206 protein-coding genes and 2 tRNA genes (2 of these 208 running past the window's edge) are annotated in these 230686 nt (G+C 36.1%); 93 read left to right on the top strand and 115 right to left on the bottom strand.

The genetic code is table 11. From position 1 onward, the window contains the following. The 9 genes from CSC80_RS07385 to CSC80_RS07345 all read left to right on the top strand — a co-directional run. A protein-coding gene (locus CSC80_RS07385) for a carbonic anhydrase family protein (RefSeq protein WP_058104760.1) crosses the window boundary here: on the top strand, nucleotides 1–353 show its 3' portion. The gene continues 277 nt to the left of window position 1, outside the view; 353 of the gene's 630 nt are visible here — the last part of the coding sequence; its start codon lies off the left edge, out of view; the stop codon is at nucleotides 351–353. Nucleotides 354–556: 203 nt separating this feature from the next. Beyond that, on the top strand, nucleotides 557–1576 hold the full coding sequence (pheS, locus tag CSC80_RS07380) for a phenylalanine--tRNA ligase subunit alpha (protein ID WP_058104759.1): 1020 nt from the start codon (nucleotides 557–559) through the stop codon (nucleotides 1574–1576). A gap of 9 nt (nucleotides 1577–1585) precedes the next feature. Then, nucleotides 1586–1981: a hypothetical protein gene (locus CSC80_RS07375; protein WP_099190774.1), complete on the top strand. Its 396-nt coding sequence runs from the start codon at nucleotides 1586–1588 to the stop codon at nucleotides 1979–1981. Nucleotides 1982–2029: 48 nt separating this feature from the next. Beyond that, nucleotides 2030–2491, top strand: coding sequence for a hypothetical protein (locus CSC80_RS07370; RefSeq protein ID WP_074670544.1), 462 nt, complete (start codon nucleotides 2030–2032; stop codon nucleotides 2489–2491). A gap of 174 nt (nucleotides 2492–2665) precedes the next feature. Then, nucleotides 2666–3151: a transcriptional regulator gene (locus CSC80_RS07365; protein ID WP_236973339.1), complete on the top strand. Its 486-nt coding sequence runs from the start codon at nucleotides 2666–2668 to the stop codon at nucleotides 3149–3151. Between the two features lie 94 nt (nucleotides 3152–3245). Beyond that, nucleotides 3246–4331 (top strand): efflux RND transporter periplasmic adaptor subunit, encoded by a 1086-nt coding sequence (locus CSC80_RS07360; RefSeq protein ID WP_099190772.1) that lies wholly within the window; start codon nucleotides 3246–3248, stop codon nucleotides 4329–4331. A 35-nt stretch (nucleotides 4332–4366) separates the two neighbouring features. After that, a complete protein-coding gene (locus CSC80_RS07355; protein ID WP_099190770.1) occupies nucleotides 4367–7504 on the top strand; it encodes an efflux RND transporter permease subunit in 3138 nt (1045 codons plus the stop codon). A gap of 15 nt (nucleotides 7505–7519) precedes the next feature. After that, a complete protein-coding gene (locus CSC80_RS07350) occupies nucleotides 7520–8923 on the top strand; it encodes a TolC family protein (RefSeq protein ID WP_099190768.1) in 1404 nt (467 codons plus the stop codon). A gap of 17 nt (nucleotides 8924–8940) precedes the next feature. Further along, the gene (locus CSC80_RS07345; protein WP_058104752.1) at nucleotides 8941–9513 is read left to right on the top strand and encodes a TetR/AcrR family transcriptional regulator; all 573 of its coding nucleotides are present in this window, start codon (nucleotides 8941–8943) and stop codon (nucleotides 9511–9513) included. A gap of 8 nt (nucleotides 9514–9521) precedes the next feature. Here the strand turns inward: CSC80_RS07345 and CSC80_RS07340 are convergent, their stop codons facing one another. Both CSC80_RS07340 and CSC80_RS07335 read right to left on the bottom strand, forming a co-directional pair. Next, nucleotides 9522–10019, bottom strand: coding sequence for a hypothetical protein (locus CSC80_RS07340; RefSeq protein ID WP_074670552.1), 498 nt, complete (start codon nucleotides 10017–10019; stop codon nucleotides 9522–9524). Further along, nucleotides 10013–10480, bottom strand: a complete 468-nt coding sequence (locus CSC80_RS07335; RefSeq protein WP_099190766.1) for a CYTH domain-containing protein — start codon at nucleotides 10478–10480, stop codon at nucleotides 10013–10015. Before CSC80_RS07335 ends, CSC80_RS07340 begins: the two co-directional genes overlap by 7 nt. A gap of 52 nt (nucleotides 10481–10532) precedes the next feature. Here CSC80_RS07335 and dinB point away from each other — a divergent pair, with 52 nt between their 5' ends. The 6 genes from dinB to CSC80_RS07305 all read left to right on the top strand — a co-directional run bounded on the left by dinB (nucleotide 10533) and on the right by CSC80_RS07305 (nucleotide 18891). Further along, nucleotides 10533–11636 (top strand): DNA polymerase IV, encoded by a 1104-nt coding sequence (gene dinB / locus CSC80_RS07330; protein WP_074670556.1) that lies wholly within the window; start codon nucleotides 10533–10535, stop codon nucleotides 11634–11636. Nucleotides 11637–11744: 108 nt separating this feature from the next. Continuing rightward, nucleotides 11745–12164 carry a hypothetical protein gene (locus CSC80_RS07325; RefSeq protein WP_099190764.1) on the top strand — a complete coding sequence of 140 codons (420 nt, stop codon included), beginning with the start codon at nucleotides 11745–11747 and terminating at the stop codon, nucleotides 12162–12164. A 153-nt stretch (nucleotides 12165–12317) separates the two neighbouring features. After that, nucleotides 12318–13403, top strand: coding sequence for an efflux RND transporter periplasmic adaptor subunit (locus CSC80_RS07320; protein WP_099190762.1), 1086 nt, complete (start codon nucleotides 12318–12320; stop codon nucleotides 13401–13403). A gap of 16 nt (nucleotides 13404–13419) precedes the next feature. Further along, nucleotides 13420–16662 (top strand): efflux RND transporter permease subunit, encoded by a 3243-nt coding sequence (locus CSC80_RS07315; protein WP_099190760.1) that lies wholly within the window; start codon nucleotides 13420–13422, stop codon nucleotides 16660–16662. Further along, entirely contained in the window at nucleotides 16655–18103 is a 1449-nt protein-coding gene (locus CSC80_RS07310) for a TolC family protein (protein WP_099190758.1), read from the top strand. Before CSC80_RS07315 ends, CSC80_RS07310 begins: the two co-directional genes overlap by 8 nt. A gap of 263 nt (nucleotides 18104–18366) precedes the next feature. Continuing rightward, nucleotides 18367–18891, top strand: a complete 525-nt coding sequence (locus tag CSC80_RS07305; protein WP_099190756.1) for a PAS domain-containing protein — start codon at nucleotides 18367–18369, stop codon at nucleotides 18889–18891. Nucleotides 18892–18960: 69 nt separating this feature from the next. Here the strand turns inward: CSC80_RS07305 and pyk are convergent, their stop codons facing one another. The 5 genes from pyk to CSC80_RS07280 form a co-directional block, all read right to left on the bottom strand. Further along, entirely contained in the window at nucleotides 18961–20403 is a 1443-nt protein-coding gene (gene pyk / locus CSC80_RS07300) for a pyruvate kinase (protein WP_058104743.1), read from the bottom strand. A 2-nt stretch (nucleotides 20404–20405) separates the two neighbouring features. Next, complete coding sequence (locus tag CSC80_RS07295; protein WP_074670566.1) at nucleotides 20406–20870, bottom strand: IPExxxVDY family protein; 465 nt, start codon at nucleotides 20868–20870, stop codon at nucleotides 20406–20408. Between the two features lie 115 nt (nucleotides 20871–20985). After that, nucleotides 20986–21720 (bottom strand): ribonuclease III, encoded by a 735-nt coding sequence (rnc, locus tag CSC80_RS07290; RefSeq protein ID WP_074670568.1) that lies wholly within the window; start codon nucleotides 21718–21720, stop codon nucleotides 20986–20988. 8 nt (nucleotides 21721–21728) lie between these two features. Then, on the bottom strand, nucleotides 21729–22979 hold the full coding sequence (fabF, locus tag CSC80_RS07285) for a beta-ketoacyl-ACP synthase II (protein WP_099190754.1): 1251 nt from the start codon (nucleotides 22977–22979) through the stop codon (nucleotides 21729–21731). Nucleotides 22980–23086: 107 nt separating this feature from the next. After that, nucleotides 23087–23320 carry an acyl carrier protein gene (locus CSC80_RS07280; RefSeq protein WP_008269813.1) on the bottom strand — a complete coding sequence of 78 codons (234 nt, stop codon included), beginning with the start codon at nucleotides 23318–23320 and terminating at the stop codon, nucleotides 23087–23089. A gap of 289 nt (nucleotides 23321–23609) precedes the next feature. On the opposite strand from CSC80_RS07280, the gene CSC80_RS07275 reads away from it, so the two are divergent. From CSC80_RS07275 to CSC80_RS07260, 4 genes are all read left to right on the top strand, one after another. Beyond that, nucleotides 23610–24185 carry a phosphoribosylglycinamide formyltransferase gene (locus CSC80_RS07275; RefSeq protein WP_099190752.1) on the top strand — a complete coding sequence of 192 codons (576 nt, stop codon included), beginning with the start codon at nucleotides 23610–23612 and terminating at the stop codon, nucleotides 24183–24185. Further along, nucleotides 24185–24820 (top strand): ribonuclease H family protein, encoded by a 636-nt coding sequence (locus tag CSC80_RS07270; protein ID WP_074670572.1) that lies wholly within the window; start codon nucleotides 24185–24187, stop codon nucleotides 24818–24820. The genes CSC80_RS07275 and CSC80_RS07270 overlap by 1 nt, the downstream gene beginning before the upstream one ends. A 114-nt stretch (nucleotides 24821–24934) precedes the next feature. Then, complete coding sequence (locus CSC80_RS07265; RefSeq protein WP_058104737.1) at nucleotides 24935–25861, top strand: PfkB family carbohydrate kinase; 927 nt, start codon at nucleotides 24935–24937, stop codon at nucleotides 25859–25861. A gap of 46 nt (nucleotides 25862–25907) precedes the next feature. Continuing rightward, nucleotides 25908–27806: an amidophosphoribosyltransferase gene (locus CSC80_RS07260; protein WP_074670574.1), complete on the top strand. Its 1899-nt coding sequence runs from the start codon at nucleotides 25908–25910 to the stop codon at nucleotides 27804–27806. 862 nt (nucleotides 27807–28668) lie between these two features. Here the strand turns inward: CSC80_RS07260 and CSC80_RS07255 are convergent. After that, nucleotides 28669–29277: a superoxide dismutase gene (locus CSC80_RS07255; RefSeq protein WP_058104735.1), complete on the bottom strand. Its 609-nt coding sequence runs from the start codon at nucleotides 29275–29277 to the stop codon at nucleotides 28669–28671. A gap of 119 nt (nucleotides 29278–29396) precedes the next feature. Between CSC80_RS07255 and CSC80_RS07250 the strand changes: the two genes are divergently transcribed. From CSC80_RS07250 to CSC80_RS07235, 4 genes are all read left to right on the top strand, one after another. Continuing rightward, nucleotides 29397–32492 (top strand): UvrD-helicase domain-containing protein, encoded by a 3096-nt coding sequence (locus CSC80_RS07250; protein ID WP_099190750.1) that lies wholly within the window; start codon nucleotides 29397–29399, stop codon nucleotides 32490–32492. Between the two features lie 7 nt (nucleotides 32493–32499). After that, nucleotides 32500–33693 (top strand): glycine C-acetyltransferase, encoded by a 1194-nt coding sequence (kbl, locus tag CSC80_RS07245; RefSeq protein WP_099190748.1) that lies wholly within the window; start codon nucleotides 32500–32502, stop codon nucleotides 33691–33693. Nucleotides 33694–33806: 113 nt separating this feature from the next. Next, the gene (locus CSC80_RS07240) at nucleotides 33807–35150 is read left to right on the top strand and encodes an OmpA family protein (protein WP_058104732.1); all 1344 of its coding nucleotides are present in this window, start codon (nucleotides 33807–33809) and stop codon (nucleotides 35148–35150) included. Nucleotides 35151–35223: 73 nt separating this feature from the next. Next, nucleotides 35224–37965 (top strand): PD-(D/E)XK nuclease family protein, encoded by a 2742-nt coding sequence (locus CSC80_RS07235; protein ID WP_099190746.1) that lies wholly within the window; start codon nucleotides 35224–35226, stop codon nucleotides 37963–37965. Nucleotides 37966–37967: 2 nt separating this feature from the next. Here the strand turns inward: CSC80_RS07235 and CSC80_RS07230 are convergent, their stop codons facing one another. Continuing rightward, the gene (locus tag CSC80_RS07230) at nucleotides 37968–38678 is read right to left on the bottom strand and encodes an SDR family oxidoreductase (RefSeq protein ID WP_071340665.1); all 711 of its coding nucleotides are present in this window, start codon (nucleotides 38676–38678) and stop codon (nucleotides 37968–37970) included. 115 nt (nucleotides 38679–38793) lie between these two features. On the opposite strand from CSC80_RS07230, the gene CSC80_RS07225 reads away from it, so the two are divergent. Beyond that, a complete protein-coding gene (locus tag CSC80_RS07225) occupies nucleotides 38794–40134 on the top strand; it encodes a sugar porter family MFS transporter (RefSeq protein WP_099190744.1) in 1341 nt (446 codons plus the stop codon). A 96-nt stretch (nucleotides 40135–40230) separates the two neighbouring features. On the opposite strand, the gene CSC80_RS07220 is transcribed toward CSC80_RS07225, so the two are convergent. From CSC80_RS07220 to CSC80_RS07160, 13 genes are all read right to left on the bottom strand, one after another. Then, complete coding sequence (locus CSC80_RS07220) at nucleotides 40231–41142, bottom strand: helix-turn-helix domain-containing protein (protein WP_099190742.1); 912 nt, start codon at nucleotides 41140–41142, stop codon at nucleotides 40231–40233. Between the two features lies 1 nt (nucleotide 41143). Continuing rightward, nucleotides 41144–41656 (bottom strand): hypothetical protein, encoded by a 513-nt coding sequence (locus CSC80_RS07215; protein ID WP_091608227.1) that lies wholly within the window; start codon nucleotides 41654–41656, stop codon nucleotides 41144–41146. A gap of 58 nt (nucleotides 41657–41714) precedes the next feature. Further along, a complete protein-coding gene (locus CSC80_RS07210) occupies nucleotides 41715–42320 on the bottom strand; it encodes a hypothetical protein (protein ID WP_099190740.1) in 606 nt (201 codons plus the stop codon). Between the two features lie 29 nt (nucleotides 42321–42349). Next, nucleotides 42350–43300, bottom strand: coding sequence for an SDR family oxidoreductase (locus CSC80_RS07205; RefSeq protein WP_099190738.1), 951 nt, complete (start codon nucleotides 43298–43300; stop codon nucleotides 42350–42352). Between the two features lie 123 nt (nucleotides 43301–43423). Further along, nucleotides 43424–43621, bottom strand: coding sequence for a hypothetical protein (locus CSC80_RS07200; RefSeq protein ID WP_099190736.1), 198 nt, complete (start codon nucleotides 43619–43621; stop codon nucleotides 43424–43426). Nucleotides 43622–43832: 211 nt separating this feature from the next. Continuing rightward, a complete protein-coding gene (locus CSC80_RS07195) occupies nucleotides 43833–44642 on the bottom strand; it encodes a leucine-rich repeat domain-containing protein (RefSeq protein ID WP_099190734.1) in 810 nt (269 codons plus the stop codon). Nucleotides 44643–44736: 94 nt separating this feature from the next. Then, nucleotides 44737–45336 (bottom strand): HEPN domain-containing protein, encoded by a 600-nt coding sequence (locus CSC80_RS07190; RefSeq protein WP_099190732.1) that lies wholly within the window; start codon nucleotides 45334–45336, stop codon nucleotides 44737–44739. Then, nucleotides 45329–46534: a DUF262 domain-containing protein gene (locus CSC80_RS07185; protein ID WP_099190730.1), complete on the bottom strand. Its 1206-nt coding sequence runs from the start codon at nucleotides 46532–46534 to the stop codon at nucleotides 45329–45331. Before CSC80_RS07185 ends, CSC80_RS07190 begins: the two co-directional genes overlap by 8 nt. Nucleotides 46535–46918: 384 nt before the next feature. Beyond that, complete coding sequence (locus CSC80_RS07180; protein ID WP_099190728.1) at nucleotides 46919–47290, bottom strand: hypothetical protein; 372 nt, start codon at nucleotides 47288–47290, stop codon at nucleotides 46919–46921. 339 nt (nucleotides 47291–47629) lie between these two features. Next, the gene (locus CSC80_RS07175; protein ID WP_099190726.1) at nucleotides 47630–48364 is read right to left on the bottom strand and encodes an NAD(P)H-dependent oxidoreductase; all 735 of its coding nucleotides are present in this window, start codon (nucleotides 48362–48364) and stop codon (nucleotides 47630–47632) included. A 345-nt stretch (nucleotides 48365–48709) separates the two neighbouring features. Continuing rightward, entirely contained in the window at nucleotides 48710–49807 is a 1098-nt protein-coding gene (locus tag CSC80_RS07170; protein ID WP_099190724.1) for an imelysin family protein, read from the bottom strand. 4 nt (nucleotides 49808–49811) lie between these two features. Beyond that, nucleotides 49812–51206, bottom strand: a complete 1395-nt coding sequence (locus CSC80_RS07165; RefSeq protein ID WP_099191456.1) for a di-heme oxidoredictase family protein — start codon at nucleotides 51204–51206, stop codon at nucleotides 49812–49814. A 107-nt stretch (nucleotides 51207–51313) separates the two neighbouring features. Further along, complete coding sequence (locus CSC80_RS07160; RefSeq protein WP_099190722.1) at nucleotides 51314–52477, bottom strand: imelysin family protein; 1164 nt, start codon at nucleotides 52475–52477, stop codon at nucleotides 51314–51316. 221 nt (nucleotides 52478–52698) lie between these two features. On the opposite strand from CSC80_RS07160, the gene CSC80_RS07155 reads away from it, so the two are divergent. After that, entirely contained in the window at nucleotides 52699–53739 is a 1041-nt protein-coding gene (locus CSC80_RS07155) for a succinylglutamate desuccinylase/aspartoacylase family protein (RefSeq protein ID WP_099190720.1), read from the top strand. Nucleotides 53740–53743: 4 nt separating this feature from the next. On the opposite strand, the gene CSC80_RS07150 is transcribed toward CSC80_RS07155, so the two are convergent. Next, nucleotides 53744–55627: a tetratricopeptide repeat protein gene (locus CSC80_RS07150; protein ID WP_180268586.1), complete on the bottom strand. Its 1884-nt coding sequence runs from the start codon at nucleotides 55625–55627 to the stop codon at nucleotides 53744–53746. A gap of 311 nt (nucleotides 55628–55938) precedes the next feature. On the opposite strand from CSC80_RS07150, the gene CSC80_RS07140 reads away from it, so the two are divergent. Beyond that, nucleotides 55939–57546: a thiol-activated cytolysin family protein gene (locus CSC80_RS07140; protein ID WP_180268585.1), complete on the top strand. Its 1608-nt coding sequence runs from the start codon at nucleotides 55939–55941 to the stop codon at nucleotides 57544–57546. An 84-nt stretch (nucleotides 57547–57630) separates the two neighbouring features. Here the strand turns inward: CSC80_RS07140 and CSC80_RS07135 are convergent, their stop codons facing one another. The 3 genes from CSC80_RS07135 to CSC80_RS07125 form a co-directional block, all read right to left on the bottom strand. Beyond that, on the bottom strand, nucleotides 57631–57891 hold the full coding sequence (locus CSC80_RS07135; RefSeq protein WP_099190714.1) for a GIY-YIG nuclease family protein: 261 nt from the start codon (nucleotides 57889–57891) through the stop codon (nucleotides 57631–57633). A gap of 172 nt (nucleotides 57892–58063) precedes the next feature. Next, nucleotides 58064–58137, bottom strand: a tRNA-Ala gene (locus CSC80_RS07130). Between the two features lie 103 nt (nucleotides 58138–58240). Then, entirely contained in the window at nucleotides 58241–59038 is a 798-nt protein-coding gene (locus tag CSC80_RS07125) for a universal stress protein (RefSeq protein WP_058104703.1), read from the bottom strand. 53 nt (nucleotides 59039–59091) lie between these two features. Here CSC80_RS07125 and CSC80_RS07120 point away from each other — a divergent pair, with 53 nt between their 5' ends. The 7 genes from CSC80_RS07120 to CSC80_RS07090 all read left to right on the top strand — a co-directional run bounded on the left by CSC80_RS07120 (nucleotide 59092) and on the right by CSC80_RS07090 (nucleotide 64844). After that, a complete protein-coding gene (locus CSC80_RS07120; protein WP_058105128.1) occupies nucleotides 59092–59592 on the top strand; it encodes a GNAT family N-acetyltransferase in 501 nt (166 codons plus the stop codon). 12 nt (nucleotides 59593–59604) lie between these two features. Further along, complete coding sequence (locus CSC80_RS07115; RefSeq protein WP_099190712.1) at nucleotides 59605–60939, top strand: MATE family efflux transporter; 1335 nt, start codon at nucleotides 59605–59607, stop codon at nucleotides 60937–60939. 69 nt (nucleotides 60940–61008) lie between these two features. Then, nucleotides 61009–61776: an enoyl-CoA hydratase/isomerase family protein gene (locus tag CSC80_RS07110; RefSeq protein ID WP_058104701.1), complete on the top strand. Its 768-nt coding sequence runs from the start codon at nucleotides 61009–61011 to the stop codon at nucleotides 61774–61776. A 216-nt stretch (nucleotides 61777–61992) separates the two neighbouring features. Beyond that, complete coding sequence (locus CSC80_RS07105; protein WP_099190710.1) at nucleotides 61993–62418, top strand: hypothetical protein; 426 nt, start codon at nucleotides 61993–61995, stop codon at nucleotides 62416–62418. 57 nt (nucleotides 62419–62475) lie between these two features. Continuing rightward, nucleotides 62476–62925 (top strand): 6-carboxytetrahydropterin synthase, encoded by a 450-nt coding sequence (locus tag CSC80_RS07100; RefSeq protein ID WP_058104699.1) that lies wholly within the window; start codon nucleotides 62476–62478, stop codon nucleotides 62923–62925. Between the two features lie 83 nt (nucleotides 62926–63008). Next, nucleotides 63009–63995 carry an endonuclease/exonuclease/phosphatase family protein gene (locus CSC80_RS07095; RefSeq protein ID WP_099190708.1) on the top strand — a complete coding sequence of 329 codons (987 nt, stop codon included), beginning with the start codon at nucleotides 63009–63011 and terminating at the stop codon, nucleotides 63993–63995. Nucleotides 63996–64079: 84 nt separating this feature from the next. Beyond that, on the top strand, nucleotides 64080–64844 hold the full coding sequence (locus CSC80_RS07090; RefSeq protein WP_058104697.1) for a UDP-2,3-diacylglucosamine diphosphatase: 765 nt from the start codon (nucleotides 64080–64082) through the stop codon (nucleotides 64842–64844). Nucleotides 64845–65328: 484 nt separating this feature from the next. On the opposite strand, the gene CSC80_RS07085 is transcribed toward CSC80_RS07090, so the two are convergent. The 6 genes from CSC80_RS07085 to CSC80_RS07060 form a co-directional block, all read right to left on the bottom strand. Continuing rightward, a complete protein-coding gene (locus tag CSC80_RS07085) occupies nucleotides 65329–66591 on the bottom strand; it encodes an MFS transporter (protein WP_071340680.1) in 1263 nt (420 codons plus the stop codon). Between the two features lie 102 nt (nucleotides 66592–66693). Then, nucleotides 66694–67056 (bottom strand): hypothetical protein, encoded by a 363-nt coding sequence (locus tag CSC80_RS07080; protein WP_058104695.1) that lies wholly within the window; start codon nucleotides 67054–67056, stop codon nucleotides 66694–66696. A 60-nt stretch (nucleotides 67057–67116) separates the two neighbouring features. Further along, nucleotides 67117–67503 carry a VOC family protein gene (locus tag CSC80_RS07075; RefSeq protein WP_099190706.1) on the bottom strand — a complete coding sequence of 129 codons (387 nt, stop codon included), beginning with the start codon at nucleotides 67501–67503 and terminating at the stop codon, nucleotides 67117–67119. Further along, on the bottom strand, nucleotides 67500–69188 hold the full coding sequence (gene recJ, locus CSC80_RS07070) for a single-stranded-DNA-specific exonuclease RecJ (protein WP_099190704.1): 1689 nt from the start codon (nucleotides 69186–69188) through the stop codon (nucleotides 67500–67502). The genes CSC80_RS07075 and recJ overlap by 4 nt, the downstream gene beginning before the upstream one ends. Nucleotides 69189–69294: 106 nt before the next feature. Continuing rightward, entirely contained in the window at nucleotides 69295–69657 is a 363-nt protein-coding gene (locus CSC80_RS07065) for a four helix bundle protein (protein ID WP_099190702.1), read from the bottom strand. A gap of 38 nt (nucleotides 69658–69695) precedes the next feature. Then, nucleotides 69696–70124, bottom strand: coding sequence for an OsmC family protein (locus tag CSC80_RS07060; protein WP_071340684.1), 429 nt, complete (start codon nucleotides 70122–70124; stop codon nucleotides 69696–69698). 121 nt (nucleotides 70125–70245) lie between these two features. On the opposite strand from CSC80_RS07060, the gene CSC80_RS07055 reads away from it, so the two are divergent. Next, complete coding sequence (locus CSC80_RS07055; RefSeq protein ID WP_058104690.1) at nucleotides 70246–70848, top strand: carboxymuconolactone decarboxylase family protein; 603 nt, start codon at nucleotides 70246–70248, stop codon at nucleotides 70846–70848. A 213-nt stretch (nucleotides 70849–71061) separates the two neighbouring features. On the opposite strand, the gene CSC80_RS07050 is transcribed toward CSC80_RS07055, so the two are convergent. The 6 genes from CSC80_RS07050 to CSC80_RS07025 form a co-directional block, all read right to left on the bottom strand. After that, nucleotides 71062–71640, bottom strand: coding sequence for a uracil-DNA glycosylase family protein (locus CSC80_RS07050; RefSeq protein ID WP_099190700.1), 579 nt, complete (start codon nucleotides 71638–71640; stop codon nucleotides 71062–71064). Between the two features lie 29 nt (nucleotides 71641–71669). Then, nucleotides 71670–72014, bottom strand: a complete 345-nt coding sequence (locus tag CSC80_RS07045; RefSeq protein WP_099190698.1) for a HopJ type III effector protein — start codon at nucleotides 72012–72014, stop codon at nucleotides 71670–71672. Nucleotides 72015–72047: 33 nt separating this feature from the next. Next, nucleotides 72048–73019: a hypothetical protein gene (locus tag CSC80_RS07040; protein WP_099190696.1), complete on the bottom strand. Its 972-nt coding sequence runs from the start codon at nucleotides 73017–73019 to the stop codon at nucleotides 72048–72050. A 3-nt stretch (nucleotides 73020–73022) separates the two neighbouring features. Then, entirely contained in the window at nucleotides 73023–74060 is a 1038-nt protein-coding gene (locus CSC80_RS07035; RefSeq protein ID WP_099190694.1) for a cytochrome c peroxidase, read from the bottom strand. A gap of 51 nt (nucleotides 74061–74111) precedes the next feature. Further along, nucleotides 74112–74915, bottom strand: a complete 804-nt coding sequence (locus tag CSC80_RS07030) for an MbnP family protein (RefSeq protein WP_099190692.1) — start codon at nucleotides 74913–74915, stop codon at nucleotides 74112–74114. A gap of 207 nt (nucleotides 74916–75122) precedes the next feature. After that, nucleotides 75123–75494: a hypothetical protein gene (locus CSC80_RS07025; protein ID WP_099190690.1), complete on the bottom strand. Its 372-nt coding sequence runs from the start codon at nucleotides 75492–75494 to the stop codon at nucleotides 75123–75125. A gap of 172 nt (nucleotides 75495–75666) precedes the next feature. Between CSC80_RS07025 and CSC80_RS07020 the strand changes: the two genes are divergently transcribed. After that, the gene (locus CSC80_RS07020; protein WP_143751727.1) at nucleotides 75667–77208 is read left to right on the top strand and encodes a hypothetical protein; all 1542 of its coding nucleotides are present in this window, start codon (nucleotides 75667–75669) and stop codon (nucleotides 77206–77208) included. Nucleotides 77209–77224: 16 nt separating this feature from the next. On the opposite strand, the gene rsmI is transcribed toward CSC80_RS07020, so the two are convergent. Together rsmI and CSC80_RS07010 are read right to left on the bottom strand one after the other, a co-directional pair. Continuing rightward, nucleotides 77225–77896 (bottom strand): 16S rRNA (cytidine(1402)-2'-O)-methyltransferase, encoded by a 672-nt coding sequence (gene rsmI / locus CSC80_RS07015; protein ID WP_099190686.1) that lies wholly within the window; start codon nucleotides 77894–77896, stop codon nucleotides 77225–77227. Between the two features lie 156 nt (nucleotides 77897–78052). Next, nucleotides 78053–78745, bottom strand: a complete 693-nt coding sequence (locus tag CSC80_RS07010) for a hypothetical protein (RefSeq protein WP_058104679.1) — start codon at nucleotides 78743–78745, stop codon at nucleotides 78053–78055. Nucleotides 78746–78849: 104 nt separating this feature from the next. Here CSC80_RS07010 and CSC80_RS07005 point away from each other — a divergent pair, with 104 nt between their 5' ends. From CSC80_RS07005 to arfB, 7 genes are all read left to right on the top strand, one after another. Beyond that, nucleotides 78850–79494 (top strand): thymidine kinase, encoded by a 645-nt coding sequence (locus tag CSC80_RS07005; protein ID WP_058104678.1) that lies wholly within the window; start codon nucleotides 78850–78852, stop codon nucleotides 79492–79494. Beyond that, nucleotides 79487–80593, top strand: a complete 1107-nt coding sequence (gene alr / locus CSC80_RS07000) for an alanine racemase (protein WP_099190684.1) — start codon at nucleotides 79487–79489, stop codon at nucleotides 80591–80593. The genes CSC80_RS07005 and alr overlap by 8 nt, the downstream gene beginning before the upstream one ends. An 84-nt stretch (nucleotides 80594–80677) precedes the next feature. After that, nucleotides 80678–81085, top strand: a complete 408-nt coding sequence (gene mscL, locus CSC80_RS06995) for a large conductance mechanosensitive channel protein MscL (protein ID WP_058104676.1) — start codon at nucleotides 80678–80680, stop codon at nucleotides 81083–81085. A gap of 237 nt (nucleotides 81086–81322) precedes the next feature. After that, nucleotides 81323–82312, top strand: coding sequence for an aspartate-semialdehyde dehydrogenase (locus CSC80_RS06990; protein WP_099190682.1), 990 nt, complete (start codon nucleotides 81323–81325; stop codon nucleotides 82310–82312). Nucleotides 82313–82397: 85 nt separating this feature from the next. Continuing rightward, nucleotides 82398–84554: a prolyl oligopeptidase family serine peptidase gene (locus tag CSC80_RS06985; RefSeq protein WP_099190680.1), complete on the top strand. Its 2157-nt coding sequence runs from the start codon at nucleotides 82398–82400 to the stop codon at nucleotides 84552–84554. Nucleotides 84555–84639: 85 nt separating this feature from the next. Beyond that, nucleotides 84640–85632 (top strand): ABC transporter ATP-binding protein, encoded by a 993-nt coding sequence (locus CSC80_RS06980; protein ID WP_099190678.1) that lies wholly within the window; start codon nucleotides 84640–84642, stop codon nucleotides 85630–85632. A gap of 94 nt (nucleotides 85633–85726) precedes the next feature. Next, nucleotides 85727–86128, top strand: coding sequence for an alternative ribosome rescue aminoacyl-tRNA hydrolase ArfB (arfB, locus tag CSC80_RS06975; RefSeq protein ID WP_074670663.1), 402 nt, complete (start codon nucleotides 85727–85729; stop codon nucleotides 86126–86128). An 11-nt stretch (nucleotides 86129–86139) separates the two neighbouring features. Here the strand turns inward: arfB and CSC80_RS06970 are convergent, their stop codons facing one another. The 10 genes from CSC80_RS06970 to pdxA form a co-directional block, all read right to left on the bottom strand. Continuing rightward, on the bottom strand, nucleotides 86140–87468 hold the full coding sequence (locus CSC80_RS06970; RefSeq protein WP_099190676.1) for a GntP family permease: 1329 nt from the start codon (nucleotides 87466–87468) through the stop codon (nucleotides 86140–86142). Between the two features lie 104 nt (nucleotides 87469–87572). Then, nucleotides 87573–88043 (bottom strand): 3-oxoacyl-ACP synthase, encoded by a 471-nt coding sequence (locus CSC80_RS06965; protein WP_317039916.1) that lies wholly within the window; start codon nucleotides 88041–88043, stop codon nucleotides 87573–87575. Further along, nucleotides 88030–88641, bottom strand: coding sequence for a hypothetical protein (locus CSC80_RS06960; RefSeq protein WP_099190674.1), 612 nt, complete (start codon nucleotides 88639–88641; stop codon nucleotides 88030–88032). Before CSC80_RS06960 ends, CSC80_RS06965 begins: the two co-directional genes overlap by 14 nt. A 168-nt stretch (nucleotides 88642–88809) precedes the next feature. Beyond that, entirely contained in the window at nucleotides 88810–89928 is a 1119-nt protein-coding gene (locus CSC80_RS06955) for an FAD-dependent oxidoreductase (protein WP_099191454.1), read from the bottom strand. 85 nt (nucleotides 89929–90013) lie between these two features. Next, on the bottom strand, nucleotides 90014–91366 hold the full coding sequence (gene accC / locus CSC80_RS06950; RefSeq protein WP_058104668.1) for an acetyl-CoA carboxylase biotin carboxylase subunit: 1353 nt from the start codon (nucleotides 91364–91366) through the stop codon (nucleotides 90014–90016). A gap of 84 nt (nucleotides 91367–91450) precedes the next feature. Continuing rightward, nucleotides 91451–91948, bottom strand: coding sequence for an acetyl-CoA carboxylase biotin carboxyl carrier protein (accB, locus tag CSC80_RS06945; protein ID WP_058104667.1), 498 nt, complete (start codon nucleotides 91946–91948; stop codon nucleotides 91451–91453). Between the two features lie 30 nt (nucleotides 91949–91978). Continuing rightward, a complete protein-coding gene (locus CSC80_RS06940; protein ID WP_058104666.1) occupies nucleotides 91979–92974 on the bottom strand; it encodes a beta-ketoacyl-ACP synthase III in 996 nt (331 codons plus the stop codon). Nucleotides 92975–93207: 233 nt separating this feature from the next. Further along, a complete protein-coding gene (gene rpmF, locus CSC80_RS06935) occupies nucleotides 93208–93405 on the bottom strand; it encodes a 50S ribosomal protein L32 (protein ID WP_058104665.1) in 198 nt (65 codons plus the stop codon). Nucleotides 93406–93412: 7 nt separating this feature from the next. Beyond that, nucleotides 93413–93943 carry a DUF177 domain-containing protein gene (locus CSC80_RS06930; protein WP_058104664.1) on the bottom strand — a complete coding sequence of 177 codons (531 nt, stop codon included), beginning with the start codon at nucleotides 93941–93943 and terminating at the stop codon, nucleotides 93413–93415. A gap of 122 nt (nucleotides 93944–94065) precedes the next feature. Further along, on the bottom strand, nucleotides 94066–95118 hold the full coding sequence (pdxA, locus tag CSC80_RS06925; RefSeq protein WP_099190672.1) for a 4-hydroxythreonine-4-phosphate dehydrogenase PdxA: 1053 nt from the start codon (nucleotides 95116–95118) through the stop codon (nucleotides 94066–94068). A 60-nt stretch (nucleotides 95119–95178) separates the two neighbouring features. Here pdxA and CSC80_RS06920 point away from each other — a divergent pair, with 60 nt between their 5' ends. Further along, on the top strand, nucleotides 95179–95763 hold the full coding sequence (locus CSC80_RS06920; protein ID WP_099190670.1) for a riboflavin synthase: 585 nt from the start codon (nucleotides 95179–95181) through the stop codon (nucleotides 95761–95763). A gap of 8 nt (nucleotides 95764–95771) precedes the next feature. Here the strand turns inward: CSC80_RS06920 and CSC80_RS06915 are convergent, their stop codons facing one another. Together CSC80_RS06915 and CSC80_RS06910 are read right to left on the bottom strand one after the other, a co-directional pair. Continuing rightward, nucleotides 95772–96860, bottom strand: coding sequence for a heparan-alpha-glucosaminide N-acetyltransferase domain-containing protein (locus CSC80_RS06915; protein ID WP_099190669.1), 1089 nt, complete (start codon nucleotides 96858–96860; stop codon nucleotides 95772–95774). A 7-nt stretch (nucleotides 96861–96867) separates the two neighbouring features. Then, complete coding sequence (locus tag CSC80_RS06910) at nucleotides 96868–98679, bottom strand: sodium:solute symporter family protein (RefSeq protein WP_058104660.1); 1812 nt, start codon at nucleotides 98677–98679, stop codon at nucleotides 96868–96870. A gap of 75 nt (nucleotides 98680–98754) precedes the next feature. On the opposite strand from CSC80_RS06910, the gene CSC80_RS06905 reads away from it, so the two are divergent. Together CSC80_RS06905 and CSC80_RS06900 are read left to right on the top strand one after the other, a co-directional pair. Next, nucleotides 98755–99510: a sulfite exporter TauE/SafE family protein gene (locus CSC80_RS06905; protein WP_099190667.1), complete on the top strand. Its 756-nt coding sequence runs from the start codon at nucleotides 98755–98757 to the stop codon at nucleotides 99508–99510. 116 nt (nucleotides 99511–99626) lie between these two features. Further along, on the top strand, nucleotides 99627–101150 hold the full coding sequence (locus tag CSC80_RS06900; protein ID WP_099190665.1) for a GH3 auxin-responsive promoter family protein: 1524 nt from the start codon (nucleotides 99627–99629) through the stop codon (nucleotides 101148–101150). Between the two features lie 11 nt (nucleotides 101151–101161). Here CSC80_RS06900 and CSC80_RS06895 read toward each other — a convergent pair whose 3' ends face one another. Then, a complete protein-coding gene (locus CSC80_RS06895; RefSeq protein ID WP_091609126.1) occupies nucleotides 101162–101728 on the bottom strand; it encodes a hypothetical protein in 567 nt (188 codons plus the stop codon). Nucleotides 101729–101787: 59 nt separating this feature from the next. Beyond that, entirely contained in the window at nucleotides 101788–103215 is a 1428-nt protein-coding gene (gene cls, locus CSC80_RS06890; protein ID WP_236973338.1) for a cardiolipin synthase, read from the bottom strand. Between the two features lie 130 nt (nucleotides 103216–103345). Between cls and CSC80_RS06885 the strand changes: the two genes are divergently transcribed. Next, the gene (locus CSC80_RS06885) at nucleotides 103346–103756 is read left to right on the top strand and encodes a hypothetical protein (protein WP_071340709.1); all 411 of its coding nucleotides are present in this window, start codon (nucleotides 103346–103348) and stop codon (nucleotides 103754–103756) included. A gap of 80 nt (nucleotides 103757–103836) precedes the next feature. Continuing rightward, entirely contained in the window at nucleotides 103837–105393 is a 1557-nt protein-coding gene (locus CSC80_RS06880; protein ID WP_099190663.1) for a hypothetical protein, read from the top strand. A 70-nt stretch (nucleotides 105394–105463) separates the two neighbouring features. Here CSC80_RS06880 and CSC80_RS06875 read toward each other — a convergent pair whose 3' ends face one another. Next, nucleotides 105464–105646, bottom strand: coding sequence for a hypothetical protein (locus CSC80_RS06875; RefSeq protein WP_071342534.1), 183 nt, complete (start codon nucleotides 105644–105646; stop codon nucleotides 105464–105466). A gap of 263 nt (nucleotides 105647–105909) precedes the next feature. Here CSC80_RS06875 and CSC80_RS06870 point away from each other — a divergent pair, with 263 nt between their 5' ends. Then, a complete protein-coding gene (locus CSC80_RS06870) occupies nucleotides 105910–106959 on the top strand; it encodes an AraC family transcriptional regulator (RefSeq protein WP_099190661.1) in 1050 nt (349 codons plus the stop codon). Nucleotides 106960–107191: 232 nt separating this feature from the next. Further along, a complete protein-coding gene (locus CSC80_RS06865) occupies nucleotides 107192–108166 on the top strand; it encodes an AraC family transcriptional regulator (RefSeq protein WP_236973337.1) in 975 nt (324 codons plus the stop codon). Here CSC80_RS06865 and CSC80_RS06860 read toward each other — a convergent pair. The 3 genes from CSC80_RS06860 to CSC80_RS06850 form a co-directional block, all read right to left on the bottom strand. After that, on the bottom strand, nucleotides 108163–108825 hold the full coding sequence (locus CSC80_RS06860) for an SOS response-associated peptidase family protein (protein ID WP_180268584.1): 663 nt from the start codon (nucleotides 108823–108825) through the stop codon (nucleotides 108163–108165). The two genes, CSC80_RS06865 and CSC80_RS06860, sit on opposite strands and share 4 nt — an antisense overlap. Before the next feature lie 202 nt (nucleotides 108826–109027). Then, entirely contained in the window at nucleotides 109028–109477 is a 450-nt protein-coding gene (locus tag CSC80_RS06855) for a PA2169 family four-helix-bundle protein (RefSeq protein WP_099190657.1), read from the bottom strand. A 50-nt stretch (nucleotides 109478–109527) separates the two neighbouring features. After that, on the bottom strand, nucleotides 109528–109770 hold the full coding sequence (locus tag CSC80_RS06850) for a hypothetical protein (protein WP_143751726.1): 243 nt from the start codon (nucleotides 109768–109770) through the stop codon (nucleotides 109528–109530). A 267-nt stretch (nucleotides 109771–110037) separates the two neighbouring features. On the opposite strand from CSC80_RS06850, the gene CSC80_RS06845 reads away from it, so the two are divergent. Beyond that, a complete protein-coding gene (locus tag CSC80_RS06845; protein WP_099190653.1) occupies nucleotides 110038–110250 on the top strand; it encodes a DUF2945 domain-containing protein in 213 nt (70 codons plus the stop codon). 11 nt (nucleotides 110251–110261) lie between these two features. Here the strand turns inward: CSC80_RS06845 and CSC80_RS06840 are convergent, their stop codons facing one another. Then, complete coding sequence (locus CSC80_RS06840) at nucleotides 110262–111338, bottom strand: DNA topoisomerase IB (protein ID WP_099190651.1); 1077 nt, start codon at nucleotides 111336–111338, stop codon at nucleotides 110262–110264. Nucleotides 111339–111563: 225 nt separating this feature from the next. Between CSC80_RS06840 and CSC80_RS06835 the strand changes: the two genes are divergently transcribed. Beyond that, the gene (locus CSC80_RS06835) at nucleotides 111564–112169 is read left to right on the top strand and encodes a DUF2652 domain-containing protein (protein WP_099190649.1); all 606 of its coding nucleotides are present in this window, start codon (nucleotides 111564–111566) and stop codon (nucleotides 112167–112169) included. A gap of 109 nt (nucleotides 112170–112278) precedes the next feature. Beyond that, a complete protein-coding gene (locus tag CSC80_RS06830; RefSeq protein ID WP_058104648.1) occupies nucleotides 112279–112746 on the top strand; it encodes a DNA starvation/stationary phase protection protein in 468 nt (155 codons plus the stop codon). 77 nt (nucleotides 112747–112823) lie between these two features. On the opposite strand, the gene CSC80_RS06825 is transcribed toward CSC80_RS06830, so the two are convergent. From CSC80_RS06825 to CSC80_RS06815, 3 genes are read right to left on the bottom strand one after another with little or no spacing between them, the layout of a single operon-like run. Continuing rightward, nucleotides 112824–113018 carry a hypothetical protein gene (locus tag CSC80_RS06825; protein ID WP_036150676.1) on the bottom strand — a complete coding sequence of 65 codons (195 nt, stop codon included), beginning with the start codon at nucleotides 113016–113018 and terminating at the stop codon, nucleotides 112824–112826. A gap of 8 nt (nucleotides 113019–113026) precedes the next feature. After that, nucleotides 113027–113374, bottom strand: coding sequence for a hypothetical protein (locus CSC80_RS06820; RefSeq protein WP_058104647.1), 348 nt, complete (start codon nucleotides 113372–113374; stop codon nucleotides 113027–113029). Further along, nucleotides 113375–113707, bottom strand: coding sequence for a YtxH domain-containing protein (locus CSC80_RS06815; protein ID WP_058104646.1), 333 nt, complete (start codon nucleotides 113705–113707; stop codon nucleotides 113375–113377). A 199-nt stretch (nucleotides 113708–113906) separates the two neighbouring features. Here CSC80_RS06815 and CSC80_RS06810 point away from each other — a divergent pair, with 199 nt between their 5' ends. Genes CSC80_RS06810 through CSC80_RS06800 form a run of 4 tightly spaced genes read left to right on the top strand, consistent with a single transcriptional unit; the run spans nucleotide 113907 to nucleotide 120487 of the window. Next, nucleotides 113907–115268: an NAD-dependent succinate-semialdehyde dehydrogenase gene (locus CSC80_RS06810; protein ID WP_099190647.1), complete on the top strand. Its 1362-nt coding sequence runs from the start codon at nucleotides 113907–113909 to the stop codon at nucleotides 115266–115268. Between the two features lie 4 nt (nucleotides 115269–115272). Continuing rightward, nucleotides 115273–115443: a hypothetical protein gene (locus CSC80_RS19445; RefSeq protein ID WP_156894544.1), complete on the top strand. Its 171-nt coding sequence runs from the start codon at nucleotides 115273–115275 to the stop codon at nucleotides 115441–115443. A gap of 37 nt (nucleotides 115444–115480) precedes the next feature. After that, nucleotides 115481–119221, top strand: a complete 3741-nt coding sequence (locus CSC80_RS06805; RefSeq protein ID WP_099190645.1) for a hypothetical protein — start codon at nucleotides 115481–115483, stop codon at nucleotides 119219–119221. Nucleotides 119222–119275: 54 nt separating this feature from the next. After that, nucleotides 119276–120487: a Pycsar system effector family protein gene (locus CSC80_RS06800; protein ID WP_099190643.1), complete on the top strand. Its 1212-nt coding sequence runs from the start codon at nucleotides 119276–119278 to the stop codon at nucleotides 120485–120487. Between the two features lie 49 nt (nucleotides 120488–120536). On the opposite strand, the gene CSC80_RS19750 is transcribed toward CSC80_RS06800, so the two are convergent. The 12 genes from CSC80_RS19750 to cobA form a co-directional block, all read right to left on the bottom strand. Next, nucleotides 120537–120662, bottom strand: coding sequence for a hypothetical protein (locus tag CSC80_RS19750; RefSeq protein WP_257786213.1), 126 nt, complete (start codon nucleotides 120660–120662; stop codon nucleotides 120537–120539). A gap of 141 nt (nucleotides 120663–120803) precedes the next feature. Beyond that, complete coding sequence (locus tag CSC80_RS06795; protein WP_099190641.1) at nucleotides 120804–122240, bottom strand: rubredoxin; 1437 nt, start codon at nucleotides 122238–122240, stop codon at nucleotides 120804–120806. Nucleotides 122241–122252: 12 nt separating this feature from the next. Further along, nucleotides 122253–125783: a nitrate reductase gene (locus tag CSC80_RS06790; protein WP_099190639.1), complete on the bottom strand. Its 3531-nt coding sequence runs from the start codon at nucleotides 125781–125783 to the stop codon at nucleotides 122253–122255. A 267-nt stretch (nucleotides 125784–126050) separates the two neighbouring features. Beyond that, nucleotides 126051–126725: a response regulator transcription factor gene (locus CSC80_RS06785; RefSeq protein WP_099190637.1), complete on the bottom strand. Its 675-nt coding sequence runs from the start codon at nucleotides 126723–126725 to the stop codon at nucleotides 126051–126053. A gap of 111 nt (nucleotides 126726–126836) precedes the next feature. After that, nucleotides 126837–128117 carry an alginate export family protein gene (locus tag CSC80_RS06780; RefSeq protein WP_099190635.1) on the bottom strand — a complete coding sequence of 427 codons (1281 nt, stop codon included), beginning with the start codon at nucleotides 128115–128117 and terminating at the stop codon, nucleotides 126837–126839. A 35-nt stretch (nucleotides 128118–128152) separates the two neighbouring features. Further along, a complete protein-coding gene (locus CSC80_RS06775) occupies nucleotides 128153–128977 on the bottom strand; it encodes an ABC transporter ATP-binding protein (RefSeq protein ID WP_058104638.1) in 825 nt (274 codons plus the stop codon). Nucleotides 128978–128988: 11 nt separating this feature from the next. After that, nucleotides 128989–129828, bottom strand: coding sequence for an ABC transporter ATP-binding protein (locus CSC80_RS06770; protein WP_058104637.1), 840 nt, complete (start codon nucleotides 129826–129828; stop codon nucleotides 128989–128991). Between the two features lie 17 nt (nucleotides 129829–129845). Beyond that, entirely contained in the window at nucleotides 129846–130946 is a 1101-nt protein-coding gene (locus CSC80_RS06765) for an ABC transporter permease (RefSeq protein ID WP_058104636.1), read from the bottom strand. Between the two features lie 33 nt (nucleotides 130947–130979). Further along, nucleotides 130980–132368, bottom strand: a complete 1389-nt coding sequence (locus CSC80_RS06760; RefSeq protein ID WP_099191448.1) for a CmpA/NrtA family ABC transporter substrate-binding protein — start codon at nucleotides 132366–132368, stop codon at nucleotides 130980–130982. Nucleotides 132369–132618: 250 nt separating this feature from the next. Beyond that, complete coding sequence (locus CSC80_RS06755; protein ID WP_091608086.1) at nucleotides 132619–133377, bottom strand: Crp/Fnr family transcriptional regulator; 759 nt, start codon at nucleotides 133375–133377, stop codon at nucleotides 132619–132621. Between the two features lie 12 nt (nucleotides 133378–133389). Further along, nucleotides 133390–134817: an MFS transporter gene (locus tag CSC80_RS06750; RefSeq protein ID WP_099190633.1), complete on the bottom strand. Its 1428-nt coding sequence runs from the start codon at nucleotides 134815–134817 to the stop codon at nucleotides 133390–133392. Between the two features lie 246 nt (nucleotides 134818–135063). After that, entirely contained in the window at nucleotides 135064–135837 is a 774-nt protein-coding gene (cobA, locus tag CSC80_RS06745; protein WP_343224340.1) for a uroporphyrinogen-III C-methyltransferase, read from the bottom strand. Between the two features lie 123 nt (nucleotides 135838–135960). Here cobA and nirB point away from each other — a divergent pair, with 123 nt between their 5' ends. The 5 genes from nirB (at nucleotide 135961) to CSC80_RS06720 (ending at nucleotide 142005) form a co-directional block, all read left to right on the top strand. Further along, nucleotides 135961–138477: a nitrite reductase large subunit NirB gene (nirB, locus tag CSC80_RS06740; protein ID WP_099191447.1), complete on the top strand. Its 2517-nt coding sequence runs from the start codon at nucleotides 135961–135963 to the stop codon at nucleotides 138475–138477. Between the two features lie 91 nt (nucleotides 138478–138568). Beyond that, entirely contained in the window at nucleotides 138569–138949 is a 381-nt protein-coding gene (nirD, locus tag CSC80_RS06735) for a nitrite reductase small subunit NirD (protein WP_058104632.1), read from the top strand. Between the two features lie 21 nt (nucleotides 138950–138970). Further along, nucleotides 138971–139561, top strand: a complete 591-nt coding sequence (locus tag CSC80_RS06730; protein WP_099190629.1) for a DUF4202 domain-containing protein — start codon at nucleotides 138971–138973, stop codon at nucleotides 139559–139561. A 22-nt stretch (nucleotides 139562–139583) separates the two neighbouring features. Next, complete coding sequence (locus tag CSC80_RS06725; RefSeq protein WP_099190627.1) at nucleotides 139584–141434, top strand: ATP-binding protein; 1851 nt, start codon at nucleotides 139584–139586, stop codon at nucleotides 141432–141434. Next, complete coding sequence (locus CSC80_RS06720; RefSeq protein ID WP_099190625.1) at nucleotides 141421–142005, top strand: bifunctional precorrin-2 dehydrogenase/sirohydrochlorin ferrochelatase; 585 nt, start codon at nucleotides 141421–141423, stop codon at nucleotides 142003–142005. The genes CSC80_RS06725 and CSC80_RS06720 overlap by 14 nt, the downstream gene beginning before the upstream one ends. A 2-nt stretch (nucleotides 142006–142007) precedes the next feature. Here CSC80_RS06720 and CSC80_RS06715 read toward each other — a convergent pair whose 3' ends face one another. Next, nucleotides 142008–142562 (bottom strand): hypothetical protein, encoded by a 555-nt coding sequence (locus CSC80_RS06715; RefSeq protein WP_058104628.1) that lies wholly within the window; start codon nucleotides 142560–142562, stop codon nucleotides 142008–142010. A gap of 191 nt (nucleotides 142563–142753) precedes the next feature. Between CSC80_RS06715 and CSC80_RS06710 the strand changes: the two genes are divergently transcribed. After that, nucleotides 142754–143806: an aminoglycoside phosphotransferase family protein gene (locus tag CSC80_RS06710; protein WP_099190623.1), complete on the top strand. Its 1053-nt coding sequence runs from the start codon at nucleotides 142754–142756 to the stop codon at nucleotides 143804–143806. Here the strand turns inward: CSC80_RS06710 and CSC80_RS06705 are convergent. From CSC80_RS06705 to CSC80_RS06690, 4 genes are all read right to left on the bottom strand, one after another. Next, the gene (locus tag CSC80_RS06705) at nucleotides 143787–144512 is read right to left on the bottom strand and encodes a TVP38/TMEM64 family protein (RefSeq protein ID WP_099190621.1); all 726 of its coding nucleotides are present in this window, start codon (nucleotides 144510–144512) and stop codon (nucleotides 143787–143789) included. The two genes, CSC80_RS06710 and CSC80_RS06705, sit on opposite strands and share 20 nt — an antisense overlap. A 4-nt stretch (nucleotides 144513–144516) precedes the next feature. Continuing rightward, entirely contained in the window at nucleotides 144517–145401 is an 885-nt protein-coding gene (locus CSC80_RS06700; protein ID WP_099190619.1) for an SdiA-regulated domain-containing protein, read from the bottom strand. 94 nt (nucleotides 145402–145495) lie between these two features. Continuing rightward, nucleotides 145496–146770 (bottom strand): HAMP domain-containing sensor histidine kinase, encoded by a 1275-nt coding sequence (locus CSC80_RS06695; protein ID WP_099190617.1) that lies wholly within the window; start codon nucleotides 146768–146770, stop codon nucleotides 145496–145498. A 12-nt stretch (nucleotides 146771–146782) separates the two neighbouring features. After that, nucleotides 146783–147460, bottom strand: a complete 678-nt coding sequence (locus CSC80_RS06690) for a response regulator transcription factor (RefSeq protein WP_099190615.1) — start codon at nucleotides 147458–147460, stop codon at nucleotides 146783–146785. Between the two features lie 160 nt (nucleotides 147461–147620). On the opposite strand from CSC80_RS06690, the gene CSC80_RS06685 reads away from it, so the two are divergent. Further along, a complete protein-coding gene (locus tag CSC80_RS06685) occupies nucleotides 147621–148067 on the top strand; it encodes a PepSY-like domain-containing protein (RefSeq protein ID WP_099190613.1) in 447 nt (148 codons plus the stop codon). Between the two features lie 68 nt (nucleotides 148068–148135). On the opposite strand, the gene CSC80_RS06680 is transcribed toward CSC80_RS06685, so the two are convergent. From CSC80_RS06680 to CSC80_RS19440, 5 genes are all read right to left on the bottom strand, one after another. After that, nucleotides 148136–148702: a TlpA disulfide reductase family protein gene (locus tag CSC80_RS06680; RefSeq protein WP_099190611.1), complete on the bottom strand. Its 567-nt coding sequence runs from the start codon at nucleotides 148700–148702 to the stop codon at nucleotides 148136–148138. A gap of 108 nt (nucleotides 148703–148810) precedes the next feature. Next, on the bottom strand, nucleotides 148811–148999 hold the full coding sequence (locus tag CSC80_RS06675; RefSeq protein ID WP_071340741.1) for a hypothetical protein: 189 nt from the start codon (nucleotides 148997–148999) through the stop codon (nucleotides 148811–148813). Nucleotides 149000–149105: 106 nt separating this feature from the next. Beyond that, nucleotides 149106–149348, bottom strand: a complete 243-nt coding sequence (locus CSC80_RS06670) for a hypothetical protein (RefSeq protein ID WP_099190609.1) — start codon at nucleotides 149346–149348, stop codon at nucleotides 149106–149108. A 40-nt stretch (nucleotides 149349–149388) separates the two neighbouring features. After that, on the bottom strand, nucleotides 149389–149658 hold the full coding sequence (locus CSC80_RS06665; RefSeq protein WP_058104618.1) for a hypothetical protein: 270 nt from the start codon (nucleotides 149656–149658) through the stop codon (nucleotides 149389–149391). Between the two features lie 8 nt (nucleotides 149659–149666). Further along, the gene (locus tag CSC80_RS19440) at nucleotides 149667–149843 is read right to left on the bottom strand and encodes a hypothetical protein (RefSeq protein ID WP_156894545.1); all 177 of its coding nucleotides are present in this window, start codon (nucleotides 149841–149843) and stop codon (nucleotides 149667–149669) included. Between the two features lie 301 nt (nucleotides 149844–150144). Here CSC80_RS19440 and CSC80_RS06660 point away from each other — a divergent pair, with 301 nt between their 5' ends. The 5 genes from CSC80_RS06660 to CSC80_RS06640 all read left to right on the top strand — a co-directional run bounded on the left by CSC80_RS06660 (nucleotide 150145) and on the right by CSC80_RS06640 (nucleotide 157708). Continuing rightward, nucleotides 150145–150480 carry a hypothetical protein gene (locus CSC80_RS06660; RefSeq protein WP_099191445.1) on the top strand — a complete coding sequence of 112 codons (336 nt, stop codon included), beginning with the start codon at nucleotides 150145–150147 and terminating at the stop codon, nucleotides 150478–150480. A 277-nt stretch (nucleotides 150481–150757) separates the two neighbouring features. Next, the gene (locus CSC80_RS06655; RefSeq protein ID WP_099190607.1) at nucleotides 150758–153760 is read left to right on the top strand and encodes a type I restriction endonuclease subunit R; all 3003 of its coding nucleotides are present in this window, start codon (nucleotides 150758–150760) and stop codon (nucleotides 153758–153760) included. Next, complete coding sequence (locus CSC80_RS06650; RefSeq protein ID WP_099190605.1) at nucleotides 153753–155018, top strand: restriction endonuclease subunit S; 1266 nt, start codon at nucleotides 153753–153755, stop codon at nucleotides 155016–155018. Before CSC80_RS06655 ends, CSC80_RS06650 begins: the two co-directional genes overlap by 8 nt. A gap of 3 nt (nucleotides 155019–155021) precedes the next feature. Next, nucleotides 155022–156095, top strand: coding sequence for an AAA family ATPase (locus CSC80_RS06645; protein ID WP_099190603.1), 1074 nt, complete (start codon nucleotides 155022–155024; stop codon nucleotides 156093–156095). Next, complete coding sequence (locus tag CSC80_RS06640; protein WP_099190602.1) at nucleotides 156095–157708, top strand: type I restriction-modification system subunit M; 1614 nt, start codon at nucleotides 156095–156097, stop codon at nucleotides 157706–157708. The genes CSC80_RS06645 and CSC80_RS06640 overlap by 1 nt, the downstream gene beginning before the upstream one ends. A 13-nt stretch (nucleotides 157709–157721) precedes the next feature. On the opposite strand, the gene CSC80_RS06635 is transcribed toward CSC80_RS06640, so the two are convergent. Beyond that, nucleotides 157722–159236, bottom strand: a complete 1515-nt coding sequence (locus tag CSC80_RS06635; protein ID WP_099190600.1) for a hypothetical protein — start codon at nucleotides 159234–159236, stop codon at nucleotides 157722–157724. A gap of 11 nt (nucleotides 159237–159247) precedes the next feature. Continuing rightward, complete coding sequence (locus CSC80_RS06630) at nucleotides 159248–160264, bottom strand: pYEATS domain-containing protein (RefSeq protein ID WP_143751725.1); 1017 nt, start codon at nucleotides 160262–160264, stop codon at nucleotides 159248–159250. Nucleotides 160265–160493: 229 nt separating this feature from the next. Between CSC80_RS06630 and CSC80_RS06625 the strand changes: the two genes are divergently transcribed. Then, nucleotides 160494–160784, top strand: a complete 291-nt coding sequence (locus CSC80_RS06625) for a DUF2188 domain-containing protein (RefSeq protein WP_099190596.1) — start codon at nucleotides 160494–160496, stop codon at nucleotides 160782–160784. Nucleotides 160785–161063: 279 nt separating this feature from the next. Here CSC80_RS06625 and CSC80_RS06620 read toward each other — a convergent pair whose 3' ends face one another. The 8 genes from CSC80_RS06620 to mce form a co-directional block, all read right to left on the bottom strand. Then, nucleotides 161064–161678: a response regulator transcription factor gene (locus CSC80_RS06620; protein WP_099190594.1), complete on the bottom strand. Its 615-nt coding sequence runs from the start codon at nucleotides 161676–161678 to the stop codon at nucleotides 161064–161066. Beyond that, nucleotides 161675–163507 (bottom strand): sensor histidine kinase, encoded by a 1833-nt coding sequence (locus CSC80_RS06615; protein WP_099190592.1) that lies wholly within the window; start codon nucleotides 163505–163507, stop codon nucleotides 161675–161677. Before CSC80_RS06615 ends, CSC80_RS06620 begins: the two co-directional genes overlap by 4 nt. A 21-nt stretch (nucleotides 163508–163528) precedes the next feature. Then, nucleotides 163529–164050: a hypothetical protein gene (locus CSC80_RS06610; protein WP_099190590.1), complete on the bottom strand. Its 522-nt coding sequence runs from the start codon at nucleotides 164048–164050 to the stop codon at nucleotides 163529–163531. A gap of 315 nt (nucleotides 164051–164365) precedes the next feature. Then, complete coding sequence (locus CSC80_RS06605; RefSeq protein ID WP_099190588.1) at nucleotides 164366–165127, bottom strand: hypothetical protein; 762 nt, start codon at nucleotides 165125–165127, stop codon at nucleotides 164366–164368. A 255-nt stretch (nucleotides 165128–165382) separates the two neighbouring features. Beyond that, complete coding sequence (locus CSC80_RS06600; protein ID WP_099190586.1) at nucleotides 165383–167998, bottom strand: M14 metallopeptidase family protein; 2616 nt, start codon at nucleotides 167996–167998, stop codon at nucleotides 165383–165385. 514 nt (nucleotides 167999–168512) lie between these two features. Beyond that, nucleotides 168513–168812, bottom strand: a complete 300-nt coding sequence (locus CSC80_RS06590; protein ID WP_099190584.1) for a GIY-YIG nuclease family protein — start codon at nucleotides 168810–168812, stop codon at nucleotides 168513–168515. A 55-nt stretch (nucleotides 168813–168867) separates the two neighbouring features. Continuing rightward, a tRNA-Ile gene (locus tag CSC80_RS06585) sits at nucleotides 168868–168941 on the bottom strand. A 228-nt stretch (nucleotides 168942–169169) separates the two neighbouring features. Further along, nucleotides 169170–169574: a methylmalonyl-CoA epimerase gene (mce, locus tag CSC80_RS06580; protein WP_074670762.1), complete on the bottom strand. Its 405-nt coding sequence runs from the start codon at nucleotides 169572–169574 to the stop codon at nucleotides 169170–169172. A gap of 65 nt (nucleotides 169575–169639) precedes the next feature. On the opposite strand from mce, the gene rbfA reads away from it, so the two are divergent. After that, a complete protein-coding gene (gene rbfA / locus CSC80_RS06575) occupies nucleotides 169640–170032 on the top strand; it encodes a 30S ribosome-binding factor RbfA (protein WP_058104613.1) in 393 nt (130 codons plus the stop codon). Between the two features lie 4 nt (nucleotides 170033–170036). Then, nucleotides 170037–171242 (top strand): FtsX-like permease family protein, encoded by a 1206-nt coding sequence (locus CSC80_RS06570; protein WP_099190582.1) that lies wholly within the window; start codon nucleotides 170037–170039, stop codon nucleotides 171240–171242. Here the strand turns inward: CSC80_RS06570 and dusB are convergent. Further along, on the bottom strand, nucleotides 171239–172237 hold the full coding sequence (dusB, locus tag CSC80_RS06565) for a tRNA dihydrouridine synthase DusB (RefSeq protein WP_099190580.1): 999 nt from the start codon (nucleotides 172235–172237) through the stop codon (nucleotides 171239–171241). The two genes, CSC80_RS06570 and dusB, sit on opposite strands and share 4 nt — an antisense overlap. A 206-nt stretch (nucleotides 172238–172443) precedes the next feature. On the opposite strand from dusB, the gene CSC80_RS06560 reads away from it, so the two are divergent. Genes CSC80_RS06560 through CSC80_RS06550 form a run of 3 tightly spaced genes read left to right on the top strand, consistent with a single transcriptional unit; the run spans nucleotide 172444 to nucleotide 174786 of the window. After that, on the top strand, nucleotides 172444–173226 hold the full coding sequence (locus CSC80_RS06560) for a prolipoprotein diacylglyceryl transferase family protein (RefSeq protein WP_099190578.1): 783 nt from the start codon (nucleotides 172444–172446) through the stop codon (nucleotides 173224–173226). Further along, nucleotides 173198–174592: a radical SAM protein gene (locus CSC80_RS06555; protein WP_099190576.1), complete on the top strand. Its 1395-nt coding sequence runs from the start codon at nucleotides 173198–173200 to the stop codon at nucleotides 174590–174592. Before CSC80_RS06560 ends, CSC80_RS06555 begins: the two co-directional genes overlap by 29 nt. Next, nucleotides 174589–174786: a hypothetical protein gene (locus tag CSC80_RS06550; RefSeq protein WP_071340769.1), complete on the top strand. Its 198-nt coding sequence runs from the start codon at nucleotides 174589–174591 to the stop codon at nucleotides 174784–174786. The genes CSC80_RS06555 and CSC80_RS06550 overlap by 4 nt, the downstream gene beginning before the upstream one ends. A gap of 6 nt (nucleotides 174787–174792) precedes the next feature. Here the strand turns inward: CSC80_RS06550 and CSC80_RS06545 are convergent, their stop codons facing one another. Together CSC80_RS06545 and CSC80_RS06540 are read right to left on the bottom strand one after the other, a co-directional pair. After that, a complete protein-coding gene (locus CSC80_RS06545) occupies nucleotides 174793–177192 on the bottom strand; it encodes an outer membrane beta-barrel family protein (protein ID WP_099190573.1) in 2400 nt (799 codons plus the stop codon). Between the two features lie 111 nt (nucleotides 177193–177303). Beyond that, entirely contained in the window at nucleotides 177304–179706 is a 2403-nt protein-coding gene (locus tag CSC80_RS06540) for an outer membrane beta-barrel family protein (protein ID WP_099191443.1), read from the bottom strand. 203 nt (nucleotides 179707–179909) lie between these two features. Here CSC80_RS06540 and lepA point away from each other — a divergent pair, with 203 nt between their 5' ends. Beyond that, the gene (lepA, locus tag CSC80_RS06535; RefSeq protein ID WP_058104607.1) at nucleotides 179910–181706 is read left to right on the top strand and encodes a translation elongation factor 4; all 1797 of its coding nucleotides are present in this window, start codon (nucleotides 179910–179912) and stop codon (nucleotides 181704–181706) included. 123 nt (nucleotides 181707–181829) lie between these two features. Here lepA and CSC80_RS06530 read toward each other — a convergent pair whose 3' ends face one another. Further along, on the bottom strand, nucleotides 181830–183695 hold the full coding sequence (locus tag CSC80_RS06530; RefSeq protein WP_058104606.1) for a sodium:proton antiporter: 1866 nt from the start codon (nucleotides 183693–183695) through the stop codon (nucleotides 181830–181832). Between the two features lie 690 nt (nucleotides 183696–184385). On the opposite strand from CSC80_RS06530, the gene CSC80_RS06525 reads away from it, so the two are divergent. The 7 genes from CSC80_RS06525 to CSC80_RS06495 all read left to right on the top strand — a co-directional run bounded on the left by CSC80_RS06525 (nucleotide 184386) and on the right by CSC80_RS06495 (nucleotide 195560). Next, nucleotides 184386–188528 carry a PAS domain S-box protein gene (locus tag CSC80_RS06525; RefSeq protein WP_180268583.1) on the top strand — a complete coding sequence of 1381 codons (4143 nt, stop codon included), beginning with the start codon at nucleotides 184386–184388 and terminating at the stop codon, nucleotides 188526–188528. After that, the gene (locus tag CSC80_RS06520; protein ID WP_099190569.1) at nucleotides 188509–188928 is read left to right on the top strand and encodes a response regulator; all 420 of its coding nucleotides are present in this window, start codon (nucleotides 188509–188511) and stop codon (nucleotides 188926–188928) included. The genes CSC80_RS06525 and CSC80_RS06520 overlap by 20 nt, the downstream gene beginning before the upstream one ends. Nucleotides 188929–189063: 135 nt before the next feature. Next, nucleotides 189064–189924 carry an MBL fold metallo-hydrolase gene (locus tag CSC80_RS06515; RefSeq protein ID WP_058104603.1) on the top strand — a complete coding sequence of 287 codons (861 nt, stop codon included), beginning with the start codon at nucleotides 189064–189066 and terminating at the stop codon, nucleotides 189922–189924. Between the two features lie 52 nt (nucleotides 189925–189976). Further along, entirely contained in the window at nucleotides 189977–191626 is a 1650-nt protein-coding gene (locus tag CSC80_RS06510; protein ID WP_099190567.1) for a S8 family peptidase, read from the top strand. Nucleotides 191627–191641: 15 nt separating this feature from the next. Next, nucleotides 191642–193495 carry a M1 family metallopeptidase gene (locus CSC80_RS06505; protein ID WP_099190565.1) on the top strand — a complete coding sequence of 618 codons (1854 nt, stop codon included), beginning with the start codon at nucleotides 191642–191644 and terminating at the stop codon, nucleotides 193493–193495. Between the two features lie 27 nt (nucleotides 193496–193522). After that, nucleotides 193523–193951 carry a ribonuclease P protein component gene (gene rnpA, locus CSC80_RS06500; RefSeq protein WP_236973336.1) on the top strand — a complete coding sequence of 143 codons (429 nt, stop codon included), beginning with the start codon at nucleotides 193523–193525 and terminating at the stop codon, nucleotides 193949–193951. Further along, nucleotides 193932–195560, top strand: coding sequence for a S41 family peptidase (locus CSC80_RS06495; RefSeq protein WP_071340776.1), 1629 nt, complete (start codon nucleotides 193932–193934; stop codon nucleotides 195558–195560). The genes rnpA and CSC80_RS06495 overlap by 20 nt, the downstream gene beginning before the upstream one ends. Nucleotides 195561–195562: 2 nt before the next feature. Here CSC80_RS06495 and CSC80_RS06490 read toward each other — a convergent pair whose 3' ends face one another. Further along, nucleotides 195563–196438: a DUF1080 domain-containing protein gene (locus tag CSC80_RS06490; RefSeq protein ID WP_099190563.1), complete on the bottom strand. Its 876-nt coding sequence runs from the start codon at nucleotides 196436–196438 to the stop codon at nucleotides 195563–195565. Between the two features lie 180 nt (nucleotides 196439–196618). Between CSC80_RS06490 and CSC80_RS06485 the strand changes: the two genes are divergently transcribed. Continuing rightward, nucleotides 196619–198124, top strand: coding sequence for a peptidase S10 (locus CSC80_RS06485; RefSeq protein ID WP_099191441.1), 1506 nt, complete (start codon nucleotides 196619–196621; stop codon nucleotides 198122–198124). 105 nt (nucleotides 198125–198229) lie between these two features. Here the strand turns inward: CSC80_RS06485 and CSC80_RS06480 are convergent, their stop codons facing one another. Then, nucleotides 198230–198871, bottom strand: a complete 642-nt coding sequence (locus CSC80_RS06480) for a hypothetical protein (protein WP_143751724.1) — start codon at nucleotides 198869–198871, stop codon at nucleotides 198230–198232. 109 nt (nucleotides 198872–198980) lie between these two features. Further along, nucleotides 198981–200174: an SH3 domain-containing C40 family peptidase gene (locus tag CSC80_RS06475; protein WP_099190559.1), complete on the bottom strand. Its 1194-nt coding sequence runs from the start codon at nucleotides 200172–200174 to the stop codon at nucleotides 198981–198983. A gap of 55 nt (nucleotides 200175–200229) precedes the next feature. On the opposite strand from CSC80_RS06475, the gene dcm reads away from it, so the two are divergent. Further along, nucleotides 200230–201459, top strand: a complete 1230-nt coding sequence (gene dcm / locus CSC80_RS06470; protein WP_099190557.1) for a DNA (cytosine-5-)-methyltransferase — start codon at nucleotides 200230–200232, stop codon at nucleotides 201457–201459. A gap of 160 nt (nucleotides 201460–201619) precedes the next feature. Further along, the gene (locus tag CSC80_RS06465) at nucleotides 201620–201994 is read left to right on the top strand and encodes a hypothetical protein (RefSeq protein WP_058104594.1); all 375 of its coding nucleotides are present in this window, start codon (nucleotides 201620–201622) and stop codon (nucleotides 201992–201994) included. A gap of 47 nt (nucleotides 201995–202041) precedes the next feature. Here CSC80_RS06465 and CSC80_RS06460 read toward each other — a convergent pair whose 3' ends face one another. Continuing rightward, nucleotides 202042–202485 (bottom strand): GNAT family N-acetyltransferase, encoded by a 444-nt coding sequence (locus tag CSC80_RS06460; protein WP_099190555.1) that lies wholly within the window; start codon nucleotides 202483–202485, stop codon nucleotides 202042–202044. Nucleotides 202486–202594: 109 nt separating this feature from the next. After that, the gene (gene rpiB, locus CSC80_RS06455; protein WP_058105117.1) at nucleotides 202595–203026 is read right to left on the bottom strand and encodes a ribose 5-phosphate isomerase B; all 432 of its coding nucleotides are present in this window, start codon (nucleotides 203024–203026) and stop codon (nucleotides 202595–202597) included. A 647-nt stretch (nucleotides 203027–203673) separates the two neighbouring features. Between rpiB and rnr the strand changes: the two genes are divergently transcribed. The 3 genes from rnr to CSC80_RS06440 all read left to right on the top strand — a co-directional run bounded on the left by rnr (nucleotide 203674) and on the right by CSC80_RS06440 (nucleotide 207321). Further along, on the top strand, nucleotides 203674–205866 hold the full coding sequence (rnr, locus tag CSC80_RS06450) for a ribonuclease R (protein ID WP_099190553.1): 2193 nt from the start codon (nucleotides 203674–203676) through the stop codon (nucleotides 205864–205866). A gap of 90 nt (nucleotides 205867–205956) precedes the next feature. Further along, entirely contained in the window at nucleotides 205957–206634 is a 678-nt protein-coding gene (locus CSC80_RS06445) for a head GIN domain-containing protein (RefSeq protein ID WP_099190551.1), read from the top strand. Between the two features lie 6 nt (nucleotides 206635–206640). Then, nucleotides 206641–207321: a LysE family transporter gene (locus CSC80_RS06440; RefSeq protein ID WP_099190549.1), complete on the top strand. Its 681-nt coding sequence runs from the start codon at nucleotides 206641–206643 to the stop codon at nucleotides 207319–207321. Nucleotides 207322–207365: 44 nt separating this feature from the next. On the opposite strand, the gene CSC80_RS06435 is transcribed toward CSC80_RS06440, so the two are convergent. The 5 genes from CSC80_RS06435 to CSC80_RS06415 all read right to left on the bottom strand — a co-directional run bounded on the left by CSC80_RS06435 (nucleotide 207366) and on the right by CSC80_RS06415 (nucleotide 214578). After that, nucleotides 207366–207872: an OmpH family outer membrane protein gene (locus tag CSC80_RS06435; RefSeq protein ID WP_058104589.1), complete on the bottom strand. Its 507-nt coding sequence runs from the start codon at nucleotides 207870–207872 to the stop codon at nucleotides 207366–207368. A gap of 238 nt (nucleotides 207873–208110) precedes the next feature. Beyond that, complete coding sequence (locus CSC80_RS06430) at nucleotides 208111–208947, bottom strand: class I SAM-dependent methyltransferase (protein WP_099190547.1); 837 nt, start codon at nucleotides 208945–208947, stop codon at nucleotides 208111–208113. Nucleotides 208948–209007: 60 nt separating this feature from the next. Continuing rightward, on the bottom strand, nucleotides 209008–210876 hold the full coding sequence (mnmG, locus tag CSC80_RS06425; protein WP_099190545.1) for a tRNA uridine-5-carboxymethylaminomethyl(34) synthesis enzyme MnmG: 1869 nt from the start codon (nucleotides 210874–210876) through the stop codon (nucleotides 209008–209010). Between the two features lie 5 nt (nucleotides 210877–210881). Next, nucleotides 210882–211301 carry an rRNA maturation RNase YbeY gene (gene ybeY / locus CSC80_RS06420; protein WP_099190543.1) on the bottom strand — a complete coding sequence of 140 codons (420 nt, stop codon included), beginning with the start codon at nucleotides 211299–211301 and terminating at the stop codon, nucleotides 210882–210884. Continuing rightward, the gene (locus CSC80_RS06415; RefSeq protein WP_236973335.1) at nucleotides 211294–214578 is read right to left on the bottom strand and encodes a DUF4175 family protein; all 3285 of its coding nucleotides are present in this window, start codon (nucleotides 214576–214578) and stop codon (nucleotides 211294–211296) included. The genes ybeY and CSC80_RS06415 overlap by 8 nt, the downstream gene beginning before the upstream one ends. Before the next feature lie 362 nt (nucleotides 214579–214940). Here CSC80_RS06415 and gltX point away from each other — a divergent pair, with 362 nt between their 5' ends. Continuing rightward, nucleotides 214941–216449 carry a glutamate--tRNA ligase gene (gene gltX / locus CSC80_RS06410; RefSeq protein ID WP_099190539.1) on the top strand — a complete coding sequence of 503 codons (1509 nt, stop codon included), beginning with the start codon at nucleotides 214941–214943 and terminating at the stop codon, nucleotides 216447–216449. A gap of 3 nt (nucleotides 216450–216452) precedes the next feature. Here the strand turns inward: gltX and CSC80_RS06405 are convergent, their stop codons facing one another. The 3 genes from CSC80_RS06405 to CSC80_RS06395 all read right to left on the bottom strand — a co-directional run bounded on the left by CSC80_RS06405 (nucleotide 216453) and on the right by CSC80_RS06395 (nucleotide 218568). After that, nucleotides 216453–216848 (bottom strand): ACT domain-containing protein, encoded by a 396-nt coding sequence (locus CSC80_RS06405; protein WP_099190537.1) that lies wholly within the window; start codon nucleotides 216846–216848, stop codon nucleotides 216453–216455. 127 nt (nucleotides 216849–216975) lie between these two features. Then, entirely contained in the window at nucleotides 216976–217947 is a 972-nt protein-coding gene (gene rlmF, locus CSC80_RS06400) for a 23S rRNA (adenine(1618)-N(6))-methyltransferase RlmF (protein WP_099190535.1), read from the bottom strand. Between the two features lie 42 nt (nucleotides 217948–217989). Then, nucleotides 217990–218568, bottom strand: coding sequence for a PepSY domain-containing protein (locus CSC80_RS06395; RefSeq protein WP_099190533.1), 579 nt, complete (start codon nucleotides 218566–218568; stop codon nucleotides 217990–217992). A 462-nt stretch (nucleotides 218569–219030) separates the two neighbouring features. Between CSC80_RS06395 and katG the strand changes: the two genes are divergently transcribed. Next, on the top strand, nucleotides 219031–221277 hold the full coding sequence (gene katG, locus CSC80_RS06390) for a catalase/peroxidase HPI (protein ID WP_099190531.1): 2247 nt from the start codon (nucleotides 219031–219033) through the stop codon (nucleotides 221275–221277). Nucleotides 221278–221343: 66 nt separating this feature from the next. Here the strand turns inward: katG and CSC80_RS06385 are convergent, their stop codons facing one another. Next, complete coding sequence (locus CSC80_RS06385; RefSeq protein ID WP_099190529.1) at nucleotides 221344–221703, bottom strand: VOC family protein; 360 nt, start codon at nucleotides 221701–221703, stop codon at nucleotides 221344–221346. Nucleotides 221704–221880: 177 nt separating this feature from the next. Between CSC80_RS06385 and CSC80_RS06380 the strand changes: the two genes are divergently transcribed. After that, complete coding sequence (locus CSC80_RS06380; protein ID WP_058104579.1) at nucleotides 221881–222810, top strand: SPFH domain-containing protein; 930 nt, start codon at nucleotides 221881–221883, stop codon at nucleotides 222808–222810. A 248-nt stretch (nucleotides 222811–223058) separates the two neighbouring features. On the opposite strand, the gene CSC80_RS06375 is transcribed toward CSC80_RS06380, so the two are convergent. Further along, complete coding sequence (locus tag CSC80_RS06375; RefSeq protein ID WP_058104578.1) at nucleotides 223059–224744, bottom strand: glutamine--tRNA ligase/YqeY domain fusion protein; 1686 nt, start codon at nucleotides 224742–224744, stop codon at nucleotides 223059–223061. Nucleotides 224745–224970: 226 nt separating this feature from the next. On the opposite strand from CSC80_RS06375, the gene CSC80_RS06370 reads away from it, so the two are divergent. Then, nucleotides 224971–227217, top strand: coding sequence for a gliding motility-associated C-terminal domain-containing protein (locus CSC80_RS06370; protein ID WP_236973334.1), 2247 nt, complete (start codon nucleotides 224971–224973; stop codon nucleotides 227215–227217). 7 nt (nucleotides 227218–227224) lie between these two features. Then, complete coding sequence (locus tag CSC80_RS06365) at nucleotides 227225–229402, top strand: type IX secretion system membrane protein PorP/SprF (RefSeq protein WP_099190527.1); 2178 nt, start codon at nucleotides 227225–227227, stop codon at nucleotides 229400–229402. A gap of 282 nt (nucleotides 229403–229684) precedes the next feature. Here the strand turns inward: CSC80_RS06365 and CSC80_RS06360 are convergent, their stop codons facing one another. Both CSC80_RS06360 and CSC80_RS06355 read right to left on the bottom strand, forming a co-directional pair. Next, nucleotides 229685–229867, bottom strand: coding sequence for a hypothetical protein (locus CSC80_RS06360; RefSeq protein WP_058104576.1), 183 nt, complete (start codon nucleotides 229865–229867; stop codon nucleotides 229685–229687). Beyond that, nucleotides 229857–230686: the 3' portion of a class I SAM-dependent methyltransferase gene (locus CSC80_RS06355; protein ID WP_099190525.1), read on the bottom strand. 4 nt of this gene lie beyond the right edge of the window; the window shows 830 of its 834 coding nt (coding positions 5–834); its start codon lies off the right edge, out of view; it ends in the stop codon at nucleotides 229857–229859. Before CSC80_RS06355 ends, CSC80_RS06360 begins: the two co-directional genes overlap by 11 nt.

The raw sequence follows: 230686 nt of genomic DNA, 5'->3' as shown, positions 1-230686 counted from the left end.
GCATGGAATTCGGTTGCAAATTAGCCGGAACCAAATTAATTGTTGTTCTAGGACATACTAGTTGTGGTGCCATCAAGGGAGCTTGTGATCACGCAAGGCTAGGAAACCTAACGGCATTGATCAATAAAATTGAACCAGCTGTAGAAGCCGTAACTGAACCAGCAGATGAAAGCATTAGAAATTCAAAAAATTTAGAATTTGTAGATAAAGTAGCAGCTAAAAACGTGGAGTTAACTATAGAGAATATAAGAAAACAAAGCCCGGTACTTGCAGAAATGGAAGAAAACGGAGAAATTAAGATTGTAGGTGCTATGTATGATATTGCTTCTGGAGCTGTAGAATTTTATGCATAACCGCAAATACATTTTAACAAAGTATTTAAAAAAACCGATGTACATACATCGGTTTTTTTATTAATGAATGATCTATCTACATTTTTAATATAAAGGTATTTGTATCATTTTAATTCTATAAACTCTACTTAACCTATATAAACCGCCAAAAACATATTAAACCTCTTGTAAAAGTTTTAAATTTGCGGCTTTAATCAACATTTATGATTGATAATATAAAGAAAGAAATTGCCACAGTAGCTTCGTTCACAGCAGATAATATTGACGCTGTTGAGACATTTAGAATTAAATACCTTGGTAAAAAGGGTATTCTTAATGACTTTTTTGCTGAATTTAAAAATGTACCCAATGAACAAAAAAAGGAATTTGGGCAAACCATTAACGAACTTAAGCAAGCTGCAACTGCAAAAGTTGAGGAATTAAAAGAGGCTTTAGAGAATTCAAAAACAGATGAGCAGTTATATGGTGATTTGACTAGACCAGGCAATCCTATTGAACTAGGATCGCGCCATCCAATATCTATTGTAAAGAATAGAATCATTGATATTTTCTCAAGAATAGGTTTTAATGTTTCAGAAGGTCCTGAAATTGAAGATGATTGGCATAATTTCACCGCATTGAACTTACCGGAATATCATCCGGCAAGAGATATGCAAGATACATTCTTTGTACAAACTGATCCAGATATACTATTGCGTACCCATACCTCATCGGTTCAAGTACGTTATATGGAAAATAATAAGCCGCCTATACGAACTATTTCTCCTGGAAGAGTATATAGAAACGAAGCCATTTCAGCTAGATCACATTGCTTCTTTCATCAAGTTGAAGGCTTATATATAGATAAAGATGTCTCTTTTGCGGATCTAAAACAGACACTTCAATATTTTACCTCTGAACTTTTTGGGAAATCTAAAATTAGACTAAGACCTTCATATTTTCCATTTACTGAACCTAGTGCAGAAGTAGATGTTTATTGGGGATTAGAATCCGAGGCAGACTATAGAATAACCAAAGGTACAGGTTGGTTAGAAATTGGTGGCTGTGGTATGGTTGATCCAAATGTATTGACCAACTGTAAAATTGACCCCAATGAATATTCTGGCTTCGCCTTTGGCGTAGGTATAGATCGTATTGCTATGCTTTTACATCAAATTACCGACATTCGTTTATTAAGTGAAAATGATGTTAGATTTTTAGAACAATTTAAAAGCGCCCTGTAAAACCATTACGTGAAAAAAGATATTGAAATACCGGTTGCCAAAGATGTGCATGTTGCCATGATCCGTGAATGGAACAAAGAATTTTTGGATAAAGATTGGAATGCCTATATCATTAACGATCGCACCACTCTTATTGAGATGACCATGGTCGTTTCAAAAGGATATGATAAAGATCGTAAATCTTCAACTATGAGACATGGCATTGGTGATATGCAACCAAAGTCTTTTAGAAAAATCGAAGTTGTTCAAGAAGATGTTCTAGGTTTGAACAATGAATTTTTTGTCACATTTTATGCCGATAATAAATTATACGAAAAACGTTTTGTGTTTGAAAAGAATACCGTGACAGAAAATAACTTGGTTAATATTCAATTAATCCATAAAGAGGGCATTTTGGCTAAGTAAGATTTTAAAAGCAACCTATGCGTCATGCGGCTATCTAGTAAATAAAACATGAAACTTAAAATTGTAATCTTATTATTCATCATTATTTTAAACAATGCCTGTGATGTTTCTCAGGAAGGAACAGATTGTGCTTTAGTTGATTGTGCAGTTGGACAATTATTTTCTGTTGAGTTGATCGATAATGACGGTAATAATTTGATAACGAACAACACCTACGCGATTTCAGAAATATCAATAACCACTAATGAATCTAAAATAGATTTAATACCCTTTAACTCTAACGATTTTCTAAATTTTATAGTTGAAAATAAAAGTGGAGAAAGCATTTATACCATACGATTTTCAGAATCTGAAATTGATACGTTAAATCTCAATTTGGTTGAATTGAACCAAACTTCCGTTTGCTGCGGTCCCTACTATGCAGTTCAAAGTGCTACTTATAATGGTGCCGATCATGAGATCCTGCCTAACGAGAATGATGATTTTTTTAAAATTACTGTAGTCAAGTAACTAAATTATTCCATTTCTAAACTCCTATAATTAGTAGTGATATATGGCTAAATAGTTGTAACGAGATTCAACAGCATCTTCGATTCTTCTAAATTTCAATACTTTAACACTTTTTAAGTTCTTTTGGTTTGTTTGTTACCGAACTAATCATACCTTTGTGGTTTCAAATTAAGAATGATGAACAAAGAACAAAGCAAACAAGTGTTAATTGAGGAGTTAGGAGTATACTTTGAGACAGAGTATGACCTACCCCCACTTGCTGCCAGAATATTTGCAAATCTTGTGGTAACCGATGAAGATGGATTAACGTTTGATGATTGCCTTGAAAAAAGAGGTGCTAGTAAAAGTTCTATTTCCACATCTTTAAACCTTTTACAACAAATTGGTTTTATCAACTATTTCACTAAATCTGGTGATCGTAAACGTTATTTTAAAGTTTCAGAAAAGGATGCATTCTTTAGTAACAAATTAAAACAATCATTAAAAAAATTAGAAACGGAATGCAAAATGATTGATAAAGTCGCTGAATATAATAAAGAGCACAACATTACAAAATATGAGGAAAACAAAGAGAAAAAAGAAATCTATCTTAACTGTTTAGAAGAAACTAGAAAGATTTTTAAACAAACTATTAATAATCTTAAAAAATTAGATGACTAATTTTTTTATTTAATTAGTTCGTTTATTACCGAACTTACAGAATTAACAAAACCTTAACACGCAAAAACAATCATACAAACAACAACTATCTATCATGAAAAAATTATCGATTATAGGAATATTAAGTTCTGCTCTACTATTGAGCTCTTGCTTTGGCTCATCTGAGCAACCGGCACAAGGTGCTACGGCACCACCGCCACCTAGTTTAAAAGTAGCGTCTCTCAGCCCCGAAACTATAACCGTTTACAACGAATTTTCAACCACCTTAGAAGGAAAGCAAAATGTTGAAATATGGCCAAAAGTATCGGGATTTGTACAAGAAGTTTATGTTGAAGAAGGGCAGAAAATAAAGAAAGGACAATTACTTTTTAAATTAGAAACTCAAACCTTAAATCAAGATGCAAATGCTGCTAAGGCTTCTGTTAACGTAGCACAAGTAGAAGTAAATAAATTGAAGCCTCTTGTTGAAAAGAACATTATCAGTGAAGTTCAATTAGAAACGGCAAAAGCCCAATTGGCTCAAGCAAAAGCCAACTATGAAAGTGTAGCTTCTAATATTGGCTATTCTAGAATAACTAGTCCTGTTGACGGTTATATTGGTGAAATTCCATTTAAAGTGGGCGCATTGGTCAGCTCTAATATGACCCAGCCTTTGACTACAGTTTCTGATATTAGTGAGGTACGTGCATACTTTTCCTTAAATGAAAAAGAGCTTTTGAAGCTTAAGGAGTCTATGCCTAAAAATGAGAAGAACCAAATGGACCTTAGCCAAGCTCCTAAAGTATCTTTAATTATGATCAACGGTGAAGAATATCCCGAAGAAGGAAAAATTGCAATGATCAATAACATTATAAATAGTTCAACGGGCAGTGTTACCGCTAGAGCGGATTTTGACAATAAAAACAACATGCTAAGCAGTGGTAGTACCGGTAAAATTAAATTACCCACAGTTTATGAAAATGCATTTGAAATACCACAATCTGCAACCATAGATTTACAGGGTAAAAAACTAGTTTACATTCTTAAGGATGATAACACAGTAACCACACAACCGTTGAACATTATTGCAAATACGCAGCATGGTTTTATCATTAAAAACGGATTGGAACCAGGAACACAAATTGTTCTTGAAGGTGTTACAAAAATTAAAGACGGTATGACCATTTCTCCGGTTAAATAAACATCCGCTATTTCATAATACATAAATAAAGAACAATGTTTCAAAAATTTATTGATCGGCCCGTACTATCTACGGTTATATCGATTATTATAGTAATTCTAGGTGTCTTAGGTTTAAGTACCTTACCTATTGAGGAATATCCAGAAATTGCACCACCAACAGTACAGGTAACTAGTACTTACACGGGTGCCAACGCAGAGACCGTACTAAAAAGTGTAGTAGTACCATTAGAAGAACAGATAAACGGTGTGGAAGACATGCTGTATATGACATCTAATGCCAGTAACGATGGTAGTGCCACCATAAACGTCTACTTTAAATTAGGAACCGATCCAGATATTGCGGCGGTTAACGTTCAAAATAGAGTAGCTAGGGCAAATAGTGTATTACCACAAGCTGTAATACAAACAGGTGTAATTACACAAAAATCTCAAACAAGTGCACTACTGTTCTTTTCATTATTCTCAGAAAATGATAATTATGATGCTACGTTCGTAGAAAACTATGCTCGTATTAACCTAGTACCTAAGCTTCAACGTATAGAAGGTGTGGGTAACGTAACGGTTTTTGGTGCCAAAGATTATTCTATGCGTATTTGGCTAGACCCAGCTAAGATGGCCGCCTATAAGCTTATGCCTTCTGATATTCAAGCAGCCTTAAACGAACAAAACCTTGAAGCAGCAACTGGTAAAATCGGTGAAAATGCAGATGGTGTTTATGAATATGTTCTTAAATATAAAGGTAGACTTTCTGAAGAAGCAGAATATGAGGACATCATTATTAGAGCTCAAGAAAACGGACAGTTTTTACGCTTAAAAGATGTTGCAGAGGTAGAATTAGGAGCATTTAATTACGGTACCAAGAATGAAGGTATGGGTAACCCTGGAACAGCAGTTGGGGTTTTTCAAACTTCTGGGTCAAATGCAAACGAAATTATTGACCAAATACAGTCTATATTACAAGAGAGTCAACCAGATTTTCCTGACGGATTAGATTATGTAATTCCATATAACACAAAAGACTTCTTAAGTGCCTCAATAGAGCACGTAGTACAAACCTTAATTGAAGCTTTTTTACTTGTATTCTTGGTTGTATTCCTGTTCTTACAGGATTTCAGATCCACCTTAATTCCTGCAATTGCGGTACCTGTGGCCATTATAGGAACATTCTTCTTCCTATCCCTATTTGGTTATTCTATTAACATGTTGACCTTGTTCGCTATGATTTTGGCTATTGGTATTGTTGTAGATGATGCCATTGTAGTTGTAGAGGCGGTTCATGCTAAAATGGAGGAAGGTGCCACCAATGCAAAAACGGCAACGAAATCTGCGATGTCCGAAATATCCGGTGCCATTATTTCCATTACTTTGGTAATGTCAGCAGTATTTATTCCGGTATCATTCATTAGTGGTTCTTCTGGGGTATTCTACCAACAATTTGGTATTACATTGGCCATCGCCATTTTAATTTCAGCCGTTAACGCTTTGACTTTGAGTCCGGCATTAGCAGCACTGTTCTTAAAACCACACAATCCATCAGAAGAACATAAAAAAGGATTGAAGCAACGTTTCTTTACAGCCTTTAACACTGGTTTTGACACTATAACCGACAAATATGTAGGATCCGTAAAAGTATTTGCCAAAAATAAATGGCTTACCATTGGTAGTTTAGTAGTATTCACGGTATTAACCATTTTCATGTTTAAGACCACACCTACCGGGTTTATACCAAATGAGGATAAAGGAATCATTTTTGCCGATGTTACTATGCCTCCTGGTACTACATTGGAAGAAACACAAAGAACCGTTAAGCAATTAGATTCTATTTATGAATCAATGGATATTGTCAAAGCAAGAATGAACATTACCGGTTTTAGTATTTTAAACAGTGTTAACGGGGGTTCTTACGGCTTCTCTGTAATTCGTTTACAAGATTGGGAAGAAAGAACAGAACCTTCACAAACCGTAGAGGCTACCATTGGCCAGCTTTTTGCTAAAACGGCAGGGTTAAAAAATGCCCGTATCTTTTTCTTTACACCTCCAGCGGTTAGAGGTTTTGGTAACTCGGCCGGTTTTGAGCTGAATCTACAGAATAAAGATGCAGAAGATTGGCAGTCTATTGGTCAAACGACCAATGAGTTTTTGGCAGCTTTAAATGCACGTCCGGAAGTTCAATATGCCATTACCTCTTTTAACCCTAATTTCCCACAATATGAGCTACAAGTAGATATTGAAAAAACAAAGTCTGCAGGTTTAGCAGTAACGGATGTATTCAATGCTATGCAAGGATATTATGGAGGACTGTATACTACCGACTTTAATAAGTTTGGTAAGCAATATCGTGTCATGATACAGGCGAAACCCGAAGATAGGGCGAATGAGGAGTCACTGAACCACATCTTTGTGACCAATGCCAACGGAGAATCTGTTGCGGTGTCTCAATTTGTATCGCTACAAAAAATATATGGTCCTGAAATTGTTAGTAGATTCAACTTACTGAATTCTGTAAAGATTAACGGTGCCATGAACCCAGGTTATAGTACCGGTGATGCCATTACTGCTATAGAAGAAGTGTCTGCTCAGGTATTGCCCAATAATTACACCTATGAATACTCCGGACTTACCAAAGAAGAGAATAGCGCTGGTAGTCAAACCATCATCATATTTATATTGAGTTTGGTATTCGTGTATTTCTTGTTAAGTGCACAGTATGAATCTTATATACTGCCATTCTCCATTTTATTATCGCTTCCGGTAGGTATTGCAGGTGCCATTGGGTTTGTTAGCCTGTTTGGACTAGAAAACAATATTTATTTTCAAATTGCATTGATCATGTTGATCGGTCTGCTATCTAAAAATGCCATTCTAATAGTTGAGTTTGCGCTTCAGCGTAGAAAGCACGGCATGTCAATAATGGAATCTGCCATTGATGGTGCAAAAGCAAGGCTTAGACCAATTTTAATGACATCCTTTGCTTTTATCCTTGGTCTTTTACCATTGGCACTATCCAGTGGAATAGGCGCAGTAGGTAACAGGTCTATTGGTATGAGTGCCGTTGGCGGTATGTTGATCGGTACCATTTTCGGTGTATTCGTAATACCTGCGCTATATGTCATTTTCCAATCTATTCAAGAAAGATTTACCGGTGCTCCAAAAGAAGCCATAGAAAAATAAAGAACTATAGAAATCATGAATAAAATAATAGCAAATAAACTTATACTGGTAGCCATACTGCCACTGTTATTACAGTCTTGCTTTACGGCAAAAACGTATGAACGCCCTAGTGTAGAAACAGAGAATCTGTACAGAACAGATAATCTGCCACAAGACAGTATTTCTTTTGCCTCAGTGTCCTACAAGGATCTTTTTACAGATACTTACCTAAGAACTTATATTGAAAGAGGTTTACAGAACAATTTAGATATAAGAATTGCACTGCAGAACATTGCGGCCGCAGAGGCTTACGTAAAACAAGGCAAGGCTGGTTATTTACCTACCTTGAACGGTGCCGCAAGTGCTACAAGAACCGCTAGAACTAGTGAGAACGGACAATTCGGTAGCTTTTTTACGCAACCTTTTAACCAATTTGAAACCTCTGGAACATTGTCTTGGGAGGCAGATATTTGGGGAAAGATCAGAAGTACAAAAAGGGCCAGTGATGCAAGTTACTTACAGACTGTTGCCGCTCATAGAGTGGTAAAGACAAGTCTGGTATCACAAATAGCAACTACCTACTATCAATTATTGGCTTTGGACAAACAAATTTCAGTTACCGAAGAAACTATTGAAACCCGCTCTAAAAGTTTAGAGACCATTACAGCTTTAAAAGAAGCCGGGCAAGAAAACCAGGTAGGCGTAGACCAAACAGCAGCGCAATTGTATAGTGCACAAAGTCAATTATTGGATCTTAAAAATGCTCTTTACAAAACAGAAAACACTTTAAGTATTCTTTTAAGTGAGGCACCACAAGATTATGACCGTGGAACTTTAGATGATCAAAAATTATCTGCCAACATGCAACTTGGTGTACCTGCACTTTTATTACGTAACAGACCAGACATTATGCAGGCGGAATACGGATTGGTAAATAGTTTTGAATTGACCAATGTTGCCAGAAGTAACTTTTATCCATCCATTACCCTATCCGCACAAGGTGGATTTCAAAGTTTAGAATTGGATAATTGGATAGATTCCAGCTCTATTTTCGCAAATTTAGTAGGCGGTCTAACCCAACCTATTTTCAATGGCAGAAAAGTAAGAACTGCCTATGAAGTAGCAAAAGCACAACAAGAGCAATCACTATTAAGCTTTAAACAATCGCTTTTGGTTGCTGGAAAAGAAGTGTCCGAAGCCTTATATGACTACAATATATCTGTTGAAAAAGAGGCTTTTGTAAGCAAGCAAGTTGTTGCTTTGAAAAGAGCTGAAGATAATTCTGAAGAGTTATTGAACAGTGGCTACCTTACGTATTTGGACCTATTAACGGCAAGAGAAAACTCTTTAAACGCAGAACTAAGTTTAGTGGAAAACAAACTTGATCAATTATCTGCTACGGTAGAATTGTATCGTTCCCTTGGCGGCGGATGGCAATAAATCTTTGCTCATAAAAAATGCAGAAAAAAACTGAATATATAGAACAGGCTTTACTGCTTTTCTCTAAATATGGATGCAAAAGGGTCGGAATGGATGATGTGGCTGAGACCCTTGGCATCTCTAAAAAAACATTATATGAAGTTTTTGAAAATAAGAATAATCTAGTTCAGGAAAGTGTTTCTCTTTTGCTTAATCGTACCCATGATAAAATAAGCAGGTTTATTCAAATTTCTGACCAAGAGCCAAATCCGTTTAATAATATCATTCATATTTATAATGTAGGACTTAAGGAACTTAGAAACCTGAGTCCTACATTTTTTTATAGTTTAAAAAAATATTATCCCCAGTCCTATATTCTTTACGAAAATTTTACCCAAGCCGTTGTTTGGACCTATGTATTAGATTTGCTTGAAGTGGCAAAAAACAAAGGCCTTTTAAAAGATAATATCAATCTTAAGCTCATATGCGAGTTATTTCTCATTCGAATAAATGAGGTTATATTGCCAAATAGAGACTTTTTTGATAGCTACAGTACAGAGGAACTACTGGAACACTTAATTATGGTACCCTTACATGGTATCAAAAAATAAAATGTGAATTACCGAAGTCCAAAACCTTTGGCCGCCCACCACGGGTGAATTTCTATTTTTAATCTACCCGCTTTTACCATTGGATCTGCGTTGGCCAAACTATCGGCAATTTCCATACTTGGTGTATTGTAAATGGTTATTCCCCTTATATCGCCATCATCACCAAATGGTCCAGAAATATCCGCATATCCCAATTCATACATTTTACCCAAGTGTGCCATATGTAGCATTTGCAAACTATCCGCTACAGCTTTTGGCTGATCACGGTTTGGACCACTTTTTAAAAAAGCAATATAATACTCCTGCATAAGTACCGTGTCTTTGGTTTTCTCATCTACATAATCAAAAATCTGAAAACCCTTCTCAGTTAGTTCTGTTTTCAACTGTGCCGCCGATTTCTTTTCTTCATTGGGCACGTTAGGGCTTAATTCTACTTTCTTTTGATTACATGCCAAAATGAGCATCAATACCAGTATGCCAAAAAAAAGATTCTTACTTCCTACCATAGATTAAAAGGTGTTTTAATTAATTGGGAGTTATAATATTTTACCTCACCGGTGACCTCTACCCCCAACCAAGCTGGTTTTTCAAATAATTCATTCTCATCGTTCAATTCAATTTCAGCTACTGTCAACCCTTCATTTTCATCACGGAATTCATCTACCTCATAAACATGGTTCCCTACCGGCACTTCATATCTATATTTATCTAGAATTCCTTTTTCACACAACTTCAACAGACTTTCGGCATCTACTATAGAAATTTCCTTTTCCCATTCAAACCTAGATGTACCTGAAGCATTGGATTTCCCCTTTACGGTAATAAAGCCTAAATCTCCCTTTATTCTAATTCTAACCGTTCTGTTGGGGTCTGTATTTAAAAAGCCTTGTACTATTCTAGTTTTAGACCTTGCTTCAGATTTATAATCCTCTGATCCTACCAAAAATTTACGCTCTATTTCTAACATATGAATGGGTAAAACTACTATTCATAAACTAAGATAAGTCTTAAATTTGCTTATGCCCAATGAAATGCCTCTTCGAAAAATTATTCATGTTGATATGGATGCCTTTTATGCGTCCGTAGAAGAGTTGGACAACCCAGATTTAAAGGGCAAGCCCTTGGCCGTTGGTGGTAGTGAGAAAAGAGGCGTGGTATCGGCAGCTAATTATGAAGCCCGTAAATTTGGTGTGCGTAGTGCTATGAGCGGATTTCAAGCTAGAAAAAACTGTCCTCACCTTACTTTTGTAAAACCCCGGTTTGATCGTTATAAGGAAATCTCAAAACAAATACGGGCCATTTTCTTTGAATACACAGATTTGGTAGAACCATTGTCACTTGATGAAGCATACCTTGATGTAACCATAAATAAAAAAGGAAACCCTTCTGCCACTATGCTTGCCACAGAAATCCGACAACGTATTCTAGAAAAGACAGGCTTAAATGCATCCGCAGGAATTTCGATCAATAAATTTATAGCCAAAGTAGCAAGTGATATCAATAAACCTAACGGACAAAAAACGGTTAATCCAGAAGAGGTAATTCCGTTTTTAGAAAATTTAGATATACGCAAGTTTTATGGCGTTGGTAAGGTTACTGCAGAAAAAATGTATAAGCTGGGCATTTTTACGGGCAAGGACTTAAAATCAAAATCCATTGAATTTCTTGCCGAAAATTTTGGTAAAAGCGGTCCATACTATTATCATGTAGTACGTGGCATTCATAATAGTGAAGTTAAACCGCACCGCATACCAAAATCTGTTGGAGCGGAACGTACCTTCAACGAAAACCTTAGTAGCGAGGTTTTTATGCTGGAAAGGTTAGAGCATATTGCTCAAGAATTAGAAAGAAGACTAACGAAATCTAAGGTAGCAGGAAAAACTATTACGCTAAAAATAAAATATAGCGATTTCACTTTAAACACCAGAAGTAAAACTATGCCCTATTTTATTGCGGACAAAGACCTCATTTTAGAAACGGCTAAAGATCTTCTCTATCAAGAGGAGTTACAAAACTCTGTTCGACTATTAGGCATCTCCTTATCCAATTTAAATACAGAAGATAAGAAAACTAAAAAAGTTGACGATAAATCGATTTTAGTGCAATTAAAGTTTGATTTTTAATTATTCACCCCATTTTTTCGCCTTTTGACCAATAATTGAAAATGTTAACAAAAATTAACGGCTTTTAGTTGTACAGCAACTATAGCTAGAATAATTTTGGCTCCTTAAATGAAAAAGAGTTTTTTAAAATTTCTTCTTTCGATCTGTATACTACTAACTGGTATATACAGCCCTCTATACGGTAACTACAATATAGAGCATACCTCTTTTCATAACATTCAGCAATTTCAACATGCTATAGGCAATACCCAAGAAACGGTTTCTTTACACAAAACTGTTCTTAAAAACTCATTTGGCAACCTAGATAAGGTAATGGCAATTGAGGCCATTGAAATTGAAGAAGAAGAAAGTAAACAATCTCACTTTCAAAAAGATGTAGCGCAGCAACAAGCTTCTGCTTCATTTTATTTATTAGCTGTTTTATTCTTATTCAGCTATTTTACAAATAGCAGCACACTACAAAAGCTATTTACTTTTCTACCCATAGCAAATAGGCGCTTTGTCCTATATCAGGTATTTCGTATTTAAAATTTCTTCAGGTCAAGTCTCTATTTGACCCAAAACACGTCTACATTTTTTTAGCAGCAGCCAATTTTAAGATGTAATCATCTTCTGCTTTAAGAATTGTGCGTGTCTCCACATATTCACATTTTATTTTCCAATCAATTAAATATTATACTTATGACCAAGAGCGTACTCCTGATCGCTACCGCATGCACTTTGTTCATTGTGGCAAGCTGTAATTCTAAAAAAGAAAAAAAAGAAGAGCACACCAAATTCTTAATTACCAGTCCAATTAAAAAAGACACTTCAATTACCAAAGATTATGTATGTCAAATACATTCATTTAAACACATTGAACTTAGGGCCCTTGAAAAAGGATATTTGAACGAAATTCATGTAGACGAAGGACAGATAGTGAAAAAAGGGCAAAAAATGTTCAATATAATGCCCAACATTTATGAAGCAGATTTACAAAAAGCAAAGGCAGAGGCTAAAGTTGCTGAAATAGAACTACAAAACACCCAGCTTTTAGCTGATGGAAATGTGGTTTCTGAAAACGAATTATCCATGGCAAAAGCCAATTTTGATAAGGCCAACGCAGAAGTTTCTCTCGCACAGACCCATTTAGGCTTTACCAATATTCGAGCTCCCTTTGATGGTATCATGGACCATTTACATGTTAGGGAAGGTAGCCTTTTAGACGAGGGAGAACTACTTACCACCTTATCCGATAATTCTAAAATGTGGGTCTATTTCAATGTACCAGAGGCGGAGTATCTAGACTATATCATGAGTACGGACAAAGACTCTAAAAAAGAGGTTCAACTATTAATGGCCAACAATAAAAGGTTCAACCAAATGGGAATTGTTGAAACTATTGAAGGAGAATTCAATAATGAAACCGGTAACATTGCCTTTAGGGCTACTTTCCCTAACCCAGATCAGATTTTAAGACACGGTGAAACCGGTAGCGTACTCATGACCATTCCTTTCAATGACGCTTTGATTATACCACAAAAAGCAACTTTTGAGATATTGGACAAACGCTACGTTTTTGTTCTTGATAATGATAATGTTGTTCACCAAACCGAAATTTCGGTTGCCGCTGAACTACCTCACCTTTTTGTAGTCAACAAAGGTCTTCAACTAAAAGACAGAATTTTGGTAGACGGTATCAGAATGGTTAAAAACAATGAAAAGATTGAAACCCTATTTGCCGAACCTACCGAGGTAATGTCAAAATTGGCCGTTTACGCCGAATAATTAAAAAACAAAGAACATGTTCAGTAAGTTTATAAAAAGACCGGTATTGGCTATCGTCATATCGGTAATCATAGTATTCGTAGGGTTGCTCTCCATAAAGCAATTACCTATTTCACAGTTTCCGGATATTGCGCCCACCACGGTCAATATCTTTATAGCCTACCCGGGCTCTAGTGCAGACGTACTGGTAAAATCAACGCTTATTCCATTAGAAACCGCAATTAATGGTGTACAAGATATGCGCTATATTGCTTCTGATGCTACAAGTGCCGGTGAAGGTACCATCCGTATCATCTTTGAGCCTGGCACAGACCCTGATCAAGCAGTTGTGAGGGTCAAAACAAGAGTGGATCAAGTAATGCCGTTATTACCAGAACTGGTACAACGTGAAGGTGTTATCATTACTCCTGTACAGCCAAGTATGCTTATGTACGTAAACCTGTATAGTGACAATGCAGATGATCACGAGCTGTTTCTATACAACTATGCATACACCAAAATGATTCCTGAAATTCAAAGAATAGATGGTATTGCAAGTGCACAGATCTTAGGTAGCCGTAAGTTTGCCATGCGCGTATGGTTAAAGCCTGATCGTATGCGTGCCTATAATATTTCTGCCGAAGAAATTCTTGAGGCTATGGAAGAGCAAAGTATTTTGGCACGTCCCGGTAGAATTGGGCAAAGTTCCGGCAAAACCTCACAGTCCTTGGAATATGTTCTCATGTACCAAGATAGGTATGATGAACCTCAACAATACAAGGACATTATTCTTAAGGCAAATGCCGAAGGCGAAATCTTAACGCTTGGTGATGTAGCAGACGTGGAGCTTGGTAGCGAATTTTTTGATATCTACTCTAATCTAGATGGAAAACCATCAGCATCTATAGTATTGAAACAAACTTTTGGTAGTAATGCCAGTGATGTTATAGATGAAGTAAAATCCAAGTTGAACGAGCTTAAAAAAGACCTTCCCACGGGTCTGGATTACAAAATTAGTTATGACGTTTCCAACTTTTTAAATGCATCCATAGAACAAGTAATACACACACTACGAGATGCCTTTATTCTGGTTGCCATAGTTGTATTTCTCTTTTTGGGCGATTGGCGCTCTACCTTAATTCCCATTATTGCCGTACCCGTTTCCTTGATCGGGGCATTTTTTATTATGCAGTTATTTGGACTCTCCATTAACCTAATTACCCTTTTTGCATTGGTACTGGCCATTGGTATTGTGGTTGATGATGCTATAGTAGTGGTTGAAGCCGTACATGCCAAAATGGAAGAAACCCATGTGGGACCTTATGAAGCCGTAAAATTAGTAGTCAACGAAATAGGGGGTGCCATAATAGCCATTACTTTGGTAATGGTTTCGGTGTTCATTCCTATTGCTTTTATGACGGGACCTGTTGGGGTTTTCTACCGTCAGTTTTCTATAACCATGGCCGGCTCAATAATTCTATCGGCTATTGTAGCCCTAACCTTAACACCTGTGCTCTGTGCCATGATTCTTAAAAACAACCATGGTAAACAACGTAAAAAAACAATTGTAGATAAATTCATTGATTGGTTTAATAGAGGTTTTGAAAAACTTACGGGTAGGTATGGTAACATCCTTAATAAAATTGTTGCAAGAAGAGTATTGACCTTTGGTATTCTAGGTGCTTTTTGTGTCGCCATATTTTTCACCAACAACAGTTTACCTGCTGGTTTTATACCAAACGAGGATCAAGGTATGATCTATGCCATTATACAAACACCACCAGGTTCTACCTTAGAACGTACCAATGATGTAGCCCATAAATTACAGCAAATCTGTGAAGAGACCGAAGGTGTGGAGTCCGCCTCTTCATTGGCTGGTTATGAAATCATGACCGAAGGGCGTGGATCAAATGCCGGTACGGTGTTGATCAACCTTAAGCCCTGGAGCCAACGTCATCATTCCGTTCATGAAATCATGGAAGAGCTTGAAGAAGAAACCAAAGATCTAGGTGCAGTAATTGAATACTTTGAACCACCTGCGGTACCCGGTTTTGGATCCTCTGGCGGATTCTCCATGCGTCTTTTAGATAAAACGGATGGAACCGATTATCACGAATTTGAAAAAATCAACAATAATTTTATGGAAGCGTTGTCTAAACGAGATGAGCTTACCGGACTGTTTACTTTTTACTCTGCCAATTACCCTCAATATGAATTAAAAATCAACAATAAGATTGCCATGCAAAAAGGGGTTTCCATTGATAAAGCCATGGAAAACCTGAATATTTTAATTGGTAGTACCTATGAACAAGGTTTTATTCGCTTTGGTAGATTTTTCAAGGTGTACACCCAAGCTGCTCCCGAATACAGGGCGTTACCATCTGACCTAGAAAAACTGTTCGTAAAGAACGAAGAGGGAGAAATGGTTCCATATTCCGCCTTTATGTCCATGGAAAAGAGACTGGGACCAAATGAGATCACCAGATATAATTTATACAATTCCGCTTCTATAAGAGGGCTTCCTGCTAGTGGTTATACCAGTGGTGATGCTATACAAGCAATTAACGAAGTTGCAGAGCAAACTTTACCTAGAGGCTTTGATGTGGCTTGGGAAGGTCTGTCCTATGATGAGGCGCAAAGAGGAAATGAATCGCTCTACATTTTTATGGTGGTATTGATCTTCGTATACTTTGTTTTGGCGGCCCAGTATGAAAGTTTCCTACTTCCGTTCGCCATCATTCTATCACTACCGGTAGGTGTTCTTGGGTCTTTCTTTATGCTAAAGGCAATGGGACTCGCAAATGATGTTTATGCACAAATCGGACTCATTATGCTTGTTGGCCTACTGGGTAAAAATGCCGTGCTTATCGTTGAATTCGCAGTTCAAAAAAGAAGACAGGGGAGCACTATTCTAGAAGCCGCCATTGAAGGTGCAAAGGTGCGTTTTAGACCTATTCTAATGACTTCCTTTGCTTTTATAGCTGGACTAATTCCTTTGGTTATTGCACATGGCGCAGGGGCAATAGGCAATAGAACCATTGGTGGGTCGGCAATGGGCGGTATGCTTATGGGTACATTAATAGGTGTACTTATTATCCCTGGCCTATATTACATTTTCGCAAAAATGGCAGATGGCCGTGGACTTATTAAAGGAGAGTCGGACGAACCCGTATCGGAAGAGTTTATGAGACTAAGCGAAGGTGAAAGTAAAACACGCCAAAAGCTTCGCGAATTAAAGCAAATGATTAAAAAACTAACCAAAAAAGAAGATAATGATTAAGATAAACAATACCATGAAGCATGGTAAGATCCTATTGCTATTTTTAATACTAATGGGTCTCTTCTATTCTTGTGTGCCCACAAAGCAATTAAAATCGGCAAATACGGACTTACCTTCAAGTTTTAATGGTTTGCCAGTAGATACCTTAAATAGCGCACAATTAAAATGGAGCCATTTCTTTGAAGATGAGCATCTTATTGCATTGATAGATACCGCCTTGGCAAATAACCAAGAGCTGCGCATTATGATGCAACAAATTGATATTGCCCAGAACGAAGTGAAGACAAGAAAAGGAGAATATTTGCCTTTTATAAATTATGGTGCCGGAGTTGAAATAGAAAAAGTTGGCGAATATACCCGTAACGGTGCTGTTGAAAAAAACTTGGAAATCAGGGAAGGCGAAGAATTTCCTGAGCCTTTAACAGATTACTCCGCCGGTCTATTTGCTACCTGGGAATTGGATGTTTGGAAAAAACTACGCAATTCCAAAAAGGCCGCCACCTTAGAATACCTATCTACTATTGAAGGCAAAAACTTTATGGTTACCAGGTTAATTGCGGAAATAGCCCAATCATATTACGAATTGATCGCATTGGATAATCAATTGGCAATCATTGAGCAAAATTTAGAATTACAAGGTAATGCCTTAACTATGGTCCGGCTACAAAAGCAAGCAGCTAGAGCTACCGAATTAGCGGTAAAAAGATTTGAGGCAGAAGTAGCTAAAAACAAAAGCCACAAATTTGAAGTTCTCCAAGAAATTGTTGAAATGGAAAATAAGCTGAATTTTTTGATAGGTAGACAACCACAGCATATTGCCCGTAATTCCGATGATTTTATAGCAACAGCAATAAATACTATTGATGCCGGTATACCATCACAGTTGCTTTTAAATAGACCGGATATTAGGCAAGCGGAATTTGAACTGGAAGCGGCAAAATTGAATATAAAGGTTGCTAGGGCAAATTTTTATCCTTCAATAGGATTGAAGGCTGGCGTTGGACTACAGGCATTCAAACCAAAATACCTGACAAATACCCCAGAATCTTTGATTTATAGCGCCGTTGGAGATATTGTAGGTCCTTTGATCAATAGAAATGCCATTAAAGCAGATTACAATACTGCAAATTCCAAACAAATACAGGCAGTCTACGAATATGAAAAAGCTGTTTTAGGCGGTTATATTGAAGTTGTAAATATGCTTTCTAAAATTGAAAATCTTAAGCAGAGTTATATGCTGAAAGAGAACCAAGTAGAAGCTTTGACCGCTTCGATCGATTTGTCTACTCGGCTGTTTCAATCTGCAAGGATAGAATATATTGAAGTATTGTTGACACAACGTGAAGCATTGGAATCTAAAATGGAATTGATCCAAACCAAAAAAGATCAGTTACTTGCAAAAATAAATGTATACCAAGCTCTTGGTGGCGGGTGGAACTAGCAATACTCTTGTTGAAAACTTAGCATATAAATCCCCAAAAGTGATAACACACTATTGGGGATTTCTATAAAACCATCAATTTTCAACAAATTTTGGTCATTGGTTGTTCAACCTTTTAAAGATCTATTGCCCAATTATCAAGGATTACTTAAACATTTATAGTAAACAATTATTAAAGTTATTCCCGTAGCAAGTATTTTTCATAGCTTTAACTTCCAAAAACCATGAAAAAATATAGATATTTTTAATCTAAACTTTACAAGATGATGGAATTAAGAGATTATGATAATGCACATATCAAGTTTAGAAATAGCTTAAAATTCACCATGTTACCTATTCTTTCTTGGGATTTTTATGCCTCTAATTATGAGGAGATCAAAAACCTTGATGAAGATTATAACTCATTGTTATCTTTAGTTTCTACTAATTCTTGGAATATTGATACAAGCATTTTAGATAGAAAATTAAGAACAGAGAAAAACATTATTGTTGTAACAGATACTCACCTAAACATTGTTTTTGCCTCAAAGAACATGTGGAACATGAGCCAATATAGACCTGATGAAATAGTAGGTAAGAACCCTAAAATGTTTCAAGGCGACTTAACTTCTAATTCTACATTAAAAATAGTTTCAAAAGCAGTAAAAGAAAAAAATCCTTTTGAAGTTACTGTTGTCAATTATAGAAAAGACGGTACTACCTACAATTGTAAAATACAAGGAGAACCCGTTTTTGACCATAATGGCAAGGTGGTTAATTTTATAGCCTTTGAAAAAGAAGTTGCTTAACACTTAAACAAAAAGCATAAAAAAAGGACCGCTAGTTAGCGGTCCTTTTATTTTATGAAAATGGATTCATTAGATATCCTTGGATTCAATTTCAGTAACCCTTAAGGTATTTACCATTCCCTTTTCTTTAATAGGCATGGCCGCAAGACTAATTACCATATCTCCAACCTGTAAATGCCCTTTATTAAAAGCAATGTGGTTAACATCTTCTATGGTATCATCCGTTGATACGAATTTATCATAATAGAATGCTTTAACACCCCACAATAGATTTAGTTGCGTTAAAATTCTCTTATTGGATGTAAATACTAAAATGTAAGCACTAGGTCTCCATGCGGAAATCTGAAAAGCGGTATATCCACTATTGGTCAATGTAGAAATTGCTTTAGCCTTGATATCATTGGCCATTAAGGCTGCATGATAGCATATAGATTTTGTGATAAATCTTTTAGTACGAATGTGTGGTGGATTTTGTGGTACCTGAATTAAATCTGAACCTTCAACGCTCTCTAAAATACTAGACATCTTTTCAATTACCTGTACCGGGTAATTACCCACCGATGTTTCTCCAGATAACATTACCGCATCTGCACCATCCATTACCGAGTTGGCAACGTCATTTACCTCTGCTCTTGTTGGTGTTAGACTTGTAATCATAGTTTCCATCATTTGAGTGGCTATAATTACAGGTATTCTGGCCTTTTTAGCACGCAACACCAATTGCTTTTGAATTAATGGAACCTCTTGTGCAGGAACTTCAACACCTAAATCTCCACGAGCAACCATTAAACCGTCACAGTATGCTACGATCTTATCTATATTCTCAACAGCTTCCGGCTTTTCTATTTTTGCAATAATCGGAATTTTATGATCAGAATGTTTGTTGATGATATTCTGTAGATCAATAAGGTCTTGGCTGAATCTTACAAAAGAAAGTGCAATCCAATCTACTTCCAATGAAATTGCAAATTCCGCATCCTTAATATCTTTTTTGGTAAGTGCAGGTAAAGAAATATTGGTATTGGGCAAGTTTACCCCTTTCTTGGATTTTAAAGGTCCGCCTTGAATTACTTTGGCCAAAACTTCGTCTTCACCATTGGTCTTTACAACCTCGAACATTAATTTACCGTCATCCAATAAAATACGCTCCCCAGCTTTAACATCTCTAGGAAACTCCTTGTAATTCATGTAAACACGTTCTGCGCTACCTTCAAAAGGCTCACCTGTTACAAATGTAATCTCATCACCAGGGCTCACTACAACGTCACCTGCCATTACGCCTACACGTAATTTTGGACCTTGTAAATCCGCTAAAATAGAAGTGTTGGTTTCCATTTCGGCATTTAACTCACGTATCATATTTACACGCTCCTTAACATCTTCATAATCAGCATGTGAAAAGTTTATCCTGAATACATCTACTCCAGCATCAATCATGCTCCTGAGCACCTCTTTCTTGCTAGTTGCAGGACCCAGGGTCGCTACAATTTTCGTCTTTTTTACAGTTGGCATATTTAAAAAATTAGATTGTTCTTTGATTTTAGTTTCTCTGTACTTATTTCATACGCTGCCATAATTCTTGGCAACGATTGTATGTTCTTAATAATAGAATTTATATCTAAATCCTTATCCGTTTCAATCTTTAGAAGATAATCAACATCTTTATACTCAGGAAGTAACCTTGGCGTCTTAAATGTTGTTTCGTTCTTAAATAAGTCGTCATGTACAATGCTTTCTTTTTCACTGCTATGGTTGGCGATCAACACCCAGTACATATCATTATACTCGTCTTCCCATTCAAAGATTGGAAACGATTTATTTTCAGCAAGATTAAAATTCTTTTTTGCCCTTACAAATTTTGCCTTCATACTTTGGTTTAAACCGTAGGCCAAAGCAAAATCTTCTAAGGTAGTGTGTAAAGCTATAAGGCTAAAGGATTCATCGTAAAAATCATCATTTATTTTAATAGTTGCAGCCATAACTCAACAAAAGGGTAAATATAGAACTTCTAAGCTATAATGCCTAGTTTCATAAATTGATAAAAACACTCTAAAAGTTATTAAAATGTTAGCATTTTACCTTTTGGTAAAATGATCAGCTATCCATTTTATCCTGCAGTGCAAAAAATGCCCTTTTAGCTGCTCTTTCTTCCGCTTTTTTCTTTGAGGTGGCTCTTGCTTTTGCAACTACATCTCCCCCAATGGAGAGTTTAACGGCAAAATGTTTTAAAGGATCATTTCCGGTATCTTCATAAACATCAAAATCAAAAGACTTCTTTTGTTTCTGACACCATTCGATCACCAAACTCTTATAACTAATGACCCGGCCTTCTAACTGTTCTATATCTACGTAAGGTTCTACCACCCTTTTTTGAATGAACTTTTCACAGTATTTATAACCGCGATCTAAATAAATGGCACCTACCAATGCTTCAAAAACATTGCCGTGTATGTTCTGTCCAAAATGGGATTTAGGTATTCTACTCTGTACAAAATCTATTAATTTCAAGTCTTTACCCAACTCATTTAAATGCTCTCTACTTACTATTTTAGATCGCATTTTAGTAAGGTAGCCTTCATCCCCTGCAGGTACCTCGCTGTATAAATGTTTAGATATTATGGTTCCTAGCATTGAATCTCCCAAAAACTCTAGGCGCTCATAATTCATTGCATTACCCTTATCATCCTTTTTGTTCATTGACCTATGAAGAAAGGCCTTTTTATAAATAGATAAGGTTTTAGGTTTGAAACCTAAAATTTTGGTAATTCCCCAAAAAAAATCCCCATCCTCTTTAGGATGGGAATTAAATAAGTTCGTGGGAAAAGGCATATAAAAAATTAATCAATTTTCTTAAAAACTACACATGCATTGTGCCCACCAAAACCAAATGTATTGCTCATTGCAACTTTAACATCTCGTTTTTGTGCCTTGTTCAACGTTAAGTTTAAACTAGGATCTATATTCTCATCTACCGTAGTATGGTTTATGGTAGGTGGTACCATACCATGCTCCATGGCCAATATTGAAGCAATTGCTTCAATAGCGCCCGCAGCACCTAACAAATGACCGGTCATTGACTTGGTAGAGTTAATGTTTATGTCTTTAGCATGCTCCCCAAATACTTGAGTAATCGCTTTCAACTCTGCCACATCTCCCAAAGGGGTAGATGTACCGTGAGTGTTTATAGCGTCTACATCTTCTATGGACAAGCCTGCATCCCTTAGACAATTTTCCATTACCCTAACCACCCCTATACCATCTGGATGCGGTGCGGTCATATGGTAAGCATCACTTGACATACCTCCACCGGCAACTTCTGCATAGATTTTTGCTCCTCTGGCAACGGCATGCTCATACTCTTCAAGAACCAACGCTCCTGCACCTTCACCTAGAACAAAACCATCCCTGGTTGCATCAAAAGGTCTTGAAGCTGTTTCAGGACTATCGTTTCTTGTTGATAATGCGTGCATAGCACCAAAACCGCCCATACCTGCAATAGTTACTGCCGCTTCACTACCACCTGTTACAATGACGTCACAATGACCCAATCGTATATAGTTCAAGGCATCGATCATTGCATTTGCCGATGATGCACAAGCGGAAACGGTGGTGTAATTAGGTCCCATAAAACCATGCTTAATGGATATGTTCCCCGGGGCAATATCAGCTATCATTTTTGGAATAAAGAACGGATTGAATCTTGGTGTACCATCTCCGTTGGCAAAATTCATTACCTCGTTCTGAAAAGTTTCCAAACCTCCAATACCCGCTCCCCAAATAACGCCTACGCGAAATTTGTCGATTTTCTCTAAATCTAATTTAGAATCACGAATAGCTTCATCTGAAGATACAAGTGCGTACTGCGCAAATCTATCCAGCTTACGGCCTTCTTTTCTATCAAAGTGATCTTCTGTCTTGTAATTCTTAAGCTCACAAGCGAATTTTACTTTGAATTTTTCTGTATCGTAATAAGTAATGGGCGCTGATCCACTTTTACCGTTTACCAAAGCATCCCAATACTCTTCAATATTATTACCTATTGGGGTAAGTGCCCCCAAACCTGTAACTACAACTCGCTTTAACTGCATTTAACTTTGTATTTGTTTAAATCTAAACCAAGCGTAAATTAAAAAAAATTATCCATGCGGAGCATTTACCACATGGATAATTTGAATTCTATTTAAGAAAACATGTTTTACTTAGCTTCTTCTATATAGCTGATGGCTTGACCAACAGTTGCGATATTCTCAGCTTGATCGTCTGGAATTTGAATATCAAATTCTTTTTCGAACTCCATTATCAACTCTACCGTGTCTAATGAATCTGCGCCTAAATCGTTAGTAAAGCTAGCCTCGGTTACCACTTCGTTCTCATCAACTCCTAATTTATCAACGATGATAGCTTTAACTCTTGATGCAATGTCTGACATAATAATATTTGTTTTAAAAATTTAAATTGAAGGCAAAAATAAAAAACTTTGGTTTAATTACACTAATTGTCGTTAAAATGTATGGTAATTTAATAAAATTAAAGACATGTGCTGTAATTTTACCGTATTAATATTTTGTTTCGGTAACGTTGATAAAAGGTATTGAAAAGTAGCGAGGTATTAGAACTATTCTATTTAATCGTTTTTTTCTAAATTCTGACAAGCTTTAAATTTGCTTTATTTGCCAAACTTAATTTCATTGTTCGTTATCTTATAAAGACCCTTTCTATTGAAAACCAAGAAAATTATACTTTTTGCCTCAGGTTCCGGATCCAATGTTGAAAACATTGCCAATTATTTTAAGCTTCGCAAAGATGTTACTATATGCTGCGTACTTACTAACAAAAGCGATGCCAAAGTCATTGAGCGTTGTAACAGACTTGGAATCAACGCCTTGTTTTTTAATAGGCAAGCATTTTCAAAGAGTAATTTTATTCTAGATATGCTACGATCATTAGAACCCGACCTAATAGTGTTGGCCGGCTTTTTATGGAAAATACCCGAAGCCATTACCAATGCCTTCCCCAATAAAATTATAAACATACATCCTGCCCTACTACCAAAATACGGCGGTAAAGGTATGTACGGTATGCATGTTCATAATGCCGTAAAAGAGGCTAAAGAGACGGAAACCGGTATTACCATCCATTACGTAAATGCACATTATGATGAGGGCGCTATTATACAACAGGTAAAAACTATAGTGAACCCAAAAGATTCGCCCGAGGATATCGCATCAAAAGTACATCTGTTGGAATATGAATTTTTTCCAAAGGTCATAGACGAATTATTATCTAAGCAGTAATGGGCAAAAAGAAAAAGTTCTATGTTGTTTGGAAAGGTAAAAAGCCGGGTATTTATGAAACATGGAAAGAATGTAAAAAATCTATTGACGGCCATGCCGGTGCCGAATACAAATCATTTGAATCTTTTGAGGTAGCCAAAAAGGCATATAATGGCACTTACGCAGATTTCAAGGGAAAGAAAAAAACTGCACCTACTTTATCCAAAGCAGAATTAGAAAGAATTGGGCTACCAAATTATCATTCCATTTCTGTTGATGCTGCTTCTAGCGGCAATCCCGGTATTATGGAATACCAAGGGGTTGATACCAAAACTGGTAAAAAATTATTTAAACAAGGTCCTTTTCCTAATGGAACCAATAATATTGGTGAATTTTTAGCCATTGTCCATGGTTTAGCTTTTCTAAAAAAACATAATAGCGACCGTATCATTTATACAGATTCTAGAACGGCCATGAGCTGGGTGCGTAAAAAAAAGTGCAACACCAAACTTACTCCTAACGCAAAGAACAAAACACTTTTTGAATTTATTGATAGAGCGGTAGATTGGCTGAACAAGAATGAATACAAAACCATTATCGTCAAATGGGAAACGAAAGCTTGGGGAGAAATTCCTGCAGATTTCGGTAGGAAATAAATGGCAATTTATATCAACAATTCGCCTTTGATAACTATTACAATTTGTATTCGATAAACCGTTTTAATTAGCTTTTCAAAATCGTATATTTGCAGCTTAAATTTTTTCACATTTATGGGCAAGCTTTTAATAGTAGGTACTGTCGCTTTTGATGCAATAGAAACTCCTTTTGGTAAAACGGATAAAATATTGGGCGGCGCAGCTACCTATATTGGCTTAGCGGCATCTCAATTTGATGTTGATTCAGCTATCATTTCTATTGTAGGTGATGACATGCCTAAAGAATATTTAGACCTTTTAACCGATCGCGGTATTGACATTTCTGCCTTGGAAATTGTTGAAGGCGGTAAAACCTTTTACTGGAAAGGAAAATACCACAACGACCTAAATACCAGAGACACCTTAGTAACGGAGTTAAATACTTTAGAGGACTTTAATCCTGTTGTACCGGAAAGTTATAATGATGCAGATGTGGTTATGCTTGGTAATCTTCACCCAATTGTTCAAATGGGTGTAATCAACCAGATGAAAAAGCGACCAAAGTTAATAGTATTGGATACCATGAATTTTTGGATGGACAATGCTTTAGATGATTTAATGAACGTTATTAAACATATAGATGTAATAACTATTAATGATGAAGAGGCCAGACAATTAACCGGTGAATATTCACTTGTTAAGGCAGCGCAAAAGATTTTTACCATGGGACCTAAGTATGTAGTGATCAAAAAAGGAGAGCATGGCGCACTTTTGTTCAATGAAGACCAGATCTTTTTTGCACCGGCGCTACCTTTAGAAGAGGTATTTGATCCTACTGGTGCCGGAGATACCTTTGCCGGTGGTTTTTCAGGCTATTTGGCAGCAAGCGGAGATAGCTCATTTGAGAATATGAAGAAGGCAATTATACACGGTTCTAATCTGGCATCCTTTAGTGTAGAGAAATTTGGAGCGGAAAGAATGTTACAGTTAGACCGAAAAGAAATTAGAGAAAGACTGCATCAGTTTAAGAAATTGACCCAGTTTGACATAGAATTACAATAATCCCCTAGCCCCAAAATATTTTGGGGTTTTTTTAATACCAAAAACAATGAGTGACGCAATTAAGCATGAGTGTGGTATTTCTGTAATACGGTTATTAAAACCTTTAGAGTATTACAAGGAAAAGTATGGAACAGCATTTTATGGTGTAAATAAAATGTACTTAATGATGGAAAAACAACATAACCGTGGTCAAGACGGTGCAGGTTTTGCCAGCATTAAATTAGATGTTAAGGCAGGTGAACGCTACATGAGCCGTGTTCGTTCTTGCCAACAACAGCCTATACAGGACATTTTTGCACAAATAAATGATCGTATCAATACCGAGATGAAAGAGCATCCGGAGTATGAGCATAATGTTGCCTTGCAAAAAAAGAATATACCTTATATAGGTGAACTCCTTTTAGGTCATGTGCGTTACGGTACCTTTGGCAAAAACAGCATTGAGAGTGTTCATCCTTTCTTAAGACAGAACAACTGGATGCACCGTAACTTAATTGTTGCCGGTAATTTTAATATGACCAATGTTCATGAGCTTTTTGACAACCTGGTTCAACTTGGCCAGCATCCTAAAGAGATGGCAGATACCGTTACGGTAATGGAAAAAATAGGTCATTTTCTTGATGATGCCGTTGCTAAACTATATAAGCAGATAAAAAAAGAAGGATACACCAAACAACAAGCTTCGCCTATTATTGCAGAACGTTTAAAGGTGTACAAGATATTAAAAAGAGCCGCCAAGAATTTTGATGGTGGTTATGCCATGGCAGGTTTGTTAGGCCATGGTGATGCTTTTGTCCTACGGGATCCTAGTGGCATTAGACCGGCTTATTACTACAGGGATGATGAAGTTGTTGTAGTTGCCTCAGAAAGACCTGCTATACAAACGGTATTCAACGTACCTTATGACGAGGTAAAAGAACTTGACCCTGGTGCCGCCATTATCATTAAAAAGAACGGTACTAGCGCCATTCACCAAATTCAGGAACCTAAAGAACGTAAAGCATGTTCTTTTGAACGTATTTATTTTTCTAGAGGTAGTGATAAGGAGATTTATCAAGAACGTAAAGCTTTAGGTAAATTGGTATTTCCACAGATATTGGAATCTATAAATGAAGATATCAAAAACACTGTATTCTCTTATATACCGAATACTGCAGAAACTTCTTTTTACGGTATGGTAAAAGAGGCTCAAAACTATTTGAACCAGAAAAAAGAAGAACAAATACTTGCATTAGGTCCTGCAATAACCGGCGAGCAACTTCATGAAATACTAGAGGTACGTCCAAGAATTGAAAAAGTAGCTATTAAAGATGCCAAGCTAAGAACCTTTATTACGCAAGATAGCAGTAGAGATGACCTAGTGGCACATGTATATGACATTTCTTATGGTTCTGTAAAAAAAGGAGACAACCTTGTTATTATAGATGATAGTATTGTAAGGGGTACTACCTTAAAAAAGAGTATTCTTAGAATTTTGGACAGGTTATCTCCAAAGAAAATAATAGTTGTATCATCTGCACCACAGATCCGCTACCCAGATTGTTATGGTATAGATATGGCAAAGCTTGAAGATTTTATTGCCTTTAAAGCAGCCTTGGCGTTGCACGAGGATAACAACTCCATGCATATTGTAGAGGAAATCTACAAAAAATGCTTAACACAAGTAGAGAGCCGTGATCAAGATGTCATTAACTATGTAAAGGATTTCTATGCACCATTCACAGCAAAAGAAATTTCTAAAAAGATCGGAGAGCTGTTGAGTCCAGATGATATCAATGCAGAAGTTTCCATAATATACCAAACCATATCTAGTTTACATGAGGCTTGCCCTAAGAATTTAGGTGATTGGTATTTTACCGGCAACTACCCAACGCCTGGTGGAAATAGAGTTGTAAATAGAGCGTTCATCAACTTCTATGAAGGAAACAACGAACGCGCTTATTAAATAATAATTCGATGAAATGCACACTTTTTATGTATTTCATCGACGAATATAGCATTTTAACGACTGAATAGTCGTTTTGACTTAACCCTGTTTACTTTTAAAGCTACCATAGCATAAGTAGGTTAAGTTCATGGTAAGATTTGGGGCAAAAAAGGTGGAGACTTCTCCGCCTTTTTTATTTTATACAGATTACAGATTGTTATTTTGTAATCCAATTCTTCACAATGCCCCCTTTAACGTTTTAACGGTACGTTTAACTAGTTCTATTTTCAATTGTAGTTAAGCATATTACATTTACAGAACCATAGCATAAGTAGGTTAAGTTCATGGTAAGATTTGGGGAAAAAGGCGGAGCAATGCTCCGTCTTTTTATTTTTGAACCTATTTCATCAAAGCTCTCGTTACCTAAGTATCATTTTCATCTAAAATAGTAGTACAACCTAGGTTTACGACGTACATCGATTAGCTTGCCCAACCACAGTAACATCATTTATATTTACAGAACCATAGCATAAGTAGGTTAAGTTCATGGTAAGATTTGGGGAAAAGACGGGGCTATGCTCCGTCTTTTTATTTTAATGCAACCTAGTTTACTTTCAGGCTGTTATCTATCATAATTCACTAAGAGAAATATAACACGACATAAATAAAAGTGAATTTTTTTCTTAAAATTCCTTTTTTTATTTACTCAATACCAGTAATTTAGTATCGCCATAGCATAAGTAGGTTAAGTTTATGGTAAGATTTGGGACGAAAAGGGTGGAGACTTCTCCGCCCTTTTCTATTGTAAAAACAAAAAACCACCTATGAAATTTTCATAAGTGGTTTCCTACAAGTTAGTTAGGATTTACTTTACCTTTCCTTATTTGTTACTAGCATAAAGTTTAGATACTTCATCCCAGTTGATAATATTAAAAAACGCTTCAATATAATCTGGTCTCTTATTTTGATAATTTAGGTAATATGCATGCTCCCATACATCTAATCCTAAGATAGGTTGCCCACCACATTCTACTCCTGGCATTAACGGATTGTCTTGATTTGGTGTAGAACAAACTTCTACTTTACCACCTTCATGAACACATAACCATGCCCAACCAGAACCAAATCTAGTACCTGCAGCAGCAGTAAACTTGCTTTTAAACTCTTCAAAAGAACCAAAAGCACTATCAATAGCAGATGCTAATTCTCCACTAGGCTTACCACCACCGTTTGGTGATAATATAGTCCAGAATAATGAGTGGTTATAAAAACCACCTCCGTTGTTTCTAACTGCACCATTACTCATATCCAAACCTGTTAAGATATCTTCAATAGATTTTCCTTCAAGATCTGTACCTTCAATAGCGGCATTTAACTTAGTTGTATATCCGTTATGATGTTTTGTATGATGTATTTCCATCGTCCTTGCATCAATATGAGGCTCAAGAGCATCATAAGCGTAAGGCAATTTTGGTAATTCAAAAGCCATAATTTATGTGTTTTTAGATTTATATTAATTGTATTTCAAAGTTACGGATTTTAACATTTATATTCACGTAATAATTTGTTAAGAACTGTACAGTAATCCTTAATTTGCAGTAAAAATCAGTGTCTAATAATCCGTTTACCATATATAATGCTTCTGCCGGATCAGGCAAAACGTATGCGCTTGCCAAGGTGTACTTGAAGATTATACTGGCTTCTCCTCAAAATTTCAGAAAAATATTAGCGATCACTTTTACCAATAAGGCGGTAAATGAAATGAAACATCGTATTCTTAACAGTCTTTTTGAGTTTTCAAAAACGACTTCTATGGACCATGCAGCACCATTGTTCAAAGATATACTGAATGAGACCGATTATACTTTTGAGGAATTGCCCGCTTTGAGCAAACTGCGTTTAAAGCAAATTTTGCACAACTATGCTTTCTTTGATATTTCTACCATAGATAAGTTTACCCATAGGCTTATTAGAACATTCGCCAAGGATTTAAAGATCCCTCAAAATTTTGAAGTGGTTTTAGATGTGGATCTGCTTTTACAAGAAGCCGTAGAGCGCGTCATAGGCAAAGCTGGTGAAGACCCTGAATTTACCAAGGTTCTTTTAGATTTTGCACTAGAAAAAATAGAGGACGATAGAAGTTGGGACATTGGTTTTGATCTTTTAAAAATCGGAAAATTAATTTTCGACGAAAACAATGCTGCACATTTAAAGAGCTTAAATGCTATTGAGCTAGGTGATTTTTTAAAACTTCAAAATCACCTTAAAAAACAAACTAAGGATATAGAAAAAAAAGTTGAGGAACTTGCAACCGCTTGTCTTGAACTCATTACCAATGCCGGATTGGATTTTAAAGATTTTCCAAGGGAAACCCTACCCAATCATTTTAAAAAAATAATTGCCGGCAACTATTCACCAACTCAACTTTACAACAATAAACTAGAAGACAATTTAATTGAAGGTAAAATTCTAAAAGCCACGGTAAAAAATGCCCCTATTGATTTAGCTCCTCAACTTTTAGTTTATTATCAAACTATAAAGCAACTTATTTACAAAAGAGGGCTGTTTGCCAACATTAACAGAAACATTGTTCCTTTTGCGCTCTTGAACGCTATTCAAAAAGAACTAAAAATCATTCAAGAAGAAAAGGATCAGTTATCCATATCTGAATTCAACACATTAATTGCAAAGGAAGTAAAGGATCAACCTGCCCCTTTTATTTATGAACGCTTGGGAGAAAAATACCGCCATTATTTTATTGATGAATTTCAAGATACCTCGCAAATGCAATGGGAAAACCTTATACCTCTCATAGGGAATGCCATGGAAGGCCAAGATGAGTTAGGCAATATGGGTTCTCTATTTCTTGTGGGTGATCCCAAGCAAGCCATCTACAGATGGCGTGGCGGTAAGGCTGAACAATTTTTAGAATTGGCGACCCATAAAACACACCCTTTTACCGTACCATCTGATTTGGTTACGTTACCAAAGAATTATAGAAGTTACGCGGAAGTCATTAACTTCAACAACAACTTCTTTCAAAGTGTGAGTCCTTTTTTGGAAAATGAGGTTTATCAAGAATTTTTTAAAATAGGCAACCAACAGGAAATCAACCATAAAGAAGGTGGCTATGTTCATATATCTCTTTTGGAAGAGGATGACGATGAGCTTTATGCCGAAACCACTTTAGCGACCATTCAAAAATGTATAGCACAAGGTTATTCCTATAGTGACATTTGCATTATTATCAGAAAAAAGAAACACGGTCTATTGCTTGCAGATCAGTTGATGCAGCATAATATACCGGTAGTTTCCTCAGACTCTTTATTGTTGAGCGAGAGCAAAAAGGTTATTTTTCTTGTACAGCTAATTAGGCACTTGGTACAACCCTCGGAATTGGAAATTCAATATGAATTACTTCATTTCCTTTCTGAAAACAAAGCTGACAAACACGCTTATATTTATGAGAACTTAGATAATCTAAACAACCATTTCCTAAACGTTTACGGCTTTGATTCTTCTAGATTACGACAAACATCTGTTTATGATGGATTGTCATATGCCATCAAAACCTTTGACCTTATACCTACTTCAGATGCTCACTTGACTGCTTTTATGGATCTTGTTTTTGATGTAGAGCAGAAATTTGGCTCAGATATGCAGTCTTTTTTAGATTACTGGGACAAAAAAGGACATTCAGCAAGCATTAGCACACCAGAAAATATTGAATCTGTACAGATAATGACCATTCACAAATCTAAAGGTCTGGAGTTTCCAGTGGTCATTTTCCCCTATGCAAATTCAAACATATTTGAAGAAATAGACCCTAAATTATGGCTACCGGTTGATAAAGATGAGTTTCTTGGCTTTTCTGAAATACTGATCAATAAGAAACAGGAAGTACAAGAATACGGAGAAACCGAAGCCTTGTTGTATTCCCTTGATCACCAAAAATTACAGCTAGATGCTTTCAACCTTTTATATGTTGTTTTAACCAGAGCCGTAAAGGCACTTTTCATAATTAGCGAAAACAAACTTGATAAGAAAGGGGAACACAATACCAATTACTACTCTGGGCTATTCATTCATTTCCTAAAAAGTATTGGTGCGTACCAACAAGATAAATTAGATTACCATTTTGGTGAGTTCCCACTTAATCAAGCCAAAAAAGAAATGGATAACGATCCTCTGACCATACCTTATATATATACCAATAAAGACAGGGCAGATTTTAAAATACTGGCACTGGCAGGAACCCTTTGGTATGAAGGTTTAGATATTGCCATTAATCAAGGTAATGTTATACATTTTATACTGGGTGCCATCCATACCGCAAAAGACCTAGAAAGAGCCATGCAACTGGCATTACAAAAAGGTCTGATCAAGGAACAAGAAGTCAATGAGATAAAGGAAGTTGTAAAAAAGGTCATCTATCATAAAGATTTATCGCAATTTTACACTCAAGATTTTGAGGTGCTGAACGAAAGAGATCTTTTAATGGCAGACGGTTCTACCCAAAGACCAGATAGGGTCGTGCTTAACGATAACCATGCAACCATTATAGATTATAAAACCGGTGAACGCAATAACCACTATCACCAACAGGTGAACGCCTATGCCCAAAGTTTTTCAAATATGGGCTACACCATTGATCACAAAATCATTGTGTATATTAATACTGAAATAGAACTAGATTATATATAGAAGGAATATGTACGGAAAAATCAAAGAACATTTACAGCAAGAAATTGAAACGATTAAAAAGGACGGACTTTTTAAAGAGGAAAGAATTATTGTTTCTCCACAAGATGCCGTCATTAAAATTAATACCGGGCAAGAGGTCATTAATTTTTGCGCCAATAACTATTTAGGGTTATCATCACATCCTGAGGTTATACAAGCGGCAAAAGACGCTATGGAAACCCATGGCTTTGGTATGTCATCTGTAAGGTTCATTTGCGGTACACAAGATATCCATAAAGAATTGGAGCAAAAAATAGCTCATTTCTATGGTACCGAAGACACTATTTTATATGCTGCTGCATTTGATGCCAACGGTGGCGTATTTGAACCTTTGCTTACCGCAGAAGATGCCATCATATCAGATTCATTGAACCATGCCTCAATCATAGATGGTGTTCGTTTATGTAAAGCAAAACGTTATAGATATGCCAATAGTGATATGGCAGATCTAGAAGCACAACTTATTAAGGCAAACGAAGACGGGGCACGTTTTAAGATCATTGTTACGGACGGTGTATTCTCCATGGATGGCATTGTTGCCCCGCTGGACCAAATATGTGATCTAGCCGATAAGTACGATGCCCTGGTGATGATAGACGAATGCCATGCAGCCGGTTTTATAGGCGAAAAAGGAAGAGGCACCTTAGAAGAAAAAGGGGTAATGGGTAGAATTGATATTATAACCGGCACGCTGGGCAAAGCCTTAGGTGGTGCCATGGGCGGTTATACTACAGGAAAAAAGGAAATCATTACTTTATTGAGACAACGCTCTAGACCTTACCTATTTTCAAACTCCTTGGCACCCGCCATTGTAGGTGCCTCTATAAAGGTATTTGATATGTTGGAGAACGACACTTCTTTAAGAGATAAGTTGCAAGAAAATACTGCATACTTCAAAAAAGGCATGATAGCGGCTGGTTTCGACATTGTTGATGGCGATTCTGCCATTGTACCGGTAATGTTATATGATGCCAAACTATCTCAAGAAATGGCAAATAAGCTTTTGGAAAAAGGCATTTATGTTATCGGGTTTTTCTACCCTGTTGTTCCAAAAGACAAAGCTCGTATTAGGGTACAACTTTCAGCCGCGCATTCAAAAGAGCATTTAGACGCTGCCATTACCGCATTCACAGAGGTAGGCAAGGAATTAAAAATCGTTTAAATGCACCATTTAATCTATTAAATGCATTAAAAAAAATAGGAAATTGATTTTGTTAATAATATTTAACAAGTTACATTTGCAGCTAATAAACACTTAAACTTAAAAATTTGAACATGAAACATCTTAGCAAATTATTGGTTGTTGTACTACTTGTTGTAGGTATCAACAACATACAAGCGCAAGACGAGAATAACCCTTGGCAAGTGCAATTTGGGGTTAATGCCATTGACGTATATCCAACTTCGGATGTAAGTTCTTTCGGTAATGAATTCTTCAATGCAAACGATCACTGGAATATCTTACCTTCTATTTCTTATGTAGGAGTATCTAAATCTATAGGAGATGGTTTCTCTGTTGGAGCTAGAGGTTCTCTTAACAAAATTAGCAAATTAGGTGACGTTAGTGTTGACGATCTATCTCACTACGCTATAGATGGTACAATTAAATATGATATCATAAAAAGACAAACTGTTCTTGACCCATTCATCGAAATAGGTGGTGGTTATACTTGGATCGATGAAATCGGTGCTGGTACTGCAAACGGTGGTGTTGGTCTTAACATCTGGTTCTCTGAGAACTTAGGTCTTACTTTACAATCTTCTTATAAGCATGCTTTCGAAGATTACTTAGCTCCTCATTTCCAACATTTAGCTGGTATCTCAGTTAAGTTTGGTGGTACTGACACTGACGGTGACGGTATCTACGATAAAGATGATGCTTGTCCAGAAGTTGCTGGTCTTGAAGCATTCAACGGTTGTCCAGATTCTGACGGTGACGGTATAGAAGACAGCAAAGATGCTTGTCCTAACGAAGCTGGTTCTAAAGAAATGAACGGATGTCCTGATGCTGACGGTGACGGTGTTGCTGACAAAGATGACGCTTGTCCTAACGAAGCTGGTGTTGCTGCTTTAGCTGGTTGTCCAGATGCTGACGGTGACGGTGTTGCTGATAAAGATGATGCTTGTCCTTCTGAAGCAGGTCCTGCTGAGAACAAAGGTTGCCCATGGCCTGATACTGACGGTGACGGTGTATTAGACAAAGACGATCAATGTCCTGAAGTTGCTGGTACTGTAGCTAACGCTGGTTGTCCTGAAGTAACTGAAGAAGTTCAAAAGCAATTGAACGATTACGCTAGAACTATCTTATTTGATACTGGTAAATCTTCTATCAAAGCTGAGTCTACTTCAGTAATGGTTGACATTATCACTATCCTTAAAGAATACCCTAACGCTAAATTTACAGTTGAAGGTCACACTGATAGCGTAGGTAGCGAAAAATTAAACCAAAGTCTTTCTGAGTCAAGAGCTCTTTCTGTAAAAGAATTCTTAGTTGACAAAGGAATAGAAGAGTTCAGATTATCTGCAGTTGGTTACGGTGAGTCTAAGCCTATCGCAACAAACAACACTAGAGCTGGTAGAACTCAAAACAGAAGGGTAGAAATCAACTTAGTAAAATAAGTAAAAAACATACCTAAGTGTTTTAATAAAATAAAAGCTCCGCAATATTGCGGAGCTTTTTTATTTTTACATCATGCAGAGCTTTATACAAGATGTAGTACAGGATGTTTTAAAACACAATTCCAACATTGCCAATACCATTTTTATCTTACCCAGTAAACGGGCTGGTGTCTTTCTTAAGAAAGCACTATCCAAATCATTGACCAAAACCATACTTGCTCCTGAAATCTACAGTATTGAAGACTTCATTGAAAAAGTATCCAACCTGGTAACCGCCAATACTACTACCCAGTTATTTGAACTATATAATGCTTACTTGAGCGTTGGTGACTATGAAAAAGAATCTTTTGATTCTTTCTTGAAATGGGGACAAATTCTATTACAAGATTTTAATGAAGTGGATCGCTACTTAGTAGATGCCACTGGTCTGTATCAAAATGTTGCGGCTATACAAGAGGTAAATCATTGGTCTTTGAACAGCGACAAATCTGAAATGATCGAAAATTACCTTCATTTTTGGCGCCACCTTGAAGAAATATATACCAAATTCAATAATAACCTAATACAAAAAGGTTTAGGACATCAAGGTCTTATATACAAAACATCGGTATCCCAACTTTCTGGTTATCTTGAATCCAACAGCAAGAAACATATTTTTCTTGGCTTTAATGCCTTGAACACTGCTGAAAGTATTCTTATACAAACCATTCTTGAAAAAACAGATGCAGCCATCTATTGGGATATTGACCCTTATTTTCTAAAAGACAATATTCATGATGCCGGATACTTTATACGCCAGTATCAAAAAACATGGAAGGTTCTAAAAGATAAACCCCTTGCCGGTCTAACCAATTACTACAATACTGAAAAGCACATAGAAATTATTGGTGTACCCAAAAATGTATCCCAGGTGAATTATGTAGGTGATATTTTAAATCACATTCAAAGTAATGCACCAGAAACATTGCAAAACTCCGCCATTGTTCTTGGTAATGAAGAATTATTAAACCCCCTATTAAATTCTATACCGGATCATATACCGGCAACGAATATTACCATGGGTCAAAAGCTAGAATCTACTACCCTAGCAAGTTTTTTTATAAACCTCATAGAATTTCATGAACAAAAAACAGATCGTGGCTGGTTCTATAAACACCTATTGAATCTTTTGACGCATTCATATACGGTCATATTATTCGATGCCAACGAGGTTTCTACCCACCAATTAATTTCAAAAATAAAGCTGAATAATTGGACCTATATCAACCATGGACAAATAAATGCGCTTTTACCTGAGCATGCCACTGTTTCTTTATTGTTTGAAGAAATCAACAACGATCCCAATAAACTAATAGAAAACTTTCTAGCCTTAATCACTTCTATGAGAAGCATAGAAGCGGTAAAACAGAATTCATTATTGTTAGAGCAGTTATATAAATTCTACACCTTGTTCAATCAGCTCAAGGATCTTTGTCACAATTTTACCTACATAAACAATCTAAAAAGTTTAAAACACCTTTTTAAACAGTTGTTAAGCTCAGAAACTTTAGATTTTCAAGGAAATCCTATAGAAGGCATACAGATTATGGGTATGTTGGAAAGTAGGTTGTTGGATTTTGAGACCATTATCATTACGTCTGTAAACGAAGGTGTGCTACCATCGGGAAAATCCAATAATTCCTTTATTCCGTTCGACTTAAAGACGAAAAACGGATTACCCACTTACAAAGAAAAAGATGCGGTGTACACCTATCACTTTTATCGATTATTACAGCGTGCCAAAAACGTATACATCTTATATAATACAGAGCCAGATGCTTTAGAAGGTGGAGAACGTAGTAGGTTGATCACCCAATTACTAACGGATGATAACAGAAGCGATATCAAAGAAGTCATAGCCACACCTACCATACAACCTATTGCCAAAGAAATTGAGCAGATAGCAAAGACAACTACGCTTACACAACTTATTCGTGAAAAAGCCGCTAAAGGATTTTCGCCAAGTTCTTTGAGCAACTACATTAGAAACCCAATTGATTTCTATAAGCAGAATCTATTGAATATCAATGAGGTCATGCAGGTTGAAGAAACCCTTGCCCCCAATACTTTTGGTACTATTGTCCATGATAGCTTAGAAGAGTTGTATACACCTTTAATTGGCACAACCCTTACCAAAGAGTCTCTAAACGATATCCGTAAAAATGTAACCACCTCGGTGGCCCGTAACTTTGAAAAAACGTACAAGGAAGGGAACATCAGTTCTGGTAAAAACTATATTTCTTTTCATGTCATCCTTAAGTACATTCAAACATTTATAGATGCAGAAATAGCCGCTATTAAAGACCATAGCATTAAAATAATTGCACTGGAACAGTCACTATCAGTACCCCTGGAAATTGCCGGTTTGGACTTCCCCATTACCTTAAAAGGAAAATTAGACCGTGTTGATGAATTTGATGGCGTTACCCGTATCATAGATTACAAAACAGGTAAGGTAGAAAGACGCAATGTTGAATTAATGGATTGGGACGTACTTACCGAAGATTATCAGTTTAGCAAGGCTTTTCAATTGCTTTGTTACGGATTAATGTTTTTTAAAATGCATCCTGCAGATAACTTAACCATTCAAGCAGGTATTATCTCTTTAAAGAATTTTGCAGATGGAACGTTGCTGTTCGCGCAAAAAGAAACTGCCCGAGGTCCCAAAAATCACCTTATTACCAATGAGGTCATTTCTGATTTCGAGCAGCTACTTGGTCAGTTAATTACAGAAATCTGTAATGCCGACATTCCTTTTACTGAAAAAGAAGTCTAAACTTATTTCTTGTCCGGTCTTGTTGGCCTTACCTCTATTTTACTAGGTAAGGTTCTTTCGTTCATCTGCAATAGATCCAACACCAATTCACCAATGTCCTCTGGTTGTATTTTCCATGCATCTTTATCACCTGGCTCATTATGGTTAAAATGTGTTGCCACAGAACCCGGCATTATGGTAGATACTTTTATACCGTACTGTCTAAGATCTAGCATTGCCGCTTGTGTAAAGCCAACCACACCAAATTTTGAAGCATTATACCCAGCACCTTGAGCAAAGAAATTGGTACCTGCCAAACTTGCTAGGGTAATATAATAACCTTCTGTTTTCTTCAGGGATGCTACAGATGCCTTTAGAGTATGAAAAACACCACTAAGGTTTACATCTATCATTTGGTGCCATTGTTCTTCGGTCATTTCATCTATGGGTGCAAAATTACCAACACCGGCATTTGCCAGAACAACATCTACTTGTCCCCATTTATCCGTTATTTTAGCTACGGCATTTTCTTCGTCTGAAAGTTTAGCGACATTAGATACAATTCCTAAAACATCATCGTTATTAAAATCTTTTAACGCCTGATCTACGCTTTCTTGAGACCTACCGCTAATGGCCACTTTCATGCCTTGATCCAATAATGTTTGCGCTACGGCAAAACCTATTCCCTTAGTGCCTCCTGTTATATAAGCTACTTTATTTTTTAAATCTTTCATGGTTCAATTTTAAAATTAATACAAGTTACCAATTCTTTGATTTTTATGTTGACCCAAAAGATTATGATTTTACGATTTTCATTCATTATATTTAACATCAACTTAACACTCAACAATGAACAGAATTATCGTATGGTCAATTACTGTGGCCCTCGCAGGATTTTTATTTGGTTTTGATACCGTTGTCATCAGCGGCGCAAATGAACCTATTAAACAAATTTGGAACACATCGCCTTTATTTCACGGCACCTTTATCATGAGTATGGCGCTCTGGGGTACCGTAGTAGGCTCTCTTTTTGGTGGCATTCCCACCAAAAACCTAGGGCGTAAGAAAACGCTGTTATGGGTAGGTATTCTATTCCTGGTCTCCGCACTTGGCTCTGCCTTGGCGCAAGATCCATATTCATTTTCCATATTTCGTTTTATTGGTGGTGTAGGTGTCGGTATTTCTTCGGTTGCCGCTCCTATTTACATTTCTGAAATTACATCTAAGGAGAATCGTGGAAAGCTTGGCGGACTGTACCAATTTTGGTTGGTATTCGGTATTTTGATCGCCTTTGTATCTAACTGGTTATTAAAAGGTTTTGATGGTGCAAATGATTGGCGTTGGATGCTTGGTGTAGAAGCCATACCCGCTTTCATTTATACCGCAATGGTATTTACCGTACCTGAAAGCCCACGTTGGTTGGCCTTACACAAAAAGGATGATGCAGGTGCATTAAAAATATTAGAGATCATACACTCTAAAGAAAAGGCCGCGCTACAATTGGCAGAAATTAAGACAGATTTACAGCAAAGCACCAAAAGTGAAAGCCTTTTTCAAAAGAAATACTCAAAAGTACTTTGGCTAGCTTTCTTTATAGCGTTCTTTAATCAATTATCAGGTATCAACTTTGTACTATATTATGCCCCTGAAATTTTAGAGCAAGCCGGGTTGGGCGGTAAAGAGTCTCTTTTCAACTCGATCGCCATTGGTATCGTAAATCTTGTATTCACCTTTATTGGAATTCGCTTATTGGATAAACTAGGAAGACGACAACTGATTATTATTGGTTCTATAGGCTACATTATTAGTTTGGTTATGGTGGGTCTCTGTTTTCAAATGGATCTGGGATCTACCCTTACACTTACTTTCATCTGTACTTTTGTTGCCTCTCATGCCATTGGGCAAGGTGCGGTAATATGGGTCTTTATATCAGAAATATTCCCGAATAGTGTTCGTGCTTACGGGCAGTCTTGGGGTGTTAGTGTGCATTGGGTATTTGCCGCGATCATTACATTGATCACTCCCTTTTTCCTAGATGCTACCCAAGGTGTTCTTAAAGACCATGTTTGGTATATTTACTACTTCTTCTGTGCAATGATGGTATTGCAACTTATTTGGGCAATGACCAAAATGCCGGAAACCAAAGGAGTTTCTTTAGAGGAATTGAGCAAGGAATTGGTGAAAGAATAAAACATCATCCTGTTAAACATACATTATTTACAAAGCCCTCATTACAGATGTAACGAGGGCTTTGTAGTCTTTTCCCTTTAATAGTAAAGGAAGTATCTAATTCACACTAAACTTTTCACGATAAGCCGTTGGGCTAATACCTTCTTTCTTTTTGAACAACCTTGAGAAATAATGCGGATATTCAAAACCCAACTCATACGCTACCTCAGCAATACTTTTACTGGGATGCAACAACATATTCTTTGCTTCATCTATTAACAACAACTGCAAATGTTCCGTGGTGGTCTTACCGGTCTCCTTTTTTAAGGTGTCGCTTAGATAACGTTGCGAAATTGCCATTTTATCGGCAATCTGTTCTATGCTAGGTATACCACTTTCCTGTAGCTGACCAGATTCTACGTACTCCAACAACTGCGTATTAAACTGTTCTAACAAACTTGTAGAAAGTTCTTTTCTGTTTAAAAATTGACGCTCATAAAATCGATTGGCGTATTTCAGCAGGGTACTCAATTGAGATATAATAATGTCCTTACTGAACTCGTCTTGATTGTTTTGATATTCAATTTCAATATTCTCGACAATGGATTCTATCTGCTTTTCTTCTTTTGGTGAAAGGTGCAATGCCTCATTGACCGAGTACGAAAAGAAACCATATTTTTTGATCTGATGCGCCAACTCTGTCCCTTTTAAAAAGTCCTCGTGAAAGCTGATCGAAAACCCTTTTTGTTCAAATACCGCTGCCTCGTTCCATTGCAATACTTGCCTTGGCGAAATAAAAAATAGCGCTCCGTTATTGAAATCGTATTTTGTACGGCCATAGTTTAGATCGCCCTGTACAAACTTCTTAAAACTAATGGTATAACAATCATTGGTAATGGGTGGCGAACTTTCTTTGGGGCAAGGTAAAAAACCATCTCCCGATGCCGAAAATACACTCAACATGGGGTGTTCCGGACCAGGTAGTTCCAAATACGCTATATAGGACGATAATGTTTTAAAATGCTGCATACTACTTGTTCATTTCTTTAGCTGCCAATTGTAATTGTTTATTATACCCATCTATTCTTGCATGGGCGGTACCATCTACCAATAAAATAACCGTCAACATGGCTATGGTGGTAATCATACTTGCTCTCCAAACCGGTGTGCTTACAAACAACAGTACTATGGCACAAGCTATGATTATGATGGGTATCGCCTTAAAGACAATAGTATCATATTCTTTTAAGGTAGCTTCGGCACGTTCCAATTCTGATGCTACAAACGCCGGTGCATCTGTTTGGTAGGCTTTTTCAAATTGGGGAATTCTTGATTTATTGGTAAAAAACAACCCAACACCAATGATTAAAAGTAAACTGCCCGCTACCAATGTAGGAATTATATACGCTCTGGCGATATCTGTTTTACCCAATTGCCAAAACCCCAAGCTTGCCACTAAAAAAGCCAGACCAAACAGCATGAAGAACGGAGTTGAAAATAGTTCTGCCTTTGCCCAATCTGTTGCCGCTTTTAATATATCCATGTCTCTATGATTTAATTGCTCTATTCTACTAAATTAAAATTTAATCTATTGTTTTTGTCTATTTCCTAGACCCTAAATTATTTACAATTTTTGCCGGACCTTCTGGAAACCATGTTTTTGCCAAGAAATTAGGAACCGAACCCACCGGAACATAATCTGCATTATAGGTGATTTTAGTGCTTGTATTGTCTACCTTTTCAAATTCATAAACAACTTTATAGTCCGTCATTCTTTTTACATCATCTTTCTTGTAATCATTTGCAGCAGCTATGGCCGTAAAAACAAGTTTATCCTCTTGCTTTGTCCTATTGATTTTTATCACAATATCACTATCTGCCATGGGCCATGGAGCATCAAAATAATAGTAGGCCAACCATGCATTTTCCGACACTTCTTCTATCTCTTGGGTTACCGGGGTTCTCTCCAAGAAATTTTTATGGTTGGCCGTATTTGAAAAATAGGCATCTAGCGCTTCTAAACTTATGTTGGCAGTGGTCTGGGCAACGTAATAAAAATGCGTTCCTTCGTCTTCCTTGACCAATTCATATTTCACTACCGTTTTACCGTCTTTTGCCGTTTCGGTCTTCCAATTTCTTTCTTGTGAAAAAACGTGTAGTGATGCTAATAGCATTACTACGATACCAATGGTTTTTATCCTCTTCATTTTATTCCTATTTCATTATTAGTTAACTACTACACCTCCCATTCATAACCAACGGCTTCTTCTGAAACTTCCCACAGTTTTTCCATGACGGGTTTGTCCTTGGCATGTGGCTCAAGCTTGCACTCACCAACGGGTCCTGTCCAATAATTTTTACCTGTTGGGCCGTAAAAACCTGATTGGTCCAAATCTGGCTCGGTGGCACACATTAATTCTGGGTATGCCCCTTTCTCTGCAGATTGTACCATGGGCGTTAATTTCATGATCTGCCAAATAAATCTTGTCAACAAGCTACCGCTGGTCTTGATCAATGATGTTGAAGAGGCACCCGGGTGGCATGCGTATGACTTCACACCTGTTTTGCCCGCCTCCTTTAGTCTATCTTGCAATTCATAAACGGTCATGATCTGCGCCAATTTACTTTGACTGTACACGCCGTTTGGGCTGTAGTTCTTGTCCCAGTTCATATCATTGAACTGTATGGTCTTTATGCCCAAATTGTAGCCCATACTGCCCACGGTCACTATACGCCCTTTTGATTCTTCTATACGTGGGTACAGCAAAGCCTGCAATAAGAAATTACCGTAATGGTTTACCCCTAACTGACTTTCAAAACCATCTTCCGTAAATGTTTGTTTGGGTACTTGGGCAATGGCGGCATTGCACATTAGGGCATCTATTTGTGGTACGGTTTTCAGAATTTCATCTGCAGCTTTCCTAACCGATGCCAATGATGCCAAGTCCATTTCTATATTGCTTACCGGTATGGCATTGCCAAGTTCCTGTTTTAAGGTTGACAACGTATCGGCAACCTTTTTGGGGTTACGGTTTAGCATGACCACCTTAGCTCCTTTTTTCAATAGTATTCTTGCCGCCTCAAAACCAGTACCACTGGTTGTACCGGTAATTATGAATGTTTTGCCTTTAAGGCTTTTGATTCTATCTGGGGTCCACCCTTTTTTACCAAATTGTGTTGTACTCATATCGCCTATTTTTTAAATGTCTAAAAGAATAGGACAAAGGTATATGCGAAGATGCCGTTAGGACTTACACACATTTTCGAATGTTGTGTACTTTTTGGTGGGATAGTGGGATAGTGAAGAATATTAAATACCCTCTAATTTATATAGCTCATCTCCTGTTTTCAATTCAGGAATGACCACCCTATTAGATTTTGGACCTTCTCTCTCTATTTCTTCCCTAGTCCTAAAATGTGGATTAGTTTTAAGATCCTCCATATATTGGGCGCTTTTCTTATTATACTCAAAAAGCTTAGCTAAATATGCTACTATTATTTTTCTCAATGAATGTTTTTATTATAAAGGTTAGTATTTAACAATAAGGACAGTAGACGATAACCTTTCTGTTTTACACTGAGCCAAAGCGTTGTATTTTGTTTTTAAATTATTCATTCTTATAAGCCAAATCAACGATTTGGCGGTGTTTGTAAATAGCACTGAACTTTTGTAAACCACCAAGAGCCCTATTTGCTATATACCGTGTTGAGCACAGTTTTTATTTCTCTATCCACCACTCAACTCCATCTTTAAACTCATTTTTACCAAAATCATAAGCAACAAAGAATCCTGATTGTAATGATGGATGTTCATTTTGCAGAAACTCTCTTTCTAGATTCTTCATTCTCCAATGTGCATCAAGTCTTTTTAGTTTTTTAAGTTCTAAAATTGGTCTGTAGTCTTTGTCTCTTATTGATGCACAGGACATGTCAAGTTCAATTAGTTCATTTAATGCTGTAAAAGGTTCCAGACTACTTAAAATTAAATTTTTCGGTGCGAAAGTGTCTCCTCCAAGTTCTAACGACTTTAACGATTTTATTTGTCCAATTAGTTCATAATTAGCGACCTTAAAAGACGCAAGAATTGAAAGACTTTCCAGAGATTTTAACCCCATTAAAGGAGCAATATCTTCTAGTCGAGAAAAATTACTCAGATACAAAGCTTTTAGTTTTGTTAGCTTACTAATTGAGCTGATATCTGTAATAGTAGAAGCCCAAATATTTAGAACTTCTAAGTTTTTCATTTTGCATATGATGTCAAAGTAGTCTTGGTCAACCCTGTGCCGAAGATCAAGTCTTTTAATATGACCTAAATTGGGGAGTTTTTCTTTCCATTCTTCATCAATTTCTTTTTTTCGTTTTGAAGAAGTACCTGAAGAAAAGTCCATAGCTAATGTCGAGATAAAGATGTTGTTAGTCTCCAAGACTTTATCGTTGTAGTCCTGAAAAGCTTGTTCTTCATCTAATCCAGCTATCATTGGATAATATGTGTCAGCTATTTGGTCTTTTCCAACAATTGGTGTCTTCATTTAGTATTTTTTCTAATTGTGCTCAACGTTCCAGATAAAAAGCGTTGTTGTCCCGCAGGGCAGCTATGATTTTTTAGCCATTGTTGGGCATAGTTTATTTTAGTTTTCTAATTAATCCATCAATCCTAGCAAGCTCAGGAAGAATTTGAGATTTTATCCGAGACTTTTCTGTGTTTCTGTCAATTTGATTTTGTACTTGGGTAGTATTGTGAGCAATATTACCACGAGTCGCCCCAAATGACTCCATGATTCCGAGCCAAGCTTGGTCAAGCTCTGAGTATTCAATACCTAGCGGAAGGAGAAGATCAGTAATATTTTTTTCCTTAACTCCATGATTTCTATCGACAACTGAACTCATATAATGTGCAACCGTCCGATTAACACGGTGTTGCATATTTATAGCATGTTGGTCCGAATTAAAATCAATTTCATTACCGGTAAAAGCCAAAACACTTTTTAAGCAGTTACTTCTTTTACGATTAGTATTCCAATCGGTAAGTGCTTTATTTATTCGCTCTTTAGATTTATCTTCCAAATAAGCCTCAATTTCGGCATGAGATAGAAGCACATAGCTCCTTATTAAATCTTGTTCCTTTTTGGTATAGTTCCCATTAACTTTCTCTGCTGGCAATATGTTTTCCTCAAGAAATTTAAGGCGAGACTCCAATTGTCTAAGTCTTCTTGATTTAACCATTCTGTGAGTTTTTTAAGACTAATCTATTTTCTACAATCTGAGGGATTTGAATTTTTTCGTTTAAAATGTTTGCCAATTCTTCACCCCATGTAGTATACCTTTTACCAGTATTCGGGATGCTTTTAGTTGTATGTTCAAATGAACTTATGAAATCTGGGTCGTTTTCACACTTTGATTTAAATGCCTCAACAATTTGCTCTTTTTTGTCCTGAAGCTTGTTTAGGATATTCGGTATACTAAAATAGTAAACCATAATATCGAAAATAGCCCTGTTGAAATTCCCTTGAAATCTACCGTCACTCCATTTGCTAAAAGCTTCTCTTGAACCAAAAGTCTGATTGGTAAATGAAATTGCTTTTTCAAGATTTTGAGATTCTCGTAGTATTCGATTTTCTTCTAAATCCCAGTTTTCATTTAACACTTTTACTGTATTATCAAAGGCTCTTTTTAAGTTCCCGTCATATTGTTCAATAAATAATTTGTAGGTGAAATATCGAATTACCATTTCTACATCTCTCATTCGATAATCCGGTTGACGGAGGTTCAACATTTCCTTAATGGCTTCACTTTCTATGGAGAAACTGTCTGCATAATCAATAAATGGACCTGGGTGTAATGCTTGCCTTAATTCTTGGGGACTTAACTTTATACTACCCGTATTTAGCCTTAAAAAAACAGTAAACAGAAATTCTTCATTAGGCCAATTTTTAATTACTGTTGTTCTAATAGTTTGATTATATAATGAATTCAAAACTTGATTAAACTCTGGATTTTGTTGAATGTCGTTGAATGATTTTTTATTTAGAGAGGGTAATACTTCAAGACCTGAAAGCTTGAATTGTTTGAATTCATCATTTTCATCTTGAGCAAAAAATTGTCGTATAGTTAAAAGTCTTTGTTTACCATCAATCACGATATATTTTCCCTTTTCATCTTTTTTCTCTGCCAAAATTATTTGTGGAATAGGTAAACCTAAAATTAAAGATTCAATGAATTTACTTTTAGCAGTTCTCGACCATGCGTCTCTTCTTTGAAACTTAGGAAATAGGTCAATATTCTTTCTTAAGAGTTGATTCGTAATGGTTTCAGTTGTCCAATCTGTTCCCCAAATAACGGCTTCATCAAAAGAGTTGATTTTTTGAAGTAAATCATCCTCATTTTCATTGCCGAAATCCTCATATATGTTGTAGTCTTTCATTTTCTTTAAAAATTATGCCCAACAATAGTATAAAGCAACAAGATACTTTACACCTAAATATTATTATATATAGTAACACTCCAAAACAGCAGGGGGAAGTAATGTTTTAGAACCGACTAGAAAGGTAGTATTTTTCTTCAATGTAGCATTACGGGTTACCGTAAAAGAGAAGTTCGAGGTACAAAATAGTTAGGAGTTAGGAGTTAGGAGTTAGGAGTTAGGAGTTAGGAGAAAAAATGGTATTAAGTAATGAGTACAAAGTATTAAGTACAATGCATACGTAAAGGCTATTCAAAACTACATTCTGAATTATTCGGTAACCATAAAATGCGGTCTTCGGTCTATCCTCCAAATCCGTTTTAAAATCGTCTGCTGAACTTTTTTTTACAATTTTACTCCAGTCCAACTTCCGCTATCGTCATCACCATTTATTGTCCAAAGTCCAGAAGCAATATCGTCTATAAAAGTTCCACTAAACTCTCCAACGATTTCTGTAGTTTTTATATCTGCATTTAAAACTCCATTTTCGGTTATAGTTCCTATAATTTGGTAGGAATATGATGACTGAATAGGAGTAAACGTTCCAATAACAGTTTTATTCATGTCAATTCTTATTGACCAATTACCACTATCTACATTACTTGTATATTGACCACTCCAATATCCTTCATTTATAAAAACATTGTCTTCTTCATTTGAGCATGAGTTTAAAACAACAAGACTAAAAAGTAAATACACGAAAAATTTTGCTTTCATAAAAATTTTTAAAAAAAACTGAGCCAAACGTTATGTTTAAGCTATTGATTACAAAGTAAACAGTAAGCAGCAAGGTAGTATTTTTCTTTCATCTATGTTTAAAAGTACTGTAAAAGAGAGGTACGGGGTATAAAATAGTTAGGAGTTAGGAGTTAGGAGTTAGGAGTTAGGAGTTAGGAGAAAAAATAGTATTAAGTACTGAGTACAAAGTATTAAGTATTAAGTATTAAGTATTAAGTATTAAGTATTAAGTATTAAGTAAATTATTTTTAAAAGTAATATCTAAGTACTTCGTACTTGATACTTGATACTACAAACTTATTCCTGTAAACTAAAGCCTTATCTATATTCTGGGTTTTCAAATTCCCAACGTTTGCCATTGTCCCATTCGGTTCGAGAATTTCCGTAATTGGGGTAGCCGTTATTGTCTTTCATCATTCTGGCTAAATGTAACAGATTATAGGTCATAAAGGTGGTATTTCTGTTGGTGAAATCGCTATCAAAACCTACAGGTTCTTTAAGGTCTTCGCCTTTCCATTTGGTATCGCCATAGCTTGGTCCGGGTCCTACTTTACCGATCCATCCACTATCTGCTTGCGGCGGTATAGAGTAGCCCACATGTTGCATGGAATATAAAATACCCATGGCGCAATGTTTAATACCATCTTCATTTCCGGTTATAATGCAGCCGCCTACTTTACCATATAATATATACTGACCCTTTTCGTTGGTCTCACCACTCATGGCATACAAACGTTCAATGAGCTTTTGGGCTTCGGATGATTTTTCGCCCAGCCAAATTGGGGTACCAATAATTGTGATATCGGCATCTAAAATACGCTCGGCTATTTCTGGCCATTCATCAACATCCCAACCATGTTCTGTCATATCGGGGTACACACCACTTGCAATCTGATGGTCTATAAAACGAACCTCATCTATTTTAACCTGCTCTTTGGTCATGATCACTTTTGAAACTTCCATCAACTTTTGAGTATGACTTTCCTGTAGCGATTTCTTTAGCGTACAGTTAATGTATATCACTTTTAAATCACTAAAATCTATCTTTTTCATACCCTATATTTTATGGAATTTTATGGTGCTAGGACCATGGGCAATTTCGGGATATTAGGATTAATTTATGTGTCCGTTCACATATAAAATTATCCTATTTCATTATAATTTTCTGAATATCAATATGTTTTGAGTAGTTTCCTACCTTAACGGGCAGATGTCTCAATTATTTACAGCATAGGGAGTTCCGCATAAAAATTTGACGTTTTAATACCCATTGCAAAGTACGAGGTACTGAAAATAAACGAGGTTAAAAGCACTTAGTGATAATACCTTGCTTTTAACCTCAATTATAATAGCTCTACTTGACTATGTATGGAGTTTTATCTTCTTTACGGATGCTTTTTAATCTCCGTCCGTATCATTAAACGTTACTACAATACTGGCCGCACTGGAAAAATCTGTTTTAAGCAGGCCAATAATGGTTTGCAGGTCTGTTCTAAGGGTTTCAAGCGCGGTAACATCGGACACCAAAATATCTTCAATAGCGCCATCCATAGCCTCCAAATCGTTCATAGCTACCACGAATGCATCTTGCAATGCCGTATCAATTTCAGGCCTGTCCAAAACCTCTATCAAATAATCGTCTAACCCAAAACCAGATTCACCTTCATACTCGCCCAAATAGCTATTATACAATGTATTTAGGTTTACGATCAAGGCTTCTTTACTAGTTCTACTCCTATACGCTTCAAAATAGGTTACAGCATCTGATTCCGCATTTAATGCTTCTTCTATCTTGGTGCCTTTCATACCTTCTAAAGAAGCTATTATTGCATTGACCACTTGGTTTTGACTACCATTGACACCAGTCTCTAAGTTGCTTTTAAAACTAGGCTCCACCCCTTCCCAAAAGGTTTGTAAAAAAACGGCTTGTTCCGCTAAATTCTCTATCAATGCCAACAGGTACTGCATACGTCTTTCAGCATGTTCAGCTGTGGTCAACTCGGTAAGTATATTTGCATTGGTATCATGAAACAACAAATACTCAATGGCGCTATAGCCCTTTGTATTTGCGCCTACGCTAGAGACAAAGGCACTATTCAATGTTTCTTCACCTGCAATATTCTCCTCCAAAGCCTCAAAATTTGTAGGCCATTGATTAATTCTGGTATGTATAAACGAGCTCTGTATAGCGCCTAAATTAAATACTTCATTGCTTTTCCAGTTTAAAAATGCCGTTTTCCACGCCTCTTGCAAAGCAACCAGCTCGCTTTCCGTAGCATTAGCCTCAAAAGCTAAACTTTGGGTTACCAAGTTATTTAAAACGGCCACATGTGCTGCCTGGTTTACTTTGATCTGATAGTCATATAATGCCGTGATCTGTTGGCTACGACCTTCTTCAACGGTCAGTAACGTAGGTTCTTCATTGGTTACGCTATCGTCATTACCACATGAAAATGCGAACAAAATCACCGCCATGCCTAAAATTTTCTTTTTCATAATCTTAAAGTGTATTCAAAAACTGAATAATTTTATCTCTCTCTTCTGCTGAAAGTTCCTTGAATTTTTCTTTTGAAGCCAAAGCCTCACCTCCGTGCCACAAAATGGCTTCTTCTATATTTCTTGCCCTACCATCATGTAATAGATTGGTATGGCCGTTTACTGTTTCTATTAATCCTATGCCCCATAATGGCGGTGTTCTCCATTCATTTCCGTTGGCCTCAAAATCTGGCAGTCCGTCCGCTAGCCCATCTCCCATATCATGCAACAACATATCTGTATAAGGGCGAATGGTCTGGTTGGCCAAGGCATCTATTTCATAAGCTCCTGTCTCCAACTTTGGAATGTGGCATTTGGCACAGTCTATACTTACGAACAGCTCTTTACCCTCTAACACATTTTGATCATCTACATCTCTTCTTTCCGGTACGGATAAAGATGCGGCATAAAAAGTGACATTTTCTAAGTTATCATCGGGAATTTCGGGTGTTCCGCCGTTGGGGTAATCATCACAATCTATAGGATCCGGACAGTTTTCATTAGGAAAAAGAGATGACGTTATACCCAAGTCGCCAGAAAATGCAGCGGCTACCTGTTGTTTTATATTGGGTTGATTGGCTTTCCAACCAAAACGACCTACGACACGGGTACCCGTTTCAATATCGTAGACCCTATTGATCTTGCCCGAAATACCATCACCATCGGCATCATTAGGATCGGCATAGCTCAATAAAGTTGCTTCCGGTATAGCATCTAAAAGCCCCAAACCGATCATTTGATTGGCCACTCTTGGCGATATCCTCGTTGCTGCACTTAAACCCCCATAGCTTAGACCGGCAAACGAATATTCCGGCATCTGTAAAGCTACTTCTGTACCATCAGCATACGTTTCGATCAATGGTGTATAGGTGACAATAATAGTACCTTCTTTATCTACGCTTAAAATAGAATTGTCTTGAAATTGTGTACCGTAAATGGGATCACCTATATTTTCTCCATTTTCATTGGTTTGCAAAATACCCAAACGAAGTAAAAGTCCGCTAGAAAACTCCCCGTCATACGCTGGCGGTCTGCCCCTACCATCCTTAAAATGGCAACCAGAGCAATTTCTTGCATTAAAGAAAGGACCTAGACCATCTCTTGCAGTGGTAGATGCCGGTGCAGTTACCCAACTTTGGTTAAAGAGTGAATTGCCCACCCCAAAAGTTACACGTTCATCAAATGTTAGATCCGGGGAAGCAAAACCAAAGGCTTCTGCAGAAAAATTACTTGATGAGGTGGTACCTCCCGAAAGTTCTTCACCTTCCTCTGCCATTAAAGGAATCATTACCTCATCTGTACTACATGAGCTTACCACTACACCCAGTAAGCATAAAAACGCTATTGAAATTCTGTTCATTTTATATAACGACAAAACTGGATTTAAAAAATCCAGTTTTAATTTACCATTCACCTATATAGGATTGCAAAACACAATCCTTTAAATAACAACTCTATAGACTTCTTTTAGTTGATACCCAAAGCAACTTTAGCTTCTAAAAGCTTGTCACCAAAAGCAACCAACGCCTGTACCGCTGTTTGTACCTTTGCACCTTCTACACTAGACTCACCATCAACGATCGCCAAATCAAATGGATCCAATGTTGCATCAACATCGGTAACCGCGGTTGCCAATAAAGCATCTAGTTCAGTTGCAAGATCCGCATCGGCCTCTTCGATCAAATCTTGTAAAGAGTTACCATCTACACTACCGTAAGCTCCAGTGTATACGTTTACAATACCTGCCAAATTCAATCTAATGTCCCTATGGGTGTTATCACTAAAACATGAGTGCTCATCTTCTTGATCTTGGTTCTGTAGGGCCACTGCCATACGCTCAATAGCCAATTCACTTCTAGAAAGCTCAGCAATACTACTGATGATGTTATCCAATGCTTCATCTTCGTCCAAAGCCAAAAAGGTTGATCTGTAGTCACCGCTCCACTCATCAATTATGATCTGCAAGTGATCCGTCAACAAATCTGCAACGATGGCTAAATATTCTCTTCTACGATCTTGGTTGGCAGCCGTACCACCATCTACAAAGTCTGTATATGCTCTTTGACCTGCCAAATTCTCAGAAGGTGCCGTTAAATCTTGACCCCAAAGTAAAAATTCAATGGCATGGTAACCAATAGCAACGTTTTCTTCGCCACCATTACCATTTTCACCAGTTAAAATCTCTTTTGTCAATGTTGGAAAATCTGCAAGGTTGTTTATAATACCGGCATCAACATCTCCTTCAACATAATCGATATATGCCTCGTCTAAAGGCCAAGAGTTTAAATACCCTTCAATTTCTTCGGTATCACCCGTATCTATAGGTCCGTTTGCAAATCTAAACGCCTCTGAAGGTCCATAGCTTTCCCTTGAAGTTAACCATGCTTCTTTGGCTGCCTCAAAATTTTCTTCTGTTGGTGTTGCCACAAAAGTTTGTATAGCTACGTTCATAGCTTCTGCATCTACCAAAGCTGCTTGATAATTGGCCAATACCAAATCTGCGTAGTTTTCTATTACAGATGATGCCTCAATAGCATCGTCTACCACAACATCTGTTGTTGAATCATCATCTGATGAACAACCTAATACTATTAGACCGATAAAACCTACCGCCAGAATAACTCTTTTCATTATATTTTATTTAGATTTATTTTAAATAGACGGCAAATCTAAATCATCACCTAGACAAGAGCAAATTATTTTTAATTATTCTAAATTAACATAACAAATTTAACATTTGGTATCAACATGACCTTATTTTAGAAAGAGAAATAACGTTGAATAGGTAATTAAATAATGTCTTTTTAATACTTTGGTCTAGCCAAACGCATCACATAAAAAATAAACGTTTTATGCAAAAGCTATTCTTTACCCTTTTCTTGTCTTTTTCCCTGTGCTCAGCAATAGCCCAAAACACTTTTAAAGATGTATTCTCCAACGCTAATAGACCATTAAAGGAAAACATACGCATAGCATTTCAAGACGCTAGAAACAACAAAACCTTCTTGCCCATATCTATACTAAAGGGAAAAAATGAAGGACCGGTTTTTACCATTGTTGCCGGCGTTCATGGGTTTGAATATCCACCCATTGTTGGCGTACAAGAGCTCTTGAGAGAAGTTGATGTTGACAAATTGAACGGTACTTTAATTATTATACCCATTGCCAATACCAGCTCTTTTTTCTCGAGAACGTCTATAGTAAATCCGCATGATCAAGTGAATTTAAACGGTACGTTTCCTGGAAAATCTACCGGTAGCGTTACGCAAAAAATAGCTGATTTTATAACAACGGACATTATACCCGCAAGTGATGTTTTTATAGATATACATGGCGGCGGTGTCAATGAAGATTTGATTCCGTTTGCACTTTTCTACGACAACCCCAATTATCCGGAACAAACTAAAAAGGCAAGGGAACTTACAGAGATCAGCGGGTTCGAGTATATAGTTTCATATCCATTCACATTAAAGGACAATGAACCTGCAAAATATGTTTTTAAGCAAGCCTCACAAGATGGCAAAATAGCATTGAGCTTTGAAAGTGGCAAATTGGGCAATGTTCAGAAAGATGCCGTACGTTTCATAAAAAATGGAATCTATAATATGCTTGACCATTTGAACATGTACGATAACGGTTCCGAGCCAAGTGCCAATCTTGTGCAACTCAACAATCAAACCTATTTAAGCGCTACCGAAACTGGACTTTTTTACAGTGATCTGAAAGCGGGAGATATGGTTAAAGAAGGTGACATCGTAGGCTACACCACAAATGAATTTGGCGAAAAATTTAAAGAGTACAAAGCACCTACATCAGGTATTATTTTGTACAAAATTTCAACCCCACCAGTTAATATTGATGATACTTTAATGTGTATTAGTAAGCGTTTGTAAATAATCAAAGTGAATTCAAAAATTGGTTTAGATCGGTTTCTTTATCTAGCCCAAGTTTCTTTTTTAGGCGGTATTTAGATTTTAAAATACTATCTGGTAGTACGTTCAAGGTGGCTGCAATTTCTTTTGTGGTCAGGTTCATTCTGAGAAAAGCTGCTAATCGAATTTCTTTTTCTGAAACGTCAGAAGATAAAGTCTTTAGTTTCTGGTCAAAGTCGTTATGAACTTCAGAAAAATAAGTTTTGAATACCTCCCAATCTTTGTCAGAAGCATTCTCTTTCTTTAATAGCATGACAATACGCCTAAATTCTGTTTTAAATTTATCTGGCGAATTTTTTATATTCTCCAAATTCTCTTTTAGCTCTTGAATAAACGTGTTCTTTTGAACTAGATGCAAGGTCTGGCTCGTGAGTTCTTTTTGCTTATACTCAATTTCCTTCTTATAAATTTCCTCTTGTTTTTCCCTTTCGGCCTTATTCTTCTTCATGCGTTGCCGAAACCCAAAGAAAAGTAATCCTGATAGAGCCAGTCCAGATATGGCTCCACCGGCATAAAGGCCTTTGGTCAATTTATCCACTTTGGCTTTTTCGTTCAGTGTGTTTATTTCTTCTTCTTGCAGGGCAATTTCTGCTTCTTTTTTTTCTGTCTCGTAGGATATTTGAAGCCGCTCAATTTGTTTCGACTTTTCCGAGGTGAAAAGGCTGTCACTAAGTATTTGAAATTGCCTCTGATCATCCAGCGCTTCTTTAAATAACCCTCCTATTTCGTAAGCTTTTGAGCGATATCGTAAAGCCATCTTTAACTGATCCATGGATCTAATCGAATCAGCAAGGTGTATTGTTCGGTTCAAGTAGGTAATAGATTTATTAAAATCACCTTTCATCGCATATGCATTCCCTATTTCCCCCATTGCACTGATAATGTTGAAGTATGAGTTGCTGGTTTTATTCATTTCGACACACTTCAGTAAATTTTTAATTGCCAAATCATAGTTACCTTGTTTTGCAAGGACCATACCTATATTGGCAAGGGCATTGGCAGTATTATCATCAAACCCAAATTTCTCGCTAATCGCTTTACTTCGTTGATAATATTCTAGAGCTTTTTCATGTTCTTCCATTTCTACATAAGAATTGCCAATATCCACCATTGTATAAGCTTTATAGAGATTGTCGGCAGTATCCTCATACACCCCTAAGGCCAGATTAAAGTTTTCGATAGACTTGGTGTAATTTCCTTGATAATAATTAACCTTTCCTAATTGTCGATATAGGTCCGCTTTTCGGAAAGGTTCTCTATCGATTGTATCCAGAACCTTTAATGCCTTAATCGTACCTATTATTGCTTTTTCGTAATCCCCTTTATTTATATAGGTATTTGCTATATCCCCTATGGATATACCATACTGTAGATAACTCTTGCTTTGTAAGTACATATTTGAAACTGAATCCTTAAGCTTTATGGAATAATCATAATTACCTATGGCATCCTCAATTTGTGCTAGGTTGGAAAGGGAATTGGTCAGAAGTAATTTATCTGTTAGTTTTTCAGCGAAATCTATGGCTTTTCTATAATAGATTCGAGCTGAATCATTGACATTGGTCATATAAAAATAGTTGCCCATGCAATAGTTTCCAATGGCAATTCCCTTTGAATAACCTGTATTGTTTGACAGCTCCAAAATCATATGAGCATTTTTTTTTGCGACTGACTGATTATTGTATAATTGCATATTAAATAATTCTTTAAGTGTTGCAACTTTTTCTTTGTGCCCCAATTCCTTTTCATAAACCTGACTAAGACTGTCTATTCTCTCTTGACCTTGGAGTTGGGCTAGAATTGAAATTGGCGTTGCAAGAATTATTAAAAAAATGATTTTCATTTTCATAATTACAATGGTTTGGTTTTCACTAAGATAAATCATAATTCTCTTCATAAAACATGTGCATCTTTGCTAGAAAAATCCTTTGTCCATAAAAAGGTTATACTTTCTTGGAGATCATAGCTATAAATAAAATATGTAAACCGTTGAATATAAAGGGTTTTTGAATTTTTTATGATTTTAGGTTTTTTATGCTGTCCATGGTGTAGTTCATCGAAATCCAAGTTGCTTGTCCATACTTTGTCCATGGACAAAATTAGGGATGGGATCATTTCTACTCTAAGTTTGGAATGTTGAATCCTGAAAAACAAGAAGTTATGAAAACAAATCATTTAAATTTTAAAACCATAAGCGTACTATTGTTAAGTACAATATTATTGACCTTTGTAGGATGTAATAAAGATGAAGTACTTCCTGATGACCCAAGCTCACCACAGTTTTCCAATAATGATGCCGATGACTTTAATTCTGCAGTGGCCAATCTAAGTGGTTTCAACCAACCTGAGGAGTCGAGTATCGTTGAGACCGCCTCGACCAATCCCGAACGTGAGGGAACAACGGAATTTGAATGCTTTACCCAAACATTCAAGGGAGCACCCGGTTTTAGTGAATTGTTCACGTTGGATCCAACTACCGATGTCATATATCCAGGATCTATGTTAAAAGGGGAAACCATACCTACTGGGGAATATGCGAGGATCAACAAGGATCGTGCGCCAATTACCATGTCAATTTCGCTAAACAATGTCAAAGGAAAGACTAGTGTAACTGTTAATAACCCAAATTTGCTGAGTGAGGTTAGAGCTGGTGTTAATGAATTGCTCAACCTTGAAGTTAAAGGTGCTACTCCTGCACAGTTAGAATTTGATAAGTCTCAAGTCTATTCTGAACAGCAATTATCTATAGCCCTTGGAGCAAATTATCGCGATAAAACCAAAGACATTTCGGGTAGTTTTGATTTCAATACCACAACGGTTAAGAAAAAGTACGTGCTAAAATTTATTCAAAAATATTTTACTATTGATTTGGACTCCCCAGGTCAAGTTCCAAGCGATCTTTTTACTGATCTTCCTAGTATTGAAAGTTTGGGATCCACAAGTCCTGTCTATGTTTCAGCTGTTACATACGGTCGTATGGTATTGTATACCGTGGAGTCTGATTATAGTATAACGGAAGTAGAAACAGCCTTTAATGCGGCAATAGAAGCGGGTGAAAAAGGAGGAGATTTTAACCTTGATGTTGATTCAAAGAATGTTCTTGAAGAGTCTAACATTAAGGCATTGATAATTGGAGGCAATGGTGCTAGTGCGGCCCAAACTATTGGCGGAAATCTTGAAAAAATTTATGATTATATTGCAGCTGGCGGCAACTATTCACCAGAAGAATCTCCCGGTTCCCCTTTATCCTATAAATTAAGTTATGTAAAAGAAGGTTTTCCTGCAGCAAATGTAGTTCTTGCAACGGAATATCAATCACGAAATTGTGATGTTGCCTATCCAGAATATCTAGCAACCATTGTTAACATTACGGGTACACAATTTACCGATACAGAGGTAAATGGTAAACTAAGGGTGAAAATGTGGGTTGGAGGGGAACGCCTTGACATTAATGAGAACGGCATAGATGATGGTAAAACTTGGAGCGTGGACACCGATAATTTTGTTGATGTACAAAACAATAAAACACATACAATTAATGAATCATACACCTTTAAGCCCTACAGACCAAATATGGCAACGGATTATGTTGAATGTTCAGGAGAATTATATGATTATAATGGTATTTTTGGTAATGAAAGTTTGGGTAATGCCGGAGGAATAAACCCTGTTGTTCTGGATAGTTTAAAACTCAACGTTCCTGATACTACATATTTAAATTTTAAAAAGGGAATTACAGCACAGTTTATTATTATAAGAAAAAAATAAAACAAAAAAGCTTCCAATATGGAAGCTTTAAGTGGAGAATACCGGATTCGAACCGGTGACCTTCCCGAAGGCTTTCGGGACGCTCTATTCTTGTATTCCTGTTGAGATTAAATACTCAATATACTTTCTACTTTTCTTCCTTTTAATTAGAAGCTCAAACGAGACTGTTTCTAATCGAGTTTTAAAATCACGCTGCCATTTCAATACCCAATCATTTGCTTTTTTGGTATAAGTACTTCCGTTGCCATTATTATGGCGTAATAACCTTGTATCAATATTCTCTGTACTCCCCACATAATAACGATTTAAAGTCTTGCTATAAATGATATAAGTTGTGAAGTTCATATTTAAAAATAATTAAATAAACAAAGGCTTCCAAAATGGAAGCTTTATCGTGGAGAATACCGGACCGGAACCGGTGACCTTCCCGAAAGCTCTCGGGACGCTATTCCTTTGATTACACTATTTACTCAAAACCAGAAAAAAAGCCCTCACTTTCGTGAAGGCTTTAAAGTTGTGGAGAATACCGGATTCGAACCGGTGACCTCTTGCCTGCCAGGCAAGCGCTCTAGCCAACTGAGCTAATCCCCCTTCAATATTGATTGCTTAAAATTGCTTGATATTCACATGGTGAAAACCCCAATTTTCAAGAGGATCAAAGGAAATACATTTTAACAACGTATCAAAGTACAATTTAATCTTTCTTTACACTGAGCACCAACACGGGTACAGGGGCAAAGAACTCTGATTTTGAAATGGTACTTTTTTCCCATAATTTCTTAAAAAAACCTCTTTTTCTTCTAAAAACACATAATAAATCGGGGTGTTTTGCCTGAAAATGTTCCAAAACCCCATGATATGTGGTTGGGTTATCCGTAAAGGTTAATTGTGAACTAATGTCCATTAACGCCGTATTGATCTTTAAATCATCATCTGAATACCCAGGCGTTTTCACCATTAAAAGATTCACTTTTGCATTATGTTTGTTCTTTATTTCAATTAACGGATCAAGTATTCTCTTTCTTTTTAAAATACCTGATTTAAAGGCTACCAATATATTCTCAAATGATTTATAGGCAGTTCCTTTAGGGACGATCAGTGTAGGTATATTGGTTCTTTTGATAATGGCCCCAGAGGTATGCCCCAGGTAATATTCTTCTTGTATATCATTACTTCTAGGTGCTAAAATGATAAGATCAATACCTATACCCTTATCAATTTCCCTTAACCCATCTTTAAGCTCGCCATTAAAACTTGCAATTTTGATAGATACATCTTTGGTATCTACCGTAGCTATAACCTCCTTTAATCGTTCTTTAGAATTCTCAGTAACTTTTTGGGTAACGTTCGTAAGGGTTCCCGTTTTTCCACTGACGTTGAAAACTTCCATTACATAAATATCCGCACCAAAGTCTTCTGCAAAATTAACGGCATATTGTAAAGTTTCGTTCGCATTTGTTGAGGTCCCTATAGGAACAAGAATATTCATCATGATAAAAAGTATTGATTATAACTCTAAATTTACAATTTAATTAAATGGCTTTTATGATAGCACCTGCAAAGATATCGCAAATACCCGAAATTTTAACCATGACCAATGCCTGTAGAATTGCCATGGAAGAAAAAGGTATTTACCAATGGACAACGGAATACCCTTCTAAAAAAGCATTTGAAAAAGATATTGAGCGTAATGAACTTTATGTACTTTTAGAAGAGGATGCCATTATTGGCTGCATTGTACTATCGCAAGTAATGGACGATGAATATAAAAATGTTGTCTGGTTAACAGAAAACGGCAACAACTACTATGTTCATAGACTAGCGGTACACCCTAAATATCAAGGCAGGGGCCTTGCACAGCAATTAATGGATTTTGGCGAAAACTTTGCACGTAAAAATAACGCCCTATCAGTAAGGTTAGATACCTTTAGCCAAAACAAAAGAAATCAGAAATTTTATGAGCAACGTGGTTATGTTAAATTAGAGGATATCTTTTTTCCCAAGCAAAGCGCACATCCTTTTCACTGCTACGAACTTGTACTATAGAATCTATATTTTTTGAAAACTTCCGTTAATTTTAAATCTATAAATGCCTTGGCCATACCCGCAACTATAGCAGGTATAGCAGAACCTTTATTATCTATTACGGATACCGCCATAGTGGGGAATATTCCGGTTGACGGACTAGAATCTCTTGCCGCAGCCGGTATAGTAGGTTCTTTTCTTTCTATGCTCATTTGGATTTTAGGGCAAACACGTAGCGCTATTTCCGCCATAATATCACAGTATTTGGGCGCTGGTAGAATAGAAGAGGTCAAAACCCTGCCCGCGCAGGCCATTTACCTCAATATTGCTCTAAGTATTTTAATTTTGCTCTCTACCATTTTTGTCATTCAAGAAATTTTTGAGTTGCTAAATGCCTCGGGAAAAATACTGCAGTATTGCATTAGTTATTACAGTATTCGCGTTTGGGGATTTCCCTTGACCTTATTCGTTTTTGCCGTAATGGGTATTTTTCGTGGATTACAAAATACCTATTGGCCCATGGTCATTGCCATTACAGGAGCTCTATTAAATGTAATTTTCGACTTCGCCTTTGTATACGGTATTGATGGCTTTATACCAGCAATGTATTTAAATGGTGCGGCCTATGCCAGTTTATTGGCGCAAAGTATTATGGCCATAATGGCATTTTATCTACTTTGGACAAAGACAGATATTAGTCTAAAGCTAAGGTTACCCATTCACCCAGAACTTGGAAGATTAGTGGTAATGAGCCTAAATCTTTTTGTTCGTGCCATAGCATTGAATACGGCTCTTATTCTTGCTGTTAGAGAAGCAACTGCACTGGGCGATAAGTATATTGGTGCACATACCATTGCTATTAACCTTTGGTTGTTCTCAGCTTTTTTTATCGATGGTTTTGGTGCCGCCGGAAATATTATGGGCGGTAGATTGCTGGGAGAAAAAAATTATAATGCACTTTGGTTATTGGCTAAAAAAATAACAAAGTACGGACTCATAGTCAGTGTAGTGATTATGGCCTTTGCCGGTATTTTTTATAAACCTTTAGGTGCCCTTTTTTCCAATGAAAGTTTGGTGCTATCCGCATTCTATGCCATTTTCTATATCATTATTTTAGGACTGCCCATAAACACCATTGCCTTTGTACTTGACGGAGTCTTTAAAGGTCTGGGCGAGATGAAATATTTACGAAACACCCTGCTCGCAGCTACTTTTTTAGGTTTTGTTCCTATGCTGTTTTTAGGTAAATACCTCAATTGGGGGCTAACGGGCATATGGCTGGCCTTTACCGTTTGGATGTTTATTAGAGGTGCCGCTTTAGTGTGGAAGTTTAGAAACAAATTCAAACCTTTATTGCAAAATCAGTAATTTTGTGTTCAATGCCTTAGGGCAATCCCTAATGCAAATCGTCTCGATTATCGAGCAAAAAAAGATGCTATGGTCACCACAAGAAAAAATGGAAGTTTATATACAAGAATAGATGGTAAAGTTGCACATGTAGAATTTGGGCATCCTGCCAGTAACTCTTTTGTTTCTGAACTTTTAGAACGCCTAACCGATACCATTAATGAACTTTCAGAAAACGAGGGTATTTCCGTTATCCTTTTAAAATCTGAGGGAGAAAAGGCTTTTTGTGCCGGCGCTTCTTTTGATGAGCTGTTAGAGGTTTCCAACTTAGAAGAAGGTAAGGCATTCTTTAGTGGTTTTGCCCACGTGATAAACGCTATGCGTAAATGTAAAAAGGTCATTGTTGGCCGTGTACATGGTAAAACTGTTGGTGGCGGCGTAGGTCTTGCCGCAGCTTGTGATTATGTGTATTCTAACGTGAACTCATCAATTAAACTTTCTGAGCTTAGTATTGGTATTGCTCCGTTGGTTATTGCTCCTGCCGTTGCCCGTAAAATAGGAAATGCAGCTATGGGCGAAATGTCTTTAGCCCCTACGGAATGGAAGAGTGCTTATTGGGCTCAAGAAAAAGGACTGTTCAACAAAGTATATGACAATGCCCAAGAAATGGACAAAGAACTTGATTTCTTCATTCATAAATTGGCAAGCTATAATCCTGATGCATTGACCGAGTGGAAGAAAGTTTTATGGGAAGGCACCGACCATTGGGATACCTTATTGACAGATCGCGCATCTATTACAGGTAAATTAGCGCTATCGGAATTTACCCGTAACGCGCTGTCAAAATTTAAAAAATAGACAATAACCGAAACAGCCTGTCGTTCTGTTTCTAAATCATTATTATGGAATTCTTTCAATTTTTAAACGGTAACCTTGTATTTCCAATTCTTGCACTTTTTGTCTTGGTCATTTATTTTGTAAATAAAGTCCGCGCAAAAAGAAAATACAAAAGGTAATCCTGTACCACCACGCAACTAATCGGTATTTATTCATCTTTTAAGAAAATCCGTTTTTATGTTCGCAAAAATTACATTGATACTTCTATCCTTCTTTTTATTGACCTGTAGTGATAAAAATGAACCTGATACTGAGGTAGTAGATTGTTCCTCCACGATATGTACCTTAAATTTTGTAACTATTACCGTGAGCATTAAAGATACATCTGATAATGCCGTAGTTTTAGATAGTTTTGAAGTATTAGACACTGCAACCGGTGAAAATTTGGCAAAAGATATAAGTGCCGAAGAATACCACAATGATCAAGGCATATACCCTCTGATAAGTGATGCACACCGCATTCAATATCAAAATAAGACTACTACCCTAACTTTTAAGGGTTATATTAATGATGAGTTAGTGGTAAACCAAGAATTTGAAGTAGGGGCAGACTGTTGCCATGTTAGCTTAATCACAGGAAATAGAGAGATTGTATTAGATTGATTTCTTCTGTATAAATACGTTTATACTTTCCCTACCTTTGCCATATAATTATTGGTTATGAGCAAAATTCGCATTACAAAACAATTCAACTTTGAGACCGGTCATGCACTGTATGGTTATGATGGTAAATGTAGAAACGTACATGGCCATAGCTATAAATTATCCGTAACCGTAATTGGAAGCCCCATTACCGATACCAACCACGTTAAGCTGGGTATGGTGATAGATTTTGGAGATCTTAAAAAAATAGTGAAAGAAGACATTGTTGATATTTTTGATCATGCTACTGTGTTCAATAAAAATACACCACACGTAGAACTGGCCAAAGAACTGACCGATAGGGGACACAATGTTATTTTAGCGGATTACCAACCTACTAGTGAAAATATGGTGATAGATTTTGCAGCCAAAATAAAATCGAGGTTGCCAGAGAATATTTCTTTGTTTTCCCTAAAACTTCAGGAAACGGATACCTCTTTTGCCGAGTGGTACGCAAGTGATAATTAAGTTCATCTAAACTTTACACTTCAAATGCCGTTCATCATTATAAATTGCTTTATTTTGAGGGTAATTCCTTAATATATAGCAACATGACCAAACATCATATCTATTGGTGGAATCTTGAAAATTTGTTCGATATTGAAAATTCGCCTAGAAGAAGCGAATTTTTAAACAACCACTTAGGGAACGAACTTAAAGGTTGGGATGCTACCATTCTCAACCAAAAAATTGCCAATCTCACCGCTATCATTTCCAAATTCAATAATGGTGAAGGTCCGGATATTCTTGGTGTTTGTGAAGTAGAAAACGAACATGTAATTGAACTGCTGATATCTGCCATGAGCACGGCATTACAAAAAAATTACGGTTTTGTTATTTCTGAAGGGGATGATAAACGAGGTATAGATACTGCACTTATTTATGACAAGACCAAATATGGACCAGAACAGTTGACCTTTAGCCTTCGTATCATTAAAAGAAATACTACACGCGATCTATTTCAGGTACATATAAATACTGCCAATGGCAATAAGCTTATTTGTATTCTTAATCACTGGCCATCAAGATCAGGAGGTGAGCTAACAAGCGAGCCTTTTAGAATAATGGTCGCGGAAAACCTATCATATTGGATTGAACGCATTTACGAGGAACAGGGCAGCGATGCCAATATTCTATTAATGGGCGATTTCAATGACAACCCTTACAATAAAAGTATAACCAATTATTTAATGGCCATCAACAACAAGGCATTGGTTAAAAGCAATAGGGTGCGGTTAAAGTACTTCTATAACGTAATGCATCGGTTTTTAGATGCACAGATCGGTACTTTTGTATTTGGCAACACCTATAATATGCTAGACCAGTTTATGATCTCTAAAAGTATTTTATCAGAAAAATCAGGTTTGCCGTTTAAATTGAGTACCGTAGAAATTATTGCATACCCTGAACTAACTTCCGGTGCTTACCAAAAACCAGTAAAATTTGGTAGACCAAACGCTTCAACCTTCAACGTAAATGGTTTTAGCGATCATCTCCCCATTAAAATTGTATTGAACGAAAAAGACCCAACTGTTTAAACCAAGTTCACAAACACCTGTATGTACTTATTTTGACCAACGTATTCCCTAGGTACGCAAAACAGTTATTATATTTACATTCTGATGACGAACATTGAACTTCCAGCAGGGAAAAAAGTATACTTTGCCAGTGACAACCACCTAGGTGCACCTACTATGAAAGAAAGTAGGGTGAGAGAACTTAAGTTTGTACGATGGTTAGATACCGTTAAGAAAGATGCAGGAGTCATTTTTTTGATGGGCGATCTGTTCGACTTCTGGTTTGAATACAAGACCGTAATACCAAAAGGATTTACCAGAACCTTGGGGAAGCTTGCAGAACTGTCTGATGCAGGTATACAAATACATTATTTTGTTGGCAACCACGATCTTTGGATGAATGGTTACTTTGAGGAAGAACTGAATATACCTGTTTATCATAAACCACAACAATATACCATTAACGGAACATCATTCTTTATTGGTCATGGTGATGGTCTTGGACCGGACGATAAGGGGTTTAAAAGAATGAAAAAGGTGTTTACCAACCCCGTAGCAAAATGGTTCTTTAAGTGGTTACACCCCGATCTTGGCGTTCGTTTGGCAAAACATCTATCTGTTAGCAATAAATTGATCAGCGGTGATGACGATGCTAAATTTTTAGGAAACGATAAAGAATGGCTTGTACTATATGCCAAACGAAAATTAGAAAGCCAGCATTTTGATCATTTTATTTTTGGACACAGACATCTGCCATTGGAAATTGAATTAAAGAAAGATTCAATGTACACCAACTTAGGGGATTGGATAAAATATTACACCTATGCCGAGTTTGACGGTTCAAAACTTTCGTTGAAAGAATTCAGCTGAATTCCATCTAAATCATCGATGAAATGCAATATTTAATTTGTAATCCTTTTCTTACAACAAAAATTGAGCAGTTCACAACAATAGTTTTATAATACTTAGCTTTCAACATACCTTTACACTGTTAGTTAGTTTAAGTGTTGTATCCCAAATCTTCACATTACCTACAAGTTTCCCCACTTGAAGATTTAAACCCTTAAGTGTTACTTAAAAGAATGGCCCCTACGTTTAGGGGCTTTTTTTATGACTTAATACCTGCAAGTCCCACATATCAAAATTGTGCAACTACTTGCATCAACTTCCCATAAAAATTGGCAAAAAATAGAATTTGGTTTTATCTTTACGCACAAGTTTAGATAAAGTGTTTATTCCCAATACTATAACTGACCTACGAGAATGCTACCACTTTACGACGAAAGTCTTAAGTACTACTTACAATATAAAAAAGCCCTATCATTAGGGCTTTTTTTAATAACACTATAGATCATTAATTTTCATGGTCTTCTACATCTTTCTGTAGATCTAATTTTCTAAACTTGGGCGAAACAATTGCGGTAAGACCTACCGTAAGTAGCGTCATGCTACCCCCAAAAACCACCGCTGTAACCGTACCCATTAGCTTTGCCGTAACACCGCTTTCAAAAGCACCTAGTTCGTTAGATGATCCTACGAACATAGAATTTACCGATGCTACGCGGCCTCTCATATTATCGGGCGTTTTTAATTGTAAAATTGTCTGTCTAATGATCATGGACACTCCATCTACCGCACCACTTAAAAATAAAGCAATAACGGATAGCCAAAAGTAGGTAGACAAACCAAATACGATCATACATACACCAAAACCAAATACTGCAAGCAACAATTTTTTACCTGCATTCTTATGCAATGGAAATCTCGTTGATCCTAACATGGTTATTGCGGCGCCCACTGCCGGTGCTGCCCTAAGTACCCCAAAACCTTCTGATCCAACATGCAGTATATCTTGTGCAAATATGGGCAGTAACGCTACGGCACCTCCAAATAATACGGCAATCATGTCTAAGGTAAGGGCACCCAATACCGCTCTGGTCTTAAATACAAATGTTAAGCCTTCCTTTAAACTTTGAAAAACGGGTTCTCCAATCTTAGGGTTAAGAATTGGTTTCTTTGAAATATTGAAAAGTGCCGTTAACGCCAACAAAGAAAATCCGAAAATTACGCACATTGACCAGTGTACTCCTATAATACTAATGGAAAAACCTGCCAATGCCGGACCTAATACTGATGCCATTTGCCAAGTAGTACTGCTCCAAGTAGCTGCATTAGGGTATATTTTTTTCGGAACGATCAATGCAATCAATGAAAATATAGTGGGCCCTAAAAATGCTCGTACCAACCCACCACAGAAAACCAGGGCATAAATACCATATAAAATGGTTTTGGTTTCATAGGTTTCTAAGACCGAAGGTAGACTTAACATAAACAATCCAAAACTAATGACCGAGAAACCAAATATACATTTCATTAGTAGGTTTCGTTTTTCTTTCTGATCAACTATATGACCCGCAAAAAGCGCCATGCCCACTGCCGGTATTACCTCCATTAAACCAATGATGCCTAATGACAATGGGTCTTTGGTAATGGTGTATACTTGCCATTCTATCACTATAAATTGCATAGACCAAGCAAAGACCATAGCAAAACGAACTAGTAGAAAAATATTGAACTCCTTAAATCGTAAGGCAGCATAGGGATCGTTCACGCTCATATAGCTTTTGGTAAATTGACCTCAAAGATATTTATTAATAAAATGGTCAAATATGATTTAGGCAACAAATATGGTAATTAATGATGCATGAATTTTTACATCTTATTCAATACCTAATTCACCAAAGAAAGAATCTAGCTCTAACCTAAACATTGTGCCGTTGATCAGATCTCTAATCTCAATAGCTTCTTGATAGCTTACGGCAAAAGTTATTTGATGTGCAGGAGAATTTAAAAGTAATGATCGGCAAGATTCCTTTGATTTACAGTCGCCGCATAAATTACCCTTTCCATTTTCAATGGTATGTGCAATGCATTTAGAAAAATAACGTAATTCACTAGTAGTCAATAGTAACCCAATATCCCTGAAAATCACCTGAACTTTGTTCGATTCACGGGGTTTATCACGTTTCCATTGAAAGGCAATACCAAAATCGTTCTGATAAATGGGGTTTATATCGTTCATAAGATGTAAATATTTATATAAAAATAACAATCTTATTTAGAACAATTATAAATAATAATGTTAAATGGTGATTTCTATCTGATTTCCTTCAGGATCCAAGATGACACTTTCGTAATACCCATCACCGGTAGTTCTTGGTTCTCCTGCAATAGTAAATCCCTCTTTTCTAAGTTCTTCGGTCAAGGTATTTACCCTCTTTTTTGAGCCAACCGATACGGCAAGATGGGCGTAACCAGTGTAGGTAACGTTCATGTTACTAGTTGGGTCAATTTCTGGTTTATGCATAATCTCTAACCGGGCACCATCATCAAAGCTTAAGAAATAAGAAGTGAAGTTTTTACTAGGATTATGGTATCTCTCCCCTGAAACAGCATTAAAATATTTTTCGTAGAATTTGCGCATCGCCTCTACATCAGATACCCAAATGGCGATATGTTCAATTCTCATTTGATATCCTTTAATTTTAGTTGTAAACTAACATTGCCCTGCCATTCATTTTCGTCAATAGAAAAAACGGCGTTAAAAGGTTTTCTCCCTGTTACCAACGATAGCTTATCTCCCATATTAAAACCAATGCCGTCAATTTTATGACTATCCTGCTGAACCACGGACAATTTCAAATGTGCTTCTTCTTTACCCACTCCCTTGGCATAACCGGTATCTTGTAGATTTTCTGCCATAAAAACCGGTGACATATTCCCTGGACCAAAGGGTGCAAATTGCTTTAATATGCGCATTAGCTTAGGATTAATATCCTTTAGCTCAATAACCGCATCAATGGTAATTTCAGGAATCAGCATTTGTGGGTCAATAGTTTCTTTGACCACTTTCTCGAACTGATGCTTAAAATTATTATACTGCTCTTCTAATAAAGTTAAGCCCGCAGCGTATTTATGACCGCCAAACTGCTCTATATAATCTGAGCATCCTTCCAAAGCATTATATACATCAAAGCCTCTAACGGATCTTGCAGAAGCGGCCAATTTATCGCCGCTCTTGGTAAAAACCAAAGTAGGTCTATAGTAGGTTTCGGTTAATCTTGATGCTACTATACCAATAACGCCCTTATGCCAAGTATCTTTATATACCACAGAGGTAAAGCCTTCTTGCTCTTCATTTTCTTGAATCTGTCCTAAGGCCTCTATCGTAATTTCTTGATCCAGCCCTCTTCTATCCGTATTGAACTTTTCAATTTCAGAAGCAAATTGAATGGCTTGGTCCATATTGGTTTCCGTTAAAAGATTTACGGCATGTTGCCCATGCTTCATTCTACCGGCAGCATTTATTCTGGGAGCTATTATGAACACTACATCTGTAATGGTCAATTCTTTTTTATTGATTTGATCAATTATGGCTTTAAACCCAATTCTGGGCTGTTGATTGATAACCTGTAAGCCATAATAAGCCAATATCCGATTCTCCCCAGTTATCGGTACAATATCCGCTCCAATTGCAGTTGCCACTAAATCAAGGTAATAGATGACATCATCTATAGTTTCTCCTCTACGTGAGCCCAATGCCTGGATCAGCTTAAAACCAACACCACAGCCACATAACTCATCATACGGATATGAACAATCTTCTCTTTTAGGGTCTAAAACAGCTATAGCACGTGGTAATATTGTACCAGGTCTATGGTGGTCACAAATAATAAAATCTATTCCTTTTTCTTTAGCGTAGGCCACTTTATCAATTGCCTTTACTCCGCAATCTAACGCCACAATCAATGTAAAATCATTATCCTCGGCAAAATCGATTCCCTTAAAAGACACTCCATACCCTTCATCATAACGATCAGGAATATAGGTTGCTACATTAGGATAATAACTTAACAGATAAGATGACATTAATGCAACGGCCGTGGTACCATCTACATCATAATCGCCATACACTAGAATGTTCTCTCCGTTGGCAATAGCTTCTTCAATTCTTTCCACGGCAATATCCATATCCTTCATAAGAAAAGGATCGTGTAAATCACTCAACTGCGGGCGAAAGAAATGCTTTGCCTCCTCAAAGGTCGAGATACCCCTTTGCAATAATAATTGCGCCACCAAACTATCAACATTAAGCGCATTGGCTAAAGTGTCAATATCTTCTTGTTTCGGTTTTGGTTTAATTGTCCAGCGCATGGTTTTAGTAATCAGTTTTCAGTAACAGTTGGCAGTGTTCAAACCTAAATACAAACTCAAATATCAAATTCAAATTCAATCTAAATGTGAAATTAAAAACTAAAATTTAAGTATTCGTTTGTTTCTTGTTTTTAATAATAGTTGCTAAAATTTTTATTAGTTGCTCAACTTCGTCCAATATCATTAATCTTCTGGCACTATCACCATATTGTATCTTAGTTAGAATCTTTAAATTGATTCTAGACTCTTTTAATTCTTTTAAAGAGATTGTTGCCTTATTCTTAAAATCTTTATCTGTTTGAGCACCCTGCATTTCTCCAAAATTAAGGGCAGAACTACCTGCAGACCTTAAAAGTTGATGTCCATAGTACTGTCCTGTAAAATCATTCGGAATCCCTTTACAAAATAGAGCAGCATCAGCTGCAAAATTTACTAATCTTTCCTCCAAATCATACGGCTTATTAGACATCCACTTGTATTTGATTTTTGTATTTGTATTTGAGTTTTTTACTTCTTATGAAAAACAGTCTTAATCTCCAATTCAGCAAATTGTCTAAACATCTCCATTACTCCGCAATACTTTTCAATGGATAGGTCTACAGCTCTTTGCAGTTTTTTCTCCGCTAAATCTGCACCGTGAAAATGATACTCAATCACTACCTTATCGTAGTACTTTGGGTGTTCATCCGTAAGATTTGCAATGGTTTCAATATGAAACTCATCTACCTCTAACTTCATTTTTTTAAACATTGCCGCAACGTCTAGTCCTGAACAACCGGCCAATGAAGAAAGCATAAGTGCTTTTGGTCTTAACCCACTACTGTCACCACCATCTTCTTTGGCAATATCAATTTTTAATGAATGCCCAGATGGATTGTTACTTTCAAAGGACATGTTACCCAACCATTTCGTGCTAATATGATTTGTTGTACTCATAATTTTTTGTTTCTTGTAGATTACAAAAATACAACAATAAAGGCTGTTTTAGTATCCAATGTGGTGTACTCAATGGCAATAATCAATTTACACAACTTAAATAAATACTTAAACAAAACGTATGGCATTAGTTACACCTCTTGACCCAAATCATGATCCAGAAACCAAAGAATTGGCTGCATTTTTCAATGAAACTTTAGGATTTTGCCCTAATTCCGTATTAACCATGCAGCATAGGCCTGCAATTTCAAAAGCGTTTATAAATTTGAACAAAGCCGTTATGGCAAATGAAGGCCGGGTAACCTCTGCCCTAAAGCGAATGATCGCATGGGTGAGTAGCAACGCTACGGGTTGTAGATATTGCCAAGCTCATGCTATACGAGCTGCAGAACGTTATGGTGCGGAACAAGAACAGTTGGATAATATTTGGGAATACAGAACACACCCTGCATTTTCCGATGCAGAACGTGCCGCTTTAGATTTCTCCCTTCAGGCCTCACAGGTACCTAACGGTGTTGATGCCGAAATAAAAGAACGTTTATACCAACACTGGAACGAAGGGGAAATTGTTGAAATGCTAGGCGTAATCTCCCTCTTTGGATATCTTAACCGTTGGAACGATTCTATGGGCACATCTATTGAAACGGGAGCTGTTGAAAGTGCCGACCAATACCTAGGTAAACATGGCTGGGAAAAAGGAAAACATGACGGATCGGTTTATTAGCAATTAGCAATTAGCAATTAGCAATTAGCAATTAGCAATTAGCAATTAGCAATTAGCAAAAGTTATAAATTTTGAATTACAGGAGCTAGTTGCCTGCTGAAATAATTTCATTAAATAAGAAAAAGTATCGAGATCCCTTCGACAGAGCTCAGGACATCGCCTTTTGGAACACGAAAGCTTCTCGATACTAATTTTTTTTAGTAAAGTAGTAAATCACCCCTTCTGTAATATATCAGCAACCAATTTCTGCAATTCCCCAACCACCTTTTCTTCGAACCAAGGATTTTTACTTCGCCAAAAACGATTTACTGGTGATGGATGTGGCAAAAGGAAATACTTTGGCAGAAACTCTTCGTAGTGCAACACATTCTCAGTCAAGTTCTTTTTAGCTTCTTGGCCCAAATATTGGTCTTGCGCATACTTGCCAATAAGTAGAATGAGTTTTACATTCTTGAACTCTTCCCACACTTTTGGGTGCCACAACGGGGCGCACTCTTTCCTTGGGGGTAGATCACCCGTTTTACCTTTGCCAGGATAACAGAATCCCATCGGCAATACGGCAAAATTTCCGGGATTGTAAAATACTTCGTCTGTAACACCTAACCATTCTCGTAGTTTTTTACCGCTTGGGTCGTCCCATGCCTTATTCTCGACATGGGCTTTTCTACCAGGTGCCTGACTCACCAATATTATTTTAGAATTGTTATTTCCTGCAACAATTGGTCTAGGTTCTAATGGCAAGTGTGCCTCACAAACCGTACAATTTCTTATTTCAACCAATAATTCTTGCATGGGTTTGTGATAAAGATTCTTTATTTATTCTATAATAACTTTAATGCTTCGCCCTCAAAATGCAAACCTTCAAAACCGGTCTCAATAAAATTTCTAATATTCTGATGAGAGTCTCCTTTTAAATCCAATAATACCTCATCAAAATAATAAGAACCAAAACAAACTAAGGTCTCTTCTTTTGTGAGGCCCTCTTTGATTGCAAACGATAATAATTTGCACGAACCAGAGTTTTGGCCAGCTTCATTTTTTACTTCTCCATTGGTAAATGCCGTAGGCGTAAAACTATATTTAGAATCTATTACCTGCATAGTGTCTGAAAAAGATATTTCTTTTGGTGCTGCAGTTAGTTTTTTCTTAAACTCGACTAATGTCATGGTCAGTTATTTAGGTTTTTAAAAGGTTATCTATCATATATTGATATTCAAATATAATGAAACCCTGTTTTTTACCTCAACTTTACCTTCATTCAAATTTTGCGAAATGGGCAGCATACTAGAAAACCCAAGTGCATACCTGTTATAATTTAACTCTACGGCCAATCGCCCAAAATAGACATTGCCACCGGTATCTGGTACCGCTAAACTAAACTCTAAATTCTCTTCAAAAAATTCGCCTCCAAAACCTATTTGCGGAGTAAGGGATACAGATGGGGATACATAGTAGGTCTTATATGTATTTAATGCTACATTCCATTGATTTCCAAATTGATACTTTTTACTGTTCTCCGTTTTAATGGTATAATTTACTAAAGTGGACAAGCCCCAATTTCTATGGCGAATACCATAATTGGCAGCCAAAATATAATCCCAACTTCCGGTACCTAATTGAAAACTTGGGTTAACACTGCCCTCAATATTTGCGGCATCAAAACTACCCGTAGGGAATTTTAGACCTCCACCAATTTGCAAGGCATGCTCCGGTTTTATAGAAATAATACTATCTGGTGTTTGCCGTAGTACATTGTAATATGCCAAAACAGTAGCATCACCTATGCCCGTTATGGTCTGCTCAGTATTATCTGTAAAGGTTCTGTTATGAAAATGATACGGCAACAGGGCATTGATCAATACCCTTTTCCCAACCGGGAATTTTCCCCAGGCCTGTACCGTATTGAAGTTTTCGTTGATCCAAGGGGAATTATCAAAAATACCATCCCTTGAACGATACTTCTGACCTATATATCTCAACCCTACGAAATTATTGTTCAGCCCTGTTCCAAAACCCATGCTACCACCGTTACCCCCGCAGCCACAGGTGTCGCAGAAATATTCAAATTCGGTATTTTTCCAAATACAATCAGATCCTACTTCTGGCAAATCATTTGCTTTGGCACTAAATAGTCCGCTAAGCAAAAACATACATATTATAATCTTGTTCATTTTTTAATATTCTGAAAATCGTTCGTCATTTATAAAAGTCTCATCTGTCAATAGTTCAAAGAAGGCCAATAGTCCTTCTTTTTCCGCATCGCTTAATGCTATTCCAAGTCCGTCATCCGTTCTTAAAGAATCATCCAATGTTTCTGAATCTACCACGCCATTGGCATAAAAATTCAGTACGGATTCTAGGCTACCGAACCTACCATCGTGCATGTAAGGAGCCGTTAGTGCTACATTACGTAAACTGGGCACTTTAAACTTGTAATTATCATGAACACTACCGCTGACCTCAGCCCTACCAACATCGTTCAATTGAGGATTGGGAGGCAATCCATTGTTTCTAAAACTACCATCGGTAAATAAATCAGTAGCATGGCAAGTGGCACACTTTTGTTGAAAAACCGTTAAACCATATGCTTCAACTTCGGTTAATTCCCCGCCCTCTTCATTTCGTACAAACTTGTCATACTTAGAATTTGAGGAAATCATCATGACCATAAACTGGGATAAGGCCTTTAAAAAATTCTCGGCGTTTACACCACCTTCTTCAAAAGCATTTTCAAACTGTTGCTGATATTCACTGTCCGCTATGATTTTATTGATGACTCCCGTCATGGTCTCCCCCATTTCTACCTCATTGGTTATAGGTATAATTGGAAAAAGGTCTAAATGCGATGTAGCACCATCCCAAGCAAATTCATTAAAAAATGCCATGTTAGCAATGGTAGGCGTATTTCTTGTGCCTTCCAAATCATCTACACCGTGACTAAATTGATGACCGTGGTGGGTGAACGCAAAATTTTGCTCATGGCAGAACCCACAAGAGATAAACCCGTTGGAAGAGAGTTTACCATCATAGAACAATTTTTTGCCCAACTCAAAACCTAATTGTGTTGGCGGGTTGGCTTCTATATCATACACCAAATCAGGAAAATTCTCAGGAACTTCTACCGTCAATAAGGAATTCTCCAATGATAGATATTCCTCATTATTGCAGGACACCAAACACACTAACAGCAATACCCAAAAAAGATATTTCATCTGTTTTAATTTTAAAACAGGACCGCTAAAACTAAGCGACCCCATATGTGATTAATGTGAGAGTTCCGATCCGTTATGTACGTGATCTACCGTAAACATACTTGCCGTATTTAAGGCCACCAATGGCGACTTTTCTTCGCTTACCATAATTACCGACTGTTCAGAAAGTGATAATTTATGCGCTCCGTCTAAAATAGCATTGGCATCTGCCACTAGGTGAACAATGGGAGACATTTCATCACTTACCAAAGCATCTGTACCCAGGCTTAGGGTAACTTCCTTATAATTATCCAAGCTTGAACCATGACTACCCATATGCACCTTAAAATCTGTTGTTTCGGTCACGGTTTCCGAAGTAAACGTTCCTTCGAAATTCAAAAACTTATAGCCTGCCTGCCATGACCACATCATATTGGTCTCTTCGGCTACGGTTAAAAAATCGCCCTGGCCTTCAGCACCTTGAAGGTACTTTTCTTGATCTACACCCACACCAAAAGTGATAGACACATAGGTTCCCGCAGGTATATTCTCTAACACTACCTCTGTATTACCGGTTTCTTCACTGGTAACAAAGTAGCTGTCATCTTTTTCATAAGTAAAGGTTTCACCTTGATCATTGGTTAAACGAAAATTACTGACAATATAATTGAGCCTTGTAATTGTCAATGTTTCATTTTGGGAATTGGTATAGCTAGATGTTGCCAGTAAAAGATCATCTGATCCCACACTGTTATCAAACTCAAGCGTTACACTGTTCTCGCCAGTTAACTCCGTAGCAGTATCATCATCGCTGCTACAACTAACGAATACGGTTAATACTAAGGTTATTGCTAAAATTTTATATATAGATTTCATCTGTTGATATATTATTATGAATGCAGAAGCCATGTAAAATTGGCTTGTTACATTCTTGTCATTGTAATGGTTTCACCTTATGCACAGGCATAAGATATTTTTAAATAAAATAATTGATCAGTTACCCCCGACTTCAGGATTTGAGCCGTGGTAATAACACATAGCTGGGCATCACTTTAAATAAGCTTGCCTAATCTACAATGCTATTTAGGAGATGAAATTTGGTGGACGAAAAACAGTAGATATAAACTGTTGTTCGTTCAAGTTAGGGTGCATTGAAACCAAAGCTGTTTTGATCAATACACTTTCAAAATCAACATCAAGAATATTTACAAAGCCAATAGGATATTCGCGAAGATCGGCAGAAGGTATATCTTGATGATCTTTTTCTTGTTGCTCTTTGATCATTTGTGCCAAGTAACATTTACCATCACAATTAAGCATGGGCTTGTCTTTATTGATACACAGTACTTCAGCAATATAATCTTGATTTAACACATACTCTAACACAGGCAATACTGGCTTTACCATTGCAGTGAGGTAAAGAAGAATAAAGGTATATGTGAGAATTTTTTTCATGCTAAACTGGAGTAAAGGTAATTCTCATTTTGAAAATTTCTTATTTATTTCTCCAAATTAACACTTAGGGCTATTGATTTTAAATGATTTAGGTAAACAGCGTTTTATGAGTATCAGAAAGTCAGAAAAGAAACGTTATATTTCAATATACAAACCCTTTTGCATTTATAATATGAGCAATAGACTCCTAAGGTTATCTTCGATTAAATTCACATTTTCATTCTTGTTTATCTTTATTATAGCCTGCTCTTCAAATGAGGAAATCGTTATTGATAATGATGATGATCAAATAACCGAGGAGGTCGAAGAACCGGAAGAAGAAATTGTAGAACCTTTACCAGAAGGACCATCAGAGCAAGAAATATTGAAATCAAAGAATGATTTACTTCAGCTTTTAATTGAGAATACATTAAACAATGGAGTAAAAAAGACTTGGCACATTTCAAGCGCTTCATTGGTTAATGCTACGGGGACATTAGATGTTACCGCTAATAGCAACATTTTGGATGATGAATTTATTTTTACGTCTTCTAATTCTTCCGATGAAGTATCAGGTATTTTAACCTGGAAAAAGAGAAAAGGTATAAACCATATTGCTGATGCAAATTCATCAATCGCGAATGATAATTATTCGTCGCCTGTGGAGCTTGACTTTATTATTAATGATAATATAGAAATAGTACATCCAGAGTTTACACTGATCAAGGACACTGAAAATACAATTTCCGGTGAAATTATAGTTGATGAAGCCACTAATTCCAAATTAATGGTTTCATTGATCCAAAAAACTAGTGACGATTATAAAATAGCTCCCACTAACATTAACTTTAAATCATTTGCAAATTTCAACAATATTACCAGCTATGGTAAAACTACTGGATTTGTAGGGAGCAATAACACTAACAGTTTATATCTATCTTACCGTGATGATAGCAGTTACCCAAGGGTTAGAAGGGTCTACAAATATGATATTAATTCCCAGGTTTTGGATTCTACCGAAATAACGTATACTGGTTCCGAATTTACTTCAAGCAGATTACATTTAATTGATGATCAATTAGTGGTTGTGGGTTCAGGACGAGTATCAACAATGAAAAATACATTGGATTCTGAAATTAGTACCTACCCATATGCTTCTAATTTATCAAGAGCTGGTTCTGCAGCCGTTGATTCTCAAGTGTATTTACTTGGCGGAGATTTAACTGTTCTAGACAATCCAAAAGTTCCTTTCAAAATCCGAAGTTTAAACAATAGCACTTATGATTTGCAAGATGTTTTTACCATAGAGGAATCAAGGACTATTGCAGAAGGAGAAATAGTTGATTCTGATTTATATGTTTTTGGCGGATTAGTTGAGAACTCAAATCCATATGAATTAATTAAAACCGGTTTTAAATACAACTTGGATAATGGCTCTTTAGATTATTTTGATTTACCTAAAGGAATATTTGAAACTACAGCTTGCAGATATGAGAATCTAATCTTTGTTTCTGGTAAATTACCTTTTGTGGAGAATGAGCCAAACTTCTTTTTTGGTGTCTTAAATATAGAAACAAATTCTTTTATAGAAACCTCTATCAATTTTGAAAGTATAGATCCGAGTTTAGTGGATATTGAAGGCTTAACTATTGTTAACGATACTTTATATATTGCTGTAGAAAATATTTCAAATTCTAAAATTGTTGTAGAATATGTAGATTTAAATTCACTTTAATTTAAGTGTAAAACTATTATTTATTCCCCCCAACAATAATAACGATCTCACCTTTTGGCGGTTTTTCCGTAAAATGTTTTAAAACTTCTTCGGCAGTTCCACGAACGGTTTCTTCGTACAACTTAGTTAATTCCCTTGATACGGAAACCGGTCTTTCTGCACCGAAATATTCAACAAAATTTCCTAATGTCTTTAAAAGTTTATGTGGAGATTCATAAAAGATAATGGTGCGTGGTTCTTCTGCCAATAACTTTAAACGTGTTTGCCTTCCTTTCTTTACCGGAAGAAATCCTTCAAAAACAAATTTGTCATTTGGCAAACCACTGTTGACTAATGCAGGTACAAAAGCCGTGGCTCCCGGTAAGCATTCTACCTCAATACCTGCTTCTACACAGGCACGGGTCAATAAAAATCCAGGATCTGAAATTGCCGGCGTGCCAGCATCGGAAATCAATGCAATATGCTCACCACCTTTTAGTTTTCCCACTAAAAAATCGACCATTTTATGCTCATTATGCATATGGTGACTCTTCATTGGTGTACCAATTTCAAAATGATGCAAGAGCTTTCCACTGGTACGGGTATCTTCCGCCAGAATCAAATCTACCTCTTTAAGAACCCGTATGGCCCTTAAGGTCATGTCTTCTAAGTTTCCTATAGGTGTTGGCACTAAATACAGCTTTCCCATTTGTTTTAAAGTGAACAACCTCAAGGCACGACCCCGAAGCATTGTATTGAAAATTTAATTTAGATTTAGATGCAAGCGTAGATTTGATTCAACTCTTGATTATCGTATAAAAAACCCAACACAAGTGCTGGGTCTATGATATTTAGTTTATAACTCTTAAGAAAATCTACGAGAAACCAATTCTATGAATCGTTCTTCAAACGCTTCTTTTCCTACCCAATTATTGTAATCAGGTTTCACCATATTCTTTATAAACGCAATTGACCTTTCTTCAGTATCAATAGTATTCAATTGCGACAACACACGGTTATAATCTTCCATACTGTCATTGAACAAATGCTTTACAAAAGCCAAGCGATCATTTAAATCTACCTTTACATTACTTTTTGCCAAGCGATCGTTAAGCGACTTTGGTAATGCTTCGGCCTGCTTTAGATCTGCTTTTGTGGGGGTGAACAATTCTTTATCGTTCTTCATCAAATCGGGCTTCGACATAAATTCTGTCAAAACATCTTCTAATTCATCTGTGCTGGGCATTTCAGAAACAAAACCTTTAATGGTATCCATACCTGGGTATTGAATAATATCCTCTTCATGTGGATTACTTTCCGGTACCGATTTATTAGAATCTAAAACGGCATTTGCCATTTCCTCAAATTTTGCCGCTATCGCATTTTTAGAAACATCTACTTCCATGTCATTGAGCTCTACCTCAATGAATTTTAATACTGCTAATTTTTCATACAAGTTCTTAGAAATCTCATACAAACTTGTAACATCATCTAAGTTCTCCGCAGTCAAAATTTCTGTAGATAACTTTCTCAATTCCAGTTTCAACTTGTTTTTCATAGTACAATTTTTAAGGTCAAGACCTAAATAGCAGGATTTTTAAATACCTTTATCATCTTTAAAGAATAAACGAAAATCCACTTATTTTCGTCTAAAATTACAAAATGTTTCTTGAAAACACAGTTAATCATAAAGAACAATTCGGCTGGATAGAAGTCATTGCCGGGTCTATGTTTTCTGGAAAGACAGAAGAACTGATCCGTAGACTTAAACGTGCCCAATTTGCCAAATTAAAGGTTGAAATCTTTAAGCCAATGGTTGATACCCGTTATGATGATGAAATGGTGGTATCGCACGATGCAAATGAAATTAGGTCTACTCCGGTACCCGCGGCAGCCAACATTCGTATTTTGGCAGACACTTGTGATGTTATAGGCATTGATGAAGCTCAATTCTTTGATGATGAAATAGTTACCGTTTGCAACGACCTTGCCAATAAAGGGGTACGGGTTATTGTTGCAGGTCTGGATATGGATTTTAAAGGAAAACCTTTTGGACCTATGCCTGCGCTTATGGCCACTGCAGAATATGTTACCAAAGTACACGCCATTTGTACACGTACCGGTAATTTGGCCAACTACAGTTTTAGAAAATCGAGCAACGATAAATTGGTGATGCTAGGTGAGGTTAATGAATATGAACCCTTAAGCCGTGGCGCTTATTATAAAGCCATGCTTAAAGAGAAAGTGAAAACGATCGATGTAAATTCCGAAGAAGTAAATACGATCAAAAAAAGCGAAAATGGCTAAGGCAGAAGAGACCGTTTTAGAGATCGACCTAAAAGCACTTGGTCATAATTACAATGTACTCCGATCAAAAATAAAGCCCGAAACCAAATTTATGGCGGTCGTAAAGGCATATGCCTATGGTAGCGATTCGGTCGCTATTGCCAAACACTTACAAGAGGTGGGTGCCGATTATTTTGCAGTTGCATATGTTAACGAAGGCATTACCCTTAGAGAAGGTGGTATTACCGCACCCATTTTGGTTTTACACCCACAAAAAGTACATTTTACAAGTCTAATTGAACACCGGTTAGAGCCTAGCATATATTCGCAATCTATTTTGAACGATTTTATTGCTACGGCAAATGCTATGAACATCGTAGACTACCCCGTACATTTAAAATTTAATACTGGACTAAACCGATTAGGGTTTTCAGCAGATGAATTGCCCATAATTGCAAGTCTTGTTGAACAACAAAAAGCTATTAAAATTGTGGCGGTATTATCACATTTGGCAGCAACCGAAGATCATGATGAAAGAGTGTTCACCAATTTGCAATTACAGCGATTTAAGAACATTTGCCAGCAGGTGGACCAACTTTTTAAGGATAAACCGCTTAAACATGTATTAAATACTTCGGGTATTATAAATTACCCAGAAGCGCAGTACAATATGGTGCGAAGTGGAATTGGCTTATATGGTTACGGAAACGAACCAGAAGTTGACGCTACTTTACAACCCGTCATGACCTTAAAAACCATAATTGCCCAAAAACACATTATTTCTGAAGGTGAGTCTGTGGGTTATAACAGAAAATATACCTCCAATTCCAAAAGAATTACCGCAACTTTACCCATAGGGCACGCAGATGGTATAGGTAGAGAATACGGTCATGGTAAAACTTTTGTAAGCGTTAACGGTCAATTGGCTCCAATAATAGGTAATGTTTGCATGGATATGATTATGATAGATGTTACTTCTATTGCATGCGATGAGGGCGATGAGGTCATTATTTTTGGAAAACCCTTACCGGCAAACGAATTTGCCGAAACTGCACAAACCATTTCATATGAACTTTTAACAGGTCTTTCACAGCGAATTAAAAGAATAATCGTTCACTGATTTGTTAACATTTATTTAAGGAATCGCTTTTTTTTGTAAATTGCCTCACTTATTATATTTAACCATTAATAAAAACACTAGAACATGTTAAAAGAATTTAAGGAGTTTATTATGACAGGTAATGTCATAGATTTAGCCGTAGCCGTATTACTTGCAGGCGCTATGGGATTAGTTGTTAGCGGTTTCGTTAGCGATGTAATGATGCCAATTGTTGGTCATTTTAGTGGTGGACTTGATTTCGCCGATATGAAAGTTGTATTGGATGAAGCTGTTGTTGCTGCCGATGGATCAGTGACCAAACCAGAGAATGCTATTCTTTACGGTAAGTGGATCAATGCTATCATCAACTTGGTTATCGTTGGTTTTGTATTATTTATCATTGTTAAAGCTTACAACAAAACTAAAACTCCTCCTGCTCCAGTTGAAGAGGCTCCAAAAGGACCTACTGCTGAAGAATTACTGGTAGAGATTAGAGATGCTTTAAAAAAATAATTTAAGATATACCCTTGGAAAAGGGAACCGTTGCACTGCAACCTATTTTAATTTAAACCGTCAACGTTGTTTCGCTAACAACATTGACGGTTCTTTTTTTATCCACTATCCAAGTCCACATTAATAATTAATTGTTTCAAATAAAACATTTTGTTATATTTTGATTATTCTTTTCTTTTTTGCTTGTGAAAGTACTTGTAATACGTATTTTTGCCGCTTAATATAATTGTTTCACAAATGAAAGTAGCTGTTATTGGTGCCACAGGCATGGTTGGCGATGTAATGTTGAAAGTATTGGCAGAACGTAATTTTCCGTTAACGGAATTATTATTGGTTGCCTCTGAGCGTTCCGTAGGTAAAAAAATGACCTTTAAAGGTAATGAATATACGGTTATAGGCTTAGCAGATGCTGTAGCTGCAAGACCCAATATTGCCATATTTTCTGCCGGTGGCGACACTTCTTTAGAATGGGCTCCAAAATTTGCCGAAGTTGGTACTACGGTCGTGGATAATTCCTCAGCATGGAGAATGGACCCTACAAAAAAATTAGTGGTTCCAGAAATCAATGCCCATGAGCTTACCGCTGAAGATAAAATTATAGCCAACCCCAACTGTTCTACCATACAATTGGTCATGGCGTTACACCCTTTACATAAAAAATATAAAATGAAACGTGTGGTCGTTTCAACCTACCAGTCTGTTTCTGGTACCGGGGTAAAAGCAGTTAAACAGCTGGAGAATGAAATTGCCGGTGTTCAAGGCGAAATGGCATACCCTTATCCTATTGGTAGAAATGCCCTGCCCCATTGCGATGTGTTCTTAGAAAATGGTTATACAAAAGAAGAAATGAAACTGGCCCGCGAGCCACAGAAGATTCTTGATGACCGTACATTCTCAGTTAGTGCAACCGCTGTTCGTATTCCTACGGCAGGTGGGCACTCAGAATCTGTAAACGTGGAATTTGAAAATGATTTTGAATTAAACGAGGTGCGTCAATTATTGAACGAAATGCCAGGTGTTACGGTACAAGACAACCCAGATACCAATACCTACCCAATGCCAATTTATGCTCACGACAAAGATGAGGTATTCGTTGGGCGTTTACGTAGAGATGAAACTCAAAGAAACACTTTGAATATGTGGATCGTAGCAGATAATCTTAGAAAAGGTGCCGCAACAAACGCTGTTCAAATTTCTGAATATTTAGTAGAAAAAAGCTTAGTTTAATTTATACCCTTAGAACGTTAAAACCTTCAAAACTTCACAGTTTTGAAGGTTTTTTTATGGTATTTTAGTACAAACTGAACTACATATGAAAAATGTTATACCGGCGCTCTTTGCTGTTGCGCTAATTTCTTCTTGTAAAAACGAATCTAAACCAGAACCCATTATCGTGAATTACCCTGTTACCGCAAAAGTAGATACCGTAGACACTTATTTTGGCACCGAGGTCAAAGATCCATACCGCTGGCTTGAAGATGATAGAAGCCCTGAGACAGAAGCTTGGGTAAAAGATCAAAACAAAACTACATTTGGCTATCTAGAAAAAATTCCATTTAGAAACGACCTTAAAAACCGATTGGAAAAATTATGGAATTATGAGAAATTAGGGTCTCCATTTAAAAAGGGTGATTACACCTATTTCTATAAGAATGACGGCCTACAAAATCAATATGTTGTATATAGGGCTAAAGGAGATGAAGAACCTGAGGTTTTTTTAGACCCCAATACCTTTTCTGAAGATGGCACCACATCTTTAGCTGGATTGAGTTTTACCAAAGATGGATCTTTAGCTGCCTATCTCATTTCTGAAGGTGGTAGCGATTGGCGAAAAGCTATTATTCTCAATGCCGAAACCAAAGAGGTTGTGGAGGATACCTTAATTGATATAAAATTCAGCGGACTTTCTTGGAAAGGAAATGATGGTTTTTACTATTCTAGTTATGACAAACCAAAAGGTAGCGAACTCTCTGCCAAAACAGATCAACATAAAGTATACTATCATAAACTGGGTACTCCACAAAAAAATGATGAACTTATTTTTGGCGGTACACCTACAGAAAAACATCGTTATATTGGTGCCAGTGTTACTGAGGACAACAAGTACTTATTGATCAGTGCATCGGTTTCTACTTCTGGAAACAAATTGTTTATAAGAAACCTTGAAGATCCAAATGGCTTGTTGATACCTATGGTTGAAGACACGGAATCTGACAACTATGTAATTGACAATGTTGGTTCAAAACTATACATTGTAACCAATAGAAATGCTCCCAATAAAAAAATAGTAACGGTAGATGCCAGTAACCCCGAAGCTAAAAATTGGGTAGATTTTATCCCAGAAACCGAAAATGTATTGAACCCCAATACAGGTGGTGGCTATTTCTTTGCAGAATACATGGTTGATGCTATCTCAAAGGTTTTTCAGTATGATTATGAAGGCAAACTTATACGTGAAGTAGAATTACCAGGTCTTGGTTCTGTGGGTGGTTTTGGTGGTGAAAAGGAAGATAAGGAATTGTATTTCTCATTTACCAATTACAATACCCCGGGATCAACTTTTAAATATGATGTAGAAAGTGGTACATATGAGCTGTATTGGAAACCGAATATAGATTTCAATCCTGAGAACTATACTTCTGAACAGGTTTTCTATAGTTCTAAAGATGGCACTAAAATACCAATGATCATTACCTATAAAAAAGGAACCGAACTTAATGGTAAAAATCCGACTATTCTGTACGCCTACGGCGGATTCAATGTTAGTGTAACTCCGTCTTTTAGCATCGGTAATGCCGTTTGGATGGAACAGGGTGGAATTTACGCTGTACCCAATTTACGTGGTGGTGGTGAATATGGCAAAAAATGGCATGATGCGGGAATAAAAACTAAAAAGCAAAATGTTTTTGATGACTTTATCGCAGCTGCAGAATATTTAGTGGACAACAACTATACTTCAAAGGAATATTTAGCTATTCGTGGCGGCTCTAATGGTGGTTTACTTGTTGGCGCAACAATGACCCAAAGACCAGATTTAATGCAGGTAGCGCTACCTGCAGTGGGTGTAATGGATATGCTTCGTTATCATACATTTACAGCTGGTGCCGGTTGGGCCTATGACTATGGTACCGCAGAAGATAGTGACGAAATGTTCCAGTATTTAAAAGGCTACTCCCCTGTACATAATGTAAAAACAGGTACTGCATACCCTGCAACCTTGGTAACTACCGGCGATCATGACGATAGGGTAGTGCCTGCACATAGTTTTAAGTTTGCGGCAGAACTACAGGAAAAACAAGCAGGGTCTAACCCAACTTTAATCCGAATAGAAACCAATGCAGGTCATGGAGCAGGTACACCCGTAAGCAAAACCATTGAACAATATGCCGATATTTTTGGGTTCACCCTATTTAACATGGGATACTCAGAGCTACCCAATAAAAGTGTTTTAAAGGAATTTAAAGAGTAAATATTTTTTTAAATCAATAAATTATCGAAAAATCCGTTTCAAATTGGAACGGATTTTTCAATTTTACAGTTCTAAGCACAAAAGCATGTTACGAGTAGAGAACCTATCATTTTCTTATGACAAACTTCCAGTATTAGCGTCTATCGATCTGCGTATTCAACGTGGTGAACATGTGGCTATCATTGGAGAAAGCGGTTGCGGAAAAAGCACCTTGTTGAAGTTAATGTATGGGCTAATGGATCTGGAACAAGGTGAGATTTTTTGGGAAGATGAGCCAATTTTAGGTCCTGCATTCAACTTGGTTCCAGGTATGCCTTTTATGAAATATCTTTCTCAAGATTTTGATTTAATGCCTTTTATTTCTGTGGCAGAAAATATTAGCCAATACCTTTCTGTTTTTTATCCAGATGAATTAAAGGAAAGAACTCAAGAGCTTTTAGAGATGATAGAACTCACAGCATTTGCAGATAAAAAAGTAAAGACACTTAGTGGCGGTCAACAGCAACGTGTAGCACTGGCAAGGGTTCTGGCTCAAAAACCAGAGGTATTGCTTTTAGATGAACCTTTTAGCCATATTGACAATTTTTTAAAGAACAGTTTACGCCGTAACATCTTTAATTATTTAAAAGAACATAGAATTACGACTATTGTGGCCACGCATGATGTTAACGATGTTCTACCGTTTGCAGACAGAGCTGTTGTACTACGTGATAACAAGATCATTGCAAAGGCAAGACCTATGGAGTTATATAAAAACCCTAAAAGCTTATATGTAGCATCGCTCTTTGGTGAAGCCAGTATGATCTCTATAGATGTGCTTAAAACGTATGCCAATACCAAAAGAAAAATAATTGTTTATGCACATGAGTTTAGGGTTTCACCCTCCTCTGGTTTTCATGTTACCGTAGAAAAAGCATATCCTATGGGCAGTCATTATTTAACCGAAAGCAAGAGTGATGACAATGAAACTATCTATTTCAATGCGGACAAACTATACCCTAAGGGGAAAGAGGTGTTTTTAAATGTAGCCATTGAAACCATCAATCAGCGTATACAAGAAGCTGCATCTAATCTATAATGTAATAGCTTTGTTTTCAAATTCGTAGTATAGTATCTATTACGCCACTATATAGAACGCTTTACTTTTTGACTACATTTACAAAAAGCATATTGTGAACCAAGAACAAATTCTTAATGAACTCCAGTTTAAAGCCATTAGAAGTAGTGGCCCCGGTGGTCAGCATGCAAATAAAGTCTCTTCTAAAGTAGAATTGTCGTTTCAGATAGCAGCTTCTGACGGACTCACAGAACGACAGAAAAAAAGGCTTCTTTTAAAATTAGGCAACAAACTCAGCAAAGAGGGTGTTTTGATTTTACAGTGCGATGAATCCCGGAGCCAACACAAGAATAAAGACTTGGTCATTAAAAGATTTTTTAAGCTTCTGGAAAAATCATTGATCGTTCCCAAAGCACGAAAGAAAAGTAAGCCCACCCGTTCTTCTATAGAAAAAAGATTGAAAAGCAAGAAAATTGCTTCGCTCAAAAAAATTAACCGAAGTAAACCCGATTATTAAACGCTGTATTTTTAAACGAATATAGTGTAGAATACAAATACAGTTATTGCTCCTGTAAGACCAAGAACGCCCGTACCTAATCCAAAAAGTCGATATCCTGTTTTTACGTTCATACCACTCATTTGTGTTACTACCCAAAAAAAGCTGTCGTTCGCATGGGAAATTACCGCAGAACCCGCCCCAATAACCACTACGACCAAAGCTTTTTGTATTTCTGTATCAAAACCCAAAGAGGACATCATAGGCATTATGATAGATGCCGTAGTTACCAATGCTACGGTAGATGAACCTTGTGCAGTTTTTAAGGCCGCAGCTAAAACAAAAGGAAGAAAGATACCCATATTATAATCGGTCAAGGTTTGCCCTAGAATATCGGCTATGCCCGAGTTCTGTAAAATTTTACCGAAAATTCCTCCAGCTCCAGTAATTAAAAGTATAGAGGCAGCGTCTTTAATAGCCTTACCTACCCACCCCGCAGAAGAAAGCATATCGTAATTTAATTTTTTGGGCAAGAGCAGGCATAAGAATACGCCGATCAATAAAGAAATAACCGGCTCACCCACAAAATTGATGAAATCTACAAGTCCATTTTCTTGCCCAATGTTCATGGAATTCAAGACGGATTTTAAGACAATTAATAAAATAGGGACCAAAATAGGAATAGAGGCCTTTAAAGCGCTTGGCGAATCTTTAATTTCTTGTTCTGCTTCTAGCGCATCTTCAACATTGGGCGCTATCATTGTTTTTGAAGCATACTTTTTGGCAAATATGATACCGACAACCAAAGCGACTATACTGGTGGGAAATCCAAATGCGATGACCAAACCTAAATCTGCACCCAAAATACCTGCCGCCGCTATAGGACCGGGTGTTGGTGGTACCATAGTGTGCGACGCCATTAAACCCAAACCCAATGCTATTGCCGGACCGGCAATGGAGATTTTGGCTTTCTTGGAAAGACTTTTATTCAGAGGATGTAGCAACATAAAACCACTATCTGCAAATACAGGGATAGATACGATATAACCAATAATACCCATTGCCGTGGGCACCCGTTTTCTACCTATCCACCCTAAGACTTTTTCTGCAATTGCAAATGCACCACCGGTATGCTCCAAAAATGCACCAATAATTACTCCCAGTACAATAATCAGCCCTATTTTACCAAGTGTACCCCCAAAACCATCATTTATAGATGTAATGATATCGCCATAAGGCATACCAGCAAAAATCCCATATAAAATAGATATTATAAACAAGGCTAAAAAAGCATGGATCTTAAGCTTAGTCGTCAATATAATTATGGCAATGACTGCAATAAGTAGGTAGAATATTTCCATGATTTACTGACTAAAAATTTACTTGAATCAAATGTTACCTGTGATTAAAAAAAGCTATTTAATATAGCACTATAAGTTAGCTAAAATTTAAGCACAAAGGTTCATCAATGAACATCAATGATACTTAGTTCTTTACCATTAAAACTAAAAACATCCCCTACCTTTTTACCAAAGACAAGCTTACCAATAGGCGTTGCCGCAGAAATACAGTAGACGGACTTACCCGTACCGTTAAATTCGCCTGCTGATATAGCAATGAAATATATGAACGAGTCTGTAATGACCAGACTTCCCAAACCTACAGTTTCTGGACTTCCTTCCTTTGGGACCTTAGATAATAGTTGCTGGGTTTTTTCAAGTTCAGCCAGCTGCTGCCCTAGTTTTTCCCGTTCTAACTGAATCATGGCGCGACCGGTTTCATGCTTGTCACCAGCACTACTTTTGGTCTCTGAGGTTAAAGCCGTTTCAAGTTCCTTGATCTGACCTTGAATTCTCGCCAACCTCTCGTTAACGAAAAGAACACAAAAGTTGTAAGCGTCTTTTTTTAGATTTTTAAGTGAATCAATTTCCTTCAATGTGATACAGATCTGCCAGTTTATAGATCAAGTAATTTACAATTTGATTATCACTTTCACCAGCACTGAGCATCTTTTGAATCTCAATTTCATTTTCTGCCTTAAAATATTCCAAATCACCAGAGCGGTCTTCGCTAAAAATATTCCAAGATTTTAACCCGCTAAGCATTGCTTTATGTGCTTCATAGCGATTTGTAATCGCTTGTGCCCTCTTCTTGTCTACTTTTAGTGCTGTTTCATTATCCTTTAGCATCTTGTAGTCTGCTGTAATTTTAGCATCTGCTTTTTCCGCTTCGGTAATAATTTTAAAATAGGCTTTTGAAACTAAAGACTCATATGTGGCATTGAATCCGGAAACCTTTGTTTCCTCTTCTGCTAAAGTCACTTCAGTGTCTGTACTGGCATATAAATCATCTTTGGCATACTCATTATTTGAAATGAGAGATTGTTTCCATGCTTCGCTCTTAATATGCTCTTTCCATACCCTGGCATATTCTCGCTGATAATCGGTTTTTGTCAATCCACAACTTGTTAAACAAGCAAAACCCAATACAACTGATAGCACAGCCGTAGCAATTCTATTAAATAATGTTCTCATATAGTATACATGCTATTACAAACCTTCTTAAAAGTTCACTGTTCTAGGGCAAACTTATAAGCGCATTTAGGGTAATAGATAATCTGAGGGGGCATACAATTTATAAATAAAAACAAGAGTACACCTCTCTTTTGGACAAGATTTAAAAAAACAGGTTAAATGGTGCATTTATTCGCTGACCAAACGTGCTAAATTTTTACCAATTGTAGTACCTATGGCAATGCCCATGCCACCTAAACGCACACCACAAACTACATTAGCAGATACTTGTTTTACAATTGGTTTCTTTTGTTGACCAACACCCATAATACCGCTCCAACTATAATCTATTTCAAAAGCCGTTTCTGGTAAAATGATATTGGAAAGCAGCTCTTTAAGTTTATTTTCTACCAAACTTGTAGTTCCAAACTCGGTAGTCTCCTCTGTTTTAAAATCTAGGTTTCTTCCGCCGCCCAATAAAATACGGTCATCAATATTTCTAAAATAATAATACCCTTCTTCTAAGTGGAACGTGCCTTTAATGACCAAACTATTTATCGGTTTTGTAATTAACACTTGTGCTCTTGCCGGTTTTACATTTTCCGATAGTAATTGGGCGGCAAAACCATTTGTAGCTATTAACAATTTCTTGGTCACAAATTCTATGTCGTCTGTTTTAACCGTTACGGACGAACCGGAATCCTCAAAAGTTTTCACCTGTGTTGAATTTAGGATTCTGATGCCTTTTTGATGTGCAAATTGTACCAAAGAACACATCATTTTACCCGTGTTTATTTGTCCTTCAAAAACTTGTGAAATGTAGTTTTTATGAAGCCCTTTAAAACCAAAATCATTTGGAGCTATTTTGAAAGCATTCTTCTTAAACACAGGGTGTAGTAACTCATTGATGGTTTCCATCTTCTGTATACATCTCTCATACAAGGCTAAATCTTTTTCCAGAAATAATTCATGTCCACCATTATTTTGATATCCTATGGCAGCATCACCCAAAATAGTACGAAGCGATTGTATGCCATTGAACCTATCTTGTACCAATTGCACCACTTCTAGTTCTGTATGTGTTTTAAGGTCCGATAAGATTTCTGAAATACTGCCAAAACAGGCAAAACCAGCATTCTTTGTACTAGCGCCTTGCGGCAGTTTACCTTTTTCCAATACTAGAATATGTGCTTTTGGATGCTGCCTACGCAATTCTAAAGCACAATTTAAACCTACTATACCACTACCCACGATTGTAAAATCGATATTAGAAAACCATGATGTACGTTCCCAGTAGCTTAGATCCATAGTACTATTTTGATTGTGATATAAGATAGAAATTCCATCACAAAATAGAACAAAAAAAACTCCAACATTGCTGTTGGAGTTTTTATTAATGTTCTTTTGGAGGATCCATTTTAAAATCATCCATAAAGGCCGTAGTATAATTACCCGCCAAATAATCTGGGTGATCCATTAATTGCCTATGAAAAGGTATGGTGGTTTTAATCCCTTCAATTACGAACTCATCTAAGGCGCGTTTCATTTTATTGATTGCCTCTTCCCTAGTTTGGGCGGTGGTAATCAACTTAGCGATCATTGAATCGTAATTTGGAGGAATACTGTACCCACTATACACGTGGGTATCCATACGAACTCCATGACCACCTGGTGTATGCAAGGTCGTAATCTTACCCGGCGATGGTCTAAAATTATTATAAGGATCTTCTGCATTAATTCTACATTCTATAGAGTGTAGTTTTGGAAGATAGTTCTTACCGGAAATTGGCACACCAGCGGCTACCAATATTTGCTCACGAATTAAATCGTAATCTATAACCTGCTCCGTAATTGGGTGCTCTACCTGAATACGTGTATTCATCTCCATAAAATAGAACTTACGGTGCTTGTCTACCAAAAATTCAATAGTACCTGCACCTTCATATTTTATGTACTCTGCAGCTTTAACTGCAGCTTCACCCATTTGCTCCCTTAACTTGTCTGTCATGAAAGGTGAAGGAGTCTCTTCCGTTAACTTTTGGTGACGACGTTGTACTGAACAGTCTCTTTCAGATAAGTGACATGCCTTACCGAATTGATCACCGACAATTTGAATTTCAATATGACGAGGTTCTTCGATCAGCTTTTCCATATACATACCACCGTTACCAAAGGCAGCGGTAGCCTCATTTACGGCACTATCAAAAAGCTCTTCCATTTTGTCTTCAGACATTACGGCACGCATACCTTTACCACCACCACCGGCAGTAGCTTTGATCATTACCGGGTAGCCCATTTTTTTGGCTACTTTCTTGGCATCGGCAACATCTTTTAAAAGACCATCTGAACCAGGTACACAAGGTACACCTGCCTCTTTCATGGTTTGCTTGGCCGTAGCCTTATCACCCATACGATCAATTTGATCGCCAGATGCTCCAATAAATTTTATATCGTGTTCTGCACAGATACGTGAGAACTTTGAGTTTTCAGATAGAAAACCGTACCCTGGGTGTATTGCATCTGCATTGGTTATTTCAGCAGCAGCAATAATGTTAGGGATCTTTAAATAAGATTCGCTACTAGCGGCAGGACCAATACATACAGCTTCATCTGCAAAACGAACATGCAAACTTTCTTCATCGGCCTTGCTATAAACGGCTACCGTTTTAATACCCATTTCTTTACAGGTACGGATAACACGCAAAGCGATTTCTCCCCTATTGGCAATCAGTATTTTTTTAAACATCTTTTAAATTTTAAGTTCTTGGTTCTACATGATTCTTACACACCGTTCAATAACGGTATCTAACAATGACTACTCAAAATTTAGTTAAGAAGGGTCTACCAAAAATAATGGCTGATCAAACTCAACTGGAGAAGAGTCATCTACCAAAATCTTGACAATTTTACCAGAAACTTCAGATTCTATATCATTGAACAATTTCATTGCCTCAATAACACAAAGTACATCGCCGGTCCCTATAGTATCTCCTACCTCAACAAATACTGGTTTGTCAGGAGAAGGTTTTCTGTAGAAAGTACCAATGATCGGAGATTTGATCGTGATGTATTTATCATCATCCGCTTTTTTCTGCTCAGCTTCAGATGCAGCCGCTGCAGGTGCAGCTACTTCTGCCGGTGCAGCTGCTACAGGAGCAGGTACGGCAGGTTGAGCCATAGGCATTGTATGCACATAGGTTGGCTCAGAATTACCAGTTAAGCTTCCGGTACGGATGGTAATCTTTATATCATCCGTCTCGAGTTTTACCTCGCTAGCGCCAGACTTGGCAACAAACTTGATAAGGCTTTGAATTTCTTTAATATCCATATTTCTCTAAGTTATAATTGGTAGTTGATGTTAGTTATACGCCCATTTAAGGTAGATAGAACCCCAGGTAAAGCCGCCACCGAAGGCCGCGAAAACCAAGTTATCCCCTTTTTTAAGCTGTTTTTCGTAGTCGAAAAGTAAAAGTGGTAATGTACCGGATGTGGTATTACCGTAGCGCTGAATATTCATCAACACTTTTGAATCATCTACACCCATTCTTTTTGCTGTGGCATCAATGATTCTCTTATTAGCTTGATGTGGCACCAACCAGTCAACGTCTGACTCGGTAAGATCATTTCTATCCATGATCTTGGCCGCTACATCTGCCATATTGGAAACCGCAAATTTGAACACTGTTTTTCCTTCCTGAAAAATATAGTGTTTTTTATTGGTTACACTTTCAATTGTGGCCGGCATTAAAGATCCACCGCCTTCCATGCCTAAAAATTGTCTTCCTGTACCATCTGCCCTAAGGTATTCATCTTGTAGACCCAAGCCTTCGGTATTAGGTTCAAAAAGTACTGCTCCGGCACCATCACCGAAAATTATACAGGTTGTTCTATCTGTATAATCTATTATAGATGACATTTTATCTGCACCTATAAGTAATACCTTTTTATATCTACCTGTCTCAATATGCCCCGCAACCGTTGACATTCCAAAAAGAAAACTGGAACATGCCGCCAATAGATCATAAGCAAAGGCGTTTACAGCCCCAATTTCAGAAGCTACGAAAGCTGCTGTAGAAGCTACCATACTATCTGGTGTAGCGGTAGCTACAATGACCAAATCTATTTCGGCAGCATCAAGCCCTTTCTTTTCCATAAGGTCTTGGGCCGCCTTAATGGCTAAATACGAAGTACCTTCCCCTTCTTCCTTTTTTAACACCCTTCTTTCCTTAATACCTGTTCTGGTAGTAATCCATTCATCATTGGTGTCAACCATTTCCTCAAGCATTTTGTTCGTCATTACAAACTGGGGAACATAGCCTCCTACTGCGGTAATAGCTGCTGTAATTTTGGTCATACTTTATTTGCTTTCTTGTAAAAAACTTAAAAAACGAGTCAAAAGTCATGAAAATTAGTGATTTTCAACGACTTTTCGCCTAAAGTTATCGGGTTTTTGAAAAATTGCAATTGATAGCACTAAGGCTATAACCTTTTAAATTATCTGAGTTACAAGGTGATAAAATACAAATTGGACTAAAAAAAACTCCCTACTTCTAATGAAGTGGGAGCTTAGTATATTGTAAAAAAGTCTTAAGCTTCTGCTTCTTCGGTTTTATCAACCAAAACTTGACCTCTATAATGTAATTTACCTTCGTGCCAGTGTGCTCTGTGGTAAAGGTGTGTTTCACCTGTAGTAGAATCTTTTGCTAAAGTAGGTGCTACCGCTTTATAATGAGTTCTTCTCTTGTCTCTCCTTGTTTTGGAAATTTTTCTTTTAGGATGTGCCATTTAAACCTTATTTATCCGTTAATAGTTTCTTTAATTCATCCCATCTGGGATCGTTTTCTTCTTTGTTTGATCTTTTCTCTTTTGGTTGAAGCTCGTTCAATTTGTCCAACACTTCAGATTGTAAAGTGCCATCTTCAATACCAGGGTGTATTCTTTTTTGCGGAACCGCCAACACCAACATTTCATACACATACTGTGCAATGTTCAATTGATGTTCACCATGAGGAAGAATCAAAATTTCATCATCTTCATCGTTATACTCCTCACCGAATTTTACCACCAAATGTAAATCTCCACTTATGGACTGATCGTATGGTTCACTGGTAATATCACAAGCTACATTAACTGTTCCCGATGCGTTCATATCAACCTCCATCATTGTACTTGTTTTATGAAGTACTACATCTAAACTGATGCTGGCTGCGTTAAATTCATCGTATCCAAAAGAATCAAAGAACGTATTGTCAATCTGGTAATTAAAGTTGTGTTTTCCTTGCTTCAAACCTGAGAAAGGAATATTGAACTCCTTTTGCTTCATCACGTACACACTTAAATTAACACTAATCACCCATAAAAGGCGGGTGCAAAGATACTATTATTTTAATAAAAGACAATAGTTATCAACTATTTATCTTTATAACTTTTTTATTGTACCAAAATTTAACGTTCTCTCTTTAAACGCTGCTTTTTTAATACATCTTGTGTTAGCTCTTGATATTCTGTTCTGTTCTTAAAAATGTTCAATGCCATGAACACAGCTTCTTTAAAAGAACTTTCATCTGCAACACCTTTACCAGCTATCTCAAATGCGGTACCGTGATCGGGTGAAGTTCTTACTTTATTCAATCCGGCGGTAAAATTGACTCCTTGCCCAAACGATATTGTTTTAAAAGGTATAAGACCTTGATCGTGATATGCCGCTAAAATAGCATCGAATTTTTTATAGGCGTCAGAACCAAAAAAACTATCGGCAGAATATGGACCAAAGACCAAATGTCCCTTTTCGGCCATTTCTTTTATGACAGGTTTTAAAACTTCATCATCTTCTTTGCCTATTACTCCATTATCACCACTATGCGGATTAATACCCAACAAAGCTATTTTTGGCTTGCGAATACCGAAATCCATTTTCAATGATTTGTCTATGGTGTTGATCTTATCACGTATTAACCTAGGTACTATAGCGGCAGATACATCTTTTACGGCCACATGATCTGTAAGCAAACCAACCTTTAACGTATCTGTAACCATAAACATTAGACTTTCACCTTCTAGCTCTTGCGCTAAAAAATCTGTATGCCCTGGAAAATTAAACTCTTCAGATTGTATATTGTTCTTATTGATAGGTGCCGTTACCAATACATCTATATCTCCATTCTTTAGAGCTTCCACTGCTGCTTTTAATGATTTAATAGCATACTCGCCACCTGCTTTGGTCGCTTGACCAAAATCAATTCTAGGCACTTCTTTCCAAACATTTACAATATTGATTTTATTATCTATTGCTTTTGAAGCATGAGGTATACCATTGAAAGCAATATTTAATTTTAATTGTTTCATTTGAAAGGAAACGGTCTTATTTGAGGCAAAAATAACCGGTGTGCAAAAATCCAACATTCTACTGTCCTCGAATGTTTTTAAAGCGACCTCACAACCTATACCATTTAAGTCTCCTATAGAGATACCTAACCTTATTTTCCTATTTTCGTCCATGATAATCTGTACCTTTGTACTCAATTTTGAATTTTCAAAATTACTTAAATTAAACGACACATGTTTACGGGAATTATTGAAACATTAGGTAAAGTCACCGCTCTTGAACCTAAAGGTGGCAACTTGGACATTACGATAGCATCTAGTTTAACTCCAGAGCTTAAAATTGATCAAAGCGTAGCTCATAACGGTGTTTGTTTAACGGTCGTTAGCCTTACGGATACTACTTATACGGTTACCGCAATTGCCGAAACGTTGAATAAAACCAACCTTGATACACTTAAGATAAATGATACGGTCAACCTTGAACGTGCTATGATCTTGGGCTCCAGGTTAGATGGGCATATTGTTCAAGGCCATGTAGATCAGACCGGGGAATGTACAAGTGTTCGAGAAGATAGTGGAAGCTGGATTTTCTCTTTCACCTATGATGCGGCAACTGGTAACCCCACTATTGAAAAAGGTTCTATTACTATAGATGGTACAAGCTTAACCGTAGTTAATTCTGGCAAGAATACTTTTGAAGTTGCCATTATACCTTACACCTACGAACACACTAGGTTTAACACCTATAAACCGGGCACCATTGTAAACTTGGAATTTGATGTTATTGGCAAGTACGTAGCAAAATTGATGATTAAGTAAGCCTATTGCTACACCTTTATAAATATCTTTTTCTGATATAGGATATAGCCCACAAGACTATAGAACAGTACTACACTTAGCCCATATAATAAGGATGAAGTTTCTAGTGCAAGAAAGTCATGGACATATACTTTTTGAAACAACCAACCGTGTAATGAGGTGTCGCCCACTTGTATTTGACCCATCACCTTGCTAATGAAGCTAGAAAGAAAATATATTACAATAGCATTTGCTCCTGCATATCTGAATATAGATCCAAATTCAATTTTCTTTACATCTGTCAGGTAATATATAAGTGCCAAAATAAGGTTTGCCCAACCTGCAGTGACCAATACAAAACTGCTTGTCCATAGTGCTTTGTTAATAGGAAACACTAAATCCCACATATGCCCTATGATCAAGAAGCTGCCGCCTATGCCCATTAGAATAGTGGCTTTCTTTTCTTGCTTAGCGGTTAGTATCAATCCTGTAAATACCCCTAATAAAGAACTGGCAATAGCTGGTACTGTACTTAACAAGCCTTCTGGATCGTAATCTGCCTTATAGTTATGCGTACCAAAAACTTTTACATCTATCCAGTTTGCCAAATTATTGGGTGCTCTTTCCAAGGTGGATGTCACTCCTTCTACAGGAACGAACGTCATTAACAACCAATATCCTATTAGTAATACCGCCGTTACCCAAATTAGTTTTTTCCAACTTAGGTTAATAAACAAAATAGCTGTTAAAAAGAATACCACTCCTATACGTTGCAATACCCCAGGAAATCTAATGTCACTGAAATTTTTAAAGAATGGGTAATGAATTAAAAATGCCCCTAAGAAAAGACCCAAAGCAATTAACTTCAATGCCCGGATCGCAATTTTTTTATATGCTTTTGCATCAACAATTCTGTTCTTATAGGAAAAGGCTATTGATGTACCAACAATGAACAAGAAGAACGGAAAAACCAAATCTGTTGGTGTATAACCGTGCCAATCTGCATGTAAAAAAGGCCCGTACACATTTGACCATGTTCCTGGTGTATTTACCAATACCATTAATAATATGGTAGCTCCTCTAAAGATGTCGACCGAAACAATTCTGTCCTTCTTCATGCTGATCTTATAAAATATTGCCTTTTAAGCGATTCCATGCTTTTACCAGCAATACACCTGCTATTATTGAAACAACCGTTAATACGATTGCTTGGGTAGTTCTACCATAGATCCAATATCCGGTAGCGAACATGATCGAATAAATCAATAATACACCTAATAACATTGCGGTTACCCCTGCAGGTACACTCCACTTTTCCTTATCCTTTACAATTTCCACTGCATCGGTTTTTGCTTCATCAACTACTTTGGACCAACCCGGTCCACCTGGTTGTATTTTTCTGTAGAAGCTTCTCAACGTTTCATTAGACTCTGGCTGCGTCATAAATGTAGCGATCAACCAAATAATGGTCGTTACCACTACTATAAATATATACTCTGACCAATCTGGCAACAAACCTGTTTCGGTAGCAAATAAATATGCACCAACGGGAGTTAATTTTAAGATGATAGAAATAATACCCGATGCAAACATTGCCGTAATCTCACTCCATGCATTAATCCTCCACCAGAACCATCTAAGTATAAAAATCAGCCCTGTACCTGCTCCGAATGCCAATAGCACATCGAACAGCTGTAATGCGTTTTGTAGCAATAATGCCAGTGCCGCACTGAATATCATTAATACTACGGTTGAAATTCTACCTACCGCCACCAATCGCTTTTCAGATGCATTAGGATTAATCTGTTGTTTATAAAAATCATAAACAATGTATGAAGAGCCCCAGTTCAATTGGGTACTAATGGTACTCATGTAGGCCGCCACCAAAGATGCTAAAACAACTCCTAACAATCCGCTTGGTAGTTTGGTCAACATTGCCGAATACGCTAAATCATGACCTAATTTATCTGCCGTTACATTAGGGAAAGCTTCTTGTATGCTCGCCAAATCTGGATAAACTACTATAGAAGCCAATGCCACTAAAATCCATGGCCAAGGTCTTAATGCGTAGTGCATAATATTAAAAAAGAAGGTTGCCCCAATAGCATGGTTCTCATCTTTTGCCGCCAACATACGTTGTGCAATATAACCACCACCGCCTGGCTCAGCACCTGGGTACCAAGAACTCCACCACTGAACGGCCAGCGGTATTATAAACAAGGTAATCAATGCTTTCTTGTTACTGAAATCTGGCAATATGTTCAGTTTCTCTGTTACATTTTCATTCGCCATTAAAGCTTCAATTCCTCCAACTTCAGGAATATTCACTAAATAATATGCTGCTCCTATGGCACCGGCCATGGCAACAAAAAACAAAAGGAAATCTGTATATACCACACCTTTAAATCCGCCTAAGGCACTAAAGGTAACCGTTATAAGACCTGCACTGACCACGGTTTGCCATGGTTCTAGACCTAGCATTATACTACCTATTTTAATTGCTGCCAAGGTTACCGCAGACATGGTAATCACGTTAAAGATAACGCCCAAATAAACCGCCCTGAACTTTCTTAAAAAACTCGCAGGCTTACCACCATAGCGCATTTCATAAAACTCTAAATCTGTATTTACGTTAGATTTACGCCAAAGTTTGGCATAAACGAAAACGGTCAACATACCGGTAATCAAAAAACACCACCACACCCAGTTCCCCGAAACTCCGTTAGTACGAACAATATCTGTTACCAAATTGGGGGTATCCGTTGAAAATGTCGTCGCTACCATTGAAAGACCAAGTAACCACCATGGCATTGTACGGCCCGATAGAAAAAATTCTGAAGAGTTTTTGCCTGATTTCTTTGACACATATACTCCTATTCCTAAGACAAGAGAGAAGAAAACTATAATAAATGCATAGTCTAATGTACTGAGTTCCATAAGTTGGTTTTAGGTTGATTGTTAAAGATATATTATTTTAGGACATTTTTATATCTAATACGCTAAACGTACTACGTGCTACTATCAATAACTTCTGAAATTACCCCAACGGCCTGGATTCTTGCTTCTATAGCCACCTTTATCATAGGATTATCCAAAGCGGGAATAAAAGGCATTGCCGTTTTAAACGTTACGATCATGGCGTTGGCATTTGGCGCAAGACAATCCACGGGTATGGTAGTACCGTTACTGGTTCTCGCCGATATTTTTTCCGTTATCTACTATAATAAATACACCCAATGGAAATATGTTTTTAAAGTATTGCCATGGATGTTGGTCGGACTTTTAATAGGGGTGTTTGTTGGTAATGGGCTGCCTGAGAAGTTTTTTAAAATAGCAATGGCCACCATCATCATCATTACCGTAGGTATGATGTTCTATTGGGACCGTAAAAAAGACAAGAACGTTCCTTCACATTGGTCGTTTGCAGGATCTATTGGTACCATTGCAGGTATTACCACCATGGTGGGAAATTTGGCGGGAGCTTTTTCCAATATTTATTTTTTAGCCATGCGCCTACCTAAAAACCATTTTATTGGCACTGCGGCTTGGTTGTTCTTGATCATAAACATTATTAAACTACCCTTTCACTTTTTTGTTTGGAAAACCATTTCCGTAGAGTCGTTACAATTAAACTTGATGCTCTTGCCTGGCATTCTATTGGGTTTCTTCGTAGGGGTCAAATTTATTAAATACATTAAAGAAACATTTTTCAGAAAAATGATTTTGGTGTTGACCGCTGTAGGTGCCGTGCTTATTATGCTTAGTTAAATCTTGCTTATTCTCAGATAAAGCTTAATAAAGTCCACATATTTCAGATTAGGGTTAATCTTTATCTCTACCCAGACCTACCTTTATAGCCATTAATCTAGAAACACTTTTGGCTCATGAATATCATAGGAAACCTTATTAAAGGAGTTATCAATGTTACCGATAAAATTACCGGTGAAGACAACCCTATTGAAGATCAAAAGGCTGTGCTTCAAAACCTATTGGAAACGGCAAAAGACACTTCTTTTGGTAAAGCGTATGCATTTGAAGATATTCTAGAGAGTAACAACCCTCAACAGGCATTTCGTAATGCTGTTCCTTATTTTGATTATAATCAAATCAATGATGCTTGGTGGCATAAATTACATGAGGGACAAACCGATGTCACATGGCCGGGTAGTCCCGATTATTTTGCACTGAGTTCCGGTACTACTGGAAAAACAAGTAAACGTATTCCCGTAACAGATGCCATGATAGATGCCATAAGACAAGCAGGTATAAAGCAGGTGCTGGCCATTTCAAACTTCGATCTTCCGGCAGATTTCTTTGAAACCGGCATTTTAATGCTGGGCAGTTCTACGGATTTGGTTGAAAACGATGATCATTTAGAAGGTGAAATCAGTGGTATTAGTGCCAGTAACATTCCGTCATGGTTTAGTGGTTATTATAAACCTGGAAAGGAAATTGCCCAAATTGATGATTGGGACGAACGTGTTGCAAAGATTGCAGAAAAGGCTGCGGACTGGGACATTGGAGCGTTAAGCGGAATTCCTTCTTGGATAGAACTAATGCTGAAGGAGGTCATTAAAAAACACAACCTTAACAACATTCACGAAATATGGCCCAATCTACAGGTCTACACATCTGGTGGAGTGGCTTTTGGTCCCTACGAAAAGAGTTTTAACGCCTTAATGGGCAAACCCGTTACGGTAATTGATACCTATTTGGCATCTGAAGGGTTTATTGCTTTTCAAGCAAGACCAGAAACCGACGCCATGAAGTTGGTGACCGACAATGGTATTTACTTTGAGTTTGTTCCTTTTGATCCAGATTATATTCTTGAAGATGGTTCTCTTGCTCAAGATGCACCATCATTAACTCTTTCTGAAGTTGAAAAAGGACAGAACTACGTGCTCATTATCAGTACGGTCAGCGGTGCTTGGCGTTACCTAATTGGAGATACCATAGAATTTACAGATGTGGAACGTGCCGAAATAAAAATTACGGGGCGCACCAAATTTTTCTTAAACACCGTGGGTTCACAGTTATCTGTCAATAAATTGGATGATGCGCTACAAGATATCATGGAAACTTTTGACATTGAAGTGCCGGAATACACCCTTTGTGCAAAAAAGTACGAAGATGGTTTTTACCATACATGGTACCTAGGCACTACCACTACTCAAAACCCTGAAAAGATTGCGGAAAAACTTGACGAATCATTAAAAGCTGCCAATAAAAATTACAAGGTTGCCAGGTCTAAAGCTTTGAAAGGAGTGAAAGTATTCACGGTAAATCCAGAAGTTTTTTACGGTTGGAACGATAGTAACAAAAAGAAAGGCGGACAAGTAAAAATGGAGCGAGTTATGAAAGAGGAAAAGTTTGCCGAGTGGGAAGCTTTCGTTAAAAAACATCAATAAAGCCTATTATCTTATTCTTTAAGTGCGGCGTCTCTCTCTTCTACCAAAAGCATTATTTCTTCTGGGGATAGATAGAAATTCTTAATTCTATCCACATATTTTTGGGTTAAGCCAGCTTTCTTTAAAATGAACTCTTTTGTAGCAAGTATATAGGTTTCCATACCGTGGTTTACCGCATAAGAATCTGCACGGCGTTCTGCTTCACGTATATAATTTTTAGAGGTTATATATTTAAACCCAAATCCAATTAAATTCAACCCACTGCGCTGTTGATAATCCATCACATGCCCAAGTTCGTGACCCAACCATCCGATCATAATTTCTGACGGAATGTCTTTGGTATAATACACAGAATCGGCAATTTTTATTCTTTCGCTTATCAATATTTTATATGACCTGTTTTTCTTTGATTTAAAAACACTCCAAAAAGAAGGTTGTGCTTGCATGGTAGACTTTTTAATGTTCTTCTTGAACTTAAATTCAATAGCAACATCTGTAAGTTCCGGATAATGGGAAAGCGCAATTTTTGCTTCTTGGGTTATTACTTCTGGAATTATATGTTGTGCAGATGCAACCATAGGGAAACTGAATATAAATAAGATTAAATAGTTTAATTTTTTAACGGATTCTGGTGTAATCATAATAGTGGACTAAAGAATTTGGCAAGCCCTTCTAAAAATTTACTAAATGGGGATCTTTTTTTAAACTCCTCAAGGTCAACTTTAACCTCATCGGTGCAATGCGACTCGAACAACTTCTCTATTTCAGAAGCTTTTTCTTTATCGTATAAAATAGCATTGGTCTCAAAATTGTGCTCAAAACTTCTGTAATCAAAATTACCTGAGCCTACCGATACTATTTCCCCATCAATAATAATGACCTTGCTATGAGAAAAATCCGGTCTTAAATATATATTGGCGCCCACTTCAAGCAATGCTTCAAAAGTGGAGAACATACTGTATTGTGCCAACAATGAATCTGAAATCTTTGGGGTCAACAATGTGACCTGTATTCCGCTCAATGCCGCAATTCTTATGGCTTCCAAGACCGGCTCACCAGGGATAAAATAAGGGTTGGCAATGCAAATACTCTTGGTGGCTATATTGATCATTGCCAAATATTGCTGCATAATTGCAGGGTATCTAGAATCTGGTCCGCTTGAAATAATCTGCGCAACCGTTTTGCCAGAAGAGTCTACTTTGGGAAAATATTTATCCTGTAACAACAATTCTTCTTTACCCGCAAAATGATAATCCTTTACAAAAACACGCTGCAAGCTATTTACTGCCGGTCCTTTGATCTGTACATGCAAATCTTGCCATATTCCCAGCTCTGACACTGGCTTCATATACTTATCGGACACATTGAAACCACCGGTAAAACCAACGTTACCGTCTATAATTACAATTTTTCTGTGATTTCTATAGTTAAGGGTAAACAAGAGGTTTCCAAAACGAATGGGCATCGTAGAAAATGCTTTGACCCCAATATCCTTAAATCGCTGTACTCTTTTACCCCGCATTGAATTGCTACCAAAAGAATCATACAACATTCTAATTTCTACACCTTCTTTTACCTTCTCTTTGAACAGTTCATAAAACTTGTCTAACAACATTCCATCTTCTAAAATATAGTATTGGATGTGTATGAATTTCTTAGCCCCCTTAATGGCTTTGAATATGGCTCCAAAGGCTTCTTCTCCACTATTGAGCAAGGTTACCTCATTACCTTCATAAGGAGCAAAATAACTGTTCTTTCTTATTAGTGATGCTAATTTATCTCTCTTGTAGTCATCAAAATCATGAACGCTTTGTTCACCGCCCTCCAACTCTTTATAGGTTTCAGAATATAATCGTCTTTTCTCTGTTTGTTTTAATTTAAACAGCTTGAATTTTCTTCTGTTAATACCGAACAAATAGTATAACAGCGGACCCAAAAAAGGAAATATTATAACAGACAAAGACCAACTAATCATCTTAGTTGCCCTTGATCCATTGAAAATAATATTGACGATACTCCACAGCGTTACCGCTATATATGCAACCCAAAAAAAAGTATTCACCACCTTATAAATTGTTTATTAACAATATACTATAAAATCGCACGGTGTTACCCCTATTTAACCTTTCAAGATATTTTTAGTTTTAAACGAGTTAATTACTCCCTGTGGTTGTGAGTACTTTTAAAAAAAAGTGATGGGAGTAATTGCTATGGATAAAAAACAGATAACCCTTTATTACAGTTCAGAAAATTCAATTGGTAAGCAATTGAACGCTTACGTGGAATCTTCTGGTAAAGAACATTTAACAATAGATATCTCTAAGACAAATGTCACCGGCACCCAATGGGCAGAGCTGGCAGATGGCCTAGGCAAGACCATCTCTGAATTGGTAAATACCGACCACCCGGATTTTAAGGATGAGTATGGCGATAAAACCGTTAATTTAGATGATGATGGTTGGTTGAAAATTTTAGATAAAAAACCTAGTCTTTTAAAAAATGCCATTGTCATTAAAGGAAAAGATTTCATAGAACTTACCAGCGCATCGGATTTTAAGCAATATATGGACCCTGACAGCGCGGGTATAGAAAAGCCTTATAAGTAACAAGGTCCTAAATCCCATTTTAGAATCTACTTCTCAACAAATAGGTACTTTACCTTTTGTTACGCTCTAACTTTTACCTTATGTCAAAGATTTTAAAATGGCTAGTTGTTATTCTCATTTTCTCCATAGGTGGTTATATGCTTGCCGAATGGAAAATGAAGCATGAAATTATCAGTTTTTTAGAGCGAAAAGTACCCGATCACATTAATTTTTCATATGATAAACTTGCAATAAACCTATTAGAGGGCAACATTGCTTTTACCGACGTTGCCGTAGTCAGTTTAGGCAAGCAAACCTCTTCGTGCGAAATAAGAGTAAATGCCAACGAGCTTTCCATTGAAGGATTTAGTTACTGGAAAATACTTTTTCAAAAGTCTGTTCATATAAAAACCTTGACACTGTCAACACCTCATCTTCATTTTAAAACTTGCCCAAAAGACCCTAACAACGTAGTTGCCAACAAAAGCAATCCCATTAATCTCCTGAAAGAAATTTTTGTTGAAGAATTAAAGTTCGAATCTGGTGTTGTGGAAATTTGGGACGCTGATGAAGAAGTTGAACTCATTTCAGTAGCATCTTTAGGTCTTCATTTAAAAGATGTAGCTACCGACCCCGAGACAATTACCAAATATGTTCCGTTTACATTTTCTAATTATCAAATAGAAATAGCGCAATTTAAAGCTCCCCTTGGGGAATACGAAAATCTGCAAATGACCTCTTTAGTGATGAACAATTCTTCTATAGACATGACTGATATTTCTCTTTTAACCAAATATTCTAAAGCAGAACTCAGTAAGCAAATTACCTATGAGAGAGATCATGTAAGCTTAACAATTCCGGCTATTTCTATCAACGATCACAATTATGTGGCCAACAAAGATTCACTTCAAATTAATTTCAAAGAAGTAAAACTCATAGAGCCCAACCTAGAAATTTATAGGGATAAGTCTCCATTGGAAGATTTTAGTACAAAGCCTCTTTACGGTACACTGTTAAGAAGACTACCCTTTATAATAGCAATAGATGCCATTTTAATTCAGCAAGGAACAATTGTTTATAAAGAAGATGCACCCAATAATGTAAAAGCGGGTGCTTTACGTTTTACCAATTTAAATGCAGATATAAATAATCTATCCAATTTGACAACAGTTAACAATACAGTAAACATTAAGCTAAACGCTCATTTAATGGATGCCGGTGCACTGCACTTAGATTGGAATTTCAACGTGAACGATCCACATGATTCTTTTTTAATATCTGGCAAGCTTTCAAATTTTTATACTGAAAAGCTAAACGATTTTCTTGTACCCAACTTAAGAACCCAAACTACCGGAACCATTGAACAACTCTATTTTACCATATCGGGTGATGAATACACCTCTAGCGGAGACATCAAAATGCGATATGAAGATTTTAAATTTCAGTTGTTGAACAAAGAAAGAAACGGTGTAAAAAAAGTGCTTTCCTTTATTGGTAATTTATTTGTTAACGATGGCTCAAAAGCTGATGAAAACGGTTTTAGGTATGGTACAATTTCCGTTGAACGCACACAACATAAATCGTTTTTCAATTATTTGTGGATAAACCTACAAGATGGCCTGGTAGATGTACTTACCAGCAATGGCAAAAAAGAATAGCCTATAGGCCAAACATAAAAAAGCCAGATAGAAAATCTATCTGGCTTTAAATTTCATAGCAATTTTTATACTAGTTGTCGTCAGTAGCATCTTCTACCGCATCTTCAACTTCTTCTGCACCGTCTTCAATACCATCACCAACATCTTCAATACCTTCTTCCATTTTTTCTCCTGCTGATTTTTCTTCTCTACAACTGGTTGCAACGCTCACAGTCATAATAGCAAATAAGAACATTAATAGTGACTTCTTCATAATATAGATTTTAATAATTAGGTTAATATTTTGATTGTTCATAATGAAATGCTCTAAACAGTATCTCATTATTGTTGGTACAAAAATGACACTAATACCCTGTTTTGCTTGGTTGTAAAAAATTAAATCTTAACTCATCCAAACAATATGGCTAATTGACTAACATATAATTCATTACCTAAATTTTTGTGTTAATCTAAAACCTTATTAAGCCAAATATCCTTTCGTAAATTGACTTATCTTGTACACATAATCCAATTAGTATGGGTACAAAAAAAGAGTTTAAGGAGTTGAACGTGGTTGATGTCGTAAAGGATATTGCCCACAGATTAGATGTTGATTATAGGGAAGAGAACAATGAAATTTGTATGGATATCCCTAAAGAGGCTGGTACCGGTCATATAAAAGCAATTAGTTTTTCTCATGGTGTGGGCATTTTAGATGTTGATATTACCCTTAAGAAAGACACCCGGTTTGTGCTTAATCAATCTTTAGTGCAGCCATTGGAAATTGTATTTAATAGGGAAAAGAGTATTTGGCATGAGTTTGAAGGCCAAGAAAAACTAACAGAAATAAAGCATTTAGAAAGTGCCATTTTTTCTTGTAACAGTAAATACGGAAATGTACTTACACTTAAAGCCAAAGAACCTGTTTGCTTTTTTATCCTAGAGATCAATAGAAAATTGTTCGAAGAAAAAATTGAGTCTTTTTTACCGGAAATGAACGAAGACCTAGAGGGTCTGTTTAGAGATGTTAACGGTATTAACCTTTTTTTTCACAAAGCCCATTATAGCCTTGATATTGCAAAATGTATTGAGGAAATCAACCAAACGGAAGATCAAGGTTTTACAAAAAGTGTATTTATTGAAGGCAAATGCTATGAAATACTGGCGCACCATCTAAGGCAATATGTAGATGACGCCTCCCCAAGCGAAAAAAGAACAATTCTTAGACAGTCTACCGTTGTTAAAATAGAACACGCCGCAAATATTATAGATGAAAGTTTAGACCAGGCACCAGATGTTTTAACACTTTCAAAAAAAGTAGGCTTAAATCAAAATACACTACAAAACGGTTTTCAAAGCTTATTTGGACTTTCGGTCAAAGAATATTTGCAAAACAAACGCATGGAAAAAGCCAGGCATTTAATGGAAAGTACTCAATTGAACATTACTGAAATTACTTATAGAATTGGTATTACCTCTAGAAGTTACTTTTCTAAATTATTTAAAGAACGATATTCGATGTCGCCAAAACAGTATATGCAAAAATTAGAAGCTACCAAGAAAAAAGATGATACCACTGCTATTTAGGTATGCTTTTTAAATTTAATCAAAGTTGCTTTCATTCATTTTTTAACATTTCATACAAAATTAAAAGTACCCATTTGTGTCAATTAACATTTCAAAAGTGTTAACCTAATTCTCGTTTTTACAGTTGTTTTGTAGTATACAATTACCAGTGTATACCAATGATAAAACAATGAGGGAGTTGATTATAAATAGTACTAAGTCAGAAAACATTTTTACCCAGATACAAACGTGTTTGCAGGGTAAACTTAAAGGTGACTGGGGCGAAAAAATCATAACCTTCAATAATAGGACAGGAAAAGGTACGCTGAGAACCATTGATTTTAATTGGGGCCTATCTCTAATTGATTGTGATATTAAGCTTAACGAAGATGTAAAAATTGTGTTTGATACCGATGAACTATCGCCAATTGAATTCATTTTTATTACAAAAGGCTATTTTGAGTATAGCGAAAACTACACCGATGCTTTCAATAGGCTTAAGCAGTTTCAAAATACGATTATCTCCCATAAAAGAAATGCCAAAAAAACATTTCTATTTCCAAAAGGTGAGCATTTAAAAATCAATTTTATACGGGTAGAACGTCAAGAGTATCTACAAAAGAAGAACAATGACATTTCGCAATTAAATCAATTATTGGTTTCAATTTTCAATGACAATGAATGCAACACCGCTTTTCAGCACGGTGGTAGTTATAGTCTAAGAATTGCGGAAGAAATAAAATTGCTCAACAACATAGATATTGACAACGGCATGCTAAGATCCTTATCACTAGAGGGTAGGGTCTATCTTATACTATCTCTACAATTATTAGAACATAAAAATTTTGAAGAAAATATGAATTTACCTGAAGCTATTTCTAAAGAGGATATTCTAAAAATTCACAAATTGACCACTTATATTATTGAAAATATATCCGAGAATATATCAATTACCACCTTAAGTGAAGAGTCTGGACTAAGCCCTAAAAAATTACAATTAGGTTTTAAAATTTTATATTCAAAAACGGTCAATGAGTATGTACGATCTTTAAAGCTTGAAATTTCTAAGAATTACCTAAAAAATTCCGATCTCTCCGTTTCAGAAATAGTCTATGCCATAGGTATTAAAAGTAGAAGTTATTTCTCTAAAATTTTCTTTGAAGCATATGATATACTACCAACCGAGTATAGAAAGCATATAAAGAACAAAAACTCATCTATACGTTAATTTTCAGGATACTCGCAAGAGTTGAGCATACTATCGTATGATATGTCTTGATTGAAAAGACTTTTAGCGATCGGTCTTACCGCAAGATCTGTTCTATGCGGTGGTCTTAATAGTGCTTTAGCTTGTTCTACTGAAGTATCACCAGATAGCCATTCTTGTTTATCTTCATGGTCTATAATGCTAGGCATGTAATCCACTAAATTCTGATAGTCTATAACCACTTCTTCCAGTGGTCCCGTAAGTAACGAACATGTTAAAAACCCATCGTCCAAGATGGTGTAAATACCTGCCAGGTATAATATTTCACCGTTTGTTCTACTAACGTGGTACGGATAAATTTCTCCATTTCTTAGTACTGATGTAAAGAAACCCGTAACGGGTATTATACACCTTCTGTTCAGAAAAGAATCATGATACCAGATTTCAGTATCCATCTTATGGGTGGGTATATTGAGTGTATTGTTCAGTTTTTGAAAAAGCTCCCAATCTTCATTAAAACTACTGGGCAATAGACCCCAGATAGCTAAAGATATTGTGTTTGGCTCATCCATGGTAACTATGGGTATAGACACTTCCGTTAGACCGCTGATAACCACTTGGGGGGTATATAAATTGGGATATTTGAACAAAGCATTTACGTCTCGCTCTATCTCCTTCATCTTTGCTGTATTCGAAATTTTAAAATACATATCAATCTTTTGCTTTAGACATAAAGTTCAGTTATTTAGCAAGGATCTCTTATTGCAGAAACTAAAAATGATGACGCATTAAAAATAAGTTTATGTACTCCTTAAATTCTTGCATACAATCCAAAAAAAAGAGGCTTAAATAAGCCTCTTTCATTAGTTTAAACACTATTGTTTATCGTGCGTCTTCTAAAATTTTAATATTGGACAAACCATTTTTGATCGCCTCTTTTTGACTTCTTAAAATTGTAGCCGTGGTAGACGGTAAGGAGGTATCTTCCAATACATCTTCATACTCTTCAATAGCTGCTTTTTCACCTCTAATAGCTTCTTCTAACATAGATTCTGCATTATCAAGTGAAAATAAGGCTTTAACGTCCATCCAAGCTCTGTGTGCTTTACCGGTAATGCTATCACCTTTATCAACTTTCTGACCAAATGACATAATTTCTGTCTTTAACTCATGACCAAAATCATAGCGTTGTTTTGCCTTTGATTCAAAAAACGCCTTTAATTGAGGGTTCTCAATGTTTTCGGCCGCTTTTTTAAAGCCTTTCTCGGCATCATAGGTTTTCTCCAACAACTCATTTAATTTATTTCCAACTTCTTCTGTATATGTACTCATTTTATATAGTTTTAATTACGTGACCTCTTTTTTAAAGATGTTGATCACTATTACATCTTGTAAAATTTATTTCTGTTTTTAAAATCTTGTAATTTTCTTTTTAGCTCGTTCAAATCTTTCGCTTTGCTTTGATCGGAATACATCAACATATGATCTAAATCAATTTCGCAAAACTCATCTCTTTGGGTTTTGCCCAAATCATCAACAGTATTATCGATCAAATATTCGCTTACCAAAAAACCTAGATAACCTAGACCTATCATTATCGATATCCCTATAACAAAATCTATCATCGTATTGTTTTGATATCAAATATATACGTGATCATCGGTTCTTTTTATCCTTAAAAAAAGAAGCATTGACTCCTTTGAATTGGGTTAATATTCAGGTGTTTAGAGCAAAAAATAAATGCGGCATTTCACACAATAATTTCAAATAATATAGAAATTGCAGTATCAAATTTTAGTTCTCGTGTTTGTGCCCCTGAAAAAGGTAATTTCCATCACTGGTTCTCCAAAAAACTAGAAGTGATGGAAATGCACAAACAACAATAAATAGGTATGATTAGAAAAGGTACGGTAGTAAAATGGTCATGGGGTAATGGTACTGCAGAAGGTACTGTTGAAGAAACGTATACATCTAAAACTACAAAGACCATAAAAGGAAATGAGGTTACCAGAAATGGCAGTAGTGACGATAAAGCACTATATATAAAACAAGATGATGGAGATTACGTTCTAAAAAGTGAGAGCGAGGTTGAACGCGCCGATTAAATTGAAATACCCTAATTCTTTTTGGACAAATTCAATAACGGATTAAAATCCGAAATTAATTTTATCAATGCTTTCTCTGCCGCTGTTTGATATGCTGACGAGGACTGTTTCTCCAAATTCTGAAATACCTTTTTTAACCCTCCATTTTCATAGGTGCTTACCACATATGGGTGCACATAATACTTCTTACAAACATTTCTGGTATTACCAAGAGCTTTGGCCGTGGCGTCAAAAGCCTTGATTACATTCTTTTTAATTTGGGTTTCATCATTGGTTGGTGCATTCTCTAGCAATGACTCAAAAAAGATAATGGTGCCAGACCAAGTTCTAAAGTCCTTTGCAGTAAACAGGTCTCCGCTTATTTCTTGTAGATACTCATTGACCATACCACTATCTACATTGGTTTTAATTCCGTCTTCGTCAAAAAATTGAAAAAGATTCCAACCCGGTATCTCCTCGCATTGAAGTACCAACCTACGTAAACGTTTATTGTTAAGAGTTATGCTATGTTTTTTGCCCTTTTTACCTGTAAACTCAAACTTTAAGTTGTTCTTACTGGTTTTTAAATGCTTATTTCTAAGCGTAGACAACCCATAGGTCTTGTTTCTTTTGGCATATTGTTGATTGCCTATTCGAATATGCGTTTCTTCCATTAACCTAACTATAAGTGCTAGCACCTTATCTTTTGGCCAGCCTTGTAATTGTAGATCTTCATCTACCTGTTTGCGTATACTGGGCAATGCCTGCCCAAAATGGTGCATTCTTAAAAACTTGGTACGGTTTCTTACCCTTAGCCAAAGTTCATGATACCTATATTGCAATCTATGTTTTAAGTCATAGCCCACTGCTTGTAAATGTGCGTTGGCTATCGATGCTATTTTAACTTCTTGCCAGGCAGGTGGAATTACTAACTTTTTTATCCTTTTTAGTTCAGTTTCTTTTTGTAAAGGTTTATTCTTCAGCAAATACAGAAACTTGTCTTTTTCTTTCACCCTTTGTATGGTCAAGGCTTCTCTATCTACATATTTTAATTGCATATGTGCAGCAATATCATGGGGCTCACTAGCCAATAGTTCTGAATAATTCATTTTAGAGAAGTAAAGTGAAAGGTATCAATTTTTTGTTTATACTTTTTAATGTATCATGAAACAAAAATAATTAATGGGATCATCTTTTTAGTGCCCAAAAAAACTGTTTTATAGCCTAAATGACTTTTCACTTGCTAGTTGGATTGTGATATCATTTTTATGAAACGAGGTCTTTTTGATAATAGAAGTTCTCTACCTTGCCCCAATATCTTTATACTGCCGCTTATGAAAGGATCACCCATGTTAATTTGTATACCAGACATTAGTGGCTTTACCGAATTTATGAGCGAAACGGATTTTGAGCTAAGTTCAAAAATTATTCCTGCGCTTTTAAACCAAATCATCTACACGAATAAAATCGGATTAAAAGTTTCTGAAATTGAAGGCGATGCCGTACTCTTTTTTAAGACCGGAGAAATGCCGTCATTACAAGCACTCATTGAACAGTGTAGAATATTCTACACTGAATTCTACAAGGAATTGGATGCGTTGAGAGAAAAATATAAGAAAAACAAAGATGCCGCTTCCATACCGGAAATATTAGGTCTTAAAATAATCCTGCATTATGGAAAAGAAATAGCATTGACCAAGGTTGGCAACAGCATTAAGCTGTTTGGCGAAGACCTTATCATTGCCCACAAGCTTTTAAAGAATAAGGTAAGAATGAACGAGTATTTGTTATTTACCGAAGGTTTGACCAATTTTTACAAAGAGAATAATTTGGATGATCAATTTGATTGGGGTTCCTTAAAACAAAACTCTACCGAGTATGAACATGTTGGTGAAATAAACTATTCATACATTAACCTAAAGCCCCTTGTAAAATCCTAATAACACTACTAACGTTAAAAAAGGTTAAAGTGTTGATCATTAAGCTTTCTGGGTCAACACCCTACCGTTAACATGATTAATTTTGTACTAAACAATTAAACAAATTTTTATGAGCTACTTAGATATAAAATCAAAGGATATTAAGCCAATTGTCAATGAATTAAATACGCTGTTGGCAGATTACAATCTCTACTATCAAAACTTAAGAGGCTATCACTGGAATGTGTCCGGTAAAAACTTTTTTGACCTACACATTAAGTTTGAAGAGCTGTATACAGACGCTAGAATAAAAATTGATGAAATAGCTGAACGTATTTTAACGCTAAGAGATAACCCAACCAGTGAATTTTCAAAATATTTTGAAATGTCGTCCATCAAAGAAACGTCTTCCCTGATCTCTGATACCGAAATGGTAAAAAATATACTTGATCAGCATGAGACCTTATTAAAGCAAATGAGCAAGGTTGTTAAAGTTGCAGAAGCTGGTGGCGATGAAGGAACCATTGATATGATCGGTGGATACATTGGCGAAATCGAAAAAGTAAGTTGGATGTTAGATGCTTGGACCAAAGAATAACATCAACAAACATTACACATAAAAAAAGCACCTCATTAAATAAGGTGCTTTTTTTATGCTTTTTAAATGGTTATATTTTATTTGACCACTTTACGTACCAAATAAAGCATTCCAAATTTTTTGGCAGCGGAGATTGCAGTGGAAACCCAGTTGTACGGACTCAAATCTTGTTTTACGTCATTCTTTATGCCCTTAAGTTCTTCTAAAGCAATTTCACGCTCTAACTTCAAGCGCTTTAAATGAAACTCTACTTCCTCAAAATTTTTATACATAGCTCTATTTAATTAAAGAATTTGACCGACAGCTTTTTCACCAACAGATTATCAATTTTGCTCCTAAATAAATAGGCCAATATCAATAAAAGGATAAAGAAAGCACCGGCAATTAGACATGCGCCTACCATACTATCAATGATCTTTGCCAAGTACACAACACCGGCAACCGTAATAAAAACAAGTGCCATAAAACCAAGACCACCAAATACAGCTGTTTTCAGCAGCATACCAGTGGTCATAGTTAATTGTTGAAACACTTTTAGCCTGTAGTATTCTTGGGTTTTTTTATAATAAACCTCTCCTACATCAATAGCTTTATTAGACGTTTCGTTAAGTGAATCAATTACTCCCATTTATACTGTTTTCTGCAGTTTCTTATTTTTGGTCTTCAACTCGGCCAATTTTTTCTCCAATGTTGAAATAACATCTTCGGTTTTATAACTTATATCAGAAACCAAAGATTCTACCCTGGTATCTAAAGTCTCTCTTTCATCAGACATTTTTGAAACTACTCTGTTCTTTAGATCTAAAGCACTTTCTGTAAAATTATCTCTTGTAGATGCTGCTTGATCTGCAATTAATCTTCTTGTATTCTCACCCTTATCCGGTGCATAAAGAATTCCTAAGGCTGCACCAATGGCAGAACCTGCAATAATTGCTAATAATGTATTTCCACTATTGTTCATATTTTAAATTTTAGATTAAACGTTTCTTTTATTCAATAATAGCGGTCTAGCTATCATCTTCAACAAAGTTCTTTAATACCTATACAATTACTTAACTCAAAACCTTATAATATTGACCGTAACAATACCTAACTTAAAGGGTTAAGAATAATATGGAACGAATTAATACACACAACCCCTTAGACCTAAATTTGCAGTTATGAATGAATACGATTTAAAAAACCCATACACTGGCGATACCATAGCTACTTATACTTTAGATGATAGCAAGTCTATACATTCTAAGTTGAAGAAAGCATTGGAAATCCAAACATCATGGTCCAACATGGAAATTGAAGATAGATGTCAATTGTTGACCAATGTGGCCGAGTTGCTTATAGAACGTAAAGAGGAATACGCAAAGCTAATGAGCCAAGAAATGGGCAAGCCGATATCACAAGGCGTTGCCGAAATTGAAAAATGCGCTTGGGTCTGTGATTTTTATGCTTTAAATGCCGAAGACCTTTTAGCCGATGAGCTTATTGATACGGATGCAGATGAAAGTTTTATTAGTCATGATCCCTTAGGATGCATTTTAGCCGTTATGCCCTGGAATTATCCATTTTGGCAAGTGTTAAGGTTTGCAGCACCTACATTGACCGCTGGTAACACCGCTTTATTGAAACATGCAAAAAACGTTACGGGATGTTCTCTGGCCATAGAGCAATTGTTTTTAGATGCCGGATATCCAGAAGGGTGTTTTCAAAGTTTAAAATCAGGTCATGAAGAAATAGAAAAACTTATTGCCCACGAAGGTATTAAGGCCGTCACCCTCACCGGAAGTGAGAAAGCAGGTAGGTCTATTGCCCGTACAGCAGGTGAAAATCTTAAAAAATCTGTCCTGGAACTTGGTGGGAACAATGCATGTATTATATGGGAAGATGCTGATCTGGACCAATACATATCAACAATGGCCACTGCACGTATGCAGAATACGGGACAAAGTTGTATTGCCGCAAAAAGGTTCATTGTATGTGCTGATATTTATGATGACTTCATAGAAAAGTTCACCGCAGAAATTAAATCTTTTAAAACAGGTGACCCAATGGATAAAGATACTTTTATCGGTGTTATGGCGCGGGAAGATTTGGCTGAAGAACTTCAAAAACAAGTACAGAATTCCATTGATATGGGTGCAGAAGTTATTCTGGGCAATGAAAGAAATGGCGCTTATTTTTCACCTACCATACTTACCAATGTCACCAAAGAAATGCCAGTGTTCAAAGAAGAAACTTTTGGTCCTGTAGCTGCTATTACCAAAGTGGCAAATAGAGAAGAGGCAATACAATTAGCGACCAATTCTAGATTTGGACTGGGTAGCATGTTATTTACCCAAGATATAGATAGCGCCATGGATATGATATCACAAATTCCAGATGGAGCATTCTTTATCAATGACATGGTGAAATCTGACCCTAGATTACCATTTGGAGGTACAAAAGCTTCAGGTTATGGTAGAGAACTGTCTAGGGAAGGCATATTGGAATTCGTTAACAAAAAAACAGTATACATTAAAAAATAAAAACATGAAAGAGAATACAAAAGAGACAAAGTTCGTAAAAGAACCCGAAGAAGAAACCAGGGAATTTATCCTTCAGAAAAACAAAAAAACAAAACTGGGCGTAACCATTTTAATATCATTTTTGGTCATTCTCATAATTGGGATCATTGTTTCAAACGTGTTTTTTACCAATTAAAAAAACCTCTTAGACCAGTATCAACTTAAACATTTATATGACCAACCCACCATACCATTCTTGGGCAAATTATTTGACCGTAAAACCTTTTAGTATTCTAATTGCTTTACTGTTTATATCTTCTTGCGCAACATACAAAGAGCAAAGCAATATTCACAGTGACTCAACTGTGGAAAATACAAATGATATCACCCATACCTTCTACATTGCAGGCGGTCTGGGCAATGCATCTTCGGTACCTAACAATGCACTTTTACAGCGCTTTAAAGAAGAGCTAGATCTAGCTACAGAAAATAGTACGTTGGTCTTTACGGGTGATAATATATCTCCCGAAACCAATAATTGGCTGATCGATAGCCTTTTTATTCAACAACAATTAGATCTTTCATCTAATTTTAAGGGAGAAACCATATTCTTGCCTGGTAACAACGAATGGAAAAGTTATAAGCTAAACAAGATAGAAAAAGTAGAAAACTATCTGAAGGATATTGAACGACAAAACACTGCTGTACTTCCAAATAATGGTTGTCCTATAGAACACAAGGTCATAAATGACGACCTTGATCTTATTTTAGTGGATTCGAAATGGTTTGTATCCAACTGGTCCAGAATTGAAGATATCAACAAAAAGTGCTCTGATATTATTACCCGTAGACGATTTATGGAGGAGCTGGAAGGGTACATAGGCGATGGCCAAGGCAAGAACATTGTCATAGCTATGCATCACCCCGTATTTACCAACGGCACCTACGCTGGTAAAACAACGGTTAAAGATCACGCTACACCGCTACCGTTAGTGGGTACTATTAAAAATGCCGTGATGGACTTGGGTGCGTTTGATCCTGAACATGTAAATTCCAGAAGATATAATTATCTACGTATTGCAGTAAGTGCCTTGGCACAGGCCAATGATAGAATTACCTTGATTTCCGGTCATGAAGAAAGTCTGCAATTATTGGAAGGTGGTGGCATTCACCAAATAGTAAGTGGCTCTTTAGGAGAAAAAAGTGCTGCCAAATTAACAGCTGGTAGAATTACCGCCATAGGTGGTTCTATTGATTATCATGGTGAATATGTGTATGGCGAGCGTGGCTTTGCAAGGCTAGACTATTTTAAAGATGGTAGTTCTAAAGTAACGTTTGTTTCTGAAAACGACCTTTCATCTAGCAAGACCTTTAATGTCCTTTCTAAAAAAGAAACAGAAAAAGAATTTGATCAATTTACGGCAAATGGTAAGGAAATAGAAGAGACCAACATCTTGGACGACCCAAAGGATTACAATAAAAGTGGATTTTATAAATTTTTGTGGGGAGAGCGTTATCGTAACTATTATGGTCAGCCTGTAGAAGCCCCCATAGTTCAATTAGACACCCTTTACGGAGGTCTCTCGGTTGTTAAAGAAGGAGGCGGACACCAATCTTTCTCCCTTCGTTTAGAAGATGCAAACGGCAAACAATATGCCATGAGATCATTAAAGAAAAGCGCGCTTAAGTTTTTAAAATTCAAGCTTCCGGGCATATCGTATAATACGCAAGATTATCAAGATACTTGGGCAGAAAAAGCAATTTCAGATTTCTTTACCACTGCCCACCCATACATGCAGCTGGTCATTAATCCTTTAGCTAAATCCGTAGGAATAAACCATTCTGATACAGATTTGTTTTATGTTCCAAAGCAAGACAGCCTTAAACAATTCAATGAAAACTATGGTGATGAATTATATTATATAGAGCGTAGACCGTCTGAAGAACAAGCACATTATAAGGGCTATAGAAGAACGATCCATGAAAATTCCGGCGAAGTGGTAGACTATGAAAGTACTACGGATATGTTAGAAAAAATAAAGAGCGATGAGTCTTATGGGGTAGATGAAAAGAGCTTTATTAGAGCTAGAATTTTCGATATGCTTATTGGCGATTGGGACCGTCACCAAGATCAATGGAGGTGGATCGAATATGAAAGTCCGGATGGTGAGAAAGAGTTTATGCCCGTTCCAAGAGATAGGGACAATGCATTCCCAAGGTTCGATGGTAAAGTAATCTCTTTTGTACAGTGGTTTGTTCCCGGTACAAGAAATTGGGAAACCTATGATGAGGATGTAGATAATGTAAAATGGCTGAACCTTTCCGGTAATAGACTAGATAGAACATTGGCCACTAGCTACGGACCAGAGGCATGGGTAGAAGAGGCAAGAGCCATACAAGATGGAATGACGGCAGAGGTTATAGAAAAAGCCTTTAAACGTTTGCCCTTAGCGGTGCAAGATGAAACTTCAGAATATATTAAGCAAAGTTTAAAACAACGACTAGAAACATTGCCTAAAACCGCTGAAGCGTATGCAAATTACCTTAATAAAATTGTAGCCGTACTCGGTACCGAAAAAGACGACATCTTTACCATGACCAGAATGAAAAATGGTGAGACCAAGGTTGTGGTAAAACGTATTCTAAGTGATGAAAAAAATGAATTGGTCTACTCAAGAACATTCAATGATAGTTTAACGAAAGAAGTCTGGATTTATGGTTTAGGTGATGATGATGTTTTTGTTGTTGAAGGTGAAGAAAACCCTAAAACCAAATTAAGAATAATTGGAGGTTATGGTGACGATACTTACACCATAGGCAATAAGAAAAAAGTAAAATTGTACGATTGGGAACATGAAAAGATTGATATTCAAGATCAAAAACCTAAAACCCTATTAACCGATAATTATAAGACGAACACTTTTCATTTTAGATATTTTGAGCCTAATACCAATGTATTGGTGCCCACATTAGGGTTTAGAACGGACGATGGTTTTTTTCTAGGAGCATCAAACACCTATACCCAAAAAGGAATAGATGGCAATTCATTTAGACAACAGCATAGCATTAGTGCCAATTACTACTTTAATTTTAAAGCTGCTGAACTGTCTTACTCCGGTATTTACGGAAGTGTTTTCCCCGGATGGAATTTTGAAACAAGTGCCTACTTTGCCAATGATCGTTATGTAAAGAACTTTTTTGGCTTTGGTAACGAAACTGTAAACAATGAAGATGCCCTTGATAGAGATTATTATAGAGGCAGAATTAGAATGTTCAAGGCAAGTGCCGGTTTAGCATATTACAGCCTTCGTATAAGAGGGTTATTTGAGTCGTTTAAGGTAGATGACAACCCAAACAGATTGTTCAATAGCAACAATCTTAATAATGAAATATTTGAAACCCAAAACTACGGAGGGCTAGAATTGACGGGGGAATATGATCGTGATGACGCAGGTGATTTTCCATCAAAAGCAATTTACTTTGGCTTCTCCGCTGGTTATAAAATGAATATCGCTAATAATGACAACAAGTTTGGTTATGCTTCTTTAAAAGTAGGTTTTGACCATAAATTAGAACATAAGGGAAACCTTGTATTTAGTACTACTGCGGAATACAAAGGACTTTTTGATTACAATGATGTATATTTTTACCATACACCCTCTATTGGTGGTGGTAACGGACTTAGAGGATTTAGGGATGAACGTTTTACCGGCAAGTCTTATTTCTACCAATCTTCAGATCTTAAACTGAAACTAAAGCGTTACATCACCGCTGTATCTCCTGTGACCATTGGTATGTATGGTGGGTTTGATTATGGTAGGGTATGGATGCCCAATGAAAGTTCAAATGTTTGGCATACTTCCCAAGGCGGCGGTTTTTGGATCAGCAGCTTAAAGGCTCTTACGTTTAATATTGGATATTTTAATTCTAAGGAAAGTAATCTTATTCAGGTTGGTTTTGGTCTATCAATTTAACATAAGCAGATAATTTTTGTACATTTCTAAAGTATTACCTTTTTCATTAAACTTATGTCTACAATAGTTTCAAAAGCCGAAGTATTTGCCACAGATCTCTTGACCGGCAATATTGACCCAAGATTTTTATATCATAATCTTAGGCACACCCAACGTGTTGTAGAGAGTACTAAAGAATTGATCGAAGGAGAAAATATTTCAGACGAAGAAAGTGAACAATTATTGGTTGCCGCCTGGTTTCATGATCTGGGCTACACAAAATCTTACACCGATCACGAAGAGCAAAGTTGCCTGTTGGTAAAAGATTTCTTGGCAAAACATAACATGTCCGTTTCTTTCTCTGAAGTTGTTTGTAGCCTTATTATGGCCACTAAAAAAAATTACGAGCCAGTAAACGAATTAGAGAAAATAATTCGCGATGCAGACTCATCACACTTTCATATTAAAAATTTTGTTGCAACTACAGAGCTTTTACGTGAAGAACTCGCACTAATTGGCAAACAAAGCTTTACAACGGCAGATTGGCGAGAAGAGAATATAAAACTCTTACGTACCAATCATCGCTTTTATACAGATTATGCCATAAATAATTGGCAAGAGGGCAAAGACAAAAATATTAAGAGACTCATAAAAGCAAGAAAAAAGCACAAAGAGCTCGTAAAAAAAGAAAGTTTAAAAGCTAAGTTCAAAGGAGAACTGCCAGATAGGGGAATACAGACATTGTATAGGGTTACGTTACAAAATCATTTAAAACTTAGTGACATTGCAGACACCAAGGCAAACATTCTATTGTCCGTAAATGCCATTATCATATCTATGGCGCTCGCTAATTTGGTGCCCAAATTAGACAACCCCACAAACGATTATTTATTTTACCCTACCTTTTTGTTCATCGTTTTTAGTGTAGTTTCTATGGTAATGTCCATTATTGCCACAAAACCTAACGTAACCACTGGGCAGTTTATAGAAGAAGAGGTTACCACCAAAAAAGTCAATTTATTGTTCTTCGGTAATTTTCACAAAATGAAACTAGAGCAGTACAATTGGGCTATGAAAGAACTTATAAAGGACAAGGATTATATATATAGTTCTCTAACTAAAGACCTATATTTTCTGGGTGTGGTCCTGGAAAGAAAGTATCGCATTCTAAGATGGACATATACCATTTTTATGATAGGTATGGTATTATCGGTAATCGTGTTCGGTATTGCTTTAAAATTCTACGGACCAGACCGCATACTTGAACTTCCTGTAATGCAACCATAGTAGAAAACTGATAAGGCTGATTACGGTGTTTTTCCAATAACTGTAAAGTTTAAATACCAAAAGCCATAAACAGTACACATAACATAATACCGATAACGGCAATTACAATAGTGAATTTTAATGCTTTGGCCAATACCGGTTCTTTACGGCTTTCATTTACATTTACCCTGGTCATGAGTGTTGGTTTATTTAGAATAATACCACAAAATTATGGCTTCACGTTTTTAAGTTTTAACTCCAAAAGCGAATTTATTACCTCCATTAAATATACACTAACTTATTGAATATAGGGCAACTAGAAAACCATATAGTGTTATTAGCCCATTTGTATCATGGCTTCCTTAAACTTTGATTTAGGAGCGGAGCAGACCGGGCACTCATATGCCTCACTTATATCTTGAAATTTTGTGCCTGCAACTACATTGAAATCTTCATCTCCAAAAGATTCATCATATACCGTAAAGCAATCTTGACATTGATATAACTGCTGTTTAGTTTCAACCACCTCAACATCTGTAGTTTTTTCCAAATCGTCAACTTGCCCTAGTTGGTCAAAATACATCTTACTCAACTCCATTAACAGACCGGGCAGTTCTATTTTATCAATATCCTGGGCGTAGGTAATATACTTTTGACTATTGGGATCAAAATGTTCAAAATGTAGCACATTGTACGTTGGGCGAACTTCAAACTCTTTAACAATGGTGGGCAAGCTGTTCTTTTCAATAATCACCGAGGCAAAGTGCGAACGCTTACCCACTTCATTGCTTATACCAAAAGTAAGACCGTAGGTACTAATATCATTTTGATCAAAACTTCTGACCAAATATTTTTTAAGCTCAAGGGCTTCACCGTCATCAATTGGTACGTGCCAATTCATCTCTAACTGAGAGTGCCTAACATTAATTCCCCTTTTGCCCAAAAACCTTTCAAGTTCTGGTCTACTTGATTTTTTAATTCCTTTAACCACAAAAGATTTCCAGGGTGTAATACAGATTTTACCAATACTGTTATCTAAACAAAAACCACAGAATGCCTTTAAAAACGATAGGTCATATTTATTATTTCTCCAGTACAGTCCCAACCAATAAAGATCGGTACCCAACCGGTTCATACCCTCATAGTACGGGAAGGTCTGAAAAGCAACCTTTAATTCCTTTTCCATGGTTTTATTGTTCGTCTCCAAGTTTTTGTTCATTACAAAGAACAACTCATCTATATCTGAAATGTCTTCATGAATTTCCTCTATTTGCTTTGAAATGGAATTTATATCCCAACTATAGATCAAAACCGGATAAAAAGCAGATGATTTCCAGTGTGGAAGTTTAATGTTTAAATACCAATAATCTTCTTGATCAGATGCTATAAAATTGAGATTGCCACTAAAAATAGGCACTAGCCTTTGTTTAGGATCGGTAATATTGATTTTGAGTTTTGGTAAAAAATCAAAACCTTCTAAAATATATAAATACGTAGATCCCTTTAACCAATGGGTCATGTCAAAAATATCTGCAGATACGTAAGAGCTTACAATATTCTGATACGATCTATTGGCAATGATATCAGTATTGAATTTTGAAATACTTTCCAATTGCTCTTCTTTGGCATCTTTCAACGGAAATAAAATATCTTGTCTAGAACCAAAGTTTACACTGGTAAGACCGGCAGACTCTAGCATGGTAATTATATCCTTTAATTCACCCGGGGAAGTAACCCCTCCCTTGATCAATATTCTATGCAGATCATCGTTCATAATGTCCTATTTTTAATTAGCCAATACCAGCTGTTTTTGTAATAACTCCTTTATCTCTGGCTTACAGCTACCACAGCCCAAACCTGCACCCGTTTCTGAGCATAATTTGTTGAACTCGGAGCATCCGCCATTAATGGCATCAATAACATTGCCCTCGCCCACTTGACTACAGGAACAGACTAATTTACCCTTTAATGGCACTGAAGTGGAAGCGCCACGCAACAGCTCATCCCGCTTTTCAGAGAGTTCAATTTCCTCTTCTATGAGCCTTTTAAATTCTGCAAATTCATTTTTATCGCCCATTAAAATGGCACCTTTAAGCGTGTCGTCTTTTACGATACATTTCTTATAGAAGCGCTTGCTGACATCCATTAGAATAATTTCTTCATACGATGGATCCCCTAACGGTGAGTTGACCATGCCAATGCTGCAGAGATCTAAATTTTCGAACTTTAAAATATTCATTAAAACAGACCCGTTGTAAATACTGCTGAAATCGCCAAGAATAAAATTTGCCGCAATATCAGCTTGTTGTTCAGCTGCCGACGTAATTCCGAACAACGAATTTTTGTATTCCGCTATTTCCCCGAGTGCAAAAATAGAAGGGTCGCTACTTTGTAAGTATGAATTTACAACGACTCCCCTACGGGTATGAACCCCAGTCTGTTTTGCCAATTCTATATTGGGCCTAGTACCAATGGCATACACAATGGCATTACATTGAATGGTTCTACCTGTTTTTAGATTTACTAAAAGACTATGTTTTTGGCCCTTATCCTCAAAAACGGTACTTACCTCATTATCAAAATAGAGGTTTATGCCACGTTCCATCACATCTTCCGCCAATAGCCTACTTGCAACACTATCCAATTGACGTTCCATTAAACGCGGTGCCCTTTGAATAATGCTAATGTTGATGTTGATCTTTTTCAATGCCGCTGCAAGCTCCAAACCTAAAAGTCCGCCACCTACAATGACCACATTCTGATCTTTTGCCTTTAGACCGGTTTCCGCTAAATATTTTCTAAGCTTATCGGCATCGCCTCTTTCACGCATGGTAAAGCGACCAGGTAATTTTATTTGAACATCACTAGGGATAAATGCCCTACTACCCGTTGCCATAATAAGCAGATCATAAGAATGCACATTACCCAAAGAATCTAAAATCGTCTTTTCATCTGCATTGATATTGTCAATACAAATACCGGAATGCAAGGTGACATCTAACTTTTGCAACTCACCTTCCTTCAATTTTTCCAAAGCTTCCCAAGAAAGTTCATCACTAACATATTCCGGTAGTAGAACCCTATTATAAAAAGGGTCTTTTTCCTTTGAAAACACATGAAGTTCATCTTCTGTATTTTTTTCTCTGTAAGATTGTATGAAACGATATGCAGCGGCACCGGCACCTACGACTACTACCTTCTGCTTCTCTTTGACAAATTTGGAGACCTCAACCGCACAGTATTTAAAATCCGGCTCTTTAGATATTGGGTCTACCAAATCGTTGGTCAGGTTATTTGCCCTTCCAAAATCATTGTTCAATACTTTACCCCAATGCATTGGTAAAAAAACTACCGATTCTCTAATATCATAATTGAGCTGTACCTTCACCTGTACTTGCCCACGTCTGCTTTTGACCACTGCAATATCTCCATCCTTAATTTTTCTTAAGTAGGCATCAACAGCATTCATTTCTAAATAAGGTTGTGGAATATGGGTCAATAACCTCTTAACCTTACCGGTCTTGGTACGGGTATGCCATTGATCGCGAACCCTACCTGAATTTAATATTAATGGATATTCGTTATCCGTTTCCTCTGACTTGTTATAAAGTGTTGATGGGGCATTAAAATGTGCTTTTTTATCATTGGTAAAGAACTTACGATCTGTAAATAATCTAGGTGTCCCCTTATGTGTTTTGTGCGGTACGGGCCATTGAAAACTTCCCTCATTGATCAACCTTTCATAATATAGACCAGATATATCTATTTCCGTGCCTTTGGTAAGCAAACAATGCTCATCATAGACCTCACTACTATTTGCATAATCAAATCCTGTATAGCCCATTGCTTGTGCAAAACGCCAAATAATCTCTGCATCTGGTAAGGCCTCTCCTGGCGCATCTATTACTTTTGGCAGATAACTAATTCTTCTTTCAGAATTGGTCATGGTACCTTCTTTTTCTAACCAACCTGCGGCAGGTAGCAAGAGATCGGCAAATTTAGTTGTCTCCGAGTTATGTGATATGTCTTGTACCACCACGAATTTTGCCTTTTTCAATGCTCTTTCTACCTTTTTTACATTGGGCATACTAACTGCAGGATTGGTACAGATGATCCAAATGGCCTTTAGTTTTCCTTCATCCAAGGCATCGAACATTTCTGTAGCGGTATACCCTGGTTCTGCCTGAATTTCTCCGCCTCCCCAAAAGTCGGACACTTCTTTTCTATGCTTAGGGTTGCCCAAGTTTTTATGGGCTGCCAATAAACTGGCCATACCACCAACTTCTCTACCCCCCATGGCATTTGGTTGCCCTGTCAATGAAAACGGACCAGAACCAGGTTTTCCTATTTGACCTGTTAATAACGATAGGTTTAATAACGAGACATTTTTAGCAACACCTATAACACTTTGGTTCAGCCCCATGGTCCACATACTAATGAACTTTTTGGCATTGCCAATATACTCTGCCGCTTTACGTATATCCGCTACTGGAATACCACATTTTTTAGCCGCCTCTTTGAGCGTTAGTGTATAAGCCATTTCTTTACACGCTTCAAAATTTGCAGTGTGTTTTTTAATAAAGGCGACATCTATTTTTCTTTTATCTATTAATCTACGCGCAATGGCATTAAATAAAATTACATCGGTACCCGGTAAAATCTGCAAATGTAAATCTGCCCCTGCACAGGTTTGGGTTTTTCTAGGATCTACGACAATTACTTTAACCTGTGGATTTTCTTCTTTATGCTTTTCCAACCTTCTATATAAAATAGGATGGCACCAAGCCGGATTTGCTCCTGCTATTAAAAAACAATCTGCCAATTCTATATCCTCATAACAAATTGGAACGGAGTCTTCCCCTAAAGTTTTCTTATAACCTACTACGGCAGAACTCATGCACAGTCTAGAATTGGTATCTATATTATTTGTGCCTATAAAACCTTTGGTTAATTTGTTTATTAGATAGTATTCTTCTGTTAAGCATTGACCTGATACATAAAAACCTACACTATCTGGACCATGTTTGGCAATGATGCTCTTAAAAACCGCCGCAGCACGTTCAAAGGCGGTATCCCATGAAATACGCTGTAATGGGTGATTGCGGCTCCACTTCATCTCTGGATATAAAATTCTATCTGTAGTGTCTTGCGCTACGTAATTTAGATTACGTCCTTTGGTACAGAGCATACCCTTATTTGAAGGATAATCAGGGTTACCATCTACACTTATTGTTCCTTTTGCATCAACATCTACCAACATACCACAGCCTACACCGCAATAAGAACATATTGTTTTATGAGTTTTAGTACTATTCATTTTACCAGAGATAAAGAATGGTTTAGAAGTATACTGCAAATTATAAAAAGTACGTATAAATACGTACTTTTTTATGATAAATGTTTTGCCTAAAAACTAGTGATTCAAAATTAAAATGGAGAAATACTGAGAATAAGTCAAAGAATAGCATTCTAGAGCTAATACCCGTTAAAGTATTAAACCTCAGCTCTATTTGAAAAAATGTGGTTTATAATATCCGTTTTAGGCTATAGCTCTCTAATGTAGCACAATACAAACGATATTAAATTAAATTAAATTATACTTCTGCGATTTTTTAGAAAGGTCAATGAGGTTTTTCACATCCATCTTACGCATTAAATTAAAACGATGCGTTTCAATAGTACGCTTACTATTCTGAAGCTTTTCGGAAATTTGCTGATTGGTTAAGCCAGAGAGTACCAACTCTAACACTTTTAATTCTTTATTGGTGAGGTCAAAAACATTTTCACCAGTCTTTTTTGGTGTTTCTTCTTTTTTTATAATCTCATTTTTACCGCCCAAAAGATTGTTTACCAATACATTACTAATATCTCCGCTAAAATATTTACCACCTTCCCTAACGGTATGTATAGCTTTAATGAACTCTGATTTATCAGTATCTTTCAATAAATAACCATTGGCTCCAGAGCTAATGGATTTCAAGATATACTCTTCAGAATCATGCATTGACAAGATTATAGTTTTCACCGAAGATTTGCTTTGCGTCAATTCGGCAACGGCATCAATACCGTTCATAACGGGCATTCTAATATCAATGATCAAAATATCGGGATTTACTTCCCCTACCAAATCAATGGCCTCTTTACCGTTAGACGCTTCACCGATCACTTGTAGATCAGACTCTGTTTCCAATAAAGAACGTATACCGTCCCTTACCAAAGCGTGATCATCTGCCAATACTATTCTTGTTATTTCACTCAAAATATAGGTAATTATACGTATGCCGCTAAATTACATATAATTTTAAAAAAATACGGTCTATACAAAAAGTGCTGTATAGACCGTATAACCAAACTAATTTAAATACAAATACTATTCTTTTTTGGTGTTCAAAAATTGAGGCTTTATGGTTAACTGTACCCATGCCCAATTTTGGCTACTGGCAGCTAGTTCTTCTGTAATTCCCTTAAGTTCATACATACCATCTGCAGCGAACATTTGAGAGTACCCGATTGCCAAACCGTAGCCTTTGAATTTTTTCGCAAATACCAAATCAATTTCAGTACCCAATGATTTCTCGCCACTTGGTAATTCTTGCTCGCCATTAAAGTTCAACACCTTTACCAATAGGCTAGACTGCTTGCCTAAATCGAATTTTGCACTCGCATGAATATCAAAAAGACCTACAGAATTGGCATGGTTACCCACGTAGAAATAATCCATAAGTCCGTTGAACTTATGGTTGGTACCGTACAATGGAAAAAATGCTTCCGTTTTGTCCGTAGTATCCGTTTTATTACCACTGATTACTTCTGTACCAATACCCAAAGCTACTTTATCACTTGCTTTATAACCCAATTCCAAACCTAATAAATAGGCACTAGATTTTACTTCGTTTTGTCTTTCTCCCGTCTGTAAAAACAAATTGGCATTAGCATTGAACTTTCCTTGCTTAAAATTTAAGTGTGTACCTATTGTTTGCAAATTGCTTACACCGTCTGCAGCGTCCGTATCATCAAAATTTTGAAAGCCATTGTTCAGGGCTAACAAACTTGCCGAAAAACCATCCCATTGTTGTTTTGCATATACATATTGCATGGTCTTATAGGTAAAAAATCCTGCTGTATTATATGCCGTACCTACAGACTGAAAACCTGTTGGGTTGTCAAAATCTTGACTAAAGGCCAAACCTATGTCCAAGATAAATTTATCTTTCTTGTACTTTAATAGTCCGGCATCATGGTTTCTTCCTTGCTGTGCCCAATCTAACCCGCCAAATATTCGTTGGTCATCATAAGATATCACTTGACGGCCCAATTTAGTAGACCAACCCTTTCCTAAATTAATATTCGCCCACGCTTCAAATACGGCAAAAGAATCGTTTTGATCATCTGGTAGAATTTGTCTGTTCTCACCCCAAACCATTACATCTTGTAGGCTTAGATAAAACTGATATGCCTCAGATTCATACTTGGCATTTAAACGAGCACGTGTAGAAATGGCGAATCCGGCATCTGCCGCATCTGGTATTAAACTACCAAAGCCATGTCTGTATTCCGTTCTTGGTCTAAACTGACCATCTAGTGTAAATTGTGCATATATGGCGTTAGCCGTTAGTAATAATAGGGTGATGATTAAGTATTGTTTTTTCATAATCTTTCTAATTAAAATTTTGAGTTAGTTAATGGTTAGTGTTCAAGAAAATCTATTAAGTGTTTTCTGTAGGTATAATAATCGTCGCTTTCCAATACGGATTTGCGAGTTCGTGGCCGTTCAAAGTCAATGGAGAGTATATCCCCAATTTTTGCCCTAGGCCCACTGGTCATCATAATAACACGATCAGCTAAAAAAATGGCCTCATCCACATCATGGGTAATCATGACCGCCGTAATTTTCTCCTTGTTCCAAATTTCTATGAGAATATCTTGCAATTCCCCCCTGGTCAACGAGTCTAGCATTCCAAAAGGTTCATCTAACAACAATACTTTTGGTTTAATGGCAAAGGCTCTTGCAATACCTACACGTTGTTGCATGCCTTGAGATAGTTCTGATGCTTTTTTATGAAAGGCATTCTCAAGACCTACTTTGTGCAAATAGTATTTGGCAATGTCTTCTCGCTGTCCTTTAGTGGCTTGAGGAAAAACCTGGTTGACCCCTAACAAGACATTCTGAAGTGCGGTCATCCAAGGCATTAAGCTCGGAGATTGAAAAATAACCCCCCTATCTGGACCCGGACCTTTTACCGGATTTCCCAGAACTGAAATATTACCGCCAGAGATAGGATTAAGACCTGCTATCATGGAAAGCATGGTTGTTTTACCACATCCTGAATGTCCAATAATGGTTACGAATTCTTCTTTTAAGATCTGTAAATTCAAATCTTCAAGAACTACGTAGTCCCCTTTTGGCGTAGGGTACACTTTTTTTAAGTCGGCCAAATCTAGCATTACCTTGGATGGGTAGATAATGCCGTTCTCTGAATATACTTCGTTAGATTGTTCTATTGTATTCATTTTCCAATTCTTTAAGCGACAAAACTTTTTGGTGTAAGCTCTGGCAATTTATATTCTACATTAGATACCGTTTTTCTCTCTTCCCCTATATCCATTAGATATTCTATAATGGCATTTCTGGTTTTCTTGTAAACAGGATTGTCATTCATGGCCGTTTTATCCCTTGGCCTTTCTATATCTATTTTAAACTCCGGACCCAAAGTTGCATTTGGTCCCGGCTTAAGAGGTATTATTCTATCTGCCATGTAAATACCTTCATCAACATCATTGGTAATCAATAATGCCGTACGCTTGTCCTGGCTCCAAATATTCAAGATCTCATCTTGCAGATTACCTCTGGTCAAAGCATCTAAAGCCCCTAAAGGTTCGTCCATAATGATCATCTCAGGGTTCATGGCCAAGGCACGTGCAACCGCCACCCTTTGGCGCATTCCTCCAGAAAGCTCTTTAGGTCTTTTATTGATTGCGGGACTAAGACTTACCATAGCCACATACTCCTTTACCCTTTTCATTAAATCTGCTTTGCTTTCTTTTGGAAAAGCTTCTTTTACCGCCATGTAAATATTTTGCCCAACAGTTAACCATGGTAATAGCGAATAGTTTTGAAAAATAACTCCACGTTCATGGCTGGTATCGGTTACGGGTTTACCTTTAAAAAGTACTTCGCCGCTTGTTGGCTGCAATAAACCGTTGATTAAATTTACCAAGGTGGTCTTACCGCTACCCGTAAACCCTACAATGGCAACAAATTCTCCTTCATCCATGGTAAGGTTAATGTTTGACAGAACTTCTGTACTTCCATCTCCTTCACCATAGGTTTTGTATATATTATTTAGTTCTAAGTATGCCATGCTCTTCTTTTTATAAATTATGCCATCTCGTTTTTGTTGAAAGAAACCATGTTCTGTACGGTCAACATTAACCTATCCAATAAAAACCCAATGATACCTATGACAAACATGGCCACAATGATTTTTGAATTGGAGTCGTTGGCACCATTCTGGAATTCTTCCCATACGAAAAGACCTAAACCTTGACTTTGTGCAAGCAATTCAATGGCGATCAAAACCATCCAAGCAACAGAAAGGGTAATTCTTAGACCTGTAAAAATTAAGGGTAACGATGATGGCAGTATTACTTTGAAAACTTTTTGAAACGTGCCTAATTTCAATACCTTGGCTACATTGATATAATCTTTATCTACAGATGATACCCCCATTGCCGTATTGACCAAAGTTGCCCACATGGCACATAACCCAACACTGATAAAAGAAATTACAAAGGCATTATCTGAACTATCGCCTATGTACAACGTTTTTACGATCATAAAAACCAATAAGTACCATACTACGGGCGATACTGGTTTAAAAACTTGGATAAACCAGTTGAACGCACTACGTAAAGATGGACTAAGACCTATTATGATACCTATGGGCACAGCAATCAACAATGCCAATAGAAAACCTGCAAATACCGTTTTAATACTAGTAAGTACTATATCTATAAATGACGCCCTGCCCGTATAAACAATAGGATCTTTGCCCTGAGCAATTAATTTTTCATTGGTAGCCGACAATTTTTCCGCAAAGGCAGCCTTGTCCGCTTTTATAACTTGGTGATCTGCGACCAAAGATTTTAAAGATGCCCAAACCTGTGTAGGTGATGGTAGGGTGTTGGGTTGGCAACTACTGTCACCCGACTCTATACAAGCTCGCTCTGCCGCTGCAGCTTCTTCACCCCGTTCTTGCAACGCTTTTTCTACCTTGTAATCTGCCTCTTTGTTGTAGAGGGCTTTAGATCCCATATGCCATAAACCTATAAACAATAAGATGGATAGAAGTGTTATCCCAGCATTCTTCATAGATTTTATAATGCCATCCTTTTTTACACTTGGTGTAAGTTTTAAAAGTACCTGCTTAAAACTTGCAGACATGCTTTTTTCGTTTTTTAAGACCATTTCTTGCTCCATAATAATTTGTTTAAAGTCAATGAATAAATGTGCTTACTTTTTGTCTTTGTTACCTATAGAAAAACTATTGATATACCCAATTGGATCTTTGGCATCATAGGTGGTACCGTCTATAAAATCTGCCGTAGGGGCTTTGTATCCATCTGTTGCAGGTATATCCGTTGCAGGTATTTGACCTTCGGCAACCAAAAGATCCGCAGCCTTTTTCCAAATGTCAGGTCTGTAGATATCCTTAATAGTACTAGCGTACCAGTCTGTAGTTTTAGCTTCTGGAATTTGTCCCCATCTACGCATTTGAGTTAAGAACCAAATACCATCAGAATAGAAAGGGTATGTTGCGTTGTACTTATAGAATACATTGAAATCTGGCATTTCGCGCTTGTCTCCTTTTTCGAATTCAAAAGTACCGGTCATAGAATTTGCCAATACTTCTTTTGGTGCACCTACATATTGAGACATAGAAAGAATCTCAACCGCTTCTGCTCTATTAGAAGGCTCATCTAACCATTTACCCGCTCTGATCAATGCTTTTGTAACCGCAATTGCCGTGTTAGGGTTCTGCTCTACAAACTGCTTGGTCATTACAAATACTTTCTCAGGATTATTCTTCCAAATGTCATAGTTGGTAGTAACCGGAACACCAATACCTTTAAATACCGCTTGTTGATTCCATGGCTCACCTACACAGTATCCGTAAATAGTACCGGACTCCAATGTAGCAGGCATTTGTGGCGGTGGAGTAACAGAAAGTAAAACCTCGGCATCTATTTGCCCTTGTACATTATCCGCAGTATACATACCTGGGTGAATACCTGCTGCAGCCAACCAATAACGCAATTCGTAATTATGGGTAGATACCGGGAAAACCATTCCCATTTTAAAAGGTTTCCCTTCATTTTTATAAGAGGTAATTACAGGTTTTAATGCATCGGCCTTAATAGGATGAATTGGCTTACCATCTGAATCTGCAGGTACATTTGGTTTCATTTTTGACCAAACATCATTAGATACCGTAATTCCATTTCCATTTAAATCCATAGAGAACGGAGTAACCAATTCTGCTTGTCTACCAAAACCTGCGCCTGCAGCAATTGGCTGGCCCGCCAACATATGCGAACCATCTAACTGACCGTCAATAACACGATCCAATACATTTTTCCAATTAGATTGTGCTTCTACCGAAACAAAAAGTCCTTCCTCTTCAAAAAAGCCCTTTTCTTTTGCAATGGCCAATGGTGCCATATCGGTCAATTTTATAAAACCAAAAGTTAACTGTGGCTTTTCAATATCCAGCATTTTTGTTTTTGAGGTTACAGCTTCTTCAGTAACCGCTTCGGTTTTCTTACTTTTTGTATCTCCACAAGCGGTAAACACCAAAGCGAGGGAAAGGGTTAAAATAGATGAAGTAAAAATGTTTTTCATAATCATATCATTTAGTTTTCTACGTATTAATACTTATTGAAGCAAATATATACGTATCCTATACTTTTGTTAATGCTATTAGGTATGTTTAAACCTCTTTTTACACCATATAATTAACCCTGTAAAACACATATCCTTTACTGCGAAAAAGCAGTTTTTATCCAATAACAACCTATTTATCAGCAGTATATAAATACTGAGAACATTGAGAATAACTACGTAAGTATGTGTGATTAGATAGTACGTACTATTAACTATCCAAATAGAAATTGTGCTCTGAGATTTCTTTTTTAAGCAATGCTATATCAGCAATACCAATTCTTTTGCCTTTGGTAATCAATAAGCCCTCTTTTTTAAGAATAGATAACATTCTTATGACCTGCTCCTCGGTAGTACCCGCATAATCTGCATATTCTCTCCTGCTTAATAAAAGTGAAGAATACCCATTTACCTGTCCAAATTTGCGGTCAATATATAATAGTGTGTCTATAACCCGTTCACGAACCGTCATTTGAGATAAGGATTTTACCCTTATTTCACTACGATTAAGTTCATTGGCATAAAACAACATAAAATCATACGTAAGACCAGGTGTTTCCCTTAATGATTCTTGAAGTAACTCTTTTGAGAAATAACATAAGGTGCAATCTACCAAAGCAATGGCACTAATTGGATAAGTCTCTTCTGTGCCAAAACCTCTATGCCCAATGATTTCACCTGGAGATGCAAAACGAACAATTTGTTCTTTACCATGTAGACCGGTCCTTAAAACTTTGACCTTACCACTTAAAAGAAAGAAGAGTCCGGTTACCGAAGCTCCTTCCATAATAAATTGCTGTCCTTTTTTACACTTTATTTCTTTTCTTGCCTTTACAAGTTTGCCAATACTAGAAGTATGAATGTTCTTTTGAATAAGACAATTTTCATTGGAGCATAATCCACAGGCACTATCTAGCAGCTCCGATGAATCGGAAATACGCGTTGATATATGATTAGCACCTGCTCGCATAACTAAATGAATTTAGATACTACTTGGCGATAAATTGATAACGGACTTATCTGCCTTTTGTAATTCTTCCTTAACTAGTTTTTCATCTTCGGCGGAGAATTTAATGGCCAGCGTAACAAGTGCCGTAACTATAACAAAGCCACCTATAAGTAAATACCCACTTGAAACAGCCCCCGATGCCGCAGCAGATTGAGCGGCCTTCATTGCTTCTTCACCTAAATTAGCGTTAGCTGCCAAGGCATTGGTTTCTGCCATAGCGGATTTTGATTTTAATAATAATGCCGCCAAAAAAGCACCTACATTACCACCTGCACCAACAATACCAGAGATAGAACCAATAGCTTTTTTATTTATAAAAGGCACTACCGAAAACGTTGCCCCTTCTGCCATTTGTACCGTTAAACTAAAGGCAATTAAAAATATAATTCCCATGGCAAAGCTTGTTGCCATTGAAAAAACGGAGAGCATAACTCCTTCTAAAGCCAATATGACCGTTAAGAAAAGTACCCTACCGCGCAAGCCTTTTAATCTACCGAAACGGTCTCCGAAAAAGCCGCCCAAGGTTCGGGCAAATATATTCATCAGGGCAAAAGAAAGGACTAAATTACCCGCAGTGGACCTGGTTAACCCAAAGGTGTTTTGCAAGTAATCATCCATGGTACCATACACCGTAAGTTCCATTCCAAAAGATGCTGCGTATACAATGAAAAGAATCCACACCCTATAATCTTTTAAAACACTTAAAAACGATTCCTCATCTTTTTTTAGCTTCGGCATTTTACCTGCCTCCTTTAATTCCTTAAAATTACCTTCTGGTGTGTCTTGGGTAAAGAAATAATATACAAGCCCCATTAGCATGGCAATGATACCTGCAATGATCATTGAATATCTCCATGCAATTTCATCGGCAACCCCAAAGCTTACCACTGCAGCAGCAATTAATGGCATACCTAAACGGTTGGCACCACCACCCAAATTACCCCATCCGGCAGAAGTTGCATTTGCGGTACCAACAATATTGGGTGCAAACATGATAGATGTATGAAACTGGGTGATTACGAATGAAGCACCTATAAAACCAATAAACAATCTGCAAATTAAAAATTGAAGCGGCGTTTGCACAAAACCGATAAGGATTACAGGAATGGCACCTAGTATCAATAAATAGGTATAACATAACCTAGGACCATATTTATCACAAAGCTTTCCTATTAATAGTCTAGCGAAAACGGTTCCTGTAACCGCCAATATAATTGAGTTCCATTTTTGATCGGGAGTCAACCCTAAATCTTTAACAACATCCGGCATGAAGGGCACAATACCGAACCATGCAAAAAAGCAAATGAAAAATGCAATTGAAGTTATCCAAAAAGTACGAATGGGTAAACTCTTTATATTCGTTAAATTTAAGGTGGTGGACTTTTTAGATTGATTTTCCATAATATAGCAGATTGCGTTATTGAATGCATACAAACCTACTATAAATAATACGTAATTATACGTAGTTTTTAATATAATTTTAAATTACTACGTATTTTTGAGGAATTAAGGAAATGAGCCTGTTACAATTATTCGATTCTAAATTAAATGCTCAAAAAAATTGAAATAGTGTAATTTCTGCCACTAAAATGCCTTGCCGTTTACCTTTTATTAGACTACTATAAAGGTGAAATCTCCTTTATTTGATTAAATAGCATGGTGTAGAATACGCTGTACTTCTTCTTCAAAAAATGATGGATGATCAGCTACCACGTCTCCAATGACAATAATGCCCGGTTTGGTAACATCAACCTCCCCTATACTATTGTTCAATGTATCTAAAGTAGCTACATAACATTTTTCATGTTGGGTAGTTCCGTTTTGAATTACCGCAATAGGCGTCATTGAACCCCTATATTTACTAACTTCTTTCACTATTTCATTAAGTTTTCTAATGCCCATTAAAACAACCATAGTGGCAGAAGATTTTGCTGCATATTGCAAATCTTGCGAAAACGTACCATCTCTTTTTGTTGCCGTCATTACCCAAAAACTACTACTTATTCCTCTTTTGGTCATCGGTATACCTTGACTAGATGGTACAGCTATAGCACTGGAAATTCCAGGAACTACACTAACAGGTATGCCAAATGACTCTACATATTCTATTTCCTCATTTGCCCTGCCAAATACAAAAGGATCGCCACCTTTTAAACGTACCACATGACCGTATTCAAAGGCATATTTTACTATTAATTCATTGATTTCATCTTGGGAATGCGAATGTTGACCACATCTTTTACCCGTAAATATCTTAGGTATATCAGTACGTATTTCAGATAATAAATCATCACTGATCAATGCATCGTACAAAATAATATCGGCTTGGTTCAAAACCTTCAAACCCCTTACAGTTATTAGGTCTTTAGCTCCTGGACCCGCACCTACTAAACTTACTTTTGCCGTTTTTTCTAATTCCATCTTCATAGTATTTAGCATTATTAATTATCGATTCTTCAACAAGAATACGTAATTATTTTCATAAAATCAGTATTTATATACGTATTTATACGTAATATTGCTAAGTAGCTAAACAATATGGGTATGAAAACAATAATTGTTGTCGGTAACGGAATGGTAGGATACAAATTCTGTGAAAAATTTGCCGCAAGGGAAGAAAGCAAACATTTTAAACTAATTGTTTTTGGTGAAGAACCACGCGCAGCATATGATAGGGTTCACTTAAGCGAATTCTTTGAAAATAGAGATGCCAAAGCTCTAGAAATGTCGCCCTTGGAATGGTACGCGGATAATGATATAGAATTAGTGGTCAATGAAAGGGTCACCGATATCCACAGAAGTAAAAAGACCATTACTACCGCCAGTGAAAAAGAATTTAAATATGACTACCTGGTATTGGCTACGGGTTCTGCTCCATTTGTTCCTCCAATACAAGGCGTAGAGAAAAAAGGTGTCTTTGTTTATAGAACCATAGAAGACCTAGAGGCAATGCTAGCATATGCCGAAGAAATTAAAAAAACTAAACCTAACAGTAAAGCGGCTATTCTTGGTGGCGGACTACTTGGCCTAGAGGCAGGAAAAGCTGTCATGGACATGGGGCTAGAACCGCATGTGGTTGAATTTGCTCCAAAATTAATGCCTAGACAACTAGATTCCAGAAGTAGTAACGTACTACAATTAACATTAGAATCCATAGGTATTGCCATACATACAGGAAAAGCTACCAATAGTATTATGGGTAACGGCGCCATAACGGGTATGGACTTTGGCGAAGATGATAAACTAGATGTAGATATGTTGGTCATTTCCGCCGGTATACGTCCAAGAGATGAATTGGGCAAAACCTGTAATCTAGAAATGGGCGTTCGTGGCGGTATTGTGGTCAACGATAAAATGCAAACCTCTGACCCAACTATATTTGCCATTGGTGAAGTAGCGTTATACAACCAAATGATCTACGGTTTAGTGGCTCCGGGCTATGAAATGGCCGAGGTGGCCGTAAATCAAATTCTTGAGCAAAACGAGGTTGTCATGAAACCGGAAATAGATATGTCTACCAAACTGAAATTAATAGGTGTTGATGTTGCCAGTTTCGGTATTCCTTACATGCCTGCGGAAAAAGGACTTTCCATTATCTACGAGAACAAAACAAAGGGTATCTATAAAAGAATAAACGTAAGCCATGACGGTAAAACCCTTTTAGGGGGAATAATGGTGGGCGATGCAGAAGATTATAGCATTTTACACCAAATGTATTTGAACAATATGCCACTGCCCGATAACGCTGAAGAACTGATCGTTGGTTCTAGAGGTGAAGGCGGCTCTGCTTTTGGTAGTGCCATGGACCTGCCCGATACCGCAGTTATTTGTTCTTGTGAAGCGGTTACCAAAGGCCAAGTTTGCTGTTCTGTATTAGAAGATAGCAATGAAACCATGAAAGATGTAGCCAAAGCCACAAAGGCAACAACAGGTTGTGGCGGGTGTAAACCTATGGTGGCAGATTTAATCAAGGAGAGCTTAAAGACCTTAGGGAAAACGGTAAAAGAGCGCTTGTGCGAACATTTTGATTATTCTCGCCAAGAGCTTTTTGATCTTGCTAAATTAAAGGGAATTACTGATTATGATACCCTATTAGATGAAGTAGGTACCGGGCATGGTTGCGAGGTATGTAAGCCGGCAGTTGCCGCAATATTTGCTAGTCTATATAATGAAACCGCCAACAGGCAAGAAACCATACAGGATAGTAATGACCGTTATTTGGCCAATATACAACGTAACGGTACCTACTCTGTTGTACCAAGGGTTGCTGGCGGAGAGATTACACCTAAACAATTAATGGCCATTGGAAGAATAGCTCAAAAATATGACCTCTACACCAAAATTACCGGTGGCCAGCGCATAGATATGTTTGGAGCAAAACTGCACGAATTACCTCCTATTTGGGAAGAATTGATTGCCGAAGGATTTGAAACGGGCCAAGCTTATGGAAAATCTTTACGTACGGTAAAAAGTTGTGTGGGATCTACATGGTGTCGCTATGGTATGGATGAAAGCGTAAGTTTTGCTATTGAAATAGAACACCGATACAAAGGCATACGATCTCCTCATAAATTTAAAGGTGGTGTTTCGGGTTGTATTCGTGAATGTGCAGAAGCAAGGGGCAAAGACTTCGGATTCATTGCCGTTGAAGGTGGTTGGAACGTTTATGTAGGTGGTAATGGTGGTGCTACGCCTAAACATGCCCTTTTACTTGCTGAAAAAGTTGACAAGGAAACCGCCATCAAATACGTAGATCGTTTTATAATGTTCTACATAAAAACAGCACAACCTTTACAAAGAACCGCACCTTGGTTAGAGAAATTAGAAGGTGGTATTACCTATTTACAAAACGTTGTTATCAACGACTCTTTGGGCATTGTTGATGAATTGGATGCTGAAATGCAAGCCTTGGTAGATTCTTATGTATGTGAATGGAAAGAAGCGGTAGAAACTCCAGAAATAAGAGAGCGCTATACACACTTTGTAAATTCTGAAGAAACGGATAACAATATTGAATTTGTGTCTTTAAGAGAACAAAAAATGCCAAAGGAGTGGGCGTAACGGTTGATGGTTGACAGGTGTTGGTTATTTATAAACCATTATTGCAATCATCTAAGTGTAGAAAATTATTAAAAATCAAAAAAACGAAATTATGTCTTTATCTGTTTTGAATACGTATGCAAGTGTAGCTGCCAGTGATGTTAAGGTTTGGTTCAAGGCCGCGCCAATTTCCAAATTTCCTAAGAATGGCGGAGCTTGTATAAAATATAAGGACAAACAGATCGCCGTATTCAATTTTACAAGAGAAGGTACTTGGTACGCCTGCCAAAATCTTTGTCCTCATAAAATGGAAATGGTACTTTCAAGAGGTATGATCGGTGAAGAAAATATGGAAGCTAAAGTGGCCTGCCCACTTCACAAGAATACATTTTCCTTAAAAACCGGAGAAAATTTAAACGGGACTTTAGATCCCATTGCTACATATCCTGTAAAAATAGAGTCGGACTTTGTGTATGTTGGCTTTTCTGAATAGCTTTGAGTAAATAAAAGACTTATGGCGACCACAGATAAATTACTACTAGCATTTCAACAATTTGACGAAGCCAATAAGCAAGATCCAAATACCGAAGTTTTTGAAGATACTACCTACCCAAAAGAAGTATTGTACGGTATACGCATGACAGAAAGACTAAATGCCTTTGACCCCAATGCATCTGAAGCATTACGCCTAACCGCAAGATGTCAACATATCTGTAGATGGGAAATTCCTAGGGAGTCTTACGAGATGAACCGTGAAGGGTATTTGAGATGGAGACAAGAATTAAAAAAGTTCCATGCCACAAAAGCCGCTTCTATTTTAGAAGATATAGGCTATGACAAGGAAACCATTGACAATGTCAAATTTCTTTTACAAAAAAAACAACTAAAGAAAAACGAAGAAACCCAAACTTTGGAAGATGTTATTTGTTTGGTCTTTTTAGAGTTCTATTTTGAACCCTTTGCCCATAAACACCCAGAGGACAAAACTATTGATATTCTTCAAAAAACATGGAGAAAAATGTCAACCAAGGGTCAAGAAGCAGCTCTAAAACTTCCCCTTTCTAAATTCTCTTTAGACTTAATTACCAAGGCCCTAAACGCCTAATTTAATATACGATTGCTTTTTTATGGACCATAACGAGCGTAACATACCATTGGACACCGCTACGTTTATACGTATACGTAAATGGTATCTATTGGCATTGGCAGCTATTGCGCTTACGGTAATTATTGCCCAAGTACTTATTCAACTACATTTAAAGGCACAATCTGGCGATTCTCAACTTATAAACATTGCCGGTAGGCAACGTGCCTTTAGTCAAAAATTGACTAAAGAGACTTTGCTATTAAAAGCACTGAACAACCCTGAGGAGAAAAAATTAGTGCTTTCAGAAATTGCAAAAACCCTAGAAATTTGGAAAGTTTCCCATATGGGCCTTCACTTAGGTGATGCCTCCTTTAACCTACCTTATGAAGATGACCCCAAAGTACAATCATTGTTCAAAAAACTTGATCCGCATCATAATGCCATGGTCAATGCCATAGAACATGTATTATTCACCCATCAACAAAATATTAATGCACCGGTAGAGCAAGCAGATTTAGACACCTTATTAAATAATGAGCGGCAGTTTTTAAACCTCATGGACCAAATTGTTAATGAGTATGATGCACGTAGTAACGAACAGCTTCAAAAATTAAAACGAAAAGAATATTGGCTACTTGCTTTTTCGCTACTGATTCTTCTGCTCGAAATCTTTGTTATTTTCAGGCCCTTATCCATCCAAATTAAAAATACCATTGGCCATTTAATAGGAAAAGATGCGGAATCTAAAAATCAGCTCGAAAAAATACAAAGCCTATATGACGAAAAAGAACGCTCGCTAAAAGAACTACAAGAGCTTAATTTCGTAATTGACAATGCCGCGTTGTTTGCCAGTATACGTAAAGATGGTAGCATTGTATTCATCAGTAAAAAATTTCTTGACCTATTAGGGCACACCAACACCCCGGTAAACAAGCCGATTTCAGAAATTCTAACGGTAGAAGAGGGTCAGCAATCGTATCTAAAAGAGGTTCTAAAAATCAACAGAAAAAATATCATTAGAAAAGAGGAGTTGCAGGTAGTGACCACTAAAGGCGCAACCATATGGTTAGACATGTCTATTGTTCCCATGCACCATTCTACTCTAGAACAGGATATTTTAATTCTATGTTCAGATATCACAGAACGAAAAGAAAACCAGCTAAAAGTACAAGAATTGACCCAGCAGAATTTTGAGGAGCGTATGCAACAGAAAAAACTGCAGGCAAGTCAAATCGTAGAGGGACAAGAAGAAGAACGCAAACGTATTGCAAAAGATATTCATGATGGTATTGGACAAATGTTGACCGCTCTAAAGTTCAATATTGAGTCCATTGATACTGAGGATAAGACCAAGACAAAAGAAAAAATCGCCTATTTAAAGGCACTGACATCAGATTTAATTAAAGGGGTGAGAACCGCTACTTTTAACCTTACCCCACCAGAACTTGGTGATCATGGTATTTTTCCCGCATTACAGAAAATGACTGCCGAACTGTCTAAATTGACCGGTAAGACCATTCTCTTCAAAAATAAGACAGATGCCAACATTAGATTTGATTCTTTGGCAGAAACCAACATTTATAGAGTAACACAAGAAGCGGTGAACAATGCTATAAAGTATGCCGAATCTAATTATATTTTGGTTACTTTAAATTACTCTTATCCTATATTAAGTGTGGTTATTGATGATGATGGAAAAGGTTTTGATGACACTTTATTGGCTCAATTGCCAAAGAACAATAGTGAGGGTGGCATGGGGCTTTTCTTTATGAAAGAACGTATAGATTATATCAACGGACGCCTTTTTATAAATTCAGAAATAGGTAGGGGCACACGTGTTACTATCAATTACAAAACAGAAGAAAACAAAATTTCATATGGAACGGAATGAGCTATATCCCATATTTTTAAAAGTATCTAACCTGCATATCTTAATAATTGGTGGGGGCAATGTGGCTCTAGAGAAACTCACTTTTCTTCTAAAGTCTAGCCCTAATGCACAAGTAGAAATGGTGGCACCTATGTTTAGGGACGAAACCATTGAACTTGCCAATAAATTCAATATTAAGATGCATAATGCTACTTACGATGCATCATTTTTAAAAGGAAAACACATTGCCATTGCCACTACCGATAACGTACCAGTAAATGAACAGGTATATCATGATTGTAGAGAAAGGCAAATTTTAGTGAATGTCGCGGACAACCCACCATACTGTGATTTTTACATGGGCGGTATTGTTACCAAAGGGAATGTGAAAGTAGCGATTTCAACAAACGGTAAATCCCCAACCACGGCCAAAAGGCTACGACAGTTTTTTGAAGATGTTATACCGGAAAATATTGATGACCTGGTTAGAAACCTCAACGAATTTAGAAAAACCATAAAGGGCGATTTTGAAGAAAAAGTTGAAACCTTAAATGAATTTACCAAAGGGCTGGTCAACAAAAAAGAGAAGTAAAATTACTTCTCTAAACTTGCGTGATCCTGATCATGGCTACAACTGTAATGTGCATTATCCGCAGCGTAAACAGAAGCATCTGCAGACTCTTGCGCCTCTTTTATTAAGCGTTGCGCAATGCGCATATGATATTGTAAATTTCCTAGGTTACGCGCTTTTGCGGCACTCTTTACATTTTCAAAAGCTTCTGCAGAAAAGTCTCTCGTATCTATAGCATGCTTTTCAGCATCTATGGTATAGCTAATGGCTTCTGCCAAACCGCAACTTTCAGAATCGTATTGCGCTTCAGATGCTAAAATTACGGCCTCATCCGCAGCGTTCACCGCTTGTCCCATTAAAAGCATTACAGTTTTAGTGTTCTTTCTTGCTTTGGTCAAAGAAGCATCAAAAGCGGCAATTTCCGCAGAAGTACTCAGCGAATCTGAAAGCTGACTCACTTGCTGCATATAATGCTGTACATCGCTAATTTCACTCTTAAAAACTTCACATTGGGCGTGTACATAGGTAGAAGTAATACATAATACAGCCACCTTTAAACAGGTTTTAATCTTGTTCATTCTTGGGGGAATTATAATTGGTTATGATACTAACTACTTTATTTTCAAAATCGTATTATTATTAGGCCAACTGCATAAATTAAAGAATATTCTTACTAAATATTCGCGACTCATCATCAAACAAGTATATTTATTATACCGCAAAAGCCCCTTTTTCTATACCTTTAAATGCTTAAACTTGTTTCATATAAATGACTTCGGCATCTATCAAAAAAATACTGGTTGAATTCAACCTCAACGGTAATTCTACCCAGTGGACACCGCTTAATAACGGACTTATCAATGACACTTATTTAGTAAAAGGGGTTAATGGTGAGCAGTATATCCTTCAGAAAATCAACACACAGGTATTTAAAAATACCGGTATTTTAATGGCAAATATTCAATTTACATTGCCCATTCTAAATGCTGATGACTATGAACAAATAACTTTTCTAAAAACGAGAAGCGACAAAAATTATCTTGTTCAAAACGATGAGTTTTGGCGAATGATGACCTTTATTCCCAACAGTACTACGTATAATACCACTACCCACCCAACTACCGCATTTGAGGCAGGTCGTATTATTGGTAAGTTTCATCAACTGTTACAACATATTGATACAACTCTTATTGAAGACACGCTGCCAAATTTTCATAAGCTGTCTCACAGAAAAGATGAGTTTGAACAAGCCTTGCAAAATGCTACCAAAGAAAAGCTTAATGTTGCCGATAAAGCTATCAAAAAAGCACAGCATTTTATAACCGAGCTTGCCCATTTAAATACAGGTAGCCTACCCACTAGAGTTTGCCATAATGATACAAAGCTTAATAATATTCTCTTCTCAAAAACTTCTGAAAAAGCATTGTGCCTAATTGATTTGGACACTATTATGCAGGGATTTTTCTTTTATGATTTTGGTGATGCCATTAGAACCATTGTCAATACTGCTGCCGAAGATGAGCAAGATCATAGCTTAATTACATTTAACGAAGCATTGTTTACTTCATTTGTAGACGGCCTGGCATCTAACGGACCCATTTTATCATCAGCCGAAAAGGAAAGTCTTCCGCTTGGTGCTGTATTTATGCCCTTTATTCATGGCTTACGGGCGTTGACCGACTATTTGAACAACAATACATATTACAAAGTCAGCTACGAAAATCAGAATTTAGACCGTTGTCTTAGTCTCTTTAATTTTGCGGAAAAAGTACTAGACCGTAAACACTATATGGCTAGGTACATTAAGAATGCTCTTGGCTAAGTTTCTTGCTTTTTGGTTTCTTCTTTTTATCATACCAAACGTAAGCTATAAAAAACAGCAAGCTCACTAATGAACCCCATAGCAACCCCATTTTTAAGTTGTCTATATTTTTACCAAAAACGGCTATGAATATGGTCAATGGCAATATACCTGCCAACGTTGCCCCCATGAACCTCCAGTACCCCATACTTAGAACTCCACCAACAAAACTTATGGCATCATTTGACAAAAAGGGATTCAACCTGGTAATAATTACGGCCCAAAACCCATAGTCATCTAAAAATGATGCTACTTTTTTTTCAGATTTCTTTCCTATAATTTTCTTCACGAATGCATCGCCAAAATAACTACCTATAAGGTAACCTACCGTAGAAGCGGCAAATACGGAAACAATGATGATTACACTGCCCCAAACGGGACCATATGCCAATACCGAAACAACCATTAGCAAAATACTGGGCACTACCAAAAGAAAGAGTTGGGCTACCATGGCCAACACCAGTACTACCGGACCAAACCATCCAAAACCAGATACCCATTGCTGAATGCGCTCTTCATTATCACTTGTTAAAACAGACCATGCTTCATTTAAAAAATCTTGTACACTGGGCACTACAAAATAAGCTATTACCAACGCCACCAAAATACCTATAGAGATATATAATGGCAGCTTACTTTTAGATGTATCGGCTTCTTTGTTTGGCATATAATTAAAGTAACAATTTTAATTTTGTGATGGTGCCCACACCATCTTTTTTTCCTTCACTTGAGATATACAGATCTCCATCTGGGCTAAAAGTAATGCCTTCTGGTTGCGGAAATACTTTCTTACTTAAACTATACCCATTCTTTGCGACTCCGTTTTTATCCAATATCAATAGTTTGGGTTTAGCCCCTTCTAGCATGTATATTTCTTTTGTTTGGGGATGAATTGCAATATCAGATGGTCTAAAATTATTATAAATCTTTTTCTCCCTAAAGTGTTTTAATACCTCATCATCCATATCTAGTTGCATTACTGGATCATAACCCATAGTGAACTCGCTTAATGAGAAGGCATAAACACCTTTTGTATTATCAGCATCTATATCACGGTCTTTGGGGATCATCAATAGTTGATTTGCGGATAAATCTAACCAAAGACTTTCCATGTTGTTCTTTTCATTAAACCTGGTTTTATACTCAGTAACCTTTCTATCCTTATATTGAAAATTCTCAATAATGGTTATTGTACCATCACTTTCAAGCGCATAGGCATTGTTTCCTTTTACGGCAAGGCCTTCATAATCACCTGCGTTGCCAAATTCAATTTCCTCAACTACTTTTTTCTGCTCAAGATCATAGATATAAATAATACCATCTTCATCTTGTATTGCAGCTATTTGATGTTCACTTACCCATGAAATACCTGAAACTTCCCGTAATTCTGCCGGCAACTCCCATCTTTCTGAAATTTCATATACTGCCTTATTAGCACTATCATAGGGTAACCAATCTCTAAAGTTCATAAAAAGGAAACCCATACCTAAAACAATGGCTGTAATGGTCCAAAATTTTACTTTAGCCATATTCAATGTTGCATTCTTAGTTGTCATAATTCCTTTATTTAAAACTATTTATATAAAAATAGCCTTCAAATCTGTAAAGAAATAGGAACTAATGCGCTTTGATCCGTTTTTTATAAAAACCTTAACCCTTTACCTTAAATAGAATCCTAAAATGGTGTTGCCGGCTATAGCTATACTTTAATTGTAGGTTGTATTTATCAGCTATAGCTTTACTAATGGCAAGACCCAACCCTGTAGAACGGCTATCTGCAGAAACCTTTTTAAATCGTGAAAATAATTCGCCAGAATCCAATGCTTTCTCTTTACCATAATTTTTGATGGTTACACTATTTTCATCAATTACAATGGCTACTTCCTTACCTTCTTCGCCATGGATTATGGCATTTTTAATGAGGTTGGTGACCATTATAATTGCCAAATCGGTATTCATGGTATACCGGATTTTGGCATTAGATATTACATTGACCTGCATGTTCTTATGGGTCGCAAAATCTAAAAAATCTGCCGCGACTTTCTCTATAAGTGCATTAAAATCAATATCCTCCTCTTCCAAATACTGACGGTTATCTATTTTAGATAGTAATAATAGCGACTTGTTCAGGCGTGTTAAACGGGTGAGGTTATCAAGAACTCCCCCTATTTCTTGGGTCTGATGCCCTGTAAGTTCATTTTTCTCCAGTAGAAGTTCTAGTTTGTTCATTGCAATGGCCAACGGGGTCTGTAACTCATGTGCGGCATTTTCAATGAACTCCTTTTGTGCAATATAACTATCGCGAGACTTCTTGGTTAACTTTTCTACACTTTGGTTCAGTAGGTTAAACTCATCTATATCCGTAGGCTCTTGCTGAATAGGTTCATCTTTTTCAATTCTAAATCCTTTTAATTTATCAATTAAGGAGTAGAAAGGTTTCCACACCTTTTTCAAGACCAAATTATTAAGGACCACAATACTCAATACCAACGCCAAATACAGCCCCACCAAATAAGTAAACAGGTTCTCTATCTGATCATCTTCTTCCACCATAGACGTTATAAGCTGGATCTTATAATAGGTGTCATCTTGCACAAAAGTACTTTCAAGCATTCTAATGGGCTCAAACTCATCTTCATTCTGCATGTACATTAAAGTATCGCGATAACTATCCTTATTGATGTCATGACTAACTGGAGCTACCTTTTTAATGGTATAGTTGTTTACCCCAAACTCCGTATCCTGCAATAAACTGGGATCTATTTTTACCGCATCAATAATTAGTTCTTTTTGGTTTTCCAATCCATCATCTAAACTGTCGTACACCTCATCTATCATGGCAAAATAGAAGATAACCGCCCAAACGGAAATAAGAACTATGAGTAGTAAGGCAAAATATTTTGTGGTGTGGTTTAGAAGTTTCATAGTACCTGCTGCTTATAAGACCTGTAATTTGTAACCCACACCATAAACCGCTTCAATTTCAATTGTGGCAGCTGCGTCTGACAGCTTTTTACGTAAATTCTTTATTTGCGAATAAATAAAGTCGAAGCTATCGGTTTGGTCAATATGATCGCCCCAAACATGTTCTGCCAATGCGGTCTTGGTCACCAGCCTTGTTTTATTGGCTACCATATACCACAGTACATCATATTCCTTTCTGTTAAGTACTACTTCATTTTCATTGATATGCACGCTTCTACTGTCTGGATCAATGTTTACATTACCGATTTCTATAAATTTATTACCGTCAAAAGTTCTTCGACGAACTATGGCGTTTACACGTGCATGTAACTCGGCCATATGGAAGGGTTTTGGCAAATAATCATCCGCTCCTAAATTAAGGCCCTTAATACGATCATCTAAAGAATCTTTTGCCGAAACAATGATTACACCATCATCTTTGCCAAGTTGTTTTACAAGTTTTAACAACTCCAGTCCGTTACCATTGGGCAAGGTGATATCCAACAAAATACAATCATAATCGTAAATGCCAATTTTAGATTTTGCCGTTTCATAATCAGAAGCCGTTTCTACAGTATACTGTTCACGCTCTAACGTTTGGCGCATATTCTGTAGCATTTGGGGTTCATCTTCTATAATTAGAATTTTCATGGCATCATTATTTGCATCAATAATATAAAAGAATTCTAGAAAGATATGGGAATTATGTTGCAGTACTAAATAGTTGTTAAAATTGAGCACATCAATTCCATTCCCAATTTCTTCTAGATTTGGTTCTTTTCTTTGAACTGAATTTAAAAATTATCTGATTATGAAGAATAGAAATATAATAACTGCAGCTTTTACATTACTTGGTGCATTCTCAATATTTGCGCAGGATATGAACCCTAGTAATGTACCATCAAATTTAAAACAGAATTTTCAGAAAAGTTTTCCTCAGGCTACCGATGTGGAGTGGGAAATGGACGGACAGTCTTATAAAGTAGAATTCGATATGAATAGAAATGAACATGAAATATGGTACGCTACAGATGGTACTACTACGAGAACGGAACAAGAATTGACCGAGGCGGAATTACCACAAACGATTAAAACGGCCATAAGCGGAAACTATGCCGGGTATAAAGTAGATTCCATTGAAAAAACTACGGTAAACGGAAGTTCAACATATGAAGTAGAACTTGAAAAAGGATGGAACAACGAAAAGGACGTTGTTTTCAATGAAGATGGAAAAGTACTTAGTGTAATGATTGATTGATGTTTCTTTGATTGGGAAATGTGGGAAAGGCCGGAATTCAGTTTTCGGCTTTTTTTTATTTTAAACTATTACTTTGCCAACAACTCATTCAGCAAATTTCTCACTTTAGAACTGTTCCAATCCGCTGCTCCGGTCTCCTTAATGATGATGGTACCTTGGGCATCAATTACATAATTGGTAGGTATACTGTTTTCTTGTAAAATTGCCGGAGTCTGCATTTGTGGAAAATAGATAGGTAGCTCATAGCCTTTCTTACGAACAAACCGTTCCACTTTATCTGGAACTTCTTGTGTCAACAATAGAAAATTGACTTTGTCCCCGTAGTCTTTATACAACTCTTGAATTCCCGGTAATTCTGCAATACATGGCGGGCACCATGTTGCCCAATAACTAATGAAGGTAACCTTGCCTTCACCAACGGCAACATTTCTTGAAGCACCGTGCAAATCTGTAACCGCGTATTGAAATGGCGCCACTTGATCTTGGTCATTGGCGTCTTCTAAACTGGGCGACCAAACCGCTACTTTTAGTTTATTGACCGCTACTTGAATAGGTGTTCTGGTCTGTGGTATTAATAGCAAAACAATAAACCCCACAAATATGATATCGCTAATTTTGAACTTCCTCTTTTTCATATGGGGTGTGAGTCGAAAAACATAGTGTTTACTAACAGTTGAACGTAATTGCCTCTTTGTATCAGATTAAACTATCATAAGGTTAAATTTGTGAAAATTTTTAAGGAGTTATCCTTTCTTGCTTTCCTTAAGATACCCGTTAAATACCACACCAAATAGGGCAACCCAAATCAAACGGAAAATCCAGATATTCATGTCAATTCCAAAAAACTGACCTGTTTCACTGTTGCTAACAAAGCTATAGGCTATTTCAATTATTGCTATAACCATACCAATAATAAAAATTGCTTTTCTCATATTACCTTATTTATTGGCACCGCCAAAGGGTATACTACCCCGAGGCTTGCCTCGAATTTAATAGTTTGTTTCCTTTGAATACCTCATGGGCTTGCTCTGAGGTGTTTTACAATCTGGAATCCAATTCCTTTTTAAAAGCATTCATATGCTTTACATTCAACGGAATTATTGCCGACAATGCCAACGGAACTGCCAATAACGGAGTTAAGCCATCTTGTATAGATACGTAGATCAAAAAGAGCAAAGCTAAGATTAAAATAATTGAAAAAAGCCATACAATAGTTTTTGCCATAGTATACTTATTAACCAGTTCTTGGGTACTTAATTTAGCTAAGGCTTCTTTGTTCATTTCATTTCTTATTTGGCATGTCTGTGGTTAGGTATAACCGCTATTCTTCAACATCGTCCTTAGACTTGTTGTATTTGGTAAATTCTACTTTTTTATCTTCCAATATTTTATAAAACCTACGGTGACTTATTTTAAGGTCTTTGGTAATTTGCGCCACCTTTTTAGTTTTCTTTTTGTAGTGTTTTATTTCTGCCGTAACGGCTTTATTGAAGTAGTATTTATGCAGGGCATCAACCACTTCTAACTCGGTCTTATTGCTATTGTTCGCCAGCTGATCTATTTCAGATTTAATTTGTTGTAAGCCTTTCATATGTTATCCTAATTTTCTGGCACTGGGTCAGAGAACCTTGATTTTAAATGCGCATACTTATCTAAATCTTCTAAAGAGTGGTTTCCGTAATCATTGACAATATCAAATTTTACGTTATTGTTTGCCAAGAAAGTGGCTACTCTTTCTAGCTCTTCGGGGGAACCTTTAATTTCAATTTTTGCCATTGTTTACAAATGCATTTATTTTAGTGTTTGCCTAAATTTAGGAATATTCTTTTGAATTTGGGCATTGAAATACCTTACCCAACACATATACCTATTAAAGTTAATTGAAAAATTATTTATTACGCCAATGAATTGTCAATGCTAAACCTCTGCTATTTTTACTTCTAGTAGCATTTTCTTTATTGAGGTAAAGGTATTAAGGGTTACGGGTTTCCGTAAGTATATGTAGCCCTATTTGTTTAGTTTTAATTTCTAAAACACAATTCATAATCAAATGCCAATCCTTAAAAAAATAATAACAATGCTATTTCTAACTTTTGGAATGATGCTTACCCATGCCCAATCTTCATGTTCAGAATTAATGGACATGGTCACCTCTGAAGGTTATGGCTCAACCTATTCTAGCTATTCTAGCGATGCCATTTCTCAAGTAACTTTCTATGAAGTAGATGGTGACAATTATAGCACCTATTATTTTGCCATTGTACGGTTTAAAAGTTCTTATACAGACTATATATACCAAGTGGGTTCACGTACCAAAAGTAATTATGCCATGAATTATTTACAAAGTGCCGGCGAAGCTTTTTGGAAATATATACAACCCTATAATCAAAATTTGAACTGTGCGCCTAATTGAGTTATCGTAATAAGGTGTTACTTTTAATGTTTAAAAATATTGGAATTGAAACCTGATTAAAATTAAAAAAACTTGCTGTTTGACAAATTCACCTTCAAAATGTATCGGTTGAAAATTATATCTATTTAAATTATAAATTAATTTCAGTTTTAACCAGATAGACAAATCACAAACGAACTCAAAAAACAATCGCAAGTAAAAAACAAATCGTGTTCTAAATTGTAGAACATATTCAATTTTCATTACTTTACTAAAATCTGAGAATAGGGAGTAATCAATGACCAAAGAACACCAAATAGAGGAAAATCTTATTGATTGGCTAAAAGAGCTGAAATACACTTATCGACATGATATTGTCGACAGAAAAACGCTTGAGCAAAATTTCAAATCCAAGTTTGAGGCATTGAATCGAGTACGCTTATCTGAAAGTGAATTTCTTCGTTTACGGGAAGAAATAATTGAACCTGATGTATTTACTGCTTCTAAAAAACTTAGAGAAAGACAATATTTTCAAAGGGAAGATGGAACACCATTGCATTATACTTTGGTCAATATCAAAGACTGGTGTAAAAATGATTTTGAAGTCATCAGTCAATTACGCATCAACACCGAAAATAGTCATCAGAGATATGACATCATTCTTCTAATTAATGGACTGCCAGTAGTTCAAATTGAATTGAAGAAGTTAGATGTATCGCACCGTAAAGCCATGCAACAAATTGTGGATTACAAAAATGATCCTGGCAATGGCTACACCAATACTTTGATGTGTTACATGCAGTTGTTTATTGTAAGTAATGGATCAAGAACCATCTACTTCTCCAACAATAAGAATCAACACTTTCAATTCAATGCAGACGAACAATTTCTACCTGTGTATGAATTGGCGGATGTAAATAATAAAAAGATTAACCGACTGGATTTATTTGCCGAGAAATTCTTGTCCAAGTGTACACTTGGCGAAATGATTAGCAAATACATGGTGTTGGTGGAAAGCGAACAGAAATTGCTCGTGATGAGACCATACCAAGTTTATGCTGTAAAGGCTATAGTGGATTGCATTCACCAGAACCGAGGAAACGGTTATATCTGGCACACCACCGGTAGTGGTAAAACACTAACTTCATTTAAAGCCTCTACGCTATTAAAGGACAATGCAGATATTGAAAAATGTTTGTTTGTAGTTGACCGAAAAGACCTTGACCGACAAACCCGTGAGGAGTTCAATAAATTTCAGGAAGGTAGTGTAGAAGAAAATACCAATACCGAAACTTTGGTCAGACGTTTACTGTCCACCGACTATGCGGACAAAGTAATTGTTACCACTATTCAAAAATTAGGCATTGCATTAGATAGCACCTCCAAGAAAAACTACAAAGAGCGTTTAGAGCCCTTGAGTGACAAACGAATGGTGTTCATTTTTGACGAGTGCCATCGCTCGCAGTTTGGTGAAAATCATAAAGCGATCAAAGAGTTCTTCCCCAATGCTCAATTGTTTGGGTTTACAGGAACGCCCATTTTTGAAGAAAACTCGACACAGAAAATCAGGGAAGACCAATACGAATCCTATAAAACCACTGAAAGCATTTTTGAAAAGCAGTTGCACGCTTATACCATTACGCATGCAATAGATGATAGAAACGTTCTTAAGTTTCATATTGACTATTTCAAGGGTGAAGGAACGTTAAATGCTAAACCAGAAGAAGCAATTGCCCAACAAGCCGTTGCAGAAGCGATTATCGACAAACACAATGCAGCCACCAATCAACGCAAATTCAATGCGGTATTGGCAACTGCCTCTATCAATAATGCCATTGAATACTTCCGTTTGTTCAAAGCCATTCAGGTACGAAAGAAAAGTGAGGATGAAGATTATGTTCCGCTCAATATCGCTTGCGTATTTTCTCCACCCGCTCAGTTAATTGCTCAAAATGGTGATCAACAAAGCCAAAAGAATGCAGCTGATATTAAGCAACTTCAAGAAGATTTAGCGCAGGAGAAAGAAGACAACAAGCAAAACCCTGAAGAGAAGAAAGAAGCGTTAATTGAAATTATTACCGATTATAACCAGCAGTTTGGCACCAATCACGACATCAACAATTTTGATATCTACTATCAGGATATTCAAAGACGCATCAAAGACCAGAAATTCACCAATAAGGACTATCCGCACAAAAACAAAATTGATATCACCATAGTGGTAGATATGTTGCTCACAGGTTTTGATTCCAAATACTTGAATACGCTGTATGTCGATAAGAATCTGAAATATCACGGATTAATTCAAGCATTTTCACGAACCAATCGGGTATTGAACGACACCAAACCTTATGGGAATGTGCTCGATTTCCGTTCGCAACAAGAAGCAGTAAACCAAGCAATAACGCTCTTCTCAGGTGAAGATGGAAGTAAAGCCAAAGAAATTTGGATGGTAGATGCTGCTCCAGTGGTAATAGAAGATTACAAAAAAGCGGTGAAGAAGCTTGGTGATTTCATGAAGGAGCACAATCTTGCCAACGAACCTCAAGAAGTGTACAACCTGCGCGGTGATGCTGCGAAAATAGCTTTCGTAAAAAACTTTAAGGAAGTACAACGCCTAAAAACCCAGCTCGACCAATATACCGATTTGGATGAGCAGCAACAAGAAATTATAGATGCCATCTTGCCCAAAGACAACTATCAAGAATTTAAAAGTTCGTATTTAGAAACAGCTAAAGCATTTAAGAAAAGGCAAGAGAAAGAAGGTGAGGATGCACCCGAAGATATTCAGCAACTAGATTTTGAATTTGTGCTCTTTGCCTCTGCGGTGATTGATTACGATTACATTATGAGCCTGATTGCTGATAGCACACAGCAAAAGCCTTCTAAGCAGAAAATGTCCAAATCACAAGTGATTAGTTTGTTGAAGTCGAACTCTAACCTGATGGAAGAAGAGGAAGATTTAACAGACTATATCAACAGTTTAGATTGGGATAAGGGTAAAGATGTAGATGCACTTCGCCAAGGCTATGAAACCTTTAGACTGGAGAAATACGACAAAGAGCTGGCAAAAATTGCCAACGGCCACGGATTGCAAACAGCCGCTTTGAAAACCTTTGTAGAGCAGATTATGAACCGAATGATTTTTGATGGAGAAAAACTTACTGACCTCATGGAACCATTGGAACTGGGTTGGAAACAACGGAGTAAAGCAGAAATATCCTTGATGCAGGATTTGGCACCCCAATTAAAAAAACTAGCCCAAGGACGTGAAATTTCAGGATTAGCAGCATATGAGTAAAGATAAATTAATCCCAGAGTTGCGTTTTCCTGAGTTTGAGAAGGATGGCGAATGGAAAAAGGAACCACTTGGAAACTTAAGTGAAGAAATTGTTGAAAAAACGAAAGGGCGTAAGTATAAGTTGATGAGTATTACTTCTGGTGTTGGACTTGTTTCGCAAATTGAAAAATTTGGAAGAGAGATAGCTGGCAATTCATATAAAAATTATTACGTTATACGTAATCATGATTTTGCGTACAATAAAAGCTCAACAAAACTTTATTCCGAGGGCGAGATAGCAATGTTTGAAGATGAAAAAACAGGAGCTGTTCCCAACAGTATTTTTACTTGTTTCCGATTTGACGAAAATATTATTTTTCCTCCTTTTGCAAAGTACCCTTTTGTTAATAATCTTCATGGCAATTGGCTAAGAAAATTTATTGCTGTTGGTGCAAGAGCAAACGGTGCACTCCAAGTAAAGAGTAAAGATTTATTTTCTGTTCCATTTCCTTATCCAACACCCCAAGAACAACAAAAAATAGCCTCCTGCCTTTCTTCTTTAGATAAGCTACTAGCCGCCCACAACGAAAAGCTGGATGCCCTCAAAGACCACAAAAAAGGCTTGATGCAAAACCTTTTTCCACAAGAAGGCGAAACCGTTCCTAAAGTTCGTTTTAAGGAATTTGAGAAAAATGGGGAGTGGATAGTAATTAATAATAGCGTCAAAATTATTTCTGGTAATGCATATAAAATGAGTCTCTATTCCAATAAAGGTATAAGATTGGCTCAAGGAGCAAATATCTTCAATGGAAGATATTCTGAAGAAAACACAATCTTCATCAATCCACTTGATGTATCGGCAGAACGTAATGTTAAAATTAAGAATGGAGATATTCTTTTAGCATTAAATAGACCCATTACGAACAATGAGCTTAAAGTTTGTTTATTCCCATTTGACGAAGGGTTTTTATATCAGAGGGCAGGAAAATTAGAGTATAAAGGTAATCTTGACAAAAACTTCCTATATCAATTTCTTTGTACGCCTCTTTTCTTAAAAAGATTAAAAACTCAATTAGTTGGGTCTGATCAACCTTATATCAAGTCAACTCTTTTTGATAAGGATATAATTATTGCCCCCTCCAAACCAGAACAACAAAAAATAGCCTCCTGTCTTTCCGAAATAGATGAATTAATCACTGCCCAAACAGAGAAAATCAAGCAATTACAACAACATAAAAAGGGCTTAATGCAGGGCTTGTTCCCAAAATTTGAAAGTTAAGAGATGGCAACGATTAATGAAATAGCACAAGAATTGCATGGATTTGGTGAGAACATTGTTCTCATTTATGCACTTAATTCAAGCGGAAAGACAAGACTTTCTGTTGAATACAAGGATTTAACCAAAGCCGAAAATGAAGGAAATCATGCAGGCGTATATTATAATGCTTACAGTGAAGATTTATTTGTTTGGGACAATGACGAGCCGAATCAAAATGCAAACATTAAACTGACAGTTTTGTCAAGTTCTTTAAGTCAATTCCATAGTTTTTTAATTGAAGATGATACCCGCATAAGGGAGAAACTAGAACAATACTTACCAGCATATAACTTCAGATTGAATCCACATGATAATTTAGAGAATGGGATTGAATCAATTACATTTTTTAACGAGGAAAGTCCAGACCAACCAATAAAAATCTCACGCGGTGAAGAACGGATATTTGTTTGGTGTTTTTTTTTAGCATTGTTTGAAGTGGATGGTTGGGCTGACGAACAGAGCGCACACATTTTAATTGACGACCCTGTTTCAAGTCTTGATGATCACAACATTTTCATCACTACTAGATCTATTTTCGATTTGATTAAGACAAATCATCTGAATAAGAATAAAATAATCATTTCAACTCATCACATAGGTTTATTTTCAATTCTCGCCACCTGGCTTAAGAATGACGGAGGAAATGCAGGAGTTTCAAATTTGACCCGACTTGTTGTGCTTGAAAACAAAGAAGGAGATTTAAGACTAAGAGGAACGACCAGTGGTTTATTCTTATTTCATCTACAACTGATACAAACACTAGAAGAAGCCAAAAATTCCCAGCTTTATAAATATCATTTGGTCTTATTAAGACAAGTATTGGAGAATGTTAACTCATTTACAGGGTCAAAAAAAATAGGAAGATTACTAAACCATATTGGTGTGGAGAATCCAGACCAAAAAGTTGATGAACTGAATGCTCTTTCTCATCAACAAGCATTTAGGTATCAACCAAGCGAAATGGCTCAAAATGAAGAAACCCTCTTTAGAGACATATTTGATAAGCTATTAGCAACATATAATTTCAAATTGAACTAATGACACAAAAAGAACAACATAAAAAACTGGGCGATACGCTTTGGGGCATTGCAAACGATTTAAGAGGTGCCATGAATGCGGATGACTTCCGCGATTACATGTTGTCGTTTTTATTTTTACGCTACCTATCGCACAATTATGAAGAGTCTGCGAAAAAAGAATTGGGTGCTGATTACCCAAAAGTGGCAGAAGATGATGGTCGCACGCCTCTTGGTATTTGGTATGCAGCCAACGAAGAAGATGTACCGGAGTTTGAAAAGCAAATGCGTAGAAAGGTGCATTATGTTATAAAACCAGACCATTTGTGGAGCAATATTTCAGAATTAGCTCGTACCCAAAATGGAGAATTATTGGTCACTTTAGAAGAAGGTTTCCGATACATAGAAAATGAATCTTTCGATAATTCCTTCCACGGGCTGTTTTCTGAAATAAACCTAAACTCTGAAAAGCTAGGAAAAACACCCAAAGAACGAAATGCCAAATTGTGTAACATCATCCAAAAGATTGCAGAAGGTATTGCCGATTTTTCTAAAGAAGCAGATCAATTAGGAGACGCCTATGAATATTTGATTGGTCAGTTTGCAGCAGGTTCAGGAAAGAAAGCTGGCGAGTTTTATACGCCACAACAAATCTCAACCATCCTTTCTGAGATTGTCACCTTAGACAGTCAAGACCCATCCACAGGCAAGAAAAGCAAGTTGGACAAAGTATTGGATTTTGCCTGCGGTTCAGGTTCCTTACTGTTGAACGTAAGAAAGCGTATTAAAGACAATGGTGGCACAGTAGGTAAAATTTACGGACAAGAGAACAACATCACTACCTACAACCTAGCAAGAATGAACATGCTTTTACACGGCATGAAGGATACGGAATTTGAAATCTATCATGGTGATACTTTAAAAAATCAGTGGGGTATTTTAAATGAAATGAACCCTTCCAAGAAAACTGAATTTGATGCGATAGTTGCCAATCCACCATTTAGCTTACGGTGGTCCCCTAATGAAACCATGGCGGAAGATTTCCGTTTTAAAAGTTATGGTTTGGCTCCTAAATCAGCTGCAGATTTTGCCTTCTTGTTACATGGTTTTCATTTCTTAAGTAATGAAGGTACAATGGCTATAATTTTACCGCATGGCGTTTTATTCCGGGGTGGTGCAGAAGAACGCATCCGTACCAAGCTTTTAAAGGATAATAACATAGATACGGTAATAGGGTTACCTTCCAATCTCTTTTATTCAACCGGTATTCCAGTTTGTATTCTTGTTTTGAAGAAATGTAAAAAAGAAGATGATGTCTTGTTCATCAATGCCAGCGAACACTTCGCTAAAGGAAAACGACAGAACAAATTAGCAAACAAGAACATTGCAAGTATTGTTGATACTTATAAATACAGAAAAGAGACAGAACGCTATTCTCGAAAAGTCTCTATGGATGAAATTAAAAAGAATGGCTATAATCTTAATATTTCGAGGTATGTAAGTACAGCAGAGGATGAAGTACAAATTGATTTAGAAGAGGTTCATAAAAAGTTGGAAAACATTGATAAAACTATTAAGATAAAGACAGAAGAGCATAATAGCTATTTAAGAGAACTTGGGTTGAAAGAGATTTAGCGTATGCCTATGATTACATTTTAATTTGTAAACTACAATAGAATTTAGCATTATTTGTGAACTTAAATTCTTGATCATTTTCAATTTGAACTTGGTCGGTAACGCTCTCTCCAATAGTTAGTTTATTTAAACTATTAACCCAAGTCCATGCTCCTCCAAAAGAAATACTTAAGTTATTCATAATTCTAAATCCTGCACCAGTGAAAAGAATAGGATACTTTGAACTAGGACCTATACCTAATTGTAAAAAAGGAAGAATGGCTGAGTTTGGAATATTATAGTTAGCATTGAGCATAACTTGCAGATTTATCTTATTAAAATTTTCTTCTTCTCCTTCTGCAACTACATTATTACCTTCATCGTCTGAACCTAATACATAATTAGGAAAAGACAAATTTACAAAAGCTATACCTGGTCTTAGTTCAAAAACAAAATGGTCAAATTTTTTGAACGAAATTTTCTCTTTTACCTCACTTACGGGTTTAAATTGAAAAGCGGAATTTTTTATTTCGGCAGAACGTTTTTCAACTTGCAACTCAAGCCCTGAAATTTTACCTTTTGTTAAAGCCAATTCCTCTATAGGATAATAACCTTCAAATTTTTTTATCTTGTTTTCCCATTTACTAAATATTTCATAAACACTTTTAAAGCTATCGCTAATTTTCTTAAACTGAGTATTTCGTTCTGTCGTATGGTCAAGTAATGAGTAAATTCCTAAATTAATATATCCGTAACCGTTTTCAATTAGTTCCTCGGGTATTGTAAAATTTTTCGTCAAATTAATATAGGCATTTAACTTAGCACTCTCGTCTTCATAATTTTTTTTGAGCTCTTTAAATTTTATTTCATACGTATCTGTCGAGTATTTCAACTCCATTAGTTCTTTAAGAAAATTATAAAATATGGTATTAAAATCTATGGTATTTGCATCGTCCAATTTCAAAAGTTTTATTAATAACTCCTCATTTAGTAAATCAACAAGTTTTATATTTTTCTTTATTCTTTCTTCATTCTCAACTATGTCTTTAAGTAACCTAAGGTGGTCAGATTTAAATTTTTTAATGATTTCTATTTTTGCTTTTCTCTTAGCGTTTTCATCTTTATTATTATCAGCTATTATTTTCAATTCTTCACTAGAATTTTGAGTAGTTAGCTCAGATTCGGGTTTCAAACCAACAAGTGGTGATAAATAAGTTAATATTTGATTTAATGCAACTTGCATTTCTTCATACTCTTTGTCCTTTAATTCAAACTTTTCTGATTTGATTTGGTACTTTAAAGGGTTCAGAGGTTTAATAAATAAATTAATTTGTTCTGGTTTTAAAAGAAATAATTTGTTCGGATCAAGCTTTATAAAAGATAATGAGTTATCAGTACTTGAATATTTGAAAATTTCTTCTTCTTCATCAAACTCGATAAATAGAAATTTTTCATTTAAACGTTCGGCTTTTAAAGTTTCTTCAACAGATCCCTGAGAAAAAATAAAATAAGTGTTCAGAATTAATAATATCGTAATAAACAATTTCATGTATAGTAGTATTAATTGTTAAATGCCAAATATTTAGATTTTGTTATTTCATGTCCATCTTCATATTCAATAATTGCCTTAATCTCAAATTCTCCCCAAACAATTAATCCTAAACCGAATTTAGAATCCTTATTTACTACTGGAACTTTAGGATTCTTAAATGTTTCATGAAGTATATATGTAACTTTTGAGATTTGACTTAATTCATCCTCTGAAGCAGCAATAAAGATTTTGAATTCATGATCTAAAGGCCTTTTTTTTAGGAAAGAAAAAAAGCGTTTTTTTAACTCATATGATTGGTAAACGATTTCAGGATCCCTCTCAAATATCATAGGAGAGTTATTTTCAGGCTCACCGTATAGAATCCTTGTTACTTCAATGTCTCGTTTACTTAACAAACCATTGTTATTCCAGTTTTTATTACAATAATTCATGATTGAATTTTCATCACAACTATCCATATACATATCCCCATCTTTTCCCTGTTCTTCGTTAAGACAATCATCTGTTATACATTTTGACTTATTTTGCTCATGTGCAAAACCAATTGCATGACCAAATTCATGAACTGCGATTGCCTCTATACTGAATTGTCTTTTTACTGCACAGCCACGACACCAATTAGAAAAGGTGAAGTTTAATGACATCCCATTTTCAACCCCATCTAGTTCATTTCCCAACCCTAAAGTATGAGGACTGTTATTTTTACCTATTTTATCCTCAATAACTATCCGTATACCCTCACTATTTTCTGTGCATTCACACCAACAAGTAAAAGTTAAACCAGATTCAGATTCCCAAGAGGATTCAATAGCACTTTGCACCCAACTTCTTTCGAGATTATTACCTTCAGTTGGGTTTTCCCAACAGACTGGTATACTCCTGCTATCCCATAATGCTAATTTTAGTGGATATGCATTAATTTGTTGCGAATAACATTCATTGACAGCAAATAGTATTATAAATAATAATAATGTTTTATATAATTTGAGCATGATTGAAATTTTCTCAAATCTATATTTTTTCAAAATTTAAAAATATCCCCACTAATAGGTATTTTTCTATATAAGTAATTGAAAATAAGAATAATAAGTTTAAACAATGTTAGCGTAATTAAATTGTTTCAATAAATTCTCAATAACATCACTTCAAGAACCCCCCACTACACAAATATCAGCTCTCTAGTATGCATTCCAACAATCAATCAAAATTCTTTCCCCTGATATTAGTATCTTCGAATTCAACGTCTAATGCATTATGCCCAAAAACACTACACAGCAATCATGGATTGCTACGTTGATTGAACTGGTGCAAGTCTTTTTTACTAGTTTTCGCCAAAGTAAGCGAGGAAGAACGTGGCACCAACATGTGGTGCCCTATAAAAATGCTTGGGCAGTAAGACGCGAAGGGAACAAGCGTATTACCTCCAAGCATAGGCTACAGCTCACCGCTATCAACAAAGCCAAAAGACTAGCTCGTAAATACAAGGCAGATGTTATTATCCATCGAGAAGATGGCACTATACGGGATCGTATAAATTATGAGTAAGTACTAGTATTATTTAAATATCCTTTACACTTATTAAGTTAAAAGAGCAGGTATAAAAAAGTTCTCAACACAAAACCTCTTTCAGGGTTTCACTCGAACTGACAATTATTTTCAAAAATAAACGCGCTGTCACTTCGAGTGTTTTCATTACGCGATAGCAGAAATGAAAATGTATCGAGAAGCTTTCATGTTCCAAAGTGTTCTCGATACAAAACCTCTTTCAGGGTTTCACTCGAACTGACCATATGTGTAGCCTTAACAAAATGAATAAAAATAGAACTAAAACTCATACTTCTTCTCCACCGCATAACGCAAAAGCTCTCCCGCACCACTTAGACCCAGTTTTCTGATCATATTCTTACGGTGGGTATCTACCGTGCTTTTACCAATAAAGAGTTCATCGGCAATTTGATGACTGGTATGCCCATTACCAATTAATTGTAAAATCTCTCGTTCACGGGCACTGAGTACACTTTTAGTGCTATTCTTTTCCGCATCGGGGATATGAATTTTTTTATCGTAGAATGTTTTGTTGTCATAGACGGTACGTATAGCCTCTAAAACCACACCTAGGCTACTATTCTTTAGAATATAACCATGGGCACCAGCGGCCAGCATTTGCTGTACGGCATCATCTTGATCAAACATGGTAAAGGCAACTATTTTGGTATTTGGAAATTCTTTTAAAATACATTTAGTGGCTTCTATACCATCTATTTTAGGCATCCGAATATCACACAAAACTACTTTTGGCTGTTTTAGACGTACCAACCTCAAGAGTTCTTCACCATTATTTGCTTGACCGATTATTTCAATATCATCTTCATATTTTAAATAGGAGATGATACCATCTATTAAAGCTTGGTGGTCTTCGGCTATGGCTATGCTTATCATACTGGAATATCTATTATAATTGAGGTTCCTTTACCCAGTACACTATCTATGGTAAAGTTACCCTCTAAATGTTCTATTCGTTTTTCAATATTGGTAAGTCCCATTCCGGTTTTGCTTTTATCTAGATTAGAACGATCAAAGCCCTTGCCATTATCTTCTATGATAATATTCAGATTGTCCTCATACTGCGAAATCTGAATATTTAGTTTTGTGGCTTCTGCATGTTTAATGGTATTTGCTACCAGTTCTTGAATGGTTCTAAAAAGACTGAGCTCTAAGGAATTTTCCATACGCTCGCCCATACCAAAATCTTCTACACTTACTTCTAGAGCGTTGGTTTCTGATATGACCTGTGCCATTTTCTTAACTGCCGGTAGCAAGCCTTGGCTGCTCATTACCCCAGAGTTTTTGCTATGTGCTATTCCCCTCACTTTTTGGTATGCTTCTTCCAATAAAGTTTGGGCTTGTTTTAGAGCAGGATCTTTATCTTTTCCCTTTACATTGCCGAAATGCAATTTTATAGTTGCCATAAGGCTACCCAAGTCATCGTGCAACTCATTGGCCACGCGCTGGCGTTCTTTCTCTTGACCCTCAATCATGGCATCTATACTCACCAATTCTTGCTGTTTTAATAGATTGTCTACACGTTCTTGTTTCAGTAACGTTTCTTGCTCTGCCAGTTTACGTTTTTTGGTGGTGTTCTTTTGAACTAGAATGGCAATGCCTGCACCAAAAACCAATGCTATAGTAGCAGCGATTAGCCAATTTCTAGTTATTTGTGCTTTTTGCTTTTCTACAAGTATTTGTTTTTCTTTTTTCTCAGTTTCGAATTTTGTCTGCAAATAAGATACATTAGAGGCATTTTTTAAGAAATCTAAACTGTCTTTAAGATTATTTCTTTTCTTTAAATAATAATTAGAGCTATCTAATTTTAAAAGGTTTTCATAATTACTCGCCACCCAATAATATGAAAGTACTCTATTGTATTCTTTATCTTTTTTAATAATAGCCTTCGTTAAAGGAAGTAATATATTATTGGATTGAAGATAATCTCCTGTCTGATTCATCACTATCGCTAGATTTATTTTAGTTGAATAGCCCTGGTCAAATGAGTGGAAGGAATTATAATTCTCATAAATATTATTCGATTTTATATGATAAGCTTTAGCACTGTCATATTTCTTTTCGTAATAATCAAAGGCAATACCTATCATTCTATAATATTTTGCCTTCAATAAATCATAACCGTTAAAAGTGTTTAATACATTTTTATAATCATTAATAAAAGGATCTCCACTAATTGCTGATTTGTATTTTGTTTTTAATAATTTAAAATTTAATTTCTCATAATCATCATACAATACCTCTTCATATAAATTCAAAAATTTAGGATACTGATCTAAAAGATGAGAATTTTGGGAAACTATTACTAGTATTCTTTTTAAAAGTTCTGCTCTTATTACACTAGATTCAATAGTGTTTTTCAATGCTTTTAGATAAATTTCAAAAACAACATCATCTTTGCCTATTTCATTATGTAAAATATTATCTCCTTTAGTAATTTGAATTACCGAGTATAAAATCTCGTCAGATGTTTTATTACTATTATCATAATCAAAAAGAGTTGTTGATGTTCCTGTTTCAAACATTTCTAATTGAATTTGCAGTAATGTTTTTATATCGCTTTTTTGTAATTCTGACACAATACTTCTAGCCCCTTTTAAATCGTGGTTTTTAAGCTGAATAAAAAATGTTTCTGTCTGAGTGTGCTGACTGGCAAGTAAAATACTTGTAAAGAATAAGAACAAAAAACCTAAAACACACCTCATCAAAATGGATTCAATTTCAAATTACGCTTTTACCAATTTAAATTGGCACGGTCTTCCACCAACCGGTATGTGTAAAGAGCTAGTTGAATATTCGTAATTTAGTAAAGGGTTACTTGCAGCAAGTAAATCACGAGTGTATATATGATCATTTATATCAAAAGTTATTTCATTATCAATTATTTCATCATATTTCCATATAATATCCTCATTAGTAAGATTCTTTACAAATTTAGATTCGCCAGTTTTAGCACCCATTAAAATTTTTATAACCCGAAATTTATGTTTTGGTTCTTTAACTACAACCACATCTTTTATTCCAAAAGATATTAGTCCATGCATAGGGTAATTAAAAAATGTAATTTTATTCACTTTAACTTGACTTTTATTTGATTCATCACCTGAACATTCAAATTGTGCATATAACATAATATTAAACCCCAATGTAGATTCAACATGTATAACTTGAAGGTCATTACATAATGGATTTACGTTCAAATAAATTTTTTCTTCCTTTTTTTCTGTTCGTGTTTCTTCTTTGGACATAATATGTAATTTTTGGTTTGGTTAAATATGAAATTAAATACAAGGGGATAAAATCCCCATAACTGGGTATTTATAACTATAAAGACGAGTTCATTACCAAAAGACCCTCAACAAAAAAAGCCCATTAATAAAGAGCAACACTAATAGATTCTGGGGGAACTTTAGTATACTAATATTAAGGGCAGCCTCAATTTAACATTTAATTAGGAAATACAAAAATCAGATATAAATTCAATGGTATTTCATTACCAGAAATGATATAAAACAAAAAAAGCAGCCTAATCGGCTGCTTATTAGTGTTTACAATTTATATTTTTATTCACCTAAGTACGTAAACGTAGTTACGTAAGTTTCATTCTCATCTGAATACTCAGATACTGTTGAAACCGTTGCAGTTGTAGGGTAATCACCGTCATAAGTATATGACATATTAATAGTGTACTCTATTTCACCTTCCTCATTTTTATATAGTACTTGTGACGGATTGTTGTTTGGGAACAATGCTTTGGCCCTTACAATTTCTTCTGCTTGTGGTGCTGCCGCAAAATTTAATCTAATTTGATCCATAACATCGATTAAACCTGCTGCTTCTGCAGTTTTATAAAATGGGTTTGGCTTATCATCATAAGAGATTTCAGCGGTGTAATACACTACTTCTTCTTCACCGGTCATGTAATCATAGTCATATTCTATAAACTTGATCACTGATGGATTGCCATTGTCATCATATTCCTCTACTTGGCCAGTTTCAAAAGCATCATACGGTGATTCATATAATTCTTCTACATTACCATTGTCTACATTACCGGAAACATTGGCTAAATTTCCATCTTCGTAAATGAAATTAGTAGTTTCTGTTCCATCAAAAATAGAATTCAACTGTAGCTCGCTATTATAAGAAAATATAATACTGCTGCTATCATCTGAATTTTCGGCAGACGCCACATCTATTGAGCTTATTAGCTTTGTTTCTACTTTACCGTTTACTTCTTCAAACTCGTCTGAGGTAGAATCATCACAACTAAAGTTAAGGATTGCAACAGATGAAAATAGTAATAAGTGTTTAATTGATCTCATGCTTAAATTTTGATTTTATTTATTGTTAGGTCTATACTTAACCATTAGCTTTTAAAAATATTGTAATGTATTTATTACGGAAATCCGTAATAATTTAACGAGGTCAACTACCACGGTGTTTGTAGGAATAATTTGATTCGAAAAAAAATTAAATAAAAAATGCCCACCGAAATTCGATGGGCATTTTTGGTACTTAACCTTTCTGTTATTGAAAGATTATATCACTTTATTCTATGTTAATTCATATACTTAATACTATTCTGCAGCTCCTTCAAAAATAGTATTGAATATTAGTTTATAGGTACCTCTTGGTTGTGCTCTAAATTGTGGCCTAAATGCGAACAACACAACAGAACCCTTACCGTATGTTGCTTTGACCATAGCTGGTTTTTTAGCAATGTACTTTTTCTCGCCCATTGCCCAGCCACTCATTAAAAGGTCTTTCTCCGCATAGGTGGCAATTACCTCAACTTCTGGAGCAGGTGCATCTTTTATATCTTCTGTACCACCTTCGCCTTTTTTACTTTGCTTATCAATAACAAAGGCACGGCTTTTATTAAAGGAAACAGCAACGGTATCTTGCATACCAAATGCCAACGGATGCGTGGTGTCTATACCAGTCTTGATCAATGAACCCGGTATAAAAAATTCTTTACTATCTGTACCTTCGGTAGCGTCTTTTAGGGGTAAACCAAATTGCTCTATCACATAATTACTGGCAGCATCAAAAGCCATTAAAGTCCCGCCATTTTTTACGTAGTTGCTCAAGGCAAGTGACCCTTCTAAACCAATACCACCAGTAAACTTCTCTGGCATTTTTAATGGTGAGTTACCATGTAAAATTGATTTTGCACGTTGTGATGGTATGATCAGTACATCATACTGTGACAAATCTTTTGTTTGTATGTCTGTATCGTGAAGCGTATCGGTCTCGAACGAATATTCATCCATGATAAAGCGTGTCCACCCTTCATCCATATTGGAAACCCAAGATTTATACAGCCCTACTTTTGGTGTATGTACCTTGGTCATTTCCACTTTTGGCTCGGCAGATAATCCGACAACTTCTAAACCATATTCTGCCGCTAAGTCATCTATAGATGCACTACCGCCCGAAACAATATATGACCCAGCAGGATATTCAGTTTTACCCGACTTAAACGCAGCTTTGGTTTTATGTGCCGTACCGCCTGCTTTTAATACTTTATTGGTCACAGCAACAGATGCATTACTATTGGCACTTAATAGATATCCAAAGGAAGCATTCCCCTTTACACCACCTTCATAATATGGTGCAGATGTAAGCACTTTTTCTGTACTTACCTTAAAAGGTTCTGCAATTTTATCTACTGCAATACCCATTTGCATGGGCAATGTCCAACCGGCTAAATCATAAGGAGTGTCTGGTGGACCGCCCGGATATTGAAAACGTGTTGGGTAATTCTGCTTTTCCATCAAATCCATTAAATACGGTCTAAAGGCTTGTGCAGTGTAAATTACATACGAACCTTTCTCATATTTTTTTCCGTTGATCTCAAAATTCTTAGTCGCTTTTTCAATTTCAATTCCGCCTTTTAACAATACGTTTACCAGGTTTACAGATTCAAAAGCATCCCACTGCTCTTTTGCTATTACATATGCGAACGGACCTTCCTCTTTTGATTTCTCAATTGCAGAAGCTCCCATTTTATAGATATTGTACAAGTAGTTGCTCTTACGATCAGCTGCTAAATCCAGAGTTGCCCAAGTTGCGGTCAGCATATAGTCTACGGCATCTCGAAAATGAGATTCGCCACCTTTCCAAGGGTCGGGATACATAATATCGGTACCATCTGTAGGTGTGCCACCTGCTACCGTTTTCGGTAGTTTTTCTGGATCGTAATATCTAGGTGTTGGCGAGGTATGCCCAACTTCGGTTAAAATACCGATCATATTGTGGTAGTAAGGCACGGTACGCCCACCGCCGTTCCAGAACATGGTATAAAAATTATCGGCAATGGCACCTGGCATATTCTCCAATGAAAATCTTTTGGTCATTGCAGAGCCTACTTCACTTACGCCGGCAGTGATTGCTGGGTGTATTCTTGGGTTTACAGGGTCTGCATATGGTGGTAATGATATTTTTGTCCAAGATGGTGAAGATTGATGGTGGTTATATACTATCTGTGGGTACCATTCGTTGTACAAAATCTTAGTTACATTATAGGTTTCTGGCATGGTATTCATAAACCAATCCCTGTTATTATCATGCCCCATGTAATAGTGATATAAAATTGGCGGACGAGACGTTTCATAAGCCGTACCCAAATTCTTCTTGTACCAGTCTACAACAATATCCAACCCATCAGGATTCATTACCGGCATTAATATGGTAATCACATTATCCCTAATTTTTTTAATCTCGGTAGTTTCTGAGGTCGCCAAGGTATATGCAAATTCAGAGGTCATTTGTCCGTGTGCCAACTCAGTAGAGTGCATACCGCCGTCTATCCAAACTACAGCTTTTCCTTCCTCGGATAATTTCATGGCTTCTTCGTCAGAAACCTGAACACGGGCAAGTTTGGTACTAATATCTTTCCATTTATCTAAATCTTTTAGGTTTTCTTCACTAGAAATAAACAGAATGTACATTTTTCTACCGAGTACCGTAGTTCCAATTTCTACTTTTTTGACACGATTAGATGAAGCGTCTAGTTTAGAAAGATAGTCTTCAATTTGGCTGTAGTCTGCCAATTTATAATCGGCACCAACTTTAAAACCAAAAACGTCTTCTGGTGAAGGTACGGTTTGCGCCATGGTCATGGGCATACACGAAATGGCTAGTACAAGGGTCAGGAATGCCGCCTTGTACCAAGAGTTTTTTGTAGTCATTTTTTGAATTAGTTTGTTTGAACTAGGAAATTAAGAAATAGTAGAGAGTTGCGTAAATCTAACAATCAAAGATTATGTTAAAAGAAATGTTAATTTCAGAGTTCGTGATTTGATGGGGGTGTTTTTGAGGAAATGGTTTATCCAAAGATAAAATCTACTTACATGTGGAAAGATTGATATTGTTAAAATCACTTTATTTTTAACAATTCTTCTCAACAAGAACAGGAATAATGCGCCTATTAGTAGTAGCTCTAAGTGTAATTTATGTTTGTGATTCGAGGTAAAGCTTTTTGAACCATAAGCACCTGCGTTGTGATTTTCAATACGTTGGTCTAAATCTTCATGACACGCACCAATATAGAATTTGTTAAGTGTTGTGCTGTATAGAATGTAAGTATGTGAAGACATGGTTTGAAATAAAAAAACTCCATTACATCAAATGATCTAATGGAGTTTTAAAAGTGGTCCCACCTATCCAAAAGTTGAACACCTGTCCCGATAGCTATCGGGAGCGTCAGCTGCTCCTGGTTTCATTAAATATCTTATCTCGTAGCTCTGCATATGTATTCAAGTTCCGAATGTAAACGCTACTCTTCATTGATTTGATTTTTCGCTCTAACCGTATAGCATGTGCATAATCATCACAATCAAACTTCAAGAATAAAACCCAATCATTTGTATTCGAGGTAAAGCTTTTTGAACCATAAGCACCTGCGTTATGATTTTCAATACGTTGGTCTAAATCTTTATGACACGCACCAATATAGAATTTGTTAAGTGTTGTGCTGTATAGAATGTAAGTATGTGAAGACATGGTTGGAAATAAAAAAACTCCTTTAAATCTAGTGATTTTAAAGGAGTTTTATGTGTGGTCCCACCTGGACTCGAACCAGGGACCACCTGATTATGAGTCAGGTGCTCTAACCAGCTGAGCTATAGGACCGGTTATAATTCAATATTTCAATTCTTAATCTTTTCACCACCTGTCCCGATAGCTATCGGGAGAGTCAGGTGCTCTAACCAGCTGAGCTATAGGACCGGTTATAATTTTGTAAGGCGTAACCCGAATTTAATCGGTTAAACTAGTGCTCAAACCAGTTGCATTACAAAACCCGCAAATTGCGGATGCAATATTACTACTTATTTTTAACCAACACAAACAATTTCATCGCTACTTGACAATTTCTTGGCACAACTCTACCAACACCCCATTTGCAGTCTTTGGGTGTACAAAGGCAACTAGCTTATTATCTGCCCCTTTCTTAGGTTTTTCATTCAGTAAAGTAAAGCCTTCAGCTTTTAGACGTTTCATTTCAGCAAAAATATCTTCCACTTCAAAAGCTACGTGGTGTATGCCTTCTCCCTTTTTTTCCAAAAACTTGGCAATGGGTCCGTTAGCAGTTGTGGCGGCCAATAACTCTATTTTGTTAGGTCCGTTTTTAAAGAAGGAGGTTAGTACACCTTCCGATGCAACTTCTTCTTGCTTATAGGGTGCCACACCAAGTAATTTCTCAAAAAGGGCATTAGAATCTTCCATGTTCTTTACCGCAATACCCAAATGTTCGATCTTTTTCATGCCTTATTTGCTTCAGAGTGCATTATATAGGGGTTAAGATACATTTTTCTATGTATTTTTGCAGTATGGAAACGCAAAGACAACGTAAGATAGCGGGAGTTATTCAAAAAGATATTGTAGACATTCTACAAAAGGCTGCCATTGATGGTGGGTTACGTAATACCCTTATCTCCGTATCTAAGGTTTCGGTTACAACAGATCTTTCTATTGCCAAAATATACTTGAGCATTTTTCCTAATGAGAAAGCTGGAGAGTTAATGGAGGGCATAAAATCTAACCAACCCCTTATTAAACACGAACTTTCTCAACGTACACGTAACCAATTACGTAGAGTGCCTGAGTTATTGTTCTATTTAGATGATTCTCTAGATTATATTGAGAACATTGAAAAATCACTGAAGCGCGAAGAAAACCCAATAGAGAACAGAGATTTATTACCTAAACGTAAAAAGAGCTGATCGGTTGAATTTTCCTCTCTATATCGCTAAAAGGTATGTGCGTTCTAAAAGTACCCAGAACGCGGTCAACATTATTAATTTTATCACCTTTTTAGTTATTGTCATTGGCTCTGCCGCACTATTTATTGTATTATCTGCCTTCGCCGGTTTAAAAACCTTTAGCCTTTCTTTTACCGAGTCTTTTGATCCACAATTAAAAGCGTTACCCGTAGCAGGTAAGACATTTACCCTATCCCCAGAACAGGAAGAACGTTTGCAATCGGTCAACGGATTGGCATTTTACTCTAAAGAAATAGAAGAGAAAGTTTCTCTTGAACACCGAGGAAAAAACCATATTGCATACATAAAAGGGGTAGATAGTAACTACACTAAAGTAACTGGTGTAGATAGTAAGCTTTATATTGGCGACTGGACATTAAATGAATCTCAAGTAGTGTCCGGTCTGGGTATTGCCAATATCCTAGGTGTTACCATCAATCAATATAGAAGCCCTATGCAGATCTATGCTTTTAAACCGGGCAAGGGTTCTATATCGCAACAAAGTATTTCATCGCTCTACAATCAATTGCCCATGGTTATTGGTGGCGTGTATGCCGTAGAAGCTGATTTGGATAATAAATACGTCTTTGCCGATCTGCGATTGACACAAGCTTTATTGGAAAAAGATTCGCTCTCCATTTCCGGTATTAATTTTAAGATGGATGAAGGTGTTGAACCTAGCGCCGTGCGTGATGAAATTCAAACAATTTTGGGTGATGGCGTACAACTAAAAAACAGACAGCAACTGAACAGTACACTTTACAAAATGCTGAATACCGAAAACGTAGCTACGTATCTCATTTTTACTTTGGTACTTATCATCGCCTTATTTAATGTTGTCGGCGCTATTATCATGATGATTTTAGACAAGCAACAGAATTCTAAAACACTCTACAGCCTAGGTACTACGATCAAAGAATTGCGCCGTATTTATTTTGTACAAGGCATTCTAGTAACTGGTTTTGGTGGATTAATAGGTGTATTGCTAGGCGTGCTCATTGTATGGTCGCAGCTTGCTTTCAGTTGGCTAAAAATAACGGCTACTTTGGCTTACCCGGTAAAGTTTGAATTTATCAATATTGTCATAGTACTGGCAACCATTCTTGTATTGGGCATAATTGCCTCTAAAATTGCAAGTAGCCGAATCAATAAAAAGTTGGTAGACCTCTAAGCATTCGTAAACTGGTGATCGCCGAACTTTTGCAACACCTCATCAAAAGCAGCGAATACCGAAACAGAATCATCACTGGTTACCATTTTCATACGATACTCCTTAAAATTAGGAATTCCTTTAAAGTAGTTAGTGTAATGTCTTCTAGTTTCAAACACACCCAACGTTTCCCCTTTCCAATCTATGGACATCTGTAAATGACGACGCGCAGCTTCTACACGTTCTGCCATTGTTGGTGGTGCTAAATGGGTTCCTGTTTCAAAAAAGTGTTTTATTTCCCTAAATATCCAAGGGTAGCCAATACTTGCACGACCTATCATGGCGCCATCCAATCCATATTCATCACGCATTTTCATGGCTGCTTCCGGTGAATCTACATCTCCGTTACCAAATACGGGTATATGCATTCTTGGATTGTTCTTAACCTCTCTAATAGGGTTCCAATCTGCACTTCCCTTATACATTTGTGCACGGGTTCTTCCATGTATTGCAATTGCAGCACAGCCCACGTCTTGTAAACGTTCTGCAACCTCAACAATTTTAATGGAACTATCATCCCAACCTAATCTGGTCTTTACCGTAATGGGTAAATTACTATGCTCTACCATAGCCTTGGTCAAAGAGACCATTAAGTCTATATCCTTTAATATTCCGGCTCCCGCTCCTCTAGATACCACTTTCTTTACAGGGCAACCAAAATTAATATCAATGATATCGGGCTTTGACTTTTCTACAATCTCTACAGATTGTAACATACTATCTAAATTGGCGCCAAAAATTTGAATACCTACTGGGCGTTCCTTTTCATAAATATCTAGCTTCATAACGCTTTTTGCGGCATCACGAATCAATCCTTCCGAAGAAATAAATTCTGTATACACAACATCGGCTCCTTGCTCTTTACAAAGGGCTCTAAATGGTGGGTCGCTTACATCTTCCATTGGCGCTAAAAGCAACGGAAAATCAGGTAGTTGTATGTCTCCTATCTTGGGCACTGCTGTCTAATTTTGGGTTGCAAAGTTATATAAAAATACGGGAAGCGCATTACTTAAGCTTTTTGATAAATTCTATGGTTTTACAGGCTATTATCACTTGTTAAACACTTGTTTTTAGAAACGACGTAAATTAGTATCCAAATGACCTCTTTATATACGGTTCTAAATATATTTCAAATTTTAAATAAAGCTTTGACAATAACTTTATGACCCAAACGCTACTTATTGTCTCGCTACCTTTTGAGCCTATTGTATTTGGTGTAAAATTAAACGTGCACCTTATTCTTGAATACCTAGCGTTCTTTGTAGGGTTTAGATACTATGTTTTTCTACGGAAAAAGAGCGCTGATGTCATTTCTTCCAATAACCGACTCTCCATTATCATAGGTGCTATTTTTGGGGCGCTGTTTTTATCAAGATTAGCGGCGTTTTTTGAAAACCCTATAGCCCACTTAGATCAAGGTTTGCTTTACAACCTAAACAACAAAACCATAATGGGCGGACTCTTTGGTGGCTTGCTGGGTGTGGAGCTTGCGAAGAAGATTATTGGCGAAAAACATTCGTCTGGAGACTTGTTTACACTGCCTATCATCTTAGGCATTATCATAGGTAGAATTGGTTGTTTTTTAGCGGGTGTTAAAGAGTTTACCTACGGAAAAGAAACTACCTTTTTTACCGGCATGGACTTAGGTGATGGTGTTTTAAGACACCCCATTGCACTATATGAAGTGCTGTTTTTATCCGTGCTTTTCGTCATCATTAAAAGGTTGCCAAAGTTGAATCTTACTTTTAAAAACGGGGATCTTTTTAAGCTCTTTATGGTTACCTATTTCTCCCTTCGGTTCGGTATCGAATTTCTAAAATCCAACCCTTTTTATTTCTTAGGGCTAAGTAGTATTCAAATATTATGTCTAATTTGTTTAATGTACTACCAAAAATTCATCCTACGGGGAATAACATATGTCAGAAAAAAACTATACCTATTATGATTTTACATTAAGCCTATGCCCAGAATGTTTACGTAGGGTAGATGCCAAAATCGTTTTTGAGAACGAGAAGGTATATATGCTTAAAAACTGTAAAGAGCATGGTAGGAGCAAAGTTCTTATTGCAGACGATATTGAGTACTATAAGAACATAAGAAACTATAATAAGGCTTCTGAATACCCAAAAACCTTCAATACAAAAACACATTATGGATGCCCTTATGATTGCGGACTTTGCCCGGATCACGAACAACATTCTTGTCTTACGGTCATTGAACTGACCGATCGCTGCAACCTTACTTGCCCTACTTGTTATGCGGGATCATCTCCCACTTATGGTAGACACCGCACATTAGAGGAAATAAAAAAAATGTTAGATGTTATCGTTAAGAACGAGGGCGAACCAGATGTGGTTCAGCTTAGTGGTGGTGAGCCTACCATACATCCTAACTTTTTTGAAATTCTTGATTATGCAAAAACCCTCCCTATTCGGCATTTAATGTTGAATACCAACGGAATTAAAATAGCAAAAGATTTTGATTTTGCGAAACGATTGGCAACTTACGCACCAGATTTTGAAGTGTATTTACAGTTTGATTCTTTGGAAAACCATGTACTACAAACCTTAAGAGGGGCAGACCTAGCAGATATTCGTCTACAAGCGTTAGACCACTTAAATCAATTGAACCTTTCTACAACATTGGTAGTCACATTACAAAAGGGGCTGAACGACCATGAAATGGGAAGCACCATAAACTTTGCCCTAAAACAAAAATGTGTGCGCGGCGTAACTTTTCAGCCCACCCAAATTGCCGGTAGACTAGAAAATTTTGAAGTAGATGAAAACCGTATTACCTTAACTGAAGTACGTAGAAAAATTTTAGAGCAATCGCCCATTTTTGAACCAGACGATTTAATACCGGTACCCTGTAACCCCGATGCCTTGGTGATGGCATATGCTCTAAAATTAGGCGATGAGGTAAATCCGCTAACACGGTTCATTAACCCAGATGATTTATTGAACGAAGGGAAAAACACCATTATTTACGAGCAAGATGAACAACTGCACGGTAAAATGATTGAGCTTTTTAGTACAGGCAATTCCGTTGAAAAAGCATCGGAAAACTTGAAGAGCATAATGTGCTGCCTACCTGAAATTGATGCTCCAGAACTTGGATATGACAATCTATTTCGCATCATCATTATGCAATTTATAGATGCCCATAATTTTGATGTCCGTGCCATTAAGAAATCTTGTGTACACATTGTAAACAAAGACTATAAAATTATCCCTTTTGAAACTATGAACTTATTTTATAGAGATGATAAAATAGAACGATTAAAGGAATTACAAAACGAAATGATATGATTTTAGAGGTTGGAAATCTTGATGGGCTATTTACTTTAATACTTCTTATAATGTTTGGTCCGGCATTATTGTTTTTAATTATTGGAATTATTCTATTTTCTCAACAAAAGAAAAAAGCCGGTAAAGTTTTTTTGATTTTAGCAGGTATCTACCTACTAGTTAGTTTAGGTATTTGTGGATCTATGATGACTTAAGCAAATCTATAATCGATTGTTTTCATCTGTGCTTTTACTCTTAGAGTTATCTCTAATTTTTGTGTTACCAAATTTGTACCTAAAACCCAATACAAACAGTCGATTTTCGCGTCTAGTACTTGTAGAATTATTTTGTTCAAGATAGTTTCTTGTAGAATAAATATTTCCCTTATTAAAAATATCTTCTACACCTATAGAAATGCTAGCATCTTTGTTCCAAAATGTCTTTCTGAAATTTATACCCAATTTACTATAGGCTCTAAAACTGGCATTACCTTGTACGTATGGCGAAATATAAGTGAATGCCATGTCCGCATACAATGATTCATCTTTTAATAATGTAAAATAATTATTAGCTCGTAGGTATGTGGTCCAAGTAGAGTTGTCAATAATAGCGTTGGTAGTTACATCAACAAATTTATTCTGATTATAATATTGGCTCACTAAAAAATAAAAATACCAATACGAGGTAAAATATTTAGATACGCTAGCATCTGCACCAAAATTATAATTGGTTTCTAAATTTATATACTGCGCTATTAAAAAATTGGTCGTATTGTCTTGAATAAATTGTTGTACCTGTTGGTCCGATTTTATACTCGTAAATAAAGCAAACTTATAGTCTTTATCATACACATAATCAACTTCTATATAGCTACGATAAGCTGGTTTTAAATTAGGGTTTCCCTCAAAAATAGAGTTTGCAGATAAATAATATTGAAAAGGGTTAATACTGCTATATCTAGGTCGGGTAATTCGCCTGTAATATTTAACCATGAAAGCATTTTTGTCTTTCGTATAGGACATAGACAAGTTTGGAAATACATCAAAATAAGAATTTGTGTTTGCTGATGATAAAATATTTAATTCTCCCTTTGTGTCTGTATATTCTGCTCTAAGACCTACATTTAATTTCCATTTTTCCCAACTGTTGCTAAGGCTTACGTAACCTGCATAAATTTGTTCGTCGTAATTAAAAATTCCAGATTCTGAAGGGTTAATGTTGGTAATGGTCTCATCAAAACCAGACTGTAGAATACTTGACTCTGAATTTATATTTGCAAATTTTAAGCCTGTCTCTAAAGTAGACTGTTTTGATAACGGTAATGTTAGGTCTGTTTGGGCGCTGAAAAGGTTTATAATCTGGTCTGAACTTATATTTAAGGTATTCTCAGAAGTATTCTCGGTAAAACCTTCTAAAATGTCATTATTTAATTCTTGATTATCCTTAGAATCATAATAGGTGAAGTGGGCGTTTGTTGCTATTTCTGCCCCTTTATCATTCAACTTATGTACCCAATCTAAATAATTAGATGTGTTATAGGTATCATCGCTTAATATATTGAGACCTTTTAAACGCACTATTACATCTGCATCGGTACTTTCTATATCTGTTGATGAGGTATAAATTGTATTGTTATCTGGCGAAAAACTTGAGGTAGAAGAAAAGCTCAGTGTATTTTTTTCATTTAATTCAATATCTAAAAACAGATTTAGATTATGACTTTTTCCTTTAGATATTGATTTTTGCTCTGCTGTCCAAATCTCATTTTCTTGTCCGTCTTCAAAAAACGTGGTAGCATCAGAATATCTGGTCCAATCCCTATCATGGCTAAAGCTGTAGTTCGTTGAAAAATCCACTCTTTTACCTTTAAAAAAGTGATCTGTACCTACAGTATGCTTTGGCAGAATACCTTGCGTATATCTATTAAAAACAGCGCCGTTATACCCCGCAACAAGGTTTTTCTTCATTTTAATATCAATAAGTAAACCACCCTCGGCACTATATTTTGCCGGCGGACTCGTAATTACTTCTATAGATTGTACATTACTTGCAGAACTACCACTAAGTAAATTAATTATATCCTCTTCCGGTAGGTTGACCAACTTTCCGTTGATCATAACATTTACCTTAGAACTACCATTTACGTACAACCTATTGTTCATTACCATTACACCAGGTGTACGCTTTAAAACATCCCAAATATCGCCATCGGAAATTGCGGTATTTTCAATATTAAAAATATGGCGATCTGCCAATTGCTCTAACTTCGGTTTGTTTTGGGTTACTACGACCTCATCCAATTCTTGAGCGCTTTGTAAAATCAGCGGTTCTATTTCAATACTGCCGGTTATGGAAAGAATTTCACTTTCTACGGTATTTGCTATATAACTAGCTACTATACGGTAGTTACCTGTGGTGACGGACTTAATTTCATAAGCTCCTTGATCATTTGTGACGGTGCCTTTTATAAACTCTCCCTCTTCGCTCAACAAAATTATATTGGCAAGAACAACCGGTGTTTGGTGTTCATCCTTTACAAAACCGCTTACGATAAATTCTTGGGAAAATGCAAAAGAAATTGTAAGACAAAATAGAAGCGTTAATAATAAATTTTTAAGCATTTAGTGTTCGTATTCTTACTAAATGTAGGAAAGTAAAATTGAATTATCTTACAATTTATTTAAGTTTTTCTTAACTAAAAAAATAAAATGCTGATTATTAACCCGTTATAGTTAATCGAGACGTTCACGTTCTATTTTATCTATATCTCGTTGGTTGTCTTCTAAACGGAAATTACCAAAATTGTAGGTAAAGCCAAACTTTACATATTGGGTTTCAGGCGTAGTAAGGAGACTATTATCTTGATTTAAATATTTAGAAGAAACTGTATTGTTAAACTTGCCCAATATATCATTGGCACTAAGGCTTAATACTGCCCTATTATTCATAAATGATTTTCTTAAACCTAACGTTAAGTTCGTGGTTTCCTTTTGTATATAAGAACCTTCTAACCAACCTGTTAGATGAACAAAACCTAACTCACCTTTAAAGCTGCCATCAGTAGAAAGGGTTATATAATTTGTTATGTCTATATAAGCCCCATTAAATTTATTGGTGTATGAAAATGCATCGCTCTGCACAGCTAAAAAAGTCTCTTCTTCATGAAAAAGGGATATATAGCTATAAAAGTACCAATTGTTAGATACAGACTTCCCATAAGTAAAATCTAAACCGAAAGAAGTGCTGCCCAAAATATTTTGAAAATTATCGGTCAACACAAAATTATCATTGTCCTGAAATGTAAGATCAGAAATGTACCTACCATTATCTCGATAATAGAAATCAAAATAATACTCCTGATTCAGCGTATAGTTCAAATTAAAATTATGAATAAAACTTGGTATTAAATTAGGATTACCTTCTTCAAAAGTTCTTTCATTCAAATAAGTTCTAAAAGGATTTAAATTTTCATATCTCGGGCGTTGAACTTTTCTAGCGTAATCAAAAGACAGACTATGGTTCTCATTAATAGTATGAAGAATATATAAGGAAGGAAACAATTCAAAATAACTAAGATCATTGATAGTCGATATATTTACAGATACCCCAGAACTTTCTGTTTGTTCTGCACGTAATCCTGTTTTTACACTCCATTTTTCCCAGTCTTTAGAAAGGCTAAAATAACCTGCATACACCCTTTCATCGTACGTGTAATTATCGGATAAATTAGGAATAAATTCGGTGCCATCATTCTCTAAAAAATAATCCAACCTACTTTCCGAATCAATAAAAGAACCTTTTACGCCTGTTTCAAAAAATACACTACCCAAATAATCAGTATAATCTATTTGAGCGGTCTTTATTTCTATCTGTTGATCGGCGATGGTAGAAAAATTAAAATCGCGTAGAAATGAGCCGTTAGGTTGAAAATAATCTGAGTTTACATCTTGATTTCGGTCTAAATCAAAATTTGTGTAGTGTGCATTTACAGTTAAATTTCCTTGGTCTTTAAACTGATGTATAAAAGTAAGGTCGCCCGAAACATTATGCTTTTGTTCGCTTAAAAAACTATTTGTGGTAAAAAGGGAATCCAATACACCAGATGCATCTTTAATGGTAGTTTCCTGAAAGAAATCTGCATCCCTCTTAGGTTGTATAAGGGCATTACTTGTAAAACTTAGTACATTTTTATCATTAAAATCATAATCTATTACTAAACCCGCACTATGTGTATTGCTACGTATTACTTGGTCAAAATCTGTATCCCAAACAGAAACAATACCACTATCGCCCATAAAATTAGTATTGTTCAACGTGTTTTTATACTCCTTTTTGGGTGCATAATTATAACTGGCGTTTACGTTTAACCTTTTGGTTTTGTAAAAGTGAGAGGTGCCAAAATTATATTTGGGAAAAACACCTTGGGTATAACCGGCATTGACATTTCCCTTATAACCAATAGATACATTTTTACTGGTAATAATATTTAAAATAGATCCCCCCTCGGCATCATAACTAGCCGGGGGATTGTGAATTACTTCAACAGATTTAATATTCTCGCCCTGGTAGTTTTCTAAAAGACTTTTGACCTCATCTGAAGATAATTGAACTTTTCTATCATTAATATAAACGGTAGTAGCCTGGTTTCTTACTTTAAGTTCATCATTCATCATAAGTACTCCGGGCGTTTGCCTAAGAATATCCCATGAACTATTCTGAGAGATTACGGTATTCTCTACATTAAAAACAATACGATCTACTTCTCTTTTGACTACGGGCTTATTACTGGTAACGGTTACCTCGTTCAATTGCTCAGCTTCTTGTTCTAAAATTAATGCCCCAATTTTAGTATCCTTCAAAATTTCCAAAGGCAAATTCTCAGAAACCTGACCTATATAAGATGCTTTTAAAAAATATAGACCTTCTGCAATATTAGAGAACAAAAACGCTCCGTTTTCATCTGCAGATGTACCCGTGACCAACGTTGAATCTGTAACCGTTAGTAGAAAAACAGATGCAAAAGCAACGGGTTCTTGGTATTGGTCTTTTACTTCTCCGCTAAGTTCAAAGCCTTGCCCGTATGAAACGTGTGAAAAACCTAGGGCAAAACAAAAAATAACAAGTAGAAGTTTCAACAGAAATTTGGGGTTTTTTGTCAAATCTTAATATAATATTGTCGTAATTCTTTACAATATATGTAATACAAAGTTATAAATACAATAAATAAATAGGTAAGCCCACTAAAGTTTAGCGCTATAAATTAGATTATATTTGCAATTGCTCTTTTGTACCGAGTATAATTTATGGTATAAAAAGCATCAATATTACTGTTTCCGCTATGAAAAACATTAGAAACTTCTGCATTATTGCACATATTGACCACGGTAAAAGTACCTTGGCAGATAGGTTATTGGAATATACGGGATCTGTTACCGATCGAGAAAAAAAGGAACAGCTACTAGATAGTATGGATCTTGAAAGAGAACGTGGTATTACTATAAAAAGCCACGCCATACAGATGGATTATATCTATAAAGGCGAAAAATATATACTGAACTTAATAGATACCCCTGGTCACGTAGATTTCTCTTATGAAGTTTCTAGATCTATAGCAGCTTGTGAAGGCGCATTGTTAGTAGTAGATGCTGCACAAAGTATACAGGCACAAACTATTTCTAACTTATACCTTGCACTAGAGAACGATCTGGAGATAATACCGGTATTGAATAAAGTAGATTTACCGAGTGCCAACCCAGAGGAGGTTACCGATGATATTGTTGACCTATTAGGTTGTAAGGCAGAAGAGGTTATACCCGCCTCTGCAAAAACGGGCATTGGTATAGAAGAAATTTTAAGTGCAATCATTGAAAGAATTCCTGCCCCTAAAGGCAATTCTGATGAAGCCTTGCAAGCTTTGGTGTTCGATTCTGTTTACAATCCTTTCAGAGGGGTAGAAACTTACTTTAGGGTCGTTAACGGTTCTATTAAAAAAGGACAAAAAATAAAGTTCGTTGCAACGGATAAAAGTTACTTTGCAGATGAGGTAGGTACCTTAAAATTGACCCAGCACCCAAAAAAGGAAATAAACACTGGTGACGTAGGATACTTGATTACAGGTATAAAAGATGCCCGTGAAGTAAAGGTTGGTGATACCATTACAGACTCTGCAAACCCAACAAAAAATGCTATAGGTGGTTTTGAAGATGTAAAACCAATGGTATTCGCAGGTATATATCCAGTAGACACCGAAGATTTTGAGGAGCTACGCTCTTCAATGGAGAAATTACAACTTAACGATGCTTCTTTAGTATTTGCGGCTGAGAGTAGTGCTGCACTTGGATTTGGTTTTCGTTGTGGATTCTTAGGAATGCTGCACATGGAGATTATTCAAGAGCGTTTAGAGCGTGAGTTTGATATGACCGTAATTACTACGGTACCAAACGTTAGCTACCATGCGTTTACTAGAAAAGACCCAGAAGTTCCGTTAATTGTAAACAACCCAAGCGATCTACCAGATCCATCTACCATAGATCGTGTAGAAGAACCATATATTAAAGCAACCATTATTACCAAGTCTGATTTTGTGGGTAATGTTATGTCTCTTTGTATTGAAAAAAGAGGGCAGATTACCAACCAAACCTATTTGACAACGGAACGTGTCGAACTTAATTTTGATATGCCTTTGGCAGAAATTGTATTTGATTTCTATGACCGCCTTAAAACAGTGTCAAAAGGATATGCTTCTTTTGATTATACACCAATAGGTATGCGTGAATCTAAACTGGTTCGTGTAGATATTCTTTTGAATTCGCAAACCGTAGATGCATTGTCCGCACTAATACATTTTGATAGTGCTACCACAATTGGTAAAAAGATGTGCGAAAAATTAAAGGAGCTAATACCAAGACAACAGTTTGATATTCCTATTCAAGCAGCAATTGGCTCAAAAATTATTTCCAGAGAAACGATCAAGGCCTTACGTAAAGACGTAACCGCTAAATGTTATGGTGGAGATATCTCTCGTAAAAGAAAGCTTCTAGAAAAGCAGAAGAAAGGTAAAAAGCGTATGCGCCAAGTGGGTAATGTTGAAATACCACAAGAAGCATTTATGGCCGTATTGAAACTAAACGATTAGTATTTAATAAATCTTACAATTATAATAGCCTATCTCTGGATATAGAGATAGGCTATATTTTTTTTTAACGCGTTGTAGTTCTTACAATACCAAAAAGGGGCATTATTTAAAACAGTAAACCCATTATACCTCATCGGTTTCCGATTGAGCTTCTTTATCAGGATCCTCATTAGGGAACATTTTACCCAAATATGCCAATTTATAGCCTTTTTGAATATCTGTAAAGTCCTTACTAAATGCAGTGATAATATGTATGTCGCCGTCTGGATCTAAAAGAAATAATGGTACAATATCGGCATCGGCCTTGGTAATTTCAATTAACCCTTCATAATGCTCTGTATCATGAAGTTCTATTTCATGTATTGCAGGGAATTTTCTAGCAGCTTCGGTCAACTTAATAAAGTCATCGGTATGCGAGAATAACCCTTCTTTTGGGTTGTTTTCCGGGTCGGACATTTCATCGGCATCAACCAACCTAAAGGATCCATTTTCACCAAAGGCATCTTGAAATTTGTTGATTGCGTATTTGTTGATATCCGAATTGGGGGTCAAGGCCATTAAATAGCCAATGTCATTGAGTTCTATATTATCTGTCAAATTATCAGAATATATGTTTGCAGATATAGCTTCTAAACCTAGTTTGGTGGCCTTATCAATATTGGATTGATTATTGTCAATTAAGACAACATGCCTATCGTTTTTATGTAAATAATCACCTATTAAACGTGAAACTTTAGAGGCACCCAAAATTAAAATACCTTCAGATTTATTTAAAAAGACTCCTATTAATTTAGCGAATACACGGGCCGTAGTTGCGTTTAACAAAACGGTACCCAAAACAATCATAAATACCAAGGGTGTAATATATTCTGCGCCAGCTTCGCCCTTAGATAAAAGCTTTGATCCAAATAATGAGGCAATACCCGCAGCAACAATACCCCTAGGACCTACCCAGCTAATAAAAAGTTTTTCGTTGAATTTTAAATTAGATCCTATTGAACTTAAAAATACCCCAAGAGGCCTTATGATAAGTACTATTGATAAGAAAAGGGCTATGGTCTTCCAGGTGAATATCAATTCTAAATCGGCAATATCAATATTTGCAGCCAATAATATGAATAATATAGATATTAAAAGAATACTTAAAGACTCTTTAAAGTACAGCAACTCCTTAATGTTGGGTAAATCTGTATTCCCCATGACCATACCCATAACAACAACTGCCAATAAACCAGATTCATGTGCAAAAACATCGGACATTACAAAAACACCTAGTACCACAGATAAGGACACTACATTTAAAAGATAATGTGGTATAAAGTTCTTTTTAATCAAAAATGTAAGTGCATGTGCAAAGGTAAACCCGAAGGTAAAACCAAATAACAGAATTTTTCCAAACTCTATTAACGCCGTCACGGTGTATGCTTGGCCTTCACCGACACTTATAAATTCATATACCAATACCGCGGCCAAGGCTCCAATAGGATCTATAAGAATTCCTTCCCATTTTAAAATTGCAGATACATCTTTTTTAAGCGGGATATTTCTTAAAATAGGGGTTATTACAGTAGGTCCTGTAACAATGATCAATGCCGAAAAAAGGAAACAAAGTTGCCATGACAATCCAAAAAGAAAGTATGCGGCCAATGCAGCCCCAAAAAAGGTGGTTAAACTACCCAGTGTAATCAGTTTAGTAATTACCGGTCCAATGTTCTTTATTTCTGAGCGCTTTAAAGTAAGTCCGCCTTCAAATAAAATAATACTTATGGCGAGTGATACAAAATAGTAAAGTCCCTCACCAGGAAAAAGTCCTTTATCACCGTTCCAAATTGGTTCAATTATTTTAGATCCATCTTCGGTATATAGCGTGGACAAAGGTCCCACAATCAATCCTATAAGTATCAAAGGTAAAATTGCAGGCAGTTTTAAGCGCCATGCTACCCATTGAGCAAGTATTCCTAAAATTATAATTCCTGCAAGCTCTAGCATTTAATTTGTTTTGAGATAAAAATAACAATTCTAGACCAGTAAACGTCATAATTTACAGCCCATAACACCTATTTTAATATCATTTGTTTTTTCGATTATTATAAAACACGGACGGAAAGCATATAATTTGATTTGTAAAACATTTCAGTTGTTTGTTCTACATCTAAAATTAAGATACCTAAAAGCTATACAACGCTACTCGCCTTCCCCTTTTAACCCTATTTTATACTCAATTATAACTACACCATATGGAGCAGTTTAATTCTCCTTAAATTCCAAACTAACTATAATTATAGCTCGTAATTAACCCATAAAAAGAAATAAATATCCAACTAATGTTTAAGATAATTGCTGTATTTTATAGGTAATTCTAAAATTCCATTGTGTAAAGGTGTTACGTTTAACAAAAGAGAACTATAGCACTATGGTACGTATCATGCAATTTTTAAAAAACTGTATTGCTTTCAATATCAATTATTAAATGTGTTTTATACACCAAGTTTAATCTTACAAAAGTATCAGAAAAAACATCATAATAGGCGAGACTTTTATAACTTCGTAATTACCACTATGGATTAAATCTTAAAGTCTATTAAAAAAATAATAGAATAGGTCAATTAACTCATATAACCAAAAATGTCTATTCCAGAAAAGCATTTAATTTTGAAAAACCCAATATTTTATGGGTTTTTGTCATTTTTACTAGTTCTGGTTATTACACAGTTTATCGCCTTTCAAAAATACCAATTAGACCAAAAGACAGATCAGCAAGAAATTGAACAACGGGTATCAAATTTAAAAGTTGATTTACAAAACGTTCTAGGTCAAAGTTTCAATGCTACACAAACTCTAGCATTTATTGTTGATCAATATGGCATTCCAGAAAATTTTGATAGTGTAGCCTACTTACTTTTAAATAGTAACAAGGCTGTTGACGCATTAGAATTGGTAAATGAAAAAGGTATAATCACTCACGTTTATCCGCTTAAAAACAATGATGTAATTGGATTAAATATTTTGGACGATCCAGATAATAAATTTGGCGCCATAACCACCTTAGAAAGAAAAGACTATTATACTGCTGGACCAATTTATTTAAGACAAGGTGGATCAGGAATCATCGGTAGAAGACCATTATATAAAAATGGAGAATTTAATGGTTTTGTTGCCGCTGTTGTGCGTTTATCTACCGTAGTAAATGCGGTAAAATTAGACTCTATAGGTAAGTCTGATTTTTCATATGAACTTGTAAAAATAAATTCTGACAACTCTGAAGAAACCTTTTATGTTTCTAAAAATATTTACAAAGACGGAATTACTACGTTACCACTAACCACTAGCCAAGGGGAATGGAAATTATATGTATATTCTAATAAACCAAAATCATACGCTACCGCAGTTCTTTTTTCTATTCTAGGCTTTTTACTTGCTTCGGTTTGTGGCTTACTTTCTTGGTTTTTAATGCGGCAACCTGCTAAACTTGAAAGATTGGTAGATGAAAAAACAGCACTATTAAAAGAAAGTAAAAAACGTTATAAGTTATTAATCAATGAGGCTTCTGACGGAATTTTTTTAAATGATTTTAAAGGAAATGTGCTAGATGCCAATCCATACGGTATAAATATGTTTGGCTATAGCGAAGAAGAACTTTTAAACAAAAATCTTGCTGATTTAACGTTGAAAGACGAATCTTTAAAATTGCCCCGTACCTATAAAAGAATTCTAGAAGGAAAAACGCTACGCACAGAAAGCAAATTGTTAAAAAAAGACGGTACCGTATTCTATGCAGAGGTCAGTGCCAAAAAATTAAGCAACTCAACTATTCTAAGTATAGTAAGAGATATTTCTCAAAGAAAGCAACTAGAATTGATAGCCCAAGAAAATTTGGTCAAATTCAGTAAAGCCTATAATAACCAATTTGTTGGAATGGTTATTAAAGATCAACACAAAAAATTTGTAGATGCAAATTCCTATTTCCTTAATCTAATCGAATATACTTTAGAAGAAATAAAAGGAAAAACAATTCAAGAGCTTAATCTCTTTGACATTGAAAAAACAGAACAAGTAAACTCTGAATACAATGCCTTTATCAATACTGACAGAATCAATAAAATTGAATTAGATTTTAAATCTAAAAGCGGTAAAACCCTTCACCTAATTACTTCTGTTGAACCTTATGAATATTTAGGCGAAAAATTTAGTCTATGTATTTACATAGATCAAACCAATTCTAAGAATGCCAACTTGGCCATTACAGCAAGTGAAAAAAGGTATAAACAATTTACTGCACGTATTTCTGATGCATACGTAAGTTTTGATGCCAATTGGAATTTTATGGATATTAATGCAAAGGCTGCCAAAGTGGTTGGTATGGATGCTAAGGAAATGATCGGTAAAAATCTTTGGGACGAATTTCCAACTTTTAAAAATTCCGAAGCTTATGCCATTTTCATAGGAGCTATGACCAGGCAGGTATATACACATTTTGAGCAATATCATGAAAATGTGGACAGGTGGGTTGAAAATCATCTATACCCATCTTCAAACGGTCTATCTGTATTTTTTAGAGACATCACCCATAGAAAAAAAGCAGATGAAGAAAAGCAACGACTTATCTCTGTAATAGAAAATAGTCCTGGTTTTATTGGTTTGGCAACTTTGGATGGAAAACCATTATTCTTAAATGATGCTGGTAAAAAATTAATGAACCTTCCTAAAGACAATGACTTAAAAAATGGCACCATTTATGACCTTTTTCAAGACGATTATAAGAATATAATTGAAAATGAACATTTACCCACCATAAAAGAAAAGGGAATTTGGACTGGTGAAGTCCCACTCAAAAATTTTAAAAACAACAATCCGATTCCGTTAGAATTTTCTGGTTTTTCCATTAAGGACAAAACAACCAATCAACCAATTGCCATAGGTGCCATAGGATTTGACCTCACAGAACGTAAAAAAACTCAAAAAGAAATTCTTGCTCTACAAAGCAAAATGGATGCTGCCATAAGAATAGGTAAAATTGGATATTGGGATTTTGACATGGAATCTGAAGTATTTATTTGCTCCCCATTGATGTATGATATATATGATTTAGAACAAGATGCGGTCATAGATATACCATTATTGGAAAGTCTGATTCATCCGGATGATTTAGACATGCATAGAAAGAATGTAAGGCAAATTTTAAAAGAAAAAACAACTCATGCTTTTACGTATAGAATCATCATAAAAGATGGATCCATTAAGCATTTAATGGTAGAAATTGAAGTAGAAAGGGATGCTAACAATAGGGCTATCAATATTCGTGGGACCATTCTAGATATCACAAAACAGAAAGAAGCTGATTTTGAGATATTAAAACTGCAAAATAGAATGAACGCCGCAATACGTATTGGTAATATTGGATATTGGCATTGGGATATGTCTGGTGATGTTGTAGAATGGTCTAAAGAAATGTATGCCATACATGAAATAGACCCAAGTACTAAAATGACCGTAGATTTAGTTAGGAAAACTATATATCATGAAGATTTGTATTTAATGGATAGTATTTTATCATCTAAACCAGGTGATAAACATCATTCACCAAATATTTATAGATCAAAACTAAAAAATAATACGTTCAAATACTTTTTGGCTTCGTCAGAAGTAGTTTTTGATGATTATGGTAACCCAATAATATACAGAGGTACTGCTATGGATATTACCAAAAGCGTACTTGCCGAGAAAGCACTTAAAGAAAGTCAAGAGAAATTTGTCAAGGCTTTTGAAAATAAGTTTATTGGTATGCTCATTTTAGATGAAGAAGAAATAGTAATAGAGGCAAACACTACTGTTTGCAATATATTGAACGTATCAAAAGAAGACCTAATAAATAAAAAAATAATGGATTCTGGTATTGTATTTCTAAATGAGCATTACACTAAAAAAAGAAACATTACTATTATACAACTTCAAGAAAAAGGCAAAGTTTCTAATGAAGAATTTAAAATAACACTCAAGAACGGACAGGAAAAAACTGTTTTGGTATCAAAAGAATATTTAAAAATAAAAGACCAAACAAGAGTTTTGGTTACCATAAATGATGATACAAAAAGAAAAGAAACCGCTGAAATCTTAGCATCACAGTTTAATGAACTCCAAAAGACCAACTCAGAACTAGATAGCTTTGTATACAGTGCTTCACATGAATTGAGAGCTCCATTATCTTCTGTATTGGGCTTAATACAACTAATTAAAATGGAAGGCGTAGATCCAAAACTATATCAACATATAGATATGATGGAGGTTTCTATTGAAAGACTGGATAGTTTTATCAAAGATATTATTGAATATTCTAGAAATAAACATAAAAATATTGAGTTAGAACCCATTAATTTTAGTACTTTAATAGAGCAGTCTATTGAAAGTTTTTGGTATTTAGAAAACACTAAAAAAATTAAAATTGACATTGACATACATGATAAAGTTCAATTTGTATCTGATAGTAAAAGAGTTTCGGTTTTATTGAATAACTTTATTTCAAATGCTATCAAGTATCATGATCTTAATAAAGAGTCACCTTTTATTAAAATTCATGTAAAGACATCTGAAAAAGAAGCTATTTTAGTCATAACAGACAATGGTGTAGGTATTGAAGATGTTGTTATCAATAGAATTTTTGAAATGTTTTATAGAGTATCCTCTAAAGTAATGGGTTCTGGTATTGGTCTGTTCATTGTTAAAGAGGTAATCACAAAATTAAAAGGAACATTAGACGTAACATCTAAAATAGGCGAAGGTTCAACATTTACAATAACAATACCAAATGAATCAGGTAAATTATAATATGAGCAAGGATATTAATATTTTGTTGATTGACGATTCTGACGTAGATAACTTCATTAATAAAGCCGTTATCTCAAAAGAGGATAATATTTCTCAAATTACCACTATGACCTCTGGGCAAGAAGCTTTAACACACTTGAATGGGGTAATTGATAATCCTCAAGCATTTCCAGATGTTATATTTCTGGATATTAAAATGCCGGGAATGAACGGTTTTGAATTTTTAGATGAATATTTAAAGCTACCGGAAACACTCGTAAATCATTGTAAAATTTACATATTGAGCTCATCTATAGATTCTATAGATTCTGAAAGAGGAAAAGAATATGCTATTGTTAAAAAGCATTTGACCAAACCTCTAGCACACCATAAAATAGGCGATTTACTGGCTGAAGATTAAACTTTTGGTAAAAACATATTTTCTACCTTTCACAACTCAGTGAAAACATCAGAAAAACACCCTTTATCTAGGGTTAAATTATAATATCTTCTTAATAATCATAAGATTTGGTACACTTTTACTATTTTGCCCCTTATGAAAATTTATCCCATTGAAACTGGTAATTTTAAGTTGGACGGTGGTGCAATGTTCGGGGTGGTTCCTAAAACCATTTGGCAAAGAACGAATCCTGCAGATGAAAACAATTTAATTGATATTGCCGCCAGAAGTCTTTTGATAGAAGATGGGGACAGGTTAGTTTTAATTGATACCGGTATGGGCAATAAACAATCTGATCAGTTTTTTGGTTACTACTACAGATGGGGAGATTTTAATATAGACTCATCTTTAAATAAATATGGTTTTCATAGAGATGATATTACCGATGTTTTTTTGACCCACCTTCATTTTGACCATGTTGGTGGTGCAATCCAATGGAACAAAGATAGAACGGGGTATGAACCCGCTTTTAAAAATGCCAAGTTTTGGACCAATGAAAAACACTGGAAATGGGCTACCGAACCTAACCCTAGGGAAAAAGCTTCTTTTTTAAAAGAAAACCTATATCCCATGAAAGAAAGTGGACAACTAACTTTTGTTGACCCAACGGATAATAGCTTTTTAAAGAACAGTCCGCTTGGTTTTGATATCCGTTTTGTAGACGGCCATACGGAGAAACAAATGTTACCACAATTTACCTATCAAGACAAAACCATAGCCTACATGGCAGATCTTATACCAACGGTAGGTCATATTCCCTTGCCCTATGTTATTGGCTATGATACCAGACCATTGGTTACTATGACCGAAAAAGAAATATTTTTAAATGAAGCTGTGGAAAATAACTACTACTTATTCTTTGAACACGATGCTCACAATCAACTTTGTACCCTAAAACATACAGAAAGAGGAGTTAGGTTAGATCAAGTATATACTTTCAACGAGCTCTTCAACTAACTCTACGCTTTTAAATTCTAACGATAAACATTAATTAAACGTTTTCCCTTATATGACAAATACATCTCTTAAATCAATCTTTGCCCTTTCATTAGCGGCCGTAATTTCAGGATGCGGAAGCACAAATACAGCCACTAGCAGCGGTTTAATTCTTACTCCAGTAGAAAACATTGATGCTACTCCTTTAAAGATTTCAGATTTAACAACAGCTGAAAAAAATAATTGGGGACACTTGGATCTAGTAACAGATACCATACCGGGTATGAGTGTAGATAAAGCTTACGCTGAAATCATTAAAAACAAAAAGGGAACAAAAACCATAGTTGCAGTCCTAGATTCTGGAATTGACCTTGACCATGAAGATCTAGACGGTGTTTTATGGACCAATACAAAAGAAAAACCCGGTAACGGTATAGACGATGATGGTAATGGTTATATAGATGATATACATGGCTATAATTTCTTAGGAGAGTCATATAATGAACAATTGGAATATGTTCGTATGCTTCGTTTAAACATAGGCGATGCAGCAACTTTAGCCAAGGCAAAAACCAAACTTGATTCTAAATATAACGAAGCTCTTCAAGGTAAAGAACAATATGAATCTATATATCAGGCAGTAAAAAATGCCGATGCGGACGTAAAGAAATACTTGAAAAAGGATGCGTATACTAAACAAGATTTAGCCACTATTACCGCTACCGATGAAACCATGCAGCGTAATATTGCCATTCTAAATCAAATGTTCGGTATAAAAGATACTATACCTGAAGTTCTTGAAGAATTGAACAACGGTATCAAATATTACACGGAGCAACTGAACTACAATCTAAACAAAGATTTTAACGGTCGTGAGAGCGTTGGTGATGATCCTTATGATTTTACAGATGTAGATTATGGTAACGGCAACCCAATGAACAGGGTAGATGATGAGAGCCATGGTACGCACGTAGCAGGTATTATTGGTGCTGAACGTAATAATGGAATTGGGGTTAACGGTGTTGCCAACAATGTAGCTATTATGAGCATAAGGGCAGTACCTAACGGAGATGAATATGATAAAGATATCGCTAGAGGTATAAGATATGCCGTTGACAATGGTGCACGTATTATAAACGGTAGTTTTGGAAAGTCTTTTTCTCCAAATGCACAATGGGTTTATGATGCCATAAAATATGCTGCAGATAATAACGTACTTTTTGTACATGCTGCCGGTAATGATGGTGCCGATCTTGATAATCCTGTTAACGCCAACTTCCCAAATGACCAAGTTAACAACGGACCTGAAATTGCAGATAACGTAATTACGGTGGGTGCTTTAAACCCTAAATATGGGTCAGAGCTTGTAGCCAGCTATTCTAACTACGGTAAAATAAATGTCGATATTTTTGCCCCGGGTACAGATATCTATTCTACTTACCCAAACAATGATTATGAATATTCTCCAGGTACTTCAATGGCCGCACCTGGTGTTGCAGGGGTTGCCGCCTTGGTTATGTCTCAATATCCAAGTTTAACGGCTGCACAGGTGAAGAAAATAATTTTACAATCAGGACTTCCAATTAAAACAAAAGTGGTTTTAGGTAAAAATACCGGCAAAAGTGCTTCTTTAGATGAAATCTCTACCTCTGGTAAAATTGCAAATGCGTATAACGCCTTGGTAATGGCGAGTAAAGTTGCAGCAGGTCAGATTAAACTTTAATTATAAATAACTCAGATGACTAAATCATTTTTCACATTTTTTACGGCTTTATGCTCTATGGCAGTATTTGCCCAAAATACTACAAATTACTGGCAACAACATGTAGATTATACCATGGCCGTAGACATGGATGTTGATAATTTTCAGTATACCGGCACACAAAAACTAGTGTATACCAACAACTCTCCAGATGAGCTTAAAAGAGTATATTTTCACTTGTATTTCAATGCCTTTCAACCTGGTAGTGAAATGGATATTCGCCTGCAGAACATTGCCGACCCAGATGGTAGAATGACAACGGCTGATAAGAAAAGTAGAATAGCTTTGCTTGCAGAAAGTGAACAAGGCTATTTACATGCAACTTCTTTGACACAAGATGGTAGCGAAGTTTCTTTTTCTGAAGAAGGTACTATATTGGTGGTTGACCTTGCAAAACCCATTCCTGCAGGTGCCAAGTCTACTTTTAATATGGAATTTAATGGTCAAGTGCCGTTACAGATTAGACGTTCAGGTAGAAATAGCGAAGAAGGTGTTGCCTTATCTATGAGCCAATGGTATCCAAAATTAGCGGAATATGATTTTGAAGGTTGGCATGCCGATCCGTACATAGCTAGAGAGTTTCAAGGTGTTTGGGGAGATTTTGATGTAAAATTGACTATTGATAAAGATTACACCGTTGGTGGAACTGGTTATTTACAAAATGCCGATGAAATAGGGCATGGATATGAAACTCCCGGTACAAAAGTTAAAAAGCAAAAAGGTAAGACCTTAACTTGGCACTTTAAGGCACCAATGGTACATGACTTTATGTGGGCGGCAGATCCAGATTATATTCATGATATACAACAAGTGCCTAACGGTCCTGTGTTACATTTTTTGTATAAGGATGATCCTAAAATATTAGAGAACTGGAAAAATCTTCAGCCTAAGACCATTGAGGCAATGGAGTTCTTCAGTAAGAATATTGGTAAATATCCATACGACCAATACTCTGTTATTCAAGGTGGTGATGGTGGTATGGAATATGCTATGTCAACTTTAATTACGGGTGATCGCAAATTTGGTAGTTTGGTTGGTGTAATGGCTCATGAACTTGCACATTCTTGGTTTCAACATATATTGGCAACAAATGAAAGCAAGCATGAATGGATGGATGAAGGGTTTACTTCGTTCATATCTAAACTTTGTATGAGTGAAATAATGGATTTGGACAAGGAAAATCCGTTCGAGAGCACTTACAAAGGTTATAGAAACTTAGCGTTGTCAGGCAAAGAACAGCCACAAACAACACATGCCGATCGTTATGCACTTAACTTTGCATATGGCATTTCTGCATACAGTAAAGGATCTATTTTCCTTTCTCAGCTAGGTTATGTAATTGGTCAAGATAAATTGATGGAAACAATTCGTACCTATTACGATGAATTTAAATTTAAACATCCAGTCCCAAACGATGTTAAACGTGTTGCAGAAAAAATATCCGGTGTTGAGTTAGATTGGTATTTAACAGATTGGACACAAACTACCAATACTATTGATTACGGTATAAAAACGGTTACCGCTGAAGACAATACTACAAAAGTAACCTTAGAACGTATAGGCTTAATGCCAATGCCTTTAGATATATTGATTGTGTATAATGATGGCAGCAGAGAAACTTTCTATGCTCCTTTACAAATGATGCGCGGTGAAAAGGAAAACCCTTATGAGGGTATTAAAAGAACGGTAATCAAAGATTGGGCTTGGGCTTATCCAACTTATGATTTTGAGATTCAAAAACCAATATCTTCTATTCAAGCCATAGTGATAGACCCTTCTCAATTAATGGCAGATGTTAATTTAGAGAATAATGTTTGGCAAGCAGAATAGTAAGTTCTTGTAAAGTTTAAGATATTTATGCCCCCAACTTGGGGGCAAATTCTTTTTAATGCACTTTTTATAATGGATCAATCCTTCGGAAAAAAGGAAAAACTTAAAAGCAAAATACTCATCACCCAATTATTTGAAGAGGGTAAGGGTATTTCTGTATACCCTTTGAAATTGATTTATTTATCTACGGAAAAGCAAGAGATTTCTATTAAATCAGCAGTCACCGTATCTAAAAGAAATTTTAAGAGCGCAGTGGATCGAAACCGGATCAAGCGCTTACTTAGAGAGAGTTATAGACGTAATAAAGCAGAGGTTTTTAACAATACAGATGCTAACTTTGCGTTTCTATTTTTATACCTTGGTAAGGATATGCCCACCTTTGAGCAGTTAGATCATAAAATGAAGCTCGTTTTAAACAAGTTTAAGCTACAAATTGATGAAAAAAATAGTAAGTAAAAAAGTACTTGTACCCATAATAGCCATTGCCTTTCTCTTCATTGGAAGTAGTTATAAAAGTGATTTTTTCGAAATAGCTAAGCAAATTGAAATTTTTACCACTTTGTTCAAAGAATTGAACATGAACTATGTGGATGAAACCAACCCGGCAGAATTAATGGATACCGCCATTAAAAATATGCTGAATGAATTGGATCCCTATACCAAATTTTTGAACGAACAAGATGTTGAAACGTATCGTATAAACAATGCAGGTGAATATTCTGGTATTGGTGCCATGGTTCGTTCGTTTGATGATAGATTATTAATCATTGAACCACATGAGGGCTACCCGGCAGATAAAGCAGGATTAAAGGCTGGAGACGAGTTAATACAGATCGGGGATATCAAAGTAGCAGATTTTGAAAATAATGCCAGTGAGCTTTTAAAAGGGGCTAACGGATCTACGGTTACCGTTACTTACAAAAGACAAGGCAAATTAAAAACTACCAGCATAACCCGTGAAGGTATAGAGGTAGATGCCGTACCGTTCTTTAAAATGATAGATAATAAGACTGGATACATTGTTCTTGCAAAATTCAATGCGAAAGCTACCGATCAAACTAAAGCGGCATTATTGGACCTTAAAGGAAAAGGTGCCGAAAAAATCATTTTGGATTTAAGGGACAACCCTGGTGGCTTGCTATCTGAAGCTATTAATGTTACCAATTTATTTGTTCCAAAAGGAGAGTTGGTGGTTACCACAAAATCAAAGGTTAAAAAATTCAACCGAGAATACCACACCAACAACCAACCTGTAGATGAAGAAATACCACTGGTTGTTTTAGTAAACGGTAGCAGTGCCTCTGCCAGTGAAATTGTATCTGGTAGTTTACAAGATTTAGACAGAGCAGTGATCATGGGTGCAAGAAGCTTTGGTAAAGGTTTGGTACAACGCCCATTAAAATTAACTTACGGTACACAACTCAAAGTTACCATTTCTAGATATTATACTTCATCTGGTCGTTGCATACAATCATTGGATTATTGGAACAGAGATGAAAGTGGCAATGCCGTTCGTAATACTACGTTCAATGATTTTACTACGCGTAATGGTAGAAAAGTACAAGATGGCGGTGGTATATTGCCAGATATTGAAGTAGCCACTTCTAAAACCAATGATCTAACCTTGGCACTTTTACAGAACAATGTCATTTTTGATTATGCCACAGACTACCATTACACCCACAGTTATGCAGATGTAAACGATTTTAAATTTACAGATGCCGATTTTAATGCTTTTAAAAATTATGTAAAGCAAAGTAGCTTCTCTTTTGAGACTAAGGCGGAACAAGCTATTAAAAAAGCACTCTCAGGCGACGAGAACGACTTTTTAGGGTCAGATGTTAAGGATAGTTACAAAACGTTGCTAGCCAACATTGAAAAAGGCAAACTTAATGCGTTGGATAAATACCAAAGCGAAATTCAAAAGAATTTAGAAGATGAAATAGTAAAGCGCTATTTTTATAGAGATGGCCTGTACCAATATTACTTAAATAATGACGAAGCTATTTTAGCAGCAACAGAACTATTAAGCAATAACTCAAAATACAGTGCTATTTTAAAATAGACCTACTCATAAGTACACGCCCCTTTATCTGAAATTTTATAGTACTCCTTATAGTTCAATGCCTTAGGGTCTGTGCAGCCTTTTAAGTTGCGTATTTTAATATTCTTAAAGTCAATAGGTTGACCCTCGCTTTGCAATGCTATAAATCCTTCTTTTAAAAGTTTACCATCTTGTTTCATCTTAGGATCATAACCGGTTGCCACACCGCCCCCTATTTGTGGTTTTGTGTATTCCAATACTGTTTTACCATTAATAATATGTTTAACCAATGAATCATGATATACAACTAATTCTGCGGTTACCCATTGATCCCCGTAAAAGGTATCCGATATAGAATTTATACAATGCCTTGGGTCTATTCTACCTTCAAAAACTACATCTGTACCTGGTGAGCACATATTACCTGTTGGTCGTTCTACACCTTCTTCCACTCCCGCTAAAAATTGCATTTCAACACTAATAGGCCAATCTTGTTCTTTCAACATAGTTCTTGGGTCTTGTGAATGAAACATGACACCACTATTAAGAATAGTATAATCTGGTGCTCCTTTATACTGCTCTCCAACAAAACGATATTGCATAGTTAAATGAAAATCGGAAAATGGACGATCATAATACAGATGAGAATATCTATTATTAAAATCACCCTCATACTTATCATATCTTACTTTTATGATCTCATCCTCTACCCTAAAGGTATCAGCATAATTATCACCAACTTCATAATGATGTACTTTTGTGGTCCATCCTTTTAAATCATTCCCATTGAACATGGTTTCCCAACCATCATTTAATTGTTGTGAGCTGGCAATACCACATCCGATCACAAAGAATAATGTTGACATCATGGTATGTTGTTTACGTAACGTTGTTTTCATATAGTTGCTATAAAAATTGATATAAAACATTACTATTCTATTTCTAAATATACTCAATGTTAAGTTGTTAGAAATGTAGGTTTCATGAAAATACATTTGATTTTTAATAAGACGATCATACGTAGAAATATTATGCTACTTTTAAAAGAGCTAACAAAACTACTTTTACTACTAAATATCATGAGAAATCTATTCTTTCTTACCGTTTGTTTTATACTAATTCCATCGCTTTATGGACAAAGTTCAAAAAATGAGAAAAATATAAAACCTATACCCCCAACAAAATCTTTTGTTACCAAACACCAAGGGGTTTTTGGCGGTAAAAACATTGAATACACCACTACTGCAAAAGAAACTTACTTGACCAATAAAGAAGGAGATTCTATAGCTACATTTTGGTCTGTTGCCTATACTAAAACCAATATAGGAGATGTTACCAAAAGACCGGTAACCTTTGTCTTCAATGGCGGACCAGGTTCTGCATCAATGTGGTTACATATGGGATTCTTTGGACCCAAGGTTGTAAAAGTAGATTCTGATGCCAAATCAGATGATGGTGCGGCACCTTACCATTTAGTAAATAATGATCATGGTTTATTAGATATTACAGATTTGGTTTTTATAGATCCAGTAGGTACCGGTTACAGCAGATTGGTAGGGAAAGGTGAAGGAAAAGACTTTTACGGGTTAAAAGAAGATGTAAATTCCTTTGCCCAATTTATTAGAAAATGGGTTACCGAAAATGAACGTTGGTTCTCACCTAAGTATTTAGCTGGTGAAAGTTACGGAACAACACGTGCCGCCGCTCTTGGAAAAGCATTAGAAGGTTCTGGACAAAATATGGCGTTAAATGGAATGATTTTAATTTCCCAAGCTTTAGATTATGCAGGCTCAACATCTATATCTAATAACATAACTTCATTCATTACCTATTTACCAAGCATGGCGGCAACAGCATGGTACCATAAAAAAGCGGGGCAAGGCAAAACATTGGAAAGTTTTACAAAGGAATGTAGAGATTTTACATACAATACCTATGTGCCAGCTTTATACAAAGGCAATTCTTTAAGTGATCTAGAAAAGAATAGTTTGGCAGAAAAACTCTCTTATTTTACGGGATTGGATAAAACATATATTCTACAATCTAATTTGAGAATTCTAATGGGGCGTTTTCAGAAGAAACTATTAGAAGATAAAGGTTTGGCAATTGGTAGACTTGACGGAAGATTTATGGGAAATGAAGAGGATAAAGTATCTGAAAAACCACATTTGGGCGATGCAGCCAGTTATCAAATAAGCGCTGCCTATACCGCAAGCTTAAATCATTATTTTGCATCAGAATTAAAGGTAAAAATGGATAGACCGTATATTACTTCTGGTGGAGGTTCTAATTGGAGATGGAGAACGGTACCAGATGGTCAATACTGGGAACCCATGCCTGTTAATACGGCTCCTGACCTAGGTGAAACCATGCGTAGAAATACTGCTATGAAAGTAATGGTAGCCAGCGGATACTATGATTTGATTACTCCGTTTTTTGATGCTGAATATACTTTTGATAGAAACGGAATTGTTAAGGAACGTGTTGAAATGAAGTATTATGAAGCAGGTCATATGATGTACACCCATGAACCAGATCTAATAAAATTAAGTAAAGATATTCGTGAGTTTATAACTAAGAATTAACCTGTTTCTACGATATTATTTATTGGTACCGCCAAAGGGTATAATACCCCGAGGCTAGCCTATAATTTAAAAGTTTGTTTCCTTTGAATGCCTCATGGGCTTGCCTTAAGGTGTTTTAATTTGCTTTGTTAAAACCACATGTTGTCCATTACATTTAAGATTGTAAAAGTGTACAATGTCTTTTACATGTTTTTTCCTGTATTCTTTATTTTGAATTTTTGCCACCAATTCTGGGCAATCGGCAAAGTAATCTGAAGCTGCATTCTTAAAGTTTTTACTAAAGAGCTGATTAGAACCTAAATAGGTTACTTCACCATTTACTCCTTTACTTACATATAGATTTTTTATATCATAGTAATTACCATGCATCATGTTCATTTGCCCATTTGCACCACCTACGAACATTGGAGAAGAATACCCTGTTTGTTCAAGAACATATAGATTAACAGTACCTATCTCCAATTCCCGCACCACATTGAAATAGCCTTTACGGGTTTCTAAATAGATATAGGTAGAGGCTTTTTCCTTATCATTGATTACTACTTGTTCTAGATTATCAAAGTGAAATTTTTCCGCTTTGTCACTTTTGCTTTTTTTGAATTTTACTTGATTACCATTAATGAGCTTAGCAAAACCTGTAAGCTTTTTACCATCTTTAAAATATAAGGTAGCAACATCTTTTTGGGCAATGCCCATATATGACCCTACAAAACAGCTGATTAAAACTAAAAGAAACGTTTTTTTCATGACACGTAATTGATAGATATCTATCATAAAACGGGTACATAATTACTATGTTATACTTTTTCTCTTAAATTCGATGAACCACCTATTTCAGTTTTCAGTAAACTTCCTTTTAATCTTTGATCGGTTGGTTGATTGTCAAATTTTGAAGCAATGGGTCATCTTCATTTAATAATCTTTGAGTTCTTAAATACCTACCTACATTAAAGGCATCATAATTTGGAGATTCTTCATCTACACTACTTATTCTTACCATTTCAGATGAATGTATAAATTGTTTGTCCCCGATCCACATACCTACATGTACAACTTTTTCTGCGGTTGAGTCTGTAGCTTTTCTTCCAAAGAACAATAAATCTCCCTTTTCCAATTTGCTGAAATCTGCTATAGAATCTACTGGCTTACCAGCATGTACTTGTTGAGAAGCATCACGTGGTATAACCATACCGTTTAAAAAATAAATGGTTTTTGTATAACCACTACAATCTACACCTTTTGTAGAAGTACCGCCCCACAAATAAGGAACACCCATTAATGTTTTAGAGGTTTCTATCAGCGAATTTGCCATATAATCCAAACTAGATAACCAAGTCTTATATTCTTGTGCTTCATCTTTTGAAATATAAGCTTGTCTACCATCTGGAAATGCTATTTTAAAATGGCTTTCATCACTACCCACTAATTTTAAAATACTTCCTGCAACAATATCAGATATTCTATTCACTGCATCTATAGAACTATATGCATGCCCATAGGTATTGGTATAAATAATCTTTTCTGATGATTTCCATGCTGTAATCTCAGCGTTGTTCATTAACTGAATTCCACCGGGATCTACCCATGCCAAATACTTATCTGGCGTTTGTATCAAATACCAATCTCCTTCTTTTTTAAGCACATTGACCACTGTACCCAAAGTAGCCTGAGTTGCCAATTCTGCTGAATGTTTAGGGTTACTTCTTAGATTGGCGGCAGAAATGTTTATCACTGCCTTTGTCATACCCTCTAGGTTATCTGCAGGTAATACGTTGACCTCATTGGTAGCCACTATCCCCTTTTCACTTAAAACAGCTTCTAAAGAATCAATTGCCCTGGGTAAATTTGTTTCACCTATTAAAGTAAATCCTGAAGGACCATCTAAAACATCTATATTAAATAACGCAGTTCGTTTATCTGGAGCAAACGTATTCTTAATTTGTTCTATCTCACTGGCAAGAACTTTCTTTTGACCCATACGAACTCCACACGAGTTATTTAAAGTAATCAAAATCAATACAAAAGCCTTTGTTAGCAATATTCTCTTCATCCTTAAACAATTTCTAATAGTAATAGCCTTGTGAAATTATGTAATTTTATCGCAAATGAAGAAACTAAAGGTCATAGAACTTTTTGCAGGTGTAGGTGGATTTCGCTTAGGATTAGAAGATACTGACAATTTTGAGGTAGTTTGGAGCAATCAATTTGAACCCAGCACAAAAATGCAACATGCATCTAAGGTGTACGAAGCTAGGTTTGGATCAAACAACCACCGTAATCAAGACATATCGGAAGTTCCTACAAAAGAAATTCCAGATGCCGATATTTTGGTAGGAGGTTTTCCTTGCCAAGACTATTCGGTAGCAACTACCCTTCACAATTCTAAAGGACTAATTGGTAAAAAAGGAGTGTTATGGTGGAGTATTCACCGTATTTTATCTGAAAAAAAACATCCTCCTAAATACCTGTTTTTAGAAAATGTAGATCGCTTGCTGAAATCTCCTTCTACACAACGTGGTAGAGATTTTGCCATTATGCTAAAAAGTCTTGATGACTTAGGATATGCAGTTGAATGGAGGGTTATTAACGCTGCGGATTATGGAATGCCACAAAGACGAAGACGTATTTTTTTCTTAGGATACCATAAATCTACTCCGCTTTATAAACAATTTAAAAAAGCCGAAGCCGCAGAGTGGATTTTTGAAAAAGGAACTATAGCAACAGCGTTTCCTATTACCAGTACTTCCTCTAAAATGCAATCTTTTGATATTAAAGATAATCTGGTAGCACTGTCAGAAAATTTCAATTTGGGCGAAAAATTATCTCCATTTCAAAATACCGGGGTTTTTATAAAAGGAAAGGTTCATACTACCAAAACAACAGCCAGCTATATTGGAAAAAGAACCGTCTTGGGAGATATTCTACAGAAAGAATCTATTTTAAACGAATTTTACATTCCAGAAGAAGACCATGATAAATGGCACTATTTAAAAGGTGCTAAAAAAGAAACCAGAACTTCAAAATCTGGATTTATATATCATTACAATGAAGGTAGTATGATTTTTCCTGATGCGCTAGATAATGCTTCAAGAACAATCATAACTGGTGAAGGCGGTAAGAGTGCATCACGATTTAAACATGTTATCAACACTAAAAATGGTCTTCGTAGATTAACTCCCGTAGAATTGGAACGTTTAAATATGTTCCCAGATAACCATACATTACTAGAAGGTATTTCTAATACTAAAAGAGCTTTTTTTATGGGTAATGCTTTAGTGGTAGGTGTGGTTAAAAAAATAGGAAAAGTACTATCTGAAAAAATTATGGAAGCATAATTTAAACATGCATATCTAATATTTTAGTGCTCTCTTTTTAATTTTATTCCTCATTTCTATATTTCCATTAATTCCTAAATATTGATGTTGATAAACATAACATATTGTTAATCAACGTTTAAAATTAGGAATTGTCACTTTTTTTATTATCTTATTAGGTATGGTAAAAGTAGAAAAGTCAGAAAACACAGCATTTTTAGAAAAGTCTATACAACATTTAGAAGCCACTGGTTTTGAAAATATTAAGGCTGATATTGAAGGTTATGAAACTCCAAAATCATACGTTAGAAAAGGGAAAGATGACAACGTTACTCCAGACATAGTAGCTATTAAAAACGGTAGAAAATATTATTTCGATATTAGTTTAAAATCACCAAAAACTAGGTTATTAAAATCCAAATGGTTGTTTTTAGATACCTTGAGTAGAATGAACTCTAATCGATTTAGAATTATAACCACCAAAGGTCATTATAAGTTTACGGATAATATGTTAGAAGATATTAACCTAAGCAACAAAACTCCTATCAAAATATAATCACCTTAAAAGAATTATTTTAAATAAGTCCGCTATGAGCGGACTTATTATTTTTTGATCATTGCTATATGAGGTATGCCGTCTTCCAAATAATCTTCTCCTGTTGCGGTAAAACCCAAATCTGAATAAAACTTAGTTAGATATTTTTGAGCGGAAATTTTTATTTCAGTACAATTAAAATGCTCTTTAACCGCCTGTATAGAGGATTGCATAATTATTTTACCATACCCAAATTTTCTATAATCCTCATGAACGGCCACCCTACCAATACTAGCTTGGTCAAAATAAATACCTGGCTTAAATATGCGTGTGTAAGCAACTACTTTGTTATTACTTAGCCCTATTACATGTAATGCCTTATCATCTTTACCATCAATATCTAAATAAACACAATCTTGTTCAACTACAAAAATTTGACTTCGTAACTGCAGCACATTATAAAGTTCTACACTATTAAATTCATTAAAACCTTTTACTTTAATATCTAGCATAAATCTATTCAATTAACTTCTTATGTTTATATCTATTACCATGTAACATATTAATTTTTAGATACTTATAATAACTAATTTAGGTTATCAACATAGTTATAATAACTATTTATTGAATAGGAATCTTTTCAATTCTTCGTTCATGTCTACCCCCATCAAAAGAAGTATTTAAAAAAGTAGATACCATTTCAAGTGCTTGAGGTAGTGCTATGTACCTTGCGGGCAGGCTTAATATATTGGCGTCATTATGTTCTCTTGCCAACTTCGTAATTTCCTTTGTCCAGCATAACGCCGCTCTAACATTTTGTTGTTTATTTGCCGTCATACATGCCCCATTACCACTACCACAGATCAATATTCCAAAATCTACATTACCTTCCTCAACATCTAAAGCAACCGGGTGCGCAAAATCTGGGTAATCAACACTATCCGTACCATCTGTTCCATAATTAATAACTTCTACTTGTAAAGATTTTAGCAAACCTATAATGGCTAACTTATAAGCTGTACCCGCATGGTCATTACCAATAGCAATTTTCATATGCATAATAGTTTAAGGTTAATTATTCAATGTTTATTTGCTGTGGGGTAGTTAATAAACTAAGCTAAAGGTACAATAATCAGGGGTTCACAACAAAAAACAGGGGGTTCACAACAATTGTTACCAACTAAATAATAATAGTTGTTAATTAGTATGTTATAAACGAGTTTACCCATTGCATAAATTGTTTAGAAAAAGTTGCTAAAATATTTGCTTTTTAATGTTGACATCTGCTTACACTTTTAATCTTCTTAACACGAATTTAAATATTAGAAAGTTTTAGCTCATTTTCATCAAAAATCTAATCCTAGTTAACATTAAAATTACATTTAGTTATTAATAAATTCATGTTAATAGCACTTATAAACTGTGTTTAATAACTTCTCAAAATACTGATATTCAATTATAGTTTTATAAAAGTTATTGTCAACAACTATTAGTATCTCATAAAGTCAAGTAATATCTAAATAAGTTATTCTAGATATTAACAAGCTATAATAATCATTAATTTTTAATTTAATTTAAAAGAAAAAATGTCTAATATGATATATATGTTAATAACAACTAGTTTGCTTAACTTTTCAATAAATGGTTGTGTAACAGGTAGTGGATTATAATTCGTAATTTTCCAACAAATTAAAAGTTTAATGTCGAAAAGAAATAAGAAGGCGAAGAATCATAGAAAGAACGAAATTACTAAGGGAATTTTTACCGTTCTTGAAAAGGAACCGAATAAAAGTTTCAACTATAAGCAAATTGCCGCTAAGATAAATATTACCGATGCTCAAGATAGAAATACTCTTATTAAAAGGCTTACGCAGCTAAAAGAGAAAAAAAGAATTCAAGAAGTAGATCGTGGTCAGTTTAAAGTTTTAGAGAATACAAAGACCTATTATGAAGGTACCGTAGATTTAACGGGTAAAGGTCATGCCTATATTGTTGTTGATGGTATGGATGATGACGTGTTTATACCTTCAAATAAATTGAACAAGGCTTTTCATAAAGATAAGGTAGAGGTTTTTATATATCCTAGAAAAAAGAGTAAAAAACTTGAAGGTGAAGTAGTTAGGGTACTTGAAAGGTATAAAACTACTTTTGTGGGTATTGTTGATATGCAGAAAACTTTTGCTTTTGTAAGACCTACAGATTTTAGAATGTATACAGATATCTTTGTTTCAAAGGATAAATTGGCCGATGCAAAAGATGGTGAAAAAGTATTGGTTGAAATTACAGATTGGCCAGATGATGTAGATTCTCCATTTGGTAGAATTTCTCAAGTTTTAGGTGTTCCTGGTGAACACGATACGGAAATTCATTCCATTTTGGCGGAGTACGGTTTGCCCTATTCTTTTCCGGAAGATGTACAAAAGTTTGCAGATGGTTTAGATACCAGTATTAAAGAGGAAGAGATTAGAAAGCGTAAAGATTTACGCAACGTACTTACTTTTACCATAGATCCTAAAGATGCTAAGGATTTTGACGATGCATTGTCGTTTCAAAAATTGGAAAATGGTAATTATGAAATAGGTATTCATATTGCAGATGTATCTCATTACTTACAAAAAGATACCATTTTAGATGATGAAGCTTACGAACGTGCTACCTCGGTATATCTAGTAGATCGTGTAGTGCCTATGTTACCAGAAGTGTTATCTAATAATGCTTGTTCTTTAAGGCCTAATGAAGAAAAATATACATTTTCCGCAATTTTTGAATTGGATGAAAATGCCACTATTAGAAATCAATGGTTTGGTAGAACTGTAATAGATTCAAATGAACGTTTTGCTTATGAAGAAGCGCAACATATTATTGAAACAGGTAGTGGAGAAATACCGGAGGAAATTTCTATAAGAGAAAATGCATATAGGGTCTCTGATGAAGTTGTTGAAGCTACTTTAAAAATGGATGAACTTGCGAAGATCATGCGTGATAAACGTATGGATCAAGGTGCATTATCTTTTGATAAAGTTGAAGTACGTTTTAATCTTGATGAAAATAACGAACCAGTAGGTGTATACTTTAAAGAATCTAAAGATGCCAACAAACTTATAGAAGAGTTTATGCTTTTGGCAAATAGGAAGGTTGCCGAATTTATTGGTAAACAAAAACCTAAAAAAACCTTTGTTTATAGAATTCATGATGATCCAGATCCAGATAAATTAATGGCTTTAAACGGTATTGTTTCAAGATTTGGACACAAATTGGATTTTAAGGATAAAAAGACCATTAGTTCTTCTTTGAACAAATTATTGGAAGATGTTAAAGGTAAAAGAGAGCAAAATATGGTGGATACACTTACCATACGTAGTATGAGCAAGGCTATTTATACCATTGATAATATTGGTCATTATGGATTGGCTTTCGATTATTATACTCACTTTACTTCCCCTATTCGTAGATATCCAGATGTAATGGTGCATAGGTTATTACAGCATTATTTAGATGGTGGTAAATCTGCAAATGCGGAAGAATTTGAAAAGAAATGTAAGCATTCTTCCGATATGGAATATTTAGCATCAAGTGCTGAGAGAGATTCTATTAAGTATATGCAGATCAAATTTATGCAAGACCATAAAGATGAGGAATTTAGAGGTGTTATAAGTGGTGTTACCGAATGGGGAATATATGTTGAAATTATTTCCAATAAATGTGAAGGTATGATTCGTATAAGGGACATCAAGGGAGATTATTTTATCTTTGATGAGAGAGAATACGCAATTATTGGTGAACGTACCAAGAAAAAATATACCTTAGGTGATGAAGTAACCGTTATGGTTAAGAATACGGACCTAATAAAAAGACATTTAGATTTTGCTTTAATTCCAGAGGACACTAAATAATTTGGAATAGATTTTGGTATTCATTGGCAGAATTGATAAAATGTATTGGACTTAATCAATATATTTTATTTAAAAATTACATAAATAGGAATGAAACAAGTTTTATTAATAATGTTTCTCTTTGGATGTTTTATGGTCAATGGCCAAGATGTCAAAATAACTCAAAGTATAGAGCCTTTTAAAGAAGTAAAAGGATTTGATGGTCTATCTATAAATCTTATTAAATCATCTGAAAATAAGGTGGTTATTTCTGGAGAGAATACGGATAAAGTTGCTGTTGTTAATAATGATGGTATCTTAAAAATAAGAATGCAGATTGGTAAAATCTTTAGTGGTTATAAAACCTTCGTAGATTTACATTATGCTCAAGATATATTGATTATAGATGTTAATGAAGATGCAAGAATAGTTACGGAGCAAATGATTGAGCAAGATGTAATGGAATTAAAAGCTCAAGAAGGTGGTGAGCTGGTGGTGAATGCAATAGTTGAACAAATGTTGATCAAATCCGTTTCTGGCGGAATTATAAAAACCAACGGTTCTTCAAACGTACAAGATGTGCAAATAAATACTGGTGGAGTCTATGAAGGTAAATCTTTTGAGACAAACTTTTCTACGATAAATGTAAACGCCGGTTCTCGTGCGGAAATTAATGCTAGAGACTATGTAAAGGCTACCGTAAAAGCAGGTGGTGAGGTATTGGTTTATGGTAATCCTAAAAAATTAGAAGAAAAGACCGTTTTTGGCGGTACTATAACTAGAATGTAATAGGTAATGTTAGAAGATATTCAAGCGGCAGTTCCTTTAGGATTTTTTCTAAGTTTTATGGTAGGTCCGGTGTTTTTTGTCCTTTTACAAACTAGTGCGGTTAAGGGTTTTAGAGCAGCAATTACCTTTGATTTAGGCGTTTTATTTGCTGATGTTCTATTTATTTTAGTGGCTTATTTTAGTAGTTTTCAGTTACTTGAAAATTTAAGTAATCAACCAGGACTTTATGTTTTTGGTGGTGTTATTTTATTGGTATATGGTTTGGTAACGTTTTTTAGAACTGAAAAGAAAGAAATTCCTATAGAGTCCAAAAAGATTAGAAAATCAGATTTTTTCGGTCTTTTTATAAAAGGCTTTTTATTGAATTTTATCAATATTGGTGTGCTGGTATTTTGGCTTGGTATAATTATAATAGTAGGCCCTAGTTTAGATAATCAACCCAATAGGTTTTTTACTTTTTTTGCAACCGTATTACTCTCCTATTTTGTGACCGATGTTTTCAAAATTTTATTGGCTAAACAATTAAAAAGAAAATTAACCCCAGAAAGAATTGTTTTGGTGAAGAAAGTAATAGGAATTATTCTCATAATTTGTGGAGTTGTTCTAGTAGTTAAAGGCTTTTTACCCAAGGATCAATTTAATTTGGAACATGAATTAGAACGTTTTGAAACTAGTTTAATAGAATAAAAAAAGCCGGTAAACCCGGCTTTTTTTAAAATAGAAATCTAATTTTATTTCTTGTATTTATCATTTAAGATTTTAACAATCTCATCGGTAAGATCATTTGCTTCTGTACCATAAAGAACACTACCACCATCTCCTCCGCCTAAGATATAAGAGTAGCCGTTTGTTTTTCCGTATGCTTTAATTTCTTCTTTTACTTTAGAGACAATACTATCCATTTCAGTTTGTCCTTCCATTTGTAATTGCTGGTCTTGTTGTTGTAATTGCTGACCAATAATTTGTCCCTTTTGTTGCATAGCGGCATATTCTTCTTGTGCTTTAGATTGAGACATGGATTGTGCTTTAGTCTGAAAAGCTTGAGCTTCCATTTGAAATGCTTGCGATATGCTATCTCTTTTTTTTGCTAAAGCATCTGCCTTAACTTTGAATTTAGATTCAACATCAATTTTTTGTTGATACTCATCCATTAATTTAACGTTATCTACGTATCCAATTTTTTCTTGTTGGCAAGATGCTAATAATACAATAGCAAAAATTACAATTATGTTTTTCATTTTTTCATTTTTATGAGATGCAAAAGTAATAAAGCTTTTAGAAGGATTTTGTTTTTAAATTGATATTAATAATTTGATTTTTATAAATATAAGAATTACTTATTCTTTTTTAATTTTTTATAGTTACAACTTATAATATTGACCTATTTTTAGGAGGCTTTACTACGTTTAAATTTATTTAAGGTTATTTGGTATCACTTGGTGATTAAAATACTTTAAATCGCTTTAAATTGATAAATTATGCTTTTTGAAGTACATATATAAGTGAAGAATACTCTCCTGTACGTTTAGCTTTTAAATTTGAGATCATTCCCCTATAGAATGCTTTAAGGTAGTTGGATTTTCCAGTTTTATATTTTTCTGATAATAACGAAACGTAATAGGAATCAAAATACATTGGTAATGTTCTTACCACTTTTAAATTATGCTTTTCGAATATTGTTGAAATTGATTTTTTGGAAAAATGCCATAGATGTCTAGGTGTATCATATGCTGCCCAATATTCTTTATAGTAATTAGCATCGTAAGATTTATAATTTGGCACTGCTATGATTAAGGTACCGTCAGTATCTAATAGACTGGATATTTTGGTTATAGTTCCATTTAAATCTTTAAGATGTTCTAGTACATGCCATAATGTTATTATTTTAAATTGACTTGATTTTACTTCTTCTATAAATTTGTATGTTGTAATATTTTTCTTACTTGATTTATTTCTAGCTTCATCATTTATTTCTACACCAAGGGTATTCCAATTATTTTTTCTAGCGGTTATTAGAAATTCTCCAGTTCCGCAACCTATATCTAATATGGTTTTACTTGTATTAGCATACTTGTTTATGAGTTCTAGTTTACGTTTTAGGGCAATTTTTTTTACTGTTTGATATACCTTTTCAAGCAAGGTTTTTGCTTCATCTGTGTGTGATATATAATTATTAGATTCATAATAGTTGGATAGATTTTCGGGTATTGGTTGAGTAACCAACATATCGGTTTCTGTTAAATATTCAAGTCGAAACTTTTCCTTAGTAACTAAATGGTCCGTAGTTTCTAGATAGAATTTATTGCTATTCATACTGTGATGTTGGATTTAGGTAGTGAACATTTTTAGTTGTTCCACGTGGAACAATTTGCCCTACCTTCTGAGAAAAACTAAAAGTACACTGATATCACTTGGGGTCACCCCACTTATTCTTGATGCTTGAGAAATGGTTACCGGTTGAATTTTAGTTAGTTTTTCCCTTGCTTCAAATGATAAAGATTTTAGTTTAGTATAGTCGAAATTTTCAGGAATTTTAACGGCTTCCAATCTATGAAGTTTATCAGCGTTTAGTTTTTCCTTTGCGATATAACCAGAATATTTTATCTGTATTTCTGCCTGTTCCAAAATTTCATTATCAAAATTGTTTTCTTCAACAAAGGTAGATACATCCTTCAATTGCAACATGTGATCCATAGTTACATTTGGTCTTGAAAATGCTTTATACATTTTATCTGATTGTTTTACTAAGGCAGAATCTACACTAGAAAGTATAGGATTTATGTCTTTTGGTAAAACACTGGTTTCTTTGAAAAATTGAACTAATGATTCTGATTGTGCTAATTTCTCTTCCATTCTTTTCATTCGTGAGTCCGTAGCTAATCCAATAGAATGACTTAAGGGAGTAAGACGTAAATCAGCATTATCTTGTCTTAATAATGTTCTATATTCTGCGCGGGAAGTAAACATTCTATAAGGTTCCTCTGTTCCTTTTGTGATTAGATCATCTATTAAAACACCAATATAAGCTTCATCTCTTTTTAGTATTAATGGTTCTTGTTCTTTAATTTTAAGATGTGCATTAATACCAGCCATCAATCCTTGGGAAGCAGCTTCTTCATAACCTGTGGTTCCGTTAATTTGACCAGCAAAATATAAATTATCAACTAGCTTTGTTTCTAGTGTATGTTTTAATTGTGTTGGCGGAAAGTAATCATATTCTATGGCGTAACCTGGTCTAAAGAATTTTACGTTTTCAAAACCTACGACTGAGCGCAATGCTTTAAATTGAACATCCTCCGGTAATGAAGTTGAAAATCCGTTTACATAGACTTCTACGGTTTCCCATCCTTCTGGTTCAATAAACATTTGATGACTATCTTTATCAGCAAACCTGTTTATCTTATCTTCTATAGATGGGCAATATCTCGGTCCTAAACTTTTAATTCTTCCATTAAACATGGGTGATCTATCAAAACCTTCTCTTAGCAAATCATGAACCAAAGCACTTGTGTGAGTCATAAAACAATCACGTTGTTGCGCTAAGGGTTTTGTTTGGGAGTATGAAAATTTCTCTGGAATGGCATCTCCTGGTTGAACGATCATTTTTGAATAGTCTAATGATCTTCCATCAACTCTTGGTGGAGTTCCGGTTTTCATTCTACCACTTTCAAATCCTAATGCTACAAGTTGTTCTGTAATGCCAGTAGCTGCTTTTTCTCCTGCCCTACCTCCACCAAATTGCTTTTCACCAATATGAATTAAACCATTTAAGAAGGTTCCATTAGTTAAAACAACTGCTTTTGATTTTATCTCAATACCTAGGGAAGTTTTAACTCCGGCAATTTTATTGTTTTCAACTAATAGTCCAGAAACCATTTCTTGGTAGAAATCAACATTTGGAGTACGTTCTAACATTAAACGCCATTCCTCTGCAAATCGCATTCGGTCGTTTTGAGTTCTTGGACTCCACATTGCAGGTCCTTTGGATTTGTTCAGCATTTTAAATTGTATTGCAGATTTGTCAGAGACTATACCACTATAGCCTCCGAGTGCATCAATCTCTCTTACAATTTGTCCTTTTGCAATACCTCCCATTGCTGGGTTGCAAGACATTTGACCAATGTTTTGCAAATTCATGGTTACTAATAGGGTTTTAGAACCCAAGTTTGCAGCTGCTGCTGCCGCTTCTGCACCGGCGTGTCCTCCGCCAACTACAATTACATCATATTCTTCTCCAAACATACCTTCTATTGTTCCACGTGGAACAGCTTTATTTTTTCTTCTTCTTTAGCGCGCATTTCGGCAGTAGCTGTTTCCGATTTATCCGAATAGCCCATTAAGTGTAAAACACCGTGAACCATTACACGCTTTAATTCATTTTCAAATGAGACATTAAAGTCTTTTGCGTTTTCTTTTACGCGATCTATAGAGATGTACAAATCTCCAGATACATTTTTACCTGATACATAATCGAAGGTAATAATGTCTGTTAAATAATCGTGTTGTAAATAATCTTGATTGATTTTAAGCAAGTATTCATCATCACAAAAAATGTAGTTTAATTCTTGAACTGAAAAACCTTCGGTTTTGCAAGAATTAATAATCCATGAATCAAAATGTGTTTCTTCTACTAGCTTAAAATCGGTTAGGTAGTTGTAATTAATCATTTGCTTTGAAGTACTCTTTAACCTTTGTTTGAAAATTTTGCCGCAAAGGTAAGCTTTGCCTATTTAAAATTTCCACTTCATTATGATAATTCTCTAATAATGAGGGTTTAGTAGTAATAGGATTTGTGAAGTCTTTTGTATTTCTACTACTTTCTCGCTCAGATTTTTCTCCTTGCTTTAGTGCTGCGTTCTCCAGCTTCAATAATTCGTACTGTATAGTGTTGGCTTTGTTGATGGTACGTTGTGTAATTCCATTTTCAAGTAAATCATTCTCAAAATCCTCCATCTGCTTAATCAGCTTTTGACCCAATTTTTGGTCTCCGCTATTAATCATGTTTTTTAACTGTTTTTCTAACTCTTGACGAATTTTTTGTTGATTTTGATAAATTTCATAAATCTCTTTTAGTTCTGCTTCACTCATCTGTCCATTTCCTTGTCCTCCATTTCCGTTAGAGTTCCCTTTTCCGTTTCCTTGACCATTACCATTTTTTCCATTCTGGCCATTTTCTCCTTCACTTCCGTTTTCTCCAGATTTTCCGTTTTGACCTTTCTTCCCATTCTCTCCTTGTTTTCCTCCTTCTCCTTGTTCGCCCTTACTTCCCTTTTCTCCTTCTCCACTTTTGCCTTCCTTTCCGGATTGGCCTTGTTGACCCATTTTTTGCCCAAGTTGTTGTTGTCCTTTGATAATATCTGGTAGTTGAAAACCTCCTTCGTTTTGACCGGAACCTTTACCCATTTGCATACTTTCTTGCATGTTATCCATAACATTTGCTAGAAAATCTGCTAAGCTGTTTGAAGCGGTCAATACATATTTTTGATGTGAAATTCCTTGAAACAATTGTCCATCTGCCATTGTTTCTAAAGATTTATCAATGTTATAGTATACTTCCGTAATTTGTTCATTTACGAATTCTGAAAGTTCTGCTTGTCGTAAAGACAAGGCAAAAAGACTATCGTCAACATGTTCAAATAACCCTCTTAATTCATTTTGGTCACGAACTGTTTGTGAGTATTGCGTTTGATCTTGGTCTTGTTTAGCCGATAGTTTATCTAATAAAGATTCTTGCTTAAATGAAAATATAATGAGGTTATCCAATATTTGTCTTAGCATTTCTGCATCTTCGGCTACTGATGATCCTCCACTACTACTGGAAGAAGATGAGCTGAGTTGCTCACTCATTTCTTTCATTTTCTGCGCAGCAGATTTTTGTTTCTTTGAAGCACTATTTTGATTGGTTTCCGGGGTTGATTTTGATTCTGAATTTTCTTGTTTTTGTAGTTGGTCTAAAGCTTCATTCTGATCTTCTTTAATAGCTTCTTTTTTATTGGTGTCTAAATTTAAATCAATTGGTTTTTTTAGTTTTTCATTATCATTTTTTAGCCCATCCATTTCTTTGGATAATTCATTAAAAGCTTTATTTAATTGTTGCTGCTTAATTGAACTATTTTCTTCTCTATTCTTTTTAGAAAGTTCCTCTTGCTTTTTTGCCAGTTCTTCAAGATCACGTGCTAGTTGAGACGCTTTTTCTGTGACATAATAGCGCTTGGTCAATTCTAATAATTGTTCTAGGCTGCGTTCGCTATTTTGTTGCTTTTTACCTAATTCTTCAAGCTTTTTAGTAAGCTCTTCTTTTTTAATTTTATCTGCTACTTTATTTAGTTCTTCTAGCAGTTGCTGGTTTTTCTTGGCTTGTTGTTCCTGTCGCTCCAATCGTTCTTGTAACAATTGGTTTAATTTATCATCCTTGTTTCCTTTGTCTAGGTTTTCCTTTAACTCTTTGCTGAACTTTTGCATTAATTGCTCTTGTTGTTCTTGCTTTTTTAAATAGTCTTTAATTTGATTTTGATCATTAAAATTTAAACTACTTTTCTCTTTTTGATTTTGATTTATTTCCTCTAATGATTCTTTCTGTTGTTTTGCACGTTCCAAAGATTTATCTAAATCCTTTATGAGTGATTGTTGAGATTCAAGATCTTTATTCTTGAGTTGATTTTCATTTAATAATACCTGTTGGAATATTTGACTTTTTATAGCCTTTCCATGGTGTACGGCATCGTTATCGGTTACTTGGAAATAGAACGCATATTGTTTACCGGATTCTAATGCCAAACCTGATGGAAAGGTGTAGTAAAACTGTTCAAAATTTGAACTGGGTTTTGCAAGGCTTATTTTCTGCTCTTGATTCTCTTTACCAACCTCATAGTAAACAAGTTCAATTTTTGAAAGACCATAATCGTCACTTGCATTTCCTGTATAGTACGAAACATTTGGATTCAAAGAATCTAAAACCTGGGTCACCTTTAATGTTGGATAAGCATCTTTAATTACTTTGAACGAGTATTCTAAACGTTCATAATTTTCGACATTTACATTGGTTGTGGTAAGTTCATAATCTAGGTCGTTGTATATTTTCCGTTGTATTGTAAACGTGTTTTTTTCTTTTATAAAAGATTGAACGGTATCTTTTGTGTTTAGATTAATCTTTTCGGTATTTTCTCCTTCAATGTTCCATGTTACTTGGGTTCCTTCCGGTAAAATCGCATTACCCGTACTTTTGATTGTTTCATTTGGTTTGTTCAGGTATGTAGGATATTTTAAATCCATTGAAAAATCTAATATTGAAGGAGTTTTCAATGCGATTAATGAGTAGGATTTTGAATTAACTTCATTGGCCAAAAACATAAAATTTTTAGATTGTATGGGTGGTGAAAAGGTGTATTCATAAATCCCGTCCTGTTTTTGCATCAATATGGTTTTACCGTCTACTACGATGTACACATTTTCTGGTTTAACTTTTCCTTTTGTGGAAACTTGAATGGTGAATGATTCATTTTGTAAGGCACTTAATTGATCGGTAAGCACATGAAATTGAAACGGTGCAGGTTTTTCATATGCCATTTCATAGTTTACCACTCTCTCATATGTACCAGAAAATGAACTCCAACTACCGGTGAGGTAAAGTAAACAGACAATGACAATCGGTATAATAGAATACTTTACATTTTTGAAGGCTTCTTTAAAATCAATTGCGCTTGAAAATGGAACGGAATCCATTTGTTTGGAACGCTGTGCAATACTAGCTAGTAATAATTCAGACTGTTCAGAATCTTCTGCTAAGTCTAACAAATTTGTGAGTTTATCCCCTACTTCTGGAAAATGCTTGCCAATCATATTTGCGGCTTCTTTATTTCCAATGCCCTTTTTTAATTTAAGAAGATAGAAGACCGGTATTAAAATGTATTTATAAAGCAATAGAACTTCTACTGCTATGAACATGGTAAATAATACCGTTCGGCCCAAAGAGTTTAACCAAAGAAAGTACTCTATAGCTAAGATGGTGAGGAAAAACAAAAATCCTAATGCTATAAAAAGCAAAATTCCCTTTAAAAGAATTTGAGAATAATGTTTTTTTATAAATTGATTTAACCGGTGTAATATGTGATTATAGTCTTGCAATTGCCCTTTTTTATACCAAGATAACGGATATTAAGATGGTTTGTTAGGAAATATTTGTTAAATCAAAATCCTGTAATGCTGTTTATTACAGTGAAAATGCGCTTTACTTAAGTGAAATCCTATTTCGTATTCTATATTTAAAAACACTTGGTTATGTATCTTTGCGCAATCAAATAATCATTATGTCAAAGAAAGTTCGTGTGCGTTTTGCACCAAGTCCTACAGGACCATTACATATTGGCGGTGTGCGCACGGCCCTTTTTAATTATTTATTTGCCAAAAAACATGGTGGCGATTTTATACTGCGTATAGAAGATACCGATCAAAATAGATATGTGGAAGGTGCGGAACAATATATAATTGATGCATTGAACTGGTGCGGAATTCCTTTTGATGAAGGTGTTGGTAAAGAAGGTAGTTTTGGACCGTATAGACAGAGCGAGCGTAAATCTTTATATAAGAAATACGCAGATGATTTAATTGCGAAAGGTAAGGCATATTATGCTTTTGATACTTCAGAAAGCTTAGATGCTCATAGAAAAGAGCATGAAGAAAAAGGTAAAACTTTTATATATAACTGGCATAACAGGTTAAAGTTGGATAATTCTCTTTCATTAATGCCAGAAGAAGTTAAAGAAAGGTTGGCCAATGGTGATGACTATGTTATTCGATTTTTAACGCCGCCAGATGAAAAATTGCAATTGCAAGATTTAATTCGTGGTACAATACAGATAGATACAAATGTGCTAGATGACAAAGTTCTTTTTAAGAGTGATGGTATGCCAACCTATCATTTGGCAAATATTGTTGATGACCATTTAATGGAAATTTCTCATGTAATTCGTGGCGAAGAATGGTTACCTTCTTTAGCATTACACAAACAGTTGTATGATGCATTTGAATGGAATGCTCCAGAATTTGCTCATTTACCATTGATTATGAAACCTGTTGGTAAAGGTAAATTGAGTAAGCGTGATGGTGAAAAAATGGGCTTTCCGGTTTTTCCTCTTTCTTGGAACGATTCTGTTGGGTATAAAGAATCAGGATATTTCCCTGAAGCAGTTGTTAATTTTTTGGCTTTATTAGGATGGAATCCTGGTACGGAACAAGAACTATTTTCTTTAGAGGAGTTGGTGAAAACTTTTAGTTTAGACCGTGTAAATAAATCTGGAGCGCGTTTTGACCCAGAAAAGACCAAATGGTACAATCAACACTATTTACAGGAAACTGCTAATGCAGAACTGGCTGCTAGCTTCTTACCCATTGTAAAAGAGCATACTACTGATGAGGATAAGATAAATCTGGAGTATGTAACCAAGGTGGTAAGTTTAATAAAAGAACGCGCAGTTTTTGTTTCCGATTTTTGGGATCTGTCAGATTATTTTTTCGTAGCTCCTACTGAGTATAATGCAAAGGCTGCCAAAAAGCAGTGGAAAGAAGATACTGCAGTCATCATGAATGAATTGATTTCTGTAATAGAATCCATTGAAGATTTTTCATCGGAGAATAGCGAAACCATGGTTAAAGCATGGATCGGTGAAAAAGAACTTTCTTTTGGTAAGGTTATGCCTCCCCTACGTTTGTTCTTAGTTGGTGATATGAAAGGTCCCCATATTTTTGATATAATGGCAATGGTTGGAAAAGAAGAAAGTATTGCCCGAATTAAAACAGCGCTAGAAAAACTGGGTTAAAGCTTATTTATTAGAAAATTCTTGCAGAATGCTCATGGCTTTAGTAGCGTCTTTTGTGGAGACAAAAATATGGTCATGATAAAATGCGGCAACCACGTTACAGCTAATATTATGTTTTGTTAACGCATTGGCAACTGCAGCGGTCAACCCAACCGCATCTAAAGCGGAGTGTACGGTCAATGTAATCCAAGAGGCTATGAATTCATAAGCTAATTTATAATGCGCTGCTTTTTCTTTTGTCAATATTATGGTGATGCCTTCGGTTTCTTTAAATTCAAAAAGAATATCAGCTCTTGAAATATGGCCAATTTCGGGGAGACTTATAAAAACATAGTCCCCTTCGTTTAATTTAGGTTTTAAACTTTGTAATAGTACTTCAAGATTGCTTTCTCCGGGCATAGTATCGATTTTAAGGGATTTAAAAATAAAAATCGACCCTTCGTCATATTTATCATACAAAGGGTTTAAAAAGCTACAAACGTATTATTATAAACCAGTCTTTACTTCAATAATTTTAAATTGATATTTATTCGCTTTTCCAACGTTCGTCAGCCCATGTTTTCATTTCTTCATCGGTCAAAAATGTCCAAGCAACCAACCTGCTCATTTTGTTGCCCTGTCCCATAGGTATGGTTTTATGGGCAGTTGCTCCAATTTTCTCCAGTCGGTCATAGAACGATCTCAAATTTGATTGTTTGCTTACCAAAGTTGAATACCAAGCGGAATTTTTTGAAAATTGTGCACTTTCATTGATCATGTTCAATACAAATCGTTTTTCGCCACCATCGGTCCAAAGCTCTCCTCCTTGCCCTGCAAAATTAAGGGCCGGTTTTTTAATACGCTTCTTTTTTAAATTGCTCAATTTACGCAAAGTTCCAGCTTCGGCCTCGGCTTGGTTCGCATGAAATGGCGGATTGCATATAGTGAAATCTACTTTTTCATCAGCCTTTAAAATTCCAGAAAATATATGCTCAGGTTTTTCTTGTAATCTAAATTTTACCTTACCAGTTAGATTGGCGTTGTTTTCTACAATTTTTTGTGCCGCCTCAATGGCTTTTGAGTCAATATCCGAACCTAAAAAAGACCAATCATAGACGCTGTTTCCAATTATTGGATATACACAATTTGCACCTACTCCAATATCTAGACACTTAATTTTATCACCTTTGACTAAAGTTCCATGATTACTGTCTGCCAAAACATCTGCAATATGGTGTATATAGTCTGCCCTACCAGGTATTGGCGGACATAAAAAACCATCTGGTATGTCCCAATATTCAATACCGTAATGTGCCATAAGTAATGCCTTGTTTAGTGCTTTTACGGCTATAGGGTTAAAAAAATCAATAGATAAATTACCGTGTTTATTTTTGGCTACAAATGGTTTTAAATCTGGATTGAGCAGCTTTAGTGCCTTAAGGTCATAACGACCGGTATGTTTATTTCTTGAGTGTAAACTAGGCTTTTGTAAAATATCTTTTTTCTTGTATTCTGGCATGTCTTTATAGCTTATTGAAGATTTCAAAGCTAAGCCTAATTTTTAAGTACTTGCATTATTTTTACGCATTCGCTTAGGTCCATACCAAAGCCAAAAGCCTGTAATGGTAAAAAGTAAAAGGGCAAGACCCATTACCGTAGTATAGAACACCTTTATTTGATTATCACTTGTACCTAAATAATCATCTAAAATGGAACCATCATGAATATGTTCAATGATATCAGAATACCGGCGTTCAGTGTGTAAGACAGTACCTGTGGCCCCATCTAGTTGTAAACCCCAATAATGATCTTCAAATACAAATTTTACGATACCTTTTTCTTTTCTAATATCTATGCGATCTATTTTGGTGGATAGTTCTGGCGATATATGTTCCAAGATATACGTGTTAGCAAGGCTATGTAAACTATCTACGGGTAGCCAATCTTTTAAATCTGTTGAAGTGCCTTTATAGGTTTTAGACAGAATTACTCCTCCACTATGCTTTTTCCAACCTAAAAGAAGCCCTGTAATAGAAATAAAAAAGAAAAAAATGAACAGAGCCGCACCTGTTGCACGATGTACTTTGCGAAATATTCGCAACCATTTTGCTTGGCGTTGTCTTTTGGTGATTTTAGGCATTTATTTGGTCTGGTTAACCTGCAATATAGCTAGTTTTAAAAGGTAGAATTATCAATGATTTGTTAAATTAATTTTTGAGTGTCGGCTTTGTTCAAAGGCATACAGGTACATTTTTAGTGTAATCATTAACGTAATACAAGTGCTATTTTATCTCAATGGTAGATTTTTGGTCCATCCCTCTTTATGCATTATACGTTGATAGTTCTTGTGACTTATAGCTTGGTTTACTAAACCATTAATTAATGGTTGTTTGGTATCAGATTATACTATTATCTTTTTATCTTTATGATATTCTAAGATTTAGTGGCTTTTATGAAGTGGTTCTGCAACCGAATTGATTAATTGCTAAACGTTTTATAATCGTACCATAGATATTTTCTATTGTAATTGAATTTTCGATAAATTAATTATTGATAATTTTACCACTGAAGAACTAAAAACAACAATTAAACTATTATAATCATGAGTAGTACTAACGGAAAAGGTGAAGCTTGGGACGTGAATGATTCGTCAGCGGCAAATTGTCCATTTTTAAATGGTGAAATGCATCAAGCAGCAGGTGGTGGAACCACTAATAAAGATTGGTGGCCAAATATGTTAAACCTTAATATATTGAGGTTACATTCTAAAATGGCTGATCCAATGGATGATGACTTTAACTATACTGAGGAATTTAAGTCTTTGGATTTAGCGGCGATAAAGAAGGATTTGACCGATTTAATGACCGATAGTCAAGATTGGTGGCCAGCAGATTATGGTCATTATGGTCCGTTTTTCATCCGTATGGCTTGGCACAGTGCTGGTACTTACCGTATTTCAGATGGTAGAGGTGGTGCAAGTTCAGGTAACCAACGTTTTGCTCCTTTAAATAGTTGGCCGGATAACGCCAACCTAGATAAGGCACGTTTGTTATTATGGCCTATTAAACAGAAATATGGTAAAAAAATATCTTGGGCAGATTTGCTGATCTTAGCAGGTAACGTGGCCCATGAAAGTATGGGATTACCAATGTTTGGTTTTGCTGGTGGTCGTGAAGATATTTGGCAACCTGAAGAAGATGTGTATTGGGGATCTGAAACAGAATGGTTGGGCAACAAGCAAAGATATGATGAGGATGGAAATGAATTGGAGAATCCGTTAGGTGCTGCCCATATGGGATTGATCTATGTAAATCCTGAAGGTCATAATGCAAATCCTGACCCATTAGAAGCTGCTCACTATATAAGACAGACCTTTAAAAGAATGGCCATGGATGATTATGAAACTGTTGCATTGATTGCCGGTGGACACACTTTTGGTAAAACGCACGGAGCTGCCAATCCCGATGATTATGTAGATGTTGAACCAGCTGCAGCCGATATTACGGAACAAGGTCTTGGTTGGAAAAGTAGTTATGGTAGTGGTTTTGGTGCAGATACAATTACTAGTGGTCTAGAAGGTGCTTGGTCACAAACTCCTACAAAATGGAGCCATTACTTCTTTGAGAACCTATTTGGTTTTGAATGGGAGTTAACTAAAAGTCCCGCTGGTGCATGGCAATACAAACCAGTAGGTGATGCAGGCGCCGGTGAAATGCCAGATGCGCATATTCCAGGAAAAACTCACCAACCATTTATGTTGGTAACAGATATGTCTTTGCGTGTAGATCCGGAATTTGAAAAGATTTCAAGAAACTTTTTAGAGAATCCAGATGAGTTCAAGGATGCCTATGCTAGAGCTTGGTACAAATTAACACACCGTGATATGGGACCTAAAGAGCGTTACTTAGGACCAGAGGTGCCACAAGAGGAATTGCTATGGCAAGATCCTGTACCAACGGTAGATTTTGAATTGATCGATGATTCCGATATCGCCCAATTAAAGAAAACTATTTTGTCTTCTGGACTTTCAACGGCAGAGTTGGTAAGTGCAGCATGGGCATCTGCATCTACTTTTAGAGGTTCGGATAAAAGAGGTGGCGCAAATGGTGGTCGTGTTCGTTTAGCTCCTCAAAAAGATTGGGAAGTAAATAACCCTACTCAATTGGCCAAGGTTACAGCAACTTTAGAAAGAATACAAAAAGAGTTTAATGCAGGCCAGTCTGGCAATAAAAAGGTTTCTTTTGCAGATTTAGTTGTATTAGGTGGTACTGCTGCAGTAGAGAATGCCGCTAGTTTAGCAGGTTTTGCTACGAATGTGGAATTCAATGCAGGTCGTACCGATGCTACTCAGGAGATGACAGATGCTGAAGCATTTGATGCATTAGAGCCTTTAGCGGACGGATTTAGAAATTATACTAGAAAAAAATTGTCTGTACAGGCTGAGGAATTATTGGTCGATAGAGCTAATCTATTGACTTTGACTGCGCCGGAAATGACAGTTCTTATAGGTGGTCTACGTGTATTAGGTGCAAATTATGATGGTTCTAATAACGGCGTGTTCACAGACAAGCCAGGTGTATTGACCAATGATTTCTTCTTAAATCTTTTAGACATGGGCACAACATGGAAAGCTGCTTCTAACGATGATACTGTATTTGAAGGTAGCGATCGTAAATCTGGAGCGGTTAAGTGGACAGGTACAAGAGCAGATCTTATCTTTGGTTCCAACTCTGAACTACGTGCTTTAGCGGAAGTATATGGTACGGAAGATGCTAAAGAGAAATTCGTTAGAGATTTTGCGAAGACTTGGACAAAGGTTATGAATTTAGATCGTTATGATTTAAAGTAATAACACTTCAATATTAAATTAAAGGGCAGCATCCAACTTGGTTACTGCCCTTTTTTATGGTAGAATTTAAGTTGTAGATTCACCAAATGTCAATAGATTATTGTCTGGATCTAAAAGGGAAAATTCCGTTTGACCCCATGGTTTTACTTCTAGTTTACCATTAGGATGAATAGGAACTTTGTTATTTAATAATGATTGGTATAATATTTCTATGTCTTTGGTTCGTATATATACCTGGCCATAATTTTCCTTAGGTTCAAGTGTTTTGAACAAGAAGAAATGAATTTCTACATGCTCTTTTACAAGCATTAAGTAATCCGGATATGTGGCAGTGCCCAACTCTTTAAAACCTAGCATATCTATATAATAGGCCTTGGTTTTAGACTTATTTCGCATAGGTAGTTTTGGATGTATGGCTAATAGCATTGAAATAACTTTATAGCTTTAAATGTACAGATAGTTAGTTAATTATCAATACAGTGTAACGTTTGAATTACCCGTTATAAATTAAACAGGAAATTCATGTAACAAATGTGGCTATTTGACAACTAATGTTAAGAAGGCTTTTAGTATCTTCCATTATTAACTTAAAAATCAATTATTATGGGCTCATTTATTTGGATTCCAATTTTGTTTCTGGTCATTGTGACCATCTTATCCGGTGTGTTTATTGTTAAGCAGCAAACGGCGGTTTTAATAGAAACATTTGGAAAATTTACTAGTGTTAGACAATCGGGTATTCAGTTTAAAATTCCTTTTGTACAACGTATAGCAGCAAGAATAGGTTTAAAAATTCAGCAGCTAGATGTAATTATTGAAACTAAAACGTTGGATGATGTTTTTGTTAAGCTGAAAGTATCGGTACAATATGTAGTAATTAGAGAAAAAGTATATGATGCTTACTATAAGTTGGAGTATCCGCACGAGCAAATAACATCATATGTATTTGATGTCGTACGTGCAGAAGTGCCAAAAATGAAATTGGATGATGTCTTCGTTAAAAAAGATGATATAGCAATTGCGGTAAAATCTGAATTACAGGAGGCCATGTTGGATTATGGTTTTGATATCATAAAGACCTTGGTAACGGATATTGATCCAGATCCGCAGGTAAAAGAGGCCATGAATAGAATTAATGCTTCTGAGCGCCAAAAAACAGCTGCCCAGTTTGAAGGTGATGCTGCTCGTATATTAATTGTTGAAAAGGCAAAAGCCGAAGCGGAAAGTAAAAGGTTACAAGGACAGGGTATTGCCGATCAAAGAAGAGAAATTGCCCGTGGTCTAGAAGAATCTGTAGAGGTATTGAACAAGGTAGGTATAAACTCCCAAGAAGCTTCTGCATTGATCGTAGTAACACAGCATTATGATACACTTCAAAGTATAGGTGAAGAAACCAATACCAATTTAATTCTATTACCTAACTCACCACAAGCCGGTAGTGATATGTTGAATAATATGGTGGCAAGCTTTACGGCAAGTAACATGATCGGAGAAAGCATGAAAAAAACCAACAAGCCCAAACCAAAAGAATAATTTAAAGACCAATTTTAAAAAAGCTCGAAAATTTTTTTTCGGGCTTTTTTTATGTCCGGCTTTTTTTGATAGCAAAGGTTCTTACTTGTATAGGTTTTCGCTAAATACACTCTTTTAAAGGGGTTTTGTCGGCTAAACAATATCAATAGGTCTTTAATTTATAAAGCGCCGTTAGAACGTATATCTAACGGCGCTTTTGTATAAGACTTATTGATTAAACTGATGAGTCTTTATAAGCAATGATTATATTACTTTTTTTCCTGAATTTTAGCCCAAGAATCTCGTAAACCAACAGTTCTGTTGAAGACTAATTTATCTGTGGTGGTATCTGGATCAACACAAAAATATCCTAGTCGTTGAAATTGAAAACGATCACCTGGCTTCGCATCCTTTAACGCAGGCTCTACATATCCTGTTATTACGGTTAAAGAATCTGGATTAATAAACTCCAAGAAATCCTTGTCCTTGTGAGCATCTGGACTTTCATCTGTAAATAGCCTATCGTATAACCTAACTTCCGTCTTTAAGGCATGTGCTATTGAAACCCAATGTAAAGTCCCTTTTACCCTACGCAAACTTTCTTCCGTACCACTACCACTTTTACTTTTTGGGTCATATGTACATTGGACTTCTGTAATATTACCATCGGTATCTTTTGTGCAACTTTCAGCTTTTATGATATATCCGTTCTTTAAACGAACCTCTCCGCCCAATTTTAAACGAAAGAACTTTTTATTGGCAGACTCCCTAAAATCCTCTTGTTCTATATATAGTTCTCTTGAAAAAGGAACTTGTCTTGAACCTGCATTTTCATCTTCAGGGGAATTTTCTGCTTCTAGCCACTCGGTTTCTCCTTCTGGATAATTGGTAATAACCAGTTTTAATGGATTTAAAACACCCATTACTCTATGCGTGGTTTTATTTAAATGTTCACGTATGTTGAATTCCAATAAAGAAACATCAATTAAGTTGTCCCTTTTAGCAATTCCAATGGTATCCGCAAAATTACGGATAGACTCTGGCGTATATCCTCTTCTACGCAGACCTGATATGGTTGGCATTCTTGGGTCGTCCCACCCATTAACAATGCCCTTTTCTACCAGCTGGGCTAATTTTCTTTTACTAACTACGGTATGGCTTAAGTTACGACGGGCAAACTCACGTTGTTTAGGCCTTACCTTATCTTGATCATATACCTGATCTAAAAACCAGTTATACAATTCACGGTGCATGGCAAATTCTAACGTACAGAAGGAATGAGACACTTGTTCTATGTAATCACTTTCACCGTGGGTCCAATCGTACATAGGATAAATACACCAATCGGTATTTGTTCTATGGTGCGCTTTATGCAGTATCCTGTACATAATAGGGTCGCGCATTAGCATATTTGAAGATGACATATCAATTTTTGCCCTAAGTACATGTGTACCCTCTTCAAATTCGCCATTTTTCATTTTTTCAAAAAGCGCTAAATTCTCTTCTACCGATCTATTTCTAAATGGACTATTTGTACCGGGTTCTGTAGGCGTGCCTTTTTGTGCGGCCATTTCTTCAGAAGATTGATTGTCCACATATGCCTTTCCTTTTTTGATCAATTCAATTGCCCAGTCATATAATTGTTGGAAATAATCAGATGCATACCGTTCGGTATCCCACTTAAAACCTAACCATTCAACGTCCTTTTTAATGGCATCTACAAACTCTTGTTCTTCTTTTGCCGGGTTGGTGTCGTCAAAACGCAGATTTACAGGCGCATTATACCTTAAACCTAAACCAAAGTTTAAGCAAATGGAACTTGCATGACCTATATGAAGGTATCCATTAGGTTCTGGGGGAAAACGAAATCGTAATTGATCTTTGGTATAACCATTTACCAAGTCCTCTTCAACAATTTGTTCAATAAAATTCAAAGACTTTGTTGTCTCGCTCATGTCAATATATTTCAAGCTACAAAAGTAGCAAAATTGCCTTAAACGACAGGTTTAAATAAAGTACACCTTACATAAAATGAGTTTCACAACATAAATCTTCCTTCCGACAACAATAAATTCCTCTTCGTCGGATTAAATAACATATTTGTCTATGAAATGATGGAAAAGTAAAATAATTTATTAACCAACTTTTCAACCGTAGTGGCCCCCATAACTACAAATACTTATGAAAACCTTGACCAAAATTACCTTTTTTACCGCATTTTGTATGCTATTTAGTGCCTATCAATTATCGGCACAGGCAATAGTGCTCAATGCCCCAGAACCTGCAGACAATCCTAATCTGTCAGGAAGTACGCCATGGACCGCCGTTTGTGCGGGAAACTCTGGTTTCAATGAATATTTTGTGAATATCACGTGGATTGGTACCGCCAATGCAGGTAATGAGTTTATTCTCGAATTATCTGATGCCACTGGTAGCTTTGCTAATGCGCAAACTTTACAAACTATTAGTGATAAGAATACTGTAAAGGACTTTGATACCAGTTTTGCCATACCAACTGATACGCGTGGCGAAGGTTACAAAATGAGGGTTCGTAGTACTGATCCTGAAAAGATTGGTAACGAATCTCCCGCATATAACATGTATTACATGGATGTAACTTCTAACTTGAACATTAGTGAACAAGGTGATGGTGTGCCTCCAGGTACAGTGTGTAGCACTGGTCCTATTACCTTACAAGTTGATAATATAAGCAACCCAGAAACCTACCAGTATATTTGGTTTAGAAGCGGAACTGAGTTAGCAGGTGAAACAGGTCATACATTAAACGTAACCCAGTCTGGTATGTATAATGTTTATATTGATTATGGACCACGTTGTACCGGTTCCGGTAATACAGATTCTAATATCGTTGATGTAACCATTGGAGGTTCTGGTACGGGGATAGCTGTAACGGCACCAAGCAAAACTGCTTTGTGTAGTACAGATTCTGAAACACTTACTATAGATCAAACAGATGCTTCATGGAGCTATCAATGGTTTAAAAATGATGTGGCTATATTAGGTGCTACGGCAACTTCTTATACCGTTGATGCATCCGTTGCAGGATTTGAAGGTGACTATGCCATTGAAATTTCAAGTACGAGTATCTGTAATGAAAGATCTTCTGCGATTACTATAACAAATGCAGATGTATATACGGTAGATGTAGAAAACGAAATTAATATGGTGCTTTTGCCTACGCAGAGCCAAACCTTATCAGTTAGTACAACGGCAAATACACCTAGTTATAAATGGTTTAGAAATGGAATAGAAATAGCTGGCGAGACCAATAGTGCTATAACTATTTCACAAGACGGAGAGTATTACGCTGAGGTAACCCAAACAGGGGGATCGTGTTCTGTATCCTCAAAAAATTCTGATGTGACTACGGTTGTGTCACCTGCTTCTTTTGAAATGACCATTAATTATACCAATGCGTATACTTCATGTGAATCAACAAGTACGATATTGGGTGTAGAACAAATTAATGCCGTTGCTACAGATGGTACTAAAACAGATGTTACCAGCGCCTTAGTAGATGGGTTCACCTATCAATGGACCAAAGATGGTACAGCTGTTAGTGGTGCAACAAGTAGTACTATTAGTTTGGCTTCTAATGCTGAAAATGGAACATACGATCTTAACGCATCGGTAGATAGTTTTACTGTAGATTCCAATTCGTTAACTGTTCAGTTATTAACTAGCGAGACCATTTCTATAGCAAGTTCAGGTACTGTATTCTGTTCTGGTGGCGAAACGATAACTTTAAGTACATCTAGTGATCTAGGTTCTTCTACTTTTGAATGGCAACTAGATGGAACATCTGTAAATACAACAGATACATCACTAACGGTATCTACTGCAGGTAGCTATAGATTGGCAGTAAACCGAGATGGTTGTGCTTTATTATCCAATGAAATTGTAATTAGTCCCCTTGATGAAAACTTGATTACGCTTGATCCGGGAACTGAGATTGTAATGCCAGAAGGCACTACAAAATTAGTGACCGCAAGTGGAGGTACCGCATATAGATGGCTAGATGCCAATGCCGTTGAAATAGGCAATGTGGATAGTATAACTTTTACGGAAGCTGGTAGCTATACATTGATCGCTTCAATTGATAATTGTGAGATCATTAGACAAGTGGAAGTCTCGTACTTAGATACGTTTAAAGTACCTAATGTAATTACGGTAAACGGAGATGGAATCAATGATCAATGGGTAATCCCTAACTCATATTCTAATAAGGCCGATGTTAATATCATAATCTATAATGAACAAGGTCAGGAAATTGTAAACGAATTCGACTATAAAAATAATTGGCCGCAGTCAACTACGGCTTTCACCAAACAAAATATGGTATTCTATTATAAAATTAGAAATGCCAGTGAAGTACTTAAACAAGGTACGATCACAGTAATACGTTAAGCTCACCATGCTAAAGAAAAGTGTTTTATATCTATTGTTATTTGTGTTTGCTATCATGAAGGTTAGTGGGCAAGAGGAAAGTCCGTTTGTATCATATGACGTTCCTGCCCAAAACTTATTGAAGTATAACCGATTCTTAATTAACCCTACGTTTTCAACGGTTAGGGAAGATAAATCATATATCAACTTGTTACACAGAAACCAATCGGTACAATTTGATGATAACAATCAGAACTATTTCTTAAGCTACAGTGGACGTATTAGTGATAGAACCGGACTTGGTTTAAGTCTGTATTCACAAAGAGAAGGTATACTAAGTAATTTTGGTGTACTTGCAAACTACGCTTATGGCGTTAAGTTGAACGATAAGAGTAATTTTACCTTTGGTGCTAACGTATCGTACTATCAAAGTGGATTTGATAACGGTAGGGCTTCAACGGTTGAAGAAGATCCTTTTTTGGCGGGTTTACAAGATCAAAGCCTATTATCGTTTCAACCTGGTTTTAACCTTTCTTATGGAAAGTTTGATGTAGGTATGTTTGCAGAAAACCTATTTGACTACAATTTAAAGAATAGCGAGTCGGTAACCGAATTTAAGGATAAAACATATTCTGCCCATTTACAATATACCCATCAGTTTGAAAATCAAAAAGGAATTTTTGAAGAAGCTAGATTAATGCCGTTGGCAAGGGTTAGAAAAGTAGGTGAAGAAGATGTTACCTTGGGTGGTAGTTTAATACTTGATCTTCCTAAATTAGGTTGGATCCAGGGTGGTTATGATAGTTTCTATGGAGCTGCTGCAGGTGTTGGTTTTAACTTGAATGAAAGAATATCATTAGGGTATACCATGGAAAAAGGGCTGTCCAATAATTTTGATAATTTTGGTCTCACGCATGAGATATCCGTTGCATATTCATTCTCTCCTAACCTAACCGAAGATAGGGTAATGTTAGAAGATGATTTTGAAGATGATCTGGTTAAGAACGATGAAGAGCCTGAGAACGTTGCAACCAATGAAGAAATTGAGGAGCTAAAAATGAAGCTGGCCGAAAATGATGCTATAATTGAAGAGCTGATGTTTCGTCAGGATTCTTTGGAAGCTATTCGCCAGTCTGACCTAGAAAGACGTTTTGCCATGGTTATGCGTATGGTACGTAACGAGACCAACGGTGAAAGACCAGATTTAGAGCAAAGGGCAAAGGAACTTTTCTTAGATGAGAATAGTGATACTGAGATTGCATCTAGTTATAACCCTAGCAACACAGGACAACCCTTAAATTCGAATAAAGTAGTAAATGAAAGTCAACAAGATAGAGTAGTTGTTGCAGCTAATAACACTAAAGGACCTGTTATTAAAAGCGAAGCGGTTGTGGCAACCAATACTACCGATAGATCAACCGTTGACCGCGAATATCAAAAGCAGGTACAACCTAAAGATGCAGTTGTGGCAAGTAGAAGAAGAACCACTACCACAACACCGACTGCTAAGACTACAGAGATTGTACAAGATGGAGTTAAGAGTAGAAGATTTAAAAATTTACCAGATGTTACCGATGGGTATTACGTAGTAGCGAATGTGTATAAAGGTGGGCAGTACATGAACAACTTCATAGATGACCTTAATGCAAAAGGGATACAAGCCGATTATATTGATAACCCCAACACTGGTTTAAAATATGTGTATTTACAACGTTTTGAAACTTTTGAAGATGCTGTTGCCGCACATGACTCAAAATTAAATGGCGCTTATGATGGTGCCATGTGGATAATGAACGTTGATAATAAGTACTCTAATGAGGCTTATGCCAGTAATGTAAACAAACTAAAAGAGAAGTCTTCCAAATATGATTCTAATGTTTTAACCTCCAATGAGGTGGTGAGAGACAATGTAGATTCTAGAGAGATCGATTCTAAATCTTATGTGATAGAAGGAGCCGGTTCTGGTTACTACTTAATTGCAAATGTATTTGCAAACCCAAATAATGCTAAAAAGTTTGTGGCGCTGCTAAATTCATTTGGACTAAGTGCTAGCTACTTTATCAACCCTAAGAACAATTATAGATACGTGTATCTTAAAAAGCACGACTCTTGGACCAATGCCCTTATATCCTATTACTCTAAGCTAAATGATGCCTATGATGACAAAATGTGGATTATGCGGGTCAATCAAGAGCAGATGGCATAGAACCGCTATAAGGTAATTCTACGATATTGAATCCCTTGTCAATGTAATGACAAGGGATTTGTTGTTTTTATTTTTAAATGACAACCTATCATATACCAATCGTTATATGTAGTATAGGTTATAATAAACCATTTTTGCACAGAAACTCTATCTGTCATTTTTTTACAAAATATACATATGGGTATATTTAAGTAGTTTGGATTAGAATGTAACTGTCTATACCGGTCAAATTACTTCATAGTTAATTTCAAAAAAAATAGAATGGAGACCTGTGGAAAGTACTTACTTAACGTTGTATGCACAACATCCGTTTTCTTGGTAAATAACTCTATGTTCAGATAATAGCTGTGCTATTATTTCCCTTGTCTCCTCTTCTTCCAATTGAATCTTTTCTCCTAAATCAATCTCATTTAATTGACCACGGTTTTCAATGAGGGCTTTTAAGTATCTGTCTTTATTTTCCAAGTGTTTCTTTTTTTACTGCTATCATCATATGTGGACTAAAAGGTAAAATGTAGCTGTCGTTTTCCGTGATTTTAAGTAACGCTATTAAAGTCTTTCTTTTTTTGACATTTTGAATGTTGACAAAAAAGTCTTTGTCAAGCCATGCCATACCTTCCACTGCATAGGTTTTTAAATAGGCTAAACCTTGATTTTCAAATTCTGATTTTAATTGATCTGGTTTATGGTAATAAGCCTCTGCCAAGAGCCAAGGAAAATCATCTGGCGGATTGTGTAAGCCCGTTGTCAATTCACTTTTGCACATCTCAAAAAAGGACTTTTTGTGAATGAGACCATTTAAAAGTCCTACCACGGTTGAAGCTGTATAGTTTATGGCAAAACCCAAAATGATTCCGCCATTTTTCAAGACACGTTTAGCTTCTATAATACTTAATGCTCTATCTTCATTTCTTTGAAGATGGTAAAGTGGACCATGAAGTATGATCAAGTCGGCAAAATCATCTGGAAAATGAAGACTTCTAGATTCTCCTAAATGCACCTTAAACTTGTTCTTAAGTCTTTTTGACCTTTGGTTTGCTAATTGTACATGTTTTTCAACAGGTTCAATTAAATCAACCTTATGACCTTTTTTTGATAGCCACTCTGCATATTTTCCTGTTCCTCCGCCAACATCTACTATTTGTAAGTTTGGTTCGGTTAGATATGCTTCAATTAGCAACTTATTTCTTTCAAATTCAAATAACCCCATTCCACTTTCAAGTCGGGTTTCCTCCGAGGCTTGATTGTAGAATGTTTCAATGGTTTTAGATATTAATTGTTTGT

The sequence above is a fragment of the Maribacter sp. 6B07 genome, assembly GCF_002700155.1.
GTDB classification, from domain to species: Bacteria; Bacteroidota; Bacteroidia; order Flavobacteriales; family Flavobacteriaceae; genus Maribacter; species Maribacter dokdonensis.
Note: the sequence above shows the minus strand (reverse complement) of the source record. Positions and strands in the feature narration are given on the sequence as shown.

Bases quoted from the DNA above. Each gene is read 5' to 3' on its own strand.
- CSC80_RS06545 (WP_099190573.1), bottom strand. From the start codon at position 177,192: ATGCTTAAAAATTTATTATTAACGCTTCTATTTTGTCTTACAATTTCT.
- CSC80_RS06615 (WP_099190592.1), bottom strand. From the start codon at position 163,507: ATGAGGTGTGTTTTAGGTTTTTTGTTCTTATTCTTTACAAGTATTTTA.
- CSC80_RS06430 (WP_099190547.1), bottom strand. From the start codon at position 208,947: ATGAATAGCAATAAATTCTATCTAGAAACTACGGACCATTTAGTTACT.
- CSC80_RS06795 (WP_099190641.1), bottom strand. From the start codon at position 122,240: ATGAACGATGATCTGCATAGAATATTGATCAAGGGAGGGGTTACTTCC.
- CSC80_RS06485 (WP_099191441.1), top strand. From the start codon at position 196,619: ATGAGAAATCTATTCTTTCTTACCGTTTGTTTTATACTAATTCCATCG.
- CSC80_RS06870 (WP_099190661.1), top strand. From the start codon at position 105,910: ATGGGTACAAAAAAAGAGTTTAAGGAGTTGAACGTGGTTGATGTCGTA.
- CSC80_RS19440 (WP_156894545.1), bottom strand. From the start codon at position 149,843: ATGGCAAAAATTGAAATTAAAGGTTCCCCCGAAGAGCTAGAAAGAGTA.
- CSC80_RS06650 (WP_099190605.1), top strand. From the start codon at position 153,753: ATGAGTAAAGATAAATTAATCCCAGAGTTGCGTTTTCCTGAGTTTGAG.
- CSC80_RS06860 (WP_180268584.1), bottom strand. From the start codon at position 108,825: ATGAAGGAGATAGAGCGAGACGTAAATGCTTTGTTCAAATATCCCAAT.
- CSC80_RS06415 (WP_236973335.1), bottom strand. From the start codon at position 214,578: ATGTTCATAGCAGTAGAAGTTCTATTGCTTTATAAATACATTTTAATA.
- CSC80_RS06665 (WP_058104618.1), bottom strand. From the start codon at position 149,658: ATGAAAGGCTTACAACAAATTAAATCTGAAATAGATCAGCTGGCGAAC.
- CSC80_RS07090 (WP_058104697.1), top strand. From the start codon at position 64,080: ATGACGAACATTGAACTTCCAGCAGGGAAAAAAGTATACTTTGCCAGT.
- CSC80_RS06845 (WP_099190653.1), top strand. From the start codon at position 110,038: ATGATTAGAAAAGGTACGGTAGTAAAATGGTCATGGGGTAATGGTACT.
- CSC80_RS06365 (WP_099190527.1), top strand. From the start codon at position 227,225: ATGCTAAAGAAAAGTGTTTTATATCTATTGTTATTTGTGTTTGCTATC.
- CSC80_RS07220 (WP_099190742.1), bottom strand. From the start codon at position 41,142: ATGCAGCATTTTAAAACATTATCGTCCTATATAGCGTATTTGGAACTA.
- CSC80_RS07180 (WP_099190728.1), bottom strand. From the start codon at position 47,290: ATGAAAGCAAAATTTTTCGTGTATTTACTTTTTAGTCTTGTTGTTTTA.
- CSC80_RS06850 (WP_143751726.1), bottom strand. From the start codon at position 109,770: ATGATAGATTTTGTTATAGGGATATCGATAATGATAGGTCTAGGTTAT.
- CSC80_RS06635 (WP_099190600.1), bottom strand. From the start codon at position 159,236: ATGAAATTGTTTATTACGATATTATTAATTCTGAACACTTATTTTATT.
- CSC80_RS06930 (WP_058104664.1), bottom strand. From the start codon at position 93,943: ATGAAGCAAAAGGAGTTCAATATTCCTTTCTCAGGTTTGAAGCAAGGA.
- CSC80_RS07065 (WP_099190702.1), bottom strand. From the start codon at position 69,657: ATGTCTAATAAGCCGTATGATTTGGAGGAAAGATTAGTAAATTTTGCA.
- CSC80_RS07020 (WP_143751727.1), top strand. From the start codon at position 75,667: ATGAGCAATAGACTCCTAAGGTTATCTTCGATTAAATTCACATTTTCA.
- pyk (WP_058104743.1), bottom strand. From the start codon at position 20,403: ATGCCAACTGTAAAAAAGACGAAAATTGTAGCGACCCTGGGTCCTGCA.
- CSC80_RS07350 (WP_099190768.1), top strand. From the start codon at position 7,520: ATGAATAAAATAATAGCAAATAAACTTATACTGGTAGCCATACTGCCA.
- CSC80_RS07160 (WP_099190722.1), bottom strand. From the start codon at position 52,477: ATGAAAAGAGTTATTCTGGCGGTAGGTTTTATCGGTCTAATAGTATTA.
- CSC80_RS07170 (WP_099190724.1), bottom strand. From the start codon at position 49,807: ATGAAAAAGAAAATTTTAGGCATGGCGGTGATTTTGTTCGCATTTTCA.
- CSC80_RS06480 (WP_143751724.1), bottom strand. From the start codon at position 198,871: ATGAAAAAAACGTTTCTTTTAGTTTTAATCAGCTGTTTTGTAGGGTCA.
- CSC80_RS07125 (WP_058104703.1), bottom strand. From the start codon at position 59,038: ATGATGAATATTCTTGTTCCTATAGGGACCTCAACAAATGCGAACGAA.
- CSC80_RS07035 (WP_099190694.1), bottom strand. From the start codon at position 74,060: ATGAAATATCTTTTTTGGGTATTGCTGTTAGTGTGTTTGGTGTCCTGC.
- alr (WP_099190684.1), top strand. From the start codon at position 79,487: ATGGCTAAGGCAGAAGAGACCGTTTTAGAGATCGACCTAAAAGCACTT.
- dinB (WP_074670556.1), top strand. From the start codon at position 10,533: ATGCCCAATGAAATGCCTCTTCGAAAAATTATTCATGTTGATATGGAT.
- CSC80_RS06620 (WP_099190594.1), bottom strand. From the start codon at position 161,678: ATGATAAGCATAGCCATAGCCGAAGACCACCAAGCTTTAATAGATGGT.
- CSC80_RS06970 (WP_099190676.1), bottom strand. From the start codon at position 87,468: ATGGAAATATTCTACCTACTTATTGCAGTCATTGCCATAATTATATTG.
- CSC80_RS06710 (WP_099190623.1), top strand. From the start codon at position 142,754: ATGACTTCGGCATCTATCAAAAAAATACTGGTTGAATTCAACCTCAAC.
- CSC80_RS07165 (WP_099191456.1), bottom strand. From the start codon at position 51,206: ATGAACAGAATTTCAATAGCGTTTTTATGCTTACTGGGTGTAGTGGTA.
- CSC80_RS06600 (WP_099190586.1), bottom strand. From the start codon at position 167,998: ATGACTACAAAAAACTCTTGGTACAAGGCGGCATTCCTGACCCTTGTA.
- CSC80_RS06730 (WP_099190629.1), top strand. From the start codon at position 138,971: ATGGCGACCACAGATAAATTACTACTAGCATTTCAACAATTTGACGAA.
- CSC80_RS06835 (WP_099190649.1), top strand. From the start codon at position 111,564: ATGAAAGGATCACCCATGTTAATTTGTATACCAGACATTAGTGGCTTT.
- CSC80_RS06520 (WP_099190569.1), top strand. From the start codon at position 188,509: ATGAATCAGGTAAATTATAATATGAGCAAGGATATTAATATTTTGTTG.
- CSC80_RS06690 (WP_099190615.1), bottom strand. From the start codon at position 147,460: ATGAAAATTCTAATTATAGAAGATGAACCCCAAATGCTACAGAATATG.
- CSC80_RS06530 (WP_058104606.1), bottom strand. From the start codon at position 183,695: ATGCTAGAGCTTGCAGGAATTATAATTTTAGGAATACTTGCTCAATGG.
- dcm (WP_099190557.1), top strand. From the start codon at position 200,230: ATGAAGAAACTAAAGGTCATAGAACTTTTTGCAGGTGTAGGTGGATTT.
- CSC80_RS06830 (WP_058104648.1), top strand. From the start codon at position 112,279: ATGAGCTACTTAGATATAAAATCAAAGGATATTAAGCCAATTGTCAAT.
- CSC80_RS07120 (WP_058105128.1), top strand. From the start codon at position 59,092: ATGATAGCACCTGCAAAGATATCGCAAATACCCGAAATTTTAACCATG.
- CSC80_RS06465 (WP_058104594.1), top strand. From the start codon at position 201,620: ATGGTAAAAGTAGAAAAGTCAGAAAACACAGCATTTTTAGAAAAGTCT.
- CSC80_RS06875 (WP_071342534.1), bottom strand. From the start codon at position 105,646: ATGAAGAAGTCACTATTAATGTTCTTATTTGCTATTATGACTGTGAGC.
- CSC80_RS06655 (WP_099190607.1), top strand. From the start codon at position 150,758: ATGACCAAAGAACACCAAATAGAGGAAAATCTTATTGATTGGCTAAAA.
- CSC80_RS07370 (WP_074670544.1), top strand. From the start codon at position 2,030: ATGAAACTTAAAATTGTAATCTTATTATTCATCATTATTTTAAACAAT.
- CSC80_RS06475 (WP_099190559.1), bottom strand. From the start codon at position 200,174: ATGAAGAGAATATTGCTAACAAAGGCTTTTGTATTGATTTTGATTACT.
- CSC80_RS07195 (WP_099190734.1), bottom strand. From the start codon at position 44,642: ATGAAGACACCAATTGTTGGAAAAGACCAAATAGCTGACACATATTAT.
- CSC80_RS06510 (WP_099190567.1), top strand. From the start codon at position 189,977: ATGACAAATACATCTCTTAAATCAATCTTTGCCCTTTCATTAGCGGCC.
- CSC80_RS06560 (WP_099190578.1), top strand. From the start codon at position 172,444: ATGACCCAAACGCTACTTATTGTCTCGCTACCTTTTGAGCCTATTGTA.
- CSC80_RS06980 (WP_099190678.1), top strand. From the start codon at position 84,640: ATGTTACGAGTAGAGAACCTATCATTTTCTTATGACAAACTTCCAGTA.
- CSC80_RS06395 (WP_099190533.1), bottom strand. From the start codon at position 218,568: ATGCCTAAAATCACCAAAAGACAACGCCAAGCAAAATGGTTGCGAATA.
- CSC80_RS07185 (WP_099190730.1), bottom strand. From the start codon at position 46,534: ATGAAAGACTACAACATATATGAGGATTTCGGCAATGAAAATGAGGAT.
- CSC80_RS07240 (WP_058104732.1), top strand. From the start codon at position 33,807: ATGAAACATCTTAGCAAATTATTGGTTGTTGTACTACTTGTTGTAGGT.
- CSC80_RS06915 (WP_099190669.1), bottom strand. From the start codon at position 96,860: ATGAAGAAGGACAGAATTGTTTCGGTCGACATCTTTAGAGGAGCTACC.
- CSC80_RS07055 (WP_058104690.1), top strand. From the start codon at position 70,246: ATGGCATTAGTTACACCTCTTGACCCAAATCATGATCCAGAAACCAAA.
- CSC80_RS07340 (WP_074670552.1), bottom strand. From the start codon at position 10,019: ATGGTAGGAAGTAAGAATCTTTTTTTTGGCATACTGGTATTGATGCTC.
- CSC80_RS06610 (WP_099190590.1), bottom strand. From the start codon at position 164,050: ATGTCCAAAGAAGAAACACGAACAGAAAAAAAGGAAGAAAAAATTTAT.
- CSC80_RS07105 (WP_099190710.1), top strand. From the start codon at position 61,993: ATGTTCGCAAAAATTACATTGATACTTCTATCCTTCTTTTTATTGACC.
- CSC80_RS19445 (WP_156894544.1), top strand. From the start codon at position 115,273: ATGAAAGAGAATACAAAAGAGACAAAGTTCGTAAAAGAACCCGAAGAA.
- CSC80_RS07235 (WP_099190746.1), top strand. From the start codon at position 35,224: ATGCAGAGCTTTATACAAGATGTAGTACAGGATGTTTTAAAACACAAT.
- CSC80_RS06625 (WP_099190596.1), top strand. From the start codon at position 160,494: ATGCCCAAAAACACTACACAGCAATCATGGATTGCTACGTTGATTGAA.
- CSC80_RS06885 (WP_071340709.1), top strand. From the start codon at position 103,346: ATGGGAGTAATTGCTATGGATAAAAAACAGATAACCCTTTATTACAGT.
- CSC80_RS07270 (WP_074670572.1), top strand. From the start codon at position 24,185: ATGGGCAAAAAGAAAAAGTTCTATGTTGTTTGGAAAGGTAAAAAGCCG.
- CSC80_RS07030 (WP_099190692.1), bottom strand. From the start codon at position 74,915: ATGAAATCTATATATAAAATTTTAGCAATAACCTTAGTATTAACCGTA.
- ybeY (WP_099190543.1), bottom strand. From the start codon at position 211,301: ATGATTAATTACAACTACCTAACCGATTTTAAGCTAGTAGAAGAAACA.
- CSC80_RS07060 (WP_071340684.1), bottom strand. From the start codon at position 70,124: ATGAGTACAACAAATCATATTAGCACGAAATGGTTGGGTAACATGTCC.
- CSC80_RS06840 (WP_099190651.1), bottom strand. From the start codon at position 111,338: ATGAATTATTCAGAACTATTGGCTAGTGAGCCCCATGATATTGCTGCA.
- CSC80_RS06990 (WP_099190682.1), top strand. From the start codon at position 81,323: ATGAAAGTAGCTGTTATTGGTGCCACAGGCATGGTTGGCGATGTAATG.
- CSC80_RS06460 (WP_099190555.1), bottom strand. From the start codon at position 202,485: ATGCTAGATATTAAAGTAAAAGGTTTTAATGAATTTAATAGTGTAGAA.
- CSC80_RS06955 (WP_099191454.1), bottom strand. From the start codon at position 89,928: ATGGATCTAAGCTACTGGGAACGTACATCATGGTTTTCTAATATCGAT.
- CSC80_RS06495 (WP_071340776.1), top strand. From the start codon at position 193,932: ATGAAAAAAATAGTAAGTAAAAAAGTACTTGTACCCATAATAGCCATT.
- CSC80_RS06720 (WP_099190625.1), top strand. From the start codon at position 141,421: ATGGAACGGAATGAGCTATATCCCATATTTTTAAAAGTATCTAACCTG.
- CSC80_RS07100 (WP_058104699.1), top strand. From the start codon at position 62,476: ATGAGCAAAATTCGCATTACAAAACAATTCAACTTTGAGACCGGTCAT.
- rnr (WP_099190553.1), top strand. From the start codon at position 203,674: ATGTCGAAAAGAAATAAGAAGGCGAAGAATCATAGAAAGAACGAAATT.
- CSC80_RS06640 (WP_099190602.1), top strand. From the start codon at position 156,095: ATGACACAAAAAGAACAACATAAAAAACTGGGCGATACGCTTTGGGGC.
- CSC80_RS06790 (WP_099190639.1), bottom strand. From the start codon at position 125,783: ATGAATAGTACTAAAACTCATAAAACAATATGTTCTTATTGCGGTGTA.
- CSC80_RS07025 (WP_099190690.1), bottom strand. From the start codon at position 75,494: ATGAAAAAAATTCTCACATATACCTTTATTCTTCTTTACCTCACTGCA.
- mscL (WP_058104676.1), top strand. From the start codon at position 80,678: ATGTTAAAAGAATTTAAGGAGTTTATTATGACAGGTAATGTCATAGAT.
- CSC80_RS07080 (WP_058104695.1), bottom strand. From the start codon at position 67,056: ATGAACGATATAAACCCCATTTATCAGAACGATTTTGGTATTGCCTTT.
- CSC80_RS07050 (WP_099190700.1), bottom strand. From the start codon at position 71,640: ATGCAAGAATTATTGGTTGAAATAAGAAATTGTACGGTTTGTGAGGCA.
- CSC80_RS06435 (WP_058104589.1), bottom strand. From the start codon at position 207,872: ATGAAAAACATAATTGTAATTTTTGCTATTGTATTATTAGCATCTTGC.
- CSC80_RS07215 (WP_091608227.1), bottom strand. From the start codon at position 41,656: ATGGATATATTAAAAGCGGCAACAGATTGGGCAAAGGCAGAACTATTT.
- gltX (WP_099190539.1), top strand. From the start codon at position 214,941: ATGTCAAAGAAAGTTCGTGTGCGTTTTGCACCAAGTCCTACAGGACCA.
- CSC80_RS19750 (WP_257786213.1), bottom strand. From the start codon at position 120,662: ATGACCAGGGTAAATGTAAATGAAAGCCGTAAAGAACCGGTATTGGCC.
- CSC80_RS07135 (WP_099190714.1), bottom strand. From the start codon at position 57,891: ATGAACTTCACAACTTATATCATTTATAGCAAGACTTTAAATCGTTAT.
- rpiB (WP_058105117.1), bottom strand. From the start codon at position 203,026: ATGAAAATTGCTATTGGTAATGACCATGCGGGTACAGCTTATAAGTTA.
- CSC80_RS07365 (WP_236973339.1), top strand. From the start codon at position 2,666: ATGATGAACAAAGAACAAAGCAAACAAGTGTTAATTGAGGAGTTAGGA.
- CSC80_RS06370 (WP_236973334.1), top strand. From the start codon at position 224,971: ATGAAAACCTTGACCAAAATTACCTTTTTTACCGCATTTTGTATGCTA.
- CSC80_RS07315 (WP_099190760.1), top strand. From the start codon at position 13,420: ATGTTCAGTAAGTTTATAAAAAGACCGGTATTGGCTATCGTCATATCG.
- CSC80_RS06550 (WP_071340769.1), top strand. From the start codon at position 174,589: ATGATTTTAGAGGTTGGAAATCTTGATGGGCTATTTACTTTAATACTT.
- CSC80_RS07205 (WP_099190738.1), bottom strand. From the start codon at position 43,300: ATGAGTACAACACAATTTGGTAAAAAAGGGTGGACCCCAGATAGAATC.
- CSC80_RS06960 (WP_099190674.1), bottom strand. From the start codon at position 88,641: ATGAGAACATTATTTAATAGAATTGCTACGGCTGTGCTATCAGTTGTA.
- accB (WP_058104667.1), bottom strand. From the start codon at position 91,948: ATGGATATTAAAGAAATTCAAAGCCTTATCAAGTTTGTTGCCAAGTCT.
- CSC80_RS07230 (WP_071340665.1), bottom strand. From the start codon at position 38,678: ATGAAAGATTTAAAAAATAAAGTAGCTTATATAACAGGAGGCACTAAG.
- CSC80_RS06700 (WP_099190619.1), bottom strand. From the start codon at position 145,401: ATGACAACTAAGAATGCAACATTGAATATGGCTAAAGTAAAATTTTGG.
- CSC80_RS07005 (WP_058104678.1), top strand. From the start codon at position 78,850: ATGTTTCTTGAAAACACAGTTAATCATAAAGAACAATTCGGCTGGATA.
- CSC80_RS06680 (WP_099190611.1), bottom strand. From the start codon at position 148,702: ATGAAAAAGAGGAAGTTCAAAATTAGCGATATCATATTTGTGGGGTTT.
- CSC80_RS06810 (WP_099190647.1), top strand. From the start codon at position 113,907: ATGAATGAATACGATTTAAAAAACCCATACACTGGCGATACCATAGCT.
- CSC80_RS06895 (WP_091609126.1), bottom strand. From the start codon at position 101,728: ATGGTTGCATCTGCACAACATATAATTCCAGAAGTAATAACCCAAGAA.
- CSC80_RS07295 (WP_074670566.1), bottom strand. From the start codon at position 20,870: ATGGCTGCAACTATTAAAATAAATGATGATTTTTACGATGAATCCTTT.
- CSC80_RS06555 (WP_099190576.1), top strand. From the start codon at position 173,198: ATGTCAGAAAAAAACTATACCTATTATGATTTTACATTAAGCCTATGC.
- CSC80_RS07360 (WP_099190772.1), top strand. From the start codon at position 3,246: ATGAAAAAATTATCGATTATAGGAATATTAAGTTCTGCTCTACTATTG.
- CSC80_RS06670 (WP_099190609.1), bottom strand. From the start codon at position 149,348: ATGAACAAAGAAGCCTTAGCTAAATTAAGTACCCAAGAACTGGTTAAT.
- CSC80_RS07355 (WP_099190770.1), top strand. From the start codon at position 4,367: ATGTTTCAAAAATTTATTGATCGGCCCGTACTATCTACGGTTATATCG.
- rpmF (WP_058104665.1), bottom strand. From the start codon at position 93,405: ATGGCACATCCTAAAAGAAAAATTTCCAAAACAAGGAGAGACAAGAGA.
- CSC80_RS06755 (WP_091608086.1), bottom strand. From the start codon at position 133,377: ATGCGAGCAGGTGCTAATCATATATCAACGCGTATTTCCGATTCATCG.
- CSC80_RS07320 (WP_099190762.1), top strand. From the start codon at position 12,318: ATGACCAAGAGCGTACTCCTGATCGCTACCGCATGCACTTTGTTCATT.
- CSC80_RS06490 (WP_099190563.1), bottom strand. From the start codon at position 196,438: ATGAAAACAACGTTACGTAAACAACATACCATGATGTCAACATTATTC.
- CSC80_RS07140 (WP_180268585.1), top strand. From the start codon at position 55,939: ATGAAAACAAATCATTTAAATTTTAAAACCATAAGCGTACTATTGTTA.
- CSC80_RS06590 (WP_099190584.1), bottom strand. From the start codon at position 168,812: ATGTCTTCACATACTTACATTCTATACAGCACAACACTTAACAAATTC.
- fabF (WP_099190754.1), bottom strand. From the start codon at position 22,979: ATGCAGTTAAAGCGAGTTGTAGTTACAGGTTTGGGGGCACTTACCCCA.
- CSC80_RS06770 (WP_058104637.1), bottom strand. From the start codon at position 129,828: ATGGCATACTTAGAACTAAATAATATATACAAAACCTATGGTGAAGGA.
- CSC80_RS06605 (WP_099190588.1), bottom strand. From the start codon at position 165,127: ATGAGATCAATTAAACACTTATTACTATTTTCATCTGTTGCAATCCTT.
- CSC80_RS06685 (WP_099190613.1), top strand. From the start codon at position 147,621: ATGAAGAATAGAAATATAATAACTGCAGCTTTTACATTACTTGGTGCA.
- CSC80_RS06780 (WP_099190635.1), bottom strand. From the start codon at position 128,117: ATGAAAAAACAATACTTAATCATCACCCTATTATTACTAACGGCTAAC.
- CSC80_RS06645 (WP_099190603.1), top strand. From the start codon at position 155,022: ATGGCAACGATTAATGAAATAGCACAAGAATTGCATGGATTTGGTGAG.
- cobA (WP_343224340.1), bottom strand. From the start codon at position 135,837: ATGGAATTAGAAAAAACGGCAAAAGTAAGTTTAGTAGGTGCGGGTCCA.
- CSC80_RS07345 (WP_058104752.1), top strand. From the start codon at position 8,941: ATGCAGAAAAAAACTGAATATATAGAACAGGCTTTACTGCTTTTCTCT.
- kbl (WP_099190748.1), top strand. From the start codon at position 32,500: ATGTACGGAAAAATCAAAGAACATTTACAGCAAGAAATTGAAACGATT.
- CSC80_RS06815 (WP_058104646.1), bottom strand. From the start codon at position 113,707: ATGAACAATAGTGGAAATACATTATTAGCAATTATTGCAGGTTCTGCC.
- CSC80_RS06375 (WP_058104578.1), bottom strand. From the start codon at position 224,744: ATGAGCGAGACAACAAAGTCTTTGAATTTTATTGAACAAATTGTTGAA.
- CSC80_RS06750 (WP_099190633.1), bottom strand. From the start codon at position 134,817: ATGGAAAATCAATCTAAAAAGTCCACCACCTTAAATTTAACGAATATA.
- lepA (WP_058104607.1), top strand. From the start codon at position 179,910: ATGAAAAACATTAGAAACTTCTGCATTATTGCACATATTGACCACGGT.
- CSC80_RS06940 (WP_058104666.1), bottom strand. From the start codon at position 92,974: ATGACCAAAATTACAGCAGCTATTACCGCAGTAGGAGGCTATGTTCCC.
- CSC80_RS07085 (WP_071340680.1), bottom strand. From the start codon at position 66,591: ATGAGCGTGAACGATCCCTATGCTGCCTTACGATTTAAGGAGTTCAAT.
- accC (WP_058104668.1), bottom strand. From the start codon at position 91,366: ATGTTTAAAAAAATACTGATTGCCAATAGGGGAGAAATCGCTTTGCGT.
- CSC80_RS06760 (WP_099191448.1), bottom strand. From the start codon at position 132,368: ATGAAAAACATTTTTACTTCATCTATTTTAACCCTTTCCCTCGCTTTG.
- CSC80_RS07325 (WP_099190764.1), top strand. From the start codon at position 11,745: ATGAAAAAGAGTTTTTTAAAATTTCTTCTTTCGATCTGTATACTACTA.
- CSC80_RS06910 (WP_058104660.1), bottom strand. From the start codon at position 98,679: ATGGAACTCAGTACATTAGACTATGCATTTATTATAGTTTTCTTCTCT.
- CSC80_RS06385 (WP_099190529.1), bottom strand. From the start codon at position 221,703: ATGCTATTAGCCATACATCCAAAACTACCTATGCGAAATAAGTCTAAA.
- CSC80_RS07305 (WP_099190756.1), top strand. From the start codon at position 18,367: ATGATGGAATTAAGAGATTATGATAATGCACATATCAAGTTTAGAAAT.
- recJ (WP_099190704.1), bottom strand. From the start codon at position 69,188: ATGCGCTGGACAATTAAACCAAAACCGAAACAAGAAGATATTGACACT.
- CSC80_RS07045 (WP_099190698.1), bottom strand. From the start codon at position 72,014: ATGACATTAGTCGAGTTTAAGAAAAAACTAACTGCAGCACCAAAAGAA.
- CSC80_RS06820 (WP_058104647.1), bottom strand. From the start codon at position 113,374: ATGGGAGTAATTGATTCACTTAACGAAACGTCTAATAAAGCTATTGAT.
- CSC80_RS06705 (WP_099190621.1), bottom strand. From the start codon at position 144,512: ATGCCAAACAAAGAAGCCGATACATCTAAAAGTAAGCTGCCATTATAT.
- CSC80_RS06900 (WP_099190665.1), top strand. From the start codon at position 99,627: ATGAATATCATAGGAAACCTTATTAAAGGAGTTATCAATGTTACCGAT.
- CSC80_RS06775 (WP_058104638.1), bottom strand. From the start codon at position 128,977: ATGAATACAATAGAACAATCTAACGAAGTATATTCAGAGAACGGCATT.
- rnpA (WP_236973336.1), top strand. From the start codon at position 193,523: ATGCCCCCAACTTGGGGGCAAATTCTTTTTAATGCACTTTTTATAATG.
- CSC80_RS06725 (WP_099190627.1), top strand. From the start codon at position 139,584: ATGGACCATAACGAGCGTAACATACCATTGGACACCGCTACGTTTATA.
- CSC80_RS07280 (WP_008269813.1), bottom strand. From the start codon at position 23,320: ATGTCAGACATTGCATCAAGAGTTAAAGCTATCATCGTTGATAAATTA.
- CSC80_RS07190 (WP_099190732.1), bottom strand. From the start codon at position 45,336: ATGGTTAAATCAAGAAGACTTAGACAATTGGAGTCTCGCCTTAAATTT.
- CSC80_RS06805 (WP_099190645.1), top strand. From the start codon at position 115,481: ATGACCAACCCACCATACCATTCTTGGGCAAATTATTTGACCGTAAAA.
- pdxA (WP_099190672.1), bottom strand. From the start codon at position 95,118: ATGGACGAAAATAGGAAAATAAGGTTAGGTATCTCTATAGGAGACTTA.
- CSC80_RS06440 (WP_099190549.1), top strand. From the start codon at position 206,641: ATGTTAGAAGATATTCAAGCGGCAGTTCCTTTAGGATTTTTTCTAAGT.
- mnmG (WP_099190545.1), bottom strand. From the start codon at position 210,876: ATGTTTGGAGAAGAATATGATGTAATTGTAGTTGGCGGAGGACACGCC.
- CSC80_RS07150 (WP_180268586.1), bottom strand. From the start codon at position 55,627: ATGAAAATGAAAATCATTTTTTTAATAATTCTTGCAACGCCAATTTCA.
- CSC80_RS07260 (WP_074670574.1), top strand. From the start codon at position 25,908: ATGAGTGACGCAATTAAGCATGAGTGTGGTATTTCTGTAATACGGTTA.
- CSC80_RS06695 (WP_099190617.1), bottom strand. From the start codon at position 146,770: ATGAAACTTCTAAACCACACCACAAAATATTTTGCCTTACTACTCATA.
- CSC80_RS07175 (WP_099190726.1), bottom strand. From the start codon at position 48,364: ATGAAAAAGATAGATTTTAGTGATTTAAAAGTGATATACATTAACTGT.
- CSC80_RS06715 (WP_058104628.1), bottom strand. From the start codon at position 142,562: ATGAACAAGATTAAAACCTGTTTAAAGGTGGCTGTATTATGTATTACT.
- CSC80_RS06445 (WP_099190551.1), top strand. From the start codon at position 205,957: ATGAAACAAGTTTTATTAATAATGTTTCTCTTTGGATGTTTTATGGTC.
- CSC80_RS07110 (WP_058104701.1), top strand. From the start codon at position 61,009: ATGGTCACCACAAGAAAAAATGGAAGTTTATATACAAGAATAGATGGT.
- CSC80_RS06505 (WP_099190565.1), top strand. From the start codon at position 191,642: ATGACTAAATCATTTTTCACATTTTTTACGGCTTTATGCTCTATGGCA.
- CSC80_RS07155 (WP_099190720.1), top strand. From the start codon at position 52,699: ATGCAAAAGCTATTCTTTACCCTTTTCTTGTCTTTTTCCCTGTGCTCA.
- CSC80_RS07265 (WP_058104737.1), top strand. From the start codon at position 24,935: ATGGGCAAGCTTTTAATAGTAGGTACTGTCGCTTTTGATGCAATAGAA.
- mce (WP_074670762.1), bottom strand. From the start codon at position 169,574: ATGAAAAAGATCGAACATTTGGGTATTGCGGTAAAGAACATGGAAGAT.
- CSC80_RS07040 (WP_099190696.1), bottom strand. From the start codon at position 73,019: ATGAACAAGATTATAATATGTATGTTTTTGCTTAGCGGACTATTTAGT.
- CSC80_RS06825 (WP_036150676.1), bottom strand. From the start codon at position 113,018: ATGTATAAAAATTTTGAGGAAGTAGAGTTTCATTTAAAGCGCTTGAAG.
- pheS (WP_058104759.1), top strand. From the start codon at position 557: ATGATTGATAATATAAAGAAAGAAATTGCCACAGTAGCTTCGTTCACA.
- CSC80_RS07075 (WP_099190706.1), bottom strand. From the start codon at position 67,503: ATGAGAATTGAACATATCGCCATTTGGGTATCTGATGTAGAGGCGATG.
- rnc (WP_074670568.1), bottom strand. From the start codon at position 21,720: ATGCCTTTTCCCACGAACTTATTTAATTCCCATCCTAAAGAGGATGGG.
- CSC80_RS07255 (WP_058104735.1), bottom strand. From the start codon at position 29,277: ATGGCTTTTGAATTACCAAAATTGCCTTACGCTTATGATGCTCTTGAG.
- CSC80_RS06855 (WP_099190657.1), bottom strand. From the start codon at position 109,477: ATGAGTACATATACAGAAGAAGTTGGAAATAAATTAAATGAGTTGTTG.
- CSC80_RS07310 (WP_099190758.1), top strand. From the start codon at position 16,655: ATGATTAAGATAAACAATACCATGAAGCATGGTAAGATCCTATTGCTA.
- CSC80_RS06920 (WP_099190670.1), top strand. From the start codon at position 95,179: ATGTTTACGGGAATTATTGAAACATTAGGTAAAGTCACCGCTCTTGAA.
- CSC80_RS06985 (WP_099190680.1), top strand. From the start codon at position 82,398: ATGAAAAATGTTATACCGGCGCTCTTTGCTGTTGCGCTAATTTCTTCT.
- CSC80_RS07010 (WP_058104679.1), bottom strand. From the start codon at position 78,745: ATGAAAAACAAGTTGAAACTGGAATTGAGAAAGTTATCTACAGAAATT.
- CSC80_RS06675 (WP_071340741.1), bottom strand. From the start codon at position 148,999: ATGAGAAAAGCAATTTTTATTATTGGTATGGTTATAGCAATAATTGAA.
- CSC80_RS06800 (WP_099190643.1), top strand. From the start codon at position 119,276: ATGTCTACAATAGTTTCAAAAGCCGAAGTATTTGCCACAGATCTCTTG.
- CSC80_RS07210 (WP_099190740.1), bottom strand. From the start codon at position 42,320: ATGAAGAGGATAAAAACCATTGGTATCGTAGTAATGCTATTAGCATCA.
- CSC80_RS06660 (WP_099191445.1), top strand. From the start codon at position 150,145: ATGCTATTTCTAACTTTTGGAATGATGCTTACCCATGCCCAATCTTCA.
- rbfA (WP_058104613.1), top strand. From the start codon at position 169,640: ATGGAAACGCAAAGACAACGTAAGATAGCGGGAGTTATTCAAAAAGAT.
- CSC80_RS06880 (WP_099190663.1), top strand. From the start codon at position 103,837: ATGTCAAAGATTTTAAAATGGCTAGTTGTTATTCTCATTTTCTCCATA.
- CSC80_RS07095 (WP_099190708.1), top strand. From the start codon at position 63,009: ATGACCAAACATCATATCTATTGGTGGAATCTTGAAAATTTGTTCGAT.
- CSC80_RS07225 (WP_099190744.1), top strand. From the start codon at position 38,794: ATGAACAGAATTATCGTATGGTCAATTACTGTGGCCCTCGCAGGATTT.
- CSC80_RS06515 (WP_058104603.1), top strand. From the start codon at position 189,064: ATGAAAATTTATCCCATTGAAACTGGTAATTTTAAGTTGGACGGTGGT.
- rlmF (WP_099190535.1), bottom strand. From the start codon at position 217,947: ATGCCAGAATACAAGAAAAAAGATATTTTACAAAAGCCTAGTTTACAC.
- nirD (WP_058104632.1), top strand. From the start codon at position 138,569: ATGTCTTTATCTGTTTTGAATACGTATGCAAGTGTAGCTGCCAGTGAT.
- CSC80_RS06765 (WP_058104636.1), bottom strand. From the start codon at position 130,946: ATGGAGCAAGAAATGGTCTTAAAAAACGAAAAAAGCATGTCTGCAAGT.
- katG (WP_099190531.1), top strand. From the start codon at position 219,031: ATGAGTAGTACTAACGGAAAAGGTGAAGCTTGGGACGTGAATGATTCG.
- rsmI (WP_099190686.1), bottom strand. From the start codon at position 77,896: ATGGGAAAGCTGTATTTAGTGCCAACACCTATAGGAAACTTAGAAGAC.
- CSC80_RS06405 (WP_099190537.1), bottom strand. From the start codon at position 216,848: ATGCCCGGAGAAAGCAATCTTGAAGTACTATTACAAAGTTTAAAACCT.
- nirB (WP_099191447.1), top strand. From the start codon at position 135,961: ATGAAAACAATAATTGTTGTCGGTAACGGAATGGTAGGATACAAATTC.
- CSC80_RS06380 (WP_058104579.1), top strand. From the start codon at position 221,881: ATGGGCTCATTTATTTGGATTCCAATTTTGTTTCTGGTCATTGTGACC.
- CSC80_RS07335 (WP_099190766.1), bottom strand. From the start codon at position 10,480: ATGTTAGAAATAGAGCGTAAATTTTTGGTAGGATCAGAGGATTATAAA.